Genomic DNA, 230,686 nt, shown 5'->3' on the forward strand with positions numbered 1-230,686 from the left:
TGAAAATTGGCATGTGCCATGATCAAATAAGCATGTTTCATCATTTTTTAACTACCGATTTTATTTTAGTAAGGCGATTGATTAGACTGGCAAAAAAGAAATAATGACTCGCATAGAGTCTAATTAATAGCTTTCGATTAAAGGGCAGAGGTGCTCTGAGCAAAGCCGATTTGTTTTGTTTTAACTGCTGAGATAGAGTTTCAATTTCTTTTTTAAAACTGACTTTTAGGGAATTAAACTGCGGTGATAAGGATATTTCCGTTAAGAGAGCAAAATCGGCCCTCTGACGGTTGATTTCGGCCCAGGCAATATAATCAGGGCTGCCGGTTTTACGAGCTTCTGCTAGCACTATATCCCAACCTTTTAAGACATCAAAATGTTTAGAAGAAAATTGAGCTGTTAATCCCTGCTCATTGCTAAAATAATGGTAGACGATTTTATCGGTGACAATAATCTTTTGAGCTTTTAAAATATAACGAAAGGTTGTGGGAACATCTTCAGCATAAAATCCTTTAGGGTAACGAATTCCCTCAACCACCTGACGTTTATAAAGTTTATTCCAAACATAATACTCAATAGACTGACTGCCTATTTTAAAATACTTTTTAGCATAAGCTTTCTGAGTCAGCAGGTTTTCTTTTGGTTTTTGAGAATTTTCAAAAGGAAGAGGCTGTGCTGTTCTTCTAATAGCACCAACACAAATATCAGCCCCATAGTCTTCCAAAAGGCGAAGCATATAGGCATAAGCATCCTTTTCAAGCCAATCATCCGAATCCAGAAAGGCAACATAATCACCTGTAATATATTGCAGCCCCTTATTTCTAGCCTCACTAAGACCAGCATTCTCCTGATGAATTATTTTGATGCGCGGATCTTTTTGAGCAAACCTTTCTGCAATCACCATGGACTTATCTTTTGTTCCGTCGTTAACAATGATAATTTCTAAATTAGAGTAAGTTTGATTCACTAAAGAGTCTAAACAGCGGCTCAAATATTTTTCAACATTATAGACAGGAACAATAACACTAATCTTCTTAGACATGGGAATGACTTTCTAGAGCTGACTGCTTTTCTATGGCGTTTGGCACTTGTCTGAAGGAAAAATTAGCTAAAAACAAGATGGCAAAAATATTATAATAAGGTTCAATTAAATGATGGGCAATCATACTATTAATTGAAATAACCACAATCACAGCAAGCGTATAATAATCCTGTCTTTTTAAACAAGTAACAGCCTGAAGGGTCATCAGCAGTACAAAAAATAATATGAAAATCAGACCAAATACAAAAGCAAATTTTAAATAAGAACTGTCTACAAAATTATAATGCAGCACAGACTTTGTGGAGCGGCCATTCCCAAAAAACTTAATAACCTGTCCAAAGGGCTTTAGACCATATTTTTCGATAGCCCTTTTGCCTAAATGAAGCCTGCCTGAAAGGACATTATCCAATAAATGAAGAAAACCATTTTTAGCATTGTAGAAGATTGTTAAAGCATACGTTACTAAAAATGCTAGCAGTGTTGAAAAAGGGGCTAACTGTGCTGCTTGATGCAGTGCTTTTCCCTTTAAAAAACGGATCAAAAGAAATAAAAGGATAGCCAAAAATAAAGTAATCGCATCCAAACGGGCATCAGAAAACTTAATCAAAAAGGCTACTAGCAATACTCCCAAGCCAGAAAACAGCCAAGGCTTTTTTTCAAAATAAAGATAAGCTGAAAAAAGATAAGCAAAAAGCACATGTGCCGCAAAATCTGTCGGATAAATAATGCCAAACGAATTGCGTACAATCCCTGACCCTGGCCGCACATATTGTAAATTTGGAATAATACCAATCATAGACGAAAAGAAAGCCAAAATCATAATTAAAAGAACAATCAGCAAATAAGTCTTAATAATTTTTCTGGCATCAATTTTGTAAGCTCCCATAATCAGCAGGGCCAATGCTATAACGCCAGTATCACTGGTTGCTAACCAAACTAAAGAACCTATAAGCAATAAGCTAAAAGAAACAGCTAAAAACTGAATATTCCAATGCTTCTTAAAAAAAACACTGGCAAAAGAAAAAATCAAAAAAGCTTTAGCGATCGCATGGGAAAAATCTGGCATAGGAAACATTGTGGTCCACAGCATTCCTATTATTAAATAAGGCACAAAGGCTAAAAAGAATAGAAGCTCATCTATTCTAATCTCTCTTCCTCTAAATGACACATATTCTTTCATTAGTTTTATTCTTCCTTTTCTTCTCTCAAAAACTCTGTCCGTATTTCTTTCCAAAAAATTTGGCTGCTAAAAAAGATTTTCCCTTTTGAAAGAGATTTACCTTTTCCATATACATAAAAGGCACTTCTTTGACGATAGCCTTTTGTTTAGCCAACCAGACATTAAAAAGTCGCTCACTGATACGGCCAAATAAACGGGCATCAAAAGCAGAGTAAGCCGTAAGATCTAATCTGCGGTATAGTTCATCAATAATAGGAAAGAGCCACTGACAATAACGATCTGCTAACGCTTTTTTCATGATAAACATATTAAACATATAACCGCTTCTTTGTTTTAATACGCGATCAAATACAGGCACATCTTTGGGATGTATCTCTGTCAGAATCTCTCTTGTCACTTCAAGATGCTTTACGTCATGTGTATGTGCATAGTGCGAATATAGGGTTTCAATATAGTATCTGCGTTTTTTAGGTACTAGTATATCTGCTTGATCTAATAATTCTTCCAGCTGAGACTGATTAAGGATAACATCATCAATAACCATTTCTGGGGAAAATTTTCTTCGTTTGACAGTAAAATAACGACGGTAATGAACAAGACCCAGATAATCGCAATCAAGATTTTTCCAAGCCCAGTAAAGGCCAGTCAGCTCACAATAATAAGGATTTAAAGCTGAAATATGATCGCCCGTATTGTCTCCTTTGTAACCTAAATCTTCTTTTCCTTCTCGGCCAACATGAAGCGGAAGGTAAAGATTTTGATCCTTGGGCATTTGAAATTTCTTATGTGTCGCTACAATTAATCTAATGTCTTTCACATCCAGTCCCCTTATCCAAGTTCCTTTCTGGCACATTGCAGGGCTGCCGCAATAACTTGGTGCATATCATAATAGCGATACTGACCCAAGCGTCCGCCAAAGATAACCTGCGCTTCTTTTTCAGCTAAGGCTTTATAGTTATCATAAAGATGGTTATTGCGATCATTATTAAGAGGATAGTAAGGCTCATCGCCTCTTTGCCAAGTCTTAGAAAATTCTTTTGTAATGATCGTATCTTTCTGATTGCCAAATTCAAAGTGCTTATGCTCAATAATGCGTGTATAAGCTGTTTCACTGTCTGTATAGTTGACAACAGCATTGCCTTGATAATTATCTTTTTCAAGTATTTCTGTCTCAAAACGAAGACTGCGGTATTCTAATTCCCCCAATTGGTAATCAAAGAACTGATCAATCATACCTGTAAAAATAATTTTCGGAAAAGCAGCCAAATAATTCTTCTTGGCAGCAAAAAAATCTGTATTTACTTGAACATCAATATTGGGGTGTTCTAGCATTTTCTCTATAATCTGAGTATAGCCGCCAATCGGAATACCTTGATAAGTATCATTGAAATAGTTATTATCATAAGTCAAGCGGACAGGCAGACGACGGATAATAAAAGCAGGCAGCTCTGTGCAGGGTTTTCCCCATTGTTTTTGAGTATAATCCCTAATTAATTTTTCATAGATATCCGTTCCGACAAGTGAGATAGCTTGTTCTTCTAAATTTTCAGGCTTTTTTCCTCCAAGAACTGCACGCTGCTCTGCAATCTTGGCCTGTGCTTCTTCAGGTGTTACAACGCCCCAAAGCTTATTAAACGTATTCATATTAAAAGGAAGATTGTAGATTTCTCCCTTATAGTTAGCAATAGGAGAATTGGTATAGCGGTTAAAGTCAGCAAACTGGTTAACATAATCCCAGATTTCCTTATCTGATGTGTGAAAAATATGAGCACCATACTCATGCACCTGAATTCCTTGGACTTCCTTAGTATAAATATTACCAGCAATATGTCCTCGTTTTTCAATGACTTTAACCTTTTTCCCCTTAAGAGCCGCTTCATGGGCAAAAACAGCACCAAATAAACCTGAACCGACAACTAGATAATCATATTGCGACATGTACATCTCCTATTTAAATTTAAACCGTCCTAACATGGACCGTAAAGTCTCATTTGTAAATTTCTCTTTTGTTAGCAGCAAGCCCAGACCATAAATGGCAAAGAAGATAAATCCTGTGCTAACCAGCATGAAAAAGATTCTTAATGAAATCGTATTTTTAAACAATACAGTTACTATAATAGCTGCTGCTGAACTAAGAGCTATCTTCCACAAACCAATTCTTTTTAGCATAGGCAAGATAAGATCACGTAAGAAATAAAGCTGTACCAAAACGACTGTTAACTCTGCAAGACTGCCTACAATAGCTGCGCCTGCAGCTCCAAAAAGGGGAATCATCATGATATTTAGCAAAACATCCACAATAGCACCAATAATCGTTGAGATAACAACCAATCTTTCTCTTTGTGTTGGTACTAAAATCTGCATTCCCATTAAATTGGAGATTCCAATAAAAAGAACCGTCGGCATTAAGAGCTGCATGGGTAAAATAGCAGGAAGAAAATTAGTGCCAGATAAAAAGAGGATACTTTCTTTAGCGTCAATGATAAAAAAGAGTGTCAAAGGAACTGAGAGAACAAATACGAAACTGAGAGCCTTTTCAACTAGTAGCTTAAATTCCATATGTTTTTGCTGCTCATGATAAAAAGATAAACGCGGCAGCAAAACGGCACCAAGGGAGGTAACCACACTAACTAGAATCTGTTTCACTTTAACCGCTGCCGAATAATAGCCAACCTGATGGTCTCCTTTAATAAAACCTAATAGACTAGTATCCATATTAAGATAAATAGTTGTAGAAACTGTCAAAAGAAAGAAAGTCAGACAAGGTTTGATATGCTGTATTAAATTAAGATACCGAATAGGCTGAACAGTAACCAGCTTTCTTAAATTAAGAAAATTCATCAGATTTGATCCGACTCCTGCTAGTACTGTAATAGCTCCGTATATAACATAATCGCCCTTACTTCTGACTAAAAGCAAAAGCAGAATTAAAGACAGTAATTTAAAAAGGATGGAACGGATGGTAATATAGGAATACTTTTCTAAAGCCTTATAAAGCCACTCTACCCCTAATACGTTAAAAATAAGAGTAGAGGACATGATAAGATAAAGCATCTTTTCTTGTGCCATTTTTTCAACGGTCAATACAGAAACAGCTAAAGCAAGCAAGGCGAAAGCTGTTACGATAGCATTAAGAAAAAAAATTTCCTGAACTGTTTTGCTCAACTTAGCCCTGTCTTCTCTAACCTTGGCACAAGCTCTAATTCCATAAGTAGGAATTCCCATCATACCAACCATCGTAAAATAAGAAATATTGGACGTTGCAAAAGTAACCGCTCCGACGCCTTGAGCTTGAAGCACTCTGGAAGCATAAGGAAAAGTAATTAAAGGGAAAATAAAATTCGATACGGTCAGAAGAAAATTCATGATGAAATTAAATCGGACTGAATTATAACGATTCATGCGCTGCAATACTCCAATTGATTAACGATAAACTAATGAGCTCCTTCGCCTGTAAAAACCTTTTTAATAGTCAGGAAAAAAATCTTAAGGTCCAATTTAAAGGAAGCATTCTTAACATAGTAAAGCTCTAAGCGGCAGCGCTCAGGATAAAGCACTTCACTTCGGCCTGAAACCTGCCACCAGCCAGTAATTCCCGGCTTAATAGACAGCAATATTTTTTGCTCATCCTGGGTGTATTCATTTAATTCGGAAGCCAAAATAGGACGCGGACCAATGAAACTCATATCTCCTTTAAGCAAGTTGAGGAACTGCGGCAATTCATCAATACTAGCTTTTCTAAGAAAATAGCCCAAACGTGTTAGTCTTGGATCCTCCTTAGGCGGCAGTTTATAACTATTATTTAAATATTTCTGATAAAGTTCAGGATTTGATCGTAAAACTTCTTCCGCATTAACCATCATTGAACGGAATTTGATGATTCTAAACGTTTTACCTTTCAATCCCATTCGCTCTTGCGTGAAGAACACATGCCCTCTATTTCGCCCGAATAAGTAAGCTATGGCAACAACGATTGTAACAGGCAGCAATAAGCAGACAACACCTAATACTCCTATAATAATATCCAATAAGCGTTTTACAAATACGATATAGAAATAGCGGAGACGTGGAAATTTTCGTTTCGTCAATTTCTCCTCCAAATATATTTTCTTTTTCTACAAATCCATTCTAAGCTATTGATCTTTGCTGAGCTATTAGTTTCCAACAAGAATCATCAGCTAGCTGTTTCAAAATGAAACCAATTATCATTAAAATCATAATAATTGGTTTTCCATTTATCACTTGCAATCAACTGCTAGTCTCCATCCATGGTTTCCTTGATTGCCTTTTTAGCCTTACTTAGACTGGAATCATCAATAGACAGCATATAAAGACTTGAATTTGGCATCGCATATGATTTTAATTCCCCTGTTGACCCTGTACCAGTAAGCGCTTGGGAAGTTACCGTATATTTAGAATTGGATTCTAACTGTGAATTTACTAGCGACATCAAGGTATTTAGCGACATATTAGTCTGGATAGATTTGCTCAAACCTTTAATAATGCTGTTATAATTAGAGACAGCATTGAGAGAGGTCAGCTTGTCCACGATAGCTGAAATGACTTTTTCTTGATTTTTACCGCGGTCATTGTCCCCTTGTTCCAGAGAATAACGCTCGCGGACAAAAGCTAGGGCTTTCTTAGAATCAAGATGCAGTCTTCCTTTAGGAAAATCATAATGATCAATATGACTGTTAAAGGCTTGATCGTTATCAATATCAATACCTCCAAGCAAATCAACTAATTTCAAGAAAGAAGTGAAATTAATCCGGGCATAGTAATCAATGTCAATATCATAAAGTTTTTCCAAGGTATGGATAGAGGCGTCTACTCCGTAAATACCTGCATGGGTTAACTTATCTTTTTGATTGTTGCCGCCATCAGCAATAGGCACATAAGCATCACGCGGAGTTGTTGTCAAAAGGATTTTATTGGTCTTGCGGTTAACCGTCATGATAATATTAACATCCGAACGTGAAACCGAGGAGATAGATCCATAAGTATCGATACCGCTGATATACACATTAAAAACATCTGAATTAGCTTTTTTATTAGCTGAGGCTACCTTTTGTTTAATTTTGAAGGTATAAAGAGTTTTCAGCTTGCTTTTATAATTGTCATCTGACTGTGATAAAAGTTCACCGTAAGCACTATTTAAGACCATAGCTTTGCTTTTGTCCTGAAGAACTGCTTGATAAGCTGCCTGATAGGACTCTGCTTCCTCAGTTGTCAGATCCAGCCCTTTATCACTTTTTATCTTAGACAGCAAAGCAGCAATATTAGAGCCGTCACTGTCAGTTGGAGCTAAGACGCTGTTTAGATCCGACAGCTTAGAAACATCACTGTCCTTAGCAGCAACCACGCTCATTTCAGTCTCTACATACTTAGCTGTATTGTTCATATAATTAGAGGTATCAACAGCCGATTTCAAGTAATAAATCCCTACTGCCATAGCCAGAGAACTCAGCAAAAGGACAGCAAAAGTTGTCTTTGGAGCTTTTTTGCGAATGATTAAAGTTCCTGTTATCCCAGCAATAAGCAAAAGGACAAAAGCAAGGATGATATTTAATTTTCTAAAGTCCAAAATTTGATAAGAGAAGATAAAAAAGAGAGTTACTGCAGATAGGATAACAAAGAGTAATAAGAAGAAACCATTGATAAGTCCCAATTGCTTTTGCTTTCCTGAATGCGAACTCTTGCTTGAACGAGTCGAACCATTTACCATAAATTTTATCTCCCAACATGCTAATTAAATATACATACCACAACTAGTTTAGTATACCACTTTTAGGCTGTCATTGCAATTTCCTTCCATTATGAATGCAGTTTTATGACTTTGATGTTATTTGTAAAAAACATGTTTTGTGATACAATACTTTTATGCGTATTCAACAATTACACTATATCATTAAAATCGTCGAAACCGGCAGCATGAACGAAGCTGCTAAACAGCTTTTTATTACTCAGCCTTCACTTTCAAATGCTGTCCGTGATTTAGAACGCGAGATGGGTATCGAAATTTTCATTCGCAATCCCAAAGGCATTACGTTAACGAAAGACGGCGTTGAATTTTTATCCTATGCCCGCCAAGTCGTTGAACAGACCGCCCTGCTGGAAGAACGCTACAAAAGCCAGGGCAACACTCGCGAGTTATTCAGTGTCTCTGCCCAGCACTATGCTTTTGTTGTTAATGCTTTTGTCAGTCTGCTTAAAGAAACAGATATGACACGCTATGAACTTTTTTTACGGGAAACACGGACTTGGGAAATTATAGATGATGTTAAAAATTTCCGCTCAGAGATTGGAGTCCTTTTTTTGAATAGCTACAATCGAGATGTCCTAACAAAGATGTTTGATGACAATCATCTAACTTATACCAATCTTTTTAAGGCTCATCCGCATATTTTTGTCAGTAAATCCAACCCGCTGGCAAACAGAAAAAGTGTTTCTGTCAGTGATTTAGAAGATTTTCCTTATTTAAGCTATGAACAGGGGATCCATAATTCTTTTTACTTCTCAGAAGAGATCATGTCACAGATTGCACATAAAAAATCCATCGTGGTATCTGACCGAGCAACTTTATTTAATTTGATGATTGGCTTGGATGGCTATACAATCGCTACTGGAATCCTAAACAGTAATCTCAATGGAGATAATATTGTTTCCATTCCTCTGGATGTTAATGATGAAATTGATATTATCTATATCAAACATGAAAAAGCAAATTTATCTAAAATGGGGGAAAAATTTATTGATTATCTCCTTGAAGAAGTAAAATTTAATAAATAACCCATATTGACCTACCTTAAGCAAGGTTAGTATAGACAAAAGGAGCAGGGTAAGAGCTGATTTTTGAGAAATCATAGCTTTTGCCCTGCTCCTTTTTATATTCTCTGGCACAAACAGCTGAATTTTATACTCTTCGAAAATCTCTTTAAACGAGGTCAGTATCACCTTGCCGCAGGCCAGGACTGTCCTCTTAAGAAATAAGGGTCTCCAATCCTATTTTCATCATATCGGTAAAAGTATTTTGGCGCTCTTGCGCACTTGTATCTTCATCAGCAACCAAACTGTCTGAAATAGTCATGATGCCCAGCGCCTGAACACCGTGCTTGGCCGCCAGATAATAAAGTGCTGCTGCTTCCATCTCAACAGCCTTAATCCCCATCTGTCCCAGCTTGATATTATTCTCAGTAAAGTCCGAGTAAAACGCATCGATAGAAAGAACACTGCCAACATGAGTTGTTAGCTGCATATCTTGAGCAAGGTGATAAGCTTTATCTAATAGCGCAAAATCAGCAATCTGTGGCAAGTCATATTGCGGCCATTCATTTTTAATCATACTGGAAGTTGTGCCTGCTGCCTGCGCTAAAACAAGATCACGCACATGAACCTCCTTATTGAGAGAACCAGCCGTCCCGACACGAATAAGCTTTTTGACACCATAAGCAGTTATCAGTTCATTGACATAAATAGAAATAGAGGGCATCCCCATCCCTGTTCCCATGACAGAAATGGACTGTCCTTTATAAGTTCCAGTAAATCCAAGCATACCGCGGATTTCATTAAAACAAACTGCATCTTCTAAAAAATTTTCAGCAATAAATTTAGCACGAAGAGGATCACCGGGTAATAAAATTTTATCAGCAATGTCCCCTTCTTTAGCTCCAATATGAATAGACATAATTTTATGATACAGAGAGCGACCAGAAAGCGACTGAAAATTAGGAAACCGAAGGGAAATCCTGATTTCCAGAAGGTTTATCTATTTTCTAAGCTTTCCGCTCGGGTTCAAATTAAAAAATGACTCTCTTTCCTTTCTTTTTAATTTCAGATAGATAGAGGGGGCCCAGTCCTTAGCCCGTATTCAGTTGCACTGATACAAGCTTCCCTATTCCTTTCTGCATTTTTAGAACAAAACTCCCTTTTAGGGCGGGCTCAATTCCTTTTGTTTTAATTTGTAGGAAGAGAATATTTCTAAGCTTTCCGCTCGGGTTCAAATTAAAAAATAGCTCTCTTTCCTTTCTTTTATTTTCAGATAGATAGAAGGGGCCCAGTCCTTAGCCCGTATTCAGTTGCACTGATACAAGCTTCCCTATTCCTTTCTGTATTTTTAGAACAAAACTCCCTTTTAGGGCGGGCTCAATTCCTTTTGTTTTAATTTTTAGACAGCATAGGCAGTCTCAGCAAAGCAAGTCTTACCTATTTTCTTTTATTTGCTCTTCCAGCCCTTCCTAAAATGAACCAGAAACAAGCTATGATAAACCAAAAAGTCCTTTGATGATTGGGCATAAAACTAGCAATTAAGGCGATTAAAGCTACTATAAAATATAGATAGTCATATTTAAACTTTTTTCATACTAGTTCTCCTCTGCCGTCAATTTGTCTAAAAAACGGTATAGAACTTGATTCATTTTAGAATAATCGTAATCAAGAATTTCCCAAGCAGGCTGATAGTAAGGCTCTTCCTGCACCTGTTGGTCATAATTGACTTCGTGGGCTAGCAAGGCCTTCACCAGTTCTTTTGAAAATTCCAAGTGGCATTGAAAGGCATAAACTTTGTCTGCATACTTGATAATTTGACGCGGACAGCCTTTGGAAGCTGCTAAAACAAGAGCTTCATCTGTCAGTCCTGGCATATCTCCGTGCCAATGACCGACAGCCGTACCATCTGCAAAATCTGCTAGCAAAGGATCTTGTTTGCCTGCTTCTGTCAAAGAAATTAAGTAATTGCCAATTTCTTTTTGAGGACTAGAACAATAATCTGCTCCAAAGGCTAGTCCCAACAGCTGAGCGCCCAAACAAACACCGATAATGATTTTATGTGCTTTAACTGCTTTTTGAATGAGGTTAATCTCTGCTTGAGCATCATAGTAAGGAAAATCTTTTTTTGTGCTGGAAGGGCTTTGCGGACCGCCCATGAGAATTAACATATCAAAATCGTCCATGGATTCAGGCAATTTTTCATAGCGATAAATCTTAGTCATCGATACTTCGTGGCCGCAAAGAGCTGCCCAAGCCAGATAAGCTCCCGGTGCCTCAAACGTTTCATGAAGGACAAAATGAATTCTCATACTCACTCACTCCTTATAATTCTGCCAAGACAGCTTTTACCAGTCTCTTAAAATCTTCTTTTATTTGTTGGGTCACTGCTACAACCTCTTCGTGATTAAGTTCTGACTGAAAACCAGCCGCAAAATTCGTAATGGCAGAAATGCCTAAGACCTTAAGACCCGAATGTGCAGCTGTGATAACCTCAGCTACCGTTGACATGCCGACTGCATCTGCACCCATGGTTTTAAAAGCACGGATTTCAGCAGGTGTCTCATAGGACGGACCAGAAACACCTATATAAACACCTTCAGCCAACTTCACATCAATTTTTTCAGCGACAGCCTGTGCTTTTTGACGATAGTCCGCTGTATAAGCGTTGGACATATCAGGAAAACGAGGGCCAAAGTCATCCAAATTTTCCCCCATCAAAGGATTGCTTCCTGTTAGATTGATATGATCTGAAATTGCCATCAAGGTCCCTGGTCCAAATCCAATTCCCCCAGCAGCATTAGTGACGATAAGGCCTTTGCAGCCCAAGGCTTTCATGATTCGAACTGGAAAAGTCACCAATTCCATAGGATTTCCTTCATAATAATGAAAACGTCCCTGCAATGCTAAAACTTTGCGACCCGCTAAATCTCCGTATACCAATTTTCCAGCATGACCAGAAACGGTCGATCGTCCCCAGTTGGGAATGTCGGCATAGTCAAGGACAGTAGCATTTTTGATTTCCTCTGCTAACTCACCCAAACCAGAACCAAGAATCAGACCAAATTCCGGCTGCTCTACACCTTTTGCTTTTAGAAAATCGCGTGTTTCATAAATTTTTTCAAGTAATGACATAGTTATTCCTTATTCTTTTTAGTGCTGAAGAAATTTTAAAATCTTTTCAGCTGTCTTGCTGTTTCGAATGGTTACCTGACGGTAAAAATCTTCTTTCATCAGTTGCTTATGATAGCTTGTTTTGAGGTACTCACTCTCAGTATACTTGCCCCAATAGATGCCCAATACTCCAAAATGAACTACTTCATCTCTCAGCGAAAAGGATCTGACACGCTCAACAGCCCTTTCTTTATCCATCTTTTCTGTGAAAAAAAGAACATCTTTTCGGGCTAAGTCACGGTGCCACCAGTCAGGCAGAGCACGATAGTCTTTTTCATAATCCTCTTGTGAAAAGAGTGAAAAATACTGGATAAAAGGATAATTTTCTGCAAATAGCTGTTCAAACTGAGCAAGAATATCAGCGCGAGGCTTTTCTGATTGAAAGAAGAGATTCCCGCTATTGATATAGGTCTTAACGTTTGCAAATCCCATATCTGTCACCAGCTGACGAAGCTCGCTCATGACCACCTTGTTTTTACCGCCGACATTGATACCTCTTAAGAGGAGGACATAGCTTAGTGAACTAATTTCTTCTAATTTTTTCATACTTAATCACTATCTTCAGGTATTATCATTCCATCACCAGTGTTCAATCCGACATCAGTAAACGTATCCTTTGCTAACTTGGCAATTGTTCGAGTTGTAACAGCATCAAAAGTACCTCCGACTACTGCACCTGCTACAGGAATAGCTTTACCCAAATTAACTAATCCTCTTGTTCCAAATTTTGTAGCTAATCTAAATCCCACAGCTTGATTTATTTTAGTCAATACTTTTCCGGGAATCTTTTTAACCATTTCTATAGCAAATTTATTACCAAACTCAATGCTGAATTTTTTAGTAATATCTAAGACAGATGTCCCTGCAAGAGTAGCATATACAAAAGTCTGAACTTGATCACTATGTAAATTGTAACCCCTCATTTTAGCTATAGCTGCAATCATTCTCATCTGAAATAAGATGACTGTTGATACATTAGCTGGAATGGTGACAGGCATAGTTATTAACCCTCCGAATCCTGTTACAAATCCTGATGCAGCTGCTTTTGTTGTTTGAAATTTAATCATTTTATCAATAGCACTTTCCTTATCAGCGCTTTTAGCTAAGTAGTCGTTTACAAATTGGTCAATATCTTTTTGTCCAGGAATTCCATTTAAAACCTTAGAATAAGCCCAATCTAACGTTTTACTCATCGCCTCTTGGCTTATTTTGCTAACCTGGTCCGTATTGTTACTGACTAGTTGCTTCGTTCTAACAAAAGTTTTGATTTTTTCTTTGAGCTGAGAAGATGATTGTTCTATTTTACTCATATCCTTACTACACCAATTCCTTTAAAAAACTTTCCCCAATCATAGCGGCAGCAATACCAAAATTATCAGCAATCGTTGCTGATATATCAGCATAATGGCCAACTGGAAGAACACCATTTCCAGTAAATGATGGGCTGTAGGCTAAGAGCGGCACATATTCACGGGTATGGTCCGTTCCAGCATAGGTTGGGTCATTGCCGTGGTCAGCGGTAATCAAAAGAAGGTCATCTTCATTCATCGCTGCAATAATTTCTGGCAGGCGTTCATCAAACTCATGCAGGCAGTCCCGGTAGCCATGTGCATTGCGGCGGTGGCCATAAAGGGCATCAAAATCAACCAAGTTAGTAAATGAGAAGCCCTTTGTAAACTCAGGTAAGCTTATAGTTTTAAGCAAAGTATCCACACCGTGGTTATTTGATTTGTTATGCCCCATGTCATGGATAATACCTGAACCATTGAAAATATCATTAATTTTACCAATACCATAAGTTGAAATACCAGCATCTGCCAGTTTATTTAGCACTGTTGGTGCAAATGGCGATACTGCATAATCATGACGGTTAGCTGTCCGCGTGAAATTCCCCGGTTCACCAACATAAGGACGGGCAATGATACGTCCCAAAAGAGTGGGACGCTCCATAGTAATGGAGCGGGCATATTCACAGATTTTGTAAAGTTCTTCCAAAGGAATAACATCTTCGTGCGCTGCAATCTGAAGAACAGGGTCCGCAGAAGTATAGATGATTAATTCACCTGTCTCCATCTGACGTGGGCCAAAATCAGCAATAACAGCTGTTCCCGAATAAGGCTTATTAGCCTCACGAATCACTTTGCGGCCTGAGAAAGTTTCAATCTGCTGAATCAGTTCCTCAGGAAAGCCATTCCAGAAAGTGTCAAATGGTTCGGTAATATTGAGTCCCATAATTTCCCAATGGCCGGTCATCGTATCTTTACCATTTGATACTTCTTGTAATTTTGTAACATAGCCAGTTGGATTGCTTTCAGCTGGAACAGTCTTAAGCGGACTTTCGCGCGGAATATTTCCCAGCCCAATCTTAGCCATATTTGGAAGTTCAAGTCCAACTGTCTTTGAAATATGGCCTAAAGTATCTGAGGCACCGTCTGGTACACCAGCATTATTGAAATCATTGGCATCAGGTGCCGCTCCAATTCCAACTGAGTCTAAAACAACAAGGTGAATGCGATTAAAAGTTGACATTATTCTCCAATCTAAGATGACAAAGTGAGCACACCCGTCACCACCATTATTTTTTATTTTATCTATGAGCTTCTAAAATGCGAACTCCGTCTTGACCTGCAACAATAACACGATCAGCCATACCAGTGAAAAGACCATGTTCCACAACACCTACTTGATGATCCAGCATATTGCCAAAAGCCAGAGGATCAGGAATCGCTCCTAAATCCAAATCAATAATAAAGTTTTTCATATCTGTCACAAAGCGAAGACCGTCATGCTCACGAAAAGAAGGTTTATAGCCTTTTTTCTCAAATTCTCTAAAAAGACGTTCAGCCCCATATTGAACCACTTCAACAGGCAACTTAAAGGCTCCCAGAGTATCAACCATCTTACTTTCATCAACTACCCAGATATAATCCTTTGTCTGGATTCCTACTACTTTTTCCATCAACAAGGCTCCACCGCCGCCTTTGATGCCATTAAAATGGGGATCAACCTCATCAGCGCCATCCACTGTCACATCAACATAGTCAACCTCATCAATAGATTTCAAAGGAATTCCCAGTTCTTGAGCTTGGGCTGTCGTACGGCTGGAAGTCGTAACGCCTGCGATTTGCAGGCCTTCTTCTTGGATACGGCGGCCGATTTCCTCTACAAAATAATAGGCCGTGGAGCCTGTTCCCAGTCCTACAGTCATCCCATTTTTGACATACTGGGCCGCTCTGACACCAGCTATCTTTTTCAGTTTTTCCATGCGCTCTCCTTCATTCAGACATAATCATCTTATTATAACATGAAATCAAGGCCTTGTTAAAGGAAATCTTCTTTCTTTCAGCTATTTCAAAATCTTGCGACTTCCTTTTTTTTACGTTAAAATAAAACTATGATTACCAAAGAATTTGATACAATTACCGCTATCGCTACACCTCTTGGCGAAGGGGCCATCGGCATCGTTCGCATTTCAGGCTCTAAAGCGCTGGCCATTACTAAAAAGATTTTTAAAGGGAAAAATTTAGACGATCTTCCCTCTCATACTATTAATTATGGGCATATTGTGGAGAAAGGAGAAATTATTGATGAAGTCATGGTTTCTGTCATGCGTGCTCCTAAAACTTTTACGCGCGAAGATGTGATTGAAATCAATACACACGGCGGAGTTGCTGTTACTAATGAAATCCTGCAGCTGGTCATCCGCTCAGGTGCCCGTATGGCAGAACCTGGAGAGTTTACCAAACGTGCCTTTCTTAACGGACGGGTTGATTTAGCGCAGGCTGAAGCTGTTATGGATCTTATCCGCGCCAAAACAGATAAAGCTATGGCTGTAGCTGTTCAGCAGCTAGATGGTTCTCTTTCTAACCTAATCCATAATACACGTCAGGAAATCCTCAATACTTTGGCTCAAGTTGAAGTGAATATTGACTACCCTGAATATGATGACGTGGAAGAAATGACAACAGCACTCATGCGGGAAAAAACAGAGCAATTTGAAAGGCTTTTGACTAATCTTTTGCAGACAGCCAAGCGCGGAAAAATTTTACGTGAGGGGTTATCTACAGCTATTATTGGCCGGCCCAATGTTGGTAAGTCCAGCCTGCTCAATAATCTTTTACGAGAAGAAAAAGCTATTGTTACCAATATTGAGGGGACGACCCGTGACGTTATTGAAGAGTATGTCAATATCAAAGGAGTGCCCCTTAAACTGATTGATACAGCTGGCATTCGTGAAACTGATGACCTCGTTGAAAAAATTGGAGTTGAGCGTTCTAAAAAAGCTTTGGAAGAGGCAGATCTTGTCCTGCTTGTACTCAATAGTGCTGAGAAATTAACAGAGCAAGACCGTATGCTCTTGGAAATCAGTAAAAACAGCAATCGCCTTATCCTGCTTAACAAGACAGACCTGCCAGAGCAAATCGAAAGCGAACAGCTCCCGGAAGATTGCCTTAAAATCTCCGTCCTCCATAACCAAAATATTGATCTGATCGAAGAGCGCATCAACGGCATTTTCTTTGACAATACCGGTATTGTCGAAAAAGATGCTACTTATCTCTCTAATGCCCGCCACATTTCCTTAATTGAAAAAGCCCTTGAAAGCCTGCATGCTGTCACTGAAGGTTTAGAACTGGGCATGCCTGTTGATCTGCTGCAAGTGGATATGACCAGGGCCTGGGAAATCCTTGGCGAAATCACTGGAGAGGCCGCCCCAGATGAACTGATTACTCAGCTCTTTAGCCAATTCTGTCTAGGAAAATAATAAAAAAGCTTCAAAATCGTTTGGATGAAACCTCGATTTTGAAGCCTTTTTATTTCTAAGTACTGCATCTGCCTAGCAGCATTTTCAAATCAATAGATGATGGCTAGCAGTTTTATAAATAAAAAACACATCTAAAGCTATATTTCTTTATATTGAGCGCATTATGGTTTTAGCCTATTGATCTTGGGATAAATAAGCCAGAACCTCTTCTCTTATCGCCTCTAAACGTTTGAAATTATTGACTTGAGATAAATGATAGCCTACAAAATAAGGAGAGGCAACAAAGCGTGGAACAAGCTTACAAATCACGTGATGATCCAAACGATAGAAAAAGAGATTGTAAGACTGACAGCGTCCTGAAAAATACTCATTGAGAACATAGCGAACCATTTTCTGAACAGCATCTGCCAATAAGTCAGAAGAAGCCGTTTCTCTTATAGCAATATTAAATTCACAAAAACCCATGAGCGGTTTATCAGATAGGGTTATTTTAGCTTGAGAATCTGTTAATTCTTGAATCAATAAGCCTGTAAAATTTTCCTGAGAAATATCAGCATAAGCATCAGCCTTCTTAAAACCAACTATCTGCATATGGGGATGCCGCAGACTGCCGCCAGATAAAGGACCAAAATTCTTAAAAAGAACAACTGAGGTAAAGCTTTGATCAGCCGCTAATTGCTGCCAAGCCTGCAGAGCAAAGCGAAAAAGCCTGCGATTGTGCTTGCTCTCATAGTTTGCAATATCTCCTAAATGCTGGCTGGACTCTATGATAATAGTCTGATAGCTTTCATCTAAAACGGGATATTTGTTATCCAACCACATCAAACTGCCCTCTTGATCCAGAATTTTTTCTAAAGTATCTGGATGGCAAAAAGGACAAATATCCTTATTAGTTGGCTTATCTTGAGCAATATGAGGGTGAAAAATCAAGGGCTGATTCATTTCTTAATAACTTTCTGTATATGTCTTTTCAAATCTGGCACTACTTCTTCTTCAAACCAAGGATGCTTGGCCATCCAGATCCCGTTTCTAGGAGAAGGGTGAACAAGAGGAAAATAGTCTGGTAAATAAGTTTTATAGTCTTTAACAGTCTCTGTTAGCTTGACTGATTTCTTTTGGTGAAGATAGTATTTTTGAGCATAATTCCCAATCAAAATTGTCAATTGAATATCTGGCAAAAGGTCTAAAATTGGCTGATGCCATTTTTCAGCAAAACCTTTTCTTGGCGGTAAATCGCCTGATTTCCCTTTCCCTGGATAATAGAAATCCATGGGAATAATCGCAAAATAACCTGAGTGATAAAAGGTATCGGCATCAACTCCCATCCACTCCCGTAAGCGTTCTCCGCTCTTATCATTCCAGTAAAGGCGGGATTCTTGTGCTTTGATACCTGGTGCTTGGCCAACGATATTAATGCGGGCTGTGACGGGCGCTGCAAAAAGCGGTTCAATATTTTTTTCCGTAAAACTTTTATTTTGTTTATCAGCCATAATAGCTTGAGTGATTTCTTTAATACTATTTACCATAATCAAGACCTCTTTCTTTTAACATCAGCTTAGTTTGTTAGATAATAAAAGATCAAAAAAGACTTGCTGCAGCTTAAATGAGAAATGGCTGCCTTTCTCAATAAAAAGAGGCTATTGCTCTTTATTTGATTAATTCATAAATAGCTTCTGCATAAATAGCAGCTGCTTTATATAAGTCTTCCACTTCTATAAATTCATTGGCTTGGTGCATGGTATCTTCTGAGTGTGGGAACATTGCGCCAAAAGCAACACCGCGTTTCAAGAGACGGCCAAAGGTTCCGCCGCCAATGACCCACTCATGCCCCTTATCGCCTGTGTGCTTTTCATAAACAGACAGCAAAGTAGATACAAGCGGATCATCCATAGGGACATAATGTGGTTCATGCTGACGTTTAGACAGGGTTACTTTCTGAATGCCCGCTAGTTTTTCCAGACCAGCTTTAATCGTTTGGGCATCCATTCCTTGCGGATAGCGAAAATTAAGAGCTATCGTATTATCTTTTGCATCTGCCTTAAACTGAAAAACACCAGGATTCATAGAGACAGAGCCCATCTTTTCATCAGTATAGGCAAGCCCTATTTTATTAGCATCATGATCATCCAGCAAGGTCTTGCCAGCCAACTCTAAATAAGCCTTGGCAGCCCCAGCAAAATCAAATTGAGACAGAAAGAGTGCCAAGTAAGTTGCCCCATTAACTCCTGCTTCTGGTGTTGAGCCATGAGCAGATTTACCGTAAAAGCTTAAAACGAAGTCCCCTGCCTCTTCTTTTAGCTCTGCTGCTGGCTGATAATCTGCCGTAAAAGCATCCAGCTTAGCTTGCAGTTCTGACAGGGATACAGGGGCTGAAAATACAGCTGTGGCTGCTTCAGGAACCATATTATCACGCAGACCCCCGTTGAAAGATTTCAAGGAGAAAGAACCGCCATTATCCCCTCCAAAGTGAAGATAAGCTGTGACATTTCCCTTCTCTCCATTGATAATAGGAAAATAGGCATCTGGTGAAAAACCAAAGTCCGGCTCTGGCAGACCGACATGTTCGAAATAATAGTCCATATCCGCCCAGCCCGACTCTTCATCAGTACCGACAATAAAACGGACTTTTTTAGAAACAGGCAGCCCTAACTCTTTGATAATTTTTAGACCATAGTAACAAGCAATGGTTGGTCCTTTATCATCACTAGCACCACGCGCATAGAGTTTTCCGTTGATAATCTCAGGAAGATAAGGATCTATATTCCAGCCGCTGCCAGCAGGGACAACATCAAGATGAGCAAAGATGCCTAGCACTTCTTCACCTTGACCGTATTCAAAGTGTCCGGCATAATTATTGACATTTTTAGTTTCATAGCCATCACGCTCTGCCATTTTTAAAAAATGTTCTAAAGCCTGAACAGGCCCCGGACCAAAAGGGTGTTTGGCATCTGCTTTACTGTCTTCGCGCTCTGATTTAATCTGCAAAAGCCTAAATAAATCAGCTAAAATATCTCCGCGACGTTTATCAACTTCTTTTTGAAAATCTACAAACATCTTCTATTTTCCTATCTTTCTTCAATAATCTCATCAACCGGCAAACGGTAGCTTGGTTCCAATTTTTCATCGGAATAGCCAACTGTGATCAGCAATTCCGGACGGAATCTATCATCAATAGCTAAGATAGCATTGATCTTTGATTTATCAAACCCTAAAATCATATTAGAAGCCAAACCCTGATCTGTCAAAGCAAGGACTAAATTCATAGCTACAAGTCCGGCATTCAAAGCAAGGTATTCCCCCTTTGTCCCTTCATCAAAAGAAGCAAAACGCGGCGGCAGTGTTTCCATAAAATAACCAATCATATTATCCGAAAGATTTTTGCTGCCAATTCGAGCAATTTTACGAGAACGCTGAATAAGATCCGTATCCGTAAATAAGGCGATCACATACTGTGCCTCTTCTACTTGAGCTTTATTTAAAGCAGGTAGATCTTTAGCAAGATCAGCTTTTTTCTCCTTAATGACGACAAACTTCCAAGGCTGTATATTATGTGCACTTGGTGCTAACTGTGCTATTTCAATTGCTGTTCTGATATCTTTAAAATCCACTTCTTTAGCATTAAAATGTTTAGTAGCATGGCGCTTTTTATTTAGCTCTAAAAACTTCATAAGCAAACACAAAGAACTGCCTAACCTTCCTAAATGGTGAAAAACTTCTACCTTTAGGTAGTAATTCAAGGCCGTCCTTTTATTCTTCTTTCTAATTTTATATTTGTCCTTCTATTTTACCATAAAAATACCTCTTATACTTAAAAACTCTCTGATAGGCAGATTTTAAAAAAAAGTTCTTTCTGCTTAAAGCCACTAGTTCGTCTTGAAATCAAAGAAAATGTTGAAAATGTTCCACCGTTGCCTGCCAGCTCCTTCTGGTTTCTGACTGAATAACAGAAAGCGGCCATTTCCTATACCTCCAATTAGGCTGATAACTGACAGTATTCATATGCCCTAGATGAGGAGTTATCAAAAAATCATGTTTCGTATTGTCCTTTAGCTGCTTCATGATATTTGTAACAGCTCCGTAAGCGTCCCAAATTTCATCCTCTAAAGCGGCGATGAAAAGACAAGGAGCAGAAATATCTGCCATGGAAAAAAGACTGGCTGTATTTTTCTTCAATAGCTTTTTATGGAAAAATCGTTCTGCTGCAAAATTTAAAAGCTGAAACTTGGTATAAGGAATTTCCTTTTCTCTGTAAGTCCAAGAAGAACAGCCAGCATTCCATTTGCCTTTAAGCCCTTCATAGACACAATCTGTCGGAGCATTAGCGACTATTGCTTTAATCTCCTGAAAATAAGAAGCTGCTAGGAGTGCCAGCTCTGCTCCCTTGGAGCGGCCATAAATTCCTATTCTTTGAGAATCTACGAGGCTTGATGATTTTAAAAAAGCCAAGGCTTCTTCAATACTCTCTAGAGGAATTCGACAAAGATCAGCAGGCAAGCCATCTAAACCAAAATAAGCAAGAGACATTGTTACAAAACCTCTGCTGGCTAGCAGTTGTGCTATATTTTGTGCTTTTTCTAAACCTCCTTCACTTCCACTTAGAACGATAATAGCTGGGCGATTTCGCCATTCTTTCCCATAGAATAACCTTGCTTTAGCTTTGTTCAGGTATATGTTTTTAAAACGTAACGTTTTTGGCAGATAATATCTTTGAAAAGAACAGCAGCCGATTGCCGTATTATCCTTGAAAGCGGTGATCTTGCAATAAAAACGATCGTTTAAAGATAAATCTTTAAATACAGGAGTTTGACTTTTCCTCTTTCTTTTTCGTTCAGGCTGAGCAGTCTCAAAAAGCCCCATAGCATTAATCCCTGTATAGCTTCCTTTAAGAGCAGGAGTTTTTGATAAATCAATTTGTCCCTTGCTGTCTGTCAGAAAAACAGCTGATGAGCGCCACTTAACTTTGGAATCAAGTGTCATCGGGGCATTAATGCAATAATAATCCTCTAGTTCAAGAACTAAGCGGATCTCAGTAAAAATCGGCAAATGGCTGACAGTAATCCTTAAATCCTGATCGGCCATCTGTTCTTTATCGCTTATTTGAAAATGACAGGCCATTTTTCACTCCTTCTCACCATTCCAAGGCAAATGATCCCAAAAATACTCCACTTCAGACATCAGCTGACTGAGCATTTGAAAAAATTCTTCTGGATACTGCTTTAATAGGACTTCTAAATGTTCATTAAGATAGCTATGCTGCTGATAATGTTCCTGGCAAACGGCCTGCCCCTGCTCAGTCAATTCAAAATTAAAACGTTTATCATCAACTTTAACTCTGTTAATATAGTGTTTTCTTTCCAGCTTTTTAATCACTTGCGTTACAGCACTGCGGCTGATATTTCTTTCTCTAGAGATATCGGCTAGCGTTAACTGTGAATTCTTAGCCAACAAAACGATGGTCTGAACTTCTGCAAAATTTAAGTCCTTTATCGTATGCTGTTTATACTCCAATTCCTTGTATTTTTGAAAAAATGTATTCATTTCCAAAATTATTTTTTGATAATTCATCTTAATCTCTCTTTATTGTTAAGTAACTTAACAATAACAAAAAGAAGACTTTTTGTCAATATCAAAAAAGAAAAACCGCTATATGCGATTTTTCCTATTCATTTGTCATAGCCACTAAACAACCTTACTTAACCCTTGTTTGATTAGTGTTACTTTGCAGTACTTCCTGTAAATTTTCGGCAACTTTCTGCGGGATACCAAGCTTTGTTAATTCTTTAAGATCAGCTGCCTGTATTTTATTCAAGCTCTTAAAATGACGCAGCAGTTTTTGCTTACGCTTAGGACCTAACCCTGCAATGCCATCTAACTTAGAAGAAAAAGAGTTTTTAGAACGCACTTGTCTGTGAAAGGTAATAGCAAAGCGATGAACTTCATCCTGAATACGATGGAGCAGGAAAAATTCTTCAGAATGTCGAGGCAGATCAATAACCTCTAAGGGATCTCCAAAGAGTAATTCCTGCGTCTGGTGTTTGTCATTCTTTTGCAGACCAGCAACCGGAATGGCAAGACCCAGTTCTTTTTCAATAACTTCTTTAGCGATATTAACCTGTCCTTGCCCGCCGTCAATAATGATTAAGTCAGGAGGTCTTAAACCTTCTTTTTGGATACGGGAGTAACGACGGCGGATAACCTCACGCATAGAAGCATAATCATCAGGCCCAAGGACTGTTTTGATCTTATATTTACGGTACTCTTTTTTATTTGGCTTGCCATTTTCAAAAACGACCATGGCTGAAACAGGACTGGTTCCCATGATATTTGAATTATCAAAAGCCTCAATACGAAAAGGTATCGGGATATTCATCAGCCGGCCTAAATTTTCAACGGCTCCCTGCGTCTTTCTAAAGTCTTTCTCCAGAAGGTTAAATTTCTGCTGCAGACTGACACGGGCATTTTTGTTTGCTAAATTAACCAGCTGCTTTTTTTCACCGCGCTGAGGTTTCATTACTTTAGTATCTACTATGGCCCGAACAGACTTCTCATCCACAGCAGCTGGAATAAAAATTTCCCGAGGAATTAAATGTTTGCTGTCTTGATAAAACTGACCCAGATAGGTTAAAAAGTCTTCTTCTGCTTCGTTGTAGTAAGGAAACATATTCACATCACGCTGTATCAGCTTACCCTGCCGGACAAAGAAGACCTGAACACACATCCAGCCTTTCTCTACATAATAACCAAAGATATCACGGTCTAGCATATCTTGGGCCATAACACGCTGCTTTGTCCGCAAAATACCAATCGCACTGATCAGATCGCGATATTCTGCTGCCCTTTCAAATTCCATATCTTCAGCCATTTTTTCCATCTTCTCGCGCAGCTGATTCACAATCTTATTATCATGTCCATTAAGGAAATTTTTGACATCTTCAATCATCTGGTCATAGTAAGCCTTATCGGTATGGCAAATGGTATGCGCCGAGCACTGGCCAATATGATAATAAAAACAGACTTTCTCTGGCGGATTCTTGCATTTGCGGAAAGGAAAAATACGATCCAGCAGTTTTTTGATTTCATTAGCTGCACCTGAATCTGGATAAGGACCAAAATAGTGCCCTTTGTCTTTCTTTACCTGACGTGTGATAAGCAGCCGCGGATACTTTTCATTCGTTATTTTGATAAAAGGATAAGATTTATCATCTTTGAGTCTGATATTGTACTTAGGCATGTTTTCTTGAATCAGATTAATTTCAAGCAATAAGGCCTCAATATTGGACTCTGTCACAATATATTCAAAATCAGCAATCTCAGAAACCAGCATTTCTGTTTTTGTATCATGACTGCCTCTAAAATAAGAACGCACGCGGTTTTTTAGATTTTTAGCTTTCCCTACATAAATAATATGCCCAGTCTTATCCTTATGGAGATAACATCCTGGACTATCTGGCAGTAAAGAAAGTTTATATTCAATCAGTTGATTCATAATATCATTATAGCAAAAACTCACCGATTTTTCTGACGGCAAACTTTTGAAAATACTTAGGTTATTTCCTAATCAAAGATGGATTATTGTTCTTATTTGCCAGCCTATCAGACTAATTTTCTGCCCAACCATCGCTTATGATTTTAACGGCAAGCCCTTATCCTAAAAAAAGAGAGTCAGATAAAATGGCGATGGTATCATTTATCTCACTCTCCATACAATTGAAGTTGATGATATTTGAAATGAAACATTAATCCTTCCAAATATCCTTTGCTAAATTAAAGACTGCCCAGGCTTTTGGCCAGCCGACATAAAAGGCTGCATGGGTGATAATGGCTGCGATTTCTTCCTTGCTTACGCCGTTGTTTTTAGCATTTTGCAAATGATAAATGAAAGACTTATCCGTAATTCCAGAAGACATCAAAGCCACAACCGTAACAATACAGCGTGTTTTAAGATCAATATCTTGGTTATTCCAATTTTCTCCAAAAAGAATATCATCATTATAGTGCGCAAAATCTGGCGCAAAATCTCCTAAACGATCCCGGCCAGCTGTTTGTTTAATGGTCATTAGTCCTTCTCCTTTTCTTTAGCTTCTTTGTTAGCTTGTTCATACTGTACCTCACTAACAGCTTCATACCATTTAGCATTGCCTGCTGTAATAGCTACATGGCTGAACCAAGCATCTGCAGTCGCACCGTGCCAGTGCTTGACGCCGTCTCTAGTGACAACAACATCTCCCTGCTTCAATAACTGCGCTGCTTTTCCTTCTTCTTGATAAAGGCCTTGACCGCCTGTAACCAAGAGAATTTGATAGCCATCAATATGAGCATGCCAATTATTACGGCAGCCAGGTTCAAACGTAACATTACCAACACTAAAATGCTGATCTGGTGCTTGTGCCAGCATATTGACATAAGACTGCCCTATAAAAACATCAGCATACTTTTCATTTTTTTCACCTGTTGGAAAGACACCGCCGTTATCTTTTAGTTCTTCAAATTTTACCATCATTAACCTTCTTTCTTTTATTAGGCTCCTATTTTTAGAAGTTTTCTTTCATTTTACCATAAATAGAAACAAGCAGTCTTTATCTACATTTCATCTTGCTTTTCTTCACTGTCAAAAAGCCTGTGCTCACAATTTTGAAGGAAGTTTTTATAATTTTTAATCTTATAATTTAGACGTTCCCTTGCTTGAGTCAGCTCATCCAGTCTGGCATCCATTTCTTTGCGCTGCTCTATAAGGAGCTGCAGGCGTGCTTCTTCATTGCCTGTGCCTTCTTCTAAAAGAGAAATATAATCGGTAAGAGCCTCAACACTCATCCCAGCCTTGCGAAAACATCTGACAAAATCCAAAATAGCAACATCATGTTTTGTAAAATTTCGAATTCCAGATTTAGTACGAGCTATAGGAGGAATCAGGCCAATTCGCTCATAATAGCGAATAGTATCTGCAGACATACCGGTTAGATCACTAACCTTTTTAATATTCATAACATCATTTCTTTCCTTACAATTTACAGTTCCATTATAAACCTTAGAGTGCACTTAAAGTCAATAGTATTTAAGAAAAAACTACTAACAGCAGATTTACCGCACAAGTTTTAAAAAATATGGTATGATAATAGAGGTTTTTACCTTAGAAAGGTTCAACAGTGATCACAAAAACACAAATTTTCAGAAGCTTTATTGCTCTTTTAGGAATTATTGGCGTCAGCATTCAAATCAAACAATCAGGCTTTGGTATGCTTTTATATTATACGACACTTTCAAATGTTCTTGTTTTTAGTTTTTTGATTTATCTTATTTACAAGGAAGCAAAATCAGGAGCCATTAAAACCGATCCTAAACTGCTCCGCCTTAAAGGCGGTATCACAATGGCTATAATGATTACCTTTCTGGTTTATCATTTTCTTTTAGCACCTAGAGTCAAAGCTCATGACTATTATACTCTTCGTAATTTTCTTGTCCACTATATCGTTCCTTTAAGCCTAATGGTTGACACCTTAATACTTGATCGGCAAAGAATTTATCGCTGGTTTGATCCCATAACTTGGACCAGCCTCCCTTTAATTTATTTTGCATTTGCTCTCTTTAATGGGCTTGTCTTAAAGTGGACTATCCCTGGAAGTGCAGACAATCCTTTTCCTTATTTTTTTATCAATATCAATAAATACGGAGTAGGATATGTCGCGGTTAATACTATCGGTATTGCAATTGCTTATCTGGCTGTTGGTTATCTATTTCTTTTCATCAAACGCTATGTTGGCCCTCACATTAAATAAAGCATTCTTTTTTTCTGTCAACTGAACTGCCGACTTGTCATTCACACATACTGTCATTTAAAGAGATGAGGCAGGGATAAAAGTCCTTGGCCTCGTTTGGTTTTTCTCAGCTATTTGTAAGACGTAAGGCTTGGGTGAATTTCTGTTGACTGTAGGCAGTCTATTTTCAGCGTCAAATTTTTTTTAGCTTCTGTCAATTTCAATTGTCATTTCTCTTATTTAAGCGAGCTCCAAATGAGACTTTATTTTCAATCTGACAGTCCACAGGACTGTTTGAGGTCAGCAAGTGGAAACGAGAACTGGCTGAAAATTGAAGACTTTGAAATGACCGATTTTTGTCGCACTCCCATCTCTAAATTTTTATAAAAAATAAGGAAAGGAGACAGTTAAGCTTAAAGCTCAGCTATCCCTTCCTTATTTTTTAATTTCATTATCAATTTGTTTTATACAAGACATTTTTAGCAAAATCATCTGAACCAAAAGTTTCTTGTGAAGCTATATAAAGCCGGTCTTTAGATGTATCAGAAGTATCCGAAAAGCCTTCATTGAAAAGCTCTGATGGTATTGTCGTTCCTGCTTTTACAAAGATAAGATGATAAACAGCTGTCCCGTCTTTAGATGTTAAACGTGCTTGATAGATCCCTTCCCCTTTGGCCTGTTCAGATGAGAGCGTAAAATCTGCTGTACCCTTAATATTAGCACTTTCAATGCCAGATGCATTCAGCTGAAGTTTATCTCCTAGCTCATTTTGCCAGCTGCCTGCTGCAGAGCTATAATCGCCCCTTTCAATAGCAGCCATGTCCAAAGCTGATGATGTCTCTGTCTTTTTATCCTTATTTTGAGGATCTTTTTTAGGATTGGTAATGTGCGTTGCCGCTTCTTTATTTACTGCCTGATTTGAAGGTTTCCACTGACTAAAAATAAAATAGGCAGCCAGACCCATACAAATAACTGCTGAAACAAGAACCAAAAGGTTCCGAAAAAACTTAGTATTTGATCTCCTGCGAGTTGCACGATGTCGTGGCATAACATTCTCCATTCATTCTTTTTCACTCTTTCTATTTTACATGAAATCAGCTTAAAAAAACAGCTATTTGAATCCTATTTAAAGAATTTTTTCCATTTCTGTTTTCTTTGCTGATAAACCTAAATGCTCGTAAAATTTTAGAGCGTCCTTGTTAGCATTCCAAACATTTAAAGTCAAATTGTAACAGCCTTTATCTCTAGCATATTCTTCAGCGAAATGATACAGTTTTAGTCCAATTTTTTGCCCTCTTGACTCTTCTGATACGCATAGATCTTCTATAAAAAGCGTTTTAACTGCTTTTAAAATCTTGCTTTCTTTTGTCTCTTGTATGGTCAAAAAAAGATGAGCTAACACTTGATCCTTTTCATCTACATACACAAAGATAGGCTTTAATTCATTTTGCAAAAGCTCTTTCAACTCTATCTCAGAGAATTTACTTCCTTCTTCTTTCTGTTTAAAAAGATCCGGCCTTGCTTGTGCATGGACTTGAAAAATTTGATTTAATAATTTTTTAAGTGCAGGGATATCTTTTTTCTGAGCTAAGCGAATAGACATTGCATTTCTTCCTTTTTATTTAAAGAGTTCTTTCTATTTCCCATTTACAGCTAAAAGCAGACCAAAATTTTGTCAAATGCTACTCTAAAGAATAAGCAAATCAAGCCATTTCAAAATCTTTGATCAGATAAACAAGGCCTCACAGCTAGCACTTAGCAATTATCCAACGATCAGTTACTGTCTGCCTATAGATAAATCATATCGTGGAAAATTGTCCAAAGACATATTATTTTTTCTTATCCTCATCATCCATTGATAAAACGCTGAGAAAGGCTTCTTGCGGAACTTCAACCGAACCAATGGATTTCATGCGCTTTTTCCCTGCTTTTTGCTTTTCAAGAAGCTTGCGTTTACGTGATACATCTCCCCCATAGCACTTAGCCAGTACATTCTTACGAAGAGCTTTAATATCTGAGCGAGCAACAATTTTTTGACCAATAGCTGCCTGGATAGGCACTTCAAATTGCTGGCGCGGAATAATCTTCTTTAATTTTTCAACAATTAATTTCCCGCGTTCATAGGCAAACTCTTTATGAACAATAAAGCTTAGAGCATCAACTTTATCTCCGTTTAGGAGGATATCCATCTTAACAAGCTGTGATTTACGGTATTGCGAAATTTCATAATCAAAACTAGCATAGCCGCGAGTGGAGGACTTTAGCTTATCAAAGAAATCAAAGACAATTTCTGCTAATGGTATTTGATAAATGACATTAACACGGTTTTCATCAATATACTCCATTGTGACAAAGTCTCCGCGTTTACGCTGAGCCAGTTCCATAACAGATCCAACATATTCTTGGGGCACCATGATCTGTGCTTTTACATAAGGCTCCTCGATACCTTCAATTTTTGTCGGTTCTGGAAATTCAGACGGGTTAGAGACTTCCAGCATTTCATCATCAGTAGTATAGATATGATAAACAACAGATGGTGCAGTCATGATAAGAGCAATATTAAATTCCCGTTCCAAGCGCTCTTGAATAACATCCATATGCAGCAAGCCCAAAAAACCACAGCGAAAACCAAAGCCAAGTGCCTGAGAAGTCTCAGGCTCAAATTGCAGACTGGCATCATTCAATTGCAATTTTTCTAAGGCTTCACGCAAATCATTATACTTTCCAGAATCAATAGGATAAATTCCTGCAAATACCATCGGATTCATCTGCTTGTAGCCATGAAGCGGTTCTGCTGCTGGACGTTCCGCCAAAGTTACCGTATCGCCAACACGAGTATCAGCCACTGTCTTAATAGAGGCTGCCAGATAGCCAACATCTCCTGTTGCCAGAAAATCACGGCTAACTGCTTTGGGAGTAAAAATGCCAACCTCTGTGACATCAAAAGTCTTGTTATTACTCATCAGCTGAATTTTATCCCCTGGCTTTACCATACCATCCATAATGCGAATCTGCAAAATAACACCTCTGTAGGAATCATAAACAGAATCAAAAATCAGAGCTTTCAATGGAGCGGCAGGATCACCTGCTGGCGCTGGAACTAAATCAACAACCTGCTCTAAGATCTCTTCAATACCTATACCAGCTTTGGCAGAAGCTAAAACAGCATCACTAGCATCTAATCCAATAACCTCTTCAATCTCGTTTCGAATGCGCTCTGGATCAGCAGCAGGCAGATCAATTTTATTAATAACGGGTAAAATCTCAAGATCATTATCTAAAGCCAGATAAACATTTGCCAATGTCTGGGCTTCGATGCCTTGTGCTGCATCTACGACTAAAATAGCTCCCTCACAGGCAGCTAAGGAGCGGGAAACTTCATAGGTAAAGTCTACATGTCCAGGTGTATCAATAAGATGAAAAATATAGGTTTCACCATTTTTAGCTTGATAATTTAATTCAATCGCATTTAGTTTAATGGTAATACCGCGCTCTCGCTCCAAATCCATACTATCCAGAAGCTGTGCCTGCATCTCACGGCTTGAGACAGTCTCCGTCATTTCCAAAATACGGTCAGCCAATGTTGATTTTCCATGATCAATATGAGCAATAATGGAGAAATTACGAATTTTCTCCTGACGTTTTTTAAGTTCTTCTCTATTCATTTTTTATCCTTGTTAATCTTAATCAGTCAGTAATATTATAACAAAAATTAGAGGGGCTTACCATAACTTGTTTCTCCTTATTTGCATAGGACAAGCACATCTACAGATACTATATACGCTTAAGCTTATAGTTTTTCTCGAACTTCTTTTACATCACTAAAGAGATAAATAGCTAATTAGTGATTAGAGAGACAGATCTATCAATATTAAAAGGCTGAGACTATGCGTCTCAGCCTTTTAAGCCAGTCGATTATTTTCTAAAAAATAACTTTAGTTCTCTTTTTTACGTCTTTTAGCTGCCATCAAAGTTGCTGCTGCAAAAGAAGCAGAAACAAAACCTATGACAGATAAACCGTATTGTTTTTCATCTCCAGTTTGAGGAAGCGGAGCAGTATATTGGCGCTCTCTCACTCGCACCTCATTTTTCTTAGCAGACCTAAAAATTGCCGGTCTTGAGTAGTTCACGGATTTAGGAGCTGGAGTTGGTTTAACTGGAACGTTAGGAGTAGGTTTAACCGGATCCTTTGGTGTAGGCTTTTTAGGTGGTTCACCCGTTGTCTTTGGCGGCGTAGGCTTCTTACTTGTTTGGACAACAAAGTTTTTATGCCAAGTAACGCTTGGAGTTGTCAGTTTAGGCTCAGTTGGCGGAACTGGCTCTTCACCTGGATCTTTTGGAACGGCAACAACTGAATTGGTTGAGAACCAAAAAGTTGTTGGTACTCCCTTATCATTCCCGCCTACAGAAAAGGTAAATGGCTGTCCTTTGTAGGTCATAGCACCTGCACCATAATAAGCCGTAGCTGCTCTAGGGAAACCATCTTCATTAATAGCATCCCAACCATCTTCACCATCACCATTAAAAGCTGCACCATTGGCTTTATATTGGTTGTCATTAGCTGAGTAAATAGTGTCTCCATGCAGATCGACAGAAGAACCTGGAATTTTTACAAATTCATTGCCGCCTAAATTGACCTTCTCTATATGGTCACCATAAGCAGTTTTCCAGTGGTTCAGTGAAGACAGGCTCATAATAGCATTGTTGCCGCTTAAGTTAATAGGATCCCCATTTTCATCAAAGAAAGTCAGCTGCATTGTCACGCTAATTTGATCTTTGCGGCCTTCATTAGCTGTTTGAGCACCAATAAAGATAGTCTTGGTAGGATCATGGAAAAGTTCAACAAGAGTCGTACCATCATTGCTAGTTGTACTGTTTAGCTTATAGGTACTGACAACCTTTGAAATTTTCTTATTCATATAGCTTGAATTTTTAATGTTATTATAAGTAACCGTAATTTGGTCGCCAACTTTCATCTTAAACCAAGTGTCTTCTTTAGGAGTGTAAGGATTTTGACTGACATAGTCTGAATTAGAATAATTATCAGTATTAAACTGCTCCAGAATATCTTTTGGTTTATTAGCTGCACGAGCTTCTTTTGTAAGGTATTGGCTGACACCTTCAATAGTCATCGTTGCTTCAGGCTCACTTCTAAAAACCAGTGACTGAGCTGTTTCCACTCGGCCAGCTGCTTTACCAGCTGCTACTTCTTTTTGATAGTCTTCATAAGCCTTTTTAGCAATTTCATATTCCGCTTTTTTAGACTTGTAGTCCTCTAAATCTTTTTGATACTGTTTCTGTTTCTGAGCGTATTCTTCCTTAGCTTTGTTGTAGTCAGAAACTGTTTTATTAATAGCTTGTGCCTGCACCTTATTATCAGCATCTGCAGCTTCTATTGAAGGCTGTTGCTGATTAGCTGTTTCTGTTATTTTAACCTTAGCTTCTTTTGCAGCAGCTTTTGCTTCATTTAAGGCTTTTGATTCGACCTGTGAAGTTGTCGTTGTTGTCTGACCTTCTGTCTTCGTGTCAGTAACTGTTACAATAGGAGAATCTGTCTCTTGCTTATTATCAGTTTTAGCAGCTGCTGTATCAGTGTTAACCGCTTTACTGTTCTGTGTATCATCAGCACTAGCCTGTCCACTCTTGTCAGTATTAGCAGCTGCAGTGTTGGCGTCAACATTTTGCTGAGCAGCAGCATTGATATCATCTGCAAAAACAGTTGTTGTACTAACTGCGGCAGCTAAAGCTAAGCCGCTAAGCAAAGTTACTTTACCTACTTTGTGTTTCATTTTAAATCACCTTTTAAATAATTTAATTTTTTAATACTAACCAAATATATATTATCATATAAATAACATAATTGCAATTTATATGACTCATAAAATTAAAATTGTTTAATACAAACGTAATATTTTTAGACTGCTCTTTTTAACTATTTCACATCTATCACTATACTTAAAGGCCAAAAGCAGCTATCTAAAAATGCCAAAGTGAGGCATATAAATAAGATAGCAGGTTCGAAAAACATCTCAGTCTTTACAGCTATCTTTGCGTTTATACTCTTTGAATTTCTGTTTTAAATCGGTTGCTTTGCCTAAAAAAATAGAATCTAAGCTAACACCATAATAAGCGGCCAAATCATTGGCAAGGTGAATAGGGATATCAGAACTGTCCTCTTCGTATTTTAGAAGAATATTTGGATGAATCTCTAGACAATCTGCTACCTCTTCAAGACTTAAACTATAGTTTACCCTAAGAGCTCGCAATGTCAATTTGTCCAATTCTCATCCCCCTTTCACCTACCAACGTTTTGCCTATAACCATTTAGGTTCTTTATTAAAAATAGCAGTATCTTATCTGTGATACTCTTAACTTTCAAAAGCTGAGTCAGCCAATAAAAAGGGGACTGGGCTAACTATTTTGACCGGAATGAAGATTTAATATTTTGAATTCATGAAATGAAGTTAAGTGAAGATTTATATTGTAGCCAAAATTTTAGCTTTATGAAAACTATTTTTAATGACAATATTATAATTCGTTTTAAATCGTAAGTCAAGTATTTTCCTCTAATTTTTTCTTTTAATGATTTACATTTAGGATTGAAAACGTTATTATGTAATAAAGGTAATTTGTTCTAAAGCCTAAAGGAGGGGACCTATGGGACGTGGAAAACTAACACCACAAGATAAAAAAGATATGAAGATTATTTCAGCTAACCTTCAAGGACTTCTTGACGAGTATGAAATAACACAATCACACTTAGCAACTTTATTAAAGATACCTAAAAGCAGTTTAAATGAATATGTCAAAGGAAAAAGCCTGCCTAAAGCCGGAAATGTTCAAAAGCTTGCCGATTACTTTGGCCTGAAAAAATCCGATATAGATCCAAGATTCTCAACCAAAACAACTTCTTTCGCAGTTGAAAAGATTAGCAATATTAGCAGACAATTAGAAAGTAAACGGCAAAAGAAAGTTCTTGCCTTCTGTCAGCAGCAACTAGCAGATCAAAAAGAGACAGCAGCTGTAAAAAACAAACCGTCTGATAATGCTAAAGCAGACTATCAAAAGGCTGTTGAGACATTTATTGCTAAAGAATTAGAAGATCAAAATAGGATTGATCTCAATAATATCAAAAAAGTCAAAGACTTGTATCAGGCTTTAGGCCACAAGTATGAAGATGTGATACTTTACGGTGAAGTATCTGCTGGAACAGGTGTTTGGGTAGGGCATGAAAAAGCAGAAACGATTCAGTATCCAGCACCAATACCAGAACACGACATTGCTCTTAGGGTCAATGGCAATAGTATGGAACCCTTATTTTACGATGGTGATCTCATCTTCGTTAAAAAAACTAAAACGATTCATCACGGGCAAATTATCGTCGCTATTGTAAATAATGAAGCATATGTCAAAAAATTTTATCGCAAAAATAAAGAAATAAGACTTATTTCGCTCAATCCCGATTATAACGACATTATCTTAAAGGAAAATGATACTATTGACATTATCGGAACTGTTATCACTTAAAAACTCAGTACTAATACGTACTGAGTTTTTAATTTCTATAATCTCTGAAAGCAAGTAAGCCATTCGAAACAACACAGCTCTAAAACTACCAGCACCACGGCTACCAAACTTGTTTTGTTTTGGAACCATTCGAAACAACACAGCTCTAAAACATGCAAGCAACTGTACTATCTGCCAACACTGTTTTGGAACCATTCGAAACAACACAGCTCTAAAACTCCAACAACCTCGCCAATTTCGGCCCAAGTGTTTTGGAACCATTCGAAACAACACAGCTCTAAAACGAGGTAATCGGTGATTTCGCCCAAAAAGATGTTTTGGAACCATTCGAAACAACACAGCTCTAAAACATAGCGTCTATTATATCTTCAGCAACCGTAGTTTTGGAACCATTCGAAACAACACAGCTCTAAAACGGGTAGGTTGTAGTAAGCTCCTGTTCCATAGTTTTGGAACCATTCGAAACAACACAGCTCTAAAACTCAGAAGATAGAAGAAAGTAAACGTAGCTAGTTTTGGAACCATTCGAAACAACACAGCTCTAAAACAGATTTCCGCTTCATTATTGACCATCATCAGTTTTGGAACCATTCGAAACAACACAGCTCTAAAACAAAGAGGTATCTCAAATGTTAGATAGCATTGTTTTGGAACCATTCGAAACAACACAGCTCTAAAACTCCGAGCTCAGCACGCATTTAAATTGACTTGTTTTGGAACCATTCGAAACAACACAGCTCTAAAACCACCGAGTCTTTTAACGAGATTAAAGTGCAGTTTTGGAACCATTCGAAACAACACAGCTCTAAAACATTTGTTTAGCAACTACAAAAGCAGAAGCCGTTTTGGAACCATTCGAAACAACACAGCTCTAAAACTACACGATTAGCTAGATTAGTTAAATCTCTGTTTTGGAACCATTCGAAACAACACAGCTCTAAAACCTCGTGGACCAATTTTTGTCTCAAGATTTCGTAATCGCGCCACTCATCTCAGCCAGATTTCAGCTTCGAAATGATTCCTTTTTAAATATTTTAATCATTTATATTATACCTAAAAAAGCGCTAGAAATCAACATTTCTGGCACTTTTTACTTTATAATTGTAATTTCTTTTCCAAAGCTTTTGTTAATACTTCAGAATAATTCACTTGGTCACGATCAGCCAATCGCACCAGCCATTCAGGGACCGTCACATTTTTCCGAATAGCTTTATTGTTTCTAAGATAAGGACTGGGATCGGCCTGAATCATAGTAACAAAGCCATCTTTAGCTGATATCTTTCTAATATCACTCGGCTGGGGTAAGTCCATTCCCTCATCTAAGTAAGATGCCAGTATGCTCTCCAACATTTGGCGGGCATTCTTCATGGCTTCTTCTAAATCTTCTCCCTGCGTACCACCGCCAAATTCAGGAAATTCAACCCAAAAACCACCTGTTTCATCATTATGGAAAATTGCTGGATATGATTTCAACATAAGACTTCCTCCTCTATCATAGCAAACCTAAATCCTTTAAGATTTTCTTCTCAAGACCAATTTTAACCGATTGATTCCCATGAATCGGAATCGTTACAATATAAGGTACCCTATCTTTTTTGAAATGATGATGGCTCCCTTTCACACGAACTTCTTTCCATCCATTTTTTTCGGCCAATTTGGCTAATTCTTTTCCAGTTAAGGGCAACTAATATTTCCTCCTTTAACTATATACATATTATACGTATTTGTCAATCTCTAATAAAAGATAGTTCCAAATTATGGAACTATCTTGTTATTCGTATTTAGTTGTCACTTTCTGCTATCAAGAAATAATCTTCATCTAAAATATACTGAGCAAAGCCATCAATTTTATGTGGTTCAAGAAACAAAACAGTCATATTAGACAAGTGAATATATTCTAAAATTTGTGCTATTTCTTCTGTTTTAAAATAAGACAAAGAATTAATAAAAACTAAAATTTTCTTTTTACTTAGGTACTTATAAACCTGAAGAATCTCAAACATCTTTTCAAAAATGGTATCACTTCTTGTTTCAATTTTGACACCTAAAGCTTTGATCAGCTCTAAAATAGTAATTTCATCATATTCTAAATCTAATTCATTTTCTAAACATTCGTAGGCAATCAGCTCTGTAATAGTATTTGTCAGTTTTTCAACCATGGACTTAACTTCTGGTTTTTCGTTAAACTGGTTTTCTAAATCAGCATGGACTAACTTTAACAGCGATGGAGCATTGACATCATAGCCTAAAATATCTGTCACAAGCATCAACTCAGACACTTTTAGGCTTCTCAATTTAGCATCAAATAATTTGAGCTCACTGCCCTCTTCATATTGATAAAAATTTTTTATCATTTTCGCGAAGACCTGAACATCTTCTAACACCAGAATGGTAGATTTTCCAAGGGCTATTGGTTCATCTAATATAGGAAAATTAAGTTTCATCAGGAAAAGCCTCCCCTAAAAATACCAAACGTGAATCTGAATTAGCAATACTTTTGTTTCGTTCCCCATTAAGATAAATCATACGGGAAAATTGCTTTTCAGTTACTGTTAGCAAGGTGATGCTGCCCTTCTTTGGGTTATTCTCCTTCAAACGAGCAATCATGGCTGTATTGGCAGAGTTATTTAAAAGTAACTTGCTGTAAATTGAGAACTGATGCATAATGAACCCTTCACTCAGTAAAAATTTCCGAAATTTACGATAAGTTTTTCGTTCCTCCGCAGTATCCGTTGGCATATCAAACATTAATATCATTCGCATATATCGGTAACTCATATCCTAAATTCAGGAACTCCTTTCCCATTATTATTCAGCGCCTTAATTACCTTTTTAGTATAATCACTGACAATATTTGTTAAATACATTTCCTTATTATTATAAAGATAAGTGTCTGAAAACATACTGAATAGTTCACGTTTGATTTTAATAAAGGAACTATTGCGATTTTCATAAACAATACGATCCACAATTGGACGAAAAGGCTCCATAATATCGCTGGCAAAGTTAAATTGATTGAATTGATTGGCGTGTTTGAGACCAAACTGTGTCATACAGCCAGATACAACCACTTCACGCGCAAACATACTTAAAAGTAAAGTATAGCCATAGTCAAGACCTGCATTAATATCATTATCTTGTTCTCTTGAAAAATCATTGCCAAATAGGGTATTAAAGTAAATCCGTGCAGAATGCCCTTCTCTATTGCTGGGATCAAAAGGTTCTAAAGCATGGTATAAATCCATAATAGACTGTGACTTTTCAAAATAAGAACATGCCCCTAAATAACAAGATTGATTCAAAATCTTTTGAGCAATAATATTTGTCCAAACATCACATTTGACTTCTTCTGCCCAAGAAATCTGATGATTCAGCTGCAAACTGGAATCATGACGCGCATAGTAAGGCATGAGCATAGCTGTTGGCAAACGTTTATCATCACAAAAGATGACCAAAATATTCTCATCTACTAAACGCTTCATCAGCATAGTTGATAAAACAATATCTGTTGTCTCAAGTAATAAGATGTCAATCTCAGACAGATGAATCATCTCTGTCTGATAAGCATCTTTAAAAATCAAGTGGTTATTCTTATAGGAAAGTTTTGAATGTGTGTTTACAACAACTGTTCTCCATCCTGCCATTAGTCTTCTCCTATTTTACTAAGATCAACTCGTGTTTCGTAAAGACCAGTGATAGATTGGCGGATAAGGGTCCCCTCTGTACACGGTAAAATATAATCTTTTTTACCTTTATATTGTTTTTGATTTAGTTTTACCCCTAAAAAATTAAATGGGGAAGTTGCACCTAATTGTGTAAATCCTAATAATTTAATAAAACTCTCTGCTAATTCTTCTATTGATGCACTATTCTTCTTATTGGAGTAAACATTTTCAATTTTCTGAATATGTTCTTTTCCCAATTTACATTTTTTAGAAAAAGAAATAATTTCATTAAATAAAACATCGAATTGTTGATTATGATTTTGAAGATAATCATTACTCAAATCACTATCTAAGTGATGTGCATGATAAAGCAAAATTTGAGATTTTTTAGATACAACTAATTGATTTCCTTTATGTATTTCTTTCGAACTAGCCCATAGGCGTTTAATCCCATCACCGATATCAACTAGGGTATATTTGGGTAATTTAATAAAGTCATTCTTTCCTACCTGTTGATAGCCTCTATCTCTTAAAAATTTAACCGGATTTTGTTCAAATTGCTTCTTATTCATTACTGAGATTGGAATTAGCTGTTTAGTATCTGTTATCAGTAAAACAGGATAAGCTGTCGTCGGTTTTTGATATCCTCCATATTTTTTAGGGTTTAATTCTTTTTTTAGTGGAACAAGTTTACTAGGTGTAACCTCTAATGGTGATTTAGGATTATCGTCAAAAAGTCCCCCATTTTGTCCAACAGTCTGTATTTCTACTTTCTTAACAATATTAACTTGGGGATAGGAAAGCACCCTTTTAATATTAGAAATATGCTCATCTTTTTTCCAAACAATCTCACCATTTTCATCGGTACGGATATCATCTTTCTTAAAAAAATTCATAATATTTGAATAGAAAAATTTCTTAGCAGTTGCTTTATTTTCTTTATATCCATGAAAATGAGGGTACTCACCATAAACAAATTCGGGCTCTAACTGCGGATAAACATCTAATAAAGCTTTTCCTATAACTGCATTAAGATAAGCGTCATGCGCATGATGGTAATCATTAATCTCACGTACTTTGTAAAATTTAAAGTCTTTACGAAATTGTGAAACTAAATTAGATTTTAAAGTGATAATTTTGACATCACGAATTACTTTTTTATTTTCATCACGTTTTGTATTAAAACGAGCGTCTAAAATTTGTGCAACATGCTTTGTAATTTGTCTTGTCTCAACCAATTGACGTTTGATGAAACCAGCCTTATCATCTGGTTTTAATTCTTTTTTGGTTAGATTGCTGTATTTCCGTTGAGAAATCAATCCACAGCTCAATAATTTATTCCAAAACGGTCTCATCCTATTGACAACATCTTCACTCGGTACATTATCCGATTTCCCACGGTTTTTAGCTGATGAAACCAGAACCTTATTGTCAATAGAGTCATCTTTTATAAAAGATTGTGGAATAATATGGTCGATATCATAATCACTTAAACGATTAATATCAAGTGGATCTTCAGTATACATATCTCGGCCATTTTGGAGATAATATAAGAAAAGACGGTCATTCTGTAAAGCTTGATTATCTGTTGGGTGTTCTTTTAAAATCTTATGATTTAAATCATGGTCAAGATTTTTTATTGCCTCCTCAAGTCGTTTATAACGTTGCTGTGAACTGCGACGCCCTTTGGCTGTAGTCTGATTTTCACGCGCCATTTCGATAACAATGTTAGCAGGATTATGCCCCATGACTTTAACAAGCTCATCTACAATTTTCAGACTTTGTAAAATTCCCTTTTTAATAGCAGGACTGCCAGCAATATCACTAACAAGTTGATTTAAGTCATCTGTTTCTCCAATGACTTGTGCCCTAGCAATTTCTTCTTTAAAAGGAAGAGAATCGTCATTAATCAACTGCATAAAGTTACGATTGCTATAACCATCATCAATCAAATAACCCAGAATAGTCTTATTACTCTGTTTATCTCGAATACCATTGATTAACTTCGCTGATAATCTTCCCCAACCTGTATAATGACGGCGTTCAAGTTTTTTCAATTGCTGTGTTGTAAAAATATCACTATACTTTTGAAGACGCTGACGAATCATTTCTCTGTCTTCAAACAGAGTTAGTGTTTGAATGATATCCTCAATTATCTTTTCATTTACTTTATCATCTAAGAATGATTTATCTAAAATTTTACGCAAATCATGATAGGTTCCAAGACTGGAATTAAAGGCTTTATTTTCCTTATCCAGTCCAGTTAAGTTAACAATTCTAAATTCTTCAAACTCTTTATTCAAATAATTTAAAAGTTTATCTTTAGTAACTTTCCGATTTTCTTTAAAAACATGATCAAAAATCTCTTGCTTCATATTGGCATCAAAGAAAATGGCTTTCCCTTGCTCATTGACATACTTAACTTTAGTTAACTCATTGTAAACATTAAACGTTTCATAAACAAGACTATGCTTTGGTAAGACTTTTTCTTCAGGTAAATACAAATCATTTAAAGTCATGCGTGTGATGAATTCTTCTGCTGATTTTTCTTTATCAAGAATATCATCAAAATTCCATGGCGTAACTTTTTTATCCGCCTTGTATTCTGCCCAGGCAAAGCGGCTACCTTTTCGCGCCAAAGGACCAACGTAGTAAGGAATTCTAAACGTTAAGATTTTTTCAATTTTATCCTGATTTTCTTTCAAGAATGGATAGTATTCACCCTGACGTCGTAAAATAGCATGCATCTCTTGCAGATGAATCTGATGCGGAACGGAACCATTATCAAACGTTCTCTGTTTTCTCAAAAAGTCTTCACGATCAATTTTGTCAAGAAAATAATCTGCACCTTCTGTTTTTGACAGCATATTTTTGATGTATTTATAAAAGGCCTCCTGATTCGTTTTTCCATCAATATAACCAGCATAGCCATCCTTTGTTTTATCAGAAAAAACCTCACTATATTGATCTGGTAAATTCTGACGGATAAATTTCTTAAGTTGTGCTAAATCTTCCTGATGTTCCTCATAACGTTTAATCATTGAAGCAGACAACGGAGCCTTTGTCGTGTTGTCATCTATTGTTAAAATTCCTGATAGCAAAATAGCATCATAAAGATTTTTAGCTGATATAAATAAATCTGCATAATTATCTCCGATTTTTCCAAGTAATTCTCCTAAATCTTCTTCATAAGTATCCTTAGAAAACTGTAGTTTAGCATCTTCGGATAATTTAAAATTTGTTTTAAAGTTTGGCTGTAATCCTAAAGACAAGGCGATAAGATTTCCGAAGAGAGTGTTTTTCTTCTCAGTGGGATAGTATTTTATAAGATTTTCTAAGCGACGCGATTTACTAATTTTTTCTGTCAGAATACTGGAGACACTAATTTCTGATAAATGACTTTCTTCAACTGTCTTATCATATACTTCTACAAAATCGTCAAATAATGTTTGAACATTTGTATTTTCAGCTTTTAGCTGACCTTCAATTAAGAAATGTCCCCGGAATTTAATCATATGCGCTAAAGCTAGATAAATTAAGCGCAAATCAGATTTCTCGGTTGAGTCTGCTAAATGCTTTCGCAAATGAAAAATTGTTGGAAATTTATGGTGATGAGCCTCCTCTTCAGCTTTATTCCCAAAGATTGGATGAGAATCAAATTCTTTGTCATCATTTGTTAAAAACGATTCGTTTAAGCGCTGGAAGAAACTTTCGTCTGCTTTAGCCATTTCTTCAGCAAAAATTTCCTGCAAATATAAAATACGGTTTCTACGACGTGTATATCGACGCCTAGCTGTCCGCTTCAAACGTCTGTCTTTTGCAGTATTACCGCTATCAAACAATAAAGCTCCAAGTAAATTTTTCTTGATATGGCTTTTATCTGTATTTCCCAGAACCTTCATCTTCTTAGCAGGAACTTTGTAGCCATCTGTCACAACAGCCCAACCAACAGAGTTAGTCCCAATATCAAGTCCAATAGAATAAGGTTTTGTCATAATTTTCTCCTTTGAAAATCTCTTGCAAAAAAACAATAAGTATTATACAATATTTGTGTTGGAAACATTCGAAACAACACAGCAAGTTAAAATAAGGTTTATCCGTATCCAACTTGAAAAAGTGAGCACCGATTCGGTGCTTTTATTTTTTATAACAAATATATTATAGCACTATTACGAAAACATTTCACAACTTATTTCTATAAAACCTGAAATACACAAAGAGGGCAGGACTTTCGTCCTGCCCTCTTTCGTTTTAGGAAACCGTACTGTTTGACAAAGCGCTTGAAGGCTGTCTTTTATGAGAAAGAACAGCCAACTGTCTAACAGGCTATTTGAATCTTTACGTTTATATTTTTTCCAATCCTATTATGTTTCTTTCGTCATTCTGTTCGCAAAGCTTCAACTGGATCCTTTCGAGCTGCTACTCGTGATGGCATAAGGCCGGCAAAGACAGTTAAAAGAATGGAAATCACTATGAGAACTATGGCTGCCCATAAAGGAAGTACGGCAATATTATCAATATGCACGGTATTTTTTACGATGGTACTGATAGGGGCATTGAGTAAAAGGGTAATTAAGATACCAAGCAATCCAGCAATTGCTCCTTCAATAACCGTTTCTGCTGTAAAGATACGTACAACATCCTTTTTAGAAGCTCCCATTGCACGCAAAATACCAATTTCTTTTGTCCGCTCAAGCACTGAAATGTAGGTAATAATACCAATCATAATTGATGATACAAGCAAGGATATAGCAACAAAGCCAATCAATACAAAGGTAATGCCATTGACCATAGTCGTTATAGTTGACATCAAAGCTCCCATCATATCAGTGTATTTAAGAACTTTGGACTGTTGATTCTTACGCTTCATCTCTTTGTTATAATCTTTGATAATATTTTTCAGAGATTTTTTATCTTTAAAAGAGGAAGTGTAAAAATTAATTTTTTCAGGACTGGCTGTATCAATAACACCGATTTTTTTAAGATTGTCATCATAAGTCGCTTTTGCATTTTCACTGTAGCGATTAACGTAGGCAGCTAGCTCTTCTGGTGCCATTGAAGCTAGTTTTGAGCGTTGTTCTTTACTTAGATTATTAACCGAAAATTCTTTCTTGCCATTTGAAAAATTTTGGCCTGTAAAAATATTATGTTTTTTATTGGCTCTTTGTTCTTTAACAATCTGGCTGCTATTAATCTTTTGCGAAATATAGTTTGTTAAATCCTGACTGTAGCCGACACCTGTTTCAGAGTTGCTTCCTGTCCCTTCTTTAGGTTTGACAATTCCTACAATTTTAATATTTTCCGAAGAATTGATCAATTTCTTCATAAAATCATTGTTATTAGAACGATCAATCCACACACCAGACTCTTTTTGATAAACAGCTGAATTTATGACAAGCTTATAGGTTCTACCAATTAAATCTTTATAAGCATAACTGCTTGATTTAGCTTTTTTGATATTTTTAGACTTTAATTCATCTACATTTTTAATCCCTAAGCTATACAAGACATAATCGGCAATCTTGTTATTATCATCTGCCATTAGGACAACTTCGTTGTATTTTTTCGGCAAGTGCCCAGAAACGACACGATATTGCGAGTCAATCATCTTTTTATCAGAAGATAATTCCTGCCAAACTTCAATATTGGAGGCAATAGCTCTGATATTAGCTGTTGTATCTTTTAATTCATCACTTAGATTGCTTGGATTTATCGTTTTAACACCTTTTGAGGTATCTGCCGAATAAACCTTAGGTTTTAAATTATAGGAATATTGAATATCTTTAGTGAGAGATTTAAATTTTTTCGAATGCTTTTCAATATAAGATTTAAATGCTTTTAAATCGTTATCAACCACTTGTGTTGAAACCATATTCTTTAACACGTTATTGGTTCCAATTTTTTTCTTATTTTTTTGGCTGTTTCTCTGCTGCTGATTATCATTAGAAATGGAAAAATTAAACGTATTTCCGCTTGCTGAACGATCAATGGTTAAGGGATAGGCTACCAGGGTATCCTCTTGCATTTTATTGATATACCTGCGTACGCCATTAGAAAGCGATAAAATCAAGGCAATGCCGATTATTCCAATAGAGCCTGCAAAAGCTGTTAAAAAGGTTCGCCCTTTTTTTGTCAGTAGATTTCTAAATGAGAGCGACAGAGCTGTTGCAAAAGACATCTTCGTTTTTTTAAATTGCACATCTGAACTTTTCTCATCTTGTTCCTGATAAGGGTTGCTATCAGCAATAATACGGCCATCCAAAAGATTGACAATCCGATTAGAGTAAGTCTCTGCTAATTCTGGATTATGGGTTACCATAATAACAAGACGCTCCTTAGCAATCTCTTTTAGTAAAGCCATAATCTGCACAGAAGTATCCGAATCCAAAGCTCCTGTAGGCTCATCTGCTAACAGGATATCTGGATTATTGACCAAAGCACGCGCTATAGCAACACGCTGCATTTGACCGCCAGACATTTGATTGGGCCTTTTATTAATATGTTCTTCCAAGCCAACTCGCTTCAAAGCATCAGTAGCACGCTGGCGACGTTCTTCCCTTGAAACTCCTGATAATGTCAAAGCCAGCTCAACATTCGCCAGAGCTGTTTGATGAGAAATCAGATTGTAAGACTGAAAAACAAAACCAATCGTATTATTGCGATAACGATCCCAATCTCTATTCTTAAAATCCTTGGTAGACTTTCCATTGATCAATAAATCGCCTGAAGTATATTGATCCAGTCCTCCAATAATATTCAGCAAGGTTGTTTTCCCTGATCCAGATGGCCCTAAAATGGAGACAAATTCATTTGTTCGAAAATTAATAGTGATATCATCTAAAACAGTTTGTTTACCATTAGCAACTCTGTAAACCTTGGTTATTTGCTTTAATTCTAACATCAAACAGCTCCTTTTCCATAATTCACTATCATTTTAAACACTTAACTCTAAAATTTCAACAAAATATTAGAAAATATACTTATTTTTAAATTGTTTGTAAAAAAGCAAGCACAAATGACCCGCTTAATGCTTACTTTTTGGAGGAGGCATTTTCCATAACAAACTGAAAAGACAGCACTCATACAAAATAAAAAACAGCAAAAAGCAATGAAGGAAAAAATTTTCCGGCAAAATAGTAATCACTGGATCTGTGTTAGGATTAAAAAGCCAACTGGAATCACCTACAAACAGCACTTGATGAAACAGTGTAAAAAAACGATCAAAACCTAAGACAAAGGCTAAAGCCAACAAAATAAAGGGAGCTAGAGCAACTATCTTTAAAAGAGGCCGATAGATTAGGCCAAAGCCTTTAAAGAGAACATTTTTCAAAAAAAAGAATAGAGCAGGCAGGCTGACGATTGTTAGCAGCTGAACCAAATGAAATAACCATTTGACCTGCTCAAAATGATGCAGAGCGCTTTGAGAAGAAGGAAAATCAGGCATTGTTAAAGTCTTTTGGAAAGGATTCGTCAAATACTCCATCAAAATATTAAAATTATGCTGGATCTTATCCCCCTTCATAGAAACAGCAGTTTCCAAATGCTGCCAAGAAATTTCCAAAGGATAGAAAAGCCAAGCTAAATAAATAGTTGCAAGAATAGAAAAAGCTAATACAAATAGAATGGTCAGTCCAAAAGAAATATTATTTTTCATCAAAATGCCACTCCGCAAGACTCGATAAAACAAAATCTGGCTGAATAGGCAGATCAGCTACTTCTTCAGGTTTGGTAAAGCCTGTTGTCACCAAAAGAGTAGCCATATCATTTTTAATACCTGCCCTAATATCTGTCAGGTAATTATCCCCCACCATAATAGCTTCATGACGCTGTACACCTAAACGCTCCAGTGATTTATTCATAATCACTGCTTCAGGTTTACCAATAATAATAGGCTTAACTCGTGTTGCTTTTTCTAAAAGCGTTAGGATAGAACCTGCTCCTGGCAGCAATCCACGTTCTGTCGGGATATTAAGATCTGGATTAGTACCGATAAAAACAGCCCCTTTTTGGATCGCCAAAGTTGCTAGCGTTAATTTTTCATAAGTCAAATCTGTATCCAAACCAACCACAACATAAGCCGGATTTTCGGTGTCTTCAAGATAGCCTGCCTCAGCAACAGCTGTCTTTAATCCTGTTTCACCAACGACATAAGCTGTTTTCCCACGCTTCATATCGTTCATGTAATCAATAGTCGCTAAAGTTGCAGTGTAAATGGTTTCTAGCGGTGTTTGAATATTAAAAGAAGCTGCCAGCATTTCCTGAATCATTTCAGGGGTGCGTGTTGTATTATTCGTCACTAAAACATAAGGAATTTGTCTTTCCTGCAGTCTTTTAATAAAATCTTCTCCAGCAGGGATTCTATCCTTCCCTTTATAAATGGTTCCATCAAGGTCAATCAGGTAGCCCTTATATGTCATACTTATAACTCCTTTAATCTATTAAAGTTTTCCAATCATCAGTTTGATAAGCAGCAAAGCACATTTGGATCTGGGCTTCATTTGTTTTTGCCTGAGCAAGTACTGGAAGCTTATCCAAACTAAAATAGCGGCTGGCTATCGTTTCAAGATTCTCTGTAAAAGCACCGCCAGTCACATGGCAAAGCGAAAAAATTTTACAAATCTTATAAGCATAAAGCTCTTGATTGTGCTTGTCTCTGTCTTGTATAGCTATGACTTTATCTAAAACCGCATCTAATCCTGCCTCTTCTTTGACTTCCTTAAGAGTATTTTCCATCACCGATTGATCCACATCGCACCAACCGCCAGGCAAAGCCCAAGTGCCATCTCTTTCTTGGACAAGGAGGATCTTTTCATCTTTAAAAATAGCGGCACGGGTATCAATCTTTGGTGTCTGATAGCCGGTCTCATTGGCAAAAAGGTTTTTAATCTTCTTTTCAGGTAAATCAGAAAGAGATGCCATCATCTTGACAGTCAAAGTCCTAATTTCTTCAAAGCGTTCAATATCATATTTATCTTTCCCATAGGCTAAACCTGCCTGAGCCAGTGACTGCAGACGAACCAGCCAATCTATCCATTCATTGTTTTGCATTGGGTAATCCTATCATTTATACTTCTTCCCACTGCGTAATAGCTTGGGCATTAAGCTGTCCGTTGGAAGTAATTTCATGCTTAGTGATCAAGCCATCTTGTTCCCAGCGTGAAGCAATATCATTTCCATATTGAATTTCTTTGACATATTTAAGATTAATTTTTTGAGGTATGTGGGTCTTTAAAAAAGTAAAATCAAGCACATCATACATCCATTCAAGATAGCGGCTGTTGTTAACATGGCCATTAACATCTAAGTCAAAGTAACGTACATGATACAGCGTCTCGGCTGCCTTTTCCAGTGCTCTATATTTGGGTCCTCGTAAGATTTTTCTGATCTTCTCAGACTCATACGGTGCTATTAAATCTTCTGGGACTTCATGCACTTTACGTGTATCATAATCCATGAGAACAAAAGTCGAAAAAATAGTCATCATCTTTTCTCCCTTTTTGTCATAAATTCTAAATTCCCGATAGCAAAAATAGCGGTTATAAGATAAGGGTTCTGTCTCAATCTCAACGATCTCATTAAATTGCGGCAAGCGATCAATAATCACTTCATGTTCGGAAACAACCCAAACTAAATTGTAATCTTTAAAAATGCGCTCATCCCCTAAGCCCAGCTCAACGGACTGATCACTTGCTATCTGCAAGGCTATTGATAAAATGTGAGGCAGTTTGACATGATGATTAATATCACTTTCATAAAAAGGTATTTGATAAGATGTTCTGTATTTTTTCCCCATGATTCCTTTTACTCCAAAATAAATTTTTCAGCAACAGTATCTCCTAAAAAGAGGCCTTTTTTGCTCATTCTCATTTGATCTTTTTCTACTATAATCAGGCCGTCCTTTTTTAGCTCATCAATCACTTGGCCATATATATCTGTCAGAGGCAGGCCAAATTTTTCTTCGAACCGTTTAATAGAAATACCCGATTTTTTCCGTAAACCTAAAAAGATTTCTTCTTCCATTTTCTCAGTCTGGCTCAGCTCTTCTTCTTGAAGCCTAGCATGTCCTTCTTCTGCAATAGCTTTTAAATAGTGCTGAATAGGGCCTCGATTGCGATAGCGGATACCTTTGACATAGCCAGAAGCTCCTGCGCCGCAGCCAAAATATTCTGCATTATCCCAATACATCAGATTGTGCCGACTCTCAAAACCAGGCTTAGTAAAATTAGAAATTTCATAATGTTCAAAACCATTGTGTTCAAGTTCACCAATGATATATTCAAACATTTCAGCTTCTAGGTCCTCTGCCGGTAGATTGAGTCTGCCGCGCCGCATTTTATTCATAAAAACAGTATGATGCTCCAAAATTAAACTGTATAGACTTAAATGCGGGACTTCAAGTGCCAAGGCTTTTGAAACATTCTCCTTGACATCAGCCATAGTTTGATTAGGCAAGGCATAAATAAGGTCAATGGAAATATTGTCAAATCCAGCTTTTTTTAAACTAGCAATACTTTCATAAATCTGATCTTCATTGTGTCCGCGTCCAATTTGTTTAAGATATTTATCATTGAAAGTCTGCACACCAAGAGAGATGCGGTTGACAGCCGACTGCTTCAGCACTGCTATTTTATCTGGCGTCAGATCTCCCGGGTTAGCTTCAATGGTGAATTCTTCCATCTGGTCAAGATTAAGATTCCTAGACAGATTAGTCAGCAAATAATCTAGCTGCACAGCAGAAATAGCTGTCGGCGTGCCACCGCCAATATAAAGTGTCCGCAGATTTTTAATTTGGTAGTAATCGTTAAACTCCTTTATTAAGGCTTTTAAGTAAGCATCAACCGGCTGGTTTTTAATAAAAACTTTTGAGAAATCACAGTAATAACAAATTTGTGTACAAAAAGGGATATGTACATAAGCTGATCTAGGTTTTTGATACATGTCCTTATTTTATCACTTTTTAAGTCAAAATGGGGTATTATGTGATGATTTAATGACTTGACAGAAAAAAGTAGACAGTGTATACTAATAAAAAGTGGACAATGTATACTTTTTTGGAGGAAATGGATGAAACGCAATACAGCCCAATTGAAAGAAAGATTAATTCAGACAGGTATTGAAGAAATCAAAGAGCATGGTATTGATCAGCTCTCAATGAGAATCGTTGCTAAATCCTGCGGTGTCACTCACGGCACTCCCTACCGGCATTTTAAAAGTAAGGAAAATTATCTAAGAATCGTTCTGACACATTTGTCCGTCTTTCTTAATCAGGAGGTCAGGCAAGGCATTGATCGGAAAACTTCAGCTCGAAATCAACTGACTCAAATGGGATTTAATTTCATCGCCTTTGCTAAGCGTTATCCTTACTTTTTTGAAGCTCTTTTCATTAAATTTCCTTTCAAGTATATGAAAGTTACTCAGGATACTATTTTGTTAGATTCTGATTTGCCGGGATTTGATGAATTTAAACGTATTGTTTTAGATCTCCGCAAAGAAGAGCATTTTAACAACAGCGAAGCTGAAACACTCTTTCACTTTTGGAGTTTTATCTCAGGACTAGCTATTCTGGCTAATAGTCCTATTGGACAGGATCTTGACAGTCATGCTGTCCAAACTACTATTGACCATATGCTTACTATCTATATTAAAGGAGAAAAGTCATGAACATTCTAATTATTTATGCACATCCTAGCCACCAAAGTTTTAATGCTGCCATTCTAAAACAGATTCAAAACAATCTTAATTCGCAGCACCATCTTAAAGTTTTAGATCTTTATGCAGAGAAATTTGATCCGGTCCTTATCTTTGATGATCAGCATCGCCGCCGCGATCTAGATAAAGTTGCTGAAATGGAAGCTTACCGTCAGCTAATATCTTGGGCTGATCATTTGATCTTTATTTTTCCTATTTGGTGGAGCGGCATGCCTGCTATTCTCAAAGGCTTTATTGATCGTGTTTTTGCGTCTGGCTTTGCTTACTCTTACAAAGGAAAAGGGATGGTTGGCCATCTCAAGGGTAAGACTGCTTGGATTATCTCAACACATAATACACCATCTTTCTTTCTGCCTTTTGTTCAAGACTATGGTATCGTTTTAAAAAGACAAATCTTAGGTATGTGCGGTATCAAGCCTTGCAAACGCACTTCGCTTCCTTATTTAAGAGCTAGCAGTGCTAAACAGCGTCAAAAAATGCTGGAAAAAATTGCTAAAAGGGCCCGTGATATCTAAAGAAGATGACAGCAATAACAGCTACCTTTATCAGGAGAGGCCGAGACAGAAACAGCCATGATGGCTGCACCCTCACCCACAGAAAAAGTGTAATCGTAAAAATTACGTATAAAAAGTCCCCAGCTCTAAGTATTTTTATCGTTTTACTTGCAAGATACAGTGGTTGCTTGGATAGCTCCTCAAAAACTGGAAGGGCAATTATTTAGCAAAAGGAGGGACTTTTCCATCCTGCATTTAAAAATAAAAAAGATTCTATGCTTATATTTTTGTAAGCATAGAATCTTTTTTATTGTCATCTCTATTTTTAAATACCAATTTTAGTTTGAATAACTTTTGCAATGGTATCCACATAATAATCTACTTCATCGATGCTGGGAGCTTCTGCCATCACACGCAATAAAGGTTCTGTTCCGCTTGGACGAACAAGAATTCTGCCATCCTCTCCCATCTCAGTCTCCATTTTTTTAATAATCTGAGCAATCTCAGGGATTTCCATTACCTTATCTTTCATGCTATTTTCAACACGGATGTTAACTAATTTCTGAGGATAGACAGTCACTTCAGCTGCCAGCTCAGAAAGAGGTTTCCCTGTTTCTTTCATGACTTTAGTCAGCTGAATCGCTGTTAGCTGACCGTCACCAGTAGTATTATAATCCATGATAATAACATGGCCAGATTGCTCCCCGCCAAGATTGTAGCCTAAACTACGCATCTTCTCAACAACGTAACGATCGCCAACTGCTGTAATTTCTTTATTAATATTCTCACGATCCAAGGCCTTATGAAAACCAAGGTTAGACATAACAGTTGTCACGATCGTATTTTTAGCTAATTCTCCTCTTTCTGACAGATACTTGCCAATGATATACATAATTTTGTCACCATCAACAATTTCCCCATTTTCATCTACAGCAATGAGGCGGTCACTATCGCCATCAAAAGCCAGTCCAACAGCTGAAGCAGACTCTCTAACTATTGCCTGTAAATTTTCTGGATGGGTCGATCCCACACCATCATTAATATTAAGCCCATCAGGCTCATCGCCTATAACGGTGATATTAGCATTTAGGTCAAGAAAAACATGGCGAGAAGAAGCAAAGGCTGCACCATTTGCTGCATCAATAGCGACCGCCATTCCTTCAAGGTCTACTCCCGATGAAACAAGGAACTTTTCATACTTTCTTACCCCTTCTGGATAGTCCACTAATTTTCCTAAACCATCAGCACTTGGCCGCGGTAAATGATCGCTTTTCGCATCAAGCAAGGCTTCAATCTCTAATTCACGCTCATCATCTAATTTAAAACCATCGCTTCCAAAAAACTTAATGCCATTATCTAAAGCAGGATTATGACTAGCAGAAATCATAACTCCTGCACTCGCTTTTTCTGTTCGAACCAAATAAGAAACACCAGGTGTTGCAAGAACTCCAAGCGTATAGACTTCAATACCAACTGATAAGAGTCCTGCTACCAAAGCACTTTCAAGCATTTGTCCAGAAATTCGTGTATCACGCGCTACAAAAACTGTCGGTTTGTCTTTTTCATGCTGGCTGAGTACATAGCCGCCAAAACGTCCTAATTTAAAAGCTAATTCCGGCGTTAATTCGACATTGGCTTCACCACGTACACCATCTGTACCAAAATATTTTCCCATAATTTTTTGATGCTAGGCATCTTCCTCCATTTTACATTCGTTTAGATTATAATATTATTTCTTCTTAGCTGTCAACTTAACAGAGACTTTGTTTGGACTGACTTTAAGGTGATTCCCAGCCGAAAGATTAACAGTCTTTGTTGTATCTTTGCTGACATCTGAGATATCGACTTTAACTTTTATACTATTGATTTTGTCAAGATCTTCTTGTTTTCCAAAAACAACGGCTCCTTTAGTGTCTAATTCATAACGAATATCGGACACATTATCCTTCATTTGCCCTGTTAATTCTACGACGATTGGAACTGTTTTAGATAATTCCGCAACTTCTACATTCAGCTGCGTTTTAGTAGGATTAATAATGCTTGGCAAAATCTTTCCATTGCTTGAGACCGCCTGCAGTGTTACAGAACCACTATAATTCTCTGATAAAATTTTATTATCTGGCAAAGCTGCAATAACATGATCAATTTGGCTGATTGTAGCCTCATCACTTGTTACTTTAACCTCTGAGACACCCGTCTTTATATTTTTTAATTGATAGCCGCCAGCTAATTGATTAGCTGAAACCTGTCCCTCAACAGGAAAGGTTTTTGTCTGCTTTTTACCGACGGTTACAGTGATATTAGCCGGCGATGTTTCTGCAGTTACTCCATCTGGAAGATTTTTCACTTCCAGCGGAAACTTTCTTGTCCCTTCAGTGGCTTTAGTCAAATCAGCCACCACTTTAAAATTTCTGGTATCGCTATTAATTTCAGAGTCCAATTTTACACGATTGGTAGAGGTTAAGTAAACCTCAGTATCATAAGAATAGCCACTAATAAAAAACTTATCGCTGTCATACTTAATATCAATAGGGACATTTTCTAAAGTATGGCTGTACGTCTGCAGGAGACCTTTAGGCTGATTTTTAGACCCATAATTAACAGAATTAGCTGTTAAAAACAAAAGAACAGCAAAAAAGACCGAAACAATAATAAGACCAATTTTTTTGGTAAAAATACGTCTAACCATGCTTTCTACCTCCAAACAATTGTTTGAACCAGTTTTTCTTAGTTTCTTCTTTTACAAAGTGCTCACGTAATATCTTTTCAAAGGCCTCAAGGGATAAATCGTGAAAAAATTCCCCCTTATAAGCTACAGAGATGGCTCCTGTCTCCTCAGAGACAACAAAGGTAAAAGCATCAGATGCTTCTGATAAACCAATAGCTGCACGGTGTCTGGTTCCAAATTCCTTAGAAATACTGCTTGATTCTGAGAGCGGAAGATAGGCACATGAAACCGCAATTTTATTTCCTTTGACAATAACAGCACCGTCATGCAATGGTGTATTTGGAATAAAAATGTTAATCAGTAATTCTCCTGAGATATCAGCATCTAAAGGAATTCCCGTCGAAATATATTCATTTAGGGTCTGGGTTTCTTCAACCGAAACAAGCGCTCCAATTTTGCGCGGGCTCATATAACTAACAGCTTTAACAAAAGAAGTAACAATTTTTTCTTCATCACTTAGCTGCTGGGTCTGGATCAAGGTTCGAGGTGTCCGGCCAAAACGCTCCAATCCGGAGCGTATTTCAGGGGCAAATATAATAACACCCGCAATAACACCATAAGTGATAACCTGATTCATTAAAAAGGCAATTGTTGTCAGACCTAAAAGTTCTGCTATAAATTTAAATAGAACAAAAAGAACAACACCTTGAACTAAGGACATAACCTTCGTTCCGGCTAACGCCTTAATAAATTTATAAATCGCCCAGGAAACAATAGCAATATCAATGATATGTACTATTATAGTTAATGGACTATCAAACAAACTGGCCCAAAATTGGTTACTTAGATTAAACAAACTACTCATACAATTTAACTTTCACTTTATTAATATAGAGGTCTATGGCACACCTTATTATTATATCACTTTTCAGGCAATTTTACTCTAGCGCAAACTGATTTTTTTATGATAGAATAAAGACATGACTTTTAAAACAACACTAGGAATTCTAGCAGGAAAAACGTCCCATTTTATCCTCAGTAAATTAGGACGCGGTTCTACCCTGCCTGGAAAAATCGCTCTGAAATGCGATAAAAATATCTTAAACAGTTTAGCTAAAGATTATGAGATCGTTGTCATTACAGGCACTAACGGCAAAACACTGACCACTGCTTTGACGGTCGGAATTTTAAAAGAAGCTTACGGTGAAGTTCTTACGAACCCCAGCGGTGCTAATATGATTACTGGTATCACCTCTGCTTTTTTAACAGCTAAAAAGACCAAGAACAGCAAACAAATAGCTGTTTTAGAAATTGATGAAGCCAGCCTTCCTAAGATTACAGAATACTTAAAACCAAGCCTTTTTGTTTTTACTAATATTTTCCGGGATCAGATGGATCGTTACGGTGAAATTTATACGACTTATCAAATGATTTTAGATGGTGCCGCAAAAGCGCCTCAAGCCACTATTCTTGCTAATGGTGACAGTCCGCTTTTCAATTCAGCCAAAGTGATTAATCCTATTTATTATTATGGCTTTGATACCAAAAAAGAAAAATTAAAGCCAGCTCATTATAATACAGAAGGCGTACTTTGCCCTAAATGCCAAAAAATCTTAAAATATAAACTGAATACCTATGCTAACTTAGGTGATTATATTTGTGAAAACTGTGGTTTTAAGCGTCCGTCTTTAAACTATTCACTGACTGAACTTAAGAAAATTACAAATACAAGCGCCGAGTTTACCATTGATCAGCAAAACTATAAGATCAATGTCGGCGGTTTATACAATATCTACAATGCCTTAGCTGCCGTTTCAGTAGCCGAATTTTTCCAAGTTCCTCCTGAAAAAATTAAGAAAGGCTTTGATAAAAGCCGTGCCGTTTTTGGCCGTCAGGAAACCTTTAAAATTGGCGATAAATCCTGTACACTAGTTCTTATCAAAAATCCAGTAGGCGCTAGTCAGGCTCTCGATATGATCAAATTAGCTCCCTATCCTTTCACCTTATCTGTTCTGCTGAATGCTAATTATGCTGATGGGATCGATACGAGCTGGATTTGGGATGCTCATTTTGAAAATATCTTAGATATGGATATTCCTCACATTTTTGCAGGAGGTGTTCGCCATTCCGAAATCGCTCGCCGCTTGCGCGTCACTGGCTATGATGAGGATAAAATTATACAGGCAGAAAAACTAGAAGATATTATGCAGCTTATTGAAAATCAAGAAACAGAGCATGCTTATATCTTAGCAACCTACACGGCTATGCTAGAATTTCGTGAAATTTTAGCCAACAGACATGCTGTCGGAAAGGAGATGCGCTAAATAAATGGTTTACACTTCTTTAAAATCTCCTGAAAATCAGGACTATGCTTATTCTCTAAATGTGGCTCATCTCTATGGCAATCTTTTAAATACATATGGCGATAATGGCAATATACTGATGATGAAATATGTGGGTGAAAAATTATCTGCTCAGATGACTTTTGATATTGTCTCTATCGAAGATCCGTTCGATGAGCACCATTATGATCTTATTTTCTTTGGCGGCGGCCAGGACTATGAACAATCTATTGTCGCTAAAGATTTACCAAATAAAAAAGAAAATCTTGCCCGTTTCATTGAAAATGAAGGTGTCGGCCTTGCTATCTGCGGTGGTTTCCAGCTTTTAGGACAGTATTACATCCAAGCTGACGGTCAAAAGATCAACGGTATCGGTGTTATGGGACACTATACACTTAACCAAGATAATAATCGCTATATTGGTGATATCAAAATTTATAATGAGGAATTTAAGGAAACTTATTATGGTTTTGAAAACCACCAAGGACGGACTTTCCTGTCAGAGGATGAAAAACCACTGGGAAAAGTTATTTATGGAAACGGCAATAATAAAGAAGACGGTACAGAAGGTCTGCATTACAAAAATATTTTCGGGTCTTACTTTCACGGACCTCTTCTCTCGCGCAATGCTAACCTTGCTTATCGCTTAGTCTCTACTGCTTTAAAAAATAAATATGGCCAAGATATCCAACTTCCTGACTATCAAGATATTTTAAATAAGGAAGTTGCCGAAGAATATGATGATATTAAAAGTAAGGCAGAATTTAAATGATCAAAAAAGGAAATAGAAATTGATCGAACAGCTATCAATTTCTATTTCCTTTTCCTTTTAGATGAAACGTTAAAAAATTAAAATAATTGGTTTAACCAAACTATAGAGGTATATCCAATTCAAATATTTAATATTTTTCCAGTTCTTCAGACAATGTCTCCCATTCTTTCATAAGCCTTTCTTGACAATCACTCAAGTTATCTAGTTCTTTTTGGAGCTCTATAAGCTGCTGAGCTTCATTTATTTGAGTCATCTGCAACGACAGCTCTTTTGTTTCTCGCTCAGCTTCCTCTAATTGATTTTCAACCTCTTCAATACGGCGCCTTAGCCTGCGGATTTCTTTTTGGCTGGCCTTTTGATTTTTATAATTGTCTGCAGAGGAAGATTTAGTACTAGAAGTTTCTTCTGCTTTAACTTGAGTATTTTTAGTATTTTCTTCTTGTTCATATTTTTTCATGAGATAATAATCATAATCACCCAAATATAGATGAGATTCTTTTTCAGAAATTTCTAAGACTTTAGTTGCCAAACGATTGATAAAATAGCGGTCATGGCTAACAAATATAAGTGTCCCATCAAAATCGATTAAAGCTTTTTCAAGAACTTCTTTACTATCAATATCCAAATGAGTTGGTTCGTCAAGACAAAAGGTTATTATTTTCCATTGACAATTTTGCTAAAAGCAAACGTGCCTTTTCACCTCCAGACAGCATATTGACAGTCTTTTGAACATCATCGCCAGAAAAAAGAAAAGCTCCTAGACAATTACGAATATCTAGCTCCAGCTTTGTCGGAAAAGCAGACCATAGTTCTTCTAATACAGTATTTCCAGGAGTCAGGCTGGACTGCGTCTGATCATAATACCCCATTTGAACATTGGCTCCGTATTTTACTTCTCCCTGGATGAAAGGCAGTAAGCCAACGATAGATTTTATCAGTGTTGATTTGCCAATACCATTTGGTCCCACAATAGCCAGAGCATCTAACTTTTTGACGTCTGCATTAATAGGACCAGACAAACTGATGCCATCATAACCAATCGCAGCATCAGTAAGATTTAAGACCTCATTGCCTGAAGGTTTATCCGCTTTAAAAGTCATGTCTGCAGACTTAGCATATCCCTCAGGTTTTTCTAAACGTTCCATTTTTTCTAATTGTTTACGGCGTGATTGGGCTCTTTTAGTCGTTGAAGCACGGACGATATTACGCTGGACAAAATCTTCTAATTTAGAAATTTCTTTTTGCTGTTTTTCAAATAGTTTCTCTGCAGCTAACAGTTTTTGAGCCTTCTGATCCATGAAATGAGAATAGTTTCCTATATAGCGATCTAAGGAATGCTTCGTCAAATCTAAAGTTACAGTAGTCACCTTATCCAAAAAATAACGGTCATGGCTAACAATAATCAAGGCTCCTTGATAGTGTGTTAAATAATTCTCCAGCCAAGCTATTGTCTCAATATCCAAATGGTTGGTTGGTTCATCCAAAACCAAAAGTTCAGGTTTTTCTAAAAGCATTTTTGCTAAAGCCAAACGGGTATTCTGACCGCTAGATAAATCAGCAATCCGCATTGACCACATCGTTTCATCAAATTTAAAACCATTTAAGATAGCTTTAATCTCATTTTCATAAGTAAAGCCGCCTCTTTGCCGAAAGTCTTCAGACAGTTTGTCATAAGTATGCATCAAATCTTCTAGCTCAACAGCCTCTACTTCACCCATCTTCATTTCCATATGGCGAAGCCGTTCTTCATCTTTTCTTAAATCCTCAAAAACATGAAGCATTTCATCAAAGATAGTTTTAGAAGAATCTAAGCGGCTGTTTTGAGCTAAATAAGATAAAGACAAATCTCTTTTTTTATCAATGCTTCCTGCGCTGGCTCTTTCTTCTCCAACTAATATTTTTAAAAGTGTTGATTTGCCAGCACCATTGGGACCAACTAAAGCTATTCGATCATGCTGAGCAACCTGTATTGTAATATTATCAAAGAGCACTTCTCCTGAAAAAGAACGCTCAAGTTTATTTCCTTGTAAAATAATCATATCTTTATTCTATCAAAACTTACCCTTCTAAGCTAGTTTCCATCTACATAAAAAAGACAGCCTTAGCTATCTTTTTTCATTATTTAATCAGACAGAACAGCCATCGTTATTAAAGCAGAATCATAATAATTTGTTTTTGATAAGCCCTTAATAAAGATGTTTTTTTCCTGCTGGTGAAGCCGTTCATACTGATGTCCCAAAGTTTTAGCTGCATAAAAGACAGGAGCTTCAAAGCTGGCCGATTTATGATTGACCAAACGCTTACCGTTTAACTGATAACCTCCATAAATCACTTTTTCATCCATGAAGAAATTCATCATCTTCTTTAAAATTTTTCGGCCTTTTTTGTTATGACTGCGAGCTAGATTATAAGGCATGCGGCAAGCATTATAGTAGTAATCACCATCATAGGCGCTGGCTACAAGATTAGCTTTTGCAGCCTTTATTTCTCCAGATTCACGAACCCACATAAAATCAGGGACTAGTCCGGTATTATGCTGATTGCTCATTTTTTCCAAACTTGCTAGCATTGATGATTTAATAGACTTCCACGTCGAATCATGGCTAAAATCGTAAAAAGTATCAAACTGTTCAGGTAAAATATCAGAAGTCCTTACAAGATCATAGTAATCCGTTCCTTTTACGGCCCAATTCCCTACAGTCAAAGACTTTGTTTCTGCATTATAATTATAAGCTAAAATATCTTTCAAAAGCAGCCTAGCTTGTTTTTTATATTCAGCTGCCTTATCAGACCAAAGCGCTGCTGCTTTTATCAGAGCATAAGCAATGTATAAGTCGCCATCTGTCGCACTATTTTCAGCATCTTTAACCGTACCGTCTGTCTTAACTTTTTGCTGCCAAGACATTAATTGTGTCTTAGCTGTCCGATGATCCATATAGTAACGATACAGTCTGTCAAATTCTTTCTTTGTATTAACACCTTTCTTAGCAGCTTCTACTGCTATGAACATACCATAGCCTTGACCTTCTGACAGCGCTGTGACATCTGTATCAGTTGTTGCTGTTTTTACATAAGCTTCTTTTCCCTGCGTAACAACATAGTATTTAGACCACTTTTTATAAGTATCTTTTTGCATATCATCAGTTCCCTTAATTCGAATAAAGTAAAAACCAACAATCATTGACAGCAACAAAAGTACGAGCCAAATGTATTTTAATTTCTTTTTTTTCACTTTTCTCTCCTCTAGCCTGCAAATCGTTTTGTTTTAACCCATTTTGTACCCTCGCGGCGCAAAATTTTATCCATAAGAACTGAAAAAACAGAAGAAATGGATACTATGATAAAGAGCTGGGTGTAAGTAAAGTAAGCTAACAGAGCAATCCAAATTTGTTTAACGGTTGCCTGACCATATTGAGTAGCTTGAGAAATAGAAACCTGCAAAAGGTAAAGCAGAATCATCAAAAACCAATTAAAGAGCAATAATTGTGCCATATAAATATTATTAGAATCAAAAGCAAAAGGCACTTGGACACCAGGTTTGAAGAAACCGATCACTAAAGCTATTAAATTAGCAAAAAAGAGAATATCAGAGAGAACAATTGCTGCATTAAACCAAAAGAAAGTACAAGTATAATAGAAAACTTCCCATTTTACACGCCAATTGCCACGGCCGAAAAGATGTTTGAAATTGGCAATAACAACCTCATAATTTCCTTTAGCCCAGCGTTTTCTCTGTAAATAATAAGACTTAAGAGTTTCGGGTTCTTGCTGAAAAGCTTCTGAATTATGCGCCAAAGCAATCAGCTTGCCGCTTTGCATAATTTTAAAAGAAATATCTGTATCTTCTGTCAGCGCACCATTTCGCCATCCGCCGATACTTTTAACAAATTCAGTATTAATAATAAAGTTTGTTCCTGGAATACGTCCAATCTTTCCCAAATGCCACATCCCTACATGCAAAACCCTTTGTGTCACCACAATTTCTTGGTTGATACATCGTGTTAAAAAATTCTGATTGGCATTGCGTGTTTTGTTGCGTCCAAAAGCTGCCACATGGCGCTTAGGATCTTCCATAACTTTTTGCACCAGAAAATAAAGAGCATTTTTCTCAGGCATCGCATCCGCATCATAAACACAGATATAGTCTCCCTTAGCCATTTTTAAAGCGTCATTTAAGACACCTGCTTTTCCGCCAGTACCGCTGCGATTAATCAAAGTAACATCACGGTCAGCATATTGAGGCAGATTTTTAATTTTTTGCATTTCCTGATAAGTTTTGTCTTCGCAATTATCTGCAAAAAGAAGAATTTCAACTTTATCTTTAGGATATTTCATATCCAAAATAGCTTGAACAGTCTGAGCAATGACTACATCTTCATTGTGAGCCGGAACAACCACAGTCACCACAGGATACTCATCTAAAGGGCTGAGATCAACGTCAAAGTTACTGTGTTTAAACCAAAAATGAACCGCTGACATCAGGATAATCAAGGCCATAGCTAAAGAAGACCAAATAGAAATTAAACTGATAATCATTAAAATCTGACTAATCATCATCCACCGCCTTAAAATTTTTGTTAACACGCTCTAAAATAATCAAATAACAGATAAACAATAGGATAAAACAGACTGCAAAAAAAAGACTGATCCCTAAACCAATATTGAAAAATAAATTTGTTAGATTCATCGTTTTCTCTTTCTTAATACTCTACAATAATATGGGTTTCCAAAAGACGCTCCAGCCTTTTGATAAGATCTTCATAGTAAGCATAACGTTTCCAATTTTTATGATTAATGGCTTGATAAGCATACTGAAACTGAATCTCATGCATGCTGCTTTCATTGTTAAAACGCAGTCTGCTAAGATTAATACTAATTTCTTCTTCAAGGCTAAGATGCCAATCAGGGTAAGATTTTGTCTGGACTAGAAGAAACAAACCATTTCTTAAATAAAAGAGACGATCACTATCATATTTGGATCTAAGAATAGCACGGTTTATCCTTTTTATAGTAGCATAATATTCTTTAGGCTGTGTTTGCTTAAATTGCTCTGCATGAGCCCATCTGACTAACATGGTCTGAATAGTAATATCTTCAGAACGCTTAGCTTTACGAGCATAGTATTCATAGTAGTTTTTAGCTTTTGAAATTTGTACAGCAATAGCATCTTTTTTCTCTAAAATAAAACCTTCTATTTGATCAGCAGCAAACAAGACAAGCGGGAAAGCAAAAATTAAGATGATACGATCCCACATTTGAAAATAAGAAATACCAATAGTCAGCATGAATGATGCAATGACAATCGAAAATAATTCTGTCCAGGCTACTAATAAATCAGTTAAAAACCACGGTGTTACAATAGCTATCAAGATCAAAAAAGCATAAATTCCAAACACAAGAAAGCCATAGTGAAGGGCAGTATACAAACTAAGGCTAACTGTTAGGATCAACAATATCAGATGGAAGAAAAGGGACAATAAACGCTTCATTTAATTACTCCCCCATTCCAAAATCTTCAGGCCTGTGACTGCCTTTAAAATAATGGGCAATAGCTTCTAAAATTCTTTCTGAAGCAAAACCATCTCCATAAGGATTTTTCGTTTGTGCCATTTTTTGATAGTCTGCTTTATTATCCAATAATTGAATCATAGCCTTTCTAACATCTTCTTCATTCGTTCCGATTAATTTTAAAGTACCTGCTTCAACACCTTCAGGACGTTCTGTTGTATCACGTAAGACCAAAACAGGTTTACCAAGCGATGGGGCCTCTTCCTGAACACCGCCAGAGTCGGACATAATAAAATAGCTCTTATTAGCTAAATTATGAAAATCAGCGACATCAAGCGGTTCTATTAAGTGTACCCTTTTAGTATCTGCCAAAATATCTTGGGTCACTTTTTGAACCGCCGGACTGAGGTGAACAGGATAGACAACTTCAAGATCAGGATACTGATCAAGTACAGATTTGATGGTTGTAAAAACACGGCGCATCGGTTCTCCCTGATTTTCACGGCGGTGCATAGTAAGTAATATCATCCTGTTTTCAGGATTAATCTGATCCAAAACCGGATGATGATAATCATCTTTGACTGTTAAATCTAAAGCATCAATAGCAGTATTTCCTGTAACGAAAATATACTCTTTAGGATGATTTTCTTTGAGGAGATTTTCCCGGCTTTGATAAGTAGGTGCAAAATAGAGATCAGACACTACATCTGTTATCTGACGGTTTACTTCTTCTGGAAAAGGGGAAAGCTTATCCCAGGTTCTAAGACCAGCTTCAACATGACCAACTTTAATTTGATTATAAAAGGCAGAGATACTAGCAGCAAGAGTAGTCGTCGTGTCGCCATGGACCAAAATAATGTTTGGCTCTTCTGTCTTTAAAATGGAATCAAGATGGGTCAAAACATTTGTCGTAATGGTAGACAGTGTTTGCTGCTTGCTCATAATATTCAGATCATAATCTGGTTTTATATCAAATGTTTCCAAGACTTGATCCAGCATCTCTCTGTGCTGAGCTGTTACAACAGTTACAGGCTCAAACTGATCAGAATGGTTTTTCAGAGCTCTGATCAAAGGAGCCATTTTAATTGCTTCTGGTCTTGTACCAAAAACAAGCATAACTTTAATTTTCTTCATGTTTCCTCTTCATGATAATCAAAATTTAATGTAAAGCTAATCAATACATCTTTAATAGAATATCACTAACTTATTACAAATTCAATACAATTTGCTCCTATTTATCTTAAAACAATTTCATTTATTTTATTAAAAAATTAAAAAAATGCTTATAAAATAAGGGCCATTTCCTATTTTTTCAATTAATTATATATATTTGATAAAAATGAGTTTACAATAAAATTTCTCTAATAAAGTAATATTAAAATGCTGTAAATGAATTACAGCATTTTAATTATGGTATTTATATTAAATAAAAATGTGGGTTTCTAATATTAATAAATTAGGACGAATAAAGCTTTTTAACGGCAGCAATATCATCAGGCTGAATACCATGATAAGAACCCGATGATTCCATTACAGAAGCTTCACTGTCATTGTGGTTAAGTCCAATAGCATGGCCAAGTTCATGTTCTGCTGTATGGATAATCCTTTCTTGCGTATAACCATACTGTTCATTCAATAGATAATAAGTATTGAGCTTAACGTCCACATGGCTGATACGATTGGTTAGCGCATTTGTCTGTGTTTCTGCTACTCCAGCTGCCTGGGTCTGGCTGTCAGAGTGATCTGTCGCAATGATATTGGCTGCGGCTTGATCAGAAACAATAGTAAAATGAAAACTGCCTGTCGCATTCCAATTCTCAATAGCTGACTGATAAGCTTCTTTCAAAGTAGAATTGGTAGAAGCAATGTAGACTTTAGCTGAATTTGTTTCCCATCTATTGCCCTCTTGGTGCTGGTAGCTGTCTGTAGCTAACTTACGCCCCATTTCTTTTAGATTTAAATCACTCTTGAAAAAGGACGGTATCTTACGAAGCTGACTAGAAATATCTGATGTAAAATTGTCTTTATTGGGACTAATTAAAAAAAGAAGGAGCAAAATTAAAATAGTAAATACTAAGATTGTTTTTAAAAAACTCCAGATAATATTCACAATTAATCTTGGAATAAGGAACAAAATTTTAAATAATTGTTTCATAATAACACTCTTTTCTTATTTATTATATTATTATTTAAAATCCTAAAACTTATGTTAATTTAGTATAGCAAGCTCCAAAAAAATTAGCAACTATTTACTTTTTTCTATATAAAGCTTATCATATCAAGGTTTAAAAACCTTTCTAGAAAAATAAAAGACGAGGGACTATTCCTTAAGGGCATTATTGATAACTAGTCTAAGCAAAAAAACTGATGTAAAAAATTCATCTTTTACATCAGCTAAAATAATCCTATCCTATACTAACTGGTTTCATTTAATAATCTTACTATAAATGATTTTGATGGTTTAACTTAGTCTTTCTTCTTTGACATAATCAATCGGTAACCATAAAAACAGCTGCTCTAATTGTTTTTCCCAATAATACCATTCATGTTTACCATGATCATTGTGATAGTCAATATCAAGCCCTAACTGTCTTAATTTGGCTATAGCTGCTTCATTGGACTGATAAAGGAAATCTTCATAACCGCACCAAGCATAAAACTTAGTCTTTTTATCAGATTTTTCTGCTAAGGCCGTTAGGAAATGTCCTTCTACCTTTTTATCTTGCAGCTGACCAAAAATACCTTCCCAATAATGCGGCGTCTCTCCTGCGGCGTCTCCTAAATCCTGACCATCAATACCAATACCAAGCGCTCCTGAAAAGGAAGCTGCATACGAGAATCGGTCTGTTGAAAGAGCAATTTTATAAGCGCCATAACCGCCCATAGAAAGCCCAGCTATAAAAGTTTTTTCTCGCTTTTTAGTCATATTGGGAAAGAAACGCTGCATGATTTGCGGCAGTTCCTCAGCGATCATATCATAGTAGTTTAGACCATAAGCCGTATTGGTATACCAGGCTAAATCTGTTGACGGCATGATAACGATTAAATTAGTCTTTCTAAGCAAGCGTTCTATGGCTGTGCGTTTTGACCAGGAATTTTCATTGCCCCCCATACCATGTAAGAGATAAAGGACAGGTATGTCTTTATCATCAATATATTGTTCTTTGATTTCTGAAGCATCAGGATAAATAACATTAACATGACGTTCCATCCCTAAACTTTTTGAATGATACTCTATTTGAAAAAAAGCCATTTATCTTCCCTTTCTTTATGTTTGTCTCATTATAGCACAAACTTTACTATTTTGGTAAAACTAAAACATACCAGAAGCTTGCCTTTTGCGGATCCAGCCAAGGAGAGCTGATGACTTAGCAATACAAAAAACAAACCTATCTCTATCCATCGGCTTCTTTTAATCCTAAGCGTAAAATCTTCACTAATATTTTCACTAATATTTATAGATACAAAAACTAGGGATTTTGCACCCTAGATCTTTTTGTATGTCTTATTTAACTTCCATAATGACCGGCAGAATTGCTGGGCGGCGTTTAGTTTGGTCAAAAAGGAATTTTCCGATTTCATCACGGACAAGGGATTTTAATTCTCCCCAATCAAAGCTATCCTGCGACAAGTAACTTTCAACCGTCTTATTAGCGATATCTGCACTATCACGTAAGATATCACGGCTTTTTTTGACATAAACAAATCCACGTGTATTAATTCTGGCTTTGGAGATAATTTTCTTCTCTTTTCGATTGACAGTCAAAGCAACAATAAAGATACCATCTTCAGAAAGCACTTTACGATCGCGCAGCACGATATTGCCAACATCGCCAATAGCATTGCCATCAATCATGACATCTCCTGCAGGGATGCTTCCTTCATGCCTGAAACCATCTTTTGGGTCATAAACCATGATATCCCCACGCTTGACAAGATAAATATTTTCAGGATACATCCCTAGCTCAAGCGCTAGATCAGCATGGGCAGATAATTCACGATATTCTCCCTGAATCGGAAAAAGATAGTGAGGTTTAAGAAGATTGATCATTAACTGCAGATCACGGCCATTAGCATGCCCTGAAACACGTAAATCCTGTGTAATCAAGCGAACCGTCCCACCTGCTTTGTAAATCATATTTTCTACACGTGCAACAACCGCCTCTTTAGAAAGTGTCGGTGTTGTTACAATATAAACGAGATCACCATCTTTTATTTCTACGTAGCGATGGCGGCCAATTGCCATTTTACGCAAGCCATTCAACGGTTCACCCATACGGCCAGTTTCCAAAATAATAAGCTCATGTTCTTCAAACTTATGCATATCTTTTGGTTTGACAATTAATTTCTCATCAAGGACAGATAGTTTTTTCAAGCGGATAGCAGTACGGACTATATTTTCAGCATCATATCCGGTGAGAACAACACGGCGGCCATTATGAGCAGCTGAATCAAAAACCTGCTGAATACGAGCTAGGTTAGAAGCTACTGCTGCTACAATAATACGGCCAGTCCAGTTAGAAATCACCTGTTCTATCTCAATACCGACTTCAGCCTCGCTGGCCACTTGAATATTACTATCAGCATTAGCAGAATCCGATAAAAGAGCTAATACGCCTTCACGTCCTATTTCAGCAAGACGGGCTAAATCGGTTTGATAAAGCTGACTTGCAGCCTGATCAAATTTAAAATCACCTGTATAGACGATATTTCCTTCCTCAGTGCCAATAACAATTCCAAGGCTTTCTGGGATAGAATGCGTTGTTTTAAAAAATGAAATTAGGGCATTGTCAAACTCAATTTCTGTTTGAGCATCTACAAGATGGAAATTATTAAATTTTTTAGTTGCTTCATTATTTTTCACAACCAGCTTAGCTAGTTCAATAGTCAGCTCAGAACCAAAAACCGGTGCTTTGATATTTGCCAATACGTAAGGCAGAGCCCCAATAGCATCAGCATGCCCATGTGTTAAGAAAATTCCTTCTACACGATCCCTATTTTCAATAAGATAGTCTATATCAGGGATGACAACATCAACTCCCAGCTGTTCATTTTCTGGGTATTTTAATCCAGCATCCAAAATAAATATAGAGTCATTTACTTCTGCTATATAGAAGTTTTTGCCGTTTTCGCGGACTCCTCCCAGAGCAATCATTTTAATTGTGCTCATTATTCCTCCTTATAATAATATTTTTATACAAACGGTCCTTGGTCCTTGACAGGCCAAGTCGAATTACTGCGGGCAATAAAAAATTGCATACACAGTTAGTATACAACTTTTTAGTGATTATTTCAATTTATTCAAACAATCCATAGTAGTCTGAAATGGTCATTTCTGACTTTTTATCAGCAGCTAAATCTTGGATAATGCAGCCATCTTTCATCACCAACAAACGATTGCCGTATTTTAAAGCATCCTCCATACGATGTGTTATCATAAGCGCTGTAAGATGATCGTCTTTGATGAACTTTTCTGTTAAATTCATCAAGGCTGCACTTGTCTTAGGATCAAGTGCTGCTGTATGCTCATCAAGCAATAAAAGTTCTGGCCTTTTAATAGTTGCCATTAAAAGACTAAGGGCCTGACGCTGACCGCCTGATAAAAGCCCTGCAGGAGTCTCTAAATGATTCTCCAAGCCATTGCCAATTTTAGCGATCATTCTCTGAAATTCTTCTTTGTGATCTTGGATACGACGGGAAATTAAACGGCGCTTTTCCCCTCTGTATTTCGCAATTAGCAGATTTTCAGCGACTGTCATTCTAGGAGCTGTTCCCATTTTAGGATCTTGAAAAACGCGGGAGATATATTTGGCACGCTTTTGAGCTGTCATAAAGGTCACATCTTCTCCCATAACAGTGATGCTGCCTTCTGTCAAAGGTAAGGTTCCAGCAATAACATTAAAAAGGGTTGACTTTCCGGCTCCATTGCCGCCAAGAATAGTTAAAAAATCATGTTCATAGATCGTCAGAGTAACGTCATCTAAAATGGTCTTAGCATCATCTAAACCATTGTTAACCTGTACTGTGGCATTTTTTAATTCAATAATTTTAGTCATCGTGTTAGCTTCACTCCCTTAAAAAATTTCTTCTTCAGCTGCGGAATTATGAGGCAAATAGCTAAAACAAGAGCGCTGAAGAGTTTAAGGTAATTGGTTTTAAAGCCTAGTGAAATCACTGCTAAAATCAAAAATTGATACAAAACAGAACCAATAACAATAGCCAGTAAACGTTCTAGTAAGGTTAAATTTGTCGAAAAAAGCACCTCACCGATAATAATACTTGCCAGTCCAATAACGATGACACCAATTCCTTTAGAAACATCAGCATAGCCATCTTGCTGGCTGATAAGAGCTCCTGAAAGAGCAATCACACCATTGGACAAAATAAGCCCCATCAATTCCATATTGTCTGTATTGATGCCAAAACTCTCTGCCATATCACGGTTATCACCTGTTGCGATATAAGCTTGCCCCAAGCGGGTATTTAAAAAGAAGATCATAGCAGCCACAACTAAAGTGACAAAGACCAAGCCTAAAACAATAAGGTTTGTCGCATCTGAAAAAAGAAGCAAATCCTGCAGCTTACTAGCATTTAAAAGTCCTAAATTAGCGCGTCCCATAATCATCAGCATAATGGAGTGACAGGAAGTCATCACTAAAATGCCTGATAGAAGCGTTGGGATTTTGCCTTTAGTATAAAGAAGACCCGTCACCAAACCTGCCAGGCAGCCTGATAAAGCGGCCAGCAAGGTTGCCAGCAAAGGATTTGTTCCCTGAGTGATTAATGTAACGGCTACAGCACCTCCTAAAGGAAAGGATCCTTCAGTTGTCATATCAGGAAAATCTAAAATTCTAAAGGTCATAAAAATGCCCAGGCCTAAAATAGCCCAAAGAAAGCCTTGTGAAATGGTTGAAAGTAACATTTATCCATCCTTTTTGTGTAATAGTTTGACGTTATTATAAAAAGAGAGAGGCCAAAAAAACCTTGAGAGTTCTTCTCTTTCCCTTCTTTTTAGGAGCAGCACTTTAACTGCTTTATTTTGCTGAACTTTTTAAAACTTCAGCCGGAATGTTAATATCTAGTGTCTTAGCAACTTTTTTATTGATAATGGGTTTTCCCTTATCAAAGATGTAAACAGGTGTATCAGTAACCTTTTGCCCCTTATGAATCTTAGCTGCCATTTTACCGGTTGCAAGACCAAGCTCATACTGGTTCACGACAACAGAAGCTAATCCTCCCTGGTCTACCATGGTATCAACACTTGGATAAATGGGTTTTTTAGCCTTTTTAGCAGCTGATACGACTGTTGGAAAAGCACTGGCAATCGTATTATCCAGCGGCAGCCAAACAGCATCGGATTTTTCAAGCAGCACATTCATAGTCGTTGAGATTTCATTAGTCGAAGGAACGGCATACTCTGAAACTTTAAGGCCTTTTTCTTTTGCCTTTTGTTTAAATTCTTCTACTTGCGATTTTGAATTGTCTTCACTGCTGGAATAAAGGACTCCTACTGTTTTAACATTAGGGGTTAGGGTCTTCATAAGTTTTGCTTGTGCAGCAATAGGTGTTTTATCAGATACACCAGTAACGTTACCATCTGGTTTTTTAAGATTTTTGACTAACTTAGCCCCAACTGGATCCGTAACAGCTCCCATAACAACTGGAATAGACTTAGTTGCACTAGCAAGTCCCTGCGCTGAAGGTGTGGCAATACCAATCAGTAAATCATTGTTATGATTAACCAGTGTTTGGCTCATGGTCTGAACTTTGCTTTGATCTCCCTCGGCATTTAAAAATTCAATTTTAACCTTTTTGCCTGAATAGCCTTCTTTTTTTAAACCGTCTTTAACACCGCGGTAAATCTCATCAAGCGCTTCATGGCTGACATATTGCAGAACTCCTAACTTAAAAGTGTTAGCATTGGAATTTTTCTGTTTAGACTGATCATAAGCCTGATAGGCAAGAAGAATAACAATAAGAGCTGCTAAAGCCAGCAAGCTAGCTAATAAACGTTTATTTTTCATAAAGCTTCCTCAACATTTTCCTACTATTCACTTTATTTTACAGCTTTTTCTAACTTTTTTCAATTCATACTGAAAACGACTTCATTTTCAGAAAAAACGATTTCTTTTTTCCTTATGGTATAATAGCTAATAGCAATTAAAAAGAAAGAGGGTAGACCATGTCCTTTGATGGCTTTTTTTTACATCATCTCATTAAAGAACTAAAAGAACAGCTCCTTGGAGGCCGTATCCAGAAGATTAATCAGCCCTTTGAACAAGAACTTGTTCTAGCTGTCCGAAATAATGGGCAAAACTATAAATTGCTCCTGTCTGCCCATCCTGTTTTTGGGCGCCTGCAAATAACCCAAACTAATGTTCAAAATCCTCCTAAGCCTAACACTTTTACCATGATTATGCGAAAGTATCTGCAAGGAGCTGTCATTGAAGCTATTAATCAGATTGAAAATGACCGTATTGTAGAATTAAGGGTCTCTAATAAAAATGAAATCGGCGATCAGACTAAAGTAACCCTAATGATTGAAATAATGGGAAAGCACAGCAATATTATTCTCATTGATAAAAATGAAAATAAAATTATCGAATCGATCAAACATATTGGCTTTTCACAAAATAGCTACCGAACTGTTTTACCTGGCTCTACCTACCTAGCTCCACCAAAAACAGATGCCCAAAACCCTTTTACTATTTCTGATGAAAAACTGTTTGAATTGCTTCAAACAGAGACACTAAATGCAAGAAACCTGCAAACATTATTTCAGGGATTAGGGCGTGACAGCACAGAAGAACTCCTAAAAAGGCTGCAATCAGACAAAGTCAAAAATTTTAGAAATTTCTTTGCTTTGCCAACCAGCCCCAGTCTAACAAAAAAATCTTTTGCTGCTGTTTCCTTTACAGATTCTCAAAAACAAAGCGGTTCTCTGTCTGATTTATTAGATTATTTTTATCAAGATAAAGCAGAACGTGACCGTATTGCTCAGCAGGCTAGCGATCTTATCCGCCGTGTTCAAACGGAACTTGACAAAAACAAAAAGAAGCTAAAAAAACAGATAAAAGACCTTGAAGATACAGACAAGGCTGAAGATTTCCGGCAAAAAGGAGAATTGCTAACAACTTATCTTAATCTTGTCCCCAATAATCAAGATAAAGTTGAGCTTGATAATTATTACACTGGAAAAACATTAACTATTTCATTAGATAAAAGCCTATCACCCAGTCAAAATGCTCAGCGTTATTTTAAGAAATACCAAAAACTAAAAGAAGCCGTTAAACATCTTGGAGGACTCATTGAAGAAACCAGAGCAACTATCCAGTATTTAGAAAGTGTTGAAATGTCTCTTAATCATGCCAATCTTTCAGAAATTGCCGATATTCGAGCAGAACTTATTGAGACAGGCTTTATCAAAGGCAGACACCAAGAAAAAATTCACAAACGTAAAAAACCAGAGACTTATCTGGCTTCTGACGGCCGCACTATCATACTTGTCGGCAAAAACAACTTACAAAATGATGAACTGAGCTTTAAAATGTCCAAAAAGGGAGAACTCTGGTTTCATGCCAAAGGTATCCCAGGCAGTCATGTTTTAATCAAAAATAATATTAATCCCAGCGATGCTATCAAAACAGATGCCGCTGAACTTGCAGCCTTCTTTTCCAAAGCGCGTTTTTCTAATCTCGTCCAGGTTGATATGATTGAAGCCAAAAAACTGAATAAACCAACTGGCGCAAAACCTGGTTTTGTTACCTATACCGGACAAAAAACACTGCGGGTCACACCTGATGAAGATAAAATAAAACGGATGAAACAATAGTGATGGAAACTCTAAAATAAGATTTCTATTGTTTACTTTCAAAGGCAGAAAACAAGAGCAACAGCCTCATCCTTTCACTCATATTTTGGCCACCATTTTCCTGCCTTATTTGTGCTTTTATCAAAATAATATTATAATAATAAGTAATTTTTAGTAAAAAAGGATATTATTATGCCAAAAGAAACGGATAAACACCAGAAGACTTCTGAACCTGAATTAGAAAATGGAATGGTTCGAGGCCTTCAAAACCGTCATGTTCAATTGATTGCTATCGCAGGGACAATTGGAACAGGACTTTTTCTGGGATCAGGCCACTCAATTGCTTTAACAGGCCCATCTATTATCATTGTTTATCTCTTAACAGGGCTTTTCATGTTTTGGATGATGCGTGCTATGGGCGAGATGCTCTATTACGATCCTGACCAGCATACTTTCATTAATTTTATTACCAAATATATTGGTAAAGGCTGGGGCTATTTTGCTGGCTGGTCGTATTGGGTTTCTGTTATTTTTCTTGGAATGGCAGAGATCACGGCAGTCGCTAAGTACGTCCAGTATTGGTTCCCTTCCTGGCCTTCTTGGATTATTCAAATTGTTTTTCTGCTTATACTTAGTTCTGTTAATCTGATTGCTGTTAGGGTATTTGGGGAAGCAGAGTTTTGGTTTGCTATGATAAAAATTATTGCCATCCTGGCTTTGATCGCTACTGCTGTTTTTATGCTGCTGACTGGTTTTAAAACCAGTCAAGGGCCTGTCAGTCTTACTAATATTTCACATCATTTTGAAATGTTCCCTAAAGGGTGGGTAAGATTTATCATGTCTTTCCAAATGGTCTTCTTTGCCTATCAAGCTATTGAATTCGTTGGTATTACCGTATCAGAAACACAAAATCCCAGAAAGGTTTTACCAAAAGCCATTCAGGAAATTCCTATGCGGATCGTTATTTTTTATGTTGGTGCCCTGCTGGCTATCATGACTATTTTCCCTTGGAGGGGGCTGCCAGAAGATACTTCGCCTTTTGTTATGGTCTTTAAATTAGCTGGTATTAAATGGGCCGCTGCTTTGATTAACTTTGTCGTACTAACTTCTGCAGCTTCTGCACTTAATTCTACGCTTTATTCAACCGGCCGCCACCTTTATCAAATTGCTAATGAAGCTCCTAATAAATTTATGACAGGCTTAAAAATAGGAACACTTTCAAAAACCGGTGTCCCAAGCAGAGCTATTATCTTTTCAGCCATTGTCATTGCTATTTCAGCTTTTATCAATGTACTTCCAGGTGTTAAAGATGCTTTTGCCTTAATTACAGCCTCATCTTCTGGTGTTTACATTGCTATTTATGTATTAACTATGTTTGCGCATCTGAAATACCGCCGTTCCAAAGATTTTATGCCAGATGGCTATCTGATGCCTCATTATAAAATACTCAATCCTATTACTACCGCTTTTATGATCTTTGTCTTTATCACTTTATTCTTGCAAGATTCAACCTATATTGGTGCTATCGGCGCTACTATTTGGATTGTAGTATTTGGGATTTACAGCCTTTATAAATTTCGAAATGACAAGTAAAATGAAATCAGGGGATAAAAGTTATGATTTTCTAAAAATCAACTTTTATCCCCTGATTTTTTAATAGACTGACCTTATCTTATACTCAATGAAAATCAAAAAGCAAACCAATTAACTACTGTCTTAAAACTAATACGAGAGTGAGACAGAAATCGGTCAGACCAAGTCTTTGATTTTCCAGCAAGTCCCAGTTTCTGCTTGCTGATCTAAAACAGTCCTGTAGACTGTTTTGACTTTCACCTCCGCACAGTTGGTTAGGATAGCCGCTGTCACTTGTACAGCAAGGGATAAGGTTATCCAACCAACCACTGCGTCTTGCAAGTAAAACGTAAAAATGCACGAGGCCTAAGACTTTTGTCCTAGGCCTCATATTAGTTTAAATGAAAAAGATTAATTCTTCTTTTTATTGACAAAATACTTTCTAATTTCATCTAAAGCAATCATAATAAAAGGACAGCTAAAAAGGTAAAGCCAGTGCCAGATACCTAAACTAGCAGTATGGAAAAGATTTTGGAAAAAGGGCAGATAAATTAGGGCTAGAAAAACAAAGAACTCAACAATCAAACCTAAGTTAATAACAGAATTTCCTAAAATTTTTATATTTCTAATGGATTGATTGGCAGCTCTGCTATTCATAACCATACCAATCTGACAAAAGACAATAGCACCTAAAGTCATACTGGTAGCTTCTTGATAGAGCTGACCGGAAGCTGCAAAACTAGCTAGATTGCCATTGTGCATAAAATAAGTCAGAAAGAAAGCTCCCATTGCCAAGACCGATTCAATCAGACCGTACCAAACAAAAGCTATTAACAAAAGCTGCCGATTTAATAAACGATCTGTCAGCTTACGCGGAGGCCGCTTCATCACTCCCTTTTCGGGTGGTTCAACTCCCAATCCTAAAGCAGGGATCATATCTGTACCTAAATCAATTGCCAAAATCTGCATAACCGTCAATGGCAAAGGAATAAAACCTCTTGAAAAGAGAAAGAAAGCTGATGGAACTGCTTCTGGTGTATTACTATTAAAAATATAGGTTAAGAACTTTTTGATATTATGATAAACAGCGCGGCCTTCTTCAACAGCATGAACAATTGAAGCAAAGTGATCATCTGTTAAAATCATATCGGCAGATTCTTTGGCTACATCCGTACCTGTAATCCCCATAGCAACACCAATATTAGCTTTTTTAAGAGCAGGGGCATCATTAACGCCATCGCCAGTTACAGCCACAACTTCTCCCAATTCCTGCAAGGCTGTTACAACGCGATATTTTTGTTCAGGAGCAACACGTGCAAAGACAATCTCATGCCTTAAAGCTTCTTTCAAATCAGCATCAGACATAGCTTCTAACTCCAGTCCCGAGATAACTTTAGCATCATCGCCTGTCACAATTCCGATTTTCTTTGCAATACTTAAAGCTGTTAAACCATAATCACCAGTTACCATAATAATACGGATGCTAGCTTGATGGCATTTTTCAATTGCTTCTTTAACACCTTCTCTTGGCGGATCACTCATGGCAACCAATCCTAAAAATACCATATCGTTCTCTAGAACATCCTGATTCCATTTTTCTTGATTTTGCAGATTTTCTTTTTCAAGCGGCCGGTAAGCAATCGCCAAAACACGTAAGCCATTCTGAGCAAAATCGTCATTTACCTGCAGTATTTGTGACAGTTTTTCATCTGTCATTTCATGCAAACCAGTTTGGTCTTTATAGGAATGGCAGCGCTCAGCAATCTCTTTAGGAGCTCCTTTGGTAATAGAAATATACTGACTCCCATCTACCAGATCTTCTATGTTATGTATCGTTGTCATCCGCTTGCGGATCGAATCAAAGGGCAACTCCTTCAAGCGAGGTCCCCATTTATGATTGTTTTCTAAGGTAATCCCTGCTTTTTCAGCAAGAACGTTAAGGCAAGCTTCTGTTGGATCCCCAAGAATAGTATAAGAAGTGTGTTCTTCATCCGGTGCAAGAACCTGAGCATTGCTGCAAAGATGAGCAAAGCGAACCAAATGTTCTAAAGCTTCATTGTCCACTAAAGAGACTCTTTTCCCATCTTTTATAATATCCCCTTGAGAGGAGTAACCAAGTCCAGTAACTTCATATTTTCCAGATAATTGCCAAAGCTGATTAACAGTCATTTCATTTTGAGTTAAGGTGCCTGTCTTATCAGAACAAATAACTGAAGTAGCTCCTAACGTTTCTACTGATGACAGTTTTTTGACAAGAGCATGATCAAAAGCCATACGCTGGACAGCCATTGCTAGAGACAGGGTTACTGTTGGCAGCAATCCTTCTGGAATAAAAGCAACAATCATACCAAGAGCAAATATAAAAGATTTTGCTATAGGCTCATGAACAAAGAAAGTTGCCGCCATAAAAAAACCAGCGCCTACTGTTACTGCAATGATAGAGATCTGCTTGGTTAAACGGTCCAATTCTTTTTGCAGAGGACTTTTATCTTCTGCCATATTCTGCGTCAGATGGGCTATTTGCCCAAACTGCGTTGCCATACCAATTTCAGTGACAATCATTTTTGCACTGCCGCTTGAAACAGTCGTCCCTGCAAAAACCATATTGTCAAACTCTAAATCTGTTTTGGAGGTATCCAAATCAGGCTGGCTGGTTTTAGATACTGGATTTGATTCTCCTGTAAGAGCTGATTGATTCACCTGCAAGTCTGTCGAAAAAATAAGGCGGCCATCAGCAGAAATATGATCTCCCTCTTCAATCAGGACAAGATCTCCTGCGACAAGCTCTTCTGCTAAAATCTTCTCTTCTTTCCCATCACGTATGACGCGGGCATAAGCCGGCAACATTTTTTTGAGAGCTTCTGTAGCCTGACTAGCTCTATGCTCCTGCACAAAACTAAAGATACCATTGATAATATTGACAAACCAGATGGCAATCCCCAATTCTAAGCTATGGGAGAGTATCGCAACAGCTCCGCCAACCCATAGTAAGACTGCCATTAGACTCGTAAAATTCTTAATGAAGGTAAGGAAAATGGGCTCTTTTTCGGCTTCTTTCAAACGATTGGGGCCATCTTTTGTCTGACGCTTTCTGACCTCATCATGAGAGAGCCCAGAAATACTGCTATCAGCAACTTTAAATACATCATCCGCACTGTAAGCTGCAAGGTTAAGATGAGCTGTCTCTTCATTTAGATGATTACTCATAATCATACCTCTTCTTTATAAGACTAACAATTTTCTTTGTTTTTATTATACTACTTTTCTCTAAATAAGAACAAAACAGATTGACCAACTAAGAACCTGTTATTTTTAAGTTTTATACTGCTCTTATTAGCTGCAAAAGTCAAAAAAGTATACCATTAATTTTTGTAAATCTGCTGTTCTAGGGATAGACTTCATAATAAAAGACGAAGAGAGTGTGCAGCAATCATAGTTGTCTGTCTCAGCCTCTTTGTCCATATAATATCCTTATTCTGATTTATCAATATCACCGCGAACCTCTTTGGCATTAAATTTAGCAAAGAGATACTGACGGTCCTGAACAGGAAAACGCTGATCCAGCTGATCTACAGCTCCTACTTCAACCTGCCCTTCTGTGATGACATAATCCATGACATGGCCGCCAAACGTATGATCATCAGAAATAAAATGCAAATGATAGCCAGCGACACTAACACCATGGAAAATTTCCGGTGTCCAAATGCCTACAATCGTTCCTTTAATATGTTCTGCCGTATATTCAGGCTGATGAGTGGCAGCTTCTGCAAACTTTACATCTGAAGTAGACCGCGGAATCATGCGAACATGCATTTTTGCAAACATACCGTGAATTTTAATAGAACGAAATAGATTCTCACCATCATAATAAGACTCAATTCGATTTTGCAGTTCCTTATCTGTCATGGGAAAACGCTGCTTAAAAATAACTTCTGCTTCGTGATGGATAACAGCAGCATAAGGAACTTTCATATCTTTAGGAACCTCAACAACTTTTGGTTTATCACCAGAACCCTTAGCCTGATAAGCCTTACCATCCAAAACAATGAGCTCTCCATCAATTGAATCAAGCGTTCCTATGCCTAAATCGCCATACTCCAGCAATTCACCAACGGTCAAAGAACCGTCATAAAGCCCTGCCATCAATGCTCCTAATGTGTTATATTGAAATAATTTATTAGCTTCCATTTCCTTACACCCCTTTTAATAAAATTCATCTGGCAAGATAGTTTCTCCTAATTTTATATTATCTTTATAGTCAACGGGAATATCAATTAAAATAGGTCCCTTTTCAGCTTCAACAAGTGCTTTACGGAGTATCTCAGAAAACTTTTCTTTGCTGTTTGCACGGTAGCCTTTAGCTCCAAAACTTTCAGCATATTTTACAAAATCTACCGGTCCAAAATCAACGCCTGAGGCCCGTCCGTATTTCATCTCTTCTTGAAATTCCACCATATTGTATTTCCCGTCATTCCAAATGATATGCACAATAGGCAGGTTCAAACGGACAGCTGTTTCTAACTCTTGGCCAGAAAATAAGAAACCGCCGTCACCTGAAATTGAAATAATCTTTTCATCAGGCCGCACTAAAGCCGCAGAAATAGCCCAAGGCAAAGCCACACCTAAGGTCTGCATACCATTAGAAAAAAGTAAATGACGGGCTTCATAGCTCTTGAAATAACGAGCCATCCAAATATAATGGCTGCCGACATCAACGGTTACTGTCATCTGATCTGTTATTTGGTCCTGTAAAACTTTGATAAGATCTAAAGGATGGACAAAACCAGAACGAGGAGTTTGATCAAATTTGAGATCATCTGTCATATTATTTTTAAGACCCAGCAGATATTCTTTAGAACCTTCTGGTAAATCATAACCCTTAACAGCAGGCAATAATAAATCTAATGTTTCAGCTATATCGCCAATTAATTCCCGTTCAGGCTGAAAGTAGGTGTCAATCTCAGCAAGGGCCACATCAATTACAATAATACGAGCTGAAATCTCAGCATTCCAATTGCGAGCCTCATATTCAATCGGATCATAGCCGATAGCAATAATAAGGTCTGATTTTTTCAGCAGCATATCGCCAGGCTGATTGCGAAACAGGCCAACACGTCCAAAAAAAGTATCCTCTTCTAATTCACGAGAAACAATCCCTGCTCCTTGGAATGTTTCTACAACAGGTAATTTGACCGATTCTAAAATTTTACGGATTGAAGCTGTTACCTTTTGCGTTGAGGCTCCATTTCCTAAAAGGATAACAGGCAGCACCGCATTTTTGATAGCCTGAGCTAGATAATTAATATCAGCAACAGAAGCCGAACCTAATTTAGGATCAGTTAAAGGTTTGATAGCTTTAACAGCCACAGTACTATCTGTCACATCCTGCGGGATAGAGAGAAAACTAGCACCTGGCTTGCCTGCCTTAGCCAGACGGTAAGCATTGGCAATATTTTCTGAGAGAGTAGCAGGATCTTGAACTTCAGCTGAATATTTTGTGATTGGCTCAAGCATAGCCACATTATTCATTGACTGATGGGCACGTTTTAGCAAATCAGAACGTTTAACCTGTCCGCCAATAGCTAAAACAGGATCTCCTTCTGCTGTCGCTGTTACTAAACCTGTTGCGAGATTGGAAATTCCAGGACCAGACGTCGCCAAAACAACTCCAGGTTCTCCTGTAATACGTCCTATCCCTTGAGCCATAAAAGCAGCATTTTGTTCATGACGGGCTACAATAAGCTCTGGTCCTTTGTCTTCTAATGTATCAAACACACGGTCAATCTTTGCTCCCGGAATTCCAAAAATATACTTCACATCATGATTAATGAGGCTGTCTACGATCAAGTCAGCCCCATAATTTTCTTTATGATTCTCAGTCATATACATTCCTTCTTTCACAAATTTTACTTCAATTATATCACAGTTTCTCCAGTACTTTGTGAAATTTATTTGTGAATTTTTTCGCTAGGAAAGAGATCAATACTCATAAACAATCACAGTTGTTCTTTCAAGTCAGCCATGTTCGCATCATCAGGTACAAGCTGCAGATAATGTTCCAGCAAAAGTTTGGCTTTGTCTTTATCGCCAAAGGCAAGCAGCAGATAGATATAATCTTGAAGAAAGTCGGGATTGTCAGATAAATCAGCTGACAGCTCTTCAAAAATCCTCAAGGCATCCTCATCCCTTTCAAGTTCTCTGTAAGCTTTAGCGATATTCCATCTTGTCAAAACATTCTCAATATCTTTTCTGTTTAGATTGACAACTTCTTCAAAACGCTCTTCTTCTAAATAGAGATTGCTAAGGCGCATCAGAGCTTCCTCATCATCTTCTGCCACTTCCAAAGCTCTTTCAAGGTAACTTTCTGCTTCTTTAGGCTGATGCAATTCATAAGAAAACTGTGAAGCCAGCAGTAAAAGTCTGCTGTCAAAATCATTTTTTGCCAAACCCTGCTGCAAAAGGCGCAAAGCTTCCTGTGTCTTATGCTCTTTGTGAAGCGATTGGGCATAGACGTATTCATAGCCTGGAAAATCGGGATTCATACTGTCTAGCTGCTTGAAATAAAGATTAGCTTTTTGATATTCTTCCTGTTCATAGAGGAGAACAGCCAGTTCAAAAACCGTTGCTTCTTCAAATTCAATTTCAACAGCTTTCTCCAGAAATTCAATAGCTGTTTCAAACTTTCCCATGTTAGCGTATGCACGTCCAATTCTCTCATAAGTTGAGATACCTGTATCTTCCAAAATCGCACGATTATCCAACTGTGCATAATAATGGATAGCCTCTTGAAAATAACCCAAATTTAAATCAATTTCAGCCAGACCAAAAAGAATAAGCGGTTCTGAACTCAATTGGCTAGCTTCCAACAGTTTTTCACGCGCAACATCACTTAGGCCTTCTGCATCATAAAGATCTGCCTTAACTAATAAGGCTCTTATATAATCTGGACTGTCTGGCCCAATAGCATCTAAATGCCTAAACGCCTCTTCCGTATGGCCATCTTCATTGGCCATTTGAGCAAGATTAATATGGACTTCTGGAAACTCTGCCTGTAATTGTAAATAGACTTGTTTAGCCTGCGGATAAAAGCCAATCGTTTGCAGATAGTCCCCTAAAGCCAGAAGCGTTTCGCTGTCGTCTTCTTTAAGAGCCTTCTCAAAATAGGTTTCTGCTGCTTTTAAATCTTGGCTTTGAATAGAAGCCAGCATCTTCTCACTGTTTAACATCTTCTTTTATTTCCTCTTTTTCTTCATATAGTCCGCTGATTGGTTTATACCACTCAAAAATTTCTTTAACCACTACTTTAATAGAAGCATAGACTGGAATTCCAAGAAAGACTCCCCAAACGCCAAACATTGAACCTGCTGTTAAAAGGATAAAAAGGATAGTAATAGGATGGATACTTAATTTACTGCCGATAATGAGAGGAGTCACAAAACGGCCTTCAATGGTCTGCTCAGCAATAAAGACAAGAGCGACTTTCACAACCATAAGAGGACCTTCCACCAAGGCTAAAATAAAAACCGGTATGGTCGCTAAAAAACTGCCCAAATAAGGAACCATATTCAAAACACCAGCAATAATCCCAAAGGTAACCGCATAGCGTAAGCCAATAAGAGTGAACATAATCGAAAACATGACACCAACAATAATAGCTACTGTTACCTGACCTTGAACATAACCAGATAACTGCCGATTAACATCGCCTAAAATACGATGAGCAGGCTGACGGATTTTGACCGGTAAATAAGACACAAAAGTTTTTTTCATTTTTTGACTGTCCCGTAAAAGGTAAAAGACAATAAAAGGAGAAATTAAAATAGCAACCATCGTACGCGCAATAACAGAGGCAAAATTGCTAGCCCAGGCAACGGCTCCTCTAGAAATAGCTTCAGCATAACTTGTGGCCTTTTTACTGATATTTGTCACAGCATCTTCAATTTGCGGTCTATAGCTAGCCAGTCTGTTGTCTTTCAATAAATGCGATATCTGCTTATCTACTGATTTCACATAGCTGGGCAAATGTTTAAAGAAGGAAAGCAATTGTTCTTCCAGCATTGGAAAAAAACGAGCTCCTCCCCAGATCAGAAGTCCTGCTATGACAAGAAAAACAATTGTAATAGCTGTTATTCGGCTGATTCCGCGGCGTTCAATAAAATCAACAATCGGCTTTAAAAGATAATAAATGAGTGCCGATATAACCAAGGGGAGCATAATGGCTCCCAAAAAAGAAAAAACAGGTTTAAAAATCGGGCTTATTTTCGTAAAAGCAAGAATATTTAAAAAAACTAAAAGCATTACTAATAAAACAGTGACAGCTTGGTTATTTAAAAACCATCTAAAGAACCAGCTGACATTAAATTTTTCTTGTTTTTTGTTTTCCATTATGATCTCCACTTCTTGTTTTTATCTTTATTAATCATAAAACACTACATTTTTATCTATTAATTCTTGATTTTTATAATTAAAACGCGCTGAAAAAAAGGGGCGGTCTTCTAAAATCCACTTAAAAATCTCGTAATCCCCTTCCCAGGTCGGCTTTTGCAGCACTTGAGCATAAGGTACCCACTCAAGTGTTCCTTCCCTGCTTTCCTCATCAGAGATTAGCTGACCTGTAAAAGCTGTGACTTTAAAAACATAAGTATACCAATCGTGACCAGGTGTAAAGTCAGGAAAGGTAATAATCCCTTTAAAATCCATTTTCTCAACATGCAGGTGTGTCTCTTCAAAAATTTCACGCTTAGCACACTCCTCAGGCGTTTCTCCTTTTTCTAATTTACCACCGACACTGATCCACTTGCCTTCATGGACATCATTAGGCTTTTTATTGCGATGCAGCAAAAGCAGTTCACTGCCATTATCAATATAACAAATTGTTGCTAGTTTTGTCATTGTTTACCTTCTTTATTTTTTACCTATTATATCAAAAAATACAGCCATAACTTCCTCATAAGATTTTATAAGAAAAATTTTCTGACTTAGTTACTCTAATAAAACTGTCTTTCTATTGCTTTTAGAGCTTTATCTTTTATACTCAATGAAAATCAAAAAGCAAACGAAAAAGCTATCTGCAGGCAGTCCTTAGCGTACGGCCGGTGACGCTGACTTGGTTTGAAGAGATTTTCGAAGGGTATTAGATGTTAAAAAGCCATCAATCACAAGAAATGATTACGATGGCTTTTTTATGGCTATTTAATAATTTTCTGTGTTTTAGCGTATTTCGCTTCAACGGCTTCTTTTTCAGCCTTCCACCAATCTTCATGTTCAGTATACCATGCAATAGTATCTGTTAAACCTTCTTCAAAATTAGTGAATTGCGGTTTCCAGCCAAGTTCCTCACGTAATTTACGTGAATCAATCGCATAGCGCAAATCGTGTCCAGCACGGTCTGTCACATGATCATAAGCATCTTTTGCTTGCCCCATTTTTTCAAGTATAAGTTCAAGTACTTCCTTATTGTTCTTTTCACCGTCAGCACCAATCAAATAGGTCTCACCAATACGTCCCTTAGTCAAAATAGCCCAAACGCCAGTTGAGTGGTCATTTGTATGAATCCAGTCGCGAACATTCTTGCCCTCACCGTAGAGCTTAGGCTTAATGCCTGACAAGATATTAGTAATTTGACGCGGGATAAATTTCTCAATGTGCTGGTAAGGGCCGTAGTTATTGGAACAATTTGAAATGGTTGCTTTAACACCGAAAGAACGCACCCAGGCTTTAACAATTAAGTCAGAAGCAGCCTTGGTTGATGAATAAGGCGAGCTTGGGTTATATTTGGTTTCAGCCGTAAATTTTTCGCCTTCCCCTTCACCGTGACCTGGTAGATCTTCACGCAAAGGAAGGTCTCCGTAAACTTCATCGGTAGAAACATGATGGAAGCGAAGGTCATATTTACGAGCTGCTTCTAACAAGGTATAAGTACCAACAAAGTTAGTATAAATAAATGGTGAAGGATCCTTTAGTGAATTATCATTGTGGCTTTCAGCCGCATAGTGGACAATAGCATCTGCCTTGGCTGCTAATTGATCTACCAAGTCACTATCTGCAATATCGCCAACAACCAACTCAACACGCTCACCCAAAATTTCTTCAAGATTTGCGCGATTGCCAGCGTAAGTAAGCTTGTCCAGAACAGTCACATGAACATCTGGATGATTGTTGTAAACATAATGAACAAAGTTTGAACCGATGAAACCAGCGCCACCGGTGACGATAATATTTTTATATTCAGACATATATTAAGATACAAAGGGGCGGTTTCAGCTTGCTGAAATTTTCCCTAGAAAAGAGAAAGCCTGACAAAGACGTCTTGCGTCTGGAAAGGATTATCTTTTTTCATAGGAAATGAGCCCTCGTGTTTAGTTTAGAAGATAAACTAAACATTCCTTTCTGATTTATTTTCTTTTTAATTAAATGACATTTTTTGATTTTTAAAGAGTATCAGCCAGTATACTACAGCATGAAAGCAACTGTCATGCTGAAAATAAGAATCTAGATCTCCAAACTCCTGTTTTATAACCATCTCATATGATGATAAAAACCCCAACAGTTATCTCTACAGCCGCACAAAATAGCTGATTCTGTTTTACAAATCTTCTTTTTTAAGCGGTTTGACATCTTTAAGCAGTGGGTGATTTTTATCTGCTTCTGAAACTTCTGCCTCTTCCAAGTTTTCCCAAGTAATACCAAGGCTTGGATCAGCGTAGTTGACAAAGGCATATTTAGGTTTGAGCTCTAAGGCCCAATAGTCATTAACTAAATAGCTATATGAAACCTTGTCAGACAAGACTTGAAAACCATTAGCTACACCGCGGGGAACAAAGATACCTTTGGAGGCATCAATGACCGTTTGATAGACGTGGCCAAAACTATCACCTTGACGCAGGTCAACCCAAGAACCAAGAACCCTGCCTTCATCTGCGACTGAGATGTACTTGTCCCAAGGTTCAGCATGCAAACCGCGAAGGACATTTTTACGGGAGAAAGACACATTGTTTTGCAGTTTGCCTTCTGCAAAAAAGCTCTCTGGGAAACCAAGCGGCAGCATTTTTTCTTTTTGAAAATTTTCTTTAAACCAACCGCGGTTATCACCATGTACTGGAATATCAAATTCAATCATACCAGGAATAGCAGCAATCCTGCGTGCTGCTAATTCCTTGCCAAAAAATGATGTTTCATTCATCTAAGCTTCTCCAATCAAACGCAGCAAATACTGCCCGTATTCATTTTTCTTCAGAGGCTGTGCCAGCTCACGTACCTCATCAGCTGTGATATAGCCCATCCGATAAGCAATTTCTTCTAAATTAGCTACCTGTAAATTCTGCATACGCTGAACAGTTTCAATGTATTGGGCAGCTTCAAGCAGACTTTCATGCGTTCCTGTATCCAGCCAAGCAAAGCCGCGTTCCATAACTTCTACTGATAAGTCACCGCGCTCAAGATAGGCTTTATTGACATCAGTAATTTCAAGTTCTCCGCGAGAGCTAGGCTTGATATTCTTAGCGATATCAACAACACCATTATCATAAAAGTAAAGACCAGTGACAGCATAATGAGATCTAGGATGCTCAGGTTTTTCTTCGATAGAAACAGCATTCATCTTGTCATCAAATTCCACAACACCAAAGCGTTCTGGATCTTTGACTTGGTAGCCAAAAACAGTTGCACCGCTTTCTTTACTAGCCGCTTTTTGCAGCATGCGGCTAAGACCTGGACCATAATAAATATTATCTCCCAAAATAAGAGCCACATGATCATCACCAATAAATTCTTCTCCGATGATAAAGGCTTGCGCCAATCCATCTGGACTTGGCTGTTCAGCATAAGAAAGCTTGATACCAAATTCTGAACCATCCTGAAGCAGTTCTTTAAAACGAGGCAAATCCTGAGGCGTGGAAATAATTAAAATATCTTTAATACCTGCCAACATCAAGGTTGAAAGCGGATAGTAAATCATCGGTTTATCATAAACCGGCATGAGTTGTTTTGAAGCTGCACGAGTCAAAGGATACAAACGTGTTCCAGATCCTCCTGCAAGAATAATACCCTTCATTCTAGGTCTCCTCTTTTATATTTAATCACTTTTCATTTTATCACTTTTTAGGACCAGTGTCACTAGCTACCTTTAACGATATAGTTATTGGGACTATAGTCATCAGCAGGCAGCAGCAGTTCCTTATGCAAAAACTGCTGAACTAGCTGGTAAGCTATCAAAGGCCCGCTCGTCAGTCCAGAAGAGCCCAGACCGCTGGCAGCATAAACTTTTTTTAATTGGGGCACTTGACCAAAGAAAGGAGAAAAATCACTGGTATAAGCCCGTGTTCCCACTCGTTCGCTCTTTGAATAAGCCTCATTTAGTTTTGGAAAGTAAGTTTGTGCTTCTCTTTCTAGGGCATCTAAGAGTCTGCTGTCTATGCATAAATCAAAGCCTTGTTCATTTTCATGAGTTGCTCCAATACTGACCTTACCGCCAGCAAAAGGAATAATATCCAGTTCACCTTCTGGCATGATAACAGGATAATCCCCTGTATGGCTGTCTTTAAAAAAATAATCGCGCAGCTGCCCTTTTTGCGGTCTGATATCCACTTCATATCCCAGCGGTTTGAGAATTTGCGGCAGCCAAGCTCCACAGGCCAGAAATACCGCATCAAACAGCTTATCAGAAACCCAATAGTTACCATCTGAGCTAACATTTAAAGAAACTCTTTTTCTAATAATTTCTGCACGGCTAGCAGCTAGAAGCGTTTTCGTCAGAACAGAACCTTCAACACGAGCTGCTCCTGAAGCGTAAAGCAATCTGTCAAAGCCGTTCAAATCTGCTAAGTCTGCTGGCAGATTTGAACGGCTTTGAAGACTTAACTGACCTATCAAAGGGGACTGTTCCCTTCGTTTTTTAGCCAGTTCATACAGCTCTTCTAAACTGCTGTCCTTTTTCTTCAAGAGAAAAACACCGGCTTGATCATAAAAATCTGTCTTAATATTATCTGCCTGTAAATCAGAAACCAAAGTTTGATAAAAATCAGCACCTAAGCGTGCCAAACGGTACCAGCTTTTATTTCGACGCTTGGAAAACCAAGGGCAAATAATCCCTGCAGCTGCTTTACTCGCTTGTCCTGCTCCATCATCAAAGACAGTAACCTCAAGATCCGTCTCTTTGGACAAATAATAAGCAGCAGCTGAGCCGACAATTCCTGCTCCAATAACAGCAACTTTTTTCATAAAAACCTCAAATAATTAATTTTTAAGTAAAAAATAAGGCTAACAAGGCTTCATTTGATGATCAGCCAACAAGCCTCATTTTATAATCACAAATGAGAAAAAGGATTCGTATTTGCTTGACTCTCTATAATAGCAACATCCCACTTTTCTTGCAAAGACCACATTTGGAATTTTTCACAAAGTTTAGCAACAAATAAAACTTCAATATGATGTCCAGGATCCAAGGCTAATAGGCCATTAGTCAGCATTTCCTGAGCTGTATGATAGTAAATATCGCCTGTAATATAAACCTGAGCACCTTTTGCCAAAGCCTCTTTATAAAAACTCTGACCACTGCCGCCACAGATGGCAATCCGAGAAATCAAAGGATTTTCCTCACGGTAAGATACAAGGCGGATACTGTCTAACTCAAAAACCTTCTTAACCTTTTGGGCTAATGTTTCAAAAGGAAGCGGAGCAATGTCGCCAACACGTCCAATGCCATCATTATCCTTACTAGGGCTTAATATTTCTCTATTGCTGACATCCAGTAAATCACAGAACCAGTCATTAAGGCCTCCAGGAACAATATCAATGTTTGTATGGCTAACATAAACAGCAATATCATGCTTGATTAGGTTGAAATAGATCTGATTTTGAGCAGTTTCCTTTAGGTTTTGCAAAGGGCGAAAAATCGGAGCATGCTTAACAATTAACAAATCTACCTTTTTTTCAATAGCTTCTTTTACTGTGGCCTCGCGCACATCAAGAGCAATCATGACCTTGTCAATTTCTTTATCAAGCGTCCCAATCTGTAAGCCTGATATATCGCCTTCTAAAGAAAGATCTTGAGGACAAAACGCCTCATAACGTTCAATGATTTGGCTGGCTTTCATAAAGTACCTCCTTGATTTGATCTATTTTCTGCTGCAAAATAAGTTTTTCTTCCGTATTTTCCTGAGGAATTTTCGTAAGGGCAGATTCCAGTTTAGCCAATTCCTTTTGCCATCTCTCCTTAAAAACAGGTGACAATTCTTGTTTTAAAAAGGGTCCAAACCGCAGCTCTTTATCAGATAAGGACATATGGCCATTTTTAGCGACTATGATCTCATAGTATTTACCCTTATCGGCTACAATTCTCTCAGCTGCAATAGCAAAGCCATTAGCCATCAGCCAAAAGCGCAGCTCATCTTCACCATTATTGGGCTGCAAAATCAGCTGCTTAACAGTAGCTAATTTGACAGGATCAGCTTTTAAAATAGCTACTATCAGCCGTCCGCCCATACCGCAGATCGAAATAAGATCAATATTGTCTTTTTCACTAAAAGCAGCTAAACCATCTGCTAAACGAACTTCAATTTTATCCTGAAGCTCTGAAGCAGCAATATTGCTAAGTGCTGACTCATAAGGTCCTTTTGCAATTTCACCAGCAAGGGCAAAACTTATCTTTTCTTCTCTCAAAAGATAAATAGGCAGATAAGCATGATCACTCCCAATATCAAGAAGCCTTGCACCTTTTGGTACAAAGCTTGCAACTTCCTGTAAACGCTGAGACAGAACTGTTTCCTTCTTTTTACTTAGCATTCGAATCACTCCATAAATTCATTGCAGATAGAAAATCATCTGATACGGAGACATTAGTCGGACTGGCTTGTTCGCGTTCCTGACGTTTTTCTTCAACCTGACGAAGTGTTGAAATCCCTTCCCGCCGCCAATTTCGTAGAATAGCCTGGATATAATTCCAATTTGTTTTGCCATTAAAAACAGCTTCGCGAAGCGCTGCACGGATTAAATCAGGATCTGTTTGATCATCAGAAAGCGTTTTTTGAAGATCTTCTAATTCAAAGGGACTTAGCATGCGCCCTAGTTCACGCTCAAAATCTTCTGCTAAATCTTTGAGAATATTGCCAGAATCTGCTGAGGAAGCAGTTGGCTCAATTGTTTCTTCAACTAAATCATCCAACTTTTTCAAAGCTAAGGTAGCATCAAAAATAACCTCACTCTCACCCTCTAATTCAATCGTTTTCATATCTAAAAGTTCCTGACTGATCAAATGCGATACTGATCGATTAACCTCTGGAACAGTTTTACCGATAGCTTCTGCTATCTGGCTGGTTGCTATTTCATCTCTGTTTGTCGTATTTTGAAGATAAAAAAACTGCCAAACCAGAAAATCATCTGTGCTAGTAAAAATATCTTTGTAATGAAAAAGCAAGGCACTTGGCAAGACCAAATTCCCTGACTTATAATGCTGTAAAAAACTCATACAAGCTCCTTATAAATGACTGTAAAACGAAACATCCTTTTCCAACTCTTCTAAGCGATAAGGTGTTTCCTGATAAACCGCATAGTTAATCCAATTGCTAAAAAATGTTGCTGCTGCTAAATTCCAACACATCTTGGGGACAGCCGCTGTATCATCATTTTGGTAATAATTTTCCGGAATACTAGGATTTTTTCCTGCCTTAAGGTCACGTTTATATTCATTTCCTAACGTATCACGATCGTACTCCAAGTGACCAAAACTATAGACTTCTCTCATATCCCGGCTGGCTAAAATAGATAAACCGACCTTATCTCCACTGGCTAATACTTCAAGATTAGTCTGATTGACAATATCTTTCAGCAGTATTTTGGTATGGCGCGAATGCGGTGAGAGAAAATAATCATCAAAACCGCGCATCAAAGGACTCAGCGGTTCTTTAACCTGCTGCAAATAAATACCGGATAGCTTATCAGCCATTTGAACCTTATCAATCCCGTAACGGTAATAAAGACCAGCCTGCGCTCCCCAGCAAAGATGAAGCGTAGAATAAACATGAGTCCTTGACCACTGAAAGACCTGACATAGCTCTTCCCAGTAATCAACTTCTTCAAAAGGCAGTGTTTCAATAGGAGCACCTGTAATAATAAGACCATCATAGTAATTTTTCTCAATATCTGCAAAGGTCTTATAAAATGTTTTCATGTGCTCAGCCTGCGTATTTTTAGAATGGTGACTAGCCATGTATAAAAAATCCGCTCCTATTTGTAAAGGAGTATTAGCCAAAAGGCGCAAAAGCTGCGTTTCAGTAGCTATTTTGGTCGGCATCAGATTAAGAATCAAAATGCTCATTGGCCTAATATCCTGGTGAGTGGCTCTCTTATTATCCATTACAAAGATATTTTCGGACTGCAAAATATCTACAGCAGGCAATTTTTTATCAAGGGTAATTGGCATGAAAACATCTCCAGTTCTATCTAGTATCTTATATATTATAGAACAGAGAGATATAGGTATCAAATATATATTTTCTTTAGTTAGATATAAATTTAAACTATATCATCCAGGAAAAGTCATCAAAACTTTTGTATCATAATCTTCAATAGCCTGACGCCCATTAAGCCCCTCCAGCTCAATCAAAAAAGCACAGCCAGAAACAATGCCTCCCAGCTTTTCAACCATTTCAATAGTGGCTTTAACTGTCCCTCCTGTTGCCAAAAGATCATCTACGATAAGGACACGCTGACCGGGTTTGATAGCATCTGCATGCATGGTGAGTGTATCAATACCATATTCTTTTTCATAATGAGCTGAAATAACTTTGCGAGGGAGCTTTCCGGGTTTACGAACAGGAGCAAAACCAATACCTAATTCATAAGCAACCGGACAGCCAACAATAAAACCACGCGCTTCTGGACCGACAATCATATCAATCTTTTTATCCGTTGCATATTGGACAATTTCACGAATAGCATAGCTATAAGCATTACCATCAGCCATTAAAGGTGAAATGTCACGAAAAGTAATGCCTTCTTGCGGGTAGTTTTCAATTGAAGCAATATATTTTTTTAAATCCATTTCTTAGATACCTAAAACCTTAAGAAGCCATGGGGGTTAAAAAGCAAAACAGCAGCAAGCCCTGCAAGGAAAGATCATTCTCATTAACCAAATCAATCAAAATGAAATCTTTCAGCCTATGTACTGATAAACCCTTTAAAGCGTCTCCCTTATCTATAGCTAGCAGCTAACTTCCTTAGTTCAGGGTTACTTCCTCTTCCTATAAGGCTTTCGCCAAAAAATATTTTTTACTCTTTATTATAGCATGAAATGTTTGATTAAGAAAATAGAATCCCTAAAAAGAGACAAGGAGTTAGAAAGCAAGCCTTGGTCCTGATTTGGCAGAAATCTCTTTTTGCAGCTCCTTTTTACGCACAGCTGATAATTGTCTTTGACTGTATAATAGCAAAACTGCAGCAGTTAGAGAAATAACTGCTGCAGTTCAAATTTAAATAAGAAAGAAAGAGCTAATGTTATACCATCACGCTATTTGATTTGTTTTCTTCCATTTTCGAATTTTAATCCTAAAAGCGGTAAAAGGTGCATCAGTATTGATATGGTTAAATTTAGCAACTTCTCATACTGCTGTCTTAGCAGCAGCATCTGCCCACTGTCTTTTAGTAGGGCTTAAACAATTCCTTTTCAGACATGGATGCTGTCATGCAGCAGACAGCTCTTCTTTTGATTGGTATTGCTTCATCTTTCTTCCACCTGATATCTTAAAATAGTTTTTAATTTATCCTTAGCTGTTCGCGCAGCATTGCTGAGATAGATTTCCCGATGAATTTTTGATGAGCGCCTGAGGCCTTTTTTCTGTGCAAAAGCATCTAATTTTGCAAAGCTCTCTGGCTCATCATCGTAAGAGCCAATATGCAAGATTTGTATGCTTTTTCCATCCCTGATACTTTCAAAGTCAATCTCGTCATATAAAGGGTTAGGTTTTTTGATTTTAACATTTTCTAAAGCTTGCGCCACCATTTCTTTTGTGATGAAATCAGGCTGGCCGATCATAATTGTATAAGAAAGTTTATCTTTTTCCAAAGCTTCTTGACTGCCTGCTTCATTTTGCTGCCAGAGACCTTCTAAAGGATAGACCGTAAAATCTGTCATTGCCTGCTCCTCTTTAACTTCTTTCATAGCTTGCTTGTAGTTCATTTTGATACCATAAGCCAAGGCATAAAGAGCGCCTATACGTTTAGAAAAGTCTTCATCATTAGGATCGCCTTGTCCCTTGATTGTAATGAATTGCTGCTCTTTAACATCAAGAAGAACAGCTTTTGTTTTTACGCCATATAAGTCTTTTTCAAGTTTACGCCATTCGTATTTCATCGTATTTCTCCTTTTCCTTTTTCGAACTCTCTGCAAAGTTAAACAAACTTAGCTAGCAAGTTTAGAACCTTTAAAATAATGTCTTTTCACCTTATCAAAGAGATAAAATAGTTAGTTTTAAAACCATCAGCAGACTCCTCCTTAATCTTTTATTGACATAATTAGTGTAGCAAATAAAAGTGGACAGCGTTTGTCAGCTTTTATATCGTTTTAATATTTTTCCTAATTTTTCTGTGATTCTTTGACGGATAAAGGCTGGCTCTAAAACTTCTACAGCATCACCAAACGATAAAATATAGCTGTCTAAAAGAGCACTATCTGGAATATCTAATTCTGCATATAAATCACCTTCAGTATCTGTTTTAACTTCTAAAAATTCATCGTAAACACGAAAGGCCAGCTTTCGATCAAATTTCAAGGACAAATGAACTGTTGGTGGAAGGTTTAATTTCTTTTCAATGACAAGATCTGAAAAGTCATCTTCAAAAGTCTCTTCTGCCAGCTTTAGTTTTTTTAAACGTGATAGTTTGAAAAAACGAAAATCTTGTCTCAAGAGACAATAAGCATATAAATACCAGTTTTGACCTTTAAAAACGAGACGGACAGGTTTGGCTTTACGCTGAGTCATTTTCTCTTGGCTGCTAAAATAGCAAAAAGAAATAACCTGTTTGCAGCAGATAGCTTCTTTTAAGCTGTCAAATAATTCCTGCTCTTTATTTTGAGACTGCCAGGTGTTAAAATCCACCTCAATCCAATTAGGATTTCTCATTTGAAAAAGAGCTGATAATTTGATCATCAGCTGCTGAGTATAGTGAAAACCATTAACAGAAGCCAAACCTTGCAAACTCTGTAAAATTTGCTGTTTTTCCTCCTGCGATAGTAAAGATTTTGAAAGGATAAAATTTTTATCCAGTTCTATACCGCCATTTCTGCCTGGGCTAGCATAAATGGGAATACCAGCAGCGCTCAATGCATCCACATCACGATAAATGGTCCGGACAGAGACCTCAAATTGCTGTGCGAGATCACCTGCCCTTATCTTTCCTTTTTCCAATAACTGATAAATCATTCGAAATAATCTACTTTCTTGCAAGGCTTGACAACTCCTCCTTTTGAATCATTATAACATAGCTTTATCACACTCAAAATAACAGCTAGATTTTAAAAGACCAATCATTAAGCGTAAAGATAAGCTGATGGATGAGTAAAAAGAAATAGAGGTATTTATGACGGCAAAGTAAACCCTAAAAATCATGAACACGGCGGCAGGAGCTATCTTTGCTGTAAAAAAGTATTTAAAAAAACGACAGCTCAGTCTCTTTGGATGAGAAAACAAGCTGTCGTTTATTTGTGTTATCACTTTTTGAAATAACGTATACTCTTTGAAAATCTCTTCAAACTAGCTAGGTCAGTGTTACTTTTTTGCTGTACCTTAGCACTGCCTGCGGCTATTCCTTATTTGCTTTTTGATTGTCATTGAGTATTCATTAATGTTTTTTTCTGTCTCCTTGATCTGTTAAAAAATGATAAATTTCCTGTGGTGTTCCTAGTGCCATCAGTTCCTGAAACTTGACTAATTTTTTCAGGTCTTGATAAATATGGCTTTCTGATATATCGCGTTTTTTGGCAGCTTTATTAACTGTCATAACCCCATCTTCAATGGAGACAAAGTTTAGTTCGTCAAAAATCTGAATCATTTTAATCAGCAGAATTTCAGGTATTTGTAAATACTGACTGAGTTCTTTTAGTTTATAACGCACATCAAACTGAGGATACTGACAGACCGTTTTATAGAGTTTTGCGAACTGCTCGTGAGTACCGTAGCCTGTTAAATAGTACTGGTTTTTAATCGTATTTTTAAAATAAATAGCTTCAAAATCACGATTTTTAAACAGGGCCAGGAGTTCTTCTGCCTGTTCTGGAATTTCAGATAAAATGACTGCTTTACTGTCTGTTTCTGCACTCAAGAGAGGGACACCTTCTGGCAAAGAACTGCTGCGAGCTCGGATATCAATCAGCTGAATGCCTTCAACACGCGCATCAATTAAGATCAGCTGCAAACTTGTATTGCCATTCCAGCGATTGACAGATAAAGTCACCGCCAGCTCCAAATGCTGAGCCTGCTGAAATTCTGCTGCAAGACTTCCCTTATGAAAGGCCAAAAGATCAAATTCAGCTTTTTCCTGAGCTATTTTTAACTTAAGGTGTGCACCGTTTTGTCCCATAGTTCTAGCCTGTTTAACAGTAACATTTTTCAAAAAAAAGACTGGCTTTTTATTATCCATCCCAAAAGGAGACAGCTTTTCTAAATCTTTAAGCCTATCTAAATTAAGTTCTGGCAAAAAAAGCTCTTCATCCATTACTAAAGTGGGCTTCTGCGATAGATCAATCCCATGGGCTTGAACATAGTGATCTAAAATACTTGACAGTTCTGCTAACTTTTCAGTTTTCAGAGTCATCCCCGCAGCTCCAGCATGGCCGCCAAAAGCGGTAAAAAGCTCTTCTCTGTGTTCATTGAGGGCTTCAAAGATATTAACCGACTCTGGACTGCGTGCACTGCCTTTAGCCAAGCCATTCTCAATGTTAAGGACAATAACGGGTTGGCAGACTTCTTCCATGATCCGTCCGGCAACGATTCCTAAAACGCCTGCATGCCAGCCTTCTTTGGCTAAGACTTGAGCAGGTTTTTCTAGATCAACCATAGCCATTGCCTCATCAAAGATCGTCTGTACAATAACCTTTCGCTCTTCATTTTTTTCATTGATCATGGCTGCGATTTTATGAGCTTCTTCATCATCAAAGCCGGTCAGCAATTCAATAGCAGGATTGGGATCATCCAAACGGCCCAGGGCATTAAGCTGAGGAGCTAATTTAAAAGCGATAGTTTCTTCATCAATACTATCCCAATCAACACCTGCAGCTTCCAGCAATTCCTGCAGTCCTATGCGTTCTGTCTGTTTTAAAATTTCAAGGCCGAACTTGACCATGACACGGTTCTCATCGGTCAGTGATACCATATCCGCAATCGTACCAATGGCTACTAAATCCAGCATCTCTGTCGGGACAGACTCCAGCAGAGCACAGGCTAATTTGAAAGCTACTCCGCAGCCAGCCAAAAATGGGAAGGGGTAAGAAGCCTTAGGATGTTCAGGATGTATAAGAGCATAAGCTTGAGGCAGTTCAGCAGGCATACTGTGATGGTCTGTAACAATGACATCAACTCCCTCTTTCTGAGCATAAGCAATAGCTTCTTTTCCGGCAACACCATTATCCACCGTAATAATTAACGATACATGCTGCTGTTCAATAAAGTATTGATAAATACTTTGATTGGGACCATAGCCGTCAGTAAAACGATTAGGCAGATAAACACTTACTTGCGCTCCTAATATTTCAAGAGCTTCCTTAGCAATAGCTCCTGAAGTCATGCCATCTGCATCATAATCACCATAGATGAGAATATGTTCCTCGTTTTCAATAGCCCTGCGAATCCGATCAACAGCCTTTTGCATGTCATTTAAAAGAAAGGGATCATGAAGCATGGATAGCTGAGGGTTTAAAAACGCTTCGACATCCTTACTTGTTTTAATACCTCTTTTATACAAAATCTTAGCAGCGGCCGCATGGAGTCCTGCTTTTTCAGTCCTCTCAAAAAAGCCATCATCCGGCTTTTCTTGATTTATTTTCCAATTAAATTTGGAAGTGATCATTTATAATTAAATACCTTTCTGGCTAAAAAATCAGATAATTTTGGAAAAAGCACATAAGCTTTATAAGCTGCTTTTAAGGTAAAAGGCATATTTAATTCACGCTTATTTTTTCCCAAAATTCTCAGAATGCGTCTGGCAACATCTCCAGGCTGCATGGTAAATTCTTCCACACTTTTAAGATATTCACCGCTAGGATCTGCCTGATTAAAGAATTTGGTAGCAATCGGTCCTGGATTTACAGTTGTCACATAAACATGGCGGTCTGCTAATTCTAAACGCAGAGCATTCGAAAAACCAATAACAGCAAATTTAGTTGCCGAATAAATCGTTGATTTGCTGGTGGCTATAAGTCCTGCTATACTGGCTATATTAATAATATGCCCAGCTTGATCTTTAGCCATTCTTTGCCCTATTAAACGTGAAAATTGGATAGTTGCCAATGTATTAACATCAAACATCGAACGAATCATATCATCTGTATATTGATTAAAGTCTTTGAACTCGCCAAAGCCGGCATTATTGATCAAAATATCAACGCCACCGTACTCTTCATAGATTTTATCAACAATAGAATGAACAGCTTTATCATTTGTAATATCAATTTGATAGCATACTTTTTTCTCACGTCTAACATAGAGCTCTTCAAGCTTTTCTTTGCTGCGGCCCAATAAAATCAGTTGATCCTTTTGAGGCAGCCTTTTGATAAGCTCCTCAGCCAGGCCACCTGACGCTCCTGTTATGACAATAATACGTTCATCTTTCATATCGTTATTTCTTCTAAGTCTCTGACAACATGGACATTTTGGAAAATGTCTTGGGCATCATTTCGCATCTTGCTGATATCGCGCGATAAGAAACGTGCACTGACATGATTTAATAGGAGTTTCTTGGCAGAAGCTAGCTTAGCGACCTGCGCTGCCTCCATATTAGTTGAGTGCCCATGACGCCTGGCTATTTTCTCATCTCCCTTGCCATAGGTTGATTCATGAACAAGTACATCGGCTCCTAAAGCCAGACGAACACTGGCATCTGTCTTTCTTGTATCCCCTAAGATGGTGATCACTTTGCCCTTTTTAGGAGCAGAAAGGTAATCTTTGGCAATAATTTCAGTGCCGTTATCTAAGATAACATTCTGTCCGTTTTTAATTTTACCAAAAAGCGGTCCAAAAGGCACACCTGCTGTTTTTAATTTTTCAGCATCCAAGGTACCTTCTAAATCTTTTTGCACAACACGGTATCCTACACAGAAAATCGTATGATCCAGCTTTTCAGCATAAACGGTAAACTTATCCGTTTCAAGAATTTTTCCCAAATGCTTTTCATTAAATTCATGAAAATAAATAGGATAAGGCAAGTGGGCTCTTGAGGCCTTCAAACAAGCCATAACCAGAGCCTTAATACCAACTGGTCCGTAAATCTCAAGGTCCGTCTGCTCTTCATTGGCCTGAAAAGCACGGCTGGATAAAAAACCTGGCAGACCAAAAACATGATCGCCATGCAGGTGCGTGATGAAAATTTTCCGAATCTTCCGCGGTTTAATGGTCGTTTCTAAAATCTGGCGCTGAGTTCCTTCCCCGCAGTCAAACATCCAAACCTCATTGATTTCATCCAAAAGCTTTAAAACAAGGCTTGAAACATTTCTAGCTTTAGCTGGCTGACCTGCGCTCGTTCCTAAAAATTGTAATTCCATACTTCCTGATACTTTCTTTCTATACTGGTTCGTCTTCTTTTATGTAAAGCACTGCTTGATTTTGCTCATAACTATAGTACCTTTGGCCTTGATAATCTTGGGCCAATTCAAGCAAGTCTTCTTGATTAAAGCTTGTTAGTTTAAGCCATTCTTTATTTAGTCTGACAGCTTCACTAAGCAAGCTGTCTGAAACAGCTATTGTTTCTAATTGACTTTCATCAAAAGTTAGTTTAGCCATTTTAATAACCTGATTTTCAAGAAAAATTTTATACTGCGGAAAAATCTGTGCTAACTCAAATAAAAGGCTGTCTGAGACAGCGTCTTTTTCTTCACTGAAAACCTGAGCTTTTTCTTGATCGTTTTCATAGGCAAAACCGTAGGCTTTTCCCGACAAATTGAGCCTGACAAATGGTTTTTGCTCATCAAAAGAAGGCTCCTTTGTTAACAGCTGCAGATGCTGCGATAAGTCAAAATAATAATCAGTCGCTGCCTGGGGAGAATCTTTTTGATAGAGTTCTGCAAAATAGGCATTGATCACACTTGGCGGCGGTGTAATAAAGATCAGCTTGTCAGCATCCGGCAAATCTGCTAATTTATTTTTTAAATAGACTTTATCTAAGCTTGTAAAACCACCGTATTTAAGGGCTAAATCAATATAATGCATTGTAAAATTCTTCCAGTTTCCATTTGTTTTTTTCTGAGACATATCCTTCAATCTGGTCAATCTCTTTATTAGCCCCATAAGAATTTAGCAAAGCTATCTTATTTAATTCATAAAGCTTATAGCGATTCTTTTGAGATACTTTAACTTTAAAAGGAATAAAAAGCTTTTTAATCACTTGCAATAGCTGCTTTCTCAGCTCTATGGCAGCATCTGCTGATTTGGCTGATAAGCAAACATGGGGAAAGTGATTGGCAATAAAGCCCTTATCTACCTTATCCATCTTATTATAAACTGTCAGACGAGGCAGGTCTGCCATCTTGAGATCTTTCAAAAGGTTAAAAACAACTTTTTCATGGTCTTCATAGTAAGGATCACTGGCATCAACCACATGCAGCAGTAAGTCCACATGCCTGCTTTCTTCCAGAGTGGATGCAAAAGCAGCTATGAGTTCTGTCGGCAAATCTTGGATAAAGCCGACCGTGTCCGTCAAAGTCGCTTGAAAATGATCTTTTAAATAAACCTGCTTGGTTCTGGCATCAAGGGTAGCAAAAAGAGCATCAGCTTCGTATTGATAGGTTTGCGTCAAAAGGTTCATAATCGTTGACTTGCCTGCATTAGTATAGCCTATCAGTCCTATTTTAAAAACCTGTGAGGAAAGGCGTTTATTTCGGACTGTCTCATGATTTTTAGTGACTGTCCTAAGCTCTTTTTTAATATCAGAAATTTGTTTGTGTATCCTGCGCCGATCCAGCTCCAGCTGACTTTCACCAGGTCCGCGGCTGCCAATACCGCCAGCCTGACGGCTAAGCATGATCCCCTGACCGCTCAACCGCGGCAGCAGATATTCTAACTGGGCTAAATGAACCTGCAGCTTTCCTTCGCGGCTGTGTGCCCTAAGAGCAAAAATATCCAGAATAAGCTGCATCCGATCAATAACTTTGATGCCTAATTCGGCTTCTAAATTGCTATTTTGCCGAGGAGTTAAGCGGTTATTGACAACCATTGTATCAATCTCTTCTGTTTGAATAACCCTTTTTAGTTCTGCTAGCTTTCCAGAACCAACAAAGGTTTGGCTGTCATATCTATCTTTTTTTTGAGTATAAGAATGAACGATATCAGCTCCTGCTGTTTGGGCTAATCGAGCCAATTCTTGCATGGACAAGCTGAAATTTTCACTTTCTTGAAGCTCTACTCCAAGCAAAATAAGGCGCTCTTGCTTCTGTCTTGTCTCAAACATTATTGGCCTCCTTTTCTATCGCTCATTTCTTGAGATTTCTCTTTTTATTATAGCATAGAGAAGCTGAAAAAAGCGAAAAGCAAAATCGTTTTTTTACACTTTTAATAATTGTGATAATGGTTTGAAAATGAAAAGCCATAAAAGTTCCTCAAAACCAAAATAATACTAGCAGTCACAAAAATGCACTGCCTTTTAAGCGGATGATATAAAATCCAGCTCAAAAAACAGTACACAAGTCCATGCTATTTAAGATTCTGATTTTCTCAATTTTTCTGAATAAAACGCTCAACAGTTTTAAAGATCTTTTCTTGCCAGTCTGGATCGGTCAGGAAATAAAAATCAACTTTCATACGGTTCTTAAACCAGGTTAACTGGCGTTTGGCATAACGTCTGCTGTTTTGCTTGACTTTTGCTACTGCAGTTTCTAGGTTCATCTCTCCTGAAAAATAAGGAAAGAATTCTTTATAGCCAATTCCCTTGGTTGCTTGAGCATCAGGATAATGCTGGTACAGCATTCTAGCTTCTTCCAGCAAACCTGATAGCATCATATTGTCAACACGAGCATTAATCCTCTCATAAAGCTTCTGACGGTCATCATTAAGACCAAGCAGCAGCACTTCATAAGCTCTTTTTTGGTTTTTGGCTCCCTGGCTGAAACGATAGAGTTCTAAAGATCGGACAGCACGGCGGCGGTTAAGCTGATCACTCGTCATATTTTTATCTTTGAGCAAGTCAAACAGCTCCTTATCTGACAATTCCTCCAAACTCTTACGATAGGCCAGTACGGCTTCATGATTGACCTGACCGCCTAGATGATAGCCTTCTAATAAACTTTGAAGATAAAGTCCTGTTCCACCGACAATAATCGGCAAGTGTCCACGATCCTGAATCGTCTGAATGGCCTTTGCTGCTTCCTGGACAAAATCAAAAGCGGAATAGTTTTCATTGATATCTCTAACATCAATTAAATGATGCGGTGCTGCTGCCTGTTCAGCTGCTGTTGCTTTGGCTGTACCGATATTTAATTTTCGATAAACCTGCTGACTGTCACCGCTAATAATTTCACCCTTATATTTTTGGGCCAATTTAATTCCCAAGGCTGTTTTTCCAACTGCTGTCGGACCCAAAATGACAATTATTTTTGTTTTCATACGTTTTTTCCTTGAAAAAAATATCATTTTTTTAGATAATAGAACCATTATAACATATAAAGGAGTCCTCATTATGACTAAGAAACATTCATTTGCTAAAGGTGTTGCAACAGGTGTTATTGGTGCTGCTGCAACTGTTGCAGGAGCAGTATATGCTGTTAAAAAAACGATTATTGATCCAGAAGAAAAAAAAGCAGCATTTATTGAAGAAAACCGTAAAAAAGCTGCACGTAAACGCGTCACACGTTAGTCACTATATAGCATAAAAAAATGAGCTTGGAACAAAAATAGTTCCAAGCTCATTTTTTATTGAGACTGAGACTTGCTGAAAAATCGAAGACTTGGTCTGACCAATTTTTGTCTTACTCCCTTTTATAAAATAGGTTCTGGCAGTTCTTCTTCGATAGCTGCTAAGCGTTTAGCAACTTGTTCACGCGTCAGGTTATGTTCTTTAACATAACGATTGCGCGGATGAACACGGCATTCATACGAGCAGCCGCGGAGATACTTGTCTTCATTTTCCTTAGATGTGAGTATTTGCCGATTGCAAAAAGGATTTCCGCAGTTGACATAACGTTCACAAGGACTTCCATCAAACCAGTCTTTACCGACAATTCTAGGATCTGTATGATTGATATCAACAGCTATACGTTCATCAAAAACATACATCTTACCATCCCAGAGTTCGCCTTGAACTTCTGGGTCCTTGCCGTAAGTTACGATGCCGCCATGAAGCTGACCAACATCTTTATAGCCTTCCCTTACCATCCAGCCTGAAAATTTCTCACAGCGGACACCGCCTGTGCAGTAGACAACCACACGCTTATCCATAAATTTTTCCTTGTTGCTGCGAACCCACTGGGGCAGTTCTCGAAAGTTGCGAATATCCGGGCGAATAGCACCGCGGAAATGCCCTAAATCGTATTCATAATCATTGCGGGTATCAAGCACGACTGTATCATCATCTAAAAGCGCCTCTTTAAATTCCTGAGGCGATAGATAAGCGCCTGTTGTCTTTAGAGGATCAATGTCTTGATCAAAATGATTATCCTCAAGACCCAGATGGACGATTTCTTTTTTGTAGCGCACAAACATCTTTTTAAAAGCATTGTGATTTTCTTCATCAATCTTAAACCAAAGATCGCTAAATAAAGGATTAGCATGGACATAATCCATATATTTTTGTGTTGTCTCATAATCGCCAGAGACGGTTCCATTGATCCCTTCATCTGCAATCAAAATGCGGCCTTTAAGACCAATAGACTTGCAAAAAGCTAAATGCTCAGCTGCATAAGCTTGGGCATTTTCAATAGGGACATATTTATAGTAGAGTAAAACTCTGATAGCATTTGACATCGCATTCTCCTTTTAATCTTTACAAGAGCTTGAGATAAGAAATAGTTCCAAGCTCTTATGTGCAGCAGTGATATCATAAGAGAGCGGGGCAAAGCGGTTTCTGTTGAATCACATTTTTTGCCCCACTCTTATTATTATCCCATGAAATCAAAAGAATCACAAAAATTTGGATTTATTTTTTACAGTAAGCAGGATTGAAAAATGCGGAGGGGAAAGTCAAAACAGTCCTGCGGACTGTTTTGAGTCAGCAACTAGAAACGAAGACCTGCTGAAAAATCACATTCTTTGAATTATTGATTGTCTGTCCCAGTCTCAGGCAAATTGAAAGCCTTTCGGCTTTCCATTTAGCCATGAAAGCATAGGTTTGCTGGCGTGCCGAACCGCATAAGGCTAACTGCCAGCAGGAATCCTCTTTATAAACAAAACACTATTAAGCAAGCCGCCCTTACTTTTAGATGATCTCCCCATCTTCAATCTCATATTCATCCAAAATGGTTTGGATTTTATCAAACGCCAAGCGGAAGTGCTCCAGTTTGTGGCCGTCGGAGCCGACGGAGTATTTGCGGCAGCCAAGCTCTTTGACTAGGCCTAAAGCATAGCGATAGAGATGCTCGTGGTGATAGAGATACATGGATTTACTGTTGAGCTCAAAAGCTAGGCCATAGTCAATCATCTTTTGAAAAATACGGCGCAGCTGAGGCTCATAAGCCTTCAATTCTTCTACAGTCAGATCAAAGAGCCGAAAGCCATAGTCAAAATGAGCTAAAACATCAGCTTCCACGCGCCCAATAGCATATTCTAACTTATCCAGATATTCCTGAATAATAGTTTCTTTATCCATATTAGCGACTTCATCATCCAGATAATCATTAAAGCCATTGTGATGAAGGGAAAGGAGCTTTAAGTCATAATCCTTATCTGCCAGAAAGCTGATAATATCAGCTTCTCTAGGCTGATAATAGCCAATTTCAATGCCGCGTTTGATACGGTTGCCGTACGTTTGGTTAAGCTCTGCTATTTCTTTAGAATAAGCTTCATAATCAGGCACATCATCCTGTTTAGTGTAAGGATTTGATAAGTCGTAATGCTCTGTCGTTATAATATCTCCCTCATAGTGATCAAGGTAATCTTTAAAATCAGCTCTTGAATCATAAGAAAAATGAGTATGTAAATGGTTGTCGCGCATGCTTTTCTCCTTACTGTTTCTTTCTATTTTAGCAGATTGCCTTCAAAAAAGAAATTATCGCAAAAACAGCTATAGTTTGAAACTATATCATTCTCCTTAAAATGACTATTTCTCAAAAGCGCTTAGCTTGTGTACAATAAAAGTAAGAAATTTAGAAAGAGGCTTTTATATGACACAATCAAAATTCCAGCTTGTCGGCTCCCTGCTTCGCCCGGCTAATCTACTGGATTATAAGAACAAAATTGAACATCGTGATGACATTCACTATCCCTTTTATGATAGCTTCCCTGGCTATCATGAAACCGAGACAGCAGAGATTAAAAAAGTGATCGCTGATGAAAAGGCCAACGGTATTGATATTCTAACAGACGGTGAATACTCTAAGTCTATGTGGCATTTAGATTTCGTTTGGGGCCTTAAAGGTATTGAACGCTATATTGCAGACCATGGTTACACTTTTAAAGACCATGACGGCGGACAGTATGAGACTCGCAAAGACATAGGTATCCGTATCACGGAACCTCTTTCAGGTAAAAATCATCATTTCTTAGACATCTACAAATTGCTCAAGGAAGAGGCTGACGGCATGCAAACCAAATTGACCATTTGGGGTCCTGCTCATGCCTACACTGAATTGGCTATCTTTGATGGGCTGGCTGGTGATGACCAGGTTTATAAAACCAATGAAGACTTAAAGGCGGGTCTCATCAAGGCTTATAAAGAATTTTTGACAGAATATAAGGAAGCCGGCGGTGAGATTATCCAGTTTGACGACTGCCTCTGGGAACTTTTTGACCAATCCAATCCTGCCTCATTTTTTACTGATGGCAATGCTGCACTGGCGGATTTAGCTGACCAATTCATTGCGATTAATAATGAAGTTGCTGATTACGGACATCACTTAGGACTGAAAGTTTGGACACACAACTGCCGCGGAAATTATGAAAGCCGGTCTGCCTCAGGCGGAACTTATGAAGCGATTGCGGAAAAATTCCTACGTGACCAGCACTATGACCGCTTTTTCTTAGAATGGGACAGTGATGTATCGGGTGATTTGAAAGCTCTTGCTTCCCTTAAAGATAAGGAGGCCCAAGTGGTCCTTGGACTTCTCTCTAGTAAGACAACAGAGCTGGATGATGAAGAACGTGTCCTTGCTTTATTAGAAGAAGCTAGTACAATTCTTCCTAAAGAACGTCTGCTGCTGTCACATCAATGCGGTTTTGCTTCTTGTGATTCAGGCAATGAACTGGCTATCCCGCAGCAATGGGCCAAAATCAAACAAGGTCAAGAAATCGCTAAAAAGTTTTGGGGTAATTCCTAAGCAGTCATAAAGACATGAAGGCAAATATTTTTTAGACAGTTCCTTATCACTAGACTGTTAAATACTAACATATTAACTAGCAGCCTGATTTCGGATTATAAAGAAATCAGGTTTTTTTGTATGCTCTTTTTTGATCATATGCCAAAAAAACAGAAAGTGCTATTAACTTCCTGTTTTATTCCACAATTTTAGTCTGCTTGATAAATGATTGAAAAGAGCTTTTATTTTTTATCTGCCGCTAAATCATCATAAGCAGAAGCCTTATCCTTGATGGCTTGATTGATGGCCTTGGAAAACTGGCCTTTAATATCACTATCTAGCTTTCCGCCAATCGTCTTTAGGCTGGACTTCGTCTCAGAAGCAATGCGGCTGATCGCCTTATCGTACTTATCGACCAGCTCCTTGCGCTTGGTCTTTTGAGCAGCAGCGCAGGCTCTAATAATCCCCTTTTCATATTCCTTTTCAGCTGCTTCTGTATCGCCGGATAAAGCGTCGCCAACAGCTTTTCCTAGGTTGGTGCGTGCCGCACCGCCTACTGTTTCTTTAATACCATTCCAAGCATCCGCAAATGCTCCCATTTATTGTCCTCTTCTTTCTTTTTTCAATTGTTTACGATAATTTCCTTCGTTCACTGTAAGCTGCTTCCAGCTTATCACTGACCCTACTGTAGGTCTTTTTGTAAGCTGTATCCAGTTCTTCAAACTGTTCGCTATAATAATTGAAAACATCAATAAAAGCATTTTGAACTCGGATATTAATGTCTGTTACTGTATCTGTAAAAGGTCTTTCATCTTCCACTTCTAAGTTCCTAAAATCGGCCATAGCTTCTTCGTATTTAATGTCAGTCATAGCATTAAAATAATGAAGCCGTTCCTCATAGGACATCCGTTCTTCTTCCAATTGGTTTTTGATCCTCCGGTAATCCTCATCCAGAATTTCAATTTCCAGTTCATATTCCTGCACTTTGGCTTGTGCTACATCCCATGCGTCCATCCTGAAATCTCTCCTCCTAAAGTATTATCCTTAGCAACTAGGTCCTGCATTCCCCTTTCAATATGACTGCTTAGAGCAGTGAAATTGTCAGATAAGGCGGAAGCCTTGGCTGTTTTCTGGTCAAAATGTTCCTTGACCTGGGTCACCATGTAATCATAAGTAAGGCCTTCTTCTGCATAAATCGCCAAGATCTCCTCATCAGTCAGCTTATTAACCGAGGCTGGGCGCTTGCTGGTCAGGCTCTTGTAGAGTTCATCAGCTGCTTCGTTAGCAGCACGGACCTGACCTTTGATGCTGTCATAACCGATTTGGGCAGTGCTTCCTAATCCTTTGGCTACAGTGCTTGCGGACAGATAGTCCAAGTAAATCTTCTCATGGCCAGAATAGCCGCCTGCACCTAACTTGGACTTCATGGCCTTAAAGCTATGGTTCATATAAGCAGAGACCTTGCCCTCTACAGTATCATAGACATGGCCAAGGTCCGCCATATTATTGGCCTTATCCACTAGATTGCCCTTCTTATCAAACTTCCAATTACTGAGAGAATGGTCGGCTGACAGGCCGCTTTTGTTGGCCATATCGACATAAATAGCACTGCCTGTTTCATTGCCTGTGATATTCCCTATCATATCATTGGGATTGCGGTAATTGCGAAACTGCCGCTTGTGCTTTTTCATGTAGGCAATTTCTTTGCTTGAAAGCATACTGTGAATATCGGGGCCATTGTAAGTGGTACTGTGATACTTGCGCTTTAAAGCCACATACATAGAAAGAGAGCCTCCGAGAGAGTGGCCGGTTGTTGTGAGTTTGGCCTTAGGATAGGCCTTCTCAATCTTCTTGGCAAAGGCTTTGGCCGTCTTAAACTGAGAATCGACTGTCGGGCCAGTAGGGGAAGAACCGCGTTTCTTCAACTCATCACGGCCATGGCCGATTGACTGTACATCAGTCGCAATATCATCAGGATCAGATCTGTTCGTTCCAGCGTAGGCAATGACCACTTGGCTGGTATCCACATTACCCTTCTTATCTACTGGCGCCACCGCCATGGCCTGCATGCCGTTGGAGGTGTTGTTTTCAGTTTTGAGGACTTGGTATTGGTTATTTAAAATTTTTTGTCCATCTTTAACTGGATTTTGCACCTTATTAGGATCAACATCATACACACGGTCGGCAACTCTTTTGTAATCTTTATCTGTTACCATTTTTTACTCCTCAATAATAATAAACTATTTCAACATTATCCATACGGTTGCTTTTTATTTTTTCATTACTTTGTTTAAATTCCTTAGGAGAATAATTAGCAGTCTCAATTTCTCCTCCTATCTCATTTTCTGAAAATGAAATATTATATTTGCTATTAATGGTTGTTGTCATCCTCCAAGTTCCTGTCATATCGTTTTTTTGGAATTCCACAAATTCAATCTTTTTAATAGGTTTTCCATCAACTAATTCAATATGTTCTCTTATATATTGAACAATCCTATCCTGTTCATGCTTATGTATGGGTTCGTCTTTGCCTGTAAAGGGATTAAACATTATGATACCTCCTATTATTAAAATTGCTGCGATTCCCAATGGCATTAATACCTTTTTCTTAACTGCCATAAAACCTCCTTTTTTATAATATAAGCCAAACCAGCTACCTGTTAACTGGCTGGGTTTATACTATAACGCGGACAACAAGCTTTCTTTCACAGGAGTTACGGCCATGGCCTGCATGCCATTGGAGGTGTTGTCTTCAGTTTTGAGGAATTTATACTTGCCATCTGCAACAGATATCCCTTTCCTAAGCGGTTTACTTTCTTTTTTTGAATCAACATCATAGACATCTTCAGAAATTTTATTATAATCTTTATCTGTTACCATTCTCTACTCCTCAAAATAAATCACTTCTATTTTTGAAATATTAATATTCTTTGCTTTATTCCTTATGTTTAATTCCTTATTATTACTTTTAGCAATATGTTCAGTCACATCTATTTCTCCACCCAATCCATTCAAACTAAAAGTTATATAGTAAATATTATTGACTACAGCATCACTACTCCAAGTTCCAGTAGTATGGTTCTTTTCAAAATTCTTAAACTCAACCTTCTTAATACCCTCATAATTCTGAGCTAGATATTTCACCATTCTATCTTGCTCATGTTTGTACTTTGGTTCGTCTTTTCCTGTAAAGGGATTAAACATTATGATACCTCCTATTATTAAAACTGTTGCGATTCCCAATGAAATTAATACCTTTTTCTTAACTGCCATAAAACCTCCTTTTTTATAATATAAGCCAAACCAGCTACTTGTTAACTGGCTGGGTTTATACTATAACGCGGACAACAAGCTTTCTTTCACAGGCGCCACCGCCATGGCCTGCATGCCATTGGAGGTGTTGTCTTCGGCGGCGAGGACTTTGTATTGGTTACCGCCAGACTTAAATGTATCATTCTTGATTATTGTATGAGCTTCTTTACCATCCTCAATAGCATAAACTCTATCTGCTATATCTCTATAATTTTGTTCTGTCACTGCCATTTCATTCCTCCAAGTCAGTGATATTAACATCACTGACTGTAACATTTCCTCATAGGACATCCGTTCTTCTTCCAATTGATTTTTGATCCTTCGGTAATCCTCATCCAGAATTTCAATTTCCAGTTCATATTCCTGCACTTTGGCTTGTGCTACATCCCATGCGTCCATCCTGAAATCTCTCCTCCTAAAGTATTATCCTTAGCAACTAGGTCCTGCATTCCCCTTTCAATATGACTGCTTAGAGCAGTGAAATTGTCAGATAAGGCGGAAGCCTTGGCTGTTTTCTGGTCAAAATGTTCCTTGACCTGGGTCACCATGTAATCATAAGTAAGGCCTTCTTCTGCATAAATCGCCAAGATCTCCTCATCAGTCAGCTTATTAACCGAGGCTGGGCGCTTGCTGGTCAGGCTCTTGTAGAGTTCATCAGCTGCTTCGTTAGCAGCACGGACCTGACCTTTGATGCTGTCATAACCGATTTGGGCAGTGCTTCCTAATCCTTTGGCTACAGTGCTTGCGGACAGATAGTCCAAGTAAATCTTCTCATGGCCAGAATAGCCGCCTGCACCTAACTTGGACTTCATGGCCTTAAAGCTATGGTTCATATAAGCAGAGACCTTGCCCTCTACAGTATCATAGACATGGCCAAGGTCCGCCATATTATTGGCCTTATCCACTAGATTGCCCTTCTTATCAAACTTCCAATTACTGAGAGAATGGTCGGCTGACAGGCCGCTTTTGTTGGCCATATCGACATAAATAGCACTGCCTGTTTCATTGCCTGTGATATTCCCTATCATATCATTGGGATTGCGGTAATTGCGAAACTGCCGCTTGTGCTTTTTCATGTAGGCAATTTCTTTGCTTGAAAGCATACTGTGAATATCAGGGCCATTGTAAGTGGTACTTTGATACTTACGCTTTAAAGCCACATACATAGAAAGAGAGCCTCCGAGAGAGTGGCCGGTTGTTGTGAGCTTGGCCTTAGGATAGGCCTTCTCAATCTTCTTAGCAAAGGCCAGAGCTGTTTCAAACTGAGAGTCTGCAATCGTCACTCCGTTAACACTCATATCTGATCCTGACGTTAGCTTCTTGCTTCCTTCGCCAACAGACTGCAGATCAGTGTCGATATCTTTTGGATCGTCAGAATTCGTCCCAGCATAAGCGATCGTGATGTTACTGTAATCGACCTGACCAGACTGGCTTACCGGAGCTACGGCCATGGCCTGCATGCCGTTGGAGGTGTTGTCCTTGGTGGCGAGGACTTGGTATTTGCCGCCTGCAACAGTATCTCCTTTTTTATATGGAGTAGAAACTTTACCTGAATCAACTTTATAAACCTCGTTAGCAAGTGAATTATAGTCTTTTTCCGATATCATATTATTCCTCCAAGTGCTTAACTTCAATATGAGAAATATCTGGTTTCTCATCAGGTGTGTCTAACTTTTTAAGAGAATGTCCATGGTTTCTAGAAGAAAGTTCATTGACGTAAATCTCACCATCTAATCCCATTAGTGTGAAATTAACTTTAATTTTATTGTTTATTGTTGCATAAAATGAGTATGATCCTGTCATTTTATTATGTTCTATTTCTGTAAACTCAACCTTCTTAATACCCTCATAATTCTGAACTAGATATTTCACCATTCTATCTTGCTCATGTTTGTACTTTGGTTCATCTTTGCCTGTAAAGGGATTAAACATTATGATACCTCCTATTATTAAAACTGCTGCGATTCCCAATGGCATTAATACCTTTTTCTTAACTGCCATAAAACCTCCTTTTTTATAATATAAGCCAAACCAGCTACCTGTTAACTGGCTGGGTTTATACTATAACGTAGGCAATAAGCTTTCTTTCACAGGAGCTACGGCCATAGCTTGCATGCCATTTGAGGTGTTGTCTTCGGTGGCGAGGACTTGGTATTGACCTAAATCAGGATTATTTTTATCATAATAATAAGTTCCCTTTTCAATGGTTTTATATTGACCATCGTTTTTTCCACTATCCACACTGTAAACTTGCGTAGATAGCCAATTATATTGTTGTTCAGTTAGCATGATAATATATTACTCCTTTAAATAAATTACGGTAATTTCACTAATATCCACACTTTCACTATTATTAAACTCTCCATATTTTCTAATATCAGAAAATTCCTCGATAGGGTCTAAAGCAATAATTCCTTTTGCAGTATTAAGTTCTTCGATTTTCTGAAATTGAACTATATTGTTACTGTTTTTATCATTTACTTTAAATACTAAGTTATAGTATCCAGTAGAATTATTCTTTTCCAAGTTTAAAAACTCTACTTTTTTGACTTTATAATTTCTTGCTATTCGTTTTACTACATTATCTTGTTGCTCCTTCGTCAATGTTTCCTTCTTACTTCCAAACATACTACAGCCTCCTAAAATTAATAACGTTCCAACTGCGCTTAGCGCTAACAACTTTTTCCATTGCTTCATGGATACCTCCTTTTATCTTATAGTTAAACTAGCTAACCTTAACTAGCTTAAGTTATAAGACAAATAAATTCATCATACATAGCTACCGATTCTCCTAGCGAATGGCCAGTGGTGGTGATGGTGGCATCAGGGTAGTCTTTTGCGACATCCTGGGCAAAGTCTTGGGCTGTGCTGAACTGAGAATCGACTGTCGGGCCAGTAGGGGAAGAACCGCGTTTCTTCAACTCATCACGGCCATGGCCAATTGACTGTACATCAGTCGCAATATCATCAGGATCAGATCTGTTCGTCCCAGCGTAGGCAATGACCACTTGGCTGGTATCCACATTACCCTTCTTATCTACTGGCGCCACCGCCATGGCCTGCATACCATTTGAGGTGTTGTTTTCAGTTTTGAGGACTTGGAATTGACCTAATGATTTATTATCCGGATTAAAATCATATTTTCCTCCTTCCACTGGGTGATACTTGTTCTGCTAACCAGCTATTTTGTTCTTCTGTGATTGGCATACTACTCCTCCAGATAAGTTACTTTTATTTTAGAAATATCTATTTTTTCCAATGATTGTTTTCTTTCAATATGTTCAAAGTTATCCACAGGGTTAAGTCCTATGGAATCAGAATCATTATTCAATCGTTCTAAGTTTCTAAACGGAAGAGTCGTTTCAAGCTTACTGCTCCCATTTATTTTTATATTCAACAAATATGTTCCCGTTTTCCTATCTTGACTAAATTGTGTAAATTCGATACTCTGAATATCATAATCTTTAACTATCCTTTTAACCACATTATCCTGTTGTTCTTTGGTCAATGTTTCCTTCTTACTTCCAAACATACTACAACCTCCTAAAATTAATAATGCTCCAATAGCGCCCAGCGCTAATGGCTTTTTCCATTTTTCCATGGACACCTCCCTTGAAATATTTTATAAAGAAACAACAGGGTAGCTATTAATAAAAAGACTATTATAGATAGAATAACTGAAAAAGAATGCCAATAAGTTAATGTTGCTGTATGCCCTGCCTCATCAGTTATTTGCTTCAATGGAAAATTTGAAAGAGCAAAAATAAGATAGAAAATAGCAGTTAAACTAGATAAATAACCAATGCTAATAGTTAGTTTATTATTCGTTAACATGATAATACTAAGGAAAGGAAATCCATAGTACAGCAAAGGAAGCCCAAAGGTGAAAATACTAATAAATATGATCGTTCCCCCATCCCATGAATACAAACAAATGAGTAGCCAAAAATAGGACAGCATAAAAAAAGATGCCAAAATATTCTCATTGCGTCTGAATTGTTTTTCTTTTATATTTGTGTTGTCTTTTACTTTGTACTGCCCCTCCACTACGGTATCTCCTTTTCTAACGGGATTATCTGCCTTTCTAGAATCCACATGATAAACTTCTTTAACAGTCTTATTATCATCTTTATCTGTTACCATATTACTTTTACTCCTTTAAATAGATAACCTTAACGTTTCTCATATTGCTATCTTGACTACTTTCTGAGCGATCTTTTATTTCATTTGGATAATATCCTTCCCCTTCCAATTCATCACCGATTTGTTTTTTACTAAAAGAAATATAGTATTTGTTATTAACCTTCGTCGTAATTCTCCAGAAACCAGTCATGTCATTTTTCTGAAATTCTGTCACCTCTACCGTTTTAATTTTATCACCATTTGCTAATTCATAATGCTCAACAAGATATTTAGCGACCCTATCCTGTTCATGCTTATGTATGGGTTCGTCTTTTCCTGTAAAGGGATTAAACATTGCTATGCCTCCTATTGTGATAATAGCTAGTAACCCTGACAGGATTGAAGTCTTCTTATTCATTTTTATAAAGCACCTCTTGTATGATATTATAAAAATTAGCCATTTAATTGGCTGACAGTATGTTACAAAATCTTTGTTTCCGCCTAGACCGCAGCAATATATCAATATACTTTGAGCTGATTTCCCCTTTTAAACGAATTATCGGTTTACTTTATTATAACATGATTATGCCATTTTGGGTCTCTTAATACTCTTTGAAAAGCTCTTCAAACTGGGTCAGCAGCACCTTGCACTGCCTGCGGTATTCTGGTGAAATCGGTGCTGTTCATGCTTTATACAAAAAAAGAGAGCCGTTCACTCCAAATGAGTGTTCGAATCTCTTAAATTTAGCGGCCTTGGCTCTTTTTTAGATCTTCCTTAAAAATATTGGAAGAAAGAGCGGCAAAAATTAGTTTATTTCCTGCGTTTGAGCTACTTTTTGATACCAATAGGCACTTTTCTTAGGGTAGCGTTCCTGTGTTTCAAAATCAACATAGAAGAGCCCATAACGCTTTTCATAACCATTGGACCAGGAGAAGACATCCATGAGAGACCAGATAAAGTATCCCTTGACATTAGCACCGTCTGCTATAGCATCTGAAATCACTTCAAGATGCTTTTTGACATAGTCGATACGAGCATCGTCATAAACAGTATGGTCTACAAATTCATCCTTATAGCCAAGGCCATTTTCAGTAATATAAATCTTTTTGTAGTTTGGATAGTCCTGTTTGACACGCATAATCTGATCATAAAGGCCTTGCGGATAAATCATCCAATCCCAATCGGTACGCGGTACATCTACATCAAATTCACGCTGACCGACGCCTTTGATTTGGTATTTTGATCCGCCTTTAGCCCCCTTGGCATTGTGGGTAATCTCAGTTTCTCCATCAAAAGCACGCATCCAATCACTCATATAATAATTGATCCCCAAGAAATCATTGAGATCCTTAGCAGCTTCAAGAGCGGCAAAATCTTCCTCACGAAGATCCAGTTCTCCGCCATTGGCAGCTAAAATATGACGGACACCTTCCATGGTTTTCTCAGAATACTTCCCCAGATAAGTCGCATCAAGAATAAACTTATTATGGATAATATCTTCCAATTCTGCAGCACGAACATCTCCTGGATTATTGGGATCATAGGGATATTTTGTCGGCAGAGCATGGACAACACCGATTTCACCGGAACAGCCGCCCTCTTTGAAAGCTTTAACGGCCTTGCTGTGTGCGACCATCATATTATGATGAGACTGGAAAACTTTAGCCAGATCATACTTGATGCCCGGAGGGAATTTCCCCACCAAATACTGACCGTCACCAATCGGCCCAATTTCATTAAAGGTTGTCCAATAATTGACCTCTGGAAACTCTTGAAAACAGAACTCAGCGTAATGGACAAAGTGCTCTATATTTTCGCGGTTAAGAAAATCGCCATTAGAATGCAGAGCCTCAGGGGTATCAAAATGATGAAGAGTTACAAAGGGTTCAACATGACGTTTGCGGCATTCTGCAAAAAGTTTATGATAAAATGCGATTCCTTTAGGATTGGCTTGGCCAAAACCTTTTGGAAAAATCCGTGACCAAGCGATGGAAATCCGGATACCATTGACCCCAAATTCTTCTGCCAATTTTAAATCAACAGGATATTTATGGTAAAAGTCACTGGCAGGCTCTGCTGTGTACCAATAATTAGCTGCTAAATAGCTGTCCCAAGCAACAGGGCCCTTCCCATCTGTATGCGTAGCACCTTCAGCTTGATAAGCTGCTGTTGCGCCGCCAAAGATAAAATCTTTAGGTAATATTTTGCTCATAATAGGACCTCTCAGTCTTTAAATTGTTCTTCTACAAAGGCAAGTGCCCCTTGGCCATCACGTGTCAAACCAATGTACTGAGCACCTTCTGTTTTAGCCAGTTTGATTCCTAGTTTATCTGTTTCTGCCTTCATATCTTCATAATTAGAAGCCACTTGCGGAGCTAAGATAACCAATTGGTATTGGTCTAAAATTTCACGGTGAGCCCCGTAACTTCCAGCTGCAGCCTTGACAGGTGCCCCGTACTCTGCTGCTGCTTTATTTAAAGCATTGGCTAAGAGACCGCTGGTTCCGCCGCCAGCGCATAAAACAAGGACGTTTATCGGCTCTTTGAGACTGCTGTCCACGCTGGCTGTAGCTTTAGCTGCTGTCTCTTCTCGTTCTTTTGCTGCTGGGTTATGACCATCAAGAATGGCATCAGCTTTCTTTGTATCAAAGTTAGCTGCTACCTTTTCTTTTAAAGCATCTGAAGAGCCTGTTCCAGAAGTTTCTTCCGCAAGAATCTGTTCATCATAGACTTTGATAAAAGGATAATAAATAACAGCATCTACAGCAATCAAAAGGACAGCTAGAAGAAAAGAAAGTATTTGAAAGTTTGTTCCAAGCACTAAACCAAGCGGAGCTGGTGTTACCCAAGCAAGATTAGCTGTAAAACTGTTCATACCCAAAACATCAATGAAGAATTTAAAAATCCAGACATTGACAATGGGAGCAAAGATAAAAGGAATAAAGAAAACAGGATTCAAAACCAGCGGAGCACCAAATAAGATAGGTTCATTAACCCCAAAGAAGGTTGGAATAACAGAGGCACGGCCAATCGCCTTATTGCGTTTTGATTTGGTTAGCCACATGAACATGAAGGGAACAACAAGCGTCGCTCCCGTACCGCCCATTGTGACAATAAACATTTGCGTTCCAGACGTCAAGATTTTATCTGCATGCTGCCCAGCCCTTAGCAAATTTAAGTTAACCTCTGCATTGGCATAAGTAATAGCTGCAATAGCTGGCTCAACAATAGACGGTCCATGAATACCAACAAACCAGAAGAAGGCAAAAGCACCAAAAATCAAAGTAATTCCAAGATAACCATCAGCTGCTGAGAACAAAGGAGCCAATAAGGTTCCAATAGACTCAGCTACATTAACACCAAGGAAATTTTTAACAGCAAGTTCTACTGCATAAAGAATAAGGACTGACAGGGTAAAAGGAATCAAATCTTTAAAAACCTGTGAAATATTTGGCGGAACCTCTTCAGGCATCCGAATGGTTACATTATTTTTGACACAGACCTTATAGACATTAACCGTGACAAAAGCGGCAATAAAAGCTGTCAAAAGCCCCTTTGTTCCCATAAAAGCACTTAGAAAACCGCCTTCTTTAACAGGAGCAGCGGACATCAGCAAGAACCCTACCATTGCTGCCAGCATTGTTGAGATAAAATTGATTTGGTTGGTGCTTGCCAGATCACGGTTCATGGTATCTGTCAATGCTTTAGCGGTTGTTCCTGTCACAAAGAAGCCCAGAATTCCCATGGAGTAATTGTAAGGTGTCATCAATAAGTTTTCAATTGCTTTGCTCCAATGAAAACCCCAAGAATTAGGCACATAAGCAATTAAGATAAAAATACTGGAGAAAAGGATAACAGGCATGCCTGCGATAAAACCATCCCGAATCGCACGTAAATAAACATTGCGCGAAATTTTTTCAAAGAAAGGTTTTCCCTTTTCAATTTGAGCAATCAAAGTGTTCATTTTTAACTCCCTCTTTTATACAATTCAATTAAATGTTTCATTAAATCTTTCAGAAGTATCGTGGTCATCAGATGATCCTGACCATGCATCAGAGTCACACTGAGTTCAATATCATCTCCTTGTGCCTCTTTAGCTAAAAGACTGGTCTGTGCTTTATGAGCATCGACAATACAATCATCAGCAGCTAAAACCAGCTCTTCAGCCTTATCGTAGTCACCTGCCTGAGCAGCATTTAAAGCTTCGAGCAATCTAGAGCGCGCATCACCTGCATAGGCCACAATTCAAATCCTAAAAGAGTTGCTTCTTCTCTGTTCATGATATACCTCCTTATTACGATTAAATATCCGTTTTTTCCTTCCAAGATGAAGCCGTCATTTTGAGAACTTTATTGAGTTCATCAATATTTTGAAAGCCACGTGTACGCAGCCACTGACGAGCCGCTGCTTTACCTTCTTCAATATAAACCTGTACACAGCCAGCCCAAGTTGCCCGGCCGCAAAGAACGCCGTTAAACTTGGCACCTGCTTCACGTGCAAAAACAAGAGTCTCTTGAAAAAGCTTAGCACTGACGCCAGCACTCAAATAAATATAAGGCAAATGAGTTGCTGCTTCTTGTTCATAAAAGGCCTTTGCAGCTTCAGCTCTTGTATAGACTGTTTCTTCCTCAGCAAAACCTTGCACATATTTCATATTGACAGGAACTTCAACTTTCAAAACATCAATACCAAACCGCTCAGCTGAGAAAACTTTCATAGCTCCATTGACCTTATGAGGTTTTACCTTGGCAAATGCACTGCTTGAATTGTCTGCTATCGTTTCATCATAAGTCAAAATTTCAAGAAAGAAAGGGATAGCTTCAGCTTTACATTCGGCCCCAACACGTTCAATATAAGCTTGCTTTTGAAGATTGACCTTAGGATCACCATCAATATCATAATAGAGTAAAAATTTAATGGCATCAGCCCCTTGATCTTTTAAACGTTTGACCGACCATTCTCCCAAGCAATCTGGAAGACGGCTCCTGGTCTTTGTATCATAGCCCGTCTTTTCATAAGCCAATAAGAGACCTGCATTTTTATCACGTGCTTTTGCAGCTGGCAGCCCAAACTCAGGATCCAGGAGAATAGAGGATGCGTATTTAGTCAATTCTTCTGATACCAGCACTTTTAGCTCTTCAATTTGCTCAGCAGCCGGCTCTTCTTTTTGATACTGCGCCATCATACGCTTTAAAGCACCGCGCTGATCAAAAGCTAAGGCAGAAATCAGACCTGCTGAATTGCTGACTTTTTCCAAATAACTGCGTTTTTCTTTTGTTAATGCCATCTTTTTATACCTCACTGCTTTCATTACCAAAATCTACTACACTTGTCCAGACCGATACAGACTATGCTTCTTATTGTTGTTCTTTTGCTTAATCGTGATACTCTCCGCGCTTCCATTTTTCTACAAATTCATCAAAGAAATGGGGATTGGCCTGACTTTGATTAAGGGTTTCAACCTGTGCTATTTTTTTAATCAACTGTTGGTTCTTCTGACTTGGTTTATATTCAGCTTTGATAAAAGCTTCAATAATATCATTCATTAAAAGTCCGCCGACAATCTTGCCGCCAAAGCCAATAACATTAGCATTGAGCTCTTCTTTAGCATAAAGCGCAGAAGTCATATCGCGAACAAGAGCAGCCCGAACACCTGGTACCTTATTAACAGCATTTGTGATCCCAACACCTGTTCCGCAGATACAAACACCAAGATCAGCTTGAGCACTGACAACTGCTTCTCCGACTTTTTTTCCATAAATAGGATAATGCGTTCTAATATGATCATAAGTTCCACAATCAATAACATCATAGCCCTGTGCTTTTAAATAATCTGCAACAGCTATCTTTTCATCTGTCACAATGTGATCGCATCCAATAGCAATTTTCATTTCTTTATTCCTCACTCTCTTTTTTCTCTTTAGCACATTTTATTGAGCATATCCACACGGATTTGATGACGGCCTCCATCATATTTAGCTTCTGCAAAGTTCCTTGCAATATTCTTAGCCAGGCCATCGCCAACAATCTCAGAGCCCAAAGTGATTATCCTTGCATTATTATGTTCTCGCGTCATATAAGCGGATCGTTCATCTGATACCTCAGCAGCAATCATTCCTTTCATTTTAGTAGCTACCATGAAAGGTCCGACACCGTATGCATCAACGATAATGCCAAGATTATCTTTTGTTTTGTTAACTTCTTCAACAACAGCTATAGCTGCCTCAACAAAGTCACTCTCACTATTTTCACTGACATCAAGAACTGTGTAACCGCTTTCTTTCAAGCTATTTTTTAAAACATCCTTAAGTCTTTTGCCATCTGCATCAGCACCTACAATAATTGCCATTTGTATTCTCCTTTGAAATTATTTTATTTAGAAAAGCGCTTTCCTTTTTCTTTATCTTTACTTTAATATATTTTGTTTAAAATGTCAACATGTTTTTGTTTATTTTTTAAACATTTTTTTGTTTTTCACAAAAAATTTACCGCTAAAAAGATTACAGAATTAATTATTGTTTGAATTTTAATCATCTATAAACAAAAATAGAAGTGAGACAAAAATCGGTTATTTCCAAGTCTTCGAATTATTGACTGCTGTCCCGCTCTCTTTTATCACGGCGGAAGGTCTCGTTTGGAGCTCGCTTTGCTCGCATAAAAAAAGGTGATTGATCAGCTAAATAGATCCTACTTAAGCAGCAGTTGATTGGCGCTAAAGCACCTCATGAACTGTGCAGAAGGAAATTTCAGGCTGACTAAAATCAGCAGAAATTCTCCCAGCTTTTGTGTCTTTCAAATAGCTGAGAAAATCAAAGGAAGCCAAGGACAAAGTCCTTGGCTTCCTTTGATTTTTTTTATAAGCTTATCTTGTTTACTGCCCTATTTAGTTAGCTTGAGCTCTTAGGATAAGAAGACTCCTATTTACGCTCCTTTAAAGCGAGGTGCTATTTCCATTATTCTTACCGCTGTCAATTAATAATCTCGGTATAGCTGCTAATTTTTTGAAGCTTTTCACTGTCTTGACAGTCTGTAATTAAGGCAGTCAGCCTTGTCAATTGATAAAAAGAAGTAAAATCTTCTTTATCTATTTTGGAAGCATCTATTAGCAAATATTTTTCAACAGACCTGCCAAGAGCTATTTTTTGAGTATAGGCTTCTTGAAAACTTGATGTCATCACTTCATTGTTCTTAACACCGTTACTGCTAAAAAACATTTTGGAAAAGTGCATTTTCTCTAAAACAATATTTGTCATTTCCCCAACAAAAGATTGTGTAATGGTTCTCATTTCGCCGCCCAGAAGGTGAACCCGAAAGCTGTCTGATTTTTTTTGTAATAGTATCTGAAAAATAGGCAGACAATTTGTGATGACCTGCAAAACACTGTTGTTGATCTCTTCAGCCAACAATTCGACTGTTGTTCCTGGTCCTAAAAAAATGGTATCGCCTTCTTCAATTAAAGCAGCAGCTTTTTGGGCAATATAGCGTTTTTCCTCAATGCGCTGGGAATGCTTTTCTTCATGAGACATTTCCTTATACTGAAAGGCACTATTGCTCCTAGCACCGCCATGAATACGCTTTAATACTCCTAGTTCTTCCAACTCTGTCAAATCACGGCGAACTGTCATATCCGACACCTGAAGCTGTTCCACAATTTCAGCAACCCGAATAGTTCCTCGCTTATTTATCAGTCTGCTGATTTCTTCCAATCGTTGTTCTTTATTCATATTCTCCTCCTTCTTTTACTGTTTTTTGAAAGTGATAAGAAAATCATTCCTTCATCTCTCTCCATTTCACTCTTATTATATACCTTTTTTTCTATTTTTTCGATATTCAAACAGAAATCAAACAAAATGAATCAATCTGACAGGTCTTATCAAAAATTGATAAGCCTGAGTTATGTCAGCAAGAAAAAATAAGACAGACTATTTTCCTACATTGAAGACTGATTTTATTTTCATAACTGAATTTCATCTAAAAATCCCCCTAAAGTTAGACTAAAAGTCCAACTTTAGGGGGATCTGCCTTTTCTTTATAGTAGCTCTGAAACAGTCTAAACGATCAAGCAGTCCTTAAGTCCTTTTGATGCAAAAGAATTCCAGCATTTAACCGCTTATCGTTTTCAGACTTCTATAACCTCTAATTTCTGTCCGCCAAGTAAGATCAAATATTTTTCAATCTTTGATATACCATAAGATCTCCTTAAAGCCTGGGCATAGAGGGACATCTGGTCCTTATAGCGGTCTTTAATAGTCAAAGCATTCGTAAATTTATCGGTTTTATAATCAAAAAGTACAATATGGTCATCAAATAGCAGATAGCCATCAATAATGCCCCGGATAACAAAATTTTCCTTGCTTGCCGGATCTTCTTGAAGCATTGCAAAGGGAGCTTCACGATAGACTTTATCGCTATTTTCCTGAATTAATCGGCCAAGAGCTGTTGATTGGAAAAAAGATAAAATTTTATCCACTTGAATAGCTTTTTTAACTTCTTCTTCCAGCGCTAATTCATCTAAGGCAGCTAAAACAGCTGCTTTATCAATTTCTTTGCTGAGATGCAGCCGCTGCAGCAATTCATGTACGCTGGACCCTAAGGCTGCAGGCTCGATAGGCTTTTGCTTAGAAAAATCGGGCAGTTCAAATGAGTGCTTATCTAAGCGGGACTGCTCCATCACCTCTATACCTTCTGTTTCCATAACAGGTTCATAGAATTTCTTAATCTGACTTGGGGTACGCACAGTTGGCAGGCTGATGGCTGCCTTATACTGCTGATTGAGCTTTTCTACTGCCTCCAATCTATCCAAAGCAGACGCAATATCTTCTGACTGGCGATTATCCTTAAGGTCATCAGCATTATAAGGACTCTGTACACTTAGCTGACCCATTTTGTCTTCTGTCAGATCCTGATCAGTCACAAATCGCGTTTCAAAATGCAGCTTATTTTGAGGAAAAGCTGCTTGAATAGCTAAAAACCAATCCTGAAAACTTAAATAACGCTCACGGTCAGCAACTGTTAGATGATTATTTTCTGATTTATCATTATATTTATCTAGCAGTTTCTCCTGATTGCCCTTGCCAACCAAGTAAAGCCTTTTTTCAGCTCTGGTCATAGCCACATAGAGCAGGCGCATCTGCTCAGACAGAGTTGCTAAGCGCAGTTCACGTTTATTTATCTGATAGGGAAGAGTCTCCATACTAACCTTGAGAGAGGGCAAAAGCTTTTCTTCCAACTCTTCTTTCATATCAGCTACGTATTTGATACCAACTCCATTTTGCCGCGATAAAATCAAAGGCGATGTAAGGTCTTGAATACTAAATTTTTTATCACTATTGAGAATAAAAACATATGGGAACTCCAGCCCCTTGCTTTTATGGATAGTCATAAGAGTTACAGCATTTTTAGGCAGGATGACTTCGACATCAGCCAGATCATTTTGACTTTCTAAAACTCTGTCAATCATACGGATAAAGCGCGATAGACCTTTAAAACCAGTCTTTTCAAAATTATTGGCACGCAGAGCCAAAGCATAAAGATTGGCTTGGCGCTGCTCTGCCTTTGGGAGGCTGCCGACATAATCATAGTAAAATTTATCATTATAAATTTTCCAGATCAGGTCATACAGTGAATTTAAACGGCTAAATTCACGCCAGCTGAGAAAAACCTTAAAAAAGGCGGCTAATTTAGCAGACAATTTTTCTGACATCAGTTCAGCATGCTGTCCTTGATTATTTCTAGCATTCTCCATTTTCTCATAAAGGTTTTGCTGAGGTTGATCTGGCAGATGCTGCAGAGATAGGCGGGCCAAATCATCTTCATCAAAAGCAAACATGGGGGATCGCAAGAGAGCCACTAAGGCATAATCATTAAGAGGATTATCAATAGAACGCAAGGTATCCAGCATAACCATCACTTCTACTGATTTAAGATAGTTTTGTTCACCGCCGTCTGTTACTAGAGGAATGCCATACTGATCAAAAACCTGCATAATGTCATCATTGCGTGTACGTGATGAGACCAGCAAGGTGATATCTTCAAACCGAACCTTTTCTTCATTATGAAGACGGATAATCTCTTTAACCACTAACCGGACTTCCCCAAGACTGATCTGATTATCACCTGTTTCTGGCTCAAGATTGCTATCATAAATAAGCAATTGAGTTTTATTTTGCGGATAGGAAACTTGCTGTTTTGGACTGCCTGCTAGCAGCTGATGGGTACCATCATAGAGGATTTCTCCTACAGCTTCATCCATCAAGTGTGTAAAAACACTATTTGTAGCATCTAGTACTTCCGATTGGCTGCGGAAGTTTTCTTTTAAAAGGATCAGCTTACCGTGCTCAGGATGGCTTTGAAAATCCTTAAACTTCTGATTAAAAATCTGCGGATCAGCCTGCCTGAAACGATAAATAGACTGTTTAATATCCCCGACCATAAAGCGATTGCGGCCGTTAGACAAGAGCTCTAGCAGACGTTCTTGTGTATGATTATTATCCTGGTATTCATCAACCATCACCTCATGGTACTTATCCACATAAAGCTCTCGTATCGTTTTATTTTCTTCTAAAATTTGAATAGCAAAATGAGCAATATCTGAAAATTCAAAAGCATTCTCCTGGATTTTTGCCTGCAGATACTGTTTTGAAAAATCAAGCATGAAAGTCTGTAGAACCTGAAGCAAAGGCAGACTTTCGCCTTGATATTTAAAAATGGTTTCCAAATATTTAAAAGCTGTTAAACGGCTGCGAAGGCTGAAAAAGACAGAATATTTAACACCGGCGACAGTTATATCATTGCCAGATGGAATAAGCTGACTCACATCATTAGCTAATTTCCCTAAACCTTCTCGTCCATAAAGACTGTCAAAATGCAAGGCCCATTCATGCAGCTTTTCGATTATGCTGAGATGCTTTTGATATTTGGCAGTTGGTTTTCCTTTAGCTGTTAACTGCTTGTAATCTTCTAAATTGGTTATATCCTGCAAAGCATCGGCCGTATCATGTAAACTGGTCAGAAAATCATTAATCTCTTGATCAGGAACAGCTGAGAAATCGGTATAGGACTCAGCACCCTTTAGAAAGTTCTCCTCTAGCCATTTTGTAGGATTGTCTGTCGCTTGGCTAAAATCATAAATCTTATAAACCAATTGCTTAAATGGATTCGTATCTTTACGATGGCCAGCAAAATTTTTAACAAGCTTTATAAAAGCAGCAGCTTGATCTCCTGCCATATAATCAGTGAAGATATCCTTGAAAACATCGTTTTTAAGGATATCTTGTTCGCTTTTATCCTGCATGATCCGAAAATTTGGCGAAATGCCCAAAGTATAGCCATATTGGTTTACCAATTTTTGTGTAAAAGCATCCATGGTTCCAATATCTGCTGTCTGTAAGCCAAGCAGTTGTTCACTGAGAAACTGCTTAAGGCTATTATCGGCAGTTCTTTGTATGTGTTCCGTAATCTTCTTTTCCAAACGTTCTTTGAGTTCACCTGCAGCCTTAACTGTAAAAGTAGAAATAAAAAGCTCATCAATCCTTATACCGCGTAAGATCTTATCCATAATACGCTCTATCATGACAAAGGTTTTTCCTGAACCTGCAGAAGCTGAAACTAACATGTTTACCCCTGCGGTATAAATTGCTTCAATTTGTTCTGGCGTTCGTTTTTGTTTCTTATCAGACTGAGCTTCCTGAGCTTGTAAGGAAGCAATTTCTGGATCTGTTAAAAAGTTTTTAAAGGCCATTGTCTTCCTCTTCTTTCTTTTTTTGCATCAGCTCTAAGAAGCCCTGGCGTTTTTCTCCACGTGGCAACTGACAAAGTCTGCGGGCATGGGACATATGGCGATCAGCCTCAAAATGGGTAATTGCTTTTAGCTGCTCACCCTGGACAGATTTGCCATCTTGACTGTAAGGATTAATAAGAAAGCGGCCTTTTCTAATCTGCTGAGCGGCCTGCTCATAAAGTATTTGATTATAATCCAACAAAAGGTCCATTTCTTCTTGGCTGTAGACAGAGTCTGACAGATGGTACTGGCCGCCTGCCAAATACCCTTTTTCATTTTCTAGGAAAAGTCCTTTATAGCGCAGTTCTTTCCGAGCACTCTCTGGAATTTTTTCAATAGACTTGACACTCGCTAAATCAATTTTAGGCTCTTGCATATGCAGATACATGGCTCCAAAAATTTTTCCTGTCTCATCCGCATTTTTATTAGCGCGAAGTGCTTCTATATAGGTCACCAACTGCGGACTAAGTCCATTATAAAATTTTTGGAGATCAAAGGTCGTTTTACTTGATTTATAATCCACAATTCCTAGGCTGCCGTCTGACAGCCGATCGATACGATCAATAACACCTTTGATTTTTATCGTTCTTTCTAACAGTAAGTCAAAGGCTGTCTCTTCACTTGTGACTTGAATAGAACTTTTATCTTTTAAAATAGCAGCGGTGCTGCGGGCAATATCCTCTAAAACACCTAAAGTATAGCGGCTTTCTGCATCTGCACTATAGGCTGACCAAAAGCGATCTTCTTGATTGGTGATTTGAATAGCTCTATCTAATTTACCATCAAAGTCAGCGTCTGACTGATTCTGCATAACCAATTCAAATACACGGTGCAGATAAGTCCCGTGATTCCTAGCATCAGGCCGAAGCATTTCCATCTCTTGCAAGCCAAGTATGTATTGCAGAAAATACAGGTATTGGTTATTATAAAAAGCTGTTAAAGCAGAAGAGGATAGATTTAGGGGCTGATCAGCAGGAAAACGGGCTGCCATGACTTGAGGAGCAATTGCTTTTGTCTGTATATTATCATTAATGTCAGGTATTGTGATTCCTTCTGCCGCTAATTTTTTACGCAAATAGCGAACAGCAACTGACCAAAAGGTCTGCTCGTTCTTAGATAAGTCTTGCTCAATAGCTGAACGATTCAGTTCAACCACGCGCGATAAAAGCGCTTTATAATGACCAATATCTTCTGGACTGGCAGCTGAATAGCTGCGCCCTTTTTCAAAAATAGGAACCCCCATTTCCTGCAATTCAAGTATATAAGGCGATCTGCTGTCTTCCGTTTCATTTAAAATCTGCGGCAAGGTTAGAACCAGCTCTTGGGTGGCAGCATTAAAAAGGGACAAGGCCGTGAAATGATTCTTTTTAAGATTTTCTTTCGCTATAATATCAAAATAACGGTTTTCCGCAGTAGTTTCGTTGATTTTTATCCGTTCTTCATCTGAAATCAAACTCTTATTTTGAGCAATTTTAGGAAAATGAGACTGAGTCATGCCAAGCGCAAAAACAAACTTATTGGTATGCGGTTCTATCAAATCATACGATTTAACATTGACAACATCTACACTTGCAGGGACAAGACGATAATCTGCAGCCATCATGCCGCTGCGCAGGAGCGCTAAAAATTCATCCAGGCTTAAAGACTGCTGACCAAAAATACGATGAAATTGGTCTAAAATACCGGTGAAGGTTTTCCATACCTGCTCCTGCTTTTCCTGTTCAGTCTCTTTAGCATCTTTGCTTAAGGCTGAAAAATTAGCTGGCAAAGAAACAGCCTCTAAAAAAGCAGTCAGTTTCTTAAGCAGGCTATCTCCTTTTTGAGGCCCTGCTTTCATCAGTTGCTGCAAGGGCAGCATAAGTTCAAATCGCAGCTTATTTAAACTTTTAAGATTAAACTGACCATGATTATTTAAGGTAAAATCCTTAAAAAATTTGCTCTGTCCCTTAATATCTGCATAAATAAGGTATTGTTCAAATTTATCCAATTGATTTTGGCTAACTTTCCCATACAGGCCTGATTTTAACAGGTTTATAACATCCTCAGCACGAAAGCGGTAGCGCTTGACCCTCTCTAAACTATCTATAAAATGTACCAAGGGATGTGAAGCCATAGACTCTGCCTTGCCAAAATAATAGGGGATTTCATATTTGTCAAAAATTTTACCTATCTGTAATTGATAAGACTCTACATCACCCAGAAGGACTAAGATATCTTTGTAGCGATAGCCCTCATACAGCTTTTGGCGAATGCTTTTAGCAAGATATTCTACTTCTTCTTTCTGATTGATAACATCCCAGACAGCAAAATGTTTTTTATCTTCATCTGTTAGGACTTGCTGAGAGTCTGAAAAGTCATGACGGCTTTCAAAAAGTTGGGAAAGAGCTGTAAAAGCCGGCTGACTTTCCTGATGGGAACTTCTGTATTCTGGTTTAACTTGAAATTTACGAGCCAGTCCGCGGATAAAATCAAGGCTGGCTTGATAAATATTACCACTAGAAAAAGTAGAGTGATAAGCTTTTTGACTAATATAGGCAGCAATTATAATATCAACGCCCTTTTCATGCAAAAGTGTTATAAGACTTTCTTCCTCCGCAGAAAAACGAGTAAAACCATCAACAATAACAACCAAATTCTCTAAAGCTGCATCGAGATGCCCTGATTGAATTTGCTCAGCAAAAAAAGCCATTTTACTTTGACTATCAAAATGACCATCATTTAAAAGAGTCTGGGCTTTGGAAAAGATAGCCAGTAAATCTTCCTCTTTCTCAGCTGTATTTAATGCTGTCAAGTCTGAAACAGCCATATTAGCCGTCTTTAATTCTTTATATAAATCAACCAACTGCTTGATAAAATGGGGATCCTGCCTAAGATGCCCGAAAACACGCAGTTCTTGGTCAGAAAAACTGGATAAAGCACGATAAAAAATCATAGCCAGCCCATTGTCATCAATGGTATCCCCTTGATTAATTTCATTTAAAACAAAATAGCGTGCCATTTGTGCAAAACGTGTCACTGTAATAGCAAAAGAAGCCTGCTGCGGTAAACGTTCTAAAACGCTCCGCTCTTTTTCAAAAGACAAGGAATTAGGTGCAATATAAAAGACCCTCTTTCCTGCTTCAGCAGCCAACTGTGCTTCTTTAGTTAAAATTTCTGTTAGATTATATTGAATATCGGTATATAAAAGTTTCATAAATGCCTCTAGAATTAAAGAGCCGCATCATGGATGCTTTTTCTCTTAAACTATAAAATGTCCTTTTTGCCCTATCAATGAAAAAACATATTTGCTCTCAGCCGGCTTACCAGAAGTTTTTTTGATAGTGCTATCAAACTCTAAGTACATCATTTGGTCTAACTCTATTATCTAATAATTTAGCTTTCTTGTCATCTGCTAGGCACTATTTTAATTTGATCCTACCCAAAACTAAATCATCGCCAGATCAGCAATGATAAGCCCTTATCATCTCTCTACCAAAATAAAGAAAAAGGCCTGCAAAAACCAGATGATAGCCTGTGCAGCAATGACTAGCACAGAAGCAGTATGCTTAAAATGCGTTCCTTTAAAAACCTTACTTAGGACGCCCGCTTATAGCTTAGTTCCTGCTTTACCATACCCTTTTACAAGACAGAAAAAGCCCTATCATCATTAATAGGGCTTTTTAAGATTATTGGGACTTTTTCGCAATCGTTTTATATTTATCAGTTCCTTCTTTGACAAATGAGGTTGTCGTATCATTTGTCTTCACTTTTAGAACACCTGTTTTATCATCATAACTGTAAGAGGCTTTTTCGCCAGACTTTTTATCCGAAACAAATGTATGGTTATTATAATCCACTTTACCAGACATTTTGTCATTAGTGACAGCTGTATAATCTTTACCCGATATTTTGACATAATACTCTTTATATAAAGTATAGGTGCCATCTTGGTTGTCTTCATAGTAATAATAAGTGCCATTCATAGCACTTTGAGAACAGCCTGTCAAGACAAGAGCAAATACTAGTCCGACAAGCACCATTAACGATCGTTTAAACTTTTTCATAAACTCCTTCTTAAAACTTTTTTATTCTAACAAGTTTGGGCACTATTTGTCAAGCAGAACCAAAAGAGAAGCCTTCCCTTGACTTTATCATCAAACGACAATGTTAATAGTACTTGCAAAGCCCAAAAGCCTTGTAATATAAATGCAATTTGTCCAAGCACAAAATATCAGTCATACCCCTTTGGGTGACTGGAGTGCCAAGCCCAAGCAGAAGCAATAATTTTTTCAATATCATCAAACTGAGGCTGCCAGCCCAAGAGCCGACGAGCTTTTTCAGAGCTAGCAATGAGAATATCGGGATCTCCCGGACGGCGATCAGCCAAGTCAGCAGGGATCGGCTTTCCTGTAACTTTGCGAGCAGCTTCTAGAATCTGCAAGTTTGAAAATCCTGTAGAAGAGCCTAGATTAAAAGCTGTCGAATCATTCCCCTCTCGCAAGTATTGAAGAGCAAGCAAATGTGCAGCAGCTAAATCAAACGGATGAACATAATCCCGAACATTAGTGCCATCAAAAGTATTGTAATCATTTCCAAAAATCATGATCTTATCACGAAGCCCTTGAGCAACCTGCAAAACAAGCGGAAGCAAGTGCGTCTCCGGACTGTGAGCTTCTCCGATGGAGCCGTCTGGCTTAGCACCAGCCACATTAAAATAGCGCAGCGGTACAAACTTAATCCCGTAAGCTTGATCAGACCATCTCATGATCGTTTCCATCATCAGTTTGCTTTCCCCATAGGGATTAATGGGATGCTGGGGTGTGCTTTCTTCAATAGGCATTTCCTTAGGCATCCCGTAAGTTGCGGCGGTAGAGGAAAAGACGATATGCTTAATCTTAGCTTCGTTCATGACTTCAAGCAGTTTAATCATACCGGTCGTATTATTATCAAAGTATTTCAGCGGTTCTGCCATAGATTCTGCTACCAAAGAATAGGCAGCAAAGTGGATAACTGCATCTATATCAGGATGATCAGCAAAAACATGGCGCATAAAATCTTGATCAGCTAAATCACCTTTATAAAACTTAGCACCTGAATGAACAGCCGCACGATGTCCAGTAGCTAAATTATCAACAACGACAACCTTTTCTTCTGTCTTTTCAAGTAAATAATCAACCATATGAGAACCAATATAACCAGCACCTCCAAGTACTAAGATTGACATAGATCTTCTCCTTTTTAACTTTTATCTTTCTCTTTAACCTAATCGTTTTGATCTGATCGTTATAGAAACTGCCTTTTTATTGTACTGATTTAGGAAGTATTTTTCAAGCTTTACTCAACATTTTTAGATTTTTCTAAAAAACAGATTTCAGGCCGATCTCACTGGCTGCCCTTATAAGGCACAAAAAAAGTTTTCTGTTCCACGAGGCAGATTTTAGCCTCATGGAACAGAAAACTTAGCTTAAATAGTGATAAAGCATTTAAGTTAGATGATAACAGCTAATGCTTTAACCTAGAAATGAAAGAAGTCTAAATAGCCGCAAAGCCTTTAATCCAGTACAATCATAGACTTAATGGTTTGACGTTCGTCCATATCCTTATAGGCTTGATCAATATCATCTAAAGAATATGTTTTTGTAAAGACTTTACCTGGATTAATAACACCATCTAAAACAGCTTTTAAGAGGACATCCTTATCATAAGTTGTTACAGAAGCCGGTCCGCCAGCAAAAACAATATTGCGCATAAAATAATCTCCAATATTGATATCCTTAGTATGAGGAACCCCAACGCGGCCGACAACAGCACCCGGACGAGCAAGAGCGATAGCAGTTTCAGTTGACAGCTGAGTACCGACACATTCAAGAACAGCATCAGCACCTTCACCATTGGTCAATTTGAGTACCTTAGCAATCCCTTCTTCTCCTCGCTCTGCCACGATATCTGTTGCTCCAAATTCAAGCGCTAATTTTTGGCGATCTTCATGACGGCTCATGATAATAATACGTTTAGCACCGCGAAGTTTAGCCGCAATAACAGCGCAAAGTCCAACTGCACCGTCCCCAACGACAACAACAGTATCCCCTTTCTCTACATTAGCCACACGAGCAGCATGGTAGCCTGTTGGCATAACATCTGCCAAGGCCAAGAAAGAAGCTAACATTGCTTGGCTATAGTCACTTGGCTGTCCAGGAATTTTAACCAAAGCCCAATCAGCATGGGTATAGCGGACATACTCTGCTTGATAGCCGCCACTGAAGTTTGTCTCCATACCATGGGACTGACAGCCCCCTTCATAACCCGCACGGCAAGCAGCGCAGTGGCCACAGCCATGAGTAAAAGGCGCAATGACAAAGTCTCCCTTTTTCACTGTGCTGATATCACTCCCTACTTCTTCAATAATTCCGATAACCTCATGGCCAGAATTTTCCGAATGCTCTTCTTTTTCACCAATGCCTCGATAAGCCCAAAGATCAGAGCCGCAGACACAAGAGCGAACGACACGAATCACAGCATCATCTGCTGCGATAAGACTTGGTTTTTCGATTTCTTCAACGGCTACTTGACCGGGTTTTAAAAATACTGCTGATTTCATTTTTAATTCTCCTTTTTTACTAACATTTACTATTTGCATTATAAAACTTAGAGTAAACTCCAAGTCAAGCAAAAATTTCACATAAAATAGACCATCTAAATAAGCCTATTTTAACATAAATCCAATGAGAGCAAAAATAATAACTCTCTTCATTAACCACTTAAAAAACCCCAGATTTTTAACTGATTTCTGAATTGAAGTGTCCAGAAATTAGCCCAAAAAACTGGGAGTAAGGAAATCATCGGATTTCTGCTCCGACTTTTTCAATCAGAGTTTTCTCAATTTTTGTCATATAACGAGCCACTTCTTCATCCGAAAGTGTCTCCTGTGGGTTTTGGAAGGTTAAGGTATAGGCCATTGATTTGACGCCCTTACCTAATTTATCACCTGAGAAAATATCAAAGAGCTTAATCTGAGTTAATCGTTTCACACCTGCAGCCTTTATGGCCGCAACAACTTCTTTGTGGCTGATTTGACTGCTCAAAAGCAAAGCTATATCGCGGCTTACCGCTGGGAATTTGGTAATTTCAGTAAAGGGATGATCTTCTGATAAAAGCGCTTCTATAGCTGAAAGATCAAGCTCTGCCACATAAGTTTCTGGAATATCATAAGCTTTGGCTGTTGAGGGATGAACCTGACCCACATAGCCAATAAGCTGGCCATCTAAAGATATAAGAGCTGTACGGCCTGGATGCATACTCTTTAGTTGGCTGCTGGCAGTATACTCCACTGCTAAGTCTAAACGGTCAAAAATGGCTTCTACTATACCTTTTGCATAAAAGAAATCAACAGGAACCGCCTGCGTTTGAAAATCTTTTTCTTGAATCAGCCCAGTTAAAGCAAAGGCTAAACTATTGATTTCATTAGGCAGGTCGCTTTTAGGATTGCCGGTCTGCTGAAAAACTTTTCCAATCTCATAAAGAGCCAGATCTTTATTCTTGCGAGCCACATTATAGCTGATAGCATCTAGCATTCCTGAAACCATGTTCTGCCGAAGAACACTGCGTTCAATGCTCATCGGCCACATCAATTCTGTCAAATGGGAAGGCTCAAGCGCAAACTCTGCTGCCTTTTCAGGAGTCGTAAGTGTATAAGACATTATTTCTGTCAGACCAAGTCCTTCAGCAATTGTCCGAAGTTTGCGGCCTAGTTTTTGAGTAGCTGTCAGCTCTCCTGCTGTTCCAGCATCTTGCGGTAAAGAAGCAGGCAGGCGGTCGTAACCATAAATACGGGCAATTTCTTCAAAAAGGTCAGCTGGAATAGAAATATCCCAACGCCGTGCAGGTACACTAACTGTAAACTGCTCAGCATTGCCGGTCAGATCAAATCCCAAACGCCGGAAAATCTCTTCAATATCGCCATAGCTAAGATCTGTCCCCAAAACACGATTAACATCAGCTAGGCTTGTTGAAACCTGAGTCTCTGCCTCCTTAAGACTGCCAGCTGAAACAAGTCCGGCATAGACAGTTGCACCGGCAAGATCAGCAATCATACTAGCAGCAGTATCTAAAGCTTTCGTTACAGTAGCAAGATTAATTCCTTTTTCAAAACGAGAAGATGATTCTGAACGAAGCCCCAGGCGGCTGCTTGTTTTGCGAATCGCTTTCCCATCAAAAACAGCTCCTTCCAAAACGATACGAGTGGAGCTATCAGAGATTTCTGTGTCTGCTCCACCCATAATTCCTGCCAAAGCAACCGGTTTATCTGCCACAGTAATAACCAAATCAGCTGGCTCTAATTTTCTTTCTTCACCATCCAGCGTTACTAATGTCTCACCCGCACGCGCTTCACGGACAACTATCCTATCAGACTCAAATTTATCTAAATCAAAGGCATGCATAGGCTGGCCAAAGTAAAGCAGGACATAATTAGTCACATCAACGACATTGTTAATCGGGCGGATCCCCTCATTCATTAAGAGATTTTGCAGCCACTGAGGACTAGGTGCAATCTTTACATTATCTAGAATGCGAACAGCATAAAAATCCGCCTTATCACTTTCAATCGCTGCCGAAATCTTATCTGCTGCAGGCTGTTCACTTTCTGTCAGCGGAAAATCTTTAAAAGTAACGGCTTTATCATAAATAGCTGCAACCTCATAAGCTACGCCTCTCATGGACAGTGCATCTGCACGATTGGGAGTAATCGAAAGTTCAATAATCTCATCGTCCAAATCAAGATAAGGAAATACTGCCTGACCAACTTCTGCATCTTCAGGCAAGACTTGAATACCATCAGAAAATTCCTTAGGAATGACTGAATCAGAGATGCCTAATTCTGCAAGCGAACAAATCATGCCAAGAGATTCTAATCCGCGGATTTTCCCTTTTTTAATCTTATAGTTATCAGCAATCCGTGCACCAGGCAAGGCTACTATAACTTTAATACCAGCACGGATATTAGGAGCACCGCAAACAATTTGGCGAGCTTCTTTTTCTCCGACATTGACTTGACAGACATGAAGATGGGTATCAGGGACTTGTTCACAAGTTAGTACTTCACCAACTACCAGTTTTGATAAACCTTCTGCTGGTGAGCTTACTCCTTCAACTTCAATACCTGTTGTTGACATCTTCTCAGCTAATTCTTTGCTAGGGACATCAACAGCAACTAATTTTTTTAACCATTTATAACTTACTAACATAATGAAACTCTAAAGACTCCATAAGCAGCTAAATAAAAGAGAATTAAAAAATCAAAAGCAGATATAGACCAGACCCATAAAGCTGCTGCTTTTATTCTGCTCACATGATATCTCTTTACTATCCAAACTTTTTTAAGTCTTATTTATTCCTTTCTTTCTTATTGCTTTACTGCACCTTTTTTCTCATCAACCAATCAATATCCATCTTATCTCCGACAAAAAAAGGGTGTTCTCCAAATTTCTCAAAACCATAATGCTGATAAAAAGCTTGAGCTTTGGTATTTCTTTCCCAAACTCCCAGCCAGACCCAATTAAAATGCCGCTTTTTAGCTTGTGTTAAAGCAAATTCAAACAGTTTCTTACCCAAACCCAGCCCTTGGTATTCCTTTAGTACATAAAGGCGCTGAATTTCCAATGCCTGTTCTAATTTCTGCTCAGTCTGAGCCCTGCCCCAATTTATCTTTAAAAAGCCAACTTCTTTATCATTATCTTTTATAAAATAAGTCTCTGACTCTTTAGTGAACATTTCAGCCTGCAATGCTGATAAATGATAGGTTTGATTAAAAAACTGTTCTAACTGTTCCTTGCTGTTATCATGAGCAAACGTTTCCTGGAAAGTCTTTTTAGCTAGTGCTGCCAATATAGACAGTTTATCGTCTTTTACTTTAATAATCATAGAAATGTAAACGTCTTATTTAAACTGTTCTGCAAAACGCATGTCTCCTTGATAGAAACCACGAATATCATTGATGCCGTAACGGAGCATAGCTACGCGTTCCTGACCAAGTCCAAAAGCAAAGCCTGAATATTTCTTAGAATCAACACCGCTCATTTCAAGTACTTGCGGATGCACCATCCCTGCACCCATGATTTCAATCCAGCCAGTTTGCTTACAAACATTGCAGCCTTGACCGCCGCATTTAAAACAAGAAACATCTACTTCTACGGATGGCTCCGTAAAAGGAAAATAACTAGGACGCAGCCGGATGACGCGATCTTTCCCAAACATTTTTTGAACAATAAGCTGCAGCGTGCCTTGCAGATCAGCCATAGAAATGTTTTTTCCTACAACAAGCCCTTCTATCTGATGAAATTGATGGGAATGAGTTGCATCATCTGTATCCCGACGAAAAACACGCCCTGGCGAGATCATTTTTAAAGGTCCCTTGGAAAAATCATGTGCATCCATTGTGCGGGCCTGAACTGGACTCGTATGAGTACGCAAAAGGATCTCTTCAGAGATATAGAATGTGTCCTGCATATCACGTGCTGGATGATCCTTGGGTAAATTCATCCTTTCAAAGTTATAATAATCGCTTTCTACTTCCAAACCATCTACAACCTGATAGCCCATACCGATAAAAATATCTTCAATTTCTTCTCTGATCTGACTGATAACATGCCGATTTCCAAATGGAATTCTGCGGCCCGGAAGGGTCACATCAACGGTCTCTTTTTCTAATTGTGCAGCTACTTTTTGCTCCTCTAAAAGAGCTGCTGCTTCTTCAAAAGCTTGGTTAAGAACATCACGGGCTTCATTGACATGCTTTCCGATGATAGGCCGCATCTCAGCTGAAACATCTTTCATTCCCTTAAGAATTTCTGTCAAAACACCTTTTTTACCTAAGACAGAAACACGCAAATCCTGCATTTCTTTAGCGTTTTCATATTTAATAGTTTTTAATTTTGCTAAAGTTTCTTCACGCAAGGTCTGCAATTTTTCCTCAATAGTCGCCATAATTCCTCCTAAACATGAAAAAACGCGTCTCACACTCACAAGCGGAGCGTTGACACGCGGTACCATCCGTTTTCTTTCAGCTGTTAGAGCTGAAACTTAATTTTCCAGTCCTTTCTTGAGTGAATTCACTAAACTTTCATTCAGCAGGCTTCCAGCCATGGCCTGCATTCTCTGTTCAATTGCCATAAAGTTACTAGTCTCAATAGACCTCTATTCAATTGTTATTATTTTATCAAATTTTAAAAACTTTCACAATAGCTAAGTTTTTCAGTCACCTCTCCAAGCTGCAAAGCCATCTTCAATATTTACCACCTTAAATCCTTGATCGTCTAAAAAATCACAGGCAGATGCTGAACGGCCTCCCATTTGACACATAATATAATAGGTCTTTTCGGTATCCAGCTCTTTTGATCTTTCAATAAGCTGGCTCAGCGGTAGATTTTGCGCACTAGGCACATGTCCTTGCTTAAATTCATCCGCTTCTCGAACGTCAATCAGATCCAACTTTTGCGCTTTTATTTCATCTTGTACTTGAGACATTGGAACTGAAATGTACATTGGTCTATCTCCTTTTCTTCAGTACTCTATTTAGGAAACTTTTTCAATTTCTTTTAGTTTCACGGATACTATTTTAGAGACCCCAGACTCCTGCATCGTTACTCCATAGATACTATCTGCAGCAGACATCGTCCCTTTTCGGTGAGTAACAACAATGAACTGGCTGGATTTATCAAAACGATTGAGATAATCACCAAATCGTTTAACATTGGCCTCATCTAAAGCCGCTTCTACTTCATCTAAAATAACAAATGGAATAGTCTTTACACGAATAATAGCAAACAGCAAGGCTAAAGCAGAAAGAGCTTTTTCGCCTCCTGACATTAGATTAAGGGACTGGATTTTCTTGCCTGGGGGCTGTACCGAAATATCAATACCTGCTGAGAGCAGATCGTTTTCTGTTAAAAATAAGTCAGCACGACCGCCGCCAAACATTTGAGTAAAGGTCGTTTGAAAACTTTCCCGTATCGCTACAAAGGTTGTCTTAAAACGTGCCTTAACTTCATCATCCATATCATGAATAGTCTTTAAAAGGAGATTCTTAGCATCTACCAGATCATTTTTCTGACCGTTTAAGAAGGCCAAACGTTCAGATACTTCATCATATTGGCTGATAGCATCGACATTAATGGGACCAAGTTTCTTAATTTTAGTTTCAAGCTGTTTGAGATAAGTTTGAGCTGCTTCTGCGTTTTCGATAGCTTGCACTTGCTTTTTCGCTTCATCTAAGCTCAACTGATATTCTCCAGTCAAATCAGCTGCAAAACTGCGCAACTTATCTGAAATATTATCTATTTCTGCCTCAAACTTGGTTTGCTGACGGATAAGTGTCTCATTTTGCTGATTCGCTTTTATAAGACTGCTTTCAACTTCCTCCAGCTGAGCCTCGCAATCCTCCAGATCAAAGCGATAGCGTACTAAAGCTTCTTCATTTTCAGCCTTTTTAGTTTGACTTTCAGACAAATACTGCTTTAAAGAAGGCAGACGGCTTTCATCTAAGTCTTCCTCCTGACTGGATAAGAGAGTTAACATTTGTTCTTCCTCTTTTTCCAAACGAGAAAGATCATCTTCTAAACGCCTGGTATTTGTTTGCTCAAATTGTTGTGTATTGCTTAGATCACGTTCAGAAAGACGGAGCTGTGCCAAGTTCTGATTTAAGCTGTTTGTCTTTTCTTGAATAAGAGACTTATCTTCCTTGATTTGCGTCATTTGAAGATTAAGTTCTTCCTTATTTTTAGTAAGTTCCTGCAAGATCTGCTCTAAACCTGCTTTTTCTTTTTCTAGATCATAAACAGTCGCTTGATCATCAGTCTTGTCCAGCTGCTGATACAAAAGCTGCAACTTCTCTAAATGGTCTGTCAGCTGCTGATATTCAAATTCTACTTTTTGCAGAGCTAATCTTGCCTGTTCACCTTCTTCTTTTAAATCTGAAAGGCGCTTCTTTTTTTGCTTTAATTCCAGCTGTAATTCACCAACAGTCTTTTCCTGCTTGAGCTGCTCTGCTTCTAAAAGAGCTATATCTTTTTTCAAATGCTCTAATTCAGGTTTGATAAAAGCTGTATTGTTTTGACGGTTGGCTCCTCCTGAAAAAGAACCGCCCGGTCTGATTTCAGTTCCATCAAGCGTCACCAATCTTACTTGATAGCGAAGCTGTCTAGCAGCCTCATTGGCCTGATCTACTGTCTCAAATACAGCTGTCACTCCCAGCAAATTCTCAAAAATATGGGACAGTCTTGGCTCAAAATCAATCAAATTGCTTGCTAACCCAAGAAAACCTGGACAAGAACTTAAATTAGAAAAATGATGAGCTGATAGCTGCCGTGGTTTTATAGTGGTTAAAGGCAAAAAAGTTGCTCTGCCTTGACGGTTTTGCTTTAGAAAAGCAATTGAGCGTTTAGCAGCTGTTTCATCTTCTACAATAATATTTTGACTGCTGCCGCCTAGAGCAGTTTCAATGGCTGTCTGATATTTTTGATCAAAAGTAAGGTGTTCACTAACAGCACCGATAATCCCTGGTATTTTATCAGACTGCTGTAAGACAGCTCTGACTCCAGCAAAAAAGTTGCTGTGACTTTTCATAATGGACTCTAAACTATGCTGTCGGGCACGTTTTTCTTTTAGCGCATCTAACTGTTTAAACATGAGATCTTGTTTTTGATGATAGGCTGACTCTGCTCGTTTAATATCCTGAGCCAGATCCTGATAAGAGGCTAATAAAGTCTGAACCTTATCCTTTGCAGCGGTTAACTGCTGAGATTCTGCTTGCTTTTGCTCTTTTGCTTCCTGTAAATCTTTCTTTAAGCGGCCTAATTCAGTCGATTTATTTTCTGACTCTTGCTTTTGGCTTTCAATTTCCGCTGTCAAAGCGGTTAATTTATTGGAAGTATCCGCCTCTTTTTGCATCAAGCCTACAAACTCTTCCCGTAAATTCTCAATGAGATGATCTGGGTCAGAAGCGAATCGTGAAAGTTCTTTTTCTAGATTTTGAATAGCTGAATTTTTATGCTCAAGGTCTTTCGCTAATTGCTTTAAAACAGCTCTTTTTTCAGTCAATTGCTCTTTTAAAGCGGTCTTTTCTGCTGCTAATTGCTTGAGATTTTCCTCTGTCGTCTGCTTTTTTTCTTTTTTTTGCGTAGACTCAAGCTTAATTAATTCAATTTGCCGCTCATAATCACTTATCAAGCGTGTCATTTCAAGCAAGTCTGCCTGTATTTGGTCAATCTGTCTGGACAGACGGTGGCGTTTTTCTTTTAAGGCTTGATTTTTACTTTCTAAAGAATCACGCTCTTGATAATAAGTTTCTAAATCTTTTTTAACAGCTTCTAAATCCGTCTGGCTATCCTCCAGCTGTTTTTTATAACGGATAATCTGATAAACCAGCAAGTCCAAATGGCGTTCTTTTCGCTCAGTATCTAAAACTAAAAATTCCTTAGCTGTTTCAGCCTGCCGTTTCAAGGGTTTTATCTGTGTTTCTAATTCGTGGATGATATCCTCCAAACGCTCAAGATTGTCTTGGGTTTGGCTGAGTTTAGACTCTGTTTCCTTTTTGCGAGTCTTATATTTTAAGACTCCTGCTGCTTCCTCAAAAATAGCACGGCGTTCCTCAGGCTTACTATTAAAAATTTCTTCAACCCGCCCTTGAGAGATAATAGAGAAGGAATCACGCCCCAAACCAGTATCCATAAACAAATCATGGATATCACGCAGGCGGACTTTTTTCCCATCAATAAGGTAATCACTGTCACCATTACGATAAATATGACGCTCCACACGAAGCTCTTTTGAAGCATCTTTAATAAAGCCATCACTATTGTCCAAGACAACTGTGACCTGTGCAAAATTTAAAGGATTGCGTTTTTCTGTTCCAGCAAAAATAACATCAGGCATTTTCCCACCGCGCAGGCTCTTGGCGCTTGACTCTCCCAAAGCCCAGCGCAGACTCTCTGTAATATTGCTTTTACCAGAGCCATTTGGCCCAACGACTGCAGTAACCCCTCTGTCAAATTCAATCTTTGTTTTATCAGCAAAAGACTTAAAGCCTTGCATTTCAATTTCTTTTAAAAACATTAAGAACCTCGCTGAAGTTTTTCAAGAGCTTTCTTTGCAGCTTCTTGCTCAGCTATTTTTTTCGATTTGCCATTGCCTTTACTTAAAATATCGTTATTGGCAGAAACAGCTACTTCAAAGTTTTTTTCATGTGCAGGTCCTGTTTCACTCACCACTTGATAATCAATCAAAATATCCCCATCAACCTGCAGCAGTTCCTGCAGGGCTGTTTTATAATCCATTACCCGGTCATAATCGCCTGCTTCTACCAGCGGAATCATAATCTGATTTAAAAAGCTTTCAACGGCCTCAGCACCTGCATCCAAGAAAAGAGCTCCTAAAAAGGCTTCAAATAAATCTCCCAAAATCGTTGTTCGGCTGCGTCCTCCAGATCTTTCTTCGCCTTTTCCTAATTTAATGTAATGATCAAATCCACAGTTCTTTGAAAAACCTGCAAGGCTCTCTTCACGAACAATCATTGAACGCATTTTCGAGAGTTCTCCTTCAGCTTTATGAGGATATTTCAGAAATAAATATCTTGAAATAATCAGCTGAAGAACCGCGTCTCCTAAAAACTCCAAGCGTTCATTATGTGAAATGTTTAGGAGGCGATGTTCATTAGCATAACTTGTATGCGTAAAAGCTGTTTCCAGCAATTTTTTATCAGCAAAAACAATACCAAATTGATTGGCTAATTTATCTTCTAGTGTTTTCATGTAAATCCTTTCTAGCACTATTCTAACTGTTTTATTATAACAAAAATTACTCAGAACAGCTATTTTCTGAGCAATTTAGATAAGACGCTGCTTATTTCTGAAGGTAAAATTGTTACCGTCTAAAAAAGAATCGTTAAATACTTTATGTTGAACCTCAAAAGAAGCAACAGTCTCCTGAAAGCAATTAAAGACAGATCAGCAATAATAAAAATTCTTCTGACATAAGTTCCTTAAATAGTCGTCAGAGGCGATGCTTGATCAGGTGAGGTATCATAAATCTTAAAATCATGATTAACTCCCAAATCAGCCTGCAGCAAACTATTTTCCATCGTCATGTGAGCTAATTCTTTAACATTATTTTCCTTACTAAGATGACCTAAGTAAATCTTCTTTGTTTTATTACCCAAAGTTCGTATCATGGTTTCAGCACCATCATCATTAGATAAATGTCCTTTATCCGACAAGATCCGCTGTTTTAGGCGCCAAGGATAAATGCCTGAACGTAAGATTTCGATATCATGATTAGCCTCAATCAAATAGCCATCTGCGTTTTCAATAATTCCTGCCATACGATCACTCACATAGCCTGTATCAGTGAGCATAACAAAACTCTTTCCATCTTTCATAAAGCGATAAAACTGAGGGGCTGCCGCATCATGGCTAACTCCAAAACTTTCGATATCAATATCACCAAAAGTTTTGACCTTCCCCATTTCAAAAAGATGTCTTTGACTGCTGTCAATTTGACCGATCATACCATCCATAGCCTGCCATGTTTCTTCATTGGCATAAATATCCAGACCATATTTGCGTGCCAAAACTCCGACTCCATGAATATGATCTTTATGCTCATGTGTTACCAAAAGGGCATCCACATCTGCTAGGCTGCGGTCAATTTCGCTCATTAGCTGAGCAAGTTTTTTACCAGAAAGACCGGCATCTACTAAAATCTTCTTTTTAGAGGTTTCAAGATAAAAACTATTTCCGCTAGATCCAGAAGCCAGAATACTAAATTTAAAACCTGATTCTGTCATTATATGTCTTCATCTTCCTCCCATTCTTCATCCATTGTATTATCATTTTCATAAGGCAGAACAATTGTAAAAGTTGATCCTTCCCCTTCATCACTGCTGGCCCAGATGTAACCATGATGCTGCTTAACGATTTCTTTAGCTATCGCAAGACCTAAACCCGTACCGCCTTGCGCTCTGCTTCTTGCTTTATCAACACGGTAGAAGCGATCAAAAATAAGCGGTAAATCTTTTTTGGGAATTCCAAGACCTTCATCTGAAATTGAAAGAATTAATTGAGTATCTGTTGTCTGGATAGTTACCGTGATTGTCCCGCCGTCGGGAGAATATTTGATGGCATTATTTAAAATATTATCAATAACTTGTGTCATTTTATCCGTATCAATCTCAATCCAAACAGAATCCTCAGAGTAATCCCTAACAATCTCATACACTTTGCTTTCAGACTGCAGACTGATTTGATCAAATCGATCAAGAATATAATTCATATAAGCTGTAAAATTAGTCAGCTCTACATCTAAATGCGAAGTTTGATTATCAATGCGAGATAAGCTCAGCAAGTCTGAAATCATACGCATCATACGATTGGTCTCATCTAATGATACTTTGATAAAGCTTGGCGCGACAGATTCTGTTAAAGCACCATCATCCAAGGCCTCCAAATAAGACTTCACTGAAGTCAGCGGCGTACGCAACTCATGGCTAACATTGGAAACAAAGAGACGACGTTCACGCTCTTCTTTTTCCTGTTCCGTTGCATCATGCAGGACTGCAATCAATCCTGAAATAAAGCCGCTTTCACGGCGGTTTAAAGCAAAACGAATACGCAAAGTGATAAACTCATCGTTTTCATCGCGGCGATTCAGAGTAATCTCTGGGGTCTTTGTAATTAAATCATTATAAGTATAACTATCATCTTCTAAAATATCAAGAATATTATATTCCAAGGCTTCTTCGCGGCTTAAATTAAGTTGTTTTTGAGCAGTTTCATTAATCATAGTGATTTTGCCGCTGCGATCAGTAGCCAAAACACCGTCTGTCATATACGATAAGATACTTGTCAGACGGTTTTTTTCCTGTTCTAAATTTTCATGCGTCAAACGGAAAACTTCAGACAAATCATTAATGTTACTAACCAAATCAGACAGTTCAGGATTAGACTTCATTTCGAGTTTATCGGTATATTCTCCGGTAATCAAAGAACGCACTTTAGTATTTAACAATTTAATCTGATTGGTGTTTTTATATTCACGATAATTTAAAAAGATAAAGTAAAGAAACAGCAGAATAATAAGACTTGCTAATAAAAGCCTTAAAAGCAAGGGAGTGGATTCAAATATATTAGTCATACGATTTCATATAATAGCCCACACCGCGTCTTGTTAAAATATACTCCGGACGGCTCGGTGTGTCTTCAATTTTTTCACGCAAACGTCTAACAGTGACATCAACTGTTCGCACATCTCCAAAATAGTCATAACCCCAAACGGTTTCCAGTAAGTGCTCCCGAGTCATTACTTGACCCGTATGTGTCGCTAAATGATGCAGCAATTCAAATTCACGATGGGTTAGCTCCACTTCTTCACCGCGCTTTTTCGCTATAAAGGCATCTGGCAAAATCTGCAGCTCACCAATAACAATTTCTGGTATACCAGAAGCATTTTCTTCAGCTACTGCCGTTTCAATGTTTTCAGTACGGCGAAGATGTGCCTTGATACGTGCCAGTAACTCTCGGTTTGAAAAAGGTTTTGTAACATAGTCATCTGCGCCGATTTCAAGGCCGATGACCTTATCAAACTCGCTGTCTTTAGCAGACAGCATGATAATAGGGACATGGCTGCTTTTTCTGATTTCTTTTGCCACTTCTAGACCATCTAACTCTGGCAGCATTAAATCCAGAATGATTAAATCAGGATTCTCCTCTTCAAATTTTGCTAAGGCCTCACGACCGTCAAAAGCTGTAATCGTATCGTAGCCCTCCTTGGATAGATTGAATTTGATAATATCCGAAATCGGCTTTTCATCATCAACGATTAAAATCTTCTTCATTATAATACCTCGCAAAATGATAGAATTTAACCAACAAGACAATTTCTGAACTGTGACTCATTTTTCAAATAAACAATTCAATTTATTTGAAACTTATTAGAAAACTTCTATGCATTTTTCATTCTTATTTTGCTCCAAACCTTATCATTTAAAGCAATTCCTCACTCATTATAACAGATTCATAAGCAAATGAAAAACAACAAGTTTGTTTCAAATATTATAAAAAGTTATCTTACTGAATTTTCTGAAAATATTTGACAAGAAAAAATTTATATGCTAGAATTCTAAAGAAAAAGACTATGTTAGAAAAGCTAACAATAATTCTAATGATCAAGGAGAAAAACTATGGCACTTATTAGCTTTAAAAATGTTGAAAAATACTATGGAGACTATCACGCTCTTCGCAATATCAATCTAGAAGTGGAAAAAGGACAAGTTGTTGTCCTGCTTGGGCCATCAGGTTCAGGTAAATCAACACTTATCCGGACAATTAATGCTCTTGAATCAATTGATTCAGGATCCCTTACAGTAAATGGACACGAGGTAACATCTGCCACAGCAAAAGATTTAGTGCAGCTCCGAAAAGAAGTTGGAATGGTTTTTCAACACTTCAACCTCTACCCTCACAAAACTGTGTTAGAAAATGTTACGTTGGCCCCTATCAAAGTCCTTGGTATGGAAACAGCCAAAGCCAATGCCTTAGCTGAAAAATACTTAACATTCGTAAACATGTGGGATCGTAAAGACTCCTATCCTGGTATGTTATCAGGCGGTCAAAAACAGCGGATTGCAATAGCGCGCGGATTAGCCATGCAGCCTGAATTGCTGCTTTTTGACGAGCCTACTTCTGCACTTGATCCTGAAACGATCGGAGACGTCTTAGCCGTTATGCAAAATCTAGCCTATGAAGGTATGAATATGGTTGTCGTCACTCATGAAATGGGCTTTGCTCGTGAAGTAGCTGATCGTATCATCTTTATGGCTGACGGTGAAATTTTGGTAGATACGACAGATGTCAATGGCTTTTTTGAGAATCCACAAGAAGCCCGTGCTCAGCAGTTCCTAAGCAAAATAATCAATCACTCCAGTGAAAAAGTTAATATCAATAAAAAAGGAGAAGGTCAATGAGTATCAAAAAAATTGTTATAAGCTTAGCTGCCTTGCTCTTAGTATCAGTTAGTTTTTTAGGGGCAGCTAGGGTAAAAGCTGATAATACAAGCTCTCCGCAAATTAAGAAAATTCAAAAAGCCGGTGTATTAAAGGTCGGCGTAAAACAAGATGTTCCTAACTTTGGTTATTATAGTTCCAAAACAAATGATTATGAGGGTATGGAAATTGATATAGCTCGTAAAATTGCTAAAGCACTAGGAGTCAAAATTGAGTTTACTGCTGTGACTGCTCAAACACGTGAAGCAGTTATGGATAATGGCCAAGTTGATATCGTTATTGGAACTTATACGATTACACCAGAGCGTACCAAGACTTATAGTTTTTCAACACCTTATTATACAGATGAAATTGGCTTTTTAGTTAGTAAATCAAAAGGTTTTTCAACAATTGATGACTTAGACGGCAAAACTATTGGCGTTTCTCAAGGCTCAACAACAAAAGCGTCTATTGAAGAATATGCTAAAGCACATCATTTGAAATTTAAATTTGTTCAGCTGGGATCTTATCCCGAATTAGCCATTTCACTTTATGCCAATCGTATCAGCGCTTTTTCTGTTGATAAGTCTATTTTAACGGGTTACCGCAGCAAAAAGACCAAAATTCTCAGTCAAGGTTTCAATACACAAGAATATGGTATTGCTACTAAAAAGTCCAATAGTGGAATAACAGCTTATATAGATGGTCTTTTAAAAAAATGGAAAAAAGATGGCAGTTTACAAAAAATTTATAAAAAATATAATTTAAAACCAGCTAAGTCTAGTTCAAATAACTAAAAAAGGAGATAGATTTATGATTTATTTAACAGCGAGTCCTTTTGCATGGGAACGTTGGACAGCCTTTTTTGCTAATTTCGGTGAGTTTGCAAAGGGCTTCCTATACACTCTGGGAATGTCAGCAGGTGCGCTGGCTCTTTCACTTGTTTTAGGTCTTATTTTTGGAGCTATGAGTTCATCCAAAAATAAAATTTTAAAGGCTATTGCCCGTATCTATGTAGAAATTTTTCAAAATACTCCTTTGCTTGTGCAATTTGTATTTGTCTTTTATGGTCTAGCTATTTTGTCAAATGGTGCTATTATGATCTCAACTTTTATGACAGCTGTTTTATGTGTTGGCATCTATCATGGTGCCTATATCGCAGAGGTCATTCGTTCAGGTATTGAAGCTGTTCCTAAAGGTCAGACAGAAGCAGCTCTTTCTCAAGGCTTTACTTACAAACAGACCATGTCCTTGATCATCCTCCCTCAGGCTGTTCGTACTATTTTGCCCCCTATGACCAATCAAGTGGTTAACCTTATAAAAAACACTTCGACGGTAGCTATTATTTCAGGAGCAGATATCATGTTTACGGCTAAAGCATGGGCTTATGAAACAACGAATTATGTCCCAGCTTTTGCAGGAGCTGCTCTTCTTTACTTTATTATGTGTTTCCCTCTGGCAACCTGGGCTCGCCGTAAAGAAGAAAAAAATAAGAAAGCCTATAGTCTATAAAAGGAGGTCTCGTCATGAAGGAATTATTAACAACAGCAAACCTTAACTTTCTTTTGCAAGGACTATGGCTAACGCTTTATATTTCATTTATTTCGATTGTTTTATCAACAATTTTTGGGACAATTCTTGCGGTCATGCGAAATGGGAAAAATATCTTCCTAAGGCTCATCTCAAGTATCTATATTGAATTTGTGCGCAATGTGCCTAACTTGCTTTGGATTTTCATTATCTTCCTTGTTTTTCAAATGAAGTCTACTCCTGCTGGTATTACTGCTTTTACCGTCTTTACTTCTGCAGCCCTGGCTGAAATTATTCGCGGCGGACTTAACGCCATTGACATTGGCCAAACAGAGGCTGGTTTATCACAAGGTTTTACAGGCTTTCAGATTTTCATTTATATTATTTTTCCACAAGCTATTCGAAAAATGCTGCCTGCTATTATCTCTCAGTTTGTAACTGTCATTAAAGATACTTCTTTCTTATACTCTGTCATTGCACTTCAAGAGCTTTTTGGAAAGAGCCAGATCTTAATGGGGCAGTACTTTGAGCCTAGTCAAGTCTTCACCTTGTATGGCTTAGTTGCAGCGATCTATTTCATCATTAACTTTGCGATTTCAAGCTTCTCCCGCCGTTTGGCTAAAAAATGGGAACAGGCTGCTGAATAAAAGAAAAAAATTGGCCTTAAACACATCTCTAAGTTGAATAAAAAGATCAACGGATAGAGAGCAATTTAAGGTCAATTTTTTCTATGATTTTAACTCAGACTGAAGACAAACTTCTTTTGAGACTTTCTTTAGGTGATACGGACGGCAGCGGCTTCCTTTGGAATTCCATACCTAAGATTTGAGCCTAAAGTCTCAAATCTTCCGAAGAGGCTGAGACAAAAGTCCCAAGCCCCATGCATTCATTTTTGTCGTTTTACTTGCAAGACGCAGTGGTTGGTTGGATAACCTTATCCCTTGCTGTACAAGTGACAGCGGCTATCCTAACCAACTGTACGGAGGTGAAAGTCAAAACAGTCCACAGGACTGTTTTAGGTCAGCAAGTAGAAAGAGGACTTGCTGAAAAATCACATTCTTTAGATTATTGATTTTTCTGTCCCACTCTCTTTTATCACGGCGGAAAGTCTCGTTTGGAGCTTGCTTTGCTCGCCTAAATAAGAGAAATCACAATTGAAATTAATAGAAGCTAAAAAATGTTTACCTTGAAAAATAAATTGTCTATAAGTCTAAGATTAAAAACAGCAGAGCTGTTTTTAATTTTTTTGGACTTTTCCTGTGGTATAATCAAAAGTCAAACCTGGCTGAACATTAGGAATAAAAACATTAAACTCAAGGCTTTTATCTGAAGACTTAGCTTCCAGCTGCCTTCCGCTGGCTAAAATATTGTTAGTGTCATAAATAAGTGTTACCCGATAACGGACACGCTTATTGCTATCCAAAGCCTTTCGAATCATTGTTTCATAATAATTTTGACCAGTCGAACTGTCACTTCCTGCTTGATTGGACCAAGCTGTCTGCGTAGCAATATTTTTCGGATTGCTAGTAGAAGCATCAAAATCTTTTAAGCCACCAACAAGAGAATAAGCCAGTAAATGTCCCCTATCAACAGCATGATTATAAGTTCCGGCTAAACCATGCAATTGATGCCAACCAGCAGGACGCCAATAAGTCTCTTTATTTGTCATCTCTCTGCGGCTTCTATACTGCCGTGTTGACTTTGCCAAAAGCGCATTAGCAACTGTAGGAACCATCCTACCCTGAATTATTTTTGTTTCATTAACTGCATAAGGAATACTAGCAACTTTAGCATTTAAATCTGTCTTATTATGATTCAAAATATACGCACCAGCGCCATTCCACTTTAGCTGATTTCCCAAAATCTGCTTGACATTTTCTGTCAGAACACTATCAGCTAAGCCTTTATTGGGAGTATCCTGATTATCAGAAAAAGCATTCGAATGCCTTTTTCCTGCCTTTTCTTTGTCCGTAAAAAACTGGGCAACTTGTTTGGTAGGATTACCATCAGCAATCTTATCATTAGTAGCAAAATAGGACAAAGCAGCCAAAACAAGCAGGGCTGCTATTGAAACTAAAAAACGCTGCTGTTGTCTGTTCTTTTTTCTCATATCTTTCCTTTATATATGGGATTGTCTATACTCTTTGAAAATCTCTCCAAGCTAGGTCAGCATCACTTTGCCGTATGCTAAGTACTGCCTGCGGCTAACTTTCTAGTTTGAAGAGATATTGAGTCTTAATTAAAAAGCAGGTTGCCCTACTTTCCCGTAAATTTATTAATGATGGACTGCCATTTATCCCATGATAAGACAGATAAAGGATCCTTCCCCTCACCAATGAAACTGTAGCCAATCATCAAACCAAGTGCTAAGAAGACAAGACCTAATAAAGCAAGCAAAAGAAGAAAAGCCAGCTGATTGCGGACATATTTCCAGCCACTATTCATCATGAATCTCCATTGACTCGGCGGATGTTAGCTCCTAGCTGAGCTAATTTTTCATGAAATTTATAATAGCCGCGATCCAAATGCGTTAGCTTACCAACAATAGTCGTTCCTTCTGCTACCATACCAGTTAAAATGAGTGCTGCACTTGCTCTAAGATCTGTTGACATAACCTGAGCCCCTTGAAGCGGTAAGCCTCCATGAATTCTTGCAGTATCGCGCAAAATTTCTGAGTTTAGGCCCATACGGCGCATTTCTTCTAAATGCTGAAAACGATTTTCAAAAACAGTTTCAATCATTGTTGACTCACCTGATACAACTGCCATCAGTGCTGTAAACTGAGCCTGCATATCTGTCGGAAAACCCGGATGGGGCATGGTTTTTACAGTCACAGGTTTTAAATGATCAAGATTAGAAACCACTCGGATGCCTGCTTCTTCTTCTGTGACCTCAACTCCCATCTCCCGTAACTTAGAAATCAGGGGACGGTTGTGCTCCCAGACCGCGTCTTTAATCAAGACATCGCCATTTGTCATTGCTGCGGCTACCATAAATGTTCCGGCTTCAATCCGGTCTTGAACAACGCTGTGCTCAGCTCCATGCATTTTATCAACACCGATAATCGTTAAATTTTCTGTTCCCGCACCGGTAACACTAGCTCCCATTTTATTAAGAAGATTAGCCAGATCCACAATCTCAGGTTCACGCGCAGCATTTTCGATAGTTGTCGTCCCTTCTGCCAGTGTTGCTGCCATCATCAGGTTTTGTGTAGCACCTACACTGGGAAAATCCATATAGATATTGGCTCCCTTTAAACGATCAGCTGTTGCTGTAATATCTCCGCCTGTTTGCTCAATTTTAGCTCCCATTGCCTCCAAACCTTTTAAATGGAGATCAATCGGCCGGCTGCCAATTGTGCAGCCTCCAGGCATAGATACTTTGGCATGCCCATTTCTGGCTAAAATAGGTCCTAATACAACAATAGAAGCACGCATTTTGCTGACATACTCATAAGGAGCAACATCAAGAATGTCGCCTCTAGCATCAACAGTCACCTCATTTTCAGCTTCATTAAAGTGAACAGTAACATCTAAACCACGGACCACATTATTCATTGTAAAGACATCAGATAAGATGGGAACATTTTTCAGCACTGTCTGCCCTTCTGTAGGCAGAATAGTCGCTGCTAAAAGAGGGAGTACAGCATTTTTAGCTCCCTCAATGATAACTTCTCCTTTTAATTGTGTTTTTCCGCCTTCTATAATAATTTTATCCACGAACTTACTCCAATTTTTTAATCATTATCTAGCATTATATCATAATAGATTACAATTTCGTATCAATTAAATTGTAAAAATACTTCCCGGCTTAGAGAGATAACAGACCAGATAAAACTGCTGACAGCATAGCCTACAACGATACTAATAAATAATAAGAACAGTTTCAAACGCCCGATATTTTCGGCACTTCTTCTGATAATTTTAGCCCAATCAAATAACTGAAGCAATAAATAATAAAATATTGCGATAAAAATAAAATGACTAATCAGCATTACGCTATTTTGTAAAATATCCATGCATTTATTATATCAAAAAAAAAACAGAAAATTGATTTTTTCTGTTTTGTCTTATTTAGATCCTACATTGATACGATTAAGAGCACGCCGCAATGCAACCTGAGCACGTTGAACCTCATCAATGCGATGTTGCTCTTTCGCTTCTTTGATTTCTTTTTCTGCACGCTGCTTAGCACGTTCAGCACGAGAGAGATCAATATCACGTTCACGCTCAGCTGAATCTGCAACAATTGTTACAATATTATCCTTAACTTCAATAATACCGCCATTGACTGCAACCCAGTCAACATGACTATCATCATCAATCCGCTTAATTTTCATTTCATGAACTTCAAGCGGAGCTATCAAATTTTCATGGTTAGCTAAAATACCTAAGTCTCCATCTGGCGTTCTTACTAAGATAAACTTTGCATGATGATCGTATTTTAGCCCGTCTGGCGTTACAATTTGCACAGTCATATTTGCCATTTAGATCACCTCATTAAAAGTTCATCGTTTTTGCTTTTTCAACGACATCCTCAATAGCACCGACATTGCGAAAAGCATCCTCAGGTAGATCGTCATGCTTTCCTTCAAGAATTTCTTTAAATCCGCGAACAGTTTCTGTCACAGGCACATAAGATCCTGGCTGTCCTGTAAATTGCTCTGCAACATGGAAATTTTGTGAGAGGAAAAACTGAATACGGCGGGCACGGCCAACTAAAGTTTTTTCTTCATCAGAGAGTTCGTCCATACCAAGGATAGCAATGATATCTTGCAACTCACGATAACGCTGCAAAACATGCTGAACTTCTGTTGCAACATCATAATGTTCCTGGCCAACAATTTCCGGAGCCAAAGCACGAGAGCTAGAAGCTAAAGGATCAACAGCAGGATAGATACCCATTTGTGTTAATTTACGCTCCAAATTGGTTGTTGAATCCAAGTGAGCAAAGGCTGTCGCTGGCGCTGGGTCTGTGTAATCATCAGCCGGCACATAAATAGCTTGGATAGAAGTAACCGAACCCTTCTTAGTTGATGTGATACGTTCTTGGAGCTGTCCCATCTCAGTAGCCAGAGTGGGCTGATAACCAACAGCCGAAGGCATGCGGCCAAGAAGAGCTGACACCTCAGAACCTGCTTGAGTGAAGCGGAAAATATTATCAATAAAGAGGAGCACGTCCTGACCTTCAACATCACGGAAATATTCCGCGATAGTAAGGCCTGTAAGAGCCACACGCATACGCGCTCCAGGCGGTTCATTCATCTGACCAAAAACCATGGCTGTTTTTTCAATAACGCCAGATTCCTTCATTTCGCCATAGAGATCATTTCCTTCACGAGTACGTTCACCGACACCGGTAAATACTGAAATACCGCCGTGTTCTTGAGCGATGTTGTGAATCAATTCCTGAATAAGCACGGTTTTACCAACACCGGCACCACCGAAAAGACCAACTTTACCACCCTTAAGGTAAGGAGCAAGAAGATCAATAACTTTAATACCTGTTTCAAGTATTTCTGATGCGGTTGATAAGGCATCAAAAGCTGGGGCTTTCTTGTGGATAGGCTGGCGCTCAGCATCTTCTGGGAATGGTTCTTCAAGATCAATAGTATCTCCTAGAACATTGAAAACACGTCCAAGTGTTTCTTTCCCTACTGGAACGCTGATAGCACGGCCAGTATCAAGAACTTCCAATCCACGTGTAAGCCCATCTGTTGATTCCATAGCAATTGTGCGCACAAGTCCATCTCCAAGTTCAAGTGCAACTTCAAGAACGATTCTTTGAGATTTATCGCCATCTTTATAAACAATCAATGCATTATTAATCTCAGGTAGTTTGTCTTCTGCTGAAAATGCAACATCAACAACAGGACCTATAACCTGAGCAATTTTGCCTGAGCTCATGTATTTCTCCTTTATAAATTAATAGACAAGGACATTCACAGATCGAAATTATAAAATTAACATTATCGTTAACTTTTTTATTTCGATCTGCGAGTAAACAACCTAACAGATTGTTTCATTAATAGTCCATTTAGCTTATTATCAAGCATTAAATGACCATAAAGTCTTTCTTAAAAGCTATGATAACAAGTACTTTAATATGATTATTCAAGTGCATTTGCACCTGCCACGATTTCTGTAATTTCCTGCGTAATAGCTGCTTGACGGGCACGATTGTATTGAATAGTCAAGTCACTGATAACATTTTTAGCATTATCAGTAGCAGTCTTCATAGCAGTCATACCAGCTGCATGTTCTGCTGTTTTGGCATCAATAATAGCTCCATAAATCAAGCTTTCAGTGTACTGGGGCAAGAGCTGCTCCAAAATCATTTCGCGATTTGGTTCCAGCTCAAAGCCTGCTCCGCCCGCTTTTGTTGCCTCATCAGCATTCAGATCAACAATAGGAAGCATTTGCTGCATGCGTACCTGACTGGTTAAACTGTTTACGTGATGATTATAGCAGACATAAAGTTCATCAAAAAGTTCATTTTTATACATTTCAACCGATTGTGAGATAATGCGGCTAACCTGTTCAAAACTTGGCTGATCATCTAAACCGCGCAGTTCAAAAGCAAGATTCATACCACGTGCCTTAAAAAAATCTGAACCTACACTGCCAATTGATATAATGGCGTAATCTTCTTGATTATTTGGATGGTATTCATTGATTGTGTCCATCATGGCTTTTAAAATTTTGGAATTATAACCGCCAACTAAACCCTTATCGGATGTAATAACGATATAGCCTGTTTTTTTAACAGGACGTGATACCAACATGGGATTAACGGAACCAGAGATCAATTCTGATTTTAATAAGTCAGTCGTAATTTGACGGATTTTAGAAGCATAAATCTGAAAATCCTTATCTGCCTGCTCAGATTTAGTCAGTTTTGCTGCGGAAACCATTTGCATGGCTCCCGTGATATGACTTGTTTTCTGAGTTGAGACAATTCTTCCCTTAATTTCACTGAGAGATCCTGCCATATTAGAACCTCCTATTATTTAAATTGTGATTGGTCTTTAAAGGCCTTGATTGCAGCATCTAAAGTAGCTTCATCTGGCAAATCTTTTGTTGTTCTGATGGTTTCAAAGATGTCTTCATAATGAGCATCAAAGTAATCATAAAGCGCCTCTTCAAAAGCCAATATATCATCAACTGGTACGTCATCTAAAAAGCCGTGAGTCAAAGCATACAGAATAACAACTTGCTTTTCAACAGGAAGCGGCTTATGAAGCGGCTGTTTCAATATTTCAACCGTACGGCGGCCTCGATTTAATTTTGCCTGAGTCGCTGCATCTAAGTCTGAACCAAATTGTGTGAAAGCTTCAAGTTCGCGGTAAGAAGCAAGGTCAAGACGCAAAGTTCCTGCAACCTTCTTCATAGCTTTGATTTGAGCCGAACCACCAACACGTGATACAGAAGAACCCGCATCAATAGCCGGACGAATACCTGAGTTAAATAGATCTTCCTGCAGGAAAATTTGCCCATCAGTGATAGAAATAACGTTGGTCGCAATATAAGCAGAAATATCACCAGCCTGTGTTTCAATAAAAGGCAAAGCTGTGATAGAACCACCGCCTAAAGCGTCTGAGAGCTTAGCTGATCGCTCCAGCAAACGGCTGTGGAGATAAAAAACATCTCCTGGATAAGCTTCACGGCCTGGCGGACGGCGCAGCAAAAGTGACAATTCCCGATAAGCTACAGCTTGCTTTGATAGATCATCATAAACAATTAAAACATGTTTACCATTGTACATAAATTCCTCAGCCATCGCGACACCTGCATAAGGCGCAATAAAAAGCAATGGTGAAGGCTGTGAAGCTGAAGCTGTCACAACAATAGTATAATCAAGTGCTCCATATTTTCGAAGGGTCTCAACTTGAGCACGAACCGTTGATTCTTTTTGACCAATAGCCACATAGATACAAATCATATCTTGGCCTTTTTGATTTAAGATAGCATCAATAGCAACTGATGTTTTCCCGGTTTGGCGGTCACCAATAATCAATTCACGCTGTCCACGGCCAATCGGAACTAGGGCATCAATAGCTTTTAGCCCTGTTTGCAAAGGTTCAGAAACAGATTGACGCTGCATAACACCTGGTGCAGGTGCTTCAACTGGACGGGTAGCTGTCGTTTCAATATCTCCCAGACCGTCAACAGGCTGACCAATCGGGTTAACAACACGGCCTATGAGAGCATCTCCAACAGGGACTTCCATAATTTTACCGGTACGCTTGACTTCATCACCTTCACGAATCCCAGAGAAATCACCCAGAATAATGATACCTACATCAGTTGATTCGAGGTTTTGTGCCATACCATAAACACCGTTTGAAAATTCAAGAAGTTCACCGCTCATGGCATTGTCTAAGCCACGGGCACGCGCGATACCATCACCAATATAAGTGACAACACCAGTTTCTGTGACGTCAAAATTTGGCTGGAAGTTCTCAATTTGCTTTTTAATTAAAGCGCTAATTTCTTGTGCATTAATTGCCAAAAGTCACACCACTTTCTATTTTAATTTCAGTTTGAGTTGCTGTAATTGATGACGAATACTGGTATCAATTACTCTATTATTAACATTAATGATAAAACCGCCAATGATCGTTTCATCTATTTTTTCAACAAGTTTGCCATCACGAATGTTAAACTTCTTTTTAGCCATCTCTAAAATTCTTGTCTTTTGACTGTCTGTTAAGGCAACAGCTGATGTTACTGAGATATCATAACTTTCAGTTGTATGCGCAAAGAGATCAGCAGCTGTCTTTAAAATAGCATAAAGATAGTTTTCCCTTTCATTTTGCAAAATTATTTCAAGAAAATTATTCATATAAGGGGAACAAGAGTCTTGAAATAACCTCACAAGCTTGGACTTGTCTGAATGATAAATGCCATCATGGGCTAAAGTTGCTGCTAGTACAGTCCCGTCAAACACTTCTAAGATAGAATTGACTTCTTCTTGGATTGTTTTTGTCTCCTTATGCTCAACAGCAACTTCTACTAGACTTTTTGCATATTGCTCAATTAGAGCTTGTGTTTTTTTATCCATTAAGCATCTCCTAGATCATCAAGATAGCTGTCAATGAGATTGCTTTGAGCTTCCTTATCAAGTTTACTTGCCATAATTTTTTCAGCTAAGCGAACAGATAAATCGGCCACTTCTTCCTTAACGCTTGATAAAGCTTCTGCCTTATCCTGTTCAATATCTTGATTGGCTTTTTCTTTTAGCTGATCGGCCTGTTCTCTGGCATCTGTAACGATTTGCCGGCCTTTTGCCTCACCAGTTGCTTTAGCATCTGTAACAATTTGATTGGCTTCATCTTTAGCATTAGATAGCTCTGTTTCACGTTTTTGCGCTAACACTTCTGCTTCTTGCCGAGCTGATTGGGCACTATCAATATCATCAGCAATCTTTTTATCACGCGCTTCAAAAATTCCAGTCAGCTGTTTCCAAGCAAAGCGTTTAATTAAAATAAATAAAAGAATAACTGAACCCGTAGTGATAATAAGATTACCAAGACTTGTACTGTTAATAAGCATTGACATAGTGCTTAACTCCTTTCTTATTCTTCCTCATCCTCAACATTAACTTTATTGCCAAGATATGTAGATGTCAAAATGATAAATACATAAGCCTGAATACATGAAATAAAGATCGAAAAGGCTGTCCAAATCATGTTTAAAATAAAGCCAATGGGACCTGTAATGGCACTATAATGTGCAAAACTAACCAAAAGAGACATGACAATTTCTCCGGCAAAAATATTCCCAAAAAGACGAAGAGCCAAGGAAATCACATTAGTGAACTGTTCCAAAAGATTCATAGGCAGCATAGCCGGATAAGGACTGAGATAACTCTTAAGATATTTTTTGAGACCTCTTTTGCGAATGCCTTCAATATGGACAACACAAGCCACCATCAAAGAAAGGGTCAGGTCTACCATAAAATTAGCAGTCGGCGAACTCCAAAAATTGTATTCTTTGGTTGTCAGCTTAGCCAGCAGGCCTACATTATTTGCAATCAGAATAAAGAAGAAAAGGGTAAATATAAACAAACTGTAGTTTGCAGAATATTTTCCAAGAACAGGACGCATGACACCTTGAACGAAGTCATAGATAAACTCAATAAAGCCTTGTTTTCCTTTAGGTTTCAGTGCCATGCGGCGGGTTGCCCAAAAAATAAGACCAAATGCTATTACAACAGTCAAGAGAGACATAACAAGAATCGTCAAATCAAACGTAATTCCTAAAAAATGGACTGTTGGATTTACTGTTGTTTCCAACTGACACCCTCCTTCCTTCTAAGTAACCCTAAAAACTAACCTCTTGTTGTTACAAAGAAAGTACATGCAAGCAAGACAAAGAAAGTACCTTCAATAAAGGCTACACCAAGAAACATAAGGGTTTGAAATTTACTGTACATTTCTGGCTGACGGGCTGATGATTTGGCAATATTGGCAACAAGAATACCTTCGCCAATACTAACTCCCATAACAGCAATACCAAGTGCTAAAATAGCTAAATTCTGTAACATAAGAATTCTCCTTTTATATTTTTTACTCGTTTAGTTTATTCCTATTTCCGGCATTTGTCAACGAAAATAACGAATTGTCTTTACCTTTTCATAATATTTTCATTTCTTTTTCCCATTTTGCTTTTTTTCCTGCCCCAGTCTTTTTAAAATCTATCATTAAAAGTAAGATAAATGCTTCTTTAAAGTGGACAAAAAAGCTAAGAACACCATTTAAAAGTTGACTTTCTTTGATTTAAATAAAGTCAATAGTTTTTTGGCTCTTTTTCTTTAGATCAAACAGTTACAAACTATTTTCTCTCTAAAAATAAGGGAGCAACAAGAATCCTTTCAATTCTGCTGCTCCCTTTGGGAAGGCTTATTTTTCTAAATGCCAAATTTCTTTAGCATATTCTGTAATCGTATCATCAGAAGTAAATTTATCTGAGTTTGCAATATTACGTAAACTCATACGCTGCCAGGTCTCTTGATCGCGATAAAGTGAATCAATTTTTTCTTGTGCTTCTACATAGGAAGTAAAGTCTTCCAAAAGGAAATATTCATCATTATGTGTTATCAGAGCCTCATAAATTTCAGTGCCTTCACTTTGGCTATTAGGAATCGTACCATTGATAAAGGTGTCTACCACACGGCGAATGAGCGGATTGGATTCATAAACACCGCGTGAATAATAATCATGGCTTTCATAATGCCGGTAGACGTCATCTTTATTCATACCAAAGATAATGATATTATCATCACCGACTTCATCTTTAATTTCAATATTTGCACCATCCAGCGTTGCCAGCGTAATAGCTCCTGTCATCATAAACTTCATATTAGAAGTCCCTGAGGCTTCTTTAGAAGCTAGTGAAATCTGTTCGGATACATTGGCTGCTGGAATAATGAGTTCTGCTAAACTGACATTATAGTTTTCTAAGAAAACAACTTTGAGTTTCCCTTGAAGAGAATCATCATGATTGATAAGATTAGCCAGTTCGTTAATCAATTTAATGACAGATTTCGCAAAATGATAGCCCGGTGCTGCTTTAGCGCCAAAGATAAAGACTCTAGGAACCATATCTTTATCTGGATTATCTTTTAGATCCCAGTACAATTTGATAATATGCAAAAGGTTTAAAAGCTGCCGTTTGTATGCATGCAGCCTCTTTACTTGGACATCAAAGATCGCCTCGGTAGAAACATCAATACCTGTTGTTTCTTTAATATAGGCTGCTAATTTGGCTTTGGCATCCTGTTTGACACGGTAGAAAGTATTGAGAACAGCTTGATCATCTACAAATTCATTTAATTTTCGCAATTCATGAATATCTTTGCGCCAGTTCTTGCCGATAGTCTGATCCAGTGCTTTCGAAAGCTCCGGTGCTGCAATCTGTGTCCAGCGGCGCTGAACGATACCATTGGTCTTATTGTTAAATTTTCCGGGATAAAGCATGTAAAAATCATGCAGTGTATCTTCTTTAAGCAATTCGGTATGAAGCTTAGCCACACCGTTAACAGAATGCCCGCCAATAATGGCAAGATTGGCCATGTGGATCTGATTATCTTTAACAATCCGTGTATTTTCAATGATCTGCGGATCAATCCCTTTTTGCGCCAGACCCGCTACAAAACGGTTGTCTATTTCAAGAACAATTTGGTAAACACGGGGAAGAACATGCTTGAAAAGCCCAGCATCCCATTTTTCCAAGGCTTCTGAAAGAATAGTATGATTGGTATAACTCATGGTTTTAACCGTGGTTTCCCAAGCTTGATCCCATTCCAGTCCATATTCATCTACTAGTAAACGCATGAATTCGGCAGGAGCTACTGCTGGATGAGTATCGTTAGTGTGCACTGAAACTTTTTCATGGATCTTCTCAAGCGGCAGCCCTTGCTTCAAATAAGATTTGATAATCGTTTGAAGTCCTGCACTTGTCATAAAGTATTCCTGAATCAAACGCAATTCTTTTCCTTCATAATTAGAATCATCTGGATAAAGGATAGCTGTAATATTTTTAACACGGCGGCGTGATTCTAAAGTGGGATAATCCAGTTCATATTCTTCAGGGATTTCAACATCCCAAAGGCGAAGATTATTAATATTGTCATTACCGTAACCGATTTGCGGGACATCATAAGGGACAGCACGAAGAACCTGCGCGCCGTCATAAACAGGAACGATACGTCCTTCTTCATTGGCCTGTAGATAAACATTCCCAAAAAGTTTTACTTCAACGGTATCATGATCTTTACGTGTCTCCCAAACATTGCCAACAGAACCAAACCAAGAGTCAGGAAGCTCAACCTGATAGCCATCAACTATCCGCTGCTTAAAGAGGCCGTATTTATAGCGAAGGCCATTGCCAAAACCTGGATAGCCTGTTGTCGCCAGCGAGTCCATAAAAGCAGCGGCTAGCCGGCCTAATCCGCCGTTTCCCAATGCCATATCATGTTCGGCATTTTTTACTAGTTCAAAATCGACACCTAGGTCTGTAAATCCTTCCTTAACTGTCTCTAGAATCCCTAAATTCAAAAGATTTGTTTCAAGCATCCGTCCAGGAAGAAATTCAATGGAAAAGTAATAAGCTACTTTTTGCTGTTTTTCTGAGATATTTCGATTTCTTTCCAGCCATAGCGGTGTGTAATATTTACGAATAACTTTTGCTAAGGAAGCAAAAAGTTCCGTTGGTGTGGCCTCAGCTACTTTGATTAACTGTTCTTCATGAAGAGTATCTTTAAAATCACGAATAAATTTTTCTTTTGTTAATTGCATGATATTCCTTTCCCTAAAATAAGACCTAACTTAGACAAGTTCTCTATATAAATGTTCATAAGCCTGACTGGCTGTATCCCATGAAAAATCAGTCGTCATAGCACTTTCCTGCAGCTTCTTCCAGTCCTTTTCTCTGTTATAGTAAACATCCAAAGCTTTTGCTAAGGTTCTAGTCAGCCAATAACCTGAAAATTCTTGGAAACCAAAGCCAGTCCCTGTTTTGTCAAATTCATTATAAGGAATAACTGTATCACGCAGACCTCCTACTTCATGTACAAGAGGAAGACTGCCGTAGCGCATAGCCATCATCTGCGAAAGGCCGCAGGGTTCAAAAGCACTTGGCATTAAGAAAATATCACTGGCTGCATAAATCTGCTGAGCCAAGGTCAAATCAAACATGATATTAGCAGACATTTTCTCAGGATAGGCTTGAGCAAACCATGAAAAAGCATTCTCAAATTCGGCATAGCCTGTTCCCAATAAAACAAGCTGAATATCCATCTGCATCATGGCATTGAGTTCATTGACAACCAGATTAAAACCTTTTTGATCTGTCAAGCGAGAGACAACTCCAATGAGAGCAACATCATCACGCACCGGCAAACCAAGCTGCTCCTGCAAGGCTGCCTTATTTTTTGCTTTGCCTGATAAGTCATCTTTTGAAAAATGGGCCAGCAAATGCTCATCTGTTCTTGGATCCAATAATTCGGTATCAATTCCATTCACGATACCGCTTAACTTACCAGACTCCATGCGCATGATTTGATCAAGTCCTTTACCAAACTCAGGCGTTTGAATTTCTTGAGCATAAGAGGGAGATACAGTCGTCACACGATCAGCATAAAGAATAGCAGCCTTCATCCAATTTAGGCAGTCTCTCCAGCGCAAGGTTCCATCCCAATAACGCTCTTCGCCAACACCAAAGACTTCTCCTAAAAGAGAAGGAGCAAATTGACCCTGAAATTCAATATTATGAATGGTAAAGACCGTTTTAATCTTTTGATAAGCATTAATCCAGTGGTACTTTTCCTTCAGCAAGAAAGGAATCATAGCAGTATGGTAATCATGAACATGCAGTATATCTGGAATAAAATCAATCTTCTCCATCGCTTCCAATGCTGCTAACTGAAAGAAAGCAAAGCGTTCACCGTCGTCAAATTCTCCATAAACCTGACCGCGGTAAAAATAATGATTGTTATCAATAAAGTAAAAATCAACACCGTCTTTGACCGTATGTTTGATACCAACATATTCATGACGCCAGCCAACATTCGTAAAGAAATAGAAAAGATCTTCTATTTCTTCACCAAATTTAGCATCAATACTGTCATAATAAGGAAGGATAACACTTACTTCATTTCCCTTTTTAACCAGAGATTTAGGCAATGCACCAATCACATCACCTAAACCACCTATCTTAGCAAAAGGGGAGCCTTCTGCCGCTACAAATAAAATTTTCATTATACTATATCCTCAACAACCTCACTTGTTTTTCCGATAACAACAGGATTTTCTTTGCTTCCTCGAATCGTCACTCCTGCTGCAATACTGACATTTTTATCAATAATCGCATTTTCCACAACAGCTCCTTCACCAATCGTAACTTTAGGGAAGATTATACTGTTTGTAACCTGAGAATTAGCCGAGACTCGGCAATTACGCGAAATAATTGAATGCTCAACAGTTCCTCGCACAATACTTCCTGAAGCAAACTGAGCATTTTTAACAGTTGATTCCCTTGCAAAATAAGTTGCTTCTTCATTCTTAACTTTTGTATAAACTTTTTGATTAGAATAAAGCAATGAATAGAACTTTTGAGGATCCAGCATATCCATATTCGCTTTGTAATAAGAGCTGACCGAAGAGATATTAGCCAGATAGCCAGTGTATTCAAAAGCAAGGGCTTTATCTGCCACTGCTAAATCACGAAGCAAAAAGCGAAGATTCTGAGGCTCATTTTTTTCCATCTCTTTTTCAATTTGTTCAATCAGCCAAGGTGTGCTGATAACATAAATGCCTGCTGACATCTTTTCAACCGGATTAGAAGCCTCAAATTCTCGGCGTCCAACGACAGAATCTGTCTCGTCAATTTCCAAAATATCATTAGCTGCAGAAATAGACTCAGCCGGTAATTTTTTATAAACCACTGTCATGTGACGTTCATTCGCATTATGCAAATGGATAACTTGCTCTAAATCAATATTACAAAGAATATCACTGCTCATATAAACAGTCAAATCTGAACCTGAGCGTTTGAGATAGGTTAAAATCTGATCATAATATTCTTCATCAGCATAAACACTGTCTTCTCTCGTATTATAAAAACCAAGAAAATAATGACTAAGAAGTGTATTTAATCCCCATTCACGGCCGCTGCGGATATGATCAAAAATAGAGCGAATATTTTGTCCGCGAAAAATACCATAGACACTGCGGATACCTGCATTAGCTAGGCTGGATAATTGAAAATCAATTAAACGGTATTTGCCATCAAAAGGCAAACTAGCCAAAGGACGTGTATCTGTCAGGCCTTTCATTTCAGGAAAACCAATAGCACTCCCGAGAATTGCAGAATATTTATCAATCTTCATTTGGAACCCCCACTACTTCATTATATCCAATAACTTGAACGTCATCTGTGCCTTCAATTTCAACACCTTCGCCAATTTTAGCCCCTTCACCAACAATGGCTCGCCTTATTTTAGCTCCTTCGCCAATCACAGCACCGCTCATAATAAAGGAGTCCTTAATTTCAGCTCCCTCTTTAACCTGAACATTTGTTGAGAGAATAGAATGTTCAACCTTGCCAGATACAAAGCAGCCATCTACAACAAGCGAGTCTTTTACACTGGCCTCGTCTGCGATAAAGTTTGGCGGTGCAATGAGGTTTCTGGAGTAAATCTTCCAGGAACGGTCACGGCTGTTGAGCTCATTATCTTCACCAATATACTCCATATTAGCTTCCCAAAGCGATTCAATAGTACCAACATCTTTCCAGTAACCCTTGAAATTGTAAGTATAGACACGATCGCCAGATTCAAGATAGGCAGGGATAACATTTTTACCAAAGTCAGACATGTCAATGTTATTTTTTTCGGCATCTACCAGCATATTGCGCAGACGGCGCCAGTTAAAAATATAGATTCCCATAGAAGCTTTTGTGGATTTGGGATGCTCAGGTTTTTCTTCAAACTCAACGATTCGATCATTAGAGTCTGTGTTCATAATCCCAAAGCGGCTAGCTTCTTTAAGAGGAACATCGATAACAGCGACTGTCAGACTGGCTAGATTATCTTTATGAGTTTGCAGCATGTCATCATAATCCATTTTATAAATATGATCTCCAGATAAGATCAAAACGTATTCTGGATCAATACTGTCAATATAATCAATATTTTGGTAAATAGCATGGCTGGTCCCTTGGAACCAACGGTTTCCTTCTGTTGCTGAATAAGGCTGCAAAATAGTTGCTCCAGAATCAATACCATCAAGACCCCAGCTAGAACCATTTCCAATATGGCTGTTAAGCGCCAAAGGCTGATATTGAGTGATTACTCCGACATTATTAATTCCTGAATTAGCACAATTAGAGAGAGCAAAATCGATAATACGATAGCGTCCTCCAAACTGTACAGCAGGTTTGGCAATGCTTTGTGTCAGTTTTCCAAGACGTGTTCCTTGCCCTCCAGCAAGAATAAGAGCTAACATTTCATTCTTCATATAATCTATCCTTCCCAAGTTACCTTATTTTCTTAAACGACGTTTAATTTTCCAAATACTTGCTCCTAAAGCAGGCAGCGTAAAACAAAGTGTATTTTCATAGTGCTTCCACAATTCTTTTTGTGTCTGCACAGTTTCATTATGTTCTTTCCAAACACCACCGTATTCTTCAAGCTCTGTATTCCATATCTCTTCATAAATTCCTGCAAGCGGAACACCTATTTTAAAATGGCGGCGTTCAACAGGTACCATATTAAAAATACAAATCAGCATATCTCCTTTAGCGTCTTTACGAATAAAGGATAAAACACTTTGATCAACATTATCTGCATCAATAATTTCAAGGCCATCATAGCTTAGATCAAGCTGCCATAGTGCTTTATGATCTTTATAAAACTGATTGAGCTTACTTGTGAAGGTCTGCATTTTGAGGTTGAGTCCATCTTCTTCCTCAAGATTGCCCCACTCAAGAGCTTGATCATACTTCCATTCTAAAAACTGACCAAATTCACTTCCCATAAAAAGAAGCTTCTTTCCTGGATGGCACATTTGATAAGTGTAAAGATTTCTCAAGCCTGCAAACTGATTATAGCGATCTCCCCACATTTTATGCATCAAACTCTTCTTACCATGTACAACCTCATCATGTGAAAAAGGTAAAATAAAGTTTTCTGAGAAGAGATACATAAAACTAAAAGTCACTAAATTAAAATCGTATTTACGATAAATAGGATCCTCTTCATAAAATCTAAGCAGATCATTCATCCAGCCCATATTCCACTTATAATCAAAACCCAGACCTCCTTCTTCACGACGGCCCGTGATTTTAGTTGAAGCTGTTGACTCTTCCGCAATCATCATGACATCTGGATGAGCTAGTTTTAAGACTGTATTTAAACGCTGTAAGAAATAATAACCTTCTAAATTACGATTGCCGCCTTCTTGATTAGGCTGCCAGGGGCCTTCATCATAATCTAGATAAAGCATATTGCTGACAGCATCCACGCGGATACCATCAATATGATAAAAATCAATCCAAAATTTAGCACTAGAAATCAGAAAAGACTGGACTTGATTTTTGCCAAGATCAAAATTCAAAGCTCCCCAACGATAATTATGCGCTCTATCATGATCCTGATATTCAAAAGTTGCTGTCCCATCAAAATAAGCTAAGGCATCATCATTTTGTGTAAAATGTCCTGGAACCCAGTCCACAATGACACCAATATTGTTAAGATGACAGGCTTCTACAAAGTCCTGAAATTCCTCAGGGCTGCCATAGCTGTGTTCTAAAGCAAAGAAGCCCATCAGCTGATAACCCCAGCTCATTCCCAGAGGATGAGCCATTAATGGCATAAACTCAACGTGAGTATAATTCATCTTGACCAGATAAGGAATCAGCTCCTTTGTCAATTGTGCAAAAGTATAAGGGCTGCCGTCTTCATTTTGATTCCAAGATCCGGCATGCACTTCATAAATAGATACCGGCCTATTAAAGAAGCCCAATCGTTTACGCCGTCCCAACCAAAGGCCGTCTTTCCATTTTTTTTCGGGAATGGTTCGAATCAACGCTCCCGTACCAGGACGATCTTCCAAATAGACAGCAAAGGGATCCATTTTTTCAACGACCTGACCGCCTTGTCTTTTGACAAGGTATTTATAAATCTGTCCCTCCTTAGGCAAATCTGTAAAAACTTCCCAGACACCGGCTTCGTTTTTTACCATTTGTATAGGATGGTCAGACCAGTCTGTAAAATCACCGATCAAATGAAGATCCTCAGCATTTGGTGCCCAGACTCTAAATACATAGCCAGCCAGTCCGTTTTTTTCGGCTTTATGAAAGCCAAAATAATGCTGAGCATGAAAATTTTCTCCTGTACCAAATGTTCTGAGAGCCTCTTTTTCGTTCATCCTGTCACCTCCTTAACATTTGTCTTAGCTAGGCAGCGGTCACTGAAAAGTCCTTTAAAAAAAGAAAAATAACCCAAGTAAAACTTGGATTATTTTTTTAATTCAAAGACCGTAGCTGACAAAAATTCAAATTGACTTTTCAGTTTATGTAAGCGTTTTACATTTGTTAATATTATATCATAATTTTCGTATGCTGTCATATCAATTTGGGAATTTTTTCCACGGTTATTAAAAATTAATTTGAAGGTTTTGCTGCCACTGCTGATTGTAGCAGCCACTAAACCAGAACCATATTCAGCTGATTCAACATAGATGTGCTTGCGAATATCTTCAAAGGTCTGATAAGAAAAAACAGCTTCTTTCGTTTTAAGGGCAATGAGCTTTCTGACAAAATCAACAGTTGATTTATAAAAAGTAACATTGTTCCAATCAACCTGATTAACCTCATCTGGTGCGTTGTAACTATTCATAGCACGCTGCCTATCTTCCTCTGTTATCTCTCCATCAGGCCCTGTAGGAAAAAGTTTTGTTCTTAAAAATTCTTGCCCTAATTCTATAAAAGCGACTCCTTGCATAAGTATTCCAAGACTTGTAGCCAGCTCTACACGCTGAACATGGACATCTTGGCTGTCCTTAGAATTCAAAACCCACAGAAGGTCATTTAAATTGTAATTATCATGTGCTTCCACATAATTCACTACCTGAGTTGGCCTAAGATAAGGTGCTAACTCATCACTCCCTAAGAAGGCCTTAGCAATTTTGTCTTCCCTAGCTTCTCCAGAAACAAAACCTCTTTCAAAATCCCCATACACTTCTGCCCCTTTAATAGCATTGCGTGCATCATCGTTAAAAAAGCCAATACGAGGCATTTGAAAAGCATTTTCTTTTTTAGCCTTATTTTCCGGCATAAGACCAGTTCCCATATCCCAGCCCTCACCATAGAGCAAGATATTAGGGTCTACTTCATCGACGGCCGATCGGATAGCATTCATTGTTTCGACATCATGCAGCCCCATCAAATCAAAACGAAAACCATCAATATTATAAGCGTGAATCCAATACAAAATAGAGTCAATCATATATTTTCTGAACATCTCTTTTTCACTGGCTGTTTCATTTCCGCAGCCAGATCCATTCTGAAAGGAACCATCACTGTTCATACGGTAATAATAATCAGGAACAGCCAACTGAAAAGCTGAATCATAAGATGAATAGGTATGATTGTACACCACATCCATAATGACCCCAATCCCCGCTTCATGATAAGCCTGAATAAGCTGTTTCAATTCTAAAATACGGGCAGTCGGAGCATGCGGATTGCTTGAAAAACTAGCTTCAGGCACATTGTAATTTTCAGGATCATAGCCCCAATTGTAAGCATAGCTTCCATCATCATTAAAACTTTGATGATGATCGAAAACCGGCTGCAGCTGAACATAGCTAATGCCTAAATCCTTGAGATAATCAAACGTTGTCTTATCTCCATAAGCATTTTTAGTCCCTTTTTCAAAAGCACCTAGAAATTTTCCGCGGTTCTCCTGCCGAACACCTGAGGTTGCAGATTTTGAAAAATCACGAATATGCATCTCTGTGATGACCGCCTGAGCAGGGTTACTAAGACGCCAAAAAGCTTCTTTGCCTTGTTTAACCGTAAAACCTGCAGGAGTCAAGTCAGCATCAGCAATCACAATAGAACGCTGCCCATTAGCTGTAGTCGCAATAGTATAAGGATCTCTTGTCGTTCTAAAAGTCTTGCGTCTATAATAAACACGGTAAGAATAGGCGTGATAGTTTAAGTCCTCATCAACTGTTAAAGACCAAACGCCATGGGTATTTTCGTCATGGTTATCAGGTGCTCTGCGTCCGCCGCGTTTCATTTTCAATACTTTAAGAACACTGGACTTTTCATCTGTGGACCTATAAATAATCAACTCGACTTTCTTCGCTGTCGGAGCCCAAAGGCGAAATTCAGTAGCTTCTTTACGGTAAGAAAAACCAAGCCAGCCTTGAAAGCCCCATTCATGATCAAAGCGCTGAAAATTAAGAGCTGGATCAAAAGCATGAGGCTGGCGCTGACTGTAAGCATGACTGGCTACAGCTGCCTGTCTGGAATAGTATAAGGTATCGTCTCCCTGTACAATCCAAACTTCTCTTTTTGTTAAGCCAGGATCACAATTAATCCGAAAATCAGGCGTTCGAGTAGACCAGTCGGCATTTTTTACAATAAGGTAGACATGGTTTTGAAATTGATCTGACTCATAGCTTAAATTACCGACAATTCCAAAACTATCAAAACGTGAGAAAAAAGCATCTTTTCCCATATGACCTTCTAGCCACTGCCACATATTAAGGTCAAAATAATTGCCATTATTACTGTGGTAGTGGACAACGACAGAATTTTTCATACAGTATTACCTGAGTCACCTTCCTCTTCGTTTTTGCTGCCTTCCAAATGCTCTGCTTCTCTGGCAAATTTTTGAGCAATCGCCTCTAAAACTAATTCTTCTGTATCTAAAGTGATCGCATCATCTGAAATTTCATCTGTATTAGCAAAGAACTCGATATGATTTTTTAAATTGTATAATTCAATGGGAGCATCACCGCCATACTCGCCATCAAGATTTATCATCATCCGCTTGGATTTTTCTCCTTGGGGGATAATCTGTAGATAACTGGTTTTAATATATTCGATTTTTTTATGATTAATATGGCGTCCGCCTGTCAAAACCAAACGAATCAGACCTGTCAATTCAAAAAGATTTGCCGTCTTAACAAGTATCAAGGTAAATTGGCCATCGTCTAATTTAGCATCTGGTGCAATCGTTTCAAATCCGCCAACAGAATTCGTCAAAGCTACGAAAATCATAGAAACTTTTCCTTCAAAGACACCATGATCATGGACAACTTTGACAGGAACATTGCGCACGCGCGGCAGCAATTCCGCACCTTTAACCAGATAAGCCAGATAGCCAAACATGGTCTTTAGCTGGCTTGGAACGCTGTAGGTCAGCTCTGTCAAGCTGCCTGCAGCAGCAATATTAATGAAATATTTATTATTATAGGCTCTGCCGATATCCATATGAATAGATTGATTCTTTCCAATCATCTGAGCCGCTTCAATGGGATTGCCTCGAGGAATTTTTAGAGCGCGCGCAAAATCATTCGTTGTCCCAGTTGGTATAATCGCCATTTTAGGGCGCTTGCGCAGAGGAGCTATTCCACTGACAACTTCATTGATTGTCCCGTCCCCTCCTGCTGCAATGACCAAGTCAAAACCGGCTTTTGCCGCACGAGCAGCTTCATTTTTAGCAGAATCTTTATCCGGTGTGGTCCTAAATGCGCTCGTTTCATATCCAAATCCTTCCAAAATATCAAGAACGTCTGCTACATTTTTTTTCATAATTTCCTGTCCGGAAGTAGGATTATAAATCAAACGCGCCCGCTTTAGTTTCTTTGCTACCATCTCTTATCCCTCAAAGACTTTCTAACCAAGTTTCATCTTGAATCGTGATTCCTAAACTTTTAGCTTTATCTAATTTTGATCCTGCATCAGCTCCTGCGACGACTAAGCTGGTCTTTTTAGAAACACTTCCTGCTACATTAGCTCCTAAATTCTGCAGTTTTTCCTTAGCCTGCTGACGCGTCATCTGCTCTAACTTTCCTGTCAAAACAACTGTCATTCCTGATAAAAGAGCATCAGCTGCTGCCTTTTTTCCAAGGTAAGTCACATTTAAACCAAGCTGTTCAATCTCTAACAAGAGCTTTTGTGCCCCCTTAGTTGCAAAATAAGTTTTAAGAGATTGTGCAATAACAGCCCCCAAACCATCAATAGCTGCAATATCATAAAAGTCAGCTGCTGCCAGCTTAGGAATACTGTCAAACTTTTCCAAAAGCAGACGGCTGGCTTTGCTGCCTACATGGCGAATCCCTAGACCGAATAAAAGCTTTTCGGCAGAATTCTGCTTAGAAGCTTGAATGGCCTCGTAGAGTTTTTTGGCAGATTTTTCTTTCACACCTTCAAGCTGCATCAATTTTTCAGCACTAAGCTGATAGATATCCGCAACATCATGAACCAGCTCAGCTCTGAACAATTTATCCACAATAGAAGGTCCCATTCCTGCTATATTCATCGCGTTTCGGCTGGCAAAATGAATCAGCTTTTCCTTTAACTGAGCCGGACAGCGGGGATTAACGCAGCGAAGAGCCACTTCATCTTCAAAATGTGTCAGTATACTATGACAGGATGGGCATTCTTTAGGAATAGGCATACTTTCTTGTTTAGCACGCTTTGAAGCCACAACATGCAAAACCGCCGGGATAATGTCTCCAGCCTTATAAACGATTACTGTATCGCCGATCCGAATATCTTTTTCAGCAATATAATCTACATTATGCAAAGTAGCCCGGCTGACGGTTGTTCCAGCTAGCTGAACTGGGGTCAAATTAGCCGTAGGTGTAACAACTCCCGTACGCCCTACCGTCCAATCAACAGAAAGAATTTCAGCTTCTTTTTCCTCTGCCGGAAATTTATAGGCAATCGCCCAGCGGGGAGCCTTAACCGTAAAACCAAGCTCGTCTTGCATTGATAAATGATTGACTTTAATAACGACACCATCAATATCATAGGCCAAGTGCTGTCTCTCCTGAGCTATTTCTTCAATAAACTGCCAAATACTATCCATTGAGTCTGAGACAAGATGGCGTGAATTGACTGAAAAACCAAGCTCCTCAAAATACTTTAAAATAGCTTCTTGGGTCTCAATTTCTGTGGAGCCAGCTTCTTGATAGATAAACGTAGCTAAATTACGCCGCGCCACAATTCTTGTGTCTAATTGGCGCAGGGTTCCTGCTGCGGCATTGCGGGGATTAGCGAATTCTGGTTCCCCATTTTCGCGGCGCTCGGCATTGATTGCTTCAAAAGAAGCTTTAGGAAGATAAGCTTCTCCTCTTACTGTCAGTGTTTCCTGATGCGGTAAGGTCAAAGGAATATCTTTGATGCGCTTAAGGTTTTCGGTAATATTTTCACCAATTGTTCCGTCTCCTCTTGTAGCTCCAACAGCTAGCTTCCCCTCGCGGTAAGTTAAGGAGATGGACAAGCCATCTATTTTTAATTCTGCCAGATATTGGGCTTTAGGAAATTCCGTTTTAATACGCTTATCAAAAGCCATTAGTTCATCACGGGAAAAGGCATCCTGTAAAGAAAACAGGGGATATTCATGCCTGTACTTTTCAAAACCATCTAAAACAAGATCCCCCACACGATGAGTGGGGCTATTGGGGAGAACAGCGTCTGGATATTTTGCCTCTAGTTCTTCCAGCTCACGGTAAAGTTCATCATATTCTTTATCGGAAACACTGGGGTTATCTTGGCTGTAATATTCTCTAGCATAACGGTTTAATAAGTCAACCAGTTCCTTCATACGTTCTTTCATAGCTTTTATTTTACCATAATTTCTCTACTTTTCCCTAATTTTTGGACTAGAAATACAGAAAAGAGAGGCGTTTACAATCGTGATTTGGCAGAAATCAATTTTAGCATCTTACTCCAAGCTCTTAATAGCCAAAAGACAGACCTAATGTATTTTAAAAGAGGTTGGATTCTATCCTAACCTCTTAAAGATTTACGGCAGACCTCTTCTTCCTTGCCTATACTGTGTCAAACCTAAAGCAGATAAAATAAGAATCTGCGGTAAAAATTGAATTAAATAACGGGTTTTTCCTCCCTCAAAGATAAGAAGGAATAAGAGACCGCCAAAAACAGCCAAAGAAAGAAAGTGCATAGGATCACTGGCTTTATAATAAAAGAATACTGCTACAAGTCCCAAAGCCATCACAATCCATACGACCTGTTTGCTATAGGCATAGTATTGATATTCTTTCTTATCAATACTGAGAAAATAGGTGCGGATAAATTGGGCCAAACGATTATGTTTAGTATATTTGTAAAGCGGACTAATAATCGGTGTCTTTTCATTTTCTAAATCCTGATATGACCAGCCAAGAGTTCCTTCTGCAACTGTCAGCGACTGCTTTTGATAGAGATGGCCAAGAAAGGTATACCATGTATAATGTTTCCATCTTCTTTGAATATCTTTTATAACATTTTCTGTCTTAAACATGCCGTTATTGTAATCATTTCGCTTCTTGGGGTCAACATACTGCAGTAAGCCCCTTTTCATATCTTCCTGATTATGCCCTGTATCAGTCAGGCCTAAATCAATAAAAAGCAAAGGGCCCTTAGCCAAACCTTCTCCTTTTACCAAAGGAACTACTTTTTGATGATTAATAGCTATTTTAACAGCACCATAGGATAAGCCAAAGGCAAGCCCTATACAAGATAAGATAACAGCAAATTTTTTCCATTGATTTTTAAAAAACAAAATAAGTAAAAAGGCCAAGACTAAGATAAAAGTGGTTGGTCTCACCAAGACAGCCAGAGCTGATAACAAACCCAAATAAACAGATTGTTTCTTAAGCCTTAGCCCCTCCCTTGTCTTGAATATATCTAAAGCTAAAAAAATCTGTAGGGCAATTAAAGGTAAGGGCAAAATATCCGTGTACATAGAGTAAAAATAAGGAGAAAATCCAATTAACAGAAGATAAAAGCTAAAGACAGCATCTGCAGCAGCTTGATCAAAATGCCTTTTCATCCCTTTATATAAGATCCAAGCTGTAAGATCCGTATAAACCATATTGAGTAACTGCATGACCCATAAACCATAAAAGCCAAAAGCAGAGTAGAAAAAACGCTCATATAAAAAGAGAGGAAGATTATTGGGATTTCGTGTCAGATAACTGGAAATTTGATTTTCTGTTATTGTTTTAAAAGCTCCTGAGAAGACAACTCCTGCATCTCGGCGAATCAGCTGCTCGGCAGCTCCTAGCATCAGCAGCTGAACAATGATAACAGCTGCCATAATCGCAAACTTATGCTTCATTAAAAAAGAATAGAGATGTTTTCGCCATGCTATAATACATAAAAAAAAGAAAATCAAAAACCAAATTGTCCAAGATTTCCATTCTGCCAGTATAAACAGCTCCTGCACAGAAACAAACAGCCAGTGCAGACTAAAAACAAGTAAAAGCAAACGTAAAATTTTAAAACTTGTTTGAAAAAATGTTATCATTTTTTCATTATAACATAGCTTATGGATGATGTCGCGATCTAACCTCTCTCTTTCTGTGCCTTCTCTTATTGTTTATGTGACAGTAAACAAGTATAGCAACAAAATACATTGGTTTACTGCGTGCGATAATTTTAAAGAAAAAGAGATGGAAACACCTTAGTCTCCATCTCTCTTGCAGCAATACCTTGGCTAAACAAAAATGATAATCGTTAGATGCTAAGCTGCATCATTGAAAACAACTGCCATTAACCTTTATCATAAAAGCCAATACATGAAATACTTTACTATTGTTTAAAATTAATATATCTAGCTAACTTATCCACAACAATAGCGCCAACAAGCAAGGAAGCCAATTCGCCGACTGCTGTCGTAAACCAAGTCAAAAGAAAAGGTAACTTTAAGATCACATGCAATTCCCAAGCAATCGTCACCATACTAGCAGCAAAAAAGAGGGAAAAGAAGAAGAAACCTTTATTTATCAGCCCTTTAAAAAGATAGGAATGACAGTATTTTTCAAAAAATAAAACACCTAGGGTTAAAAAGACCAGGGTTGAGCCGCCACCTACTATAACATCAATTAAGCCCAGACTTTGAGGACTGATGGCATTAGCAATCATACAGCCAAGCGTCACACCGATAATGTATTTCCGATTATAAAAGGCTAGAAAATTCATCATTTCAGAGATACGAAATTGATAAGCACCGTAAGAAATGGCATTTAAAGGGGGCATTGCAGTTAAGACAACATAAATAGCTGCAACAAGCGCTATTTGCGTCATATCACGTAGAGTTAAATTTTTCATTCTTTTCTCCTTTAGCGGCTTAACCGCTTATAATATGCTTGACCAAAGGCAGGAAGTGTCAAGGGCTGCTAAAGCAACTCATCTAGTATAGCATATTTCTTAGGATTTTGATATAGTAATACTATGAAAAAATTAATACACAAGAAAACCTTAAAAAAAATGGTGACCCATGAAGCGTCTAAGTATATCTTTTTTGGAGCTTTGGCTACCTTGGTCTATTTTGTCATACGGACCCCGCTGTTTTATTTCACCAAAGAAGCCACTTTTTCAGCAGTTATCGCTCATATCATCGCTATTATCTTTGCCTTTTTTACCAATGATTATTTTGTCTTCAATCAAAAACGCCAAGGCTGGCTGAAACGTTTCATCCAATTTTTCATCGCCCGCCTGTCGACCTTGGTACTTGATTTGGCACTGGCCTTTTTACTGGTAGATCAATTTCCGCATATCATTGGACAATTTGTCGGTGACAGCCACAATCTGGTTAACTTCATTGAAACCATTATATCGCAGTTTTTAATCATGGCAACCAACTATATTATTAGCAAATTCTTTATCTTCAAAAACAAAAAGGAGAGCTAATTTGATGCTCTCCCCATAGAGAAATCTAATAAAAGGGCTGAAGTTTCAGCCTTTTTTATTTACCTGTATATGACAAGTTACAGCCAGCTGTTTTCACGCGCAATCCGCACCGCATCCGTTCGGTTGCTGGCTGATAATTTGTTAAAAATACTGGTCATATAATTTCTAATCGTTCCGTTAGACAGAAATAGTTTTTCTGAAATGTCCTGATTGGATAATCCCTTAGCTGCTAAACTGAGAACATCCTGTTCGCGCTGACTGAGAGGATTGGAAGCAAAGGCCGCCTCTTCCACCAGCTCAGGAGAATATTCCCTTTGACCTGCTAAAACGGCGTGAATAGTTTGCATAAGTTCGCTTGCGGAACGATCCTTGAGCACATAGGCATCCACATGAGCTGCAAGCGCCCGTTTGAAATAGCCAGTTCTCTTGAAAGTCGTCACAATAATAACCTTCATATCTTTATTGGCTCGAATCCACTCTAAGACATCCAGACCCGTTTTCCCCGGCATTTCAACATCTAAAATAGCCACATCAATAGTCTGAGCTTGAAGCAGTTCAATCGCTTCCTGACCATTGCCTGCCTGGTAGACCTGATCGACATCTTCTTCCATAAGAAGGAGCTGGCAAAGAGCATCTCTTAACATGGACTGGTCTTCTGCTACTAATAATTTCATTGCTTACCTCCTTCTTTGAGGGTAATGGTTACGATTGTAGGATTTGCTGATGAAGTAACTTCCACACTGCCCTCCACTAGACTTAGCCGTTCACGGATCGAGTGCAGTTCCTGACCTGTTAGTTTAATAAAACCTACTCCATTATCTCTGAAAATAATTTCAATGCCCTTTTTTCTTCTTATCAAAATCTGGCATTGGCTAGCTTGACTGTGCTTGATGACATTATTAGCCAGTTCTCTCAAAATCATGGTGATAATAGACTGAGTGACAGGAGCTAGACTGTTCAAATCCAGCTCATTATCAACAGCCAGTCCTATCTCTGACAGACCAAAAAGCCGCTCTATCTCACTGAGTTCCTCTGCTACCGTTTGGTATTTGAGGTTATTGACAATCTCACGAACCTCATGCATAGAAGTCTGGCTGATCTGATTGAGTTCTTCTAGCTGCTGCCTCACTGCATCATACTGCCCTTTTTTCATCTGCTTAAGCGCCAGTTCGGTTTTCAGCGTCATCATGGCAAAAGTGTGCCCCAGTGTATCATGTAAATCCCGGCCGATCCGATTGCGCTCATTTTCGGCCGATAAAAGATTAATGGTATGGTTTTGCTCGACAATCTCATCTTCCATCTTTTTTTGCAGGTGCAAGCGATTTTGAAAATAATACATACCAAGAACAAAGACCGGAGCAGCAGCCGACATCAAGACAGTCGCTAAGCCAGCTCCGTAAATCAAACCAGCAGCTGAAAGCAAAAGAGCAACGATCAAAAAAGAAGTAAAACGATAAGAACGGTAATGATCTCCAAAGCGCCAGACTAGAAGATTGACATGATAAAAGAGAAACCACATCATCGTCCCCTGATAGACAAGCGTCATAAAGCTAACATAAGCCAGCGTATAGAACCATAAAAAAGCAATCAACGTTTGATGGCGAGGTTCTAATCTCACTAAAAGCAGATAAGAAAGAAGAAATCCTGCTGTCAAGTTTAAAGTCCATATGGGATAGAAACCCGTAAAGGCTCCTCCAATAGGGAAAATAAGAAAGACTAGTCCTATATAATAGGGCAAATCATTTTTTTCGTGTCGTCTAAGCACTTTCAGCCTCTTGCCTTTCTTTAATGATAAGGGCGAGCCCAGCCACTATTATGACATAGGCTAATATAATAAGCAAGGAAAGCCAAGTTACCTGACCTTTTGGCTTAATCTTCTAACCTTTAACCAGAAGCCATCTTTCTATCGCCTAAAAGACAAGGCATGAGGGCCGTTTTCCCCGAACCGTTGGGAACAATGAGAGTAACACAGTCTTTCTGTTAAATATCAAAGGAAATATCCTCTAAAATCTTTTTTTGCTGAATTGCTTTACCAATCGCCCGCGCTCTTATTACTGAACTTTCCATTCTATTCTTCTTTATATGATGTACTTTCTTGTTATTTTAAATATCTAAGTACTCTATGATTTCACCATTTTGCACTTTTACAGCTAGTTTTTCAATGATATCTTCTCCTAAATATTTAGCGAATGCTTCCAAATCACTGGCAACTTCAAAGATATTATTTTCATCAGTCTGACTAGGGTCAAAACTCAATCCCTCCTGCTCCCCGTCCCAGTAATGCCAATTAACATCCCTTCGTTCGTAGTAAACATAATTTCCTTTTTCTGTCAAATATACCCTTCGGGATACCAGCCATTGCCCATTCATAGATTTTATCGTATGAGAATACAGTTTCATTCCATGAAATATTTTTTTACTGCGAATACCATCCTTAAAAAAGCTCAGTTTAATTTCCTTATAAGTCATTATTTCCCTCCTCATGATTTTCTAAAATAAGGAAATACGCCATAAAAGAGGACCATACAAATGCCCATGAGACTGTACACATACCAAAGCGAAACCCCTTTAAAATAATCTGTAGTGAACGCCAAGACTCCTACAAAGACAGCAATACAGATAAAGATAAGCAATAATTTCAACGATCTCATATTAACCTCCTAGTCTGTCAGCTCTTTAATGAAAAATTTAGCGAGATTAATCAAAACAAAGGCTGAAATCAATAAACCGATAAAAAGACCCAGATGTGAAAAAACAGCTTCAAAATGATATTTTTCAAAAATATCTGTAAAGATACTGAGACCTGCAAAAATAATGGCAATCAGCGCGTAAATGGCATAAGTGATTTTGATTTTCATCATTATTCCTCATTTTCTTTAGTTCTGATACCAGTATAGCTTTATAAAAAAAGGAACATTAGCCCCTAATGTCATGACCTGCTATGACTTTTGTCATAGAAAAAGATGACTCTTTCTATTGGTCATCTTTAGATCGATCTTTTTTGGTTATATAATCCCGTCTGGACTGAATAATGCTAATAATATTCCCTCGGCGCGGTTTAAATTCTTTGACATACTGCTTTTGGTAACTAGCATTTAAAACAGCTCCTAAAATCAGAACTCTAGCAAAAAACGTAAACCATAACATCAAGGCAAAGAGGGTAACCGAACCAAATACACGCAGATTTTCCATGCTGGCCATGGCATAGCTGATATAAGTTCCAAACAAACTTGTCATCGTGAAGAAAAGAATTCCGGTAAAAATAGTTCCCGGTAAAATATAACGAATACGACTGATTTTAACATTGGGCAAAATATAATAAAGTATAGCAAGAGCAACAAAAAAGATAGCTGCTGTCACAGGCTGCGTCAATGCCATCAGTACATCATACAAGTTTTGATTGAGATAAGTATTATGGTACAAAAACGTTAAAACAGTTTTACCAAAAGTAGAGAGAATAATAGCCAAAGCTAGAAAAAAAATAACCAGCAAGCTTGAAAACATACCGACGACATGCCCTAAAATGACATCGCGGTGATCTTGAATACCATAAGACTTGTTCATTGCCTTTTGCAGGAAAGTCAGGCTTTTGGACATGGTCCATAAACCTATAATAACAGCTAACCACAAGAGGCTGGTTGAAGGCTTATCAAAGATACCTCTTACAATTCCTGCAGTATTTTCATAGAGCTGCTCGGGCAGATTATTTTTCATAAAAGACAAGAGCTCTGAGGTATTGATATTAAGATAAGGAAATAAATTAGCCAGCAGGACTAAAAACGGAAAAATCGTCAAAATAAGATAATAAGCTACGGCAATACTGGAGAGGTCCATCTCAGAACTTTTATAATAGGTAATAAAATGCTGCACAAACTGACTTGCCAATAATTTATCAATACGTTTTTTCATGATTTTATCAATTAGTAGCTTCCTTCTTCTCCCTGGCTGGTTAATATACGAGGACCGTCTTTTGTAATGACAAACTGATGCTCATATTGACAGGATAAACTGCCATCAAGCGTTTTATGAGCCCATCCGGTCTTCATATCCGTATCAATTTCCCAAGTTCCAGTATTAATCATCGGTTCAATAGTCAAGACCATCCCTTCTTTAAGACGCAAACCACGCCCTGCTTTCCCATAGTGCGGGACATTCGGTTCTTCATGCATGGTTGGACCGACCCCGTGTCCAACCAAATCGCGGACAACACCATAGCCATGCGCCTCTGCATATTCCTGAATGGCTGCTCCAATATCACCTATGCGGTTGCCAACTACTGCTTTTTCAATACCGCGATAAAGACACTCCTTCGTAACAGCCATCAAATCTTTCACCTCTTGTGAGACATTTCCGACAGCATAAGCCCAGCAAGAATCAGCAACACCGCCGCGAAAACGTTCTGTATAGTTTTTCATCTCAGCAACATTGTCAAAATTTAAGGTTGAAACATCCAAATCCTCTTTAGAGATAGGCCCTCCTAAGACCATATCTACTTTCAGCAGATCGCCATCTTTTAAAAGATAATGGCGTGGAAAAGCATGGGCAACCTCGTCATTTAGACCGCAGCAAGTTGCATAAGGATAGTCCATTAAGCTCCCGCTTACGCCGATTTGCAAAGGTAGGTAATTTTCTTCCTTGCAGCGTCTGCGAACATATTCTTCAATATCCCACATATCTGTTCCTGGTTTAATCAAATCACGCAAGCCGATATGAATACTGGCCAGAAAATCTCCTGCAGTATCCATAGCTTCAATTTCACGTGCTGATTTCAATGTAATCATCTCTCGTCTATACTCCTTTTGCTTAATTCAATTTTGTTGTAACAACAGCCTTTGTCACGACTTGATTGCCATGAAAAATTTCAAAATCCAAAGTAGCGCTGCGTCTGTTTTCAATGATGATTTTAGGCTGAATTCTCAAAAGATCATCAATCTGAACAGCCTGTAAAAAGTATAACATCATTTGTTCAATAATGACATTTTTTCTATGCTTTTGGGTTAATACACGTATGGTAATATCCTTTAAAAACTCTGCCAAAACACCATGGGCTAGATTCCCTGCAGAGTCAATCATAGCAGGCTCAACCACAAATTGATACATTTTTCGATCTTCTTGCAAATTGGCTGTAATCTGCTCACTATAAGTATGGGAGCTGGTTCTTTGAAAACTCTGCAGATTTTCCATAACCTGACGCCGTGTAATCACGCCTAACAGACTATAATCTTCCTTAACGACCGGCAGCATGTCAAAGCCCTCATAAATCATCTTTTGGCTGATATTGGCCAAACTCAGATTAGGTTTGGCGACAACAGGATTTTTTGTCATCAGCTGATGTAAGGAAACATTGGCATCTTTTCCTGCAACATCACGCATGCTGACAACTCCAACAACCATATCATGACTGTTGATAATGGGATAGCGAACATGATTCGTTTTTTTTATTAAACTATTATAATCCCTGACTGTATCGGTATCACGCAAAAAACCATGGTATATTTTTTCCTGATAAACTTCGGCAACAGTTTTGATATCAGTCTTAATACGGACATTTGATAAGGCCTGATTAATCAAGGTGGCTACGGTAAAGGTATCATAATTAGAAACCATAACAGGTATGCCCAGCTGATTCGAAACTTGGCGCACTTTATCAGAAACTGAAAAACCACCTGTTACTAAAACTGCATTCTTATTTTCCAAAGCCAGAAGCTGAATATCTTCTCGGTCTCCGACAATCAAAAGCCCATCATTTGTCAGATAGCGCTGAATATTGTCAATTGTCATCGCTCCGATAGAAAACTTACTGAATTCATGACTGAGGCCTGCAGAGCCTGATACCACTTCAGATTCAGTGATATTTGCAATTTCTTTATAAGTTAGTTTGCTAAGACGGACCCGTACTTTTTTTTCCACACGGACTGTACCGCTGCGCGGTCTAGTTTCAACAATACCGCGATTTTCAGCTTCTTTAATAGCTCGGTAAGCAGTCCCGTCACTAACCTTTAGGTGGTTGGAAATGCTTCTGACACTGACACGTTTCCCTACTGTTAAATTTTCTAAATACTCTAAAATTTCTTGATGCTTACTCATAACTTTTATCACCTGCTTTTAAGCTGTATTTTAAATAATCATGTATTTTACGGCTGTACCTATCACTTCCTTTAAACTGTCTTATCAAAGTAAAACCAGCTTTTTCAGCGACACGGGCGCTGGCTGCATTTTTCTTATGTACAATAATGGTCAGCCTTTTTAGCCCTAATTCTTCGAAGGCCAAATAGACAAGATTCTGCAAAGCTTCAGTAGCCAGTCCCTGACCACAGTAAGTTCTGTTTATAAAATACCCTACTTCTGCTGAGCATCTGTCTTGATCAATATTTTCCAGACGAATAGCTCCAATCATCTTATGACTGTTCTTTTCTTCTAGAGCCCAAATACCAAGTGGATTTTTCATAAAATAATGCACAAATAAAAAATCACTCTCTTTAGATGTAGCTTGAAGCGGAAAAATAAATTCTAAATTATGCACATCTCCAGAAATAGCATAAAAGTCCTCATGATCTTTGAAGGCAAAGGGGCGCATGAAAAGATGCTGGGTTTCAAATTCTGAAAAACGTCCTAACTGTGTCCATATATCCATATTGTTATAATACAGTTTTTTTAGCCAATAGTCAAAGCTTTTCTTGTCAAAAGGATCTAAAAAGCTAAACCAATCGCACTCTCTAAATCCAAAGAAGATAGAAAATACTTTTATCTCCCTCTGACAATTACTATCAAAATTTATCTTAATAGTCTTTTCTTTACAGTCTCTTTTTACCTCGTTTCAGATAACACAATAAATAAAAAAGCAGGAACAAAAACAAACTGTCCCCAGCCTTTAGACCTTTACAAGGTCAGCCTTTTGAAGGAAATAGTTCAAAGTCCTGCTTTTTCAGAGAAGTCAGCAAACTAATAACAATAGTTTTACAGAGCACCAACAATCTTATGAGGAAGGTACATTTCATCTATATAAGCTATATCCTCATCAGATAAAGTTAAAGCAAAAGCTCCTGTGAAGTCATCTAAATATTTTTCCTTAGTAACACCGACAATCGGTGCATCAATTCCCTTTTGCCAGAGCCAGGCCAAGGCCACTTGAGCACGGCTATGCTGATACTTTTCCGCTATTTCTGCAATACGCTTGACAATAGCCATATCCTGATCTTCCGTACTGTCATATTTAGTCTTTGAGAAGGAATCTGTCTGGCTGCGAGCTGTATCAGCATCCCAGTCACGGACAGCACGCCCTGCCGCAAAAGGACTGTAAGGAGCTAGACCCACGCCTGAGTCCTTACAAAACGGGATCATTTCTCGTTCATCTTCCCGATATAGTGGATTATAGTGGTTTTGCATAACAGAAAATTTAGTCCAGCCATTTTTCTCAGCCACATACTGCGCTTTTTGAAACTGCCAGGCATACATGGCAGATGCTCCTAAATAGCGAACCTTACCTGATCGAACCAAATCATTTAGAGCGGACATGGTCTCTTCAATCGGCGTATTATAATCCCATCGATGGATATAGAGAATATCCACATAATCCATCCCTAAGCGCTTAAGGCTGGCTTCTGCTTGATTAAAGATAGCCTTGCGGGATAAGCCAGTTGTATTGCGGCCTTCATGCTGACCGTCACCAAAGAAGACTTTTGTTGCCAGCACCACTTCATCACGGTCTGCAAAATCATGGATAAAGCGTCCCATAAATTCTTCACTGGAGCCATAGCCATAAGCATTAGCTGTATCAAAAAAATTCACTCCAAGATCAAGCGCTTTTTTCATGATCTGACGAGTCTTTTCTTCATCTAAAATCCAGCCTTGATGCATACCGCCACGGCTAGCATCACCAAAACTCATACCCCCGAGACAGATTTTAGAGACTTCAAGTCCAGATTTTCCTAATTTCGTATATTCCATGCTATTCTCCTTTTTATCTAACAGGCACAGCTCTAAGAATGTCAGAGCCAATCAATTTTCTTAGATACCATTAAAGAAAGTTCTAATTCATGACACTAAAGGGGCTATCACTAGTCATCATTTTTTAAGACAATGTTTAAGCTTTTTACCTTTGCTAAAAAGCTTTTGTAATGGCTGTTTGGCCAGGATGAATTTCAAATACCTTTTTATAAGTTGAGGGCTTATCAAGAACCTCAGCTAAAACGGCTGCTACATCCAAAATAGAAATGGCTGTCAGTCCTTCTTTTCCTAAAGATATTTGTCCGCTTCCAGCCTCTTCCAAAAGCTGGCCTGGCTGAATAATCGTATAGTCTAAGCCAGATTGATGAACCAGATAATTATCAGCAAAATACTTGGCTACATAGTAGTCTGATAAATTTGCTACCTGCGACCAGCTTTCAGGCTCTAAGGACAAAAGGGCACTCAGCATGACAAAACGTTTAATGCCTGTCTTTTGACAGGCCTGCATCAGCTTAACGGCACCAAAAGCATCCACCTGCAGAAGATCTTTACCGCGAGATCCGGCTGTAAAAATCACAGCATCAACATTTTCCAATAATTTCTCCAACTCTGCAGCATCCTGATGCAAATCCATCTTAACAGCAGTAACTCCTTCACCAGCGACAACAGCTTCTGGCTTTCTGGCACCCGCTAAAACAGTGTGTCCTTTTGCTCTAAGCTGTTTAATCAATTCTGTGGCAACACGTCCCGTACTGCCTGCAACAAATACTTTCATCATTTTCTTCCTTTCTCTTTACTCTCATTAAATGCGTTATCACATTAGCCATTCCAGCCAAAAAGGCCCTTTTGCTGATCTAATTGCCTAATGGTCTGCAGATCATTTTCTGTCAAGTTAAAATCAAAAACAGCAAAATTTTCAGCCATTCTGTCCTTATGAGAAGTTTTCGGTATAGCGACCACACCTTCCTGAAGAATAAAACGCAAAATCACCTGAGCAGCTGTTTTACTATATTTGAGTCTAATTTCTGTCAGGACAGGATGGTTAAAAATATCCTGTCTGCCTTCCCCAAAAGGTGCCCAAGATTCAAATTGGATACTGTTTGCCTGGCAGTAAGCACGTGTGTCAACCTGTTGCTGCAAAACATGCATTTCATTTTGCAAAACAGCAGGCTTAACTTCAGCTCTTTTTTTAAGGTGCTCAATTAATTCTGGCTGAAAGTTTGATAAACCGATAGCTTTTAGCTTTCCCTCATGATAAGCTTCTTCTAAAGCTTGATAAGTTCCTTCATAATCTGAGACCACCCAATGAATAAGCATGAGATCAATATAATCTGTCTGAAGATTTTTAAGTGCCCGCTCCACTTGTTTTTTAGTCTCTTTATAACCAGACGTTCCAACTTTTGTTGTTATAAAAAATTCTTGGCGAGGAAAACCAGATTCCCTAACAGCCTGACCCACACCTGCTTCGTTGCGATAGTATTGAGCAGTGTCAATGTGCCGATAGCCTATGGCTATCGCTTCACTGACGGCCCGCCGGGTATCCTCTCGAGGAATTTGATAGACTCCAAAGCCTAACATAGGCATCTGAGTCCCTGTATTTAAATGAACATATTTCATATGCAGCTCCTTTTTAAATGCTGACTCCAGTTTTTAATACTGGCTAGATTTGATAAAACCTGGCCCTTGGGCAATTGCCTGCCTAGCCATTTTTCTACTGTTTTTTGTGAATCGTAATAGCTAGAGCCGCCTGATGTCGCAAAAAAAGCCAGCTCTTTTTCTGATAACTTTAAATCATCAAGAACGGTATGAATAATTTTCGGCGGAATACCCCACCAGATGGGATGACCAATTATAAGGCGATCATAAGCCGATATATCTGGCAGCTTGCCCTTATAAGCAGGCCGATCTTCTTCATCATTTTGCTCCCGATTCGCTCTTGAAGAGAGAACCGTCCAATCCAGGTCAGCCTGCGTATAAGGTTCTTCAGGAAAAATACGGTAAATATCTGCACCAAGTTCTCTAGCTAAAGCTCGAGCCGCTCTTTGTGTATTACCGGTATTTGAATAATAAATAATAAGTGTCCCAGGCATCTATCTAACTCCTTTCTTAAAATAAATCTAAATGTCAGAAAACTCCTGTAAAACCAGAAGGAAAATTTAGACGAGTTTTTACTTTTTTACCATTATTTTAAATGAGAACTGAGCCAAACACTCATACAAAAACAATACTTCTGCTGATAAATGTCTTTTAGCTTTATATAGGTGATGACACAGTGTCATTATAGGCTTATTTTAGCATATTATGACACTGTGTCAAAAGAAAAAATACTTCCAAATACAAAAAAGCTACTCCTTGCTTTAGGAGTAACTTTTTAGTGTCTGTTTTTTATAAACTATGCCAAATATCTTGGTCATACTGTTCAATCGTTCGGTCTGATGAGAAGAAGCCAGCCTTAGCAATATTGTGAACAACCTTAGTATTCCAAATATCTTGGTCTTCATAATCTGCTAGCATTTTTTCTTTTTTAGCAATGTATTCTTTCAAATCAAGTAAAGTCATAAACCAATCTTTATTGATAAGCTCATTATAAAGACGTTCTAAGCGGTCTTTCTTTCCATGGGCCAGAAGATCATCACTAACAATAAAGTCCACTGCTTCTTTGATCAGAGTATCATTATTGTAATAGTCTTTAGAAGTATAGGTCCCTTTATCATATAAATCAATAACCGTATCTGAATCTTTACCAAAGATATAAATATTATCCTGACCAACTAAATCCGCAATTTCAACATTGGCACCATCCATCGTTCCCAGTGTCAAAGCACCATTAAGCATGAATTTCATATTACCAGTACCAGAGGCTTCTTTTGAAGCTAAAGAAATCTGTTCTGAGATATCTGTAGCTGGAATCAGTTTTTCAGCCACTGTTACATTATAGTTTTCAACAAGGAAAACGTTCAAATAAGGACTTACTTGCGGATCATTGTTAATTAGCTCAGACAAACAAAGAATCAAATGAATAATATCTTGAGCAATAGTATAAGCCGGTGCTGCTTTACCACCAAAGATAACTGTTATTTTACGTTTTGGCAAATGGCCTTTTTTGATTTCAAGATATTTATGAATGACATAAAGAGCATTCATTTGCTGACGTTTGTACTCGTGGAAACGTTTAATTTGGGTATCAATAATAGAATTTTCATCTAGTTCAATCCCTTTGTTTTCCTTAAGGTAGCGTTTAAGTGCTTTCTTATTGCCGTATTTAATCTCAGCTAATTTTTTATGGACAGCCTTATCATTTGCAAAAGCATCCAGATTTTCTAATTCAGTTGCATCTTTTAGATAGCCATCACCAATCAGCTCTTTAATATAAGCTGCTAAGTCCTGATTAGCAAACTCCAGCCAGCGCCGGAAAGTAATGCCATTGGTTTTATTGTTGAATTTTTCAGGATAAATATCATAGAAAGCTTTCAATTCACTATTTTTAAGGATTTCCGTATGAAGAGCCGCAACACCATTGACACTTGTCGAAAAGTGAATATCCATATGAGCCATATGCACTCGATCATCTCTGTCAATGATTTGCACAGCTTCATCCTTATATTCACTGCGGATGAGGCGGTCTAAATGTTCTATAATAGTTACCAAATGCGGAACAACTTCATTTAGATAGTCTAAAGGCCACTTTTCAAGGGCTTCCGCCAAAATAGTGTGATTGGTATAACCAACCATATTTTTTACAATATCAACTGCTTCATAAAAATCAAGGCCATGCTTTTCATTGAGCAGACGAATAAGCTCAGGAATGACCATGGATGGGTGAGTATCGTTGATCTGCACATAAGCATAATCTGCCAAATCATGAAGATTTGAGCCACGTTCAAGCGCTTCATCAATCAAAAGCTGGGCAGCATTAGAAACCATAAAGTATTGCTGATAGATCCGCAGTAACTCACCATTTTTATCAGAATCATCAGGATACAAGAAGAGGGTCAGGTTCTTTTTAATTTCTGTCTTATCAAAAGTAATGCCGTCTTTAATCAACCCATAATCCAATCCATCAATATCAAACAAATTCAAATAATTTTTTCGATCTTGATGATAGCCTAAAATATCAATACGGTCTAATCTAGACTTAAGGGTAAAGTGGCGGAAAGGCACATCATAAGAAATATTGGTCGGAATCAGCCAAGAATCGTCCTCAATCCAGTAATTAGGCTCAGCTTCCTGCTGGTTGTTCCGAAAGACTTGTTTAAAGAGACCGCAATGGTAGTTTAGCCCTACACCTTCACCATTAATACCAAGCGTTGCCATAGAATCAATGAAACAAGAAGCCAAGCGTCCTAAACCGCCATTACCAAGCGAGGGTTCCAATTCAACATCTTCTACCTGACTGATTGATTTTCCAGCAGCTGCCAGCTCTTCCTTGACTGTCTTATAAATACCAAGATTGATCAAGTTATTAGATAACAGTTTTCCAATCAAGAATTCCGCAGAAATATAGTACACTTTACGCTTAGAATCATTCTTAGGCAAATCTTCTGCCCTTTCTTGAACATAATGCAGCAACTGAGTATAAATCGCTTCATTGCTCAATTCAGATAAGTTTTTATCAGTTTTTTCTGAAACGTATTGCGTAAAGGTCTTCGTCTTTGTTAACATGTCTTCATTTCCTCTTTGATATAATGTCGTTAATCTGCTTAAAAAAGCTTTCTTATCTTTAGTCAAATCTTCAGAGCGCATTCGCCACTGCCAATTTCCGCCAATGGTAGATGGGATATTCATTCGAGAGCTTGCCGGTTTATTGAGCAAATCCTGCATGGTCAAAATAGCTGTATTGCTGACACTAGCAAAAAGCAGACGCAGCATAGCTTTGTTAACAGGTTCAATAGGCTTGCGATTGCTGTAAGCATCAACAAACTCCTGCTGATCTGTAGTTAGATTGTCATACCAGCCATTGACCACCTCATTATCATGGGTCCCAATATAGACCACACTGTTAGGAACACAATGATGAGGCATATCAACACTGTGGCCAGTCAAATCATAAAAGCCAAATTCTAAAATTTTCATACCAGGAAAACCGGTATCACGCAGCAATTTCCGTGCTTTATCATCAACATAGCCCAAATCTTCAGCAATAATTGGCAAACTGCCTAAGGCATTTTCGACAGCTCTGAAAAGAGCAAGTCCTGGTCCTGGCTGCCAACTGCCATTCTTGGCTGTTTTGGAATCACCTTTGATTTCCCAAAAATCTGAAAAGCCTTTAAAGTGATCAATCCGCAAAATATCATAAATTTTAAAGCTTTCCTGAATGCGGTAAATCCACCAGGCAAATCCTGTTTCTTTATGATTGTTCCAATCATAAATAGGATTTCCCCAAAGCTGACCTTCATCACTAAAATCATCCGGCGGACAGCCTGCTACTGATAAAGGCTGTAAAGCTGTATCTAGTTTAAAGAGCTCTGGCATAGTCCACACTTCAACACTGTCTTTAGCTACATAGATAGGCATATCACCAATAATTTTAATGTGGTGCTTATTGGCATAAGCTTTCAGCGCCAGCCACTGTTCAAAGAAGAAATACTGAGTTACCTTATAATAATCAATCTTATCAGATAGCTGACGGCGATAATAAACTAAACGTTCTTCATCACGCTGAATCGCTTTTTTATCATCCCATTCTTGCAGCGCTTTATAGCCAAAGTGCTCTTTTATAGCCATAAATTCTGAAAAATCTGCTAACCAAGAACTGTTTTCCTTTTCAAAAAGAGCTAATTTTTTAAGATTTTCTGCATCTGCTAAGAAATTTTTAACTGCCTTCTCTAAAATCGGACGGCGCACCTTAAATAAGAGAGCATAATCAACAAGCTCTTCATTTTCCCCAAAAGAAACATGACGGTAATCGTCTTCCTTTAAGAGATTTTGTTTTTTCAACAAATCAAAGTCAATAAAATTCACATTACCAGCTACTGCTGAAAAAGATTGGTAAGGAGAATCACCATAACTAGTCGATGTTAAAGGCAACAGCTGCCAGTATGTCTGAGAGGTTTCCTTTAAAAAGTCCACAAAATGATAAGCTTCCTGACCAAAAGTACCGATACCAAATTTCCCCGGCAGAGAACTGATATGCATTAAAATACCGCTTGCTCGTTTTTCCATACCTTCTCCTAACTTTTTAATTATCATTGTTAAAAAAAGTATAACGCAATCGCTTGCACAAGTCAAGAAATTTTTTTAAAAACCAAAAGATTAGCAATAATCCTTAAAAGCAAACTAAAAAAAACTAGGGGAAACTAGCTTTTTTTGAGATTGCGAACACTCTCGCGTTCTTTTAAGGTAAAAGGCACCAGCACCTTCTGATTATTTTCTGAACTATCTTCTATCTTTTCCAATAAACAATGCAGGCTGGTTCTGCCCAGACGGCTGACATTAATATCAAAGGTCGTTAAATAGGGATGTAAAAGTGTGGCATAACTGGAGTTATTAAAAGAGATGAGAGATATATCTTCTGGTACCGCTATATCATAAAAAGATAAAAATTGAATAACTCTAATTGAGATAACATCGCCAATAATGACCAAAGCTGTTATATTTTCGTTTTGAATCCTTTCAATAAAAGCCGCCAAAGTAGTAGCCTTTTTAGAGTCAAAAAGAGCGCTCTGATAAGAGCTCAATCGCAAAGCCTGCATTCCTTTTTGATAGCCTTTGTAGCGCTCAGTATAGATATCGCTGCTTTGATCATTAGTCACAAATAAAATGTTTTCATGCCCCTTGCTGTAAAGATAATCAACAGCTGTTTTTGCCATCAGCTGATTATCATTATCAATATAAGTGGTTTCGTTTTCAAGACCAGCAGGTGCTCCGATAATAACGAAAGGAATCTCATTTTCCATGAGATAGCGGCGTACAGGATCTTTTCTTTCTGAATAAAGAACAATAAAACCATCCACTCGCTTTTGCCGGTGCATTAACTGCACTTGATCTTTTAAATCCGCCATCGTATCACTGGTTGCAATAGAGACCGTAAACTGATTTTGCGTTGCTTCATCATTAATGGCCGTTAGAATCTCCATGAAAAAAGGATCATTTAAGCGATCTGGACTCATCAAGGGCGGCAAAACAACACCCACACAATAAGTCAGGCCGCTGGCTAGCATTTGAGCAGCTAAGTTAGGAACATAGCCCAAATCTGCCATAGCTTTTTTAACTTTAATTTTGGTCTTTTCTGAGATTGAGGCATTATTTTTTAAAACCCGACTGACAGTAGAAGGATTAACCCCTGCTTCTTTTGCGACATCCTTAATCGTAACCATATCGTTTCCTTTTCTTATCCCCAGATCAGCTTCAAATGAGACAGGTCTTTTTCTATTTCTTTTATTTCATCACATCAAAAAGAGTTTATTGTCATTTGTCAATTGACTTTATTTATAAATATAAATCACTTAACTTCTTATATCACAAACCTATTTTACAACAGTTTGCTTCTACTTACAAGATTCTAAAGTTTTATTTTGCTATTAAAAGGAGTGAGAAAGGAAGCCAAAGATGTTAACCTTTGTTTCTTTCTCACTCCTGTATAGTTGAGTTAAATATAGACAGTGGACAAACATTTCAATCGCCTTCTATAATTTTGATGTCTGCACCCAGATTTCTTAATTTTTCGATAATATCGGAATACCCACGGAGGATAAATTCAATATTGCTAATCTCAGTTGTCCCCTTAGCCATTAGACCAGCTGTTACTAAAGCTGCTCCTGCACGTAAATCTGTCGCTTTAACCGCTGCTCCTGTCAAATCATTTGGGCCGTCATAGATAATCTGACTGCCTAAAACAGAGATATGGGCTCCCATACGAGCTAATTCTGCCACATGATTGATGCGCTTTTCATAGATTGTATCGCGAATATTGCCGCGGCCTTCTGCTTTTAATAAAAGAGGGGTAATGGGCTGCTGCAAATCTGTTGCAAAACCGGGATAGGGAGATGTTTTGATAGACACTGCTTTTAGCTTATCCTGCTTTTCAACAAAGATGCTGTCTTCATCAACTGTCATACGAACACCCATCTCTTCAAGCTTGGAAATAAAACTTTCTAAATGTTCATAAAGAACATTTGTCACCTTGATACCTTCTCCGATAGCTGCAGCGATTGCAATGTAAGAGCCAGCCTCAATACGGTCTGGAATTACCTGATGACGGGTCCCGTGCAGTTTTTCAACACCTTCAATGGTAATAATATCTGTACCTGCACCGCGGATATGAGCCCCCATATTATTTAACAAAGTAGCAACGTCAATGATCTCTGGTTCACGCGCTGCATTTTCAATCACAGTACGCCCTTTAGCACGGCTGGCTGCAATCATCGTATTAATCGTCGCTCCAACACTGACAGTATCCATATAGATATGAGCACCTTTAAGAGGCTGCCCTTTTGTTGAAAGACGCATAGCTTCTCCTTCATAGGAAATAGAAGCCCCCATAGCTTCAAAAGCTTTTAAATGCAAATCAATCGGACGCGGTCCCAAATCGCAGCCGCCAGGAAGGCCGACAACAGCTTGGCCAAAGCGGCCTAAAAGCCCGCCATAAAAATAATAAGAAGCCCGCAAACTATTAATTTTACCATAAGGCATAGGAATATCTTTTACACCGCGCGGATCGATCGTCAGCGTCTCACCGTCATGATCAACACTGGCTCCCATCAAAGTCATAATATCAATTAAACTCTCAACATCACTAATGGCTGGCACACCATCCAGCGTTACCACATCATCTGCTAAAATAATGGCTGGAATCAGTGCCACAACACTATTTTTTGCTCCAGAGACAGCAACTTCTCCTTTAAGAGGCCTTCCGCCATTAATGATAATTTTTCTCATGCAATCAAAACTTTCTTATAAATTAAACTAGAATACCAACCAGACTATTTTATCACATACTAGCAGACATTTCAATCTCAGAAAAAAGAAAGACAGAACAGCATTAGCCAGTTTTAAGTTATGCAGCATAAAGAAAGAGTGGGATGGCATCATGATGCCATCCCACTCTTTCTTTTATTTATTTTTCTTAACCTTCTAAAGCTTTTTGAAGATCCTGAACTTTGTCCAGCTTTTCCCAAGGCAGGTCAATGTCGGTACGTCCAACATGTCCGTAAGCAGCTGTCTGACGATAGATAGGCCGTTTAAGATCAAGCATTTTGATAATGCCTGCCGGGCGAAGATCAAAGACTTGCCGTACAGCAGCTTCTAAAGCAGTCTCAGGAACTTTGGCCGTCCCAAAAGTATCAACACGGACAGAAACCGGCTGAGCTACTCCAATAGCATAGGCCAATTGCACCTCAGCCTTTTTAGCCAAACCGGCAGCGACAATATTTTTTGCAATGTAACGGGCTGCATAAGAAGCTGAACGGTCAACCTTAGTGGCATCCTTACCAGAAAAGGCACCGCCGCCATGACGTGCATAACCGCCATAAGTATCTACAATAATCTTACGGCCAGTTAAACCAGAGTCTCCTTGCGGACCGCCGATAACAAAACGTCCTGTTGGATTGATATAATATTTCGTTTTGTCATCAAGATATTTAGCTGGAATAACCGTCTTGATGACTTTTTCAATCACATCATGATGGATCTCTTCATTGCTTACTTCTGGATTATGCTGTGTTGAAATAACAACTGTATCTATGCGAATAGGCTGATCATTTTCATCATATTCCACCGTAACCTGACTCTTAGCATCCGGACGAAGGTAAGACAGCTCACCTGATTTACGCAGTTCTGCCAAGCGCTTAACCAGCTTGTGAGAAAGTGAAATAGGAAGAGGCATCAGCTCTGGCGTTTCATCAACAGCAAAGCCAAACATAAGCCCTTGATCTCCAGCCCCAATCAAATCAAGATCATCCTGCTCACTATTGCCGCGAACCTCAAGAGCTTCATTAACGCCCTGCGCAATATCAGGAGATTGCTCCACCAATGACGGGTGTACACCGACCGTTTCTGCTGAAAAACCATAAGCCGTATCGGTATAACCAATTTCTGAAATGGTATCACGCACAACACGATTGATATCCACATAAGCAGTCGTTGAAATTTCACCAAAAACATGCACAGACCCAGTATAGACAGCTGTTTCAGCTGCTACATGAGCTTCAGGATCCTGCTCTAAAATGGCATCTAAAATAGCATCGGAGATCTGATCGGCAATCTTATCAGGATGTCCCTCAGATACAGATTCAGATGTGAAAAGTTTACGTTCTGACATATAAATGTCCCCCTTTTAATAAAATAAGTGTTAAAAAGTTACAAAGTACCATCTCTGAGCTTAAAATCATAAGATAAAAATAGGTTTTTTAAGAAAATCGTTACGACAAACACAAAGATGCCTTTTCGGGACTCATTAACTCTATCATTGTACCATCTTTTCAGTAAATAGCTAGGAAATTTCTATAGGAATTTTTTATGGCCGATTATAAAATTTATCAATATCACAAAGCAAGCCTAAACATTTTTTCATCTCCTTTTACTTTTAATAAGGAGCAGATGGCATACCTAGACAAAACGAAAACCCCGATTCAGCAGAACCGAGGTTTTCAGGAGATTTATGAAAAAGAAAAGTTTTTTATACTAGTCACTTACGACTAGCTAGCAATAGTATTTTTATATTAGGGGAACATCTATTGCTAGAATGATTATAGTATAAAGCAAGAGACTTAAAGAAAACTTAATTTTTTATTTCTTAAGTTTTACTAATCTATTCTAAAAATAAAACAAAATAAAGTATTTGTATGAATTTAAGATACTGCTATCTCATCTTTAGCGCGTTATTTTCCCCAAAACAGCAAAACCAGTTTTATTAATTAAATCTCGATCTAAAGCTACTGGTCTTGCTGTTACAGCATAAAAAAGAAAAACCCCAACCCACAAGGATTGAGATTTTTTAGGAGATTATGAAAAAGAAAAGTTTTAGGAGTCCTATTTCTAGGATGACTATAGTATAAGACAAGTTTCTTAAAAGAAACTTAAGAGGAGAAAATTTTTTAGAGGGGTGGTCTGTAACTTAAATTTTTAACTAGTTTATCGTATTCTTGGGCATTTAATTGAGTTAATTTTCCCATTTGATTACGATACCAATGTCTCATATTAGTATCAGTAAATAATATTGATACCATAGGATACTCACTAAAACCACTCCCATAAGTCTTTATTGAATCTATTTTTTCCCCTGGTGCTAAAAATGGATAATAATTGATAAGATTATAATCCCAATATTTAATATTTTGAAAATGAAGATATCTTTTATTACTTAATGCTAAAACTAATACATTATATATAGGTAAATTAGAACTGTTATTAATAATTAAATTATATCTAATAAAACAATTTTTAGATTGGTCATTTGAATTTGATACACCTGTTAACCAGGCTGCAATTTTAGAAGCTTGTTTAGCCTCCCTTTCTTTTTCTCTTGATTTTAATTGAAGTCTTACAACCCAAATAGAAAATAAACCGCCTATAAATGCTCCTATGATTGTTGTCATTAAATCTGAAAAATTAATCACTTAGCTAAACTCCTTTATAAACTTTTGGTATTCATCAATTTTCCTCTGTAATTGAACAAAATAATTGCTGATGATACTTTTATTGATTTAATCCAATATTTAACTTTTTATTCAGAACATCTCACAATAAATCATCGTACATAATAAACAAGGGGAATGTATTCAAATAATTTTTTAAATTTTAAAAAATATTTAGCAACACTATTAATCATTAATCAAAGAAACTTGTATTTCATTACTAAAATAATTAATATAATTTCATATAATATTTATTAATATCACTACTTATTATTTATATTAGCTTTCAGAAAATAAAAAGCATATGTGCAAAATATAATAACTTGACTCTATGTTACAATAAAATTATAATTAGATTATCCAAATTAATGTATAAACCACAAATAAAATACTCAAGGAATATTTATCCTACTTATTTAGATGAGGTTAAAGAGGTTAAAAATGAAGAAATTAAATAATTGGAAAACTAAAGATACTGCTGATATTAAAAATAGTCAAACAAGTAAGCTTAAATCTGTTCCAGATAAAGTAAAACATCCTAAAACTACTGATAGAAAATAACTTTTATTTTTTTTTCAAAGTTCAAATAAATTGTAGCCTGAATTTTTTTATCATTTAAATACTCAAATAGCTCAGCCTCAGTTTCTATTATGCTTTCGTCATTATCTTTTATAAAAGGAAAAATTATATAAGAAAACTCTTCATTCTCACCACTCATTCCTCCGATAACTCCTTTAGAAATCAGATGTCCTTCAAAATTAAAAATAAAGCAATTGTTATTATCTTCATCATTAAAAACCTTATCACTGATTTTTTCATTGCTAAGTTTTGGTAAATGATTTTTTCTTCGCATAAAATTTACAAACCAATAATAGACTTTAAAAATTAAAGGTAGAATTAATGTTATAGCAAAAGATATTAATATAGTAATCATTATTGACAAAATAATATTACTACAAAAACTATTGATTATTAAGTATATAAAATAATTAAATGATGACATAAGTGCGATGAAATAGTGTTTGTCTGCACTGCTTCCACTATCAAAATCTGTAATTGAAAAGAAAACTTTATAATTAAAAAATCCAAATCCACCCAATGTAACTAATGATTTTAAAATATCTTCCATTTTTATCTCCTCTTATTTTTTCATCTCAATAATTGATAAAAAAGCATTTAAATTTTCGTTTTCACCTACAAGTTGTTCAAATCCTTTAAATACCTGAACATCAAATCAAGAGATTTTTGGGATATAATAGCATCACTTAAAGTTGATTTCCCAGAACCATTTCTAGCAAAAATAAAATTGTTACTGCTTAATTCTAATTGTTCTCCATTAAATAGTGGTTTATCAGAATCTAGAAATTGTATTTGCGTTAAGTCAATTATAGTCTTTTTCATAACTTCACTTTTTTACTTTCTTAAAAATATTCCACCTTGTAGACATTTTAGACTTTGTTATTTTGTCTGCTCTCTTTATCTATTAGTTTTAAATTTGTAAACATTCACAACCATTATTATATCACTATTTCAAAAAGATTACATAATTATTACAGATTAAACACTTTAAAATAGCTTCTTTGCCTTTGCTTTTTTTCAAATATGTTTTGTCTCTTCTGCTTCAGTTAGTGTTCTTCATACTTTCCTATTCATCTACTTAAATTTCTCTTTTTATTTTTTCTTTCTTTTTTATGCTACAATAACAGTGAGAAATTCGTTAGTGGCTGAGGTTGGGTTATGAAAACGTATGAGGCAATTTATCAAATGCTGGCACAGAAGGATGATTTTGTGACAGGTAAGGTTCTGGGGGAGGAGCTGTCCATTTCTCGGACGGCTGTTTGGAAGGCGATTCAGACTTTGGAAAAGAAGGGACTGGCCATTGAATCTGTCAAGAATCGCGGCTACCGCTTGCTTTCAGGTGATCTCTTTTTACCGGACATCATTGAACAAACAACTGGTATTAAGGTCTTTTTCAACACGAAAAGCTCTTCAACACAGTTAGATGCTAAAGCTGGCATTGAAAAAGGAAATCCTAGTCCGGCTCTTTACCTTGCTCCTTGTCAAACAGCTGCCAGAGGGCGCTTTAGCCGGCCTTTTTTTACTCCTGAGTCTGGAGGCATTTACATGTCCTTGCATTTGCAGCCTCAATTGCCCTTTAAACAGCTCCCTTCTTATACACTGATGGCAGCTACCAGCGTGGTTAAAGCCATTTCTCGCTTAACTGGTATTGAAGCTGAGATCAAGTGGGTCAATGATATCTATCTGGATGGCAAAAAGGTGGCTGGTATTTTAACCGAAGCCATGTCTTCTGTTGAAACAGGCTTGATTACAGACGTCATCATTGGTATGGGCATTAATTTTCATGTCACTGACTTTCCTGAGGAATTGCAAAGCAAGGCAAGCAGTATTTTTTCTGGAAAACCGACCATCACGCGCAATCAGCTCATCTCTGAGATCTGGAACATCTTTTTCCGGACTCCAAAAGACGATCTTATTAAGGTTTACAAAGAAAAATCACTTGTCTTAAACAGACAAGTGACTTTCGTTGAAAACGATCAGGTTTATAAGGGGATTGCTGCAGATATTACAGATACCGGACAGCTCATCGTCCAATTGGAAAACGGACAGGAAAAAGTCCTTAATAGCGGTGAGATCAGTCTTTCTTCTTGGTAGCCGCTAATATGATACGTGTCCATTTATCCACTATATAGATCTTACGCAGATTTCGGATGAGAAGAAAACCCCAGAATCCTGCCATAAAAAGATCTGCTGCAAAAACAGCATTATTAAACAAAATGGTTTCAATGACTGTTATGATCAAGAAAATAGTAAAATCTTGCTTTTTCATATTTCTATTGTATCAAATGTATCCAAAAGAAACTAGAAAATAAATTTTCAGCTTTTGTGAGTTTTCTCAAGTGCAGCCCTCAAAAGTTACTGTCTAGAAACTCTGAAACAAACCTTAGGACTAGATATAAAGGAACAGCTAAAGTTTTATTTTGATTAATAGTCTTTAGCTGTTCCTTTTATTCTTCTTCTACTGTAATTTTATCAGCCAAAAAGTCAAACCCTTCTGGTATCAAATCTTGTTCTGCTTTTGTTTCGTCTGCCTGATTGCTGCTTTTATTTGTTTTTAGACTATTGGCAAATTCACTGCGGATAGCATTAAATTCTGCCCGCGGAACCGCCATGATATTAGGGGAAAAACCAGATGCCTGACTCATGATATTGCCAAACATATCATTGAGGTCTGAGCGTTTCATAGCCTGTTCGGCATTAAAGGCTGCATCAAATGCCAAAATAGCATTTTCACTATTGGCAAGAACAGGTTCAGAACCCATCAGCAAAGCACGATCCTGAGCAGAGATACTCTCTAAAATTTCATTCCAGGAACTCTTAAGAGCTTCTAAATATTCCCTTGATTTTTGGCTGTCTGCTACAGTCTCCTGCATGATGGTCATCACCTTGTCTTTGTCTACCTTGTAGCGATGGCTGTTTCTTTTTGGCTTTGCTGCTACACTTGTCTTTTGACCTTTTGAAAGAGCAGCTAGCTGCTCTTTCAAATCTTGGATTTCCGCCTGTAGATTCTGGATTTCCTGAGCCCATTTTTCCGGCAATTCCTTAGAAGGAGAATCTTCTCTGCGGCTCAGCTGAATAGTCATCATTTCAGCATAAATCTTAGGATGAGTCCCATTTTTAATTTCAGGCAGACTCTTTGTAATACGCTCAATCATATCAAACAGCCTATCTTGCGGAAATGCAAGATTTTCTGTAAACAGCTCTGCCTGATGGGTATTTTCACCGCCAGACTGAACTACCAAAAGATCCCGCAGATAGTTTAGCAAATCTGCTGCAAAACGATTCATGCTTTTGCCGCTGTCAAAGATCATTTCTAAATCTGCCAGTGCCTCTTGAGCTTCATTTTTAAGAAGATGGCTGACATAGGTATCTAAAGCTTTTAAGCTGATACTGCCTGTCATTTCTTCAGCCATCTCCAAGGAAAGTTCATGATCGCCAGTCAAGCTTAGAGTTTGATCTAAGATAGATAAAGCATCGCGCATACCGCCTTCTGCCTGTTTGGCAATTAAACGCAAAGCTGCGTCATCAAAAGAGATACCTTCTTTTTGGAGAATATCAGCTAAATGCTGGCTAATAGCTGCTGTCTTAATCGCCTTAAATTCAAAACGCTGAACACGTGATAAAATGGTGGCTGGAATTTTATGCAGCTCTGTTGTTGCTAAGATAAAAACGACATTTTCTGTCGGTTCTTCAAGCGTTTTTAACAGAGCATTAAAAGCTCCTGTTGAGAGCATATGGACTTCGTCAATAATATACACTTTGTAGTTAGCACGGCTGGGAGCATAGGTTGACTTGTCACGAATTTCTCGGATTTCATCAACACCGTTATTGGAAGCTGCGTCAATTTCAATGACATCCTCTAAACTGCCGTTTGTGATATCCCTGCAGATATCACAGTTATTGCAGGGCTCACCATCTAGCTGATTGGGACAGTTCATGGCTTTGGCAAAAATCTTAGCCGCACTGGTTTTTCCTGTTCCCCTAGGTCCTGAAAAAAGATAGGCGTGGCTGATTTTCCCTGAAGCAACTGCCTGTTTTAAGGTTGTCGCTGCAATTTCCTGTCCCACCATTTCATCAAAAGTCTGACTGCGGTATTTTCGATAAAGCGCTTGGTACATTAGTTTTTCACTCCAAACATGTCAAAATGCCAGTTTGTTTTTTTCAACAAAATAGCCACAAACTGTTCTAAATAGTTTTGATCAGCCCTATCATAGTCTTCTGTCAACTGCGAATCTAAATCCAGCACACCAATGAGCTGTCCATCCTTTAGTATAGGCACAACAATTTCACTCATGGCAGCTGAATCACAGGAGATGTAGTTGTTGTGCTTGGTAACATCTCCTACAATAATGGTTTTCTTTTCTGCTGCTGCCTGACCGCAGACCCCCTGACCAAGCTTAATGCGGACACAAGACACACCGCCTTGAAAAGGTCCTAGGACAAGCTCTCTTCCATCAAAAAGATAAAATCCTGCAAAGACTGAGTTGGGAAGTGTTGTATTCAGCATAGCTGCGGCATTGGCCAAATTGGCTAAAGCGTTGGTTTCATTGGCAAACATGGACTGCGCTTGATCCAGTAAAATTTGATAAGCTGAAATTTTTTCTTGATTTTGCATAAGACTATTATAACAAAAAACCTCTCAAAATGTATGCTAAAAGAAAATCCCTGCTTTTCAAGCAAGGAAGGTTTATTAAACAAATCTATTTCTGTTAAAAAGCGTGGTAAAAATACCCCAGCCCGCTACTAACTGTTTTCTGCTGCATAGTTATCATCGTCCACCAAAACAGCTTGTTGATTAGTTAATTTAAGCAGTTTGAGCTGTCCTTCATAGACAGCAGCTGTCTGCTCAGCGGTCTCCTCAAAAGGAAATTCGCCCCAATGCGGCAGGACAGAAAAATCAACCAGACCTAAGGCAGCATCATCCGTCAAATCAGGTGCCAAATGCTTATCATCCATAATTTGGTTGTAAGAAATATCACTGGAGGCAATAATGGCACCAGCTGATTCACCAATATAAACCATCCCCTGATTAATTCGTTCACGAATTAGGGACAGCAAATTTTTTCGCTTTAATTCCTGCAAAAGATAGAAGGTATTGCCGCCTGAAATGTAGAGGCAAGGCGTTTGAGTAATCTTTTCTCTCGCCACAGCCTCTGTCACTTCTGCTATATCCAGCAGGGCAACTTCAAATTGTAAATCAGCAAAAACAGCCCTGCCTTCATCAATATAGTCCCTGTACTCTTCGACATTTCCAGCTGTAGGAAGGAAAAGGACTTTCTTTTCCAACTCATGCTGCTCTGCAAATTTTTCAAATAAAGGCTGCACTCCTGCAAAATAAGAGCATAAGAATAAGGTTTTCATGAATTTTCCTTCCTGTAAGGTTTTTTAATTCTTTTCTCCAGTTCCAGCAGATATTTTTTGCGCTCCATTCCGCCGCCATAACCGCCCAAACTTCCATCACTAGCAATAACGCGGTGGCAAGGAATCAAAATAGCAATCTGATTGGCTCCGTTGGCATTGCCGACAGCTCTGACCTTATTGGCATCACCCAGTGCTAGAGCCAAATCTTTATAGGTAAGTGTTTCCCCAAGCGGAATCTTCTGAAGCAGTTCCCAAACGGCTTGCTGAAAGGCCGAGCCATTCAAATACAGAGGAATGGTAAAACCTGCAAAAGTTCCAGAAAAATAAGCAGCTAGCTCTTTTTCCAATTGCTGTAAAAGAGGATTGGTTCCGTGGATAATTCTTGCATTCAGTTTGCTGCGCAGCCGCTCAATTTCTCTTTCCAGTCCTCGCCGATTGTCAAATTCCAAGAGATAGAGAGAATCCTCGTCCGCCAAAGCCAGCATTCGTCCAATTGGTGTCGCGATAAAAGCAGCTGTCAGCACTTTAATAGTCGTTTTTTTCGCTGGATTTCCCATAATACGGCTAAAGGCGTCATTGAAACCACTAGATGACTGATAGCCCATAGCCAGCTGTTGCTCAATGACTGTCTGACCATCCTCAATATTCTTAAAAGCCAGACCCATCCGCCGGGCACGCGCATACTGAACAAAGGTCATATCGTAAACTTCTTTGAATTTTCGCCTAGCAGTCGCCGAATGGATGCCCAGCCTCTTGAAATCTTCCTCCTTCCACCGCTTCTCAGGATCGGCTTCTACAGCTGTTATGAGCATTCTAACTTCTTCAGGAATATGATGCGGGTAAGATAGAGGCTGACAGATTTTGCATGGCCGATAACCAGCCAGAAGCGCTTCTTCTGCCTTTTCGTAAAAATCACAGTTTTCAAACTTAGGCTTTCTGGCCCGGCAGGTCGCGTGGCAAAAAATCCCTGTTGACTTAATGGCCGCAAAGAAAATCCCGTCAAACTGCGCATCTCGTTCCAGCAAAGCCTGATAATAACGCTCTTTTAGCTGTTCATTTTCTATCATTATAGTCTCCTCGTTCATCAATTTTTATTATTATACCCTAAAACAAAGTGAATGACTTCCGAAAAATAAACAAGTTATTTAAGAGGCTAAAAGCAAAGAACAGACCTTCATCTTCTGACACAAAATATTTTAGTTAGCAACTACTGTTTTACAACCACATAACAAAGCCAAGCTGCCTGCTGCCGATAATCCTGCAGCTGCAGGCCTATTTTATCCAAATAGTTGGCAAAATCTTCTCTTTCTTTTAAGTTTGGTAAATAATACTTGATTTTGCTTTGCTCGCAAGCTATGATGAGCCGTCCATCGTCTGCCAGCACACGCTTGATTTCTAATAAAGAGTGTCTCAAATCCGGCCAATGAAAATGTGTCTGAAAAGCACAGACAAGATCAAAGGTTTGATCAGGATATGATATCTGGCCCACATCCATCACTTCAAAAGTAAGCCTATCTTGTCCGTAATGCTGCTGAGCCTGAGCGATAGCGTCCTTTGAAATATCAATTCCCTTGATTTGACTATTTGGAAAAAGCCTCTGCAGATAAGCTGTTGAAGCGCCATTGCCAACACCGATATCTAATATCGTTTGATAAGACCTGTTAGGGAGTAAAGACAGACTCCACTTAGCCATAGGCAGATAAGCCTTATTCCATATTTTCATCATCAGTTGTCCTACAAAACCTGATGGATGTTTTGATTGACGAACGAGATAGTTAAGTAAGCCCCAAAGCAAGGCTAGAGCTGCTGCTAAAATAATGATTAAAATGATCATCACTTATATCTCCCTTTATAATTTTCTTTGGCTTTTTGCGTATACTTCTTAATGAAATCAGTCTTAGCATCCGTATAAGCATCACGATGATGTTCATATTTTTGCCATAAAGCTAGTTTTAAAACTTCATATTTTTTAGCAACTTTTGGATGCTCTCTTAAATAATCTCTAAAATAAAGTTCATCATGATCTCCCTGATAACGTAGGTGGAGATGAAAAACTTTTTTGGCAAAGCCAGCTTCTGTATAACCCTTATTAAAAGACATCCGATTCTTCTCTTCAGACATGAGCAAATATCCGGCATTTAGCAGCTGCCCTTTGCAATATTGTAAATCTAGATCTTTAGAAACTTCTAATAGCATATCAACAATATTTTTAGCCCAGATGTTAGAAATAGCTGTGCTGCCAATATGAGAAATTCTTTTGATGCTTTTACTTGGCAACAGCTGCAAAAGCCGTTTTTCTTCTTCCTGATACCAATGGTTCCACTCTTCTTTGTGCTGGACAAGAAAAATGGGAAATAACTGCCAGAGTTCTTCCAAAGTCATTTCTGATAAGGCTTTTGCCATCTTTCTATTCACCTATCCTTTTAATCATTCTAGTGTCATTATAGCAAAAAATCACTCTTATCGAGTGATTTTAGGCTATAGATAAACTGTCCTAATGTCCTAAAAGAACAGGCCGTTTTAATAATATTCACCCTGGCGGTAATTCCATGAATTGAAATGATCTGATAAATGCATCATGATTTTATCAATATCAAGTCCCTTACGGATAACAACTGGACATGGTTCTACCGAACGGCTGCCTTGGCCTTGTTCAGGAATTAATTTGCCGTCTGCATCTACCATTGAAACCATAACACCTTGTTCATAGCGCGTTTCAACAGTCTTATCCGGCTGAATAGAAGCCACATAATCATCAGCTTCAATAACAAGGTCAACCATTGATTCGATGCGCTCACCAATACCTTCAACTTTACCGCGATTGCCTTTACCTGATGGATTGGCAGAAGAAGCATAGACCATACGGCCTTCTTTTTCCCACATTTCTTTGGCAATTTGCTCACCTGCCACACCAAATTTAATGACAAAACAAGAAGTACCGCGAACATCAGTCATCAATTCTTCACGACCGTCACCATAAGCTTTTAATTTCTCATAAGCTTCTGGTTTCCAAGGCAAAATGCAGCCAAGCAGGATATCTTCATCCCAGTGCTTCTGATAAAAGGCATCAATTTCTGGTGTTAATTGGGCTAGTTCACGTAACTCTTCCATACTGCCGCACAAAACAACCCCTGGTTTATTGCGATGACGTTTTTTAGCTTCAAACTTACGTTCTAAGCCTTTTTTATCTGAGGTCATGATAATGTAGCCGACCTTGGTTGGACAGACAATAACGCCGCCTTCTTCTTTAACAGTTTCAAAGCCTTCTTGTGAAAGACTGCCATCCCAATGGATATGTTTAGTCATAAAAAATTCCTCTTCTAATTAATGTCTGTATTTTCTGACAACTTCTATTATATCAGTAAGTCTCATGAAAATCAAACGCTATTTTCTTTTTAAAAAAGCCATTTAGGTTAATGCTGACTGACATTTCTTGTAAAGATTATGTTAAAATAAATTATCATTTTTTAAGGAGAAATCAGTGAATCGCTTAAAACTAGAATTTCAAAAACTCTACTATAATTTAGATAAGATATTATTTTTGTTCTTCAGCCTCTTTATTGCTATAGAATATATCTGGGTTCCTATTAATTCTTGGATTTCTGAACATCTTTTAGCCTTGACAGGCTATCTTTATCTCTCACCCAATAATATCGTTTCCGTTTTTACGCGCCATTGGTGGGTAACAGCTGCCTTCATCTTACTTTTTGTCTTTAATATTATGATTTCCTACTTGCAAATTGGTTTTCTGTTTTCAGGAGTTCACCAACTTTTAGCTCAAAGACCCAAAACATTGAGCCAGTTTATTAAAGCCACCTGGCAGGAATTTTTAACTGTTGTCTGGCATATTAGCCTTGGAAAAGCTTTTTTTCTGCTCCTTTATGCTTCTATTCTCCTGCCTTTTCTCAAACGTGTTCTCAATGTTTACTACCTCAATAAGCTTCTTGTTCCTCAGTTTATCTGGGATTATCTCAGCAATCAGTATCTATTGGGCGGCCTTATTTTAACGCTTACTGGTATCTTTTTTCTGCTGGCCAGTCGTTTGATGTATGCTCTCCCCAAAATCTATTTTGACCATTGGTCTGTCAGACAGGCAGTCAAATTCAGCTGGCAGCAGACAAAAAAGAAAACTTTGATTTCTCTTTTTCGTCTATTCTTTTTGATCATCCAAGCAGTTAGCATTTTTCTTTTGTTTGCTTTTTCTGCTTATTTTATTCAGCTTCTAGCAGATGATCTGCCAGATAGTCTTTCTTTTATTTTTGCTATTTTGAATTTTGTTGTTATGACATTTGCTTATTATATCAGTATCGCATTCTTTTTAGTTAAATTTGTTTCCTTACTGACAGATAGCCACTTGCCCAATTATAATAAAAGATTACGCCGACGTTTTCAATTAGGTATTCTGCTCTTTTTTGCTGCGATTTTTGCATTCAATGGTTTTGTTTATTTAAGCTATCCTTTTCAAAACTTACCCCTTACTATCTCACATCGAGGTGTCAACAATGAAAATGGTGTCCAAAACACACTGCAATCCTTGGAAAAAACAAGCCGATTGAAACCTGACTTCATTGAAATAGATATACAGGAAACAGCTGATAAACAATTCGTTATGATGCACGATTCAAATCTCTTTAACTTGACTGGTGTTGATGGAACAAGTCATGACTTCACCCTCAAACAACTCAAGCAAATGATGGTCTCCGAAAACGGACATGCAGCAAAAATGACCAGCTTTGATGCTTATCTCGCTAGAGCAAATCAATTGGGGCAAAAATTACTTATTGAAATCAAAACATCATCTCGTGACTCAAAAAATATGACGGCTCGCTTCCTTAAAAAATACGCTAAACAAATTAAAAATCACAAACATCACATTCATTCTTTAGATTATCGTGTTATTAATGATGTCAAAAAGTATGATAAATCTCTTGTCGCTTATTTCATACTTCCCTACAATACAATCTTTCCAAGAACCAAAGCCAATGGTTATACGATGGAATATTCTTCTTTAGATCAAAATTTCATGCTTAAACTGCTGAGCAATCATAAAAAAGTTTATGCTTGGACTGTCAATGAAGAAGCAGCCATATCAAGAATGCTATTGATGGGAGTTAATGGTATTATTACAGATAACCTGACTGGTCTTAAGAAAGAAATCAAGAATAGCCAGTCTGACAAAAATTATGCCAGTCTGCTTCTCAGCTACCTTCAAGGAATTTTCAATTTATTTTAAAGAAAAAAAGCAAAAGAGATCGCTGATGTTAAGATCAGCTCAAATCTCTTTTGCTTTTTTAACAAAGTAGTCTGAGATTGGGACCAAAATCCTTGGCCTCGTTTGATTTTTTTGAATTATTTATAAGACGTGAGGGGTTGGAAGAATTTCTGTTGACTTTAATCAGCCTAGAATTTCCTGTGGACTATCAGACTGAAGCTAAAATCTTCTTTTGAGACTTTCCTTGGGTGATACGGACGGCAGCGGCTTCCTTTGGAATTCCATGCCTAAGATTTGAGTCTAAGGTCTCAAATCTTCCGAAGAGGCTGGGACAGACAGCCATGATGGCAACAGCCCTCACCCACAGAAGAATGAAATCTAGAAGATTGCGTATAAAAAGTTCCAAGCCCCGTGCATTTTTGTCGTTTTACTTGTAAGACGCAGTGGTTGGTTGGATAACCTTATCCCTTGCTGTACAAGTGACAGCGGCTATCCTAACCAACTGTGCGGAGGTGAAAGTCAAAACAGTCTACAGGACTGTTTTAGGTCAGCAACTAGAAATTAGGACTTGCTGAAAAATCAAATTCTTTAGATTATTGATTTTTCTGTCCCACTCTCTTTTATCACGGCGGAAAGTCTCGTTTAGAGCTCGCTTTGCTCGCGTAAATAAAAGAAATGATAATTGAAATTGATAGAAGCTGAAAAATTGAAGACTTCGTCTGACCGTTTTGTCTCACTCCCGTTTTTATTGCCAATAGCTGGGGCGTCTTTGTTCATACTGTGTAATCAGATCTTCATATTGAAGCGTGATCCCAATATCATCAAGACCATTTAACAATTTATGCTTCCATTCTCCGTCAATATCAAAGGTGAAATCTCCTACTGAAGAATAGATACACTGCTTAAACAGATCAACTTTAACTTCATCTGTTGGTTTTAATGCAGCCAATTGATCACGAACTTTTTTAGGTTGGACAATGGGTAAAATACCATTATTCAAGTCATTATTATAGTGAATATCCCCAAAAGAACCGGCTATAATAACTTTAAATCCATAATCAGCCAAAGCCCAGGCCGCATGTTCCCGTGAAGAACCGGCTCCAAAGTTATCACCTGTAATTAAGATACTGGCCTTACGATATTCTGGCTTATTGAAAATAAAATCCGGATTTTCTGTATAGTTATTATCTAAATACCTCCATTCATACATAAGGTACTTGCCAAACCCTTTTTTATCAATTAACTTCAAAAACTGCTTGGGTAAAATTTGATCGGTATCAATATTGTCATTCATTAAAGGAACCGTTGTTCCCGTATAAATTGTAAATTTTTCCATATTAAGCTTGTGCCTCCGATAATTGACGAACATCTACAAAACGACCAGCGATTGCTGCTGCCGCAGCCATGGCAGGACTGCAGAGATGTGTCTTTGCTCCAACACCTTGCCGATCTTCAAAATTACGATTACTAGTTGAAGCACAATGCATCCCTTCAGGCACCTTGTCTGGATTCATCCCCAGGCACATGGAGCAGCCAGGGTCACGCCATTCAAAACCAGCATCTAAAAAGACTTTATCCAGACCAATTTTTTCAGCGGCTAATTTGACAGGACGGCTCCCTGGAACGACAATAGCCGTCACATTAGGTGCAATGTGTTTGCCAGCAACGTACTTAGCGGCTACCTTTAAATCACTTAAACGCGCATTGGTACAAGAGCCTAAAAAGACATAGCCCAGTTCAATATCTGCTGCCGTTTGACCTGGCTTCATATCCATATAATCATAAGCCCGCTGATCATTCATATCTTTAATTTCAGGAAAGGCTTGGCCAAAAGCTACTCCCATTGAAGGGTTGGTTCCCCACGTTACCATCGGTGCCAACTGAGAAACATCCAATTCAATCATTTTATCATACTGAGCATCTTCATCAGAAACCAGCGTTTTCCAATCAGCAACGGCTGCGTCAAAATCTTTAGGTACACATTCCTTGTCCTTAAGATAATCAAAGGTTGTCTGATCCGGATTCATAATCCCCATTTTAGAGCCAAATTCAATAGACATATTGCAGATGGTCATCCGCTCTTCCATGCTTAGGTTATCAACAGCTTCGCCAACATACTCAACCACATAACCAACACCTAAAGCAACACCATATTTAGCAATCAAAGCTAAAATATAATCTTTCGAATAGACACCTTTTTGCGGTTTTCCTGTAAATTTTACCAGGAGTTTTTTAGGTTTAACCTGCCAAATAGTCTGGGTTGCAAAAACATGTTCGACTTCAGTCGTACCAATCCCAAAACCAATCGCACCAAAAGCACCATGTGTTGCGGTATGGCTATCTCCGCAAACAATAAATTTCCCCGGCTGCGTGCGGCCCGTTTCAGGACCAACCATATGGACAATCCCTTGATTTTCAGAACCATGGTCTGCATGGGGAATGCCGAATTCGACAACATTTCTTGCAAGAGCATCCATCTGGGCCTTAGAAATGGCATCGCGAATATCATAAATGTTAACGGTTGGCACATTATGATCGAAAGTCCCAAAGGTCAAATCAGGACGGCGTACTTTCCGTCCAGCATCTCGTAAGCCTTGAAAGGCTTGCGGACTAGTTACCTCATGGATATAGTGCTGATCTACATACATGAGTTGGGGATCTCCTTCTTTGCCAGTAATGACATGACGCTCCCATAATTTATCAAAAATTGACTTTCCACTCATACTAGATTCTCCCAACTGTATACTACAATCATATCTATCAGTAAACCTCTTATACTTAACATCAATTAATTTTCTATAACACTGCTGATTCTTTAAGCCTTCGTTTTAATCAGAAATGATAAAAATCTAAAATAACTCTATTTCAAATAGCTAAAAAAATTTAAAAAGGAATTTCCATTTAAAGGTTAGCAATAATGGATCTTGTCATCTGTTTAGTATCAGCAGATCCCCCTAGGTCATGCGTTAGAATCCCTTTCATTAACGTTTTATCAACAGCCTTTTCAATCATTTCAGCACCAGCCATTTGGCCAAAGCTGTCACGCAGCATCATCGCAACTGACAAAATCATAGAAATAGGATTAGCAATACCTTGCCCAGCAATATCTGGAGCAGAACCATGAATCGGCTCATAAAGACTTGGCCCACTTTCAGAATGACTGGCAGAGGGCATGACACCAAGTGTCCCTGGTAAAACCGAAGACTCATCCGACAAAATATCTCCAAACAGATTCTCAGTGACAACGACATCAAAGCGCGCTGGATTAGTAATCATAATCATAGCTGCACTGTCTACTAATTGGTGCTCCAAAGTGACATCTGGATAGTCTCTAGCGACTTCATCTGCTAGCTTTCTCCAGAGCTTTGAAGTGGCTAAAACATTTTGCTTATCAATACTAGTCACTTTTTTAGAACGACCGCGCGCGATATCAAAAGCTTTGCGTAAGATTCGGCGGATTTCATCACTAGAGTAATCATTGCTGTCATGAGCTGAATCCTCATTCAAAGTGTGTTCCCCAAAGTAAATACCGCCCGTCAGTTCACGCACTACCACAAAATCAACACCGTCAATACGTTCTGGCTTTAAAGGGGACAAATGCTTAAGAGCATCAAAAATCTTGACAGGGCGAATATTAGCAAAGAGATTAAGCTCCTTACGAATAGACAGCAGACCTTGTTCAGGACGAACAGGAGCCTTGTCATATTGAGGGCTGCCAATAGCAGCTAACAGAATCGCATCCGCAGATTTGGCAGCTTCCAAGGTAGCAGCAGGCAGAGGATGTCCCGACGCATCAATTCCTGCACCGCCAAAAGCCTTGGCCTGTGTTTCATAAGCAAAATCTATTTTTTGAGCAACTGCTTCAAGCACTTCCAAACCAGCCGCCATGATTTCTGGCCCAATGCCATCTCCTGCCAGTGTTACAATTTTTTTAGTCATGCTAAGTTTCCCCTTAGTATTCTTTTTCTGATAACTTGCGGCCAAATTCACCTGCATTTTCTTTTTGGACAAAAGTATTGGCATTAATATAAGAAATAGCACTGGCTTTCAAAACATCAAAATCGATACCAGAGGCATTGAAAATCGTATCTGTATCCACATTTTCAACAGATACAATAACACGCGCCTGAGCGTCAATACCATCTGTAACTGCTTCAATAGTATAGCTGACCAATTTAACGGTTTGATTAAAGAATTTGTCAATAGCATTAAAAATAGCTTCGACAGAACCCTTGCCATTAGCAAAGATTTCAACTTCTTCCCCATCACCATTAATCATAATAACTTGTGCTGTAATCGTATCATCAGCATTGGAGGTTAATTTTAAATCTTTAAAATGGAAGCCTTCAGGATTTTCAATATCATTGCCTGTAACCAGAGCTTTAACATCTGCATCTGTAATTTCATGCTTCTTATCCGCCAATGCTTTAAATTTAGCAAAGAGATCTGCTATTTCAGATTCCTCAAAATCAATGGATAATTCTTTTAATTTTTCAATAAATGCATGGCGCCCTGATAACTTCCCAAGCGGAAGCGAACTCTTCTTAACGCCAACCAATTCAGGAGTAATAATTTCATAAGTCAGCGGGTTCTTAAGAAAGCCATCCTGATGGATACCTGATTCATGCGAGAAGGCATTTCCGCCTATGACAGCCTTATTCTTAGGAATAGGAATACCTGAATAGCGTGAAACTAATTCGGAAGTATCAATTGTTTCATTTAAAACAATATCACTTTTAGCATTATAGTAATCAGAGCGAATATTAAGAGCAACAGCTACTTCTTCAAGCGCTACATTTCCTGCACGTTCACCAATGCCGTTAACAGTTCCCTCAACGCGTCCAGCTCCATTTTTTATGGCAGCGAGCGTATTAGCTGTTGCCATCCCTAAATCATCATGGCAGTGAGGGCTGAAAATAATAACACGATCAGATTTGACATTTTCAATCAGATACTTAAAAATATTGCCAAATTCAACCGGCGTTGTAAAGCCAACTGTGTCAGGAATATTGATATAAGTAGCTCCCGCATCAACGGCTGTCTGCACTACCTGAAGGAGATAATCCAATTCTGTACGCGTCGCATCCTCGGGTGAAAATTCAACCACATCAAATTTTGAACGCGCATAGGCTACATGTTCTGTAATAGCCTCAAGAATTTCTTCTTTAGATTTTTTAAGTTTGAAATGACGGTGAATAGGGCTGGTTGCAATAAAAACATGACATTGAGGATAGCGGGCATCTTTCAAGGCTTCGTAGCAGGCATCAATATCAGACTTTACAGAACGGGCCAAACCAGATACTGCTGTTGTCGTCATTGCCGCTGCAATTTGTTTAACAGCTTCAAAAGAATCAGGACTGGCTGCCGGAAAGCCCGCTTCAATGGAAGATATTCCCCATTTTTCAAGCTGTTTTGCAATAGCAACCTTTTCTTTTATTGAAAAGTTAACACCTGGTGTCTGTTCACCATCCCGAAGTGTTGTATCAAGAAATTCAACCTTTTGCATAAGATTACCACCTTCTAATTGGAAAATAAAAAAACATCTCGCTGAAAGCCAAACGAGATGTTTCTTTTCCCGCTTGGTAAGCCAAACAGGACTAATGCTTTTGCATTAGCCCGAATACCGCAATAATAAGTTAAAACGTATCATTGAAGCCATTTGACCTCTTCCTTTCGCTGTATGTTGTTAATATCTTAACCTTTTTTAGAATGATTGTCAAGAAAATTTTAATAATTTTCTGAAAATAAGTCCCCTTTTTACTTGCAGCTAATTGAATTACACCTCCTATTTCTACAAATGGCTTTCATCCAGTCCTAAAATTCGTCTTCATTGACTTTTAGGCAGATTTCTTTTAAACTAGGTGAGGAAATTTTTGACATTACAAAATTTTTACATTATAAAAATAGAAAGAACTTGATATGCCATCTCTGATTAAACACAAGCGAGTGGAGTTCACAGAACTCTTCTATGACCTGGTCTTTGTATACGCCATCTCCAAAACAACAGCTCTCATCCACCACCTCCATCATGGGGTTCTGACCTGGAGCTCCATTTGGGCCTTCCTCCTGGCTCTCCTGATCCTGGTCAACAGCTGGATGATCCAGACCGTCTTTACTAACCGTTACGGGAAAAATTCCCTCTTTAATATCCTGATCATGTTTACCAATATGGGTATCCTACTCTTTATTTCCAACATGATCACCAATGACTGGGAGGGCTACTTTGCTACCTTCTGCTGGGCTGTCGGCAGTCTAACCCTGACCCTCTTCCTCCAGTATCTGGCGGAATACTCCAAGAAATCACACAGCCCAGAAGCCAAGGACAGCATGAGGAGTTTTCTGGTCATGACAGGCCTGCGCACCCTAGCCCTCTATATCGCGGCTCTTATGCCGATGAGCATCGGGGTCCCCATTTACGCTATCGGGATTATCGGAACCTTCGTCATGCCGCTGATCTTCACCAAGGGCAATCCCAACTTTGGGGTCAACATGCCCCACTTGATTGAGCGGGTGTCGCTCCTCGTCATCATCACCTTTGGCGAGATGATTATGGGTATTGCCAATTTCTTTACACCTGAGAATTTCACATTTAACTCCGTCTTTTTCTTCCTCATGATGGCGGCCATGTTCCTCTACTACTTTGGCCAGTTTGACCATGCTATTGACGAGACTGCGGATGCCAAGGGACTCTTCTTGATCTACAGCCATTATCCTATCTTTATCGGACTGATCATGACGACCGTTTCCATGAGCTTTCTGATGGAGCATGAAGCCAATCACCTCTTTGTGGTAGCCTTCCTTTATGTCGGTCTCTTCCTCTTCCAATGGGCAGTGCTGGCTAATAGCAAGTTTAACAAAGACTACCTGCGTCTCAGCCGCAACTATTACTTGGTGGAAGCTGGATTCTTCCTGGCCGGCTTGATCCTCAGCCTCATCTTTGCAGCCAATTTCAATCTGGTCATCATCATCACGACCGTCATGCTCATTGCTATCCAGCTCCACTTCGCCTTCTTCTACACTAGTCAATCCCGAAAACATAAGGGAAATGCTAACTGGGATCTTATTTAATTTACTATAGATAAAAAGCACTTGGAAAATGACCAAGTGCTTTTTAATGTTTAAAATAATTCATCGTGTGAACCAGTCCTCGTCAATACCAAAACTAGCCTCTTTTGTTCAACTTTGTAAATTAAGAGCCAGTCTGCTTCAATATGACATTCCTGATACCCTTTATATTGCCCTTTTAAAAAATGATTTTTATAGCGACGATAAAGCGTTTCAGTTTCGCCTGAAATAATCAACTCTAACACATTTCTTAATTTGCTTACATCCCGGTGTTTTTTCAGTAAACGTTTATAATCACGTTTAAACTCTGAGGTACGTTCAATCCTCATCATTCAAATCCTCAAAAAGAGCATCTAGGCTCGGAAAAGACTTAGTCAAACCATGTTCAGCTTCATAAAATGCCTGCATGGTCTCTGGGCTGTAGCGACTAACAGAAAAAGGAATTCCTTGAGTTTGAATACTTTTCTTTAAAAACATGGTAATGGCCGTTGACATGTCAAGACCCAAATCCCGATACAGTTCTTGTGCTTCTTTTTTTAAATGATCATCTACACGGACAGAAATCGTTGTCATTTTCCCCACCTCACATTCAATTTGTATATACATTGTAATACATTTGCATAAAAATAGCAAACAATCACCGTCCTAAAAACAATTCCTCATCCGTTTACCTAAAAACTAAGATTTAAAATACTCCTATAAAATAAGCAGCTGACAGTTGTCAAGTGCTTTTTAGCTACTTCTGTTTTCTATGAATCAGATAGAGACCGACCAGGACAAAGCCCAGACTGATAGCCATTCCAAAGAGTGGAGTGGACTTTGCTGCAGACTCTCCCCCTTCAACAAAGGTCAGAATCACCCGCTGGGTGGTGACAATGGAAACCGTCGCATCTACCAGGCTGAGCAAGCGGATACTAATTACCTCCGGATCCTTGGACTTGCGATTGGATATAAAGCCCCAAATAGAACTGCCCAGCTTGACAAAAGCAATAGTCGCTGTCATCAGCATATAGCGATGGGAGATCTCTTCCACTGGACGAACGCGGTAAAAATAAAGATTAATCAAAAAATAAACCAAACCCAGCAGGATGATCAGCACTCCTGTTATCCTTATGATCCTAGACCTATCCTGAACTAGACCCCGCTGCGCTCTGGAATAGGAAAAGACATTTAGGATACGAATCAAGGACAAAATAAGCTGGTAACTCCCATTAATAACCAGAAAGACCGACCAGCTCAGCCAAGCCAGGACCAGCATGCCCAAACTATAGGCAACATTTCGTACTGTGCTAAAAGAAGCAAATAGAGCTGTCCGGTGCCCCTTGTCTTTATAGACTTGAAATAGGGATAAGATTTTTTCTTTCACTGCTGACTCCTAGTTTAGTTCCTTTAAAAAGAGATCCACAATCTGCTCAACTGGCATCTGACAGTCATCCGCCAGCCACTGGCGCATCATATAATGAAATCCAGCCTGTACATAGACGATGGACATGAGCAATTCTTCCTCAGTCTGTTTTTTATAACGTGGCTTTTGAAGAAGGAAATCCTTAAACTGGTCATAAGAACGCTGGATAGGAAACTGAATCTGTGCAGAAGTCATGAGCTTGTAAGTCTCCATTTCGTCCTTGATATGCTGGAAAAAGACCAGAAGATTGGTCCGAGATAGGAAGTCTCGGCCAACTTCCCCCATCTTTTGAGAAAGCCGGTCGTTCATCTTGTAGACTAATTTTTCGTTGAGATCATAGACGTCTAAATAATGGTAATAAAAGGAAGAGCGATTAATCTGGGCTTCCTTGCAAATCTGACTGACCGTAACCTTTTCCAGCGGCAGCTTCTTTCGTAGAACACGATATACCTCCTCGATCCGATCTTCCGTTTCCTGGTACTGTTTATTTTTCTCTGTATTTGCCATCTGCCTACCCTACCTGTTTTTTTCCTATTATAGCATAAGCTGGACAAATCATTCAAACATTATCCCAACACTTGTATCGACATTGATGGTTGTTACTTGTCTCAAAGCTCCGTATAATAAATCTTGTCAATAAAACAACGAGGCTGAGACAAAAGTCCTTAATCTCGTCAGATTTTTCTGAGTTACTTGCAAGACGCAGTGGTTGAGTGGGCTCTATTCGGTTGATAAATCAACCTTTACAGCCCTACTCAACTGTGCGGGAGTAGGACAAAAATCGAATTTCTTTGAAATTACCGATTTTTGTCCCACTCCCCCTCCCATAAAGAAAGGTTCCAACTATGAAAAAATCAACCAAAATCGCTATCGCTGCCGCTCTTACAACTGTTGCTCTGGCTGGTATGTATGCTGCTTACAAGGCACCAAATGGTCAGGTCAATTTCACTGATAATGCGGTTGCAAAGACCATCACCTCCGCCTATCAGGCTACAGAAAATGCTGCTGTGACAGGCTGGGAGAAAACAGAAGATTTCTTCGTTTCTAAGTTCTTCGCTAAAGACGGCGAATCCACCCAAGAAGCTAAGGAACGACTTCAAACAAAGAACGATTAATCGCCTAAACCTATTACTCAAACAAAGAATCAAAAGGAGAAAAACTATGACAATGGCTAACATCAATGACAAAATCGCTAAAGCTATAACAAAAGGCTACGAGACAACTGAACACATCGCTGTCAATGGCTATAAAAAGACAGAATCTGCTGCCATCAAGGGCTGGAAGAAAACTGAGAACTTCTTTGTCGGTAAATTTTTCAAAAAGAATGGTGAAACAACTCAAGAAGCCAAAGAAAGACTTCAAAAAAATGATAATCATAATTAATAGGTGATAACTACTAAATAGAAATAAAAGAACAATAAGGAAGCAAGAAGGAGAACATACTGTGACAATGGCCAACATCAATAACAAAATCGCTAAATCTGTTGTAAAAGCTTACAAAAAACAGAAACTACTGCCCTTAATGCTTGGGAAAGAAATGAAAATTTTTAGAAAAAATTGGATAATGATGAGGATTTTTTCTAAACCATCAAAAAAGAGGCCTTGAGATAGCCTTTATTGGTCATTACAAGACCTGCGCTGTTTGGCGGATGATGATTTCATTGATGGAGGTGTTTTCTGGGGTGTCATTAGGCAAGATCTGCAATCATTTTTTGAAGACCAGGGACAATACTGTCCTCTGGACTAATATATTGGTAGGTGTAGAAATCAGGATATTTAGTCTGATAATACCTCTCTCCTGTCAGACGCTTAGTCATATCTTTATAAAATGAAGTCGCTTGATAGGGTTGCCAGCTAGCCAATTGGTCTTCAATAGATAAGAGTCTCGGTAGGCCACCAAAGAGAGCTTCAGCTTCTGCTCCTGACAAGGTTTCCTGACTAATGTTCAGCAGTTCTCCAAACGATAGGCTATAACTCAGACCTAAGACACGCTTGCCATCGGCATCAGGATTGGTCATGAGTGCTACTTCCAGACCTGCCACATCACGCACATCAATGCAATCCATGGGGCCATCTGGCAGCACTTTTCGATTGGCTAAATTGGCATAAACCATATCATGCTGCCAAGGGGTAAAGCTCGGTCCGACAATATTCATGGGATCCACAATCGAAACAGGGATATGACAGATAGCGGACAGATCCAGCAGACGTTTATCTTCAGCAACCTTGGCGACCATAAATTTATCATAGGGATAGTCTGGCAGGTCAAGGTTGGTCCAATCATCTTCTGTTAAGACAAGTTTGTCATCATCTATTGTCCCAAAGCCAATGGCACCCCCCGAACCCAGATGAACAATTTTTTGGACTGTTCCTACTTGATTAACGGCCTTAAAAAGGTTGTCAACAGCTAAAATTTTGGTTGCCGCAAAATCCTCTAGGGTCTCTTCCTTACCTGAGAAAGGGGCGCTGTTGTTAAAGAGCCAAGACACACTGGCTAAAGTTTGAACCAGCTTTTCCTGCTCCTCCTCTTTCAAAATATCCAGACGGATACCTTTAATCTGAGGCAGACGGCGCTGTAAGTCATCCATTTTTTCTTGGCTGTTATAGGTCCCCACGATGTTGGTAAAGCCTTGGTCGCTGAGTTCCTTAGCCAGCCAGGCTCCTGTGTAGCCCGTAATACCAAGAATGGCAATCTTATCTTCTTTCTTCATGATGTTATTCCTTTCTTTGTCATAAAGACATTACTCACTAGCAACAAAGACGATTTTTATCCGTTCAGATTTTAATAAACTGACAAAACAGGCTTATTATTTGTTTGCTATCTGCAATTGATGACTTTCCAGATAGGTCCAGATATGATTGGATACCTCTGAAAATGAAGCATCTAAAAAGCTGTGACCAGCACCGACAATTTCCTGATAAGTCGCATGCGGATAGGTTTGGGCAGCCTTTTTAGAGTAGTCCGTTGGCACCAGCCAATCTCGACTACCATGCAAGATTAGGGCCGGCTTGTCAAAGCTACTGATTTCCTGATAAAAGTCCATATCCCAGATGTCTGTGACATATTTTCTTCCCATAGGGAACCAGCCCAGATAGTTTGGATAGTCTGGTACTTCTGATAGAGAATCGTAGGCTTCCTTGATGGCATCCTGAATCACAAAAGCTGGATAGAGTAGAATCAAGCCTGAAACCTGCTGACTTTTCTTGGCAGCAGTCAAGTCAGAGACAAGACCACCCTGGCTGGCCCCAAAAAGAGTGATTTTTGAGGAATCAATACCGGACCAGTCTTGGCTTGCTTCTACGACAGCTTCCAGATCAGCAACTTCCGTCAATACGGACATCGTATGGGTATCGCCATCGCTCCTGCTACTTGAACTCCCACCGGCAAAGTCAAATACATAAGTCGCCACATCTCTCTCAGCTAAAAATCTTGCATAGGTCTCTCCATCTTGGTGAGTATTGCCTAACTCATGAGCAAAGATGACTAGAGGAGCTTTATCCAGACCTTCTGGTCGATAGAGTTTTCCGTAGAGTTTCCCTGAAGGACCTTCAACGCTTTTCTCTGAAATCTTATAGGTAAATCTCATGTTTTGTTGACTTTCTACATTTGATGAGCTATTGTCGCTCTTACTCGGTAGACTGGTTGATGAGGACTGAGCTTGACAAGCCGTCAATAGTGCTGTATAGACGAGGGCGGATAATATCTTGAAAAGGGATGATTTTTTAAGAAACATCATTTCTCCTTCTTTTGAAACATCAACAATTATCACCCCCTAATCCAATTGGCTTTTTTACAAAGTTTGCGCTGTTGGGCGGATAATGATTTCATTGATGGAGGTGTTTTCAGGGGTATCAATGGCAAACTGAATGCTGCGAGCCACTTCCTCTGCTGGGATGGCCAAGGCCGCATAAAAGCCAGCTAGATTTTCCTTGACAGCTGCATCTGAGGCGTGTTGAGGCAGTTCTGTATCGACTGCTCCTGGCGAGATAACCGTTACACGAACATTGGACTGGGCCATGGCTTCCTCTTGGCGCAGGGATTCACTGGCTGCCCAGACACCAAATTTGGTAGCAGCATAGACACCAGTCGTCGCGCCTGCTTGGTGGGCTGAGAGAGATGCCACATTGACAAATTGCCCTGACTCTTGCGAACGCATAGTTGGCAGGGCTGCGTCAATACCGTAGAGGGTTCCTTTGAGATTGACATCAATCATGCGATCCCATTCTTCCACCAGGCCTTTTGAAAACTCTGACAGGGGCATGAGACCAGCATTGTTGACCCAGACATCAATACGTCCATAGGTATCAAGCGCCGCTTGAGCGATTTTTTTGTTTTCTTCGAGTTTTGACACGTCGGCTAGGACATAGATAGCCTCTCCACCTGCTGCCTGGATGTCAGCCACCAAGGCTTCCAGACGATCTTGACGACGGGCTGCGAGAACGACTTTGTTGCCTGCTTTGGCGAGGGTTTTGGCTGTTGCCTCACCAATGCCGCTTGATGCTCCTGTGATAACGATAACTTTTGACATATTAGTGTGCTCCTTTTTCTTCTTGTTCTTTCCGAATGGCTAGATAGGCTTCATAGCGCTCTTGCTCGCTATAGCCCTGGGCTTGTAGGTCTGCTAAATGCTGGTGGATCCCAATCTTTTCAATCAGGAAATCCCGCGTCGCAGTCAGCTCAGCGATTTGCAGATCCAACTCTGGCAAGGTTCTTTTTAAGAGCTGGGTCGATAATTGATGATTGTGAAACTCTTTCATGATCTGCCGGATATCCTCCAGGGACATCCCGACATTGCGATAATGGGCGATGGACTTGAGCGTATCAACCGAAGCCTCATCAAAATAGCGAATCCCATTTTCATTGCGGGGAATGGTCACCAGACCTTCCTTTTCATAAAAACGGATAGTATGGGCTGACAATCCCGTCTCAGCAGCAATATCTTTGATGGTTTTCATGAATCCTCCTTTCTTAATTGTCACTAGTTTATCAGCTTAGACCAGGTCTAAGTCAAGACTTTTTTGAAATTTTTTTATTTTTTTCGATAAGTCAGATGCAAGGCACCTGAATCCAAGCGCCTGCTAGCTTCCAAGGCGTACTGGGACTGACTATCATAGACCTGATCGCCAAGCTCTGGTATCGCTATTTCCCTCAATGAGCGGCGCCAGCACTAGGCTGACCTCGTCAATCAACTCAGCCTTAGCAAAGGCGCCATTGATAATGCCTCCACCCAGTAGGTAAAAGGTCTCCAGCTGGAAATAGCGCTGCAGTTTTTCCAAAATCAGCTGCACATCCAAATCCCGGTTCTGACCTGCAAATATATAGGAAACACCGACAGACTGCAGATAGGCCAGATAGGCATCTGAAACAGTCTCGCTCAGGATGGTGACCACATGGTCACCATGCCTTTCAGGAAATTCCTCACCGATAGTCGAAGAACCCCAAGCCAGCTTGCCAGACGGATCCAGGGCAATAGCAAAGGAAGTTGCAGCCTCATCTGCGATAAAATCCTGCCGTTTCACTGTCTGACCAGCAAAAGCCTGCAGATCCAACTCTGACACCAGTGGGACAAACTCCGCAAAGGTAGCCCGACCACAGATCCAGTTGTTGCCCTGATAGGCCTCCAAAATCTGATAATAGTCTTCTATGTACGGCTTACAGTCCTCTCTTTCCAAGTACTGGCCCGTTACCCGGCCATCCATGGACAGCAACATATGGCAAATAAGAGAATAAGATTTCATAGCTCGCTCCTTTCTCGCTTATACTACTAGTATACAACCTTAGAGTCGGTCTAAGTCAAGGCTTTTCTACTATTTTTTTAAAATTTTTTCAGGCACAAAAAATCCCTCTCAACTCAATGAAAGGGAAAGAGGCAAGACAAAATATCCACCTCTCCAAACACGATGTTACAACTCCCCGTAATAGTAAGCAGCTGTTGCACCACCATCAATCAAAAAAGTTGATCCTGTGATAAAACCCGCCCGTTCACTCATGAGGAGTTCTGCTAGGTCCGCAATTTCATCAGCTGTACCGGGACGCCCTGCTGGGGACTTGGCAAACATATTTTTGTAAAAGTCTCCACGAGGACCATTGAACTCATCCAGAGCCAAGGGAGTCACGACAATGCCTGGAGCAATGTCGTTGATACGGGCTCCCCTCTCACCCCAGCGAACAGCCTCATACATGACGCGTTTTTCATTGGCCCGTTTGGCCAGCTGATAAGCATGGAGGCTATTGTCAATCTGGTCCGCTTGGAGGAAATCCAGCTGCAGCAAGTCCTCGGTGTCAGTCATGGCTAGAGCTCGGTCTTGTTCAGCTGTCAGAGCTGGCATGCGGTGGCCTGACTGACTGGAAATAGTCACGCCTACACCGCCTGCTGCGATGACCTTGCCGACTTCCTCTAAGAGAACTGCTGTTCCGTAAAGATCCACCTTGAGAATAGTCTCAATCGACGCCTGAGAGGGGGAGACACCCGCACCATTGACCAAGTACTTGATTGGACCAAAGCTCTGACCAAGGGCAATCATCTCTCGGATGGAGGCACGAGATGAAAGATCCATCTCCATTACTTCGACATCAAAACCAGCTTGCCTCAATACCAGACCAATCGCTTGAGCATTTTCCAAGCTCTTATCACCCAGGATGATCTTCTTCCCAGCACCCATCCGACGGGCAATAGCCAGAGAAATCTGACCTGCACCAACCACCAAGATTACTTCTTTTGGTCTATTCATTTCTTTTCCTTCTTTCTCATTGCTAAAACCATTATAATCCCTTATAATAAAAATATCCAATACATATTTTGGATAATTTATATAATTTTTTTATAAGGATTCCCATGAACAATAAACAAATTGACTACGTCATTGAAACGGCCAAGACCATGAATCTCAGTCGGGCCGCTGAAAATCTCTTTATCTCCCAACCCTCCCTTTCCTACCAGATCAAGGTCCTTGAGGAGGAGGTTGGTTTTCTGATTTTCGACCGTATCGGCAAATCCATCCGCCTCACACCAGCGGGCCAGCAGCTGGTCACCTCCTTGCAGGGCATTCAGCTGGATCTCAAAACCGCTATCGAACAGGCACAAAATCTGGGAAGTCAGTACCAAGATTCAATCACCATTGCCATTCCCAACTGGACAGCCCTCTATCTTCTCCCCCAAGCCATCAAAGCCTTTGAGAAGATCCATCCGCAGGTGCAAATCGTCCCGCAAATCCTGCCCAATCAGCAAGGCATCGCCAGTTTTCTACGTCAGGAGACAGACTTGATCCTGCTGCCAGACTATGAAGCTGATAAGCTCCAGCATATCCAATGCGACCCGCTCTTTACCAGTCAGATTTACCTGCTTTGTCTGCCAGAGGACCCCTTGGCACAGAAAGAGCGAGTGACTGCTCAAGACTTGGCGCACCGCACACTCTTGGTCAATGGTGGCTCCTCCAAACGCCTCCAGCAGGTTCAGCAGCGCGTCATTTCCCAGGTCCCCATTCAACAGCTTAACAGTCCCAACCATGACTTCACCCTGATTCAGGTAGCTAGCCAAAAAGCCATTTGCCTGTCGCCTGGCATCTACCAAGACCGCAATTCAGCCTTCTCCTGGCTACCTTTTGACTGCCAAGAAAACTTTCCCTTCTCCCTCTGCCGTCACGAACAAGATGAACGCCCAGCCATCAAAGACTTCATCAAAACCCTGCAGGAAGTCTATGAAGAGACGGACCTGAGTTTGTGAGAAATAAAAAAAACAGGAAGCCTGCCTCCGTGGAGATGGAACAGACTTCCTCTTTTTGTGTCTTATGTTGCTATTATGCTTATAAATATTTTATTAGTTCTTGTCTTTGATTTCTTTTCGCATAAATAATAGAAAGTATAAACACCTCTAAGTTTGGTTCATCTACCCAGTAATAGATATAGTAATTTTTAACACGGATTTTTCGCACACCTTGACTCCCCCAAGGTTCTTCGTCTATTACTCGATAACTTGTTGGCATAACTGCCAATCTCCCAATATTTTCCTTTAAAAGAATCAATAATTTTCTCGCAGCTACTGATGATTTTAACTCATAGGTCAAATAATGACGAATACTCTCTAAGTGTTCTCTTGCAATCGGTGTTACATGTACATCATAACTCTCCATACTATAACCCTTGTAGTAAATCATCGAAGACTGTATATAGGTCTTGAGCTTCTTTATTCCTGGCTTGTTCCATTGCTTTAGACAGCATGTTATGGAATTCCTTGTCGCTCATCTCCTCTCGATTTGGAATTTCTTTTGGTACTGTCAAAGCAAAGGGAATACCGTTATTCATAATAATTTGGCGGTAGAAAAGATCAATGGCTACTGCCCTAGGCAAACCAATCTTCGTCAAGATAGCCTCCGCTTGTTCCTTAATATCTTCTTGAATTCTAACATTTACACTTGCTGTTTTCATCTGCAATCATCCTTTCACTAGTGATTACATCAATTATAGCACTTGTATTGCAAATCGCAACATATTAGCTGCTTTTTAAAAAATTTCCTCCCTGCTAACAATTTCTCTTTAAAGTACTGATTTAAAAGAGCTATAGTCATCCTCCCTTCACCTTATCTATTCGTAAAATAGCATTAAAAAATCTTATATAGGTAAAAAGCCAACCATGAACCCCCCCTGACCAACATCCGAGCCAGACGCGGCGTCTGCATCGTCCCGGGCCTCCTCAATGACTTTAATGACGAGTTTGCCTGGACCCCCTTTGACTGTCCGGAAACCATCCCCTGCGTCCTCTGCACACACAAGAACCACTCCAAGCCCCTAGTCACTGAGTTTGTCCAGCTCTTGCAGAGCTACTATGAAAAAAATGAAACCGTGCCAACCTAAAAAGACATCCACAGCACTAAAATCTGCTTGGATGTCTTTTATTAGCTTTACTTTTCCTCTACTATCCGTAGCAATCATTCCGAAAAAGGTAAGCGTCAAATCAGCCTTAGCTTCTCTTCAATAGTTTATTAGATGTATAGCCAAAGCTGATATGATACAAAAAGCCACACGACTTTTTGTATCTTTCAGTCACCCAATAATTTCAGCCTCAGCTTTTTAAAGCCCTTCAAATTACTGAACCTAGTTTTCAATGATAGTCAAAAAAGATGATTCATTCACCAGCACCAGGTCCAGTTATCTGATTACGATAGGCCTTCGGTAATAGACCATGTTTGTTTTTAAATTCTCGATAAAGCTGGTTGAGATTTGTAAATCCTGTTCGCTCTGCGATGTCGCTGATTGGTAAAGTAGAAGTGTTAAGATAGCGTTCCACATCGGCTAAGCGTTTCTCGATTTGTATTTGTTTGAAGGATTTGCCATAGGATTTTTTCAGAAGAGAAGACAGGTATTTTTCATGATAGCCAAAGACCTGAGATAATTCTGACAGATTGGTGGTTTGATAGTGCTGTTCAATGTAATTGACCACGTTAAAAATGGTGTTGGAGGAACTATCTGAGAAATGGATGAGACTCTTATCCTCTTGCTTACTGAGATAGATGAGCTCTAAAAAGATCAAGGAAAAGTAGTGCTTGCTGGCTTCCATCTTATAAGTCCGGTCCTTGTATTGTTCCAGCAGTAAGTCTTCAAAGAGAGATCGGATTTGAGGACTATCTCCTGTTCTGAAAATGATGTAGTTGTTATGACTTTGATTGGAATAAAGTGTCTGACTCATGAAATGCGTTAATAGGTTCTTGTCATCCAGTGTCAATAAGGACTTGAAATAATCGTGCTGCATGACAATGTTGATAATAATGTCATCATGAACCGGTTTCATCTTGGCCCGCACGACCTGCGTATCAAAAAAGCAAATGTCACCAGCTGTCAAGGTAATCTCTTGATTATCGATAAAGTAGGTAGCCTTACCCGAATAAATATAGTTCAAATTGATATTGCGATAGGTGTGAAAGGGCATAAAGGTATAGCGGGAATCCTTACGAATATGAAGGGGATTATGTACCAAATCTCCTACATCAATCATCAGGACTTCCTTGCCATCGATAAATTGCCGTTCGGTATAGGTAGCCTCATAGCGTTTGGAATAAGAGCCGCTGTGGGTTAAATAGTAGTTTTCATTTTCTGTATGTTCAAATAATAGCGTTTCCAAATTTTTGAGTTCATCTTGTTTTGTCATGGCTATAGTATATCTTACTTTTTGATAGTAATCAACTTCTTTTCTGACATTGCCAATAGAAAACGCTTCCGATATAATAAAAACATAAAAATTACAAAAAGGAGATTCGCCATGGAAAATAAGGAATTAGCTCAAAAAATCATTGATTTAGTGGCTGGCGAGAAAAATATTGCTACGATTACTCACTGTGCAACCAGGCTCCGCTTTAACTTGAAAGATGATAGTAAAGCGGATGCGGAAGTCTTGAAAAACTTACCTGGGGTTCTGACAGCTCAATTTTCAAGCGGCCAGCTGCAAGTGGTCATTGGAGCCAAGGTGCAGGCCATCTATAAAGAGGTGATCAATCTGGTCAATGTTAAGGAGGAGTCTGACGAGGCTCCAAAAACACGTTTCAGTCTCTCCGCTATTGTAGAGACAATCTCTGGCGTCTTTTCACCGACCCTACCTGTATTGGTGGGATGTGGGATGTTAAAGGCAATCGTATCCCTCTTGACCAATCTCCATATCATAGGTGCTGATGATTCTCTGACCATCCTCCTCTCTATGATGGGTAATCTCATCTTCTATTTCTTTCCTTTTTTCCTAGCAGTCAGTGCTGCTAAGAAATTTAAGGTCAGTGAATATATGGCCCTGGCCTTGGCAGCCGCTTATATGTACCCAACTATCATGGAAGGGGCTGCTAAGATTGCAGAAGGTGGTCCATCAGCTTTGACAGTCTTAGGCCTGCCAATCTTATTTGTCAATTATAGCTCAACCGTTATTCCCATCATCCTGTCAGTTTGGATTTTGAGTTTAATTTACAACAAAATCGACAAATTGGTCCCTGACTTTTTGAAAATTCTCTTTTCATCCATGCTAGTTTTACTGGTCATGGTTCCACTACAACTTGTGGTCTTGGGACCTATCGGTTCTTACGCAGGGACTTACATTGCTCAAGCCATTGAGTGGTTCTATACGTTTGGTGGTGTCTTCTCAGCTGCCTTGTTGGGAGGAACACGTTCCATCCTGACCATGCTTGGGATGCACTATGCTCTAGCCCCACTACAAATACAACAAATTGCAGAGACTGGAGCTTCAACACTCTTGGTCAGTGCCCTAACTGCAAACTTTGCCCAAGCGGGTGCTGCCTTGGGGACAGGGGTTGCCCTCAAGGATAAGACCGAAAAATCTGTTGCTTTCTCTACTGCCTTCACAGCACTTCTTGGTATTACAGAGCCCGCCATGTATGGGGTCAACCTCAAATACAAACGCCCCTTTGCTATTGCGCTTGCTTCATCAGCTGTCGCTGCTGCATTCTTGTCCCTCTTTAACACAGGTGCCATGGTCTACGCGCCTCCAGGACTCTTTACCCTGATTACTTATAAGGCTGATAGTTTTGTCTTTGTCCTTATCGGTGTTGCCGTCGCCTTCTTTATGGCTGCCATCTTGTCTTATTTCTTCGGTCTTACTGGAAAATCACTGTCAACACCAGCAGCTGAAGAGGATAAGAAACTTGTCTCTGAAGATATCTTAGCTCCTCTTGCAGGACAAGTCCTTCCACTTAGCCAAGTCAAGGACGAAGTCTTTGCCAGTGGGGCCATGGGAACTGGCCTTGCCATCTTGCCAAACGAAGGCAAACTTTATGCACCTTTTGATGGGAAAGTATCGATGATTTTCAAAACCCAACACGCACTTGGTTTGGTTAGTGACGAACTTGGGATTGAACTGCTCATTCACATTGGAATGAACACTGTAGAAGAAAATGGTAGTGGATTTCATGCCTTGGTCAAAGAAGGTGATCACTTCAAAGCGGGACAAGTCCTGCTAGAATTTGACCTCGAGACCTTGTCTCAAAAATACCCAATGGAAACACCTATTATCGTGACCAACAACAGTGCTTTCTCAAACATTCAAACCTATGACCAGCAAACCGTCACACAAAAAGATGTGATTATGATGTTGGAAGGTGAGAAAAGCTCCAATTAGAACTGAAATCATTTAAGAATCGCCTAGCGACTCTTAACTCTTAGAAAGATAAAACAATAATTGAAAGGATAAACACATGACACAAGAAAATGGATTTCCTAAAGATTTTTTATGGGGCGGAGCAACAGCAGCCAATCAATATGAGGGGGGCTACCTTTCAGGAGGTAAGGGGCTATCGACTCTTGATGCTGTAGCAGGTGGAGCCTATAAAGTCCCCCGAAAAGTCACCTTTAAACGTCAGGATGGTAGTCTGGGTGAAGTGACTAGAGAAGAGTCTCTCCCTGATGGAGCAGTCGGCTATATCGACAAGGACCGTTACTACCCTTCCCACGTGGCAACAGATTTCTACCACCACTATAAAGAAGACATCGCACTTTTTGCTGAAATGGGCTTCAAATGTTTCCGCTTGTCCTTTTCCTGGTCACGTATCTGCCCAAAAGGAACCGATGAGGTCAATGAGGAAGGACTTGCCTTTTACGAAGCTGTCATTGATGAATTGCTCAGTTATGGTATTGAACCCATTATCACCATCAATCACTTCGATATTCCCATGTATTTGGCGGACCATTACGACGGTTGGTCCAGTCGCAAGGTGATTGACTACTATGTCTTTCTCTGTGAAACGATTTTTACACGGTTTAAGGATAAGGTCACTTACTGGATGACCTTCAATGAGATCAACTTTTTACGCTCTTGGACACAGATCGGGATTCACAGTGTTGAACCTCAAAGCAAGTTTCAGGCCCTGCACCATATTTTTGTAGCCAGTGCCAAGGCTGTGCAACTAGGGCATGCTATCAATCCTAATTTTAAGATTGGGATGATGGTTGCTTATATTCCCGCTTATCCTATGTCTTGCCGTCCTGAGGATGTCTATGAGGGCATCAAACGTAACCGCCAGCAGGAATTTGTCATGGACGTACAATGCCGCGGCTACTATCCAAGCTACCAGTTGAAGGCCTTTGAACAAGAGGGTATCCACATTGCCAAAGAAGCAGATGATGATGCCATCCTGGCTGCGGGAACAGTGGACTATATCGGCTTTTCTTACTACATGTCTACGGTTGCTAGCTCTGACCCCAATGCCGAGCGTTCTGAAGGCAATCAGGTACTGGCCTATAAAAATCCCTACCTCCCAATCAGTGACTGGGGCTGGGCGATTGATCCTCTAGGACTGCGCATCTCTCTTTGCCAACTTTACGATCGTTATCAAAAACCGCTCTTTGTTGTTGAAAATGGATTTGGAGCCATTGATGAAGTTGTAGATGGCAACATTCACGACGATTACCGTATCGCCTATTTCAAAGCACATATCGCTGAAATGAAAAAAGCCATCACTGAGGACGGCGTTGACTTGATTGGTTATACCCCTTGGGGCTGTATTGACCTGGTTTCTTCTGGAACGGGAGAAATGAAGAAACGCTACGGATTTATCTACGTAGATATGGATGATCAAGGCAAGGGCAGCCTCAACCGCCTGCGAAAAGATTCCTTCTATTGGTACAGGGATGTCATCCAATCAAATGGCAGCGAGCTCTAAAAAAACAAGATTCACAACTATCACTACTCTTCACTTCAATATTAAGAGTGGTGATTTTTTCTTCTCTAGGTATCTGATTGGTATCAATCAATAGCAAAATATACAAAGTACGGACTTTGGCTTTTCAACCTCTATTACTCTTAGGCTGTTCTGTGAGTTTATAACTGGTCACTCAAGTAATGAAGGACATAACTAAAAACCATAAACGTTCTTTAAATTTATGCTTCTAAAGAGTATCTGTAATCTTGGCTTTCTCCTTTTCCAAAACTAATCCTCCACTCGCTCGTTCCAATCAATAGCCCCGTTTTCATAGGCTTCTTGCTGGAGGAGATCGGCGATGGTCAGAGTCTGGAGCTGGTCATAAAAGGCGCCCAGGCCTTTTTCCAGCGTGCTTTTGACCTTGTCCTCCACCTCACGGACATGAGCGCCGTCATCATAGATCTGGTAGGCCATGTGCTTGAAGTCCAGGACATCGGCCTGCAGCTCCAAGGCAAAAAAGATATCCTTGAGACTAATCTCCTCCACTGGCTTGGCCAGCTGGTAGCCACCTGTCTTGCTGGCGTTGGACGAGACCAAGCCCGCCTTGGACAGCTTCATTAGGACCTTTTTTAGATAAGAGTCCGACACCTGCAGAATCTGGCTCAGGACATGGCTTTTGACAGGCTGATGCCCCTTTTGCAGCGCCAGCATAGTGATGACATAGGTCGCCTGCTCAAAACTTTTATTTAACTTCATATTGCCTCCAATCTTCTTTTTCCAGCTGTGAGGATGGTTCGGTAGAGAGTAGCCGCCATCTTGCCGGCTAGGAGGTTGAGAGCTTTTTGCCCTAGGGAAATGGGCACCTCAATCTCGATGGTCCAGGTCACCTTGGTCCGCTGAGGGTTCACAGCTTCAAAGGCAATCTCTGTAAAATCCTGCCTAACTGCCGGCAGGGAAGGATTGACCCTATAAAAAGCCAGCTCCTCCACCTCGGTAAGCTATTTCGCATACCAACCCGTTATCATGATGATATCACGTTTAGCTCCTTTTTGCCACTGGTCACCCGGTCGCCAGCTGGATTTGAAAACAAGGAGCGAAGCTATAAAGTTTTCAGACCTGTAAAACCAGTCGAAGGTCTGCTCCAGCGATGCAGCAATTTCCTGCTGGACGCTCACGATTTCTACTGCCATCTATTGCACCATCTTGCTGACCAGCTCATCTGAAACTTGACCGACCAGAACCGGCTTCATATTTTTCATGAAAAGCCCGAAGAATTTAAATATAGGCACCATCTTAGCCAGAGCGTCACTGCGGCCATTGCCATAGACCAGCGTTGGCTCCATCACTTCAGTGCGAATGCCTGAAGCACGCAGCTGATCCGCAATGCGCTTCTTGCCTTCCAGAAATTTCTTGGGCCCAAGAAGACCGCCGATAAAGCCCATGGCCTGGACTTTCTTAGCTTTGGCAATCTCCAGCATGACCTGGGCCGGTTTGTCATTGACCTCGATAAAGGCTGCATCATCACTTTCCGGCCGGCCGACAAAGTCCACGATATAATCCACCTGCTCCGGCAGCTGCTGACTGACGGCCTCATAATCGGTCACGTCCGCTGCGATATTGTGGACTTGAGCGTTTTTCAGGGCATTTTCCCCTGATCGTGATACGACGTAGAAAGTCGCCGTCGGATCCTTGGCCAGCCAAGCCTCTGTCACATTGCGTCCGATATAGCCATTGCCGCCTAATAATACTATGTTTGTCATGTTGATACCTCGTTTTTCTTAAGACATTTATTATATTAGGATCATTATATATCCTAGGACTTTTTTTGTCAATGAAAAAACCAATTGTTAAAAATAAAAACCAAGGCTGAAAAGCTTTGGTCTAAAGGATAATGTCCATTTTAAGGTTTTGGGTATTTTCTAAAACTTGAAAATTTTAAAACAGCAGCTGTCTATTTTTGTTCATCTTTGGCTTCAAGGCCCAGCAAGCGGCGGAAATTTCCCCAATAAGTCTGAAATTTTTCCTTTTCTCCGGGAATGGTTTTTCCGACCCTATCTACTCCCACTACAAAAACAGCTATAGTCACATAGTCTTTGGCCTTGTCAATCAGCTCCAGCTGCTCCAAGATGATAAATAAAAGGTAGACGAGAAAAAGGATAGTTCTAAGCGGCAAGGCCATCAGGAAATTAAGCAGGATCTGCTGAGCTTTAAGACCTGCCGCCCACCATCCCTTTGCCTTTTTAAGCTGACGCTCAATAGTCTTACTGAGGGCATGGTAAAAGCCTTCTGAGGTATAGACCAAAGCTAAGATTGCTATGACAATCATGCCTAAATTTTCCGTTCCTTTTTTGCTCAGGCCCAGAGCTAAAGCGCCCTGCATAATCAAGTCAGTCAGGACCGTCAAGGATAGGATAACAAAAATGAGATAGAACAGACCCATGATCAGGACTTGCAGCAGTCGTTTTCTCTTCATTTTATTCCTCCTTCTTTTTAGAATAACAGCTCAGCCCACTGGGTAGACTATTTCTATCATACTATAACAGCTAGAGATTTTATTTTCCTAAGATGGTGGCAATTTTGGTATTTATCAGGTCAATAGCTACTGTATTTGTCACACCTTCTGGAATAACAATATCAGCATAGCGTTTTGTTGGTTCAATAAATTGATGGTACATTGGCTTAACCACAGAAATATACTGTTCAATAATACTGTCTAAACTGCGTCCTCTCTCCTGCATATCACGCTTAATCCGGCGAATAATGCGAATATCATCATCCGTATCAACAAACAATTTAATATCCATAAGTTCACGCAGACGCTGGTCTTCTAATACCAGAATTCCTTCAACAATGAAAACTTCCTGCGGTTCTTGCCGATAGGTCTGCTCACTGCGAGTATGCTGAGTATAATCATAAATAGGAATATCAACCGGGCGTCCAGCAATTAATTCATTGAGATGTTCAATCATCAGATCAGTTTCAAAAGCTAAAGGGTGGTCATAATTAGTTGCTACGCGTTCTTCAAAGCTTAAATGGCTCTGATCTTTATAATAAGAGTCATGTTCAATCATGGCAATTTTGGCATTGGGAAAATGAGCTAAAATCTCTCGAGATACACTGGTTTTCCCGCCGCCAGATCCACCTGTTACACCAATGACAATCGGTTTGTGTCGCATATTGAGTTAATAAAGGCATAAACAGCATAAAGCACAAATAAGCTAAACTAAGAGCTCACTTAGATTTTTTAAACCAGGCTCATCATTTAGGACTCCATATCCTGCTTTTTTTCTTTGTCTGATGATAGGACTTTATAGTATTTAGCCTTTTTTCCTTTCTGGCTTCTTATAATTTTGTTCTTATTTATTTTACAATAAATCATGGTATAATGAAATAAAAACTTAGAGAAATGAGGTTCCCTTATGCTCAATTTAGGTATTATAGGAACGGGAACAATTTCCCATCAGTTTATTGAAGCCGCTCAGTTAACACAGCAATATCACTTAAAAGCGGTTTATTCACGGCAGCTGGAAAGGGCTCAGAACTTTTTGGCACGATACGAAACGAAAAACTTGGCTTGTTATGATGATTTAAAGGCCTTTCTAGCCTCAGACTTTGATATTTTGTATTTAGCCAGCCCAAATGCTCTGCATTATCAACATGCCAAAGCAGCTCTGGAAGCCGGCAAACATCTTATTGTCGAAAAGCCAGCTTTTTCAACACCGCAGGAATTAGAGGCTATTTTAAAGCTAGCAGAAGAAAAATCCCTTTATTTCTTTGAAGCTGCTCGAAATTACCACGAAGATTCTTTAGCGGTTATCAAGCAGTTTTTAGCTGATAAAACTGTTGTTGGAGCCAATTTCTCCTATATCAAATACTCCTCAAAAATGAAGGACTTATTAGCAGGAAAAATGCCCAATGTTTTTTCAGATAAATTTTCTGGAGGCGCTTTGGTTGATTTAGGGATCTATCCTATTTATGCAGCTCTAAAGCTATTTGGAAAACCCAAAAGTGTTAACTATACAGCTAGTCAATTAGCAAACAGCATTGATTTAAATGGCAATGGCAACCTTATTTACCCTCATTTTCATATTGCTCTTCGAACTGGAAAAAATTATGACGCCCTCAATCATGCTGAAATTTATACAAGAGATGGTACTCTCATACTTAATCATATTCAAGGAATCAGCTCTGCTCACTTTAGAAGACATGACGGCAGCCGCAAAGAATTAACCCTTCCTGAAATGGAACACCTTATGTCAGCAGAAGCCAAGCATTTTGCTGATATGCTCAATCACAAGAATGAAACACTTTACCAGACTTGGTTAGAAGATGCAAGGTCTGCCAGTCAGATCCTCTATCAAATGCGCCAAAGTGCTGGTATTGTATTTGAGGCAGATAACAAATGAAGACACTATTTCCCAAAGTCTGGTTAGACAGACTAAAGCAAAAACAATTTTCTCATTTCACTTCGATCCAAGAAGCTGCATTTGAAACCATTAAAAAAGGCGATAATTTTCTTGGTATCAGCCCAACTGGTAGTGGTAAAACCTTGGCTTATCTGTGGCCATGCTTATTGAACCTCACTCCCAAAAAGGCACAGCAGCTTTTAATTTTAGCGCCTAATACCGAATTGGCCGGCCAACTGTTTGAAGTGACAAAAACATGGGCTCAGCCTATTGGTCTGACAGCTCAGCTTTTCATCTCAGGATCCAGTCAAAAACGTCAGATTGAACGTCTTAAAAAAGGCCCCGAAATTATAATCGGAACCCCTGGACGTCTTTTTGAACTGGTCAAACTCAAAAAGATTAAGATGATGAATGTGAATACCATTGTTTTAGATGAGTTTGATGAATTGCTCAGCAACTCCCAATACCATTTTGTTAAAAATATTATTAAGCGGGTTCCCCGTGACCATCAAATGATCTACATGAGCGCAACAGCTAAGATTGACCCTCAATTTTTAGCAGCCAATACACTTCGCATTGATCTATCAGAACAAAAAAACGATCAGATTTCACATTACTATATCCTTGTTGATAAACGAGAGCGCGTTGATTTACTGCGGAAATTTTCTAATATAGCTGATTTCCGTGGATTGGTCTTTTTTAACAGCCTATCTGATCTTGGAGCCAGCGAAGAACGCCTACAGTTTAAGGGAGCTTTAGCTTTTTCGCTAGCCAGCGACGTTAATGTCAAATTTCGCAAAGTCCTTTTAGCAAAATTCAAAGAGCACGAGATTTCTCTGCTGCTGGCAACAGATTTATTAGCACGCGGCATAGACATTGAAAATCTTGAAACAGTTATCAACTTTGATTTGCCAAAAGATAAAGAAGATTATCTTCATCGCTCCGGAAGAACAGGCCGAATGGGAAAAGCCGGCAGAGTTATTACTTTTATCACTCATCCAGAAGAATTAAAAACACTGAAAAAATTTACTCAGGCCAAGGAAGTTTATTTAAAAAATCAAGTATTGCAGCAAAAATGAGAGCCGAAACAAAAAACGAGAGCTAGGAGAAAAGCCGTTTTTTCTCCTAGTTCTCATTTTTTGATGTTTAATCGCAGCCATAAAAAATTAAGCGCAATAAAGCTATTTGGCCTCATCCGTTAAATGTTCCACAATAGTTTTTAAGCAGAGGATAGCTTCATTAGGAAGAGGATGAGGATTTTTCTGATTAAAGGCTTCCAAATACTGCAAACGAACGCTCATGCGCTGATGCAGCATTTTAAGATAGGTTTTATCAAAAGCAGGAATTTCGTAATGAGCAAAAGCTAAATAGTCAAAACCTTTGATGGCACTAAATTTTTTGAAGCTGGCTTTTCCATCAACAACTTGCTCAATCACAGCTAAAGAGTCTTCCTTAGGGATATTTTGCCCTAAATAAGATCCTGTGTTAATAATATAGGCTTTAACTCCTGAGGCAAATAAATTTTTAAATTTAAAATAATCTTCCGCTAAAGGATGGATACGAAAAGGATTGGCATAGGGTTCTATAATTAAAGCATCCAAAGGACTATTGGTATTTTCAGCGCTTGAGCGTCTTGTCATTAAAGTACAGCCCATAACGGCAGCTAAAACAGGGTCAGTTATACGAATAAGAGGAGGCAGAGAATCATCTTTCATTATCCAAAAAATAGATTGAATTGGATGATCCACACGGTCAACACGATTAGGAGTTGAAAAGCGCGATTTAACAGTTCGTCCATTACCATTTCTAATATCCTCAGTAACAAGACGGAGCTGTCCATTATTATCCAAAGCCGCACCGCAATTCTGAACGGTCACAAAGTACTTTTGCTCCTTATGACCTGCTGGATAATCATTTGTCTTATCAAAATAGGACGGTTCA

Annotated in this window: 215 protein-coding genes, 4 pseudogenes, 1 CRISPR repeat array and 1 riboswitch (2 of these 221 cut by a window edge); of the genes and pseudogenes, 27 read left to right on the forward strand and 192 right to left on the reverse strand. The window is 38.6% G+C overall.

Translation table 11 applies throughout. The features are described 5' to 3' along the window. The 8 genes from STRMA_RS03850 to cpsA all read right to left on the reverse strand — a co-directional run. Window positions 1–44: the 5' portion of a beta-1,6-N-acetylglucosaminyltransferase gene (locus STRMA_RS03850; RefSeq protein WP_003082279.1), read on the reverse strand. The gene continues 895 nt to the left of window position 1, outside the view; 44 of the gene's 939 nt are visible here — the first part of the coding sequence; the start codon lies at window positions 42–44; its stop codon lies off the left edge, out of view. Then, a complete protein-coding gene (locus tag STRMA_RS03855; protein WP_003081446.1) occupies window positions 41–1,042 on the reverse strand; it encodes a glycosyltransferase family 2 protein in 1,002 nt (333 codons plus the stop codon). The genes STRMA_RS03850 and STRMA_RS03855 overlap by 4 nt, the downstream gene beginning before the upstream one ends. Further along, the gene (locus STRMA_RS03860) at window positions 1,035–2,222 is read right to left on the reverse strand and encodes a hypothetical protein (RefSeq protein ID WP_003081629.1); all 1,188 of its coding nucleotides are present in this window, start codon (window positions 2,220–2,222) and stop codon (window positions 1,035–1,037) included. The genes STRMA_RS03855 and STRMA_RS03860 overlap by 8 nt, the downstream gene beginning before the upstream one ends. A gap of 25 nt (window positions 2,223–2,247) precedes the next feature. Next, window positions 2,248–3,039: a DUF4422 domain-containing protein gene (locus STRMA_RS03865; RefSeq protein ID WP_003082338.1), complete on the reverse strand. Its 792-nt coding sequence runs from the start codon at window positions 3,037–3,039 to the stop codon at window positions 2,248–2,250. Window positions 3,040–3,050: 11 nt separating this feature from the next. After that, window positions 3,051–4,160 (reverse strand): UDP-galactopyranose mutase, encoded by a 1,110-nt coding sequence (gene glf / locus STRMA_RS03870; RefSeq protein ID WP_003080365.1) that lies wholly within the window; start codon window positions 4,158–4,160, stop codon window positions 3,051–3,053. A gap of 9 nt (window positions 4,161–4,169) precedes the next feature. After that, window positions 4,170–5,624 (reverse strand): flippase, encoded by a 1,455-nt coding sequence (locus STRMA_RS03875; protein ID WP_003080226.1) that lies wholly within the window; start codon window positions 5,622–5,624, stop codon window positions 4,170–4,172. Between the two features lie 32 nt (window positions 5,625–5,656). Beyond that, the gene (locus STRMA_RS03880) at window positions 5,657–6,310 is read right to left on the reverse strand and encodes a sugar transferase (RefSeq protein ID WP_050897462.1); all 654 of its coding nucleotides are present in this window, start codon (window positions 6,308–6,310) and stop codon (window positions 5,657–5,659) included. A 167-nt stretch (window positions 6,311–6,477) separates the two neighbouring features. After that, window positions 6,478–7,947 carry an LCP family glycopolymer transferase CpsA gene (cpsA, locus tag STRMA_RS03885; RefSeq protein WP_003078918.1) on the reverse strand — a complete coding sequence of 490 codons (1,470 nt, stop codon included), beginning with the start codon at window positions 7,945–7,947 and terminating at the stop codon, window positions 6,478–6,480. Between the two features lie 155 nt (window positions 7,948–8,102). Here cpsA and STRMA_RS03890 point away from each other — a divergent pair, with 155 nt between their 5' ends. Further along, window positions 8,103–9,011: a LysR family transcriptional regulator gene (locus tag STRMA_RS03890; protein WP_003079175.1), complete on the forward strand. Its 909-nt coding sequence runs from the start codon at window positions 8,103–8,105 to the stop codon at window positions 9,009–9,011. Between the two features lie 190 nt (window positions 9,012–9,201). On the opposite strand, the gene deoD is transcribed toward STRMA_RS03890, so the two are convergent. From deoD to rpiA, 7 genes are all read right to left on the reverse strand, one after another. Beyond that, window positions 9,202–9,906, reverse strand: a complete 705-nt coding sequence (deoD, locus tag STRMA_RS03895; RefSeq protein ID WP_003080559.1) for a purine-nucleoside phosphorylase — start codon at window positions 9,904–9,906, stop codon at window positions 9,202–9,204. Between the two features lie 676 nt (window positions 9,907–10,582). Further along, the gene (locus STRMA_RS03900) at window positions 10,583–11,296 is read right to left on the reverse strand and encodes a glutamine amidotransferase-related protein (RefSeq protein WP_003079987.1); all 714 of its coding nucleotides are present in this window, start codon (window positions 11,294–11,296) and stop codon (window positions 10,583–10,585) included. Window positions 11,297–11,309: 13 nt separating this feature from the next. After that, on the reverse strand, window positions 11,310–12,119 hold the full coding sequence (locus STRMA_RS03905) for a purine-nucleoside phosphorylase (protein WP_003081088.1): 810 nt from the start codon (window positions 12,117–12,119) through the stop codon (window positions 11,310–11,312). Between the two features lie 18 nt (window positions 12,120–12,137). Then, window positions 12,138–12,704, reverse strand: a complete 567-nt coding sequence (locus STRMA_RS03910; RefSeq protein ID WP_003082272.1) for a DUF1697 domain-containing protein — start codon at window positions 12,702–12,704, stop codon at window positions 12,138–12,140. A gap of 2 nt (window positions 12,705–12,706) precedes the next feature. After that, on the reverse strand, window positions 12,707–13,468 hold the full coding sequence (locus tag STRMA_RS03915) for an EcsC family protein (protein WP_003081400.1): 762 nt from the start codon (window positions 13,466–13,468) through the stop codon (window positions 12,707–12,709). A gap of 7 nt (window positions 13,469–13,475) precedes the next feature. Further along, window positions 13,476–14,687 (reverse strand): phosphopentomutase, encoded by a 1,212-nt coding sequence (locus STRMA_RS03920; RefSeq protein ID WP_003081951.1) that lies wholly within the window; start codon window positions 14,685–14,687, stop codon window positions 13,476–13,478. Between the two features lie 58 nt (window positions 14,688–14,745). Then, a complete protein-coding gene (rpiA, locus tag STRMA_RS03925) occupies window positions 14,746–15,423 on the reverse strand; it encodes a ribose-5-phosphate isomerase RpiA (protein ID WP_003079744.1) in 678 nt (225 codons plus the stop codon). A gap of 129 nt (window positions 15,424–15,552) precedes the next feature. On the opposite strand from rpiA, the gene mnmE reads away from it, so the two are divergent. Beyond that, entirely contained in the window at window positions 15,553–16,920 is a 1,368-nt protein-coding gene (mnmE, locus tag STRMA_RS03930; RefSeq protein WP_003082316.1) for a tRNA uridine-5-carboxymethylaminomethyl(34) synthesis GTPase MnmE, read from the forward strand. A gap of 174 nt (window positions 16,921–17,094) precedes the next feature. Here mnmE and STRMA_RS03935 read toward each other — a convergent pair whose 3' ends face one another. The 10 genes from STRMA_RS03935 to nmlR all read right to left on the reverse strand — a co-directional run bounded on the left by STRMA_RS03935 (window position 17,095) and on the right by nmlR (window position 25,902). Continuing rightward, window positions 17,095–17,862 carry a DUF4931 domain-containing protein gene (locus STRMA_RS03935; RefSeq protein ID WP_003080388.1) on the reverse strand — a complete coding sequence of 256 codons (768 nt, stop codon included), beginning with the start codon at window positions 17,860–17,862 and terminating at the stop codon, window positions 17,095–17,097. Next, window positions 17,859–18,446, reverse strand: a complete 588-nt coding sequence (locus STRMA_RS03940; RefSeq protein WP_003081952.1) for a uracil-DNA glycosylase family protein — start codon at window positions 18,444–18,446, stop codon at window positions 17,859–17,861. Before STRMA_RS03940 ends, STRMA_RS03935 begins: the two co-directional genes overlap by 4 nt. A gap of 121 nt (window positions 18,447–18,567) precedes the next feature. After that, window positions 18,568–19,974: a dipeptidase PepV gene (gene pepV, locus STRMA_RS03945; RefSeq protein ID WP_003079687.1), complete on the reverse strand. Its 1,407-nt coding sequence runs from the start codon at window positions 19,972–19,974 to the stop codon at window positions 18,568–18,570. Between the two features lie 11 nt (window positions 19,975–19,985). Further along, a complete protein-coding gene (locus tag STRMA_RS03950; RefSeq protein WP_040841514.1) occupies window positions 19,986–20,588 on the reverse strand; it encodes a nitroreductase family protein in 603 nt (200 codons plus the stop codon). Between the two features lie 211 nt (window positions 20,589–20,799). Further along, window positions 20,800–22,035: an acyl-CoA thioesterase/BAAT N-terminal domain-containing protein gene (locus STRMA_RS03955; RefSeq protein WP_003080141.1), complete on the reverse strand. Its 1,236-nt coding sequence runs from the start codon at window positions 22,033–22,035 to the stop codon at window positions 20,800–20,802. Between the two features lie 3 nt (window positions 22,036–22,038). Beyond that, window positions 22,039–22,485, reverse strand: coding sequence for a MarR family winged helix-turn-helix transcriptional regulator (locus STRMA_RS03960; RefSeq protein ID WP_003080843.1), 447 nt, complete (start codon window positions 22,483–22,485; stop codon window positions 22,039–22,041). Between the two features lie 124 nt (window positions 22,486–22,609). After that, entirely contained in the window at window positions 22,610–24,406 is a 1,797-nt protein-coding gene (gene uvrC, locus STRMA_RS03965) for an excinuclease ABC subunit UvrC (RefSeq protein WP_003082359.1), read from the reverse strand. Between the two features lie 250 nt (window positions 24,407–24,656). Further along, window positions 24,657–24,977 carry a carboxymuconolactone decarboxylase family protein gene (locus STRMA_RS03970; protein ID WP_003080070.1) on the reverse strand — a complete coding sequence of 107 codons (321 nt, stop codon included), beginning with the start codon at window positions 24,975–24,977 and terminating at the stop codon, window positions 24,657–24,659. After that, window positions 24,977–25,417, reverse strand: a complete 441-nt coding sequence (locus STRMA_RS03975; RefSeq protein WP_003080489.1) for a cupin domain-containing protein — start codon at window positions 25,415–25,417, stop codon at window positions 24,977–24,979. The genes STRMA_RS03970 and STRMA_RS03975 overlap by 1 nt, the downstream gene beginning before the upstream one ends. A gap of 83 nt (window positions 25,418–25,500) precedes the next feature. Next, window positions 25,501–25,902, reverse strand: coding sequence for a stress response transcriptional regulator NmlR (gene nmlR, locus STRMA_RS03980; protein ID WP_003078765.1), 402 nt, complete (start codon window positions 25,900–25,902; stop codon window positions 25,501–25,503). A 164-nt stretch (window positions 25,903–26,066) separates the two neighbouring features. On the opposite strand from nmlR, the gene STRMA_RS03985 reads away from it, so the two are divergent. Next, complete coding sequence (locus STRMA_RS03985) at window positions 26,067–26,693, forward strand: Pr6Pr family membrane protein (protein WP_040841768.1); 627 nt, start codon at window positions 26,067–26,069, stop codon at window positions 26,691–26,693. Between the two features lie 433 nt (window positions 26,694–27,126). On the opposite strand, the gene STRMA_RS03990 is transcribed toward STRMA_RS03985, so the two are convergent. From STRMA_RS03990 to STRMA_RS04010, 5 genes are all read right to left on the reverse strand, one after another. Further along, entirely contained in the window at window positions 27,127–27,720 is a 594-nt protein-coding gene (locus STRMA_RS03990; protein ID WP_040841516.1) for a DUF6287 domain-containing protein, read from the reverse strand. A 78-nt stretch (window positions 27,721–27,798) separates the two neighbouring features. Next, complete coding sequence (locus STRMA_RS03995) at window positions 27,799–28,275, reverse strand: GNAT family N-acetyltransferase (RefSeq protein WP_003081769.1); 477 nt, start codon at window positions 28,273–28,275, stop codon at window positions 27,799–27,801. Between the two features lie 226 nt (window positions 28,276–28,501). After that, window positions 28,502–30,337, reverse strand: a complete 1,836-nt coding sequence (lepA, locus tag STRMA_RS04000) for a translation elongation factor 4 (RefSeq protein WP_003079907.1) — start codon at window positions 30,335–30,337, stop codon at window positions 28,502–28,504. A 270-nt stretch (window positions 30,338–30,607) separates the two neighbouring features. Further along, complete coding sequence (locus STRMA_RS04005; protein WP_003082157.1) at window positions 30,608–32,461, reverse strand: GbpC/Spa domain-containing protein; 1,854 nt, start codon at window positions 32,459–32,461, stop codon at window positions 30,608–30,610. Between the two features lie 240 nt (window positions 32,462–32,701). Next, window positions 32,702–32,953 (reverse strand): helix-turn-helix domain-containing protein, encoded by a 252-nt coding sequence (locus STRMA_RS04010; protein ID WP_040841519.1) that lies wholly within the window; start codon window positions 32,951–32,953, stop codon window positions 32,702–32,704. 376 nt (window positions 32,954–33,329) lie between these two features. Here STRMA_RS04010 and STRMA_RS04015 point away from each other — a divergent pair, with 376 nt between their 5' ends. Next, window positions 33,330–34,199 (forward strand): XRE family transcriptional regulator, encoded by an 870-nt coding sequence (locus tag STRMA_RS04015; protein WP_003081678.1) that lies wholly within the window; start codon window positions 33,330–33,332, stop codon window positions 34,197–34,199. 50 nt (window positions 34,200–34,249) lie between these two features. Then, a CRISPR array of direct repeats spans window positions 34,250–35,143; the repeat unit is 36 nt; unit sequence GTTTTGGAACCATTCGAAACAACACAGCTCTAAAAC. Window positions 35,144–35,294: 151 nt separating this feature from the next. Here STRMA_RS04015 and STRMA_RS04020 read toward each other — a convergent pair. The 12 genes from STRMA_RS04020 to hemW all read right to left on the reverse strand — a co-directional run bounded on the left by STRMA_RS04020 (window position 35,295) and on the right by hemW (window position 48,802). After that, the gene (locus STRMA_RS04020; RefSeq protein WP_003081342.1) at window positions 35,295–35,675 is read right to left on the reverse strand and encodes a type II toxin-antitoxin system HicB family antitoxin; all 381 of its coding nucleotides are present in this window, start codon (window positions 35,673–35,675) and stop codon (window positions 35,295–35,297) included. A gap of 16 nt (window positions 35,676–35,691) precedes the next feature. Further along, a complete protein-coding gene (locus tag STRMA_RS04025; protein WP_003078721.1) occupies window positions 35,692–35,883 on the reverse strand; it encodes a type II toxin-antitoxin system HicA family toxin in 192 nt (63 codons plus the stop codon). 97 nt (window positions 35,884–35,980) lie between these two features. Then, window positions 35,981–36,643 carry a type II-A CRISPR-associated protein Csn2 gene (gene csn2 / locus STRMA_RS04030; RefSeq protein ID WP_003080535.1) on the reverse strand — a complete coding sequence of 221 codons (663 nt, stop codon included), beginning with the start codon at window positions 36,641–36,643 and terminating at the stop codon, window positions 35,981–35,983. Further along, window positions 36,633–36,977: a CRISPR-associated endonuclease Cas2 gene (gene cas2, locus STRMA_RS04035; protein WP_040841521.1), complete on the reverse strand. Its 345-nt coding sequence runs from the start codon at window positions 36,975–36,977 to the stop codon at window positions 36,633–36,635. The genes csn2 and cas2 overlap by 11 nt, the downstream gene beginning before the upstream one ends. After that, complete coding sequence (gene cas1 / locus STRMA_RS04040) at window positions 36,974–37,843, reverse strand: type II CRISPR-associated endonuclease Cas1 (protein ID WP_003081945.1); 870 nt, start codon at window positions 37,841–37,843, stop codon at window positions 36,974–36,976. Before cas1 ends, cas2 begins: the two co-directional genes overlap by 4 nt. Beyond that, window positions 37,843–41,859, reverse strand: a complete 4,017-nt coding sequence (gene cas9, locus STRMA_RS04045) for a type II CRISPR RNA-guided endonuclease Cas9 (protein WP_003079701.1) — start codon at window positions 41,857–41,859, stop codon at window positions 37,843–37,845. The genes cas1 and cas9 overlap by 1 nt, the downstream gene beginning before the upstream one ends. 383 nt (window positions 41,860–42,242) lie before the next feature. Continuing rightward, complete coding sequence (locus STRMA_RS04050; protein WP_003081956.1) at window positions 42,243–44,765, reverse strand: ABC transporter ATP-binding protein/permease; 2,523 nt, start codon at window positions 44,763–44,765, stop codon at window positions 42,243–42,245. 123 nt (window positions 44,766–44,888) lie between these two features. Further along, window positions 44,889–45,518: a TIGR01906 family membrane protein gene (locus STRMA_RS04055; RefSeq protein ID WP_003079633.1), complete on the reverse strand. Its 630-nt coding sequence runs from the start codon at window positions 45,516–45,518 to the stop codon at window positions 44,889–44,891. Then, window positions 45,508–46,281 carry a TIGR01457 family HAD-type hydrolase gene (locus STRMA_RS04060; protein WP_003081145.1) on the reverse strand — a complete coding sequence of 258 codons (774 nt, stop codon included), beginning with the start codon at window positions 46,279–46,281 and terminating at the stop codon, window positions 45,508–45,510. The genes STRMA_RS04055 and STRMA_RS04060 overlap by 11 nt, the downstream gene beginning before the upstream one ends. Window positions 46,282–46,294: 13 nt before the next feature. After that, window positions 46,295–46,912 carry an NUDIX hydrolase N-terminal domain-containing protein gene (locus STRMA_RS04065; RefSeq protein ID WP_003078676.1) on the reverse strand — a complete coding sequence of 206 codons (618 nt, stop codon included), beginning with the start codon at window positions 46,910–46,912 and terminating at the stop codon, window positions 46,295–46,297. A gap of 16 nt (window positions 46,913–46,928) precedes the next feature. Beyond that, window positions 46,929–47,657, reverse strand: a complete 729-nt coding sequence (locus tag STRMA_RS04070; RefSeq protein WP_003079854.1) for an acyl-ACP thioesterase domain-containing protein — start codon at window positions 47,655–47,657, stop codon at window positions 46,929–46,931. A gap of 8 nt (window positions 47,658–47,665) precedes the next feature. Continuing rightward, the gene (gene hemW / locus STRMA_RS04075) at window positions 47,666–48,802 is read right to left on the reverse strand and encodes a radical SAM family heme chaperone HemW (protein WP_003082089.1); all 1,137 of its coding nucleotides are present in this window, start codon (window positions 48,800–48,802) and stop codon (window positions 47,666–47,668) included. 126 nt (window positions 48,803–48,928) lie between these two features. Between hemW and STRMA_RS04080 the strand changes: the two genes are divergently transcribed. After that, window positions 48,929–49,525: a TetR/AcrR family transcriptional regulator gene (locus STRMA_RS04080; protein ID WP_003079128.1), complete on the forward strand. Its 597-nt coding sequence runs from the start codon at window positions 48,929–48,931 to the stop codon at window positions 49,523–49,525. Beyond that, on the forward strand, window positions 49,522–50,088 hold the full coding sequence (locus tag STRMA_RS04085) for an NAD(P)H-dependent oxidoreductase (protein WP_003081576.1): 567 nt from the start codon (window positions 49,522–49,524) through the stop codon (window positions 50,086–50,088). The genes STRMA_RS04080 and STRMA_RS04085 overlap by 4 nt, the downstream gene beginning before the upstream one ends. Before the next feature lie 304 nt (window positions 50,089–50,392). Here STRMA_RS04085 and glmM read toward each other — a convergent pair whose 3' ends face one another. From glmM to cdaA, 3 genes are read right to left on the reverse strand one after another with little or no spacing between them, the layout of a single operon-like run. Then, complete coding sequence (gene glmM, locus STRMA_RS04090) at window positions 50,393–51,742, reverse strand: phosphoglucosamine mutase (RefSeq protein WP_003079077.1); 1,350 nt, start codon at window positions 51,740–51,742, stop codon at window positions 50,393–50,395. Between the two features lie 54 nt (window positions 51,743–51,796). After that, window positions 51,797–52,756, reverse strand: coding sequence for a CdaR family protein (locus STRMA_RS04095; RefSeq protein WP_003081489.1), 960 nt, complete (start codon window positions 52,754–52,756; stop codon window positions 51,797–51,799). After that, a complete protein-coding gene (gene cdaA, locus STRMA_RS04100; protein ID WP_003078490.1) occupies window positions 52,749–53,600 on the reverse strand; it encodes a diadenylate cyclase CdaA in 852 nt (283 codons plus the stop codon). Before cdaA ends, STRMA_RS04095 begins: the two co-directional genes overlap by 8 nt. Before the next feature lie 115 nt (window positions 53,601–53,715). Between cdaA and murT the strand changes: the two genes are divergently transcribed. Together murT and gatD are read left to right on the forward strand one after the other, a co-directional pair. After that, window positions 53,716–55,059 carry a lipid II isoglutaminyl synthase subunit MurT gene (gene murT, locus STRMA_RS04105; protein WP_003080697.1) on the forward strand — a complete coding sequence of 448 codons (1,344 nt, stop codon included), beginning with the start codon at window positions 53,716–53,718 and terminating at the stop codon, window positions 55,057–55,059. A 4-nt stretch (window positions 55,060–55,063) separates the two neighbouring features. Then, window positions 55,064–55,849: a lipid II isoglutaminyl synthase subunit GatD gene (gene gatD, locus STRMA_RS04110; protein WP_003080062.1), complete on the forward strand. Its 786-nt coding sequence runs from the start codon at window positions 55,064–55,066 to the stop codon at window positions 55,847–55,849. 127 nt (window positions 55,850–55,976) lie between these two features. On the opposite strand, the pseudogene STRMA_RS04115 reads toward gatD, so the two are convergent. From STRMA_RS04115 to trpX, 11 genes and pseudogenes are all read right to left on the reverse strand, one after another. Beyond that, window positions 55,977–57,888 (reverse strand): annotated as a pseudogene (locus STRMA_RS04115) (ABC-F family ATP-binding cassette domain-containing protein). Window positions 57,889–57,971: 83 nt separating this feature from the next. Next, the gene (locus STRMA_RS04120) at window positions 57,972–59,081 is read right to left on the reverse strand and encodes a glycosyl hydrolase family 8 (protein WP_003081181.1); all 1,110 of its coding nucleotides are present in this window, start codon (window positions 59,079–59,081) and stop codon (window positions 57,972–57,974) included. Window positions 59,082–59,092: 11 nt separating this feature from the next. After that, window positions 59,093–60,403, reverse strand: a complete 1,311-nt coding sequence (locus STRMA_RS04125; RefSeq protein ID WP_003081294.1) for a glycosyltransferase family 2 protein — start codon at window positions 60,401–60,403, stop codon at window positions 59,093–59,095. A 146-nt stretch (window positions 60,404–60,549) separates the two neighbouring features. After that, complete coding sequence (locus STRMA_RS04130; RefSeq protein ID WP_003079718.1) at window positions 60,550–61,338, reverse strand: hypothetical protein; 789 nt, start codon at window positions 61,336–61,338, stop codon at window positions 60,550–60,552. Window positions 61,339–61,342: 4 nt separating this feature from the next. Then, complete coding sequence (wecB, locus tag STRMA_RS04135) at window positions 61,343–62,491, reverse strand: non-hydrolyzing UDP-N-acetylglucosamine 2-epimerase (protein WP_003082332.1); 1,149 nt, start codon at window positions 62,489–62,491, stop codon at window positions 61,343–61,345. Between the two features lie 322 nt (window positions 62,492–62,813). Then, window positions 62,814–63,512 carry a M57 family metalloprotease gene (locus STRMA_RS04140; protein ID WP_003081644.1) on the reverse strand — a complete coding sequence of 233 codons (699 nt, stop codon included), beginning with the start codon at window positions 63,510–63,512 and terminating at the stop codon, window positions 62,814–62,816. Between the two features lie 306 nt (window positions 63,513–63,818). Beyond that, entirely contained in the window at window positions 63,819–64,610 is a 792-nt protein-coding gene (locus STRMA_RS04145) for an alpha/beta hydrolase (protein ID WP_003080458.1), read from the reverse strand. Between the two features lie 252 nt (window positions 64,611–64,862). Further along, window positions 64,863–66,527, reverse strand: a complete 1,665-nt coding sequence (locus STRMA_RS04150; protein ID WP_003080198.1) for a ribonuclease J — start codon at window positions 66,525–66,527, stop codon at window positions 64,863–64,865. 127 nt (window positions 66,528–66,654) lie between these two features. Continuing rightward, the gene (locus STRMA_RS04155; protein WP_003080549.1) at window positions 66,655–67,413 is read right to left on the reverse strand and encodes an ABC transporter ATP-binding protein; all 759 of its coding nucleotides are present in this window, start codon (window positions 67,411–67,413) and stop codon (window positions 66,655–66,657) included. Continuing rightward, entirely contained in the window at window positions 67,410–68,279 is an 870-nt protein-coding gene (locus STRMA_RS04160; RefSeq protein ID WP_003080150.1) for an ABC transporter permease, read from the reverse strand. Before STRMA_RS04160 ends, STRMA_RS04155 begins: the two co-directional genes overlap by 4 nt. Window positions 68,280–68,391: 112 nt before the next feature. Continuing rightward, the gene (gene trpX / locus STRMA_RS04165; protein WP_003081092.1) at window positions 68,392–69,381 is read right to left on the reverse strand and encodes a tryptophan ABC transporter substrate-binding protein; all 990 of its coding nucleotides are present in this window, start codon (window positions 69,379–69,381) and stop codon (window positions 68,392–68,394) included. A gap of 158 nt (window positions 69,382–69,539) precedes the next feature. Between trpX and STRMA_RS04170 the strand changes: the two genes are divergently transcribed. Next, window positions 69,540–71,189, forward strand: coding sequence for an Rqc2 family fibronectin-binding protein (locus STRMA_RS04170; protein ID WP_003078598.1), 1,650 nt, complete (start codon window positions 69,540–69,542; stop codon window positions 71,187–71,189). A 171-nt stretch (window positions 71,190–71,360) separates the two neighbouring features. Further along, window positions 71,361–72,761, forward strand: coding sequence for an amino acid permease (locus STRMA_RS04175; protein ID WP_003079756.1), 1,401 nt, complete (start codon window positions 71,361–71,363; stop codon window positions 72,759–72,761). A 390-nt stretch (window positions 72,762–73,151) separates the two neighbouring features. Here the strand turns inward: STRMA_RS04175 and STRMA_RS04180 are convergent, their stop codons facing one another. The 23 genes from STRMA_RS04180 to miaA form a co-directional block, all read right to left on the reverse strand. Beyond that, on the reverse strand, window positions 73,152–75,947 hold the full coding sequence (locus STRMA_RS04180) for a cation-translocating P-type ATPase (protein ID WP_003080028.1): 2,796 nt from the start codon (window positions 75,945–75,947) through the stop codon (window positions 73,152–73,154). 264 nt (window positions 75,948–76,211) lie between these two features. Then, window positions 76,212–76,928, reverse strand: a complete 717-nt coding sequence (gene budA, locus STRMA_RS04185) for an acetolactate decarboxylase (RefSeq protein ID WP_003082418.1) — start codon at window positions 76,926–76,928, stop codon at window positions 76,212–76,214. 15 nt (window positions 76,929–76,943) lie between these two features. Beyond that, window positions 76,944–78,623, reverse strand: coding sequence for an acetolactate synthase AlsS (alsS, locus tag STRMA_RS04190; RefSeq protein WP_003080057.1), 1,680 nt, complete (start codon window positions 78,621–78,623; stop codon window positions 76,944–76,946). 113 nt (window positions 78,624–78,736) lie between these two features. Continuing rightward, window positions 78,737–79,966 (reverse strand): tetratricopeptide repeat protein, encoded by a 1,230-nt coding sequence (locus tag STRMA_RS04195; protein WP_003079373.1) that lies wholly within the window; start codon window positions 79,964–79,966, stop codon window positions 78,737–78,739. Next, window positions 79,953–81,125, reverse strand: a complete 1,173-nt coding sequence (locus STRMA_RS04200) for an AI-2E family transporter (protein WP_003081205.1) — start codon at window positions 81,123–81,125, stop codon at window positions 79,953–79,955. The genes STRMA_RS04195 and STRMA_RS04200 overlap by 14 nt, the downstream gene beginning before the upstream one ends. Before the next feature lie 30 nt (window positions 81,126–81,155). Next, window positions 81,156–81,632 carry an NUDIX hydrolase gene (locus STRMA_RS04205; RefSeq protein ID WP_003078906.1) on the reverse strand — a complete coding sequence of 159 codons (477 nt, stop codon included), beginning with the start codon at window positions 81,630–81,632 and terminating at the stop codon, window positions 81,156–81,158. Window positions 81,633–81,928: 296 nt separating this feature from the next. Further along, the gene (gene rfbB / locus STRMA_RS04210; RefSeq protein ID WP_003081518.1) at window positions 81,929–82,975 is read right to left on the reverse strand and encodes a dTDP-glucose 4,6-dehydratase; all 1,047 of its coding nucleotides are present in this window, start codon (window positions 82,973–82,975) and stop codon (window positions 81,929–81,931) included. 350 nt (window positions 82,976–83,325) lie between these two features. Further along, window positions 83,326–83,922 (reverse strand): dTDP-4-dehydrorhamnose 3,5-epimerase family protein, encoded by a 597-nt coding sequence (locus tag STRMA_RS04215; protein WP_003078694.1) that lies wholly within the window; start codon window positions 83,920–83,922, stop codon window positions 83,326–83,328. Further along, a complete protein-coding gene (gene rfbA / locus STRMA_RS04220) occupies window positions 83,923–84,792 on the reverse strand; it encodes a glucose-1-phosphate thymidylyltransferase RfbA (protein ID WP_003080946.1) in 870 nt (289 codons plus the stop codon). Window positions 84,793–84,854: 62 nt separating this feature from the next. Beyond that, the gene (locus tag STRMA_RS04225; protein ID WP_003082327.1) at window positions 84,855–85,958 is read right to left on the reverse strand and encodes an NAD(P)/FAD-dependent oxidoreductase; all 1,104 of its coding nucleotides are present in this window, start codon (window positions 85,956–85,958) and stop codon (window positions 84,855–84,857) included. A gap of 86 nt (window positions 85,959–86,044) precedes the next feature. Beyond that, window positions 86,045–86,833 (reverse strand): Nif3-like dinuclear metal center hexameric protein, encoded by a 789-nt coding sequence (locus STRMA_RS04230; protein WP_003080413.1) that lies wholly within the window; start codon window positions 86,831–86,833, stop codon window positions 86,045–86,047. Then, complete coding sequence (locus STRMA_RS04235; RefSeq protein ID WP_003081879.1) at window positions 86,811–87,521, reverse strand: tRNA (adenine(22)-N(1))-methyltransferase; 711 nt, start codon at window positions 87,519–87,521, stop codon at window positions 86,811–86,813. The genes STRMA_RS04230 and STRMA_RS04235 overlap by 23 nt, the downstream gene beginning before the upstream one ends. Further along, window positions 87,511–88,203, reverse strand: coding sequence for a DnaD domain-containing protein (locus STRMA_RS04240; RefSeq protein ID WP_003079030.1), 693 nt, complete (start codon window positions 88,201–88,203; stop codon window positions 87,511–87,513). Before STRMA_RS04240 ends, STRMA_RS04235 begins: the two co-directional genes overlap by 11 nt. A 9-nt stretch (window positions 88,204–88,212) precedes the next feature. Beyond that, window positions 88,213–89,157 carry a homoserine O-acetyltransferase MetA gene (gene metA / locus STRMA_RS04245; RefSeq protein WP_003082293.1) on the reverse strand — a complete coding sequence of 315 codons (945 nt, stop codon included), beginning with the start codon at window positions 89,155–89,157 and terminating at the stop codon, window positions 88,213–88,215. A gap of 102 nt (window positions 89,158–89,259) precedes the next feature. Beyond that, entirely contained in the window at window positions 89,260–89,778 is a 519-nt protein-coding gene (locus STRMA_RS04250) for an adenine phosphoribosyltransferase (RefSeq protein ID WP_003079984.1), read from the reverse strand. A gap of 675 nt (window positions 89,779–90,453) precedes the next feature. After that, on the reverse strand, window positions 90,454–91,086 hold the full coding sequence (locus STRMA_RS04255) for a GyrI-like domain-containing protein (protein ID WP_003080260.1): 633 nt from the start codon (window positions 91,084–91,086) through the stop codon (window positions 90,454–90,456). A gap of 193 nt (window positions 91,087–91,279) precedes the next feature. Beyond that, window positions 91,280–92,179: a helix-turn-helix transcriptional regulator gene (locus STRMA_RS04260; protein WP_003080476.1), complete on the reverse strand. Its 900-nt coding sequence runs from the start codon at window positions 92,177–92,179 to the stop codon at window positions 91,280–91,282. Between the two features lie 394 nt (window positions 92,180–92,573). Beyond that, window positions 92,574–94,796: a single-stranded-DNA-specific exonuclease RecJ gene (recJ, locus tag STRMA_RS04265; protein ID WP_003078804.1), complete on the reverse strand. Its 2,223-nt coding sequence runs from the start codon at window positions 94,794–94,796 to the stop codon at window positions 92,574–92,576. After that, window positions 94,793–95,560: an SDR family NAD(P)-dependent oxidoreductase gene (locus STRMA_RS04270; protein WP_003081541.1), complete on the reverse strand. Its 768-nt coding sequence runs from the start codon at window positions 95,558–95,560 to the stop codon at window positions 94,793–94,795. The genes recJ and STRMA_RS04270 overlap by 4 nt, the downstream gene beginning before the upstream one ends. Next, the gene (gene rnz / locus STRMA_RS04275) at window positions 95,557–96,486 is read right to left on the reverse strand and encodes a ribonuclease Z (RefSeq protein WP_003081642.1); all 930 of its coding nucleotides are present in this window, start codon (window positions 96,484–96,486) and stop codon (window positions 95,557–95,559) included. Before rnz ends, STRMA_RS04270 begins: the two co-directional genes overlap by 4 nt. A gap of 19 nt (window positions 96,487–96,505) precedes the next feature. Next, complete coding sequence (locus STRMA_RS04280) at window positions 96,506–97,150, reverse strand: hypothetical protein (protein ID WP_003079793.1); 645 nt, start codon at window positions 97,148–97,150, stop codon at window positions 96,506–96,508. Further along, window positions 97,137–98,387: a GTPase HflX gene (hflX, locus tag STRMA_RS04285; protein WP_003081648.1), complete on the reverse strand. Its 1,251-nt coding sequence runs from the start codon at window positions 98,385–98,387 to the stop codon at window positions 97,137–97,139. The genes STRMA_RS04280 and hflX overlap by 14 nt, the downstream gene beginning before the upstream one ends. Before the next feature lie 263 nt (window positions 98,388–98,650). Beyond that, window positions 98,651–99,538: a tRNA (adenosine(37)-N6)-dimethylallyltransferase MiaA gene (gene miaA / locus STRMA_RS04290; RefSeq protein ID WP_003080026.1), complete on the reverse strand. Its 888-nt coding sequence runs from the start codon at window positions 99,536–99,538 to the stop codon at window positions 98,651–98,653. 73 nt (window positions 99,539–99,611) lie between these two features. Here miaA and STRMA_RS09455 point away from each other — a divergent pair, with 73 nt between their 5' ends. Continuing rightward, complete coding sequence (locus STRMA_RS09455) at window positions 99,612–99,788, forward strand: DUF3042 family protein (RefSeq protein WP_003080749.1); 177 nt, start codon at window positions 99,612–99,614, stop codon at window positions 99,786–99,788. Window positions 99,789–99,910: 122 nt separating this feature from the next. On the opposite strand, the gene trhO is transcribed toward STRMA_RS09455, so the two are convergent. Further along, on the reverse strand, window positions 99,911–100,894 hold the full coding sequence (gene trhO, locus STRMA_RS04295) for an oxygen-dependent tRNA uridine(34) hydroxylase TrhO (RefSeq protein WP_003079670.1): 984 nt from the start codon (window positions 100,892–100,894) through the stop codon (window positions 99,911–99,913). A gap of 451 nt (window positions 100,895–101,345) precedes the next feature. Beyond that, window positions 101,346–102,080, reverse strand: a complete 735-nt coding sequence (locus STRMA_RS04300) for a PHP domain-containing protein (protein WP_003081362.1) — start codon at window positions 102,078–102,080, stop codon at window positions 101,346–101,348. 169 nt (window positions 102,081–102,249) lie between these two features. Here STRMA_RS04300 and STRMA_RS04305 point away from each other — a divergent pair, with 169 nt between their 5' ends. Beyond that, window positions 102,250–103,401: a cobalamin-independent methionine synthase II family protein gene (locus STRMA_RS04305; RefSeq protein WP_003081989.1), complete on the forward strand. Its 1,152-nt coding sequence runs from the start codon at window positions 102,250–102,252 to the stop codon at window positions 103,399–103,401. 221 nt (window positions 103,402–103,622) lie between these two features. Here the strand turns inward: STRMA_RS04305 and STRMA_RS04310 are convergent, their stop codons facing one another. The 36 genes and pseudogenes from STRMA_RS04310 to yycF all read right to left on the reverse strand — a co-directional run bounded on the left by STRMA_RS04310 (window position 103,623) and on the right by yycF (window position 141,452). After that, entirely contained in the window at window positions 103,623–103,979 is a 357-nt protein-coding gene (locus STRMA_RS04310) for a hypothetical protein (RefSeq protein WP_003081227.1), read from the reverse strand. A gap of 31 nt (window positions 103,980–104,010) precedes the next feature. Continuing rightward, the gene (locus STRMA_RS04315) at window positions 104,011–104,394 is read right to left on the reverse strand and encodes a hypothetical protein (RefSeq protein ID WP_003078555.1); all 384 of its coding nucleotides are present in this window, start codon (window positions 104,392–104,394) and stop codon (window positions 104,011–104,013) included. After that, window positions 104,376–105,596: a lipase family protein gene (locus tag STRMA_RS04320; protein ID WP_003081636.1), complete on the reverse strand. Its 1,221-nt coding sequence runs from the start codon at window positions 105,594–105,596 to the stop codon at window positions 104,376–104,378. The genes STRMA_RS04315 and STRMA_RS04320 overlap by 19 nt, the downstream gene beginning before the upstream one ends. 10 nt (window positions 105,597–105,606) lie before the next feature. Beyond that, complete coding sequence (locus tag STRMA_RS04325; RefSeq protein WP_003080139.1) at window positions 105,607–105,999, reverse strand: hypothetical protein; 393 nt, start codon at window positions 105,997–105,999, stop codon at window positions 105,607–105,609. A gap of 60 nt (window positions 106,000–106,059) precedes the next feature. After that, the gene (locus tag STRMA_RS04330; RefSeq protein WP_003080510.1) at window positions 106,060–106,260 is read right to left on the reverse strand and encodes a hypothetical protein; all 201 of its coding nucleotides are present in this window, start codon (window positions 106,258–106,260) and stop codon (window positions 106,060–106,062) included. Window positions 106,261–106,263: 3 nt separating this feature from the next. Continuing rightward, window positions 106,264–106,653: a hypothetical protein gene (locus STRMA_RS04335; protein WP_003082384.1), complete on the reverse strand. Its 390-nt coding sequence runs from the start codon at window positions 106,651–106,653 to the stop codon at window positions 106,264–106,266. Window positions 106,654–106,713: 60 nt separating this feature from the next. Beyond that, window positions 106,714–107,091, reverse strand: a complete 378-nt coding sequence (locus STRMA_RS09875; protein ID WP_003081050.1) for a hypothetical protein — start codon at window positions 107,089–107,091, stop codon at window positions 106,714–106,716. Continuing rightward, a complete protein-coding gene (locus STRMA_RS04345) occupies window positions 107,073–108,299 on the reverse strand; it encodes a lipase family protein (RefSeq protein ID WP_003078796.1) in 1,227 nt (408 codons plus the stop codon). Before STRMA_RS04345 ends, STRMA_RS09875 begins: the two co-directional genes overlap by 19 nt. Window position 108,300: 1 nt before the next feature. Beyond that, complete coding sequence (locus tag STRMA_RS04350; RefSeq protein WP_003080310.1) at window positions 108,301–108,693, reverse strand: DUF1433 domain-containing protein; 393 nt, start codon at window positions 108,691–108,693, stop codon at window positions 108,301–108,303. A 60-nt stretch (window positions 108,694–108,753) separates the two neighbouring features. Then, window positions 108,754–108,981, reverse strand: coding sequence for a hypothetical protein (locus STRMA_RS04355; RefSeq protein ID WP_003082127.1), 228 nt, complete (start codon window positions 108,979–108,981; stop codon window positions 108,754–108,756). Between the two features lie 9 nt (window positions 108,982–108,990). Next, complete coding sequence (locus STRMA_RS04360; RefSeq protein ID WP_040841529.1) at window positions 108,991–109,389, reverse strand: hypothetical protein; 399 nt, start codon at window positions 109,387–109,389, stop codon at window positions 108,991–108,993. A 47-nt stretch (window positions 109,390–109,436) separates the two neighbouring features. Next, window positions 109,437–109,847, reverse strand: coding sequence for a hypothetical protein (locus STRMA_RS04365; RefSeq protein ID WP_003082033.1), 411 nt, complete (start codon window positions 109,845–109,847; stop codon window positions 109,437–109,439). Between the two features lie 53 nt (window positions 109,848–109,900). Beyond that, complete coding sequence (locus tag STRMA_RS04370) at window positions 109,901–110,293, reverse strand: hypothetical protein (protein ID WP_003078539.1); 393 nt, start codon at window positions 110,291–110,293, stop codon at window positions 109,901–109,903. Then, window positions 110,269–110,835: a hypothetical protein gene (locus tag STRMA_RS04375; protein ID WP_003080813.1), complete on the reverse strand. Its 567-nt coding sequence runs from the start codon at window positions 110,833–110,835 to the stop codon at window positions 110,269–110,271. Before STRMA_RS04375 ends, STRMA_RS04370 begins: the two co-directional genes overlap by 25 nt. Before the next feature lie 7 nt (window positions 110,836–110,842). After that, a complete protein-coding gene (locus tag STRMA_RS04380) occupies window positions 110,843–111,232 on the reverse strand; it encodes a hypothetical protein (RefSeq protein WP_115277012.1) in 390 nt (129 codons plus the stop codon). A 388-nt stretch (window positions 111,233–111,620) separates the two neighbouring features. Next, window positions 111,621–113,027 carry a 6-phospho-beta-galactosidase gene (gene lacG, locus STRMA_RS04385; RefSeq protein ID WP_003080136.1) on the reverse strand — a complete coding sequence of 469 codons (1,407 nt, stop codon included), beginning with the start codon at window positions 113,025–113,027 and terminating at the stop codon, window positions 111,621–111,623. Between the two features lie 11 nt (window positions 113,028–113,038). Further along, complete coding sequence (locus tag STRMA_RS04390) at window positions 113,039–114,778, reverse strand: lactose-specific PTS transporter subunit EIIC (RefSeq protein ID WP_003082388.1); 1,740 nt, start codon at window positions 114,776–114,778, stop codon at window positions 113,039–113,041. Window positions 114,779–114,780: 2 nt separating this feature from the next. Beyond that, window positions 114,781–115,094: pseudogene (gene lacF, locus STRMA_RS04395) on the reverse strand (PTS lactose transporter subunit IIA). Window positions 115,095–115,114: 20 nt separating this feature from the next. Beyond that, complete coding sequence (gene lacD, locus STRMA_RS04400; RefSeq protein WP_040841781.1) at window positions 115,115–116,101, reverse strand: tagatose-bisphosphate aldolase; 987 nt, start codon at window positions 116,099–116,101, stop codon at window positions 115,115–115,117. A gap of 88 nt (window positions 116,102–116,189) precedes the next feature. Beyond that, the gene (gene lacB, locus STRMA_RS04405) at window positions 116,190–116,705 is read right to left on the reverse strand and encodes a galactose-6-phosphate isomerase subunit LacB (protein ID WP_003081547.1); all 516 of its coding nucleotides are present in this window, start codon (window positions 116,703–116,705) and stop codon (window positions 116,190–116,192) included. Window positions 116,706–116,734: 29 nt separating this feature from the next. Beyond that, the gene (gene lacA / locus STRMA_RS04410; protein ID WP_003078619.1) at window positions 116,735–117,163 is read right to left on the reverse strand and encodes a galactose-6-phosphate isomerase subunit LacA; all 429 of its coding nucleotides are present in this window, start codon (window positions 117,161–117,163) and stop codon (window positions 116,735–116,737) included. A 619-nt stretch (window positions 117,164–117,782) separates the two neighbouring features. Then, complete coding sequence (gene lacR / locus STRMA_RS04415) at window positions 117,783–118,538, reverse strand: transcriptional regulator LacR (protein WP_003080678.1); 756 nt, start codon at window positions 118,536–118,538, stop codon at window positions 117,783–117,785. A 395-nt stretch (window positions 118,539–118,933) separates the two neighbouring features. After that, window positions 118,934–122,554 carry a helicase-exonuclease AddAB subunit AddA gene (gene addA / locus STRMA_RS04420; protein ID WP_003080540.1) on the reverse strand — a complete coding sequence of 1,207 codons (3,621 nt, stop codon included), beginning with the start codon at window positions 122,552–122,554 and terminating at the stop codon, window positions 118,934–118,936. Beyond that, a complete protein-coding gene (gene rexB / locus STRMA_RS04425; RefSeq protein ID WP_003080354.1) occupies window positions 122,544–125,786 on the reverse strand; it encodes an ATP-dependent nuclease subunit B in 3,243 nt (1,080 codons plus the stop codon). The genes addA and rexB overlap by 11 nt, the downstream gene beginning before the upstream one ends. A 472-nt stretch (window positions 125,787–126,258) precedes the next feature. After that, window positions 126,259–126,636, reverse strand: coding sequence for a hypothetical protein (locus tag STRMA_RS04430; RefSeq protein ID WP_003081830.1), 378 nt, complete (start codon window positions 126,634–126,636; stop codon window positions 126,259–126,261). Window positions 126,637–126,803: 167 nt separating this feature from the next. Then, complete coding sequence (gene galE / locus STRMA_RS04435; protein WP_003079976.1) at window positions 126,804–127,796, reverse strand: UDP-glucose 4-epimerase GalE; 993 nt, start codon at window positions 127,794–127,796, stop codon at window positions 126,804–126,806. Between the two features lie 327 nt (window positions 127,797–128,123). After that, window positions 128,124–129,170 carry a zinc-dependent alcohol dehydrogenase family protein gene (locus STRMA_RS04440; protein WP_003079888.1) on the reverse strand — a complete coding sequence of 349 codons (1,047 nt, stop codon included), beginning with the start codon at window positions 129,168–129,170 and terminating at the stop codon, window positions 128,124–128,126. 238 nt (window positions 129,171–129,408) lie between these two features. Further along, the gene (gene pheT / locus STRMA_RS04445; protein ID WP_003079113.1) at window positions 129,409–131,814 is read right to left on the reverse strand and encodes a phenylalanine--tRNA ligase subunit beta; all 2,406 of its coding nucleotides are present in this window, start codon (window positions 131,812–131,814) and stop codon (window positions 129,409–129,411) included. A gap of 166 nt (window positions 131,815–131,980) precedes the next feature. Next, on the reverse strand, window positions 131,981–132,490 hold the full coding sequence (locus STRMA_RS04450; RefSeq protein WP_003081495.1) for a GNAT family N-acetyltransferase: 510 nt from the start codon (window positions 132,488–132,490) through the stop codon (window positions 131,981–131,983). A 15-nt stretch (window positions 132,491–132,505) separates the two neighbouring features. Further along, the gene (gene pheS / locus STRMA_RS04455) at window positions 132,506–133,552 is read right to left on the reverse strand and encodes a phenylalanine--tRNA ligase subunit alpha (protein ID WP_003078799.1); all 1,047 of its coding nucleotides are present in this window, start codon (window positions 133,550–133,552) and stop codon (window positions 132,506–132,508) included. 267 nt (window positions 133,553–133,819) lie between these two features. Next, window positions 133,820–134,110, reverse strand: coding sequence for a rhodanese-like domain-containing protein (locus tag STRMA_RS04460; RefSeq protein ID WP_003078814.1), 291 nt, complete (start codon window positions 134,108–134,110; stop codon window positions 133,820–133,822). A 30-nt stretch (window positions 134,111–134,140) separates the two neighbouring features. Next, on the reverse strand, window positions 134,141–137,677 hold the full coding sequence (gene smc / locus STRMA_RS04465) for a chromosome segregation protein SMC (protein WP_003082193.1): 3,537 nt from the start codon (window positions 137,675–137,677) through the stop codon (window positions 134,141–134,143). Continuing rightward, the gene (rnc, locus tag STRMA_RS04470; protein WP_003080395.1) at window positions 137,677–138,372 is read right to left on the reverse strand and encodes a ribonuclease III; all 696 of its coding nucleotides are present in this window, start codon (window positions 138,370–138,372) and stop codon (window positions 137,677–137,679) included. The genes smc and rnc overlap by 1 nt, the downstream gene beginning before the upstream one ends. 230 nt (window positions 138,373–138,602) lie before the next feature. Then, the gene (locus STRMA_RS04475) at window positions 138,603–139,406 is read right to left on the reverse strand and encodes an MBL fold metallo-hydrolase (protein WP_003080272.1); all 804 of its coding nucleotides are present in this window, start codon (window positions 139,404–139,406) and stop codon (window positions 138,603–138,605) included. After that, window positions 139,406–140,752: a cell wall metabolism sensor histidine kinase VicK gene (gene vicK / locus STRMA_RS04480; RefSeq protein ID WP_003081620.1), complete on the reverse strand. Its 1,347-nt coding sequence runs from the start codon at window positions 140,750–140,752 to the stop codon at window positions 139,406–139,408. The genes STRMA_RS04475 and vicK overlap by 1 nt, the downstream gene beginning before the upstream one ends. Continuing rightward, on the reverse strand, window positions 140,745–141,452 hold the full coding sequence (gene yycF / locus STRMA_RS04485; RefSeq protein WP_003079776.1) for a response regulator YycF: 708 nt from the start codon (window positions 141,450–141,452) through the stop codon (window positions 140,745–140,747). The genes vicK and yycF overlap by 8 nt, the downstream gene beginning before the upstream one ends. A 345-nt stretch (window positions 141,453–141,797) precedes the next feature. Between yycF and STRMA_RS04490 the strand changes: the two genes are divergently transcribed. Genes STRMA_RS04490 through STRMA_RS04505 form a run of 4 tightly spaced genes read left to right on the forward strand, consistent with a single transcriptional unit; the run spans window position 141,798 to window position 144,775 of the window. Next, window positions 141,798–142,580 (forward strand): amino acid ABC transporter ATP-binding protein, encoded by a 783-nt coding sequence (locus STRMA_RS04490; protein WP_003078979.1) that lies wholly within the window; start codon window positions 141,798–141,800, stop codon window positions 142,578–142,580. Continuing rightward, on the forward strand, window positions 142,577–143,395 hold the full coding sequence (locus STRMA_RS04495; protein ID WP_003079127.1) for a transporter substrate-binding domain-containing protein: 819 nt from the start codon (window positions 142,577–142,579) through the stop codon (window positions 143,393–143,395). Before STRMA_RS04490 ends, STRMA_RS04495 begins: the two co-directional genes overlap by 4 nt. Before the next feature lie 16 nt (window positions 143,396–143,411). Further along, entirely contained in the window at window positions 143,412–144,110 is a 699-nt protein-coding gene (locus STRMA_RS04500) for an amino acid ABC transporter permease (RefSeq protein ID WP_003081514.1), read from the forward strand. A 14-nt stretch (window positions 144,111–144,124) separates the two neighbouring features. Next, window positions 144,125–144,775, forward strand: coding sequence for an amino acid ABC transporter permease (locus tag STRMA_RS04505; RefSeq protein ID WP_003078567.1), 651 nt, complete (start codon window positions 144,125–144,127; stop codon window positions 144,773–144,775). Between the two features lie 590 nt (window positions 144,776–145,365). Here the strand turns inward: STRMA_RS04505 and STRMA_RS04515 are convergent. The 22 genes from STRMA_RS04515 to STRMA_RS04615 all read right to left on the reverse strand — a co-directional run bounded on the left by STRMA_RS04515 (window position 145,366) and on the right by STRMA_RS04615 (window position 170,989). After that, complete coding sequence (locus tag STRMA_RS04515) at window positions 145,366–146,238, reverse strand: DNA/RNA non-specific endonuclease (protein ID WP_003080950.1); 873 nt, start codon at window positions 146,236–146,238, stop codon at window positions 145,366–145,368. Between the two features lie 146 nt (window positions 146,239–146,384). After that, window positions 146,385–146,573 (reverse strand): DNA-directed RNA polymerase subunit beta, encoded by a 189-nt coding sequence (locus STRMA_RS04520; protein ID WP_003078679.1) that lies wholly within the window; start codon window positions 146,571–146,573, stop codon window positions 146,385–146,387. Then, the gene (murA, locus tag STRMA_RS04525; protein ID WP_003079654.1) at window positions 146,573–147,847 is read right to left on the reverse strand and encodes a UDP-N-acetylglucosamine 1-carboxyvinyltransferase; all 1,275 of its coding nucleotides are present in this window, start codon (window positions 147,845–147,847) and stop codon (window positions 146,573–146,575) included. Before murA ends, STRMA_RS04520 begins: the two co-directional genes overlap by 1 nt. A 62-nt stretch (window positions 147,848–147,909) precedes the next feature. Next, window positions 147,910–148,146 (reverse strand): DUF1146 family protein, encoded by a 237-nt coding sequence (locus tag STRMA_RS09465; RefSeq protein ID WP_280523028.1) that lies wholly within the window; start codon window positions 148,144–148,146, stop codon window positions 147,910–147,912. 51 nt (window positions 148,147–148,197) lie between these two features. Continuing rightward, entirely contained in the window at window positions 148,198–148,614 is a 417-nt protein-coding gene (locus STRMA_RS04530; RefSeq protein ID WP_003079306.1) for a F0F1 ATP synthase subunit epsilon, read from the reverse strand. Between the two features lie 13 nt (window positions 148,615–148,627). Continuing rightward, entirely contained in the window at window positions 148,628–150,034 is a 1,407-nt protein-coding gene (atpD, locus tag STRMA_RS04535) for a F0F1 ATP synthase subunit beta (RefSeq protein WP_003080201.1), read from the reverse strand. Between the two features lie 203 nt (window positions 150,035–150,237). Beyond that, window positions 150,238–151,119, reverse strand: coding sequence for a F0F1 ATP synthase subunit gamma (locus STRMA_RS04540; protein WP_003081977.1), 882 nt, complete (start codon window positions 151,117–151,119; stop codon window positions 150,238–150,240). A gap of 14 nt (window positions 151,120–151,133) precedes the next feature. Beyond that, window positions 151,134–152,639 (reverse strand): F0F1 ATP synthase subunit alpha, encoded by a 1,506-nt coding sequence (gene atpA / locus STRMA_RS04545; protein WP_003078554.1) that lies wholly within the window; start codon window positions 152,637–152,639, stop codon window positions 151,134–151,136. 15 nt (window positions 152,640–152,654) lie between these two features. Then, window positions 152,655–153,191 carry a F0F1 ATP synthase subunit delta gene (locus tag STRMA_RS04550; RefSeq protein ID WP_003082367.1) on the reverse strand — a complete coding sequence of 179 codons (537 nt, stop codon included), beginning with the start codon at window positions 153,189–153,191 and terminating at the stop codon, window positions 152,655–152,657. Next, entirely contained in the window at window positions 153,191–153,688 is a 498-nt protein-coding gene (gene atpF, locus STRMA_RS04555; RefSeq protein WP_003079479.1) for a F0F1 ATP synthase subunit B, read from the reverse strand. The genes STRMA_RS04550 and atpF overlap by 1 nt, the downstream gene beginning before the upstream one ends. Before the next feature lie 17 nt (window positions 153,689–153,705). Continuing rightward, window positions 153,706–154,425: a F0F1 ATP synthase subunit A gene (atpB, locus tag STRMA_RS04560; RefSeq protein ID WP_003079710.1), complete on the reverse strand. Its 720-nt coding sequence runs from the start codon at window positions 154,423–154,425 to the stop codon at window positions 153,706–153,708. A gap of 35 nt (window positions 154,426–154,460) precedes the next feature. Next, window positions 154,461–154,676, reverse strand: coding sequence for a F0F1 ATP synthase subunit C (locus tag STRMA_RS04565; protein ID WP_003081958.1), 216 nt, complete (start codon window positions 154,674–154,676; stop codon window positions 154,461–154,463). Between the two features lie 355 nt (window positions 154,677–155,031). Further along, entirely contained in the window at window positions 155,032–157,428 is a 2,397-nt protein-coding gene (locus tag STRMA_RS04570) for a glycogen/starch/alpha-glucan phosphorylase (RefSeq protein WP_003082456.1), read from the reverse strand. A 30-nt stretch (window positions 157,429–157,458) separates the two neighbouring features. After that, complete coding sequence (glgA, locus tag STRMA_RS04575) at window positions 157,459–158,889, reverse strand: glycogen synthase GlgA (RefSeq protein ID WP_003080204.1); 1,431 nt, start codon at window positions 158,887–158,889, stop codon at window positions 157,459–157,461. Further along, window positions 158,889–160,019: a glucose-1-phosphate adenylyltransferase subunit GlgD gene (glgD, locus tag STRMA_RS04580; protein ID WP_003080512.1), complete on the reverse strand. Its 1,131-nt coding sequence runs from the start codon at window positions 160,017–160,019 to the stop codon at window positions 158,889–158,891. Before glgD ends, glgA begins: the two co-directional genes overlap by 1 nt. After that, window positions 160,009–161,148, reverse strand: a complete 1,140-nt coding sequence (locus STRMA_RS04585; protein WP_003079260.1) for a glucose-1-phosphate adenylyltransferase — start codon at window positions 161,146–161,148, stop codon at window positions 160,009–160,011. Before STRMA_RS04585 ends, glgD begins: the two co-directional genes overlap by 11 nt. 24 nt (window positions 161,149–161,172) lie before the next feature. Beyond that, the gene (gene glgB, locus STRMA_RS04590) at window positions 161,173–163,059 is read right to left on the reverse strand and encodes a 1,4-alpha-glucan branching protein GlgB (RefSeq protein ID WP_003081252.1); all 1,887 of its coding nucleotides are present in this window, start codon (window positions 163,057–163,059) and stop codon (window positions 161,173–161,175) included. An 89-nt stretch (window positions 163,060–163,148) separates the two neighbouring features. Continuing rightward, window positions 163,149–165,464 carry a type I pullulanase gene (gene pulA, locus STRMA_RS04595; protein ID WP_003079416.1) on the reverse strand — a complete coding sequence of 772 codons (2,316 nt, stop codon included), beginning with the start codon at window positions 165,462–165,464 and terminating at the stop codon, window positions 163,149–163,151. After that, the gene (locus tag STRMA_RS04600) at window positions 165,461–166,522 is read right to left on the reverse strand and encodes a diacylglycerol kinase family lipid kinase (RefSeq protein WP_003079729.1); all 1,062 of its coding nucleotides are present in this window, start codon (window positions 166,520–166,522) and stop codon (window positions 165,461–165,463) included. Before STRMA_RS04600 ends, pulA begins: the two co-directional genes overlap by 4 nt. A gap of 10 nt (window positions 166,523–166,532) precedes the next feature. Continuing rightward, a complete protein-coding gene (gene ligA, locus STRMA_RS04605) occupies window positions 166,533–168,491 on the reverse strand; it encodes an NAD-dependent DNA ligase LigA (protein ID WP_003081981.1) in 1,959 nt (652 codons plus the stop codon). A 189-nt stretch (window positions 168,492–168,680) separates the two neighbouring features. Next, window positions 168,681–170,186 carry a glycosyltransferase family 39 protein gene (locus tag STRMA_RS04610; protein WP_003082425.1) on the reverse strand — a complete coding sequence of 502 codons (1,506 nt, stop codon included), beginning with the start codon at window positions 170,184–170,186 and terminating at the stop codon, window positions 168,681–168,683. A gap of 284 nt (window positions 170,187–170,470) precedes the next feature. Further along, window positions 170,471–170,989: a QueT transporter family protein gene (locus tag STRMA_RS04615; RefSeq protein ID WP_003081667.1), complete on the reverse strand. Its 519-nt coding sequence runs from the start codon at window positions 170,987–170,989 to the stop codon at window positions 170,471–170,473. Then, window positions 170,987–171,084, reverse strand: a riboswitch (PreQ1 riboswitch). (Overlaps the previous gene by 3 nt.) A gap of 28 nt (window positions 171,085–171,112) precedes the next feature. On the opposite strand from STRMA_RS04615, the gene STRMA_RS04620 reads away from it, so the two are divergent. Then, entirely contained in the window at window positions 171,113–171,571 is a 459-nt protein-coding gene (locus STRMA_RS04620) for a GtrA family protein (RefSeq protein ID WP_040841540.1), read from the forward strand. A 77-nt stretch (window positions 171,572–171,648) separates the two neighbouring features. Here STRMA_RS04620 and STRMA_RS04625 read toward each other — a convergent pair whose 3' ends face one another. From STRMA_RS04625 to STRMA_RS04720, 22 genes and pseudogenes are all read right to left on the reverse strand, one after another. Beyond that, on the reverse strand, window positions 171,649–172,245 hold the full coding sequence (locus STRMA_RS04625; protein ID WP_003078976.1) for a response regulator transcription factor: 597 nt from the start codon (window positions 172,243–172,245) through the stop codon (window positions 171,649–171,651). Next, window positions 172,242–173,336, reverse strand: a complete 1,095-nt coding sequence (locus tag STRMA_RS04630; protein WP_003080898.1) for a sensor histidine kinase — start codon at window positions 173,334–173,336, stop codon at window positions 172,242–172,244. Before STRMA_RS04630 ends, STRMA_RS04625 begins: the two co-directional genes overlap by 4 nt. Next, window positions 173,329–173,436: pseudogene (locus STRMA_RS09750) on the reverse strand (ABC transporter permease); the annotation flags it as partial. The pseudogene STRMA_RS09750 and the gene STRMA_RS04630, both read right to left, overlap by 8 nt. A gap of 238 nt (window positions 173,437–173,674) precedes the next feature. Further along, complete coding sequence (locus STRMA_RS04635) at window positions 173,675–174,040, reverse strand: EXLDI protein (RefSeq protein ID WP_003080803.1); 366 nt, start codon at window positions 174,038–174,040, stop codon at window positions 173,675–173,677. 11 nt (window positions 174,041–174,051) lie between these two features. Beyond that, entirely contained in the window at window positions 174,052–174,222 is a 171-nt protein-coding gene (locus STRMA_RS09785; protein ID WP_003080409.1) for a hypothetical protein, read from the reverse strand. Between the two features lie 9 nt (window positions 174,223–174,231). After that, window positions 174,232–174,429 carry a hypothetical protein gene (locus STRMA_RS04640; RefSeq protein ID WP_040841543.1) on the reverse strand — a complete coding sequence of 66 codons (198 nt, stop codon included), beginning with the start codon at window positions 174,427–174,429 and terminating at the stop codon, window positions 174,232–174,234. A gap of 115 nt (window positions 174,430–174,544) precedes the next feature. Further along, the gene (locus STRMA_RS04645; RefSeq protein WP_003080015.1) at window positions 174,545–175,480 is read right to left on the reverse strand and encodes a YihY/virulence factor BrkB family protein; all 936 of its coding nucleotides are present in this window, start codon (window positions 175,478–175,480) and stop codon (window positions 174,545–174,547) included. A gap of 11 nt (window positions 175,481–175,491) precedes the next feature. Further along, entirely contained in the window at window positions 175,492–176,352 is an 861-nt protein-coding gene (locus STRMA_RS04650; protein ID WP_003079703.1) for a methionyl aminopeptidase, read from the reverse strand. Window positions 176,353–176,374: 22 nt separating this feature from the next. Then, window positions 176,375–177,658: a CBS-HotDog domain-containing transcription factor SpxR gene (gene spxR, locus STRMA_RS04655; RefSeq protein WP_040841545.1), complete on the reverse strand. Its 1,284-nt coding sequence runs from the start codon at window positions 177,656–177,658 to the stop codon at window positions 176,375–176,377. Further along, on the reverse strand, window positions 177,651–178,205 hold the full coding sequence (locus tag STRMA_RS04660; protein ID WP_003082426.1) for a GNAT family N-acetyltransferase: 555 nt from the start codon (window positions 178,203–178,205) through the stop codon (window positions 177,651–177,653). The genes spxR and STRMA_RS04660 overlap by 8 nt, the downstream gene beginning before the upstream one ends. Window positions 178,206–178,528: 323 nt before the next feature. Further along, window positions 178,529–179,518 (reverse strand): aldo/keto reductase, encoded by a 990-nt coding sequence (locus STRMA_RS04665; protein WP_003079655.1) that lies wholly within the window; start codon window positions 179,516–179,518, stop codon window positions 178,529–178,531. Between the two features lie 154 nt (window positions 179,519–179,672). Next, window positions 179,673–180,293, reverse strand: coding sequence for an SDR family oxidoreductase (locus STRMA_RS04670; RefSeq protein WP_003080966.1), 621 nt, complete (start codon window positions 180,291–180,293; stop codon window positions 179,673–179,675). 44 nt (window positions 180,294–180,337) lie between these two features. Beyond that, complete coding sequence (locus tag STRMA_RS04675; protein WP_003080114.1) at window positions 180,338–181,135, reverse strand: aldo/keto reductase; 798 nt, start codon at window positions 181,133–181,135, stop codon at window positions 180,338–180,340. Then, window positions 181,132–181,608 (reverse strand): flavodoxin, encoded by a 477-nt coding sequence (locus tag STRMA_RS04680; RefSeq protein WP_003078902.1) that lies wholly within the window; start codon window positions 181,606–181,608, stop codon window positions 181,132–181,134. The genes STRMA_RS04675 and STRMA_RS04680 overlap by 4 nt, the downstream gene beginning before the upstream one ends. 295 nt (window positions 181,609–181,903) lie before the next feature. Then, window positions 181,904–184,180, reverse strand: coding sequence for a glycogen/starch/alpha-glucan family phosphorylase (glgP, locus tag STRMA_RS09880; protein ID WP_040841783.1), 2,277 nt, complete (start codon window positions 184,178–184,180; stop codon window positions 181,904–181,906). A gap of 12 nt (window positions 184,181–184,192) precedes the next feature. Next, a pseudogene (gene malQ / locus STRMA_RS09885) lies at window positions 184,193–185,707 on the reverse strand (4-alpha-glucanotransferase); the annotation flags it as partial. Between the two features lie 107 nt (window positions 185,708–185,814). Beyond that, window positions 185,815–186,834: a LacI family DNA-binding transcriptional regulator gene (locus STRMA_RS04690; RefSeq protein WP_003079098.1), complete on the reverse strand. Its 1,020-nt coding sequence runs from the start codon at window positions 186,832–186,834 to the stop codon at window positions 185,815–185,817. Between the two features lie 298 nt (window positions 186,835–187,132). After that, window positions 187,133–188,395, reverse strand: coding sequence for a UDP-N-acetylglucosamine 1-carboxyvinyltransferase (locus STRMA_RS04695; protein WP_003081451.1), 1,263 nt, complete (start codon window positions 188,393–188,395; stop codon window positions 187,133–187,135). A gap of 187 nt (window positions 188,396–188,582) precedes the next feature. Further along, complete coding sequence (gene metK / locus STRMA_RS04700; RefSeq protein ID WP_003080044.1) at window positions 188,583–189,776, reverse strand: methionine adenosyltransferase; 1,194 nt, start codon at window positions 189,774–189,776, stop codon at window positions 188,583–188,585. A 775-nt stretch (window positions 189,777–190,551) separates the two neighbouring features. After that, complete coding sequence (locus tag STRMA_RS04710; RefSeq protein ID WP_003082341.1) at window positions 190,552–191,073, reverse strand: hypothetical protein; 522 nt, start codon at window positions 191,071–191,073, stop codon at window positions 190,552–190,554. A gap of 562 nt (window positions 191,074–191,635) precedes the next feature. Continuing rightward, a complete protein-coding gene (locus STRMA_RS04715; RefSeq protein ID WP_003079668.1) occupies window positions 191,636–192,220 on the reverse strand; it encodes a hypothetical protein in 585 nt (194 codons plus the stop codon). 65 nt (window positions 192,221–192,285) lie between these two features. Beyond that, on the reverse strand, window positions 192,286–192,492 hold the full coding sequence (locus tag STRMA_RS04720; RefSeq protein WP_003080219.1) for a hypothetical protein: 207 nt from the start codon (window positions 192,490–192,492) through the stop codon (window positions 192,286–192,288). A 336-nt stretch (window positions 192,493–192,828) separates the two neighbouring features. On the opposite strand from STRMA_RS04720, the gene birA reads away from it, so the two are divergent. Next, entirely contained in the window at window positions 192,829–193,764 is a 936-nt protein-coding gene (birA, locus tag STRMA_RS04725) for a bifunctional biotin--[acetyl-CoA-carboxylase] ligase/biotin operon repressor BirA (RefSeq protein WP_003079269.1), read from the forward strand. Here the strand turns inward: birA and STRMA_RS04730 are convergent. From STRMA_RS04730 to STRMA_RS04765, 8 genes are all read right to left on the reverse strand, one after another. Next, window positions 193,745–193,939 (reverse strand): DUF3272 family protein, encoded by a 195-nt coding sequence (locus STRMA_RS04730; RefSeq protein ID WP_003081381.1) that lies wholly within the window; start codon window positions 193,937–193,939, stop codon window positions 193,745–193,747. The two genes, birA and STRMA_RS04730, sit on opposite strands and share 20 nt — an antisense overlap. A gap of 178 nt (window positions 193,940–194,117) precedes the next feature. Beyond that, complete coding sequence (gene dnaX / locus STRMA_RS04735) at window positions 194,118–195,788, reverse strand: DNA polymerase III subunit gamma/tau (protein ID WP_003079520.1); 1,671 nt, start codon at window positions 195,786–195,788, stop codon at window positions 194,118–194,120. After that, complete coding sequence (locus STRMA_RS04740) at window positions 195,788–196,285, reverse strand: GAF domain-containing protein (RefSeq protein ID WP_003081938.1); 498 nt, start codon at window positions 196,283–196,285, stop codon at window positions 195,788–195,790. The genes dnaX and STRMA_RS04740 overlap by 1 nt, the downstream gene beginning before the upstream one ends. Before the next feature lie 128 nt (window positions 196,286–196,413). Beyond that, window positions 196,414–197,031 (reverse strand): Type 1 glutamine amidotransferase-like domain-containing protein, encoded by a 618-nt coding sequence (locus STRMA_RS04745; RefSeq protein WP_003079497.1) that lies wholly within the window; start codon window positions 197,029–197,031, stop codon window positions 196,414–196,416. Then, window positions 197,028–198,098, reverse strand: coding sequence for a bifunctional transcriptional activator/DNA repair enzyme AdaA (locus STRMA_RS04750; RefSeq protein WP_003080269.1), 1,071 nt, complete (start codon window positions 198,096–198,098; stop codon window positions 197,028–197,030). The genes STRMA_RS04745 and STRMA_RS04750 overlap by 4 nt, the downstream gene beginning before the upstream one ends. 140 nt (window positions 198,099–198,238) lie before the next feature. Then, window positions 198,239–198,865, reverse strand: a complete 627-nt coding sequence (locus STRMA_RS04755; protein WP_003082102.1) for a class I SAM-dependent methyltransferase — start codon at window positions 198,863–198,865, stop codon at window positions 198,239–198,241. After that, complete coding sequence (locus STRMA_RS04760) at window positions 198,865–199,434, reverse strand: GrpB family protein (RefSeq protein ID WP_003079177.1); 570 nt, start codon at window positions 199,432–199,434, stop codon at window positions 198,865–198,867. The genes STRMA_RS04755 and STRMA_RS04760 overlap by 1 nt, the downstream gene beginning before the upstream one ends. A gap of 117 nt (window positions 199,435–199,551) precedes the next feature. After that, the gene (locus STRMA_RS04765; RefSeq protein WP_003080566.1) at window positions 199,552–200,337 is read right to left on the reverse strand and encodes an L-threonylcarbamoyladenylate synthase; all 786 of its coding nucleotides are present in this window, start codon (window positions 200,335–200,337) and stop codon (window positions 199,552–199,554) included. A gap of 175 nt (window positions 200,338–200,512) precedes the next feature. Here STRMA_RS04765 and STRMA_RS04770 point away from each other — a divergent pair, with 175 nt between their 5' ends. Continuing rightward, on the forward strand, window positions 200,513–202,264 hold the full coding sequence (locus STRMA_RS04770; protein WP_003078819.1) for a glycerophosphodiester phosphodiesterase: 1,752 nt from the start codon (window positions 200,513–200,515) through the stop codon (window positions 202,262–202,264). 724 nt (window positions 202,265–202,988) lie between these two features. Here the strand turns inward: STRMA_RS04770 and leuD are convergent. The 4 genes from leuD to STRMA_RS04790 form a co-directional block, all read right to left on the reverse strand. Further along, entirely contained in the window at window positions 202,989–203,579 is a 591-nt protein-coding gene (leuD, locus tag STRMA_RS04775; RefSeq protein WP_003079667.1) for a 3-isopropylmalate dehydratase small subunit, read from the reverse strand. Window position 203,580: 1 nt separating this feature from the next. Further along, entirely contained in the window at window positions 203,581–204,966 is a 1,386-nt protein-coding gene (gene leuC / locus STRMA_RS04780; protein WP_003082145.1) for a 3-isopropylmalate dehydratase large subunit, read from the reverse strand. Between the two features lie 178 nt (window positions 204,967–205,144). Continuing rightward, on the reverse strand, window positions 205,145–206,182 hold the full coding sequence (gene leuB, locus STRMA_RS04785) for a 3-isopropylmalate dehydrogenase (RefSeq protein WP_003079165.1): 1,038 nt from the start codon (window positions 206,180–206,182) through the stop codon (window positions 205,145–205,147). Window positions 206,183–206,195: 13 nt separating this feature from the next. Next, entirely contained in the window at window positions 206,196–207,749 is a 1,554-nt protein-coding gene (locus tag STRMA_RS04790; RefSeq protein WP_003080753.1) for a 2-isopropylmalate synthase, read from the reverse strand. A gap of 413 nt (window positions 207,750–208,162) precedes the next feature. Between STRMA_RS04790 and STRMA_RS09475 the strand changes: the two genes are divergently transcribed. Next, a complete protein-coding gene (locus tag STRMA_RS09475; protein WP_003078552.1) occupies window positions 208,163–209,311 on the forward strand; it encodes a low temperature requirement protein A in 1,149 nt (382 codons plus the stop codon). 50 nt (window positions 209,312–209,361) lie between these two features. Here the strand turns inward: STRMA_RS09475 and STRMA_RS04800 are convergent, their stop codons facing one another. From STRMA_RS04800 to STRMA_RS09355, 4 genes are all read right to left on the reverse strand, one after another. Further along, window positions 209,362–209,640 carry a type II toxin-antitoxin system RelE/ParE family toxin gene (locus STRMA_RS04800; RefSeq protein ID WP_003081199.1) on the reverse strand — a complete coding sequence of 93 codons (279 nt, stop codon included), beginning with the start codon at window positions 209,638–209,640 and terminating at the stop codon, window positions 209,362–209,364. Beyond that, complete coding sequence (locus tag STRMA_RS04805; RefSeq protein ID WP_003078996.1) at window positions 209,627–209,881, reverse strand: type II toxin-antitoxin system RelB/DinJ family antitoxin; 255 nt, start codon at window positions 209,879–209,881, stop codon at window positions 209,627–209,629. Before STRMA_RS04805 ends, STRMA_RS04800 begins: the two co-directional genes overlap by 14 nt. A 163-nt stretch (window positions 209,882–210,044) precedes the next feature. Next, the gene (locus tag STRMA_RS04810; protein ID WP_003082147.1) at window positions 210,045–210,674 is read right to left on the reverse strand and encodes a hypothetical protein; all 630 of its coding nucleotides are present in this window, start codon (window positions 210,672–210,674) and stop codon (window positions 210,045–210,047) included. Between the two features lie 9 nt (window positions 210,675–210,683). Further along, window positions 210,684–211,220 (reverse strand): TetR/AcrR family transcriptional regulator, encoded by a 537-nt coding sequence (locus STRMA_RS09355; RefSeq protein ID WP_003079889.1) that lies wholly within the window; start codon window positions 211,218–211,220, stop codon window positions 210,684–210,686. 338 nt (window positions 211,221–211,558) lie between these two features. Here STRMA_RS09355 and STRMA_RS04820 point away from each other — a divergent pair, with 338 nt between their 5' ends. Both STRMA_RS04820 and STRMA_RS04825 read left to right on the forward strand, forming a co-directional pair. Then, a complete protein-coding gene (locus STRMA_RS04820) occupies window positions 211,559–211,828 on the forward strand; it encodes a hypothetical protein (protein WP_003078529.1) in 270 nt (89 codons plus the stop codon). A 46-nt stretch (window positions 211,829–211,874) separates the two neighbouring features. After that, window positions 211,875–212,096, forward strand: a complete 222-nt coding sequence (locus STRMA_RS04825) for a hypothetical protein (RefSeq protein WP_003080391.1) — start codon at window positions 211,875–211,877, stop codon at window positions 212,094–212,096. A 305-nt stretch (window positions 212,097–212,401) separates the two neighbouring features. Here STRMA_RS04825 and STRMA_RS04830 read toward each other — a convergent pair whose 3' ends face one another. The 6 genes from STRMA_RS04830 to STRMA_RS04855 all read right to left on the reverse strand — a co-directional run bounded on the left by STRMA_RS04830 (window position 212,402) and on the right by STRMA_RS04855 (window position 217,445). Beyond that, window positions 212,402–213,424 carry an NAD-dependent epimerase/dehydratase family protein gene (locus STRMA_RS04830; RefSeq protein ID WP_003079828.1) on the reverse strand — a complete coding sequence of 341 codons (1,023 nt, stop codon included), beginning with the start codon at window positions 213,422–213,424 and terminating at the stop codon, window positions 212,402–212,404. A gap of 96 nt (window positions 213,425–213,520) precedes the next feature. Further along, window positions 213,521–214,483, reverse strand: coding sequence for an alpha/beta hydrolase (locus STRMA_RS04835; protein WP_142743719.1), 963 nt, complete (start codon window positions 214,481–214,483; stop codon window positions 213,521–213,523). A gap of 21 nt (window positions 214,484–214,504) precedes the next feature. After that, window positions 214,505–215,242: an SDR family oxidoreductase gene (locus STRMA_RS04840; protein WP_003080717.1), complete on the reverse strand. Its 738-nt coding sequence runs from the start codon at window positions 215,240–215,242 to the stop codon at window positions 214,505–214,507. Window position 215,243: 1 nt separating this feature from the next. Next, a complete protein-coding gene (locus tag STRMA_RS04845) occupies window positions 215,244–215,669 on the reverse strand; it encodes a MerR family transcriptional regulator (RefSeq protein ID WP_003081656.1) in 426 nt (141 codons plus the stop codon). A gap of 153 nt (window positions 215,670–215,822) precedes the next feature. After that, window positions 215,823–216,272 carry a dihydrofolate reductase family protein gene (locus STRMA_RS04850; RefSeq protein WP_327078756.1) on the reverse strand — a complete coding sequence of 150 codons (450 nt, stop codon included), beginning with the start codon at window positions 216,270–216,272 and terminating at the stop codon, window positions 215,823–215,825. A 345-nt stretch (window positions 216,273–216,617) separates the two neighbouring features. Then, window positions 216,618–217,445 carry an SDR family oxidoreductase gene (locus STRMA_RS04855; protein ID WP_040841552.1) on the reverse strand — a complete coding sequence of 276 codons (828 nt, stop codon included), beginning with the start codon at window positions 217,443–217,445 and terminating at the stop codon, window positions 216,618–216,620. A 104-nt stretch (window positions 217,446–217,549) separates the two neighbouring features. Here STRMA_RS04855 and STRMA_RS04860 point away from each other — a divergent pair, with 104 nt between their 5' ends. Then, window positions 217,550–218,437, forward strand: coding sequence for a LysR family transcriptional regulator (locus tag STRMA_RS04860; protein ID WP_003078882.1), 888 nt, complete (start codon window positions 217,550–217,552; stop codon window positions 218,435–218,437). A gap of 79 nt (window positions 218,438–218,516) precedes the next feature. Here STRMA_RS04860 and STRMA_RS09480 read toward each other — a convergent pair whose 3' ends face one another. The 3 genes from STRMA_RS09480 to STRMA_RS04875 form a co-directional block, all read right to left on the reverse strand. After that, on the reverse strand, window positions 218,517–218,843 hold the full coding sequence (locus STRMA_RS09480; RefSeq protein ID WP_040841554.1) for a type II toxin-antitoxin system RelE/ParE family toxin: 327 nt from the start codon (window positions 218,841–218,843) through the stop codon (window positions 218,517–218,519). A gap of 1 nt (window position 218,844) precedes the next feature. Continuing rightward, window positions 218,845–219,138 carry a type II toxin-antitoxin system RelB/DinJ family antitoxin gene (locus STRMA_RS04870; RefSeq protein WP_003081582.1) on the reverse strand — a complete coding sequence of 98 codons (294 nt, stop codon included), beginning with the start codon at window positions 219,136–219,138 and terminating at the stop codon, window positions 218,845–218,847. A gap of 697 nt (window positions 219,139–219,835) precedes the next feature. Further along, a complete protein-coding gene (locus tag STRMA_RS04875; RefSeq protein WP_003081874.1) occupies window positions 219,836–220,855 on the reverse strand; it encodes an AraC family transcriptional regulator in 1,020 nt (339 codons plus the stop codon). Between the two features lie 111 nt (window positions 220,856–220,966). On the opposite strand from STRMA_RS04875, the gene STRMA_RS04880 reads away from it, so the two are divergent. Next, window positions 220,967–222,820, forward strand: a complete 1,854-nt coding sequence (locus tag STRMA_RS04880; RefSeq protein WP_003079544.1) for a beta-glucoside-specific PTS transporter subunit IIABC — start codon at window positions 220,967–220,969, stop codon at window positions 222,818–222,820. A 76-nt stretch (window positions 222,821–222,896) separates the two neighbouring features. After that, window positions 222,897–224,360, forward strand: a complete 1,464-nt coding sequence (locus STRMA_RS04885; RefSeq protein WP_003081897.1) for a glycoside hydrolase family 1 protein — start codon at window positions 222,897–222,899, stop codon at window positions 224,358–224,360. 267 nt (window positions 224,361–224,627) lie between these two features. On the opposite strand, the gene STRMA_RS04890 is transcribed toward STRMA_RS04885, so the two are convergent. From STRMA_RS04890 to udk, 5 genes are all read right to left on the reverse strand, one after another. Then, window positions 224,628–225,095, reverse strand: a complete 468-nt coding sequence (locus tag STRMA_RS04890) for an RrF2 family transcriptional regulator (RefSeq protein WP_003080407.1) — start codon at window positions 225,093–225,095, stop codon at window positions 224,628–224,630. A 242-nt stretch (window positions 225,096–225,337) separates the two neighbouring features. Beyond that, the gene (locus STRMA_RS09890; protein WP_003080580.1) at window positions 225,338–225,529 is read right to left on the reverse strand and encodes a hypothetical protein; all 192 of its coding nucleotides are present in this window, start codon (window positions 225,527–225,529) and stop codon (window positions 225,338–225,340) included. Next, the gene (locus STRMA_RS04900) at window positions 225,530–226,099 is read right to left on the reverse strand and encodes an NAD-dependent epimerase/dehydratase family protein (RefSeq protein WP_003078810.1); all 570 of its coding nucleotides are present in this window, start codon (window positions 226,097–226,099) and stop codon (window positions 225,530–225,532) included. It abuts the gene before it with no gap. Window positions 226,100–226,290: 191 nt separating this feature from the next. After that, window positions 226,291–226,812 (reverse strand): hypothetical protein, encoded by a 522-nt coding sequence (locus STRMA_RS04905; protein WP_003081063.1) that lies wholly within the window; start codon window positions 226,810–226,812, stop codon window positions 226,291–226,293. A 79-nt stretch (window positions 226,813–226,891) separates the two neighbouring features. Then, on the reverse strand, window positions 226,892–227,515 hold the full coding sequence (gene udk, locus STRMA_RS04910) for a uridine kinase (RefSeq protein WP_003081073.1): 624 nt from the start codon (window positions 227,513–227,515) through the stop codon (window positions 226,892–226,894). A gap of 243 nt (window positions 227,516–227,758) precedes the next feature. Between udk and STRMA_RS04915 the strand changes: the two genes are divergently transcribed. Next, window positions 227,759–228,745 (forward strand): Gfo/Idh/MocA family protein, encoded by a 987-nt coding sequence (locus STRMA_RS04915; protein WP_003082255.1) that lies wholly within the window; start codon window positions 227,759–227,761, stop codon window positions 228,743–228,745. Further along, window positions 228,742–229,824, forward strand: coding sequence for a DEAD/DEAH box helicase (locus tag STRMA_RS04920; RefSeq protein ID WP_003078900.1), 1,083 nt, complete (start codon window positions 228,742–228,744; stop codon window positions 229,822–229,824). Before STRMA_RS04915 ends, STRMA_RS04920 begins: the two co-directional genes overlap by 4 nt. A gap of 102 nt (window positions 229,825–229,926) precedes the next feature. Here the strand turns inward: STRMA_RS04920 and STRMA_RS04925 are convergent, their stop codons facing one another. After that, window positions 229,927–230,686 carry the 3' portion of a phosphoenolpyruvate carboxykinase (ATP) gene (locus STRMA_RS04925; protein WP_003080531.1) on the reverse strand. Its footprint extends 890 nt past the window's final position, so 760 of the gene's 1,650 nt are visible here — the last part of the coding sequence; the start codon falls outside the window, past its right edge — the gene reads right to left on this strand; it ends in the stop codon at window positions 229,927–229,929.

The organism is Streptococcus macacae NCTC 11558 (genome assembly GCF_000187995.2).
GTDB lineage: Bacteria > Bacillota > Bacilli > Lactobacillales > Streptococcaceae > Streptococcus > Streptococcus macacae.

Bases quoted from the DNA above. Each gene is read 5' to 3' on its own strand.
- atpF (WP_003079479.1), bottom strand. From the start codon at position 153,688: ATGTCAATGCTTATTAACAGTACAAGTCTTGGTAATCTTATTATCACT.
- STRMA_RS04175 (WP_003079756.1), top strand. From the start codon at position 71,361: ATGCCAAAAGAAACGGATAAACACCAGAAGACTTCTGAACCTGAATTA.
- STRMA_RS04345 (WP_003078796.1), bottom strand. From the start codon at position 108,299: ATGATATCGGAAAAAGACTATAATTCACTTGCTAACGAGGTTTATAAA.
- STRMA_RS03890 (WP_003079175.1), top strand. From the start codon at position 8,103: ATGCGTATTCAACAATTACACTATATCATTAAAATCGTCGAAACCGGC.
- recJ (WP_003078804.1), bottom strand. From the start codon at position 94,796: ATGATCACTTCCAAATTTAATTGGAAAATAAATCAAGAAAAGCCGGAT.
- STRMA_RS04615 (WP_003081667.1), bottom strand. From the start codon at position 170,989: ATGAAAAATTTAACTCTACGTGATATGACGCAAATAGCGCTTGTTGCA.
- STRMA_RS03950 (WP_040841514.1), bottom strand. From the start codon at position 20,588: ATGAAGTTTTTAGAGCTAAATAAAAAGCGCCATGCTACTAAACATTTT.
- STRMA_RS04530 (WP_003079306.1), bottom strand. From the start codon at position 148,614: ATGGCAAATATGACTGTGCAAATTGTAACGCCAGACGGGCTAAAATAC.
- spxR (WP_040841545.1), bottom strand. From the start codon at position 177,658: ATGAGTAAGCATCAAGAAATTTTAGAGTATTTAGAAAATTTAACAGTA.
- STRMA_RS04325 (WP_003080139.1), bottom strand. From the start codon at position 105,999: ATGGCAGTTAAGAAAAAGGTATTAATGCCATTGGGAATCGCAGCAATT.
- STRMA_RS04635 (WP_003080803.1), bottom strand. From the start codon at position 174,040: ATGACTTATAAGGAAATTAAACTGAGCTTTTTTAAGGATGGTATTCGC.
- trhO (WP_003079670.1), bottom strand. From the start codon at position 100,894: ATGTCAAATGCTATCAGAGTTTTACTCTACTATAAATATGTCCCTATT.
- STRMA_RS04450 (WP_003081495.1), bottom strand. From the start codon at position 132,490: ATGATTATTAAAGTAAAAGACGATAAACTGTCTATATTGGCAGCACTA.
- lacD (WP_040841781.1), bottom strand. From the start codon at position 116,101: ATGGCATTAACAAAAGAAAAACGCAGTTATTTGGAAAAAGTCAGCAAT.
- cas2 (WP_040841521.1), bottom strand. From the start codon at position 36,977: ATGAGTTACCGATATATGCGAATGATATTAATGTTTGATATGCCAACG.
- STRMA_RS04215 (WP_003078694.1), bottom strand. From the start codon at position 83,922: ATGAATGAAACATCATTTTTTGGCAAGGAATTAGCAGCACGCAGGATT.
- STRMA_RS04460 (WP_003078814.1), bottom strand. From the start codon at position 134,110: ATGTACATTTCAGTTCCAATGTCTCAAGTACAAGATGAAATAAAAGCG.
- udk (WP_003081073.1), bottom strand. From the start codon at position 227,515: ATGCGACACAAACCGATTGTCATTGGTGTAACAGGTGGATCTGGCGGC.
- STRMA_RS03940 (WP_003081952.1), bottom strand. From the start codon at position 18,446: ATGGTAAATAGTATTAAAGAAATCACTCAAGCTATTATGGCTGATAAA.
- glgA (WP_003080204.1), bottom strand. From the start codon at position 158,889: ATGAAAATTTTATTTGTAGCGGCAGAAGGCTCCCCTTTTGCTAAGATA.
- STRMA_RS04070 (WP_003079854.1), bottom strand. From the start codon at position 47,657: ATGGGGAAAAAATACAGAACATCTTATCAAATACCTTTTTATGAAAGT.
- STRMA_RS09785 (WP_003080409.1), bottom strand. From the start codon at position 174,222: ATGAGATCGTTGAAATTATTGCTTATCTTTATCTGTATTGCTGTCTTT.
- hemW (WP_003082089.1), bottom strand. From the start codon at position 48,802: ATGTATCAAAAACCTAGATCAGCTTATGTACATATCCCTTTTTGTACA.
- STRMA_RS04270 (WP_003081541.1), bottom strand. From the start codon at position 95,560: ATGAAAGATGAACGTATTATTGTCATAACAGGAGCGTCAGGTGGCCTG.
- dnaX (WP_003079520.1), bottom strand. From the start codon at position 195,788: ATGTACCAAGCGCTTTATCGAAAATACCGCAGTCAGACTTTTGATGAA.
- STRMA_RS04180 (WP_003080028.1), bottom strand. From the start codon at position 75,947: ATGAGTAATCATCTAAATGAAGAGACAGCTCATCTTAACCTTGCAGCT.
- STRMA_RS03855 (WP_003081446.1), bottom strand. From the start codon at position 1,042: ATGTCTAAGAAGATTAGTGTTATTGTTCCTGTCTATAATGTTGAAAAA.
- alsS (WP_003080057.1), bottom strand. From the start codon at position 78,623: ATGACTGAGAATCATAAAGAAAATTATGGGGCTGACTTGATCGTAGAC.
- STRMA_RS03920 (WP_003081951.1), bottom strand. From the start codon at position 14,687: ATGTCAACTTTTAATCGCATTCACCTTGTTGTTTTAGACTCAGTTGGA.
- STRMA_RS04820 (WP_003078529.1), top strand. From the start codon at position 211,559: ATGAAAAAATCAACCAAAATCGCTATCGCTGCCGCTCTTACAACTGTT.
- birA (WP_003079269.1), top strand. From the start codon at position 192,829: ATGAAAACGTATGAGGCAATTTATCAAATGCTGGCACAGAAGGATGAT.
- rfbB (WP_003081518.1), bottom strand. From the start codon at position 82,975: ATGTCTGAATATAAAAATATTATCGTCACCGGTGGCGCTGGTTTCATC.
- lacR (WP_003080678.1), bottom strand. From the start codon at position 118,538: ATGAATAAAGAACAACGATTGGAAGAAATCAGCAGACTGATAAATAAG.
- mnmE (WP_003082316.1), top strand. From the start codon at position 15,553: ATGATTACCAAAGAATTTGATACAATTACCGCTATCGCTACACCTCTT.
- STRMA_RS04130 (WP_003079718.1), bottom strand. From the start codon at position 61,338: ATGAAGCGTTTATTGTCCCTTTTCTTCCATCTGATATTGTTGATCCTA.
- glgD (WP_003080512.1), bottom strand. From the start codon at position 160,019: ATGAAGATTGATAAATATTCTGCAATTCTCGGGAGTGCTATTGGTTTT.
- STRMA_RS04900 (WP_003078810.1), bottom strand. From the start codon at position 226,099: ATGACAAACATAGTATTATTAGGCGGCAATGGCTATATCGGACGCAAT.
- STRMA_RS04085 (WP_003081576.1), top strand. From the start codon at position 49,522: ATGAACATTCTAATTATTTATGCACATCCTAGCCACCAAAGTTTTAAT.
- STRMA_RS04790 (WP_003080753.1), bottom strand. From the start codon at position 207,749: ATGCAAAAGGTTGAATTTCTTGATACAACACTTCGGGATGGTGAACAG.
- STRMA_RS04505 (WP_003078567.1), top strand. From the start codon at position 144,125: ATGAAGGAATTATTAACAACAGCAAACCTTAACTTTCTTTTGCAAGGA.
- rfbA (WP_003080946.1), bottom strand. From the start codon at position 84,792: ATGAAGGGTATTATTCTTGCAGGAGGATCTGGAACACGTTTGTATCCT.
- STRMA_RS04515 (WP_003080950.1), bottom strand. From the start codon at position 146,238: ATGAGAAAAAAGAACAGACAACAGCAGCGTTTTTTAGTTTCAATAGCA.
- murT (WP_003080697.1), top strand. From the start codon at position 53,716: ATGACTTTTAAAACAACACTAGGAATTCTAGCAGGAAAAACGTCCCAT.
- STRMA_RS04840 (WP_003080717.1), bottom strand. From the start codon at position 215,242: ATGTCAAAAGTTATCGTTATCACAGGAGCATCAAGCGGCATTGGTGAG.
- metA (WP_003082293.1), bottom strand. From the start codon at position 89,157: ATGCCAATTACCCTTGATAAAAAATTGCCTGCTGTAGATATTTTGCAG.
- STRMA_RS04585 (WP_003079260.1), bottom strand. From the start codon at position 161,148: ATGAAGAATGAAATGTTAGCTCTTATTCTTGCTGGAGGGCAAGGAACA.
- STRMA_RS04800 (WP_003081199.1), bottom strand. From the start codon at position 209,640: ATGATGAGGATTGAACGTACCTCAGAGTTTAAACGTGATTATAAACGT.
- STRMA_RS09465 (WP_280523028.1), bottom strand. From the start codon at position 148,146: ATGGATATTTTACAAAATAGCGTAATGCTGATTAGTCATTTTATTTTT.
- STRMA_RS04330 (WP_003080510.1), bottom strand. From the start codon at position 106,260: ATGGTAACAGATAAAGATTATAATAAAATTTCTGAAGATGTCTATGAT.
- STRMA_RS04490 (WP_003078979.1), top strand. From the start codon at position 141,798: ATGGCACTTATTAGCTTTAAAAATGTTGAAAAATACTATGGAGACTAT.
- csn2 (WP_003080535.1), bottom strand. From the start codon at position 36,643: ATGAAACTTAATTTTCCTATATTAGATGAACCAATAGCCCTTGGAAAA.
- STRMA_RS04565 (WP_003081958.1), bottom strand. From the start codon at position 154,676: ATGTTACAGAATTTAGCTATTTTAGCACTTGGTATTGCTGTTATGGGA.
- STRMA_RS04065 (WP_003078676.1), bottom strand. From the start codon at position 46,912: ATGCAAAACAATGAATGGATAGATTGGCTGGTTCGTCTGCAGTCACTG.
- cas1 (WP_003081945.1), bottom strand. From the start codon at position 37,843: ATGGCAGGATGGAGAACAGTTGTTGTAAACACACATTCAAAACTTTCC.
- STRMA_RS04500 (WP_003081514.1), top strand. From the start codon at position 143,412: ATGATTTATTTAACAGCGAGTCCTTTTGCATGGGAACGTTGGACAGCC.
- STRMA_RS04280 (WP_003079793.1), bottom strand. From the start codon at position 97,150: ATGCATTATATTGATTTAGCCCTTAAATACGGTGGTTTTACAAGCTTA.
- STRMA_RS04205 (WP_003078906.1), bottom strand. From the start codon at position 81,632: ATGACAAAACTAGCAACAATTTGTTATATTGATAATGGCAGTGAACTG.
- cpsA (WP_003078918.1), bottom strand. From the start codon at position 7,947: ATGGTAAATGGTTCGACTCGTTCAAGCAAGAGTTCGCATTCAGGAAAG.
- leuD (WP_003079667.1), bottom strand. From the start codon at position 203,579: ATGGAAAAATTTACAATTTATACGGGAACAACGGTTCCTTTAATGAAT.
- STRMA_RS04765 (WP_003080566.1), bottom strand. From the start codon at position 200,337: ATGACTAAACATATCCATTGGGATGGCAGTCTTTCACAAGAAGGCTTT.
- ligA (WP_003081981.1), bottom strand. From the start codon at position 168,491: ATGAAAGAACGTATGAAGGAACTGGTTGACTTATTAAACCGTTATGCT.
- STRMA_RS04235 (WP_003081879.1), bottom strand. From the start codon at position 87,521: ATGCTAAGTAAAAAGAAGGAAACAGTTCTGTCTCAGCGTTTACAGGAA.
- STRMA_RS04670 (WP_003080966.1), bottom strand. From the start codon at position 180,293: ATGAAAGTATTTGTTGCAGGCAGTACGGGACGTGTTGCCACAGAATTG.
- STRMA_RS04880 (WP_003079544.1), top strand. From the start codon at position 220,967: ATGGAAAATAAGGAATTAGCTCAAAAAATCATTGATTTAGTGGCTGGC.
- STRMA_RS04640 (WP_040841543.1), bottom strand. From the start codon at position 174,429: ATGAAAATCAAAATCACTTATGCCATTTACGCGCTGATTGCCATTATT.
- STRMA_RS04650 (WP_003079703.1), bottom strand. From the start codon at position 176,352: ATGATTACATTGAAATCAGCACGTGAAATTGAAGCTATGGATACTGCA.
- STRMA_RS04875 (WP_003081874.1), bottom strand. From the start codon at position 220,855: ATGACAAAACAAGATGAACTCAAAAATTTGGAAACGCTATTATTTGAA.
- STRMA_RS04475 (WP_003080272.1), bottom strand. From the start codon at position 139,406: ATGACAGAATCAGGTTTTAAATTTAGTATTCTGGCTTCTGGATCTAGC.
- cas9 (WP_003079701.1), bottom strand. From the start codon at position 41,859: ATGACAAAACCTTATTCTATTGGACTTGATATTGGGACTAACTCTGTT.
- STRMA_RS04495 (WP_003079127.1), top strand. From the start codon at position 142,577: ATGAGTATCAAAAAAATTGTTATAAGCTTAGCTGCCTTGCTCTTAGTA.
- STRMA_RS04885 (WP_003081897.1), top strand. From the start codon at position 222,897: ATGACACAAGAAAATGGATTTCCTAAAGATTTTTTATGGGGCGGAGCA.
- budA (WP_003082418.1), bottom strand. From the start codon at position 76,928: ATGGAAGCTAATAAATTATTTCAATATAACACATTAGGAGCATTGATG.
- STRMA_RS04755 (WP_003082102.1), bottom strand. From the start codon at position 198,865: ATGATCATTTTAATCATTATTTTAGCAGCAGCTCTAGCCTTGCTTTGG.
- STRMA_RS04540 (WP_003081977.1), bottom strand. From the start codon at position 151,119: ATGGCAGGATCTCTCAGTGAAATTAAGGGAAGAATTGTCTCAACTCAG.
- STRMA_RS04690 (WP_003079098.1), bottom strand. From the start codon at position 186,834: ATGGTTACGATTAAGGATGTCGCAAAAGAAGCAGGGGTTAATCCTTCT.
- STRMA_RS04195 (WP_003079373.1), bottom strand. From the start codon at position 79,966: ATGTTAAACAGTGAGAAGATGCTGGCTTCTATTCAAAGCCAAGATTTA.
- STRMA_RS04745 (WP_003079497.1), bottom strand. From the start codon at position 197,031: ATGAAAACCTTATTCTTATGCTCTTATTTTGCAGGAGTGCAGCCTTTA.
- STRMA_RS03860 (WP_003081629.1), bottom strand. From the start codon at position 2,222: ATGAAAGAATATGTGTCATTTAGAGGAAGAGAGATTAGAATAGATGAG.
- STRMA_RS03910 (WP_003082272.1), bottom strand. From the start codon at position 12,704: ATGAAAAAATTAGAAGAAATTAGTTCACTAAGCTATGTCCTCCTCTTA.
- STRMA_RS03915 (WP_003081400.1), bottom strand. From the start codon at position 13,468: ATGAGTAAAATAGAACAATCATCTTCTCAGCTCAAAGAAAAAATCAAA.
- STRMA_RS04740 (WP_003081938.1), bottom strand. From the start codon at position 196,285: ATGCAAAATCAAGAAAAAATTTCAGCTTATCAAATTTTACTGGATCAA.
- STRMA_RS04920 (WP_003078900.1), top strand. From the start codon at position 228,742: ATGAAGACACTATTTCCCAAAGTCTGGTTAGACAGACTAAAGCAAAAA.
- yycF (WP_003079776.1), bottom strand. From the start codon at position 141,452: ATGAAGAAGATTTTAATCGTTGATGATGAAAAGCCGATTTCGGATATT.
- STRMA_RS04200 (WP_003081205.1), bottom strand. From the start codon at position 81,125: ATGGAAAACAAAAAACAAGAAAAATTTAATGTCAGCTGGTTCTTTAGA.
- STRMA_RS04730 (WP_003081381.1), bottom strand. From the start codon at position 193,939: ATGAAAAAGCAAGATTTTACTATTTTCTTGATCATAACAGTCATTGAA.
- STRMA_RS04390 (WP_003082388.1), bottom strand. From the start codon at position 114,778: ATGAACACTTTGATTGCTCAAATTGAAAAGGGAAAACCTTTCTTTGAA.
- STRMA_RS04440 (WP_003079888.1), bottom strand. From the start codon at position 129,170: ATGAAATCAGCAGTATTTTTAAAACCCGGTCAAGTAGCCGTTGAAGAA.
- STRMA_RS04660 (WP_003082426.1), bottom strand. From the start codon at position 178,205: ATGGATATATGGACACAGTTAGGACGTTTTTCAGAATTTGAAACCCAG.
- nmlR (WP_003078765.1), bottom strand. From the start codon at position 25,902: ATGAATATTAAAAAGGTTAGTGATCTAACCGGTATGTCTGCAGATACT.
- STRMA_RS04005 (WP_003082157.1), bottom strand. From the start codon at position 32,461: ATGAAACACAAAGTAGGTAAAGTAACTTTGCTTAGCGGCTTAGCTTTA.
- glgB (WP_003081252.1), bottom strand. From the start codon at position 163,059: ATGAACGAAAAAGAGGCTCTCAGAACATTTGGTACAGGAGAAAATTTT.
- STRMA_RS04230 (WP_003080413.1), bottom strand. From the start codon at position 86,833: ATGAAAGCCAGCCAAATCATTGAACGTTATGAGGCGTTTTGTCCTCAA.
- STRMA_RS04020 (WP_003081342.1), bottom strand. From the start codon at position 35,675: ATGTTGAAATCATATCCAGCAATTTTCCATAATGATGAAACAGGTGGT.
- STRMA_RS04255 (WP_003080260.1), bottom strand. From the start codon at position 91,086: ATGAAATACGAATGGCGTAAACTTGAAAAAGACTTATATGGCGTAAAA.
- uvrC (WP_003082359.1), bottom strand. From the start codon at position 24,406: ATGAATCAACTGATTGAATATAAACTTTCTTTACTGCCAGATAGTCCA.
- rnc (WP_003080395.1), bottom strand. From the start codon at position 138,372: ATGAAAACACTAGAAGATAAATTAGCCAATCAATTTGGTATTGTTTTT.
- STRMA_RS04680 (WP_003078902.1), bottom strand. From the start codon at position 181,608: ATGCCTGGGACACTTATTATTTATTATTCAAATACCGGTAATACACAA.
- STRMA_RS04520 (WP_003078679.1), bottom strand. From the start codon at position 146,573: ATGAATAGTGGCTGGAAATATGTCCGCAATCAGCTGGCTTTTCTTCTT.
- STRMA_RS04890 (WP_003080407.1), bottom strand. From the start codon at position 225,095: ATGAAGTTAAATAAAAGTTTTGAGCAGGCGACCTATGTCATCACTATG.
- STRMA_RS04335 (WP_003082384.1), bottom strand. From the start codon at position 106,653: ATGGCAGTTAAGAAAAAGGTATTAATTTCATTGGGAATCGCAACAGTT.
- STRMA_RS04830 (WP_003079828.1), bottom strand. From the start codon at position 213,424: ATGAAGAAAGAAGATAAGATTGCCATTCTTGGTATTACGGGCTACACA.
- STRMA_RS04225 (WP_003082327.1), bottom strand. From the start codon at position 85,958: ATGAAAAAAGTTGCTGTTATTGGAGCAGGAATTGTCGGCTCAGCTGCT.
- STRMA_RS04160 (WP_003080150.1), bottom strand. From the start codon at position 68,279: ATGTTACTTTCAACCATTTCACAAGGCTTTCTTTGGGCTATTTTAGGC.
- STRMA_RS04055 (WP_003079633.1), bottom strand. From the start codon at position 45,518: ATGAAAAATAATATTTCTTTTGGACTGACCATTCTATTTGTATTAGCT.
- rnz (WP_003081642.1), bottom strand. From the start codon at position 96,486: ATGGAATTACAATTTTTAGGAACGAGCGCAGGTCAGCCAGCTAAAGCT.
- STRMA_RS04695 (WP_003081451.1), bottom strand. From the start codon at position 188,395: ATGAGAAAAATTATCATTAATGGCGGAAGGCCTCTTAAAGGAGAAGTT.
- deoD (WP_003080559.1), bottom strand. From the start codon at position 9,906: ATGTCTATTCATATTGGAGCTAAAGAAGGGGACATTGCTGATAAAATT.
- glf (WP_003080365.1), bottom strand. From the start codon at position 4,160: ATGTCGCAATATGATTATCTAGTTGTCGGTTCAGGTTTATTTGGTGCT.
- pheS (WP_003078799.1), bottom strand. From the start codon at position 133,552: ATGGCGACTATTGAGGAAAAATTGCAGACCTTGCGTGAAGAAACTTTA.
- lacG (WP_003080136.1), bottom strand. From the start codon at position 113,027: ATGAGCAAAATATTACCTAAAGATTTTATCTTTGGCGGCGCAACAGCA.
- STRMA_RS04140 (WP_003081644.1), bottom strand. From the start codon at position 63,512: ATGAAACAATTATTTAAAATTTTGTTCCTTATTCCAAGATTAATTGTG.
- STRMA_RS03875 (WP_003080226.1), bottom strand. From the start codon at position 5,624: ATGAATCGTTATAATTCAGTCCGATTTAATTTCATCATGAATTTTCTT.
- STRMA_RS04715 (WP_003079668.1), bottom strand. From the start codon at position 192,220: ATGGAAGATATTTTAAAATCATTAGTTACATTGGGTGGATTTGGATTT.
- rpiA (WP_003079744.1), bottom strand. From the start codon at position 15,423: ATGGAAAAACTGAAAAAGATAGCTGGTGTCAGAGCGGCCCAGTATGTC.
- STRMA_RS04855 (WP_040841552.1), bottom strand. From the start codon at position 217,445: ATGAATAGACCAAAAGAAGTAATCTTGGTGGTTGGTGCAGGTCAGATT.
- STRMA_RS09475 (WP_003078552.1), top strand. From the start codon at position 208,163: ATGCCATCTCTGATTAAACACAAGCGAGTGGAGTTCACAGAACTCTTC.
- hflX (WP_003081648.1), bottom strand. From the start codon at position 98,387: ATGTTTGAGACAAGACAGAAGCAAGAGCGCCTTATTTTGCTTGGAGTA.
- smc (WP_003082193.1), bottom strand. From the start codon at position 137,677: ATGTTTTTAAAAGAAATTGAAATGCAAGGCTTTAAGTCTTTTGCTGAT.
- glgP (WP_040841783.1), bottom strand. From the start codon at position 184,180: ATGTTAACAAAGACGAAGACCTTTACGCAATACGTTTCAGAAAAAACT.
- STRMA_RS09890 (WP_003080580.1), bottom strand. From the start codon at position 225,529: ATGGCAGTAGAAATCGTGAGCGTCCAGCAGGAAATTGCTGCATCGCTG.
- STRMA_RS04825 (WP_003080391.1), top strand. From the start codon at position 211,875: ATGACAATGGCTAACATCAATGACAAAATCGCTAAAGCTATAACAAAA.
- STRMA_RS04300 (WP_003081362.1), bottom strand. From the start codon at position 102,080: ATGCGCGACAACCATTTACATACTCATTTTTCTTATGATTCAAGAGCT.
- STRMA_RS04845 (WP_003081656.1), bottom strand. From the start codon at position 215,669: ATGAAAACCATCAAAGATATTGCTGCTGAGACGGGATTGTCAGCCCAT.
- STRMA_RS04320 (WP_003081636.1), bottom strand. From the start codon at position 105,596: ATGGTAACAGATAAAGATTACAAAAGAGTTGCCGACCGTGTGTATGAT.
- gatD (WP_003080062.1), top strand. From the start codon at position 55,064: ATGGTTTACACTTCTTTAAAATCTCCTGAAAATCAGGACTATGCTTAT.
- STRMA_RS04665 (WP_003079655.1), bottom strand. From the start codon at position 179,518: ATGGAATATACGAAATTAGGAAAATCTGGACTTGAAGTCTCTAAAATC.
- leuC (WP_003082145.1), bottom strand. From the start codon at position 204,966: ATGAGTGGAAAGTCAATTTTTGATAAATTATGGGAGCGTCATGTCATT.
- STRMA_RS04310 (WP_003081227.1), bottom strand. From the start codon at position 103,979: ATGGGAGCATTTGCGGATGCTTGGAATGGTATTAAAGAAACAGTAGGC.
- trpX (WP_003081092.1), bottom strand. From the start codon at position 69,381: ATGAAAAATAAACGTTTATTAGCTAGCTTGCTGGCTTTAGCAGCTCTT.
- STRMA_RS04610 (WP_003082425.1), bottom strand. From the start codon at position 170,186: ATGATAACATTTTTTCAAACAAGTTTTAAAATTTTACGTTTGCTTTTA.
- STRMA_RS04600 (WP_003079729.1), bottom strand. From the start codon at position 166,522: ATGGTAGCAAAGAAACTAAAGCGGGCGCGTTTGATTTATAATCCTACT.
- vicK (WP_003081620.1), bottom strand. From the start codon at position 140,752: ATGACTAATATATTTGAATCCACTCCCTTGCTTTTAAGGCTTTTATTA.
- STRMA_RS04050 (WP_003081956.1), bottom strand. From the start codon at position 44,765: ATGTTAGAATTAAAGCAAATAACCAAGGTTTACAGAGTTGCTAATGGT.
- STRMA_RS04720 (WP_003080219.1), bottom strand. From the start codon at position 192,492: ATGAAAAAGACTATAATTGACTTAACGCAAATACAATTTCTAGATTCT.
- pepV (WP_003079687.1), bottom strand. From the start codon at position 19,974: ATGTTTGTAGATTTTCAAAAAGAAGTTGATAAACGTCGCGGAGATATT.
- STRMA_RS04375 (WP_003080813.1), bottom strand. From the start codon at position 110,835: ATGGTAACAGATAAAGATGATAATAAGACTGTTAAAGAAGTTTATCAT.
- lacB (WP_003081547.1), bottom strand. From the start codon at position 116,705: ATGAAAATTGCTATTGGATGCGATCACATTGTGACAGATGAAAAGATA.
- STRMA_RS04250 (WP_003079984.1), bottom strand. From the start codon at position 89,778: ATGGATTTAAAAAAATATATTGCTTCAATTGAAAACTACCCGCAAGAA.
- addA (WP_003080540.1), bottom strand. From the start codon at position 122,554: ATGGCCTTTAAAAACTTTTTAACAGATCCAGAAATTGCTTCCTTACAA.
- STRMA_RS04430 (WP_003081830.1), bottom strand. From the start codon at position 126,636: ATGAAAAAGTTTAAACGATCGTTAATGGTGCTTGTCGGACTAGTATTT.
- STRMA_RS04805 (WP_003078996.1), bottom strand. From the start codon at position 209,881: ATGACAACGATTTCTGTCCGTGTAGATGATCATTTAAAAAAAGAAGCA.
- galE (WP_003079976.1), bottom strand. From the start codon at position 127,796: ATGTCAATCTTAGTACTTGGAGGTGCTGGTTATATTGGTTCTCATATG.
- STRMA_RS04870 (WP_003081582.1), bottom strand. From the start codon at position 219,138: ATGAAAACAGCAAGTGTAAATGTTAGAATTCAAGAAGATATTAAGGAA.
- STRMA_RS03975 (WP_003080489.1), bottom strand. From the start codon at position 25,417: ATGGTAAAATTTGAAGAACTAAAAGATAACGGCGGTGTCTTTCCAACA.
- STRMA_RS04155 (WP_003080549.1), bottom strand. From the start codon at position 67,413: ATGACTAAAATTATTGAATTAAAAAATGCCACAGTACAGGTTAACAAT.
- STRMA_RS04095 (WP_003081489.1), bottom strand. From the start codon at position 52,756: ATGGTTAGACGTATTTTTACCAAAAAAATTGGTCTTATTATTGTTTCG.
- pheT (WP_003079113.1), bottom strand. From the start codon at position 131,814: ATGTTAGTAAGTTATAAATGGTTAAAAAAATTAGTTGCTGTTGATGTC.
- STRMA_RS04360 (WP_040841529.1), bottom strand. From the start codon at position 109,389: ATGAAGCAATGGAAAAAGTTGTTAGCGCTAAGCGCAGTTGGAACGTTA.
- STRMA_RS04750 (WP_003080269.1), bottom strand. From the start codon at position 198,098: ATGATAGAAAATGAACAGCTAAAAGAGCGTTATTATCAGGCTTTGCTG.
- lacA (WP_003078619.1), bottom strand. From the start codon at position 117,163: ATGGCAATTATTGTAGGTGCTGATGCAGATGGCAAAAGACTTAAGGAT.
- STRMA_RS04550 (WP_003082367.1), bottom strand. From the start codon at position 153,191: ATGGATAAAAAAACACAAGCTCTAATTGAGCAATATGCAAAAAGTCTA.
- STRMA_RS09480 (WP_040841554.1), bottom strand. From the start codon at position 218,843: ATGGAGAGTTATGATGTACATGTAACACCGATTGCAAGAGAACACTTA.
- STRMA_RS04080 (WP_003079128.1), top strand. From the start codon at position 48,929: ATGAAACGCAATACAGCCCAATTGAAAGAAAGATTAATTCAGACAGGT.
- STRMA_RS04150 (WP_003080198.1), bottom strand. From the start codon at position 66,527: ATGAGCACAATTAAAATGATTGCTCTGGGAGGAGTCCGCGAAAACGGC.
- STRMA_RS04760 (WP_003079177.1), bottom strand. From the start codon at position 199,434: ATGGCAAAAGCCTTATCAGAAATGACTTTGGAAGAACTCTGGCAGTTA.
- STRMA_RS04905 (WP_003081063.1), bottom strand. From the start codon at position 226,812: ATGAAGAGAAAACGACTGCTGCAAGTCCTGATCATGGGTCTGTTCTAT.
- STRMA_RS04370 (WP_003078539.1), bottom strand. From the start codon at position 110,293: ATGGAAAAATGGAAAAAGCCATTAGCGCTGGGCGCTATTGGAGCATTA.
- atpD (WP_003080201.1), bottom strand. From the start codon at position 150,034: ATGAGCTCAGGCAAAATTGCTCAGGTTATAGGTCCTGTTGTTGATGTT.
- lepA (WP_003079907.1), bottom strand. From the start codon at position 30,337: ATGAATAGAGAAGAACTTAAAAAACGTCAGGAGAAAATTCGTAATTTC.
- STRMA_RS09875 (WP_003081050.1), bottom strand. From the start codon at position 107,091: ATGGACGCATGGGATGTAGCACAAGCCAAAGTGCAGGAATATGAACTG.
- STRMA_RS04620 (WP_040841540.1), top strand. From the start codon at position 171,113: ATGAAAAAATTAATACACAAGAAAACCTTAAAAAAAATGGTGACCCAT.
- STRMA_RS04570 (WP_003082456.1), bottom strand. From the start codon at position 157,428: ATGCAATTAACAAAAGAAAAATTTATTCGTGATTTTAAAGATACTCTT.
- STRMA_RS03995 (WP_003081769.1), bottom strand. From the start codon at position 28,275: ATGTCTATTCGCTTAGCTCAGAAAAAAGATATCCCTGCACTTAAAAAA.
- metK (WP_003080044.1), bottom strand. From the start codon at position 189,776: ATGTCAGAACGTAAACTTTTCACATCTGAATCTGTATCTGAGGGACAT.
- STRMA_RS04355 (WP_003082127.1), bottom strand. From the start codon at position 108,981: ATGCTAACTGAACAACAATATAATTGGCTATCTACGCAAGTTTACAGT.
- STRMA_RS04170 (WP_003078598.1), top strand. From the start codon at position 69,540: ATGTCCTTTGATGGCTTTTTTTTACATCATCTCATTAAAGAACTAAAA.
- STRMA_RS04860 (WP_003078882.1), top strand. From the start codon at position 217,550: ATGAACAATAAACAAATTGACTACGTCATTGAAACGGCCAAGACCATG.
- STRMA_RS03970 (WP_003080070.1), bottom strand. From the start codon at position 24,977: ATGACCATTAAACAAACAGCTGGCCGGGATCGTTTAGGAGATTTTGCG.
- STRMA_RS04305 (WP_003081989.1), top strand. From the start codon at position 102,250: ATGACACAATCAAAATTCCAGCTTGTCGGCTCCCTGCTTCGCCCGGCT.
- cdaA (WP_003078490.1), bottom strand. From the start codon at position 53,600: ATGAGTAGTTTGTTTAATCTAAGTAACCAATTTTGGGCCAGTTTGTTT.
- wecB (WP_003082332.1), bottom strand. From the start codon at position 62,491: ATGAAGAAAATTAAAGTTATGCTTGTTTTTGGTACAAGACCAGAAGCA.
- STRMA_RS04060 (WP_003081145.1), bottom strand. From the start codon at position 46,281: ATGACATATAAGGGCTACCTGATTGACCTTGATGGAACCATTTATAAA.
- STRMA_RS03955 (WP_003080141.1), bottom strand. From the start codon at position 22,035: ATGGCCTGTCATTTTCAAATAAGCGATAAAGAACAGATGGCCGATCAG.
- STRMA_RS04675 (WP_003080114.1), bottom strand. From the start codon at position 181,135: ATGAAATATGTTCATTTAAATACAGGGACTCAGATGCCTATGTTAGGC.
- STRMA_RS04015 (WP_003081678.1), top strand. From the start codon at position 33,330: ATGGGACGTGGAAAACTAACACCACAAGATAAAAAAGATATGAAGATT.
- STRMA_RS04350 (WP_003080310.1), bottom strand. From the start codon at position 108,693: ATGGCAGTTAAGAAAAAGGTATTAATGCCATTGGGAATCGCAGCAGTT.
- STRMA_RS03935 (WP_003080388.1), bottom strand. From the start codon at position 17,862: ATGAATCAGCCCTTGATTTTTCACCCTCATATTGCTCAAGATAAGCCA.
- STRMA_RS04315 (WP_003078555.1), bottom strand. From the start codon at position 104,394: ATGGACGCATGGGATGTAGCACAAGCCAAAGTGCAGGAATATGAACTG.
- STRMA_RS04625 (WP_003078976.1), bottom strand. From the start codon at position 172,245: ATGAAATTATTAGTAGCAGAAGACCAGTCCATGTTAAGAGATGCTCTT.
- STRMA_RS04915 (WP_003082255.1), top strand. From the start codon at position 227,759: ATGCTCAATTTAGGTATTATAGGAACGGGAACAATTTCCCATCAGTTT.
- STRMA_RS04145 (WP_003080458.1), bottom strand. From the start codon at position 64,610: ATGGCTTTTTTTCAAATAGAGTATCATTCAAAAAGTTTAGGGATGGAA.
- STRMA_RS03905 (WP_003081088.1), bottom strand. From the start codon at position 12,119: ATGTCATTACTTGAAAAAATTTATGAAACACGCGATTTTCTAAAAGCA.
- STRMA_RS04645 (WP_003080015.1), bottom strand. From the start codon at position 175,480: ATGAAAAAACGTATTGATAAATTATTGGCAAGTCAGTTTGTGCAGCAT.
- STRMA_RS09455 (WP_003080749.1), top strand. From the start codon at position 99,612: ATGACTAAGAAACATTCATTTGCTAAAGGTGTTGCAACAGGTGTTATT.
- STRMA_RS04240 (WP_003079030.1), bottom strand. From the start codon at position 88,203: ATGAGTTTTTTACAGCATTATAAGTCAGGGAATTTGGTCTTGCCAAGT.
- STRMA_RS04125 (WP_003081294.1), bottom strand. From the start codon at position 60,403: ATGATTAGTCAGATTTTAATGATTATCAGTTTAATTTCTATTTGGTCT.
- STRMA_RS03960 (WP_003080843.1), bottom strand. From the start codon at position 22,485: ATGAATTATCAAAAAATAATTTTGGAAATGAATACATTTTTTCAAAAA.
- STRMA_RS03990 (WP_040841516.1), bottom strand. From the start codon at position 27,720: ATGCCACGACATCGTGCAACTCGCAGGAGATCAAATACTAAGTTTTTT.
- leuB (WP_003079165.1), bottom strand. From the start codon at position 206,182: ATGACTAAAAAAATTGTAACACTGGCAGGAGATGGCATTGGGCCAGAA.
- glmM (WP_003079077.1), bottom strand. From the start codon at position 51,742: ATGGGAAAATATTTTGGTACAGATGGTGTACGTGGTGAAGCCAATGTC.
- STRMA_RS04380 (WP_115277012.1), bottom strand. From the start codon at position 111,232: ATGAATAAGAAGACTTCAATCCTGTCAGGGTTACTAGCTATTATCACA.
- pulA (WP_003079416.1), bottom strand. From the start codon at position 165,464: ATGAAAAATTCTGTCGTTGTCCACTACCACAGTAATAATGGCAATTAT.
- STRMA_RS03900 (WP_003079987.1), bottom strand. From the start codon at position 11,296: ATGAGAATTCATTTTGTCCTTCATGAAACGTTTGAGGCACCGGGAGCT.
- rexB (WP_003080354.1), bottom strand. From the start codon at position 125,786: ATGAAACTTTTATATACCGATATTCAATATAATCTAACAGAAATTTTA.
- miaA (WP_003080026.1), bottom strand. From the start codon at position 99,538: ATGAAAACAAAAATAATTGTCATTTTGGGTCCGACAGCAGTTGGAAAA.
- STRMA_RS09355 (WP_003079889.1), bottom strand. From the start codon at position 211,220: ATGGCAAATACAGAGAAAAATAAACAGTACCAGGAAACGGAAGATCGG.